Annotated in this window: 209 protein-coding genes, 4 tRNA genes, 5 pseudogenes and 3 riboswitches (2 of these 221 cut by a window edge); of the genes and pseudogenes, 155 read left to right on the top strand and 63 right to left on the bottom strand. The window is 34.7% G+C overall.

Annotation, left to right across the window (positions count from 1 at the left end):
- The 6 genes from H0I41_RS00490 to H0I41_RS00515 all read left to right on the top strand — a co-directional run.
- Positions 1-769 carry the 3' portion of a hypothetical protein gene (locus H0I41_RS00490; protein ID WP_086874563.1) on the top strand. 92 nt of this gene lie to the left of the window's left edge, so the window shows 769 of its 861 coding nt (coding positions 93-861); the start codon falls outside the window, past its left edge; it ends in the stop codon at positions 767-769.
- Complete coding sequence (locus H0I41_RS00495; RefSeq protein WP_163588676.1) at positions 766-912, top strand: hypothetical protein; 147 nt, start codon at positions 766-768, stop codon at positions 910-912. Before H0I41_RS00490 ends, H0I41_RS00495 begins: the two co-directional genes overlap by 4 nt.
- Positions 902-2,209: a glycosyltransferase family 2 protein gene (locus H0I41_RS00500; protein ID WP_182094557.1), complete on the top strand. Its 1,308-nt coding sequence runs from the start codon at positions 902-904 to the stop codon at positions 2,207-2,209. The genes H0I41_RS00495 and H0I41_RS00500 overlap by 11 nt, the downstream gene beginning before the upstream one ends.
- A 9-nt stretch (positions 2,210-2,218) precedes the next feature.
- Entirely contained in the window at positions 2,219-3,343 is a 1,125-nt protein-coding gene (locus tag H0I41_RS00505) for a family 8 glycosyl hydrolase (protein ID WP_011161318.1), read from the top strand.
- Positions 3,344-3,457: 114 nt separating this feature from the next.
- On the top strand, positions 3,458-4,102 hold the full coding sequence (locus tag H0I41_RS00510; protein ID WP_004896187.1) for a YfbR-like 5'-deoxynucleotidase: 645 nt from the start codon (positions 3,458-3,460) through the stop codon (positions 4,100-4,102).
- Position 4,103: 1 nt separating this feature from the next.
- A complete protein-coding gene (locus tag H0I41_RS00515) occupies positions 4,104-5,033 on the top strand; it encodes an HNH endonuclease signature motif containing protein (protein ID WP_011161319.1) in 930 nt (309 codons plus the stop codon).
- 82 nt (positions 5,034-5,115) lie between these two features.
- Here the strand turns inward: H0I41_RS00515 and H0I41_RS00520 are convergent, their stop codons facing one another.
- The 4 genes from H0I41_RS00520 to H0I41_RS00535 all read right to left on the bottom strand — a co-directional run bounded on the left by H0I41_RS00520 (position 5,116) and on the right by H0I41_RS00535 (position 8,959).
- Entirely contained in the window at positions 5,116-5,382 is a 267-nt protein-coding gene (locus H0I41_RS00520; protein WP_004898506.1) for a hypothetical protein, read from the bottom strand.
- 253 nt (positions 5,383-5,635) lie between these two features.
- Entirely contained in the window at positions 5,636-6,394 is a 759-nt protein-coding gene (locus tag H0I41_RS00525) for an amino acid ABC transporter ATP-binding protein (protein ID WP_086874564.1), read from the bottom strand.
- Positions 6,384-7,997 (bottom strand): ABC transporter substrate-binding protein/permease, encoded by a 1,614-nt coding sequence (locus tag H0I41_RS00530; RefSeq protein WP_086874565.1) that lies wholly within the window; start codon positions 7,995-7,997, stop codon positions 6,384-6,386. The genes H0I41_RS00525 and H0I41_RS00530 overlap by 11 nt, the downstream gene beginning before the upstream one ends.
- Before the next feature lie 114 nt (positions 7,998-8,111).
- Positions 8,112-8,285: riboswitch (Lysine riboswitch) on the bottom strand.
- A gap of 47 nt (positions 8,286-8,332) precedes the next feature.
- A complete protein-coding gene (locus H0I41_RS00535) occupies positions 8,333-8,959 on the bottom strand; it encodes a DNA-3-methyladenine glycosylase (protein ID WP_004898514.1) in 627 nt (208 codons plus the stop codon).
- A gap of 76 nt (positions 8,960-9,035) precedes the next feature.
- Here H0I41_RS00535 and H0I41_RS00540 point away from each other — a divergent pair, with 76 nt between their 5' ends.
- Positions 9,036-9,398 (top strand): DUF488 domain-containing protein, encoded by a 363-nt coding sequence (locus H0I41_RS00540; protein ID WP_004898515.1) that lies wholly within the window; start codon positions 9,036-9,038, stop codon positions 9,396-9,398.
- On the opposite strand, the gene H0I41_RS00545 is transcribed toward H0I41_RS00540, so the two are convergent.
- The 3 genes from H0I41_RS00545 to H0I41_RS00555 form a co-directional block, all read right to left on the bottom strand.
- Positions 9,395-10,177: a TerC family protein gene (locus H0I41_RS00545; RefSeq protein WP_004898517.1), complete on the bottom strand. Its 783-nt coding sequence runs from the start codon at positions 10,175-10,177 to the stop codon at positions 9,395-9,397. The genes H0I41_RS00540 and H0I41_RS00545 overlap by 4 nt on opposite strands.
- A complete protein-coding gene (locus H0I41_RS00550; protein ID WP_023599063.1) occupies positions 10,164-10,694 on the bottom strand; it encodes a methylated-DNA--[protein]-cysteine S-methyltransferase in 531 nt (176 codons plus the stop codon). The genes H0I41_RS00545 and H0I41_RS00550 overlap by 14 nt, the downstream gene beginning before the upstream one ends.
- Positions 10,695-10,810: 116 nt before the next feature.
- Complete coding sequence (locus H0I41_RS00555) at positions 10,811-11,524, bottom strand: NAD-dependent protein deacylase (protein WP_004898521.1); 714 nt, start codon at positions 11,522-11,524, stop codon at positions 10,811-10,813.
- A gap of 126 nt (positions 11,525-11,650) precedes the next feature.
- Between H0I41_RS00555 and H0I41_RS00560 the strand changes: the two genes are divergently transcribed.
- Positions 11,651-12,127, top strand: coding sequence for a hypothetical protein (locus tag H0I41_RS00560; protein ID WP_004898523.1), 477 nt, complete (start codon positions 11,651-11,653; stop codon positions 12,125-12,127).
- A gap of 67 nt (positions 12,128-12,194) precedes the next feature.
- Here the strand turns inward: H0I41_RS00560 and cls are convergent, their stop codons facing one another.
- Genes cls through H0I41_RS00575 form a run of 3 tightly spaced genes read right to left on the bottom strand, consistent with a single transcriptional unit; the run spans position 12,195 to position 15,326 of the window.
- Complete coding sequence (gene cls / locus H0I41_RS00565; protein WP_004898525.1) at positions 12,195-13,664, bottom strand: cardiolipin synthase; 1,470 nt, start codon at positions 13,662-13,664, stop codon at positions 12,195-12,197.
- A 4-nt stretch (positions 13,665-13,668) separates the two neighbouring features.
- Positions 13,669-14,376, bottom strand: coding sequence for a zinc metallopeptidase (locus H0I41_RS00570; RefSeq protein ID WP_004898528.1), 708 nt, complete (start codon positions 14,374-14,376; stop codon positions 13,669-13,671).
- Positions 14,377-14,399: 23 nt separating this feature from the next.
- On the bottom strand, positions 14,400-15,326 hold the full coding sequence (locus H0I41_RS00575; protein WP_135014104.1) for an alpha/beta hydrolase: 927 nt from the start codon (positions 15,324-15,326) through the stop codon (positions 14,400-14,402).
- 88 nt (positions 15,327-15,414) lie between these two features.
- Between H0I41_RS00575 and H0I41_RS00580 the strand changes: the two genes are divergently transcribed.
- Both H0I41_RS00580 and H0I41_RS00585 read left to right on the top strand, forming a co-directional pair.
- A complete protein-coding gene (locus H0I41_RS00580) occupies positions 15,415-16,146 on the top strand; it encodes a ribonuclease H family protein (protein ID WP_011161329.1) in 732 nt (243 codons plus the stop codon).
- An 83-nt stretch (positions 16,147-16,229) separates the two neighbouring features.
- Entirely contained in the window at positions 16,230-16,439 is a 210-nt protein-coding gene (locus H0I41_RS00585; RefSeq protein ID WP_044025895.1) for a hypothetical protein, read from the top strand.
- A gap of 167 nt (positions 16,440-16,606) precedes the next feature.
- On the opposite strand, the gene H0I41_RS00590 is transcribed toward H0I41_RS00585, so the two are convergent.
- Entirely contained in the window at positions 16,607-17,575 is a 969-nt protein-coding gene (locus H0I41_RS00590; RefSeq protein ID WP_011161330.1) for a DUF1002 domain-containing protein, read from the bottom strand.
- A 122-nt stretch (positions 17,576-17,697) separates the two neighbouring features.
- Here H0I41_RS00590 and H0I41_RS00595 point away from each other — a divergent pair, with 122 nt between their 5' ends.
- From H0I41_RS00595 to H0I41_RS00625, 7 genes are all read left to right on the top strand, one after another.
- A complete protein-coding gene (locus H0I41_RS00595; RefSeq protein ID WP_011161331.1) occupies positions 17,698-18,528 on the top strand; it encodes a glycosyltransferase family 2 protein in 831 nt (276 codons plus the stop codon).
- 24 nt (positions 18,529-18,552) lie between these two features.
- Positions 18,553-19,215: an alpha/beta fold hydrolase gene (locus H0I41_RS00600; protein WP_011161332.1), complete on the top strand. Its 663-nt coding sequence runs from the start codon at positions 18,553-18,555 to the stop codon at positions 19,213-19,215.
- Positions 19,216-19,301: 86 nt separating this feature from the next.
- Complete coding sequence (locus tag H0I41_RS00605; RefSeq protein ID WP_135014103.1) at positions 19,302-19,664, top strand: hypothetical protein; 363 nt, start codon at positions 19,302-19,304, stop codon at positions 19,662-19,664.
- 82 nt (positions 19,665-19,746) lie between these two features.
- On the top strand, positions 19,747-20,736 hold the full coding sequence (locus H0I41_RS00610; protein ID WP_014566965.1) for a ribose-phosphate diphosphokinase: 990 nt from the start codon (positions 19,747-19,749) through the stop codon (positions 20,734-20,736).
- Positions 20,737-21,032: 296 nt separating this feature from the next.
- Entirely contained in the window at positions 21,033-22,388 is a 1,356-nt protein-coding gene (locus H0I41_RS00615; protein WP_135014102.1) for an amino acid permease, read from the top strand.
- A 164-nt stretch (positions 22,389-22,552) separates the two neighbouring features.
- Positions 22,553-23,212 (top strand): TetR/AcrR family transcriptional regulator, encoded by a 660-nt coding sequence (locus H0I41_RS00620; RefSeq protein WP_004898543.1) that lies wholly within the window; start codon positions 22,553-22,555, stop codon positions 23,210-23,212.
- A gap of 21 nt (positions 23,213-23,233) precedes the next feature.
- Complete coding sequence (locus H0I41_RS00625) at positions 23,234-24,073, top strand: hypothetical protein (protein ID WP_004898545.1); 840 nt, start codon at positions 23,234-23,236, stop codon at positions 24,071-24,073.
- A 286-nt stretch (positions 24,074-24,359) separates the two neighbouring features.
- On the opposite strand, the gene H0I41_RS00630 is transcribed toward H0I41_RS00625, so the two are convergent.
- Positions 24,360-25,886: a CAP domain-containing protein gene (locus tag H0I41_RS00630; RefSeq protein WP_135014101.1), complete on the bottom strand. Its 1,527-nt coding sequence runs from the start codon at positions 25,884-25,886 to the stop codon at positions 24,360-24,362.
- A 159-nt stretch (positions 25,887-26,045) separates the two neighbouring features.
- On the opposite strand from H0I41_RS00630, the gene H0I41_RS00635 reads away from it, so the two are divergent.
- Entirely contained in the window at positions 26,046-27,131 is a 1,086-nt protein-coding gene (locus H0I41_RS00635; protein ID WP_004898551.1) for a D-alanine--D-alanine ligase family protein, read from the top strand.
- Positions 27,132-27,160: 29 nt separating this feature from the next.
- Positions 27,161-27,877 carry a transcriptional regulator gene (locus H0I41_RS00640; protein ID WP_135014100.1) on the top strand — a complete coding sequence of 239 codons (717 nt, stop codon included), beginning with the start codon at positions 27,161-27,163 and terminating at the stop codon, positions 27,875-27,877.
- Positions 27,878-27,909: 32 nt separating this feature from the next.
- On the opposite strand, the gene H0I41_RS00645 is transcribed toward H0I41_RS00640, so the two are convergent.
- Positions 27,910-29,481 carry a cation:proton antiporter gene (locus H0I41_RS00645; protein ID WP_135014099.1) on the bottom strand — a complete coding sequence of 524 codons (1,572 nt, stop codon included), beginning with the start codon at positions 29,479-29,481 and terminating at the stop codon, positions 27,910-27,912.
- Between the two features lie 104 nt (positions 29,482-29,585).
- Between H0I41_RS00645 and H0I41_RS00650 the strand changes: the two genes are divergently transcribed.
- From H0I41_RS00650 to H0I41_RS00660, 3 genes are read left to right on the top strand one after another with little or no spacing between them, the layout of a single operon-like run.
- Positions 29,586-30,692, top strand: a complete 1,107-nt coding sequence (locus H0I41_RS00650) for a YibE/F family protein (protein WP_135014098.1) — start codon at positions 29,586-29,588, stop codon at positions 30,690-30,692.
- Positions 30,689-31,450 carry a YibE/F family protein gene (locus tag H0I41_RS00655; RefSeq protein WP_004898559.1) on the top strand — a complete coding sequence of 254 codons (762 nt, stop codon included), beginning with the start codon at positions 30,689-30,691 and terminating at the stop codon, positions 31,448-31,450. Before H0I41_RS00650 ends, H0I41_RS00655 begins: the two co-directional genes overlap by 4 nt.
- 22 nt (positions 31,451-31,472) lie before the next feature.
- Positions 31,473-32,318, top strand: a complete 846-nt coding sequence (locus tag H0I41_RS00660) for an alpha/beta hydrolase (RefSeq protein WP_182094559.1) — start codon at positions 31,473-31,475, stop codon at positions 32,316-32,318.
- 54 nt (positions 32,319-32,372) lie between these two features.
- Here the strand turns inward: H0I41_RS00660 and H0I41_RS00665 are convergent, their stop codons facing one another.
- A complete protein-coding gene (locus H0I41_RS00665; RefSeq protein WP_069168826.1) occupies positions 32,373-35,432 on the bottom strand; it encodes a DUF5110 domain-containing protein in 3,060 nt (1,019 codons plus the stop codon).
- 159 nt (positions 35,433-35,591) lie between these two features.
- Between H0I41_RS00665 and H0I41_RS00670 the strand changes: the two genes are divergently transcribed.
- The 8 genes from H0I41_RS00670 to H0I41_RS00705 all read left to right on the top strand — a co-directional run bounded on the left by H0I41_RS00670 (position 35,592) and on the right by H0I41_RS00705 (position 42,847).
- Positions 35,592-36,308, top strand: a complete 717-nt coding sequence (locus tag H0I41_RS00670) for a GntR family transcriptional regulator (protein ID WP_011161342.1) — start codon at positions 35,592-35,594, stop codon at positions 36,306-36,308.
- 20 nt (positions 36,309-36,328) lie between these two features.
- On the top strand, positions 36,329-37,495 hold the full coding sequence (locus H0I41_RS00675; protein WP_086874569.1) for an SIS domain-containing protein: 1,167 nt from the start codon (positions 36,329-36,331) through the stop codon (positions 37,493-37,495).
- A 61-nt stretch (positions 37,496-37,556) separates the two neighbouring features.
- Complete coding sequence (gene nagA, locus H0I41_RS00680) at positions 37,557-38,714, top strand: N-acetylglucosamine-6-phosphate deacetylase (RefSeq protein ID WP_011161344.1); 1,158 nt, start codon at positions 37,557-37,559, stop codon at positions 38,712-38,714.
- 136 nt (positions 38,715-38,850) lie between these two features.
- Positions 38,851-39,339, top strand: coding sequence for a PTS sugar transporter subunit IIB (locus H0I41_RS00685; RefSeq protein WP_011161345.1), 489 nt, complete (start codon positions 38,851-38,853; stop codon positions 39,337-39,339).
- Positions 39,340-39,350: 11 nt separating this feature from the next.
- Complete coding sequence (locus tag H0I41_RS00690) at positions 39,351-40,268, top strand: PTS mannose/fructose/sorbose/N-acetylgalactosamine transporter subunit IIC (protein WP_004898570.1); 918 nt, start codon at positions 39,351-39,353, stop codon at positions 40,266-40,268.
- Positions 40,255-41,073, top strand: a complete 819-nt coding sequence (locus H0I41_RS00695; protein WP_004896120.1) for a PTS system mannose/fructose/sorbose family transporter subunit IID — start codon at positions 40,255-40,257, stop codon at positions 41,071-41,073. Before H0I41_RS00690 ends, H0I41_RS00695 begins: the two co-directional genes overlap by 14 nt.
- A gap of 23 nt (positions 41,074-41,096) precedes the next feature.
- Complete coding sequence (locus H0I41_RS00700; protein ID WP_004898573.1) at positions 41,097-41,495, top strand: PTS sugar transporter subunit IIA; 399 nt, start codon at positions 41,097-41,099, stop codon at positions 41,493-41,495.
- Between the two features lie 155 nt (positions 41,496-41,650).
- On the top strand, positions 41,651-42,847 hold the full coding sequence (locus tag H0I41_RS00705) for a zinc ribbon domain-containing protein (RefSeq protein ID WP_182094561.1): 1,197 nt from the start codon (positions 41,651-41,653) through the stop codon (positions 42,845-42,847).
- A 46-nt stretch (positions 42,848-42,893) separates the two neighbouring features.
- Here H0I41_RS00705 and H0I41_RS00710 read toward each other — a convergent pair whose 3' ends face one another.
- Positions 42,894-43,370, bottom strand: coding sequence for a nucleoside 2-deoxyribosyltransferase (locus H0I41_RS00710; RefSeq protein ID WP_004896117.1), 477 nt, complete (start codon positions 43,368-43,370; stop codon positions 42,894-42,896).
- A gap of 85 nt (positions 43,371-43,455) precedes the next feature.
- On the opposite strand from H0I41_RS00710, the gene H0I41_RS00715 reads away from it, so the two are divergent.
- A complete protein-coding gene (locus tag H0I41_RS00715) occupies positions 43,456-44,016 on the top strand; it encodes a PTS sugar transporter subunit IIA (protein ID WP_228764849.1) in 561 nt (186 codons plus the stop codon).
- Between the two features lie 44 nt (positions 44,017-44,060).
- Here the strand turns inward: H0I41_RS00715 and H0I41_RS00720 are convergent, their stop codons facing one another.
- Positions 44,061-44,786 (bottom strand): GntR family transcriptional regulator, encoded by a 726-nt coding sequence (locus H0I41_RS00720; protein WP_004898578.1) that lies wholly within the window; start codon positions 44,784-44,786, stop codon positions 44,061-44,063.
- Between the two features lie 8 nt (positions 44,787-44,794).
- Positions 44,795-45,598 carry a tyrosine-protein phosphatase gene (locus H0I41_RS00725; protein WP_004896112.1) on the bottom strand — a complete coding sequence of 268 codons (804 nt, stop codon included), beginning with the start codon at positions 45,596-45,598 and terminating at the stop codon, positions 44,795-44,797.
- A gap of 173 nt (positions 45,599-45,771) precedes the next feature.
- Between H0I41_RS00725 and H0I41_RS00730 the strand changes: the two genes are divergently transcribed.
- The 17 genes from H0I41_RS00730 (at position 45,772) to H0I41_RS00810 (ending at position 66,043) form a co-directional block, all read left to right on the top strand.
- Positions 45,772-46,266: a universal stress protein gene (locus tag H0I41_RS00730; protein ID WP_004896111.1), complete on the top strand. Its 495-nt coding sequence runs from the start codon at positions 45,772-45,774 to the stop codon at positions 46,264-46,266.
- Between the two features lie 184 nt (positions 46,267-46,450).
- Positions 46,451-46,594, top strand: coding sequence for a hypothetical protein (locus tag H0I41_RS00735; protein ID WP_162222116.1), 144 nt, complete (start codon positions 46,451-46,453; stop codon positions 46,592-46,594).
- A gap of 74 nt (positions 46,595-46,668) precedes the next feature.
- Positions 46,669-47,598: a phosphate/phosphite/phosphonate ABC transporter substrate-binding protein gene (locus tag H0I41_RS00740; protein WP_004898580.1), complete on the top strand. Its 930-nt coding sequence runs from the start codon at positions 46,669-46,671 to the stop codon at positions 47,596-47,598.
- Positions 47,599-47,705: 107 nt separating this feature from the next.
- Positions 47,706-48,491 (top strand): phosphonate ABC transporter ATP-binding protein, encoded by a 786-nt coding sequence (gene phnC / locus H0I41_RS00745; RefSeq protein ID WP_011161350.1) that lies wholly within the window; start codon positions 47,706-47,708, stop codon positions 48,489-48,491.
- On the top strand, positions 48,484-49,287 hold the full coding sequence (gene phnE / locus H0I41_RS00750; RefSeq protein ID WP_011161351.1) for a phosphonate ABC transporter, permease protein PhnE: 804 nt from the start codon (positions 48,484-48,486) through the stop codon (positions 49,285-49,287). The genes phnC and phnE (H0I41_RS00750) overlap by 8 nt, the downstream gene beginning before the upstream one ends.
- Positions 49,287-50,099, top strand: a complete 813-nt coding sequence (phnE, locus tag H0I41_RS00755) for a phosphonate ABC transporter, permease protein PhnE (RefSeq protein WP_011161352.1) — start codon at positions 49,287-49,289, stop codon at positions 50,097-50,099. The genes phnE (H0I41_RS00750) and phnE (H0I41_RS00755) overlap by 1 nt, the downstream gene beginning before the upstream one ends.
- Before the next feature lie 151 nt (positions 50,100-50,250).
- Entirely contained in the window at positions 50,251-50,733 is a 483-nt protein-coding gene (locus H0I41_RS00760) for a hypothetical protein (protein ID WP_011161353.1), read from the top strand.
- A gap of 52 nt (positions 50,734-50,785) precedes the next feature.
- The gene (locus tag H0I41_RS00765; protein WP_135014095.1) at positions 50,786-52,180 is read left to right on the top strand and encodes a metallophosphoesterase family protein; all 1,395 of its coding nucleotides are present in this window, start codon (positions 50,786-50,788) and stop codon (positions 52,178-52,180) included.
- A 60-nt stretch (positions 52,181-52,240) separates the two neighbouring features.
- Positions 52,241-54,190 (top strand): asparagine synthase (glutamine-hydrolyzing), encoded by a 1,950-nt coding sequence (asnB, locus tag H0I41_RS00770; protein WP_011161355.1) that lies wholly within the window; start codon positions 52,241-52,243, stop codon positions 54,188-54,190.
- A 29-nt stretch (positions 54,191-54,219) separates the two neighbouring features.
- Positions 54,220-55,551, top strand: coding sequence for a carboxylate--amine ligase (locus tag H0I41_RS00775; protein ID WP_004898587.1), 1,332 nt, complete (start codon positions 54,220-54,222; stop codon positions 55,549-55,551).
- Between the two features lie 209 nt (positions 55,552-55,760).
- On the top strand, positions 55,761-57,971 hold the full coding sequence (nrdD, locus tag H0I41_RS00780; protein ID WP_135014094.1) for an anaerobic ribonucleoside-triphosphate reductase: 2,211 nt from the start codon (positions 55,761-55,763) through the stop codon (positions 57,969-57,971).
- A complete protein-coding gene (gene nrdG / locus H0I41_RS00785) occupies positions 57,971-58,684 on the top strand; it encodes an anaerobic ribonucleoside-triphosphate reductase activating protein (protein WP_004898590.1) in 714 nt (237 codons plus the stop codon). Before nrdD ends, nrdG begins: the two co-directional genes overlap by 1 nt.
- Before the next feature lie 54 nt (positions 58,685-58,738).
- Positions 58,739-59,329: an iron-sulfur cluster assembly protein gene (locus H0I41_RS00790; RefSeq protein WP_011161357.1), complete on the top strand. Its 591-nt coding sequence runs from the start codon at positions 58,739-58,741 to the stop codon at positions 59,327-59,329.
- Entirely contained in the window at positions 59,329-60,525 is a 1,197-nt protein-coding gene (locus H0I41_RS00795; protein WP_011161358.1) for a DUF438 domain-containing protein, read from the top strand. Before H0I41_RS00790 ends, H0I41_RS00795 begins: the two co-directional genes overlap by 1 nt.
- Positions 60,526-60,628: 103 nt before the next feature.
- Positions 60,629-61,846, top strand: a complete 1,218-nt coding sequence (locus tag H0I41_RS00800; RefSeq protein ID WP_011161359.1) for an MDR family MFS transporter — start codon at positions 60,629-60,631, stop codon at positions 61,844-61,846.
- A gap of 118 nt (positions 61,847-61,964) precedes the next feature.
- Positions 61,965-62,960 carry a tagatose 1,6-diphosphate aldolase gene (locus tag H0I41_RS00805; protein ID WP_182094563.1) on the top strand — a complete coding sequence of 332 codons (996 nt, stop codon included), beginning with the start codon at positions 61,965-61,967 and terminating at the stop codon, positions 62,958-62,960.
- A 134-nt stretch (positions 62,961-63,094) separates the two neighbouring features.
- Complete coding sequence (locus tag H0I41_RS00810; protein WP_135014093.1) at positions 63,095-66,043, top strand: LPXTG cell wall anchor domain-containing protein; 2,949 nt, start codon at positions 63,095-63,097, stop codon at positions 66,041-66,043.
- A gap of 73 nt (positions 66,044-66,116) precedes the next feature.
- Here the strand turns inward: H0I41_RS00810 and H0I41_RS00815 are convergent, their stop codons facing one another.
- The gene (locus H0I41_RS00815) at positions 66,117-66,875 is read right to left on the bottom strand and encodes a MurR/RpiR family transcriptional regulator (protein WP_011161362.1); all 759 of its coding nucleotides are present in this window, start codon (positions 66,873-66,875) and stop codon (positions 66,117-66,119) included.
- A gap of 121 nt (positions 66,876-66,996) precedes the next feature.
- Here H0I41_RS00815 and pfkB point away from each other — a divergent pair, with 121 nt between their 5' ends.
- From pfkB to H0I41_RS00840, 5 genes are all read left to right on the top strand, one after another.
- Positions 66,997-67,923, top strand: a complete 927-nt coding sequence (gene pfkB / locus H0I41_RS00820; protein ID WP_011161363.1) for a 1-phosphofructokinase — start codon at positions 66,997-66,999, stop codon at positions 67,921-67,923.
- 17 nt (positions 67,924-67,940) lie between these two features.
- Positions 67,941-69,878, top strand: coding sequence for a fructose-specific PTS transporter subunit EIIC (locus H0I41_RS00825; protein ID WP_011161364.1), 1,938 nt, complete (start codon positions 67,941-67,943; stop codon positions 69,876-69,878).
- A gap of 114 nt (positions 69,879-69,992) precedes the next feature.
- Positions 69,993-71,942, top strand: coding sequence for a M13 family metallopeptidase (locus H0I41_RS00830; RefSeq protein ID WP_135014092.1), 1,950 nt, complete (start codon positions 69,993-69,995; stop codon positions 71,940-71,942).
- Between the two features lie 142 nt (positions 71,943-72,084).
- A complete protein-coding gene (locus H0I41_RS00835; protein WP_004898615.1) occupies positions 72,085-73,791 on the top strand; it encodes a glycosyltransferase family protein in 1,707 nt (568 codons plus the stop codon).
- Positions 73,792-73,990: 199 nt separating this feature from the next.
- A complete protein-coding gene (locus H0I41_RS00840) occupies positions 73,991-75,649 on the top strand; it encodes a phosphoenolpyruvate carboxykinase (ATP) (RefSeq protein WP_014566994.1) in 1,659 nt (552 codons plus the stop codon).
- Between the two features lie 95 nt (positions 75,650-75,744).
- On the opposite strand, the gene H0I41_RS00845 is transcribed toward H0I41_RS00840, so the two are convergent.
- The 4 genes from H0I41_RS00845 to H0I41_RS00860 all read right to left on the bottom strand — a co-directional run bounded on the left by H0I41_RS00845 (position 75,745) and on the right by H0I41_RS00860 (position 81,649).
- Positions 75,745-77,796 carry a KUP/HAK/KT family potassium transporter gene (locus H0I41_RS00845; RefSeq protein ID WP_004898619.1) on the bottom strand — a complete coding sequence of 684 codons (2,052 nt, stop codon included), beginning with the start codon at positions 77,794-77,796 and terminating at the stop codon, positions 75,745-75,747.
- A gap of 148 nt (positions 77,797-77,944) precedes the next feature.
- On the bottom strand, positions 77,945-79,942 hold the full coding sequence (locus H0I41_RS00850) for a KUP/HAK/KT family potassium transporter (protein WP_004898620.1): 1,998 nt from the start codon (positions 79,940-79,942) through the stop codon (positions 77,945-77,947).
- Positions 79,943-80,081: 139 nt separating this feature from the next.
- Positions 80,082-80,501, bottom strand: coding sequence for a hypothetical protein (locus tag H0I41_RS00855; RefSeq protein ID WP_004898622.1), 420 nt, complete (start codon positions 80,499-80,501; stop codon positions 80,082-80,084).
- Between the two features lie 86 nt (positions 80,502-80,587).
- On the bottom strand, positions 80,588-81,649 hold the full coding sequence (locus H0I41_RS00860; protein ID WP_135014110.1) for a hypothetical protein: 1,062 nt from the start codon (positions 81,647-81,649) through the stop codon (positions 80,588-80,590).
- A gap of 181 nt (positions 81,650-81,830) precedes the next feature.
- Between H0I41_RS00860 and H0I41_RS00865 the strand changes: the two genes are divergently transcribed.
- The 6 genes from H0I41_RS00865 to H0I41_RS00890 all read left to right on the top strand — a co-directional run bounded on the left by H0I41_RS00865 (position 81,831) and on the right by H0I41_RS00890 (position 89,682).
- Positions 81,831-82,040 (top strand): DUF1659 domain-containing protein, encoded by a 210-nt coding sequence (locus H0I41_RS00865; RefSeq protein ID WP_004898626.1) that lies wholly within the window; start codon positions 81,831-81,833, stop codon positions 82,038-82,040.
- Positions 82,041-82,080: 40 nt separating this feature from the next.
- Positions 82,081-82,320: a DUF2922 domain-containing protein gene (locus H0I41_RS00870; protein WP_004898627.1), complete on the top strand. Its 240-nt coding sequence runs from the start codon at positions 82,081-82,083 to the stop codon at positions 82,318-82,320.
- 203 nt (positions 82,321-82,523) lie between these two features.
- On the top strand, positions 82,524-84,608 hold the full coding sequence (locus H0I41_RS00875) for a glycoside hydrolase family 73 protein (RefSeq protein WP_135014109.1): 2,085 nt from the start codon (positions 82,524-82,526) through the stop codon (positions 84,606-84,608).
- Positions 84,609-84,662: 54 nt separating this feature from the next.
- Entirely contained in the window at positions 84,663-86,846 is a 2,184-nt protein-coding gene (locus H0I41_RS00880; RefSeq protein ID WP_135014091.1) for a GH25 family lysozyme, read from the top strand.
- A gap of 95 nt (positions 86,847-86,941) precedes the next feature.
- Positions 86,942-87,769 (top strand): PfkB family carbohydrate kinase, encoded by an 828-nt coding sequence (locus H0I41_RS00885; protein WP_014566999.1) that lies wholly within the window; start codon positions 86,942-86,944, stop codon positions 87,767-87,769.
- 86 nt (positions 87,770-87,855) lie between these two features.
- Positions 87,856-89,682, top strand: a complete 1,827-nt coding sequence (locus H0I41_RS00890; RefSeq protein WP_004898631.1) for a monovalent cation:proton antiporter family protein — start codon at positions 87,856-87,858, stop codon at positions 89,680-89,682.
- Positions 89,683-89,721: 39 nt separating this feature from the next.
- On the opposite strand, the gene H0I41_RS00895 is transcribed toward H0I41_RS00890, so the two are convergent.
- The 4 genes from H0I41_RS00895 to H0I41_RS00910 form a co-directional block, all read right to left on the bottom strand.
- Positions 89,722-90,684 (bottom strand): Gfo/Idh/MocA family protein, encoded by a 963-nt coding sequence (locus tag H0I41_RS00895; protein ID WP_004898634.1) that lies wholly within the window; start codon positions 90,682-90,684, stop codon positions 89,722-89,724.
- Between the two features lie 13 nt (positions 90,685-90,697).
- Complete coding sequence (locus H0I41_RS00900; protein WP_011161375.1) at positions 90,698-91,480, bottom strand: DUF6612 family protein; 783 nt, start codon at positions 91,478-91,480, stop codon at positions 90,698-90,700.
- A gap of 20 nt (positions 91,481-91,500) precedes the next feature.
- Positions 91,501-92,328: a DUF6612 family protein gene (locus H0I41_RS00905; protein WP_011161376.1), complete on the bottom strand. Its 828-nt coding sequence runs from the start codon at positions 92,326-92,328 to the stop codon at positions 91,501-91,503.
- An 85-nt stretch (positions 92,329-92,413) separates the two neighbouring features.
- Complete coding sequence (locus H0I41_RS00910; RefSeq protein WP_011161377.1) at positions 92,414-92,836, bottom strand: PAS domain-containing protein; 423 nt, start codon at positions 92,834-92,836, stop codon at positions 92,414-92,416.
- 161 nt (positions 92,837-92,997) lie between these two features.
- Between H0I41_RS00910 and H0I41_RS00915 the strand changes: the two genes are divergently transcribed.
- The 3 genes from H0I41_RS00915 to H0I41_RS09450 all read left to right on the top strand — a co-directional run bounded on the left by H0I41_RS00915 (position 92,998) and on the right by H0I41_RS09450 (position 94,135).
- Positions 92,998-93,690 carry a 2,3-diphosphoglycerate-dependent phosphoglycerate mutase gene (locus tag H0I41_RS00915; RefSeq protein ID WP_004896047.1) on the top strand — a complete coding sequence of 231 codons (693 nt, stop codon included), beginning with the start codon at positions 92,998-93,000 and terminating at the stop codon, positions 93,688-93,690.
- Positions 93,691-93,755: 65 nt separating this feature from the next.
- Positions 93,756-94,037 (top strand): type II toxin-antitoxin system HicB family antitoxin, encoded by a 282-nt coding sequence (locus H0I41_RS00920; RefSeq protein WP_135014090.1) that lies wholly within the window; start codon positions 93,756-93,758, stop codon positions 94,035-94,037.
- A 14-nt stretch (positions 94,038-94,051) separates the two neighbouring features.
- On the top strand, positions 94,052-94,135 hold the full coding sequence (locus H0I41_RS09450) for a hypothetical protein (protein ID WP_323678654.1): 84 nt from the start codon (positions 94,052-94,054) through the stop codon (positions 94,133-94,135).
- Positions 94,136-94,632: 497 nt separating this feature from the next.
- Here the strand turns inward: H0I41_RS09450 and rpsN are convergent, their stop codons facing one another.
- Positions 94,633-94,890, bottom strand: a complete 258-nt coding sequence (rpsN, locus tag H0I41_RS00925; protein ID WP_003649568.1) for a 30S ribosomal protein S14 — start codon at positions 94,888-94,890, stop codon at positions 94,633-94,635.
- Between the two features lie 183 nt (positions 94,891-95,073).
- On the opposite strand from rpsN, the gene H0I41_RS00930 reads away from it, so the two are divergent.
- From H0I41_RS00930 to H0I41_RS01010, 17 genes and pseudogenes are all read left to right on the top strand, one after another.
- Complete coding sequence (locus tag H0I41_RS00930) at positions 95,074-95,511, top strand: GtrA family protein (protein ID WP_004896037.1); 438 nt, start codon at positions 95,074-95,076, stop codon at positions 95,509-95,511.
- 19 nt (positions 95,512-95,530) lie between these two features.
- Complete coding sequence (locus tag H0I41_RS00935) at positions 95,531-96,463, top strand: glycosyltransferase family 2 protein (protein WP_011161379.1); 933 nt, start codon at positions 95,531-95,533, stop codon at positions 96,461-96,463.
- Between the two features lie 237 nt (positions 96,464-96,700).
- Positions 96,701-97,414 (top strand): hypothetical protein, encoded by a 714-nt coding sequence (locus H0I41_RS00940; RefSeq protein ID WP_011161380.1) that lies wholly within the window; start codon positions 96,701-96,703, stop codon positions 97,412-97,414.
- A 71-nt stretch (positions 97,415-97,485) separates the two neighbouring features.
- Positions 97,486-98,349 (top strand): GRP family sugar transporter, encoded by an 864-nt coding sequence (locus H0I41_RS00945; RefSeq protein WP_004898649.1) that lies wholly within the window; start codon positions 97,486-97,488, stop codon positions 98,347-98,349.
- Positions 98,350-98,601: 252 nt separating this feature from the next.
- On the top strand, positions 98,602-99,483 hold the full coding sequence (locus H0I41_RS00950) for an aldose 1-epimerase family protein (RefSeq protein WP_004898650.1): 882 nt from the start codon (positions 98,602-98,604) through the stop codon (positions 99,481-99,483).
- Between the two features lie 128 nt (positions 99,484-99,611).
- Positions 99,612-100,721, top strand: a complete 1,110-nt coding sequence (locus tag H0I41_RS00955) for an LCP family glycopolymer transferase (protein ID WP_011161382.1) — start codon at positions 99,612-99,614, stop codon at positions 100,719-100,721.
- Positions 100,721-101,341, top strand: a complete 621-nt coding sequence (locus tag H0I41_RS00960) for a glycerol-3-phosphate acyltransferase (protein WP_011161383.1) — start codon at positions 100,721-100,723, stop codon at positions 101,339-101,341. Before H0I41_RS00955 ends, H0I41_RS00960 begins: the two co-directional genes overlap by 1 nt.
- Complete coding sequence (locus tag H0I41_RS00965; protein WP_135014089.1) at positions 101,338-104,271, top strand: LTA synthase family protein; 2,934 nt, start codon at positions 101,338-101,340, stop codon at positions 104,269-104,271. Before H0I41_RS00960 ends, H0I41_RS00965 begins: the two co-directional genes overlap by 4 nt.
- 257 nt (positions 104,272-104,528) lie before the next feature.
- Complete coding sequence (gene tyrS, locus H0I41_RS00970) at positions 104,529-105,791, top strand: tyrosine--tRNA ligase (RefSeq protein ID WP_044496576.1); 1,263 nt, start codon at positions 104,529-104,531, stop codon at positions 105,789-105,791.
- A 70-nt stretch (positions 105,792-105,861) separates the two neighbouring features.
- A tRNA-Thr gene (locus H0I41_RS00975) sits at positions 105,862-105,934 on the top strand.
- 105 nt (positions 105,935-106,039) lie between these two features.
- Positions 106,040-107,353, top strand: coding sequence for a C1 family peptidase (locus H0I41_RS00980; protein ID WP_135014088.1), 1,314 nt, complete (start codon positions 106,040-106,042; stop codon positions 107,351-107,353).
- A 185-nt stretch (positions 107,354-107,538) separates the two neighbouring features.
- Positions 107,539-109,175, top strand: a pseudogene (locus H0I41_RS00985) (peptide ABC transporter substrate-binding protein).
- Between the two features lie 85 nt (positions 109,176-109,260).
- Positions 109,261-110,190 carry an oligopeptide ABC transporter permease gene (opp3b, locus tag H0I41_RS00990; protein WP_053106907.1) on the top strand — a complete coding sequence of 310 codons (930 nt, stop codon included), beginning with the start codon at positions 109,261-109,263 and terminating at the stop codon, positions 110,188-110,190.
- 3 nt (positions 110,191-110,193) lie between these two features.
- A complete protein-coding gene (locus H0I41_RS00995) occupies positions 110,194-111,222 on the top strand; it encodes an ABC transporter permease (protein WP_135014087.1) in 1,029 nt (342 codons plus the stop codon).
- A 4-nt stretch (positions 111,223-111,226) separates the two neighbouring features.
- Positions 111,227-112,073 (top strand): annotated as a pseudogene (locus H0I41_RS01000) (ABC transporter ATP-binding protein).
- A gap of 13 nt (positions 112,074-112,086) precedes the next feature.
- Complete coding sequence (locus tag H0I41_RS01005; protein ID WP_053106904.1) at positions 112,087-113,025, top strand: ABC transporter ATP-binding protein; 939 nt, start codon at positions 112,087-112,089, stop codon at positions 113,023-113,025.
- A gap of 85 nt (positions 113,026-113,110) precedes the next feature.
- On the top strand, positions 113,111-113,764 hold the full coding sequence (locus tag H0I41_RS01010; RefSeq protein ID WP_053106903.1) for an HD domain-containing protein: 654 nt from the start codon (positions 113,111-113,113) through the stop codon (positions 113,762-113,764).
- 70 nt (positions 113,765-113,834) lie between these two features.
- Here H0I41_RS01010 and H0I41_RS01015 read toward each other — a convergent pair whose 3' ends face one another.
- Positions 113,835-115,145 (bottom strand): C1 family peptidase, encoded by a 1,311-nt coding sequence (locus H0I41_RS01015; RefSeq protein ID WP_135014086.1) that lies wholly within the window; start codon positions 115,143-115,145, stop codon positions 113,835-113,837.
- A gap of 162 nt (positions 115,146-115,307) precedes the next feature.
- Here H0I41_RS01015 and H0I41_RS01020 point away from each other — a divergent pair, with 162 nt between their 5' ends.
- A complete protein-coding gene (locus H0I41_RS01020) occupies positions 115,308-115,937 on the top strand; it encodes a hypothetical protein (protein ID WP_135014085.1) in 630 nt (209 codons plus the stop codon).
- Entirely contained in the window at positions 115,937-116,398 is a 462-nt protein-coding gene (gene greA / locus H0I41_RS01025) for a transcription elongation factor GreA (protein ID WP_135014084.1), read from the top strand. The genes H0I41_RS01020 and greA overlap by 1 nt, the downstream gene beginning before the upstream one ends.
- A gap of 44 nt (positions 116,399-116,442) precedes the next feature.
- Here greA and H0I41_RS01030 read toward each other — a convergent pair.
- A pseudogene (locus H0I41_RS01030) lies at positions 116,443-116,874 on the bottom strand (Hsp20/alpha crystallin family protein).
- Positions 116,875-117,021: 147 nt separating this feature from the next.
- Entirely contained in the window at positions 117,022-118,470 is a 1,449-nt protein-coding gene (locus tag H0I41_RS01035; protein ID WP_135014083.1) for a 6-phospho-beta-glucosidase, read from the bottom strand.
- 197 nt (positions 118,471-118,667) lie between these two features.
- Here H0I41_RS01035 and H0I41_RS01040 point away from each other — a divergent pair, with 197 nt between their 5' ends.
- The 3 genes from H0I41_RS01040 to H0I41_RS01050 all read left to right on the top strand — a co-directional run bounded on the left by H0I41_RS01040 (position 118,668) and on the right by H0I41_RS01050 (position 121,314).
- Entirely contained in the window at positions 118,668-119,165 is a 498-nt protein-coding gene (locus H0I41_RS01040; protein WP_004898674.1) for a hypothetical protein, read from the top strand.
- 22 nt (positions 119,166-119,187) lie between these two features.
- Positions 119,188-120,540, top strand: coding sequence for a PTS cellobiose transporter subunit IIC (gene celB, locus H0I41_RS01045; protein ID WP_135014082.1), 1,353 nt, complete (start codon positions 119,188-119,190; stop codon positions 120,538-120,540).
- Positions 120,541-120,615: 75 nt separating this feature from the next.
- A complete protein-coding gene (locus H0I41_RS01050; RefSeq protein ID WP_053107306.1) occupies positions 120,616-121,314 on the top strand; it encodes a GntR family transcriptional regulator in 699 nt (232 codons plus the stop codon).
- 50 nt (positions 121,315-121,364) lie between these two features.
- On the opposite strand, the gene H0I41_RS01055 is transcribed toward H0I41_RS01050, so the two are convergent.
- From H0I41_RS01055 to H0I41_RS01095, 9 genes and pseudogenes are all read right to left on the bottom strand, one after another.
- Positions 121,365-121,772 (bottom strand): DUF3284 domain-containing protein, encoded by a 408-nt coding sequence (locus tag H0I41_RS01055; protein ID WP_135014081.1) that lies wholly within the window; start codon positions 121,770-121,772, stop codon positions 121,365-121,367.
- A gap of 71 nt (positions 121,773-121,843) precedes the next feature.
- A complete protein-coding gene (locus H0I41_RS01060; RefSeq protein ID WP_135014080.1) occupies positions 121,844-123,337 on the bottom strand; it encodes a glycoside hydrolase family 1 protein in 1,494 nt (497 codons plus the stop codon).
- 66 nt (positions 123,338-123,403) lie between these two features.
- Complete coding sequence (locus tag H0I41_RS01065; RefSeq protein WP_061400069.1) at positions 123,404-124,129, bottom strand: GntR family transcriptional regulator; 726 nt, start codon at positions 124,127-124,129, stop codon at positions 123,404-123,406.
- On the bottom strand, positions 124,129-124,455 hold the full coding sequence (locus H0I41_RS01070; RefSeq protein ID WP_004898685.1) for a PTS lactose/cellobiose transporter subunit IIA: 327 nt from the start codon (positions 124,453-124,455) through the stop codon (positions 124,129-124,131). Before H0I41_RS01070 ends, H0I41_RS01065 begins: the two co-directional genes overlap by 1 nt.
- Before the next feature lie 89 nt (positions 124,456-124,544).
- The gene (locus H0I41_RS01075; RefSeq protein ID WP_053107304.1) at positions 124,545-124,793 is read right to left on the bottom strand and encodes a hypothetical protein; all 249 of its coding nucleotides are present in this window, start codon (positions 124,791-124,793) and stop codon (positions 124,545-124,547) included.
- Positions 124,794-124,797: 4 nt separating this feature from the next.
- Entirely contained in the window at positions 124,798-125,121 is a 324-nt protein-coding gene (locus H0I41_RS01080) for a PTS sugar transporter subunit IIB (protein ID WP_004898688.1), read from the bottom strand.
- 146 nt (positions 125,122-125,267) lie between these two features.
- A pseudogene (locus H0I41_RS01085) lies at positions 125,268-126,697 on the bottom strand (PTS sugar transporter subunit IIC).
- Positions 126,697-128,076: a glycoside hydrolase family 1 protein gene (locus tag H0I41_RS01090; RefSeq protein WP_023599149.1), complete on the bottom strand. Its 1,380-nt coding sequence runs from the start codon at positions 128,074-128,076 to the stop codon at positions 126,697-126,699. The pseudogene H0I41_RS01085 and the gene H0I41_RS01090 overlap by 1 nt, the downstream one beginning before the upstream one ends.
- 202 nt (positions 128,077-128,278) lie before the next feature.
- Positions 128,279-129,139 (bottom strand): ROK family protein, encoded by an 861-nt coding sequence (locus tag H0I41_RS01095; protein WP_135014079.1) that lies wholly within the window; start codon positions 129,137-129,139, stop codon positions 128,279-128,281.
- Positions 129,140-129,281: 142 nt separating this feature from the next.
- On the opposite strand from H0I41_RS01095, the gene H0I41_RS01100 reads away from it, so the two are divergent.
- Positions 129,282-129,944, top strand: coding sequence for a CPBP family glutamic-type intramembrane protease (locus tag H0I41_RS01100; protein ID WP_004898696.1), 663 nt, complete (start codon positions 129,282-129,284; stop codon positions 129,942-129,944).
- 43 nt (positions 129,945-129,987) lie between these two features.
- Here H0I41_RS01100 and H0I41_RS01105 read toward each other — a convergent pair.
- Positions 129,988-130,058 (bottom strand) — tRNA-Gly (locus H0I41_RS01105).
- A 26-nt stretch (positions 130,059-130,084) separates the two neighbouring features.
- Positions 130,085-130,696 (bottom strand): SOS response-associated peptidase family protein, encoded by a 612-nt coding sequence (locus H0I41_RS01110; protein ID WP_182094566.1) that lies wholly within the window; start codon positions 130,694-130,696, stop codon positions 130,085-130,087.
- 134 nt (positions 130,697-130,830) lie between these two features.
- On the opposite strand from H0I41_RS01110, the gene trpS reads away from it, so the two are divergent.
- The 22 genes from trpS to H0I41_RS01220 all read left to right on the top strand — a co-directional run bounded on the left by trpS (position 130,831) and on the right by H0I41_RS01220 (position 156,401).
- Positions 130,831-131,859 carry a tryptophan--tRNA ligase gene (gene trpS, locus H0I41_RS01115; protein WP_004895998.1) on the top strand — a complete coding sequence of 343 codons (1,029 nt, stop codon included), beginning with the start codon at positions 130,831-130,833 and terminating at the stop codon, positions 131,857-131,859.
- Positions 131,860-131,878: 19 nt separating this feature from the next.
- Positions 131,879-132,367, top strand: a complete 489-nt coding sequence (locus H0I41_RS01120) for a deoxycytidylate deaminase (RefSeq protein ID WP_004895997.1) — start codon at positions 131,879-131,881, stop codon at positions 132,365-132,367.
- Positions 132,357-132,944 carry a TPM domain-containing protein gene (locus H0I41_RS01125; RefSeq protein ID WP_014567018.1) on the top strand — a complete coding sequence of 196 codons (588 nt, stop codon included), beginning with the start codon at positions 132,357-132,359 and terminating at the stop codon, positions 132,942-132,944. The genes H0I41_RS01120 and H0I41_RS01125 overlap by 11 nt, the downstream gene beginning before the upstream one ends.
- Before the next feature lie 56 nt (positions 132,945-133,000).
- Positions 133,001-133,173, top strand: a riboswitch (M-box (ykoK) riboswitch).
- A 69-nt stretch (positions 133,174-133,242) separates the two neighbouring features.
- Positions 133,243-134,274, top strand: coding sequence for a P-type ATPase actuator domain-containing protein (locus H0I41_RS01130; RefSeq protein ID WP_011161398.1), 1,032 nt, complete (start codon positions 133,243-133,245; stop codon positions 134,272-134,274).
- Between the two features lie 97 nt (positions 134,275-134,371).
- Positions 134,372-136,348, top strand: coding sequence for a methionine--tRNA ligase (gene metG / locus H0I41_RS01135; protein ID WP_011161399.1), 1,977 nt, complete (start codon positions 134,372-134,374; stop codon positions 136,346-136,348).
- Positions 136,348-137,121 carry a TatD family hydrolase gene (locus H0I41_RS01140; protein ID WP_011161400.1) on the top strand — a complete coding sequence of 258 codons (774 nt, stop codon included), beginning with the start codon at positions 136,348-136,350 and terminating at the stop codon, positions 137,119-137,121. The genes metG and H0I41_RS01140 overlap by 1 nt, the downstream gene beginning before the upstream one ends.
- Positions 137,105-137,668 (top strand): ribonuclease M5, encoded by a 564-nt coding sequence (rnmV, locus tag H0I41_RS01145; RefSeq protein ID WP_014567019.1) that lies wholly within the window; start codon positions 137,105-137,107, stop codon positions 137,666-137,668. Before H0I41_RS01140 ends, rnmV begins: the two co-directional genes overlap by 17 nt.
- Positions 137,658-138,548, top strand: coding sequence for a 16S rRNA (adenine(1518)-N(6)/adenine(1519)-N(6))-dimethyltransferase RsmA (gene rsmA / locus H0I41_RS01150; protein ID WP_011161402.1), 891 nt, complete (start codon positions 137,658-137,660; stop codon positions 138,546-138,548). Before rnmV ends, rsmA begins: the two co-directional genes overlap by 11 nt.
- A gap of 75 nt (positions 138,549-138,623) precedes the next feature.
- Positions 138,624-138,863, top strand: a complete 240-nt coding sequence (locus H0I41_RS01155) for a Veg family protein (protein WP_004895990.1) — start codon at positions 138,624-138,626, stop codon at positions 138,861-138,863.
- Positions 138,864-138,980: 117 nt separating this feature from the next.
- Positions 138,981-139,817 carry a pur operon repressor gene (purR, locus tag H0I41_RS01160; RefSeq protein WP_004898712.1) on the top strand — a complete coding sequence of 279 codons (837 nt, stop codon included), beginning with the start codon at positions 138,981-138,983 and terminating at the stop codon, positions 139,815-139,817.
- 47 nt (positions 139,818-139,864) lie between these two features.
- A complete protein-coding gene (gene glmU, locus H0I41_RS01165; protein WP_004898713.1) occupies positions 139,865-141,250 on the top strand; it encodes a bifunctional UDP-N-acetylglucosamine diphosphorylase/glucosamine-1-phosphate N-acetyltransferase GlmU in 1,386 nt (461 codons plus the stop codon).
- Between the two features lie 110 nt (positions 141,251-141,360).
- Positions 141,361-142,332, top strand: coding sequence for a ribose-phosphate diphosphokinase (locus tag H0I41_RS01170; RefSeq protein WP_004898715.1), 972 nt, complete (start codon positions 141,361-141,363; stop codon positions 142,330-142,332).
- A gap of 152 nt (positions 142,333-142,484) precedes the next feature.
- The gene (locus H0I41_RS01175) at positions 142,485-143,429 is read left to right on the top strand and encodes a LacI family DNA-binding transcriptional regulator (RefSeq protein WP_135014078.1); all 945 of its coding nucleotides are present in this window, start codon (positions 142,485-142,487) and stop codon (positions 143,427-143,429) included.
- Positions 143,430-143,533: 104 nt separating this feature from the next.
- Positions 143,534-145,189 carry an alpha-glucosidase gene (locus tag H0I41_RS01180; RefSeq protein ID WP_135014077.1) on the top strand — a complete coding sequence of 552 codons (1,656 nt, stop codon included), beginning with the start codon at positions 143,534-143,536 and terminating at the stop codon, positions 145,187-145,189.
- Between the two features lie 19 nt (positions 145,190-145,208).
- On the top strand, positions 145,209-146,933 hold the full coding sequence (locus H0I41_RS01185) for a glycoside hydrolase family 13 protein (RefSeq protein ID WP_135014076.1): 1,725 nt from the start codon (positions 145,209-145,211) through the stop codon (positions 146,931-146,933).
- Between the two features lie 154 nt (positions 146,934-147,087).
- A complete protein-coding gene (locus tag H0I41_RS01190; RefSeq protein ID WP_135014075.1) occupies positions 147,088-149,358 on the top strand; it encodes a glycoside hydrolase family 65 protein in 2,271 nt (756 codons plus the stop codon).
- The gene (gene pgmB, locus H0I41_RS01195) at positions 149,343-150,005 is read left to right on the top strand and encodes a beta-phosphoglucomutase (protein WP_011161408.1); all 663 of its coding nucleotides are present in this window, start codon (positions 149,343-149,345) and stop codon (positions 150,003-150,005) included. The genes H0I41_RS01190 and pgmB overlap by 16 nt, the downstream gene beginning before the upstream one ends.
- A 20-nt stretch (positions 150,006-150,025) precedes the next feature.
- On the top strand, positions 150,026-151,129 hold the full coding sequence (locus H0I41_RS01200; protein ID WP_135014074.1) for an ABC transporter ATP-binding protein: 1,104 nt from the start codon (positions 150,026-150,028) through the stop codon (positions 151,127-151,129).
- 111 nt (positions 151,130-151,240) lie between these two features.
- Positions 151,241-152,458, top strand: a complete 1,218-nt coding sequence (locus tag H0I41_RS01205) for an extracellular solute-binding protein (protein ID WP_135014073.1) — start codon at positions 151,241-151,243, stop codon at positions 152,456-152,458.
- A 36-nt stretch (positions 152,459-152,494) separates the two neighbouring features.
- Positions 152,495-153,850 carry a carbohydrate ABC transporter permease gene (locus H0I41_RS01210; protein WP_135014072.1) on the top strand — a complete coding sequence of 452 codons (1,356 nt, stop codon included), beginning with the start codon at positions 152,495-152,497 and terminating at the stop codon, positions 153,848-153,850.
- Positions 153,851-153,852: 2 nt separating this feature from the next.
- Positions 153,853-154,710, top strand: coding sequence for a sugar ABC transporter permease (locus tag H0I41_RS01215; protein WP_014567030.1), 858 nt, complete (start codon positions 153,853-153,855; stop codon positions 154,708-154,710).
- A 74-nt stretch (positions 154,711-154,784) separates the two neighbouring features.
- Positions 154,785-156,401, top strand: coding sequence for a glycoside hydrolase family 13 protein (locus tag H0I41_RS01220; protein ID WP_135014071.1), 1,617 nt, complete (start codon positions 154,785-154,787; stop codon positions 156,399-156,401).
- A 37-nt stretch (positions 156,402-156,438) separates the two neighbouring features.
- Here the strand turns inward: H0I41_RS01220 and H0I41_RS01225 are convergent, their stop codons facing one another.
- Complete coding sequence (locus H0I41_RS01225) at positions 156,439-157,803, bottom strand: HD domain-containing protein (RefSeq protein ID WP_004898754.1); 1,365 nt, start codon at positions 157,801-157,803, stop codon at positions 156,439-156,441.
- Positions 157,804-157,915: 112 nt separating this feature from the next.
- On the opposite strand from H0I41_RS01225, the gene H0I41_RS01230 reads away from it, so the two are divergent.
- From H0I41_RS01230 to murA, 4 genes are all read left to right on the top strand, one after another.
- The gene (locus H0I41_RS01230; RefSeq protein ID WP_135014070.1) at positions 157,916-158,335 is read left to right on the top strand and encodes a YwiB family protein; all 420 of its coding nucleotides are present in this window, start codon (positions 157,916-157,918) and stop codon (positions 158,333-158,335) included.
- A gap of 48 nt (positions 158,336-158,383) precedes the next feature.
- Positions 158,384-158,926, top strand: a complete 543-nt coding sequence (gene rpoE / locus H0I41_RS01235) for a DNA-directed RNA polymerase subunit delta (RefSeq protein WP_004898759.1) — start codon at positions 158,384-158,386, stop codon at positions 158,924-158,926.
- 129 nt (positions 158,927-159,055) lie between these two features.
- The gene (gene pyrG / locus H0I41_RS01240; RefSeq protein WP_061400050.1) at positions 159,056-160,678 is read left to right on the top strand and encodes a CTP synthase; all 1,623 of its coding nucleotides are present in this window, start codon (positions 159,056-159,058) and stop codon (positions 160,676-160,678) included.
- Between the two features lie 131 nt (positions 160,679-160,809).
- Complete coding sequence (gene murA, locus H0I41_RS01245) at positions 160,810-162,075, top strand: UDP-N-acetylglucosamine 1-carboxyvinyltransferase (protein ID WP_011161415.1); 1,266 nt, start codon at positions 160,810-160,812, stop codon at positions 162,073-162,075.
- 91 nt (positions 162,076-162,166) lie between these two features.
- On the opposite strand, the gene H0I41_RS01250 is transcribed toward murA, so the two are convergent.
- The 3 genes from H0I41_RS01250 to H0I41_RS01260 all read right to left on the bottom strand — a co-directional run bounded on the left by H0I41_RS01250 (position 162,167) and on the right by H0I41_RS01260 (position 165,064).
- A complete protein-coding gene (locus H0I41_RS01250; protein WP_011161416.1) occupies positions 162,167-163,495 on the bottom strand; it encodes a nucleobase:cation symporter-2 family protein in 1,329 nt (442 codons plus the stop codon).
- Complete coding sequence (locus H0I41_RS01255; RefSeq protein WP_135014069.1) at positions 163,496-164,074, bottom strand: xanthine phosphoribosyltransferase; 579 nt, start codon at positions 164,072-164,074, stop codon at positions 163,496-163,498.
- Positions 164,075-164,145: 71 nt separating this feature from the next.
- Positions 164,146-164,244: riboswitch (purine riboswitch) on the bottom strand.
- 43 nt (positions 164,245-164,287) lie between these two features.
- Positions 164,288-165,064 (bottom strand): hypothetical protein, encoded by a 777-nt coding sequence (locus H0I41_RS01260; protein ID WP_011161418.1) that lies wholly within the window; start codon positions 165,062-165,064, stop codon positions 164,288-164,290.
- A 186-nt stretch (positions 165,065-165,250) separates the two neighbouring features.
- Between H0I41_RS01260 and guaA the strand changes: the two genes are divergently transcribed.
- Positions 165,251-166,804: a glutamine-hydrolyzing GMP synthase gene (gene guaA, locus H0I41_RS01265; RefSeq protein WP_135014068.1), complete on the top strand. Its 1,554-nt coding sequence runs from the start codon at positions 165,251-165,253 to the stop codon at positions 166,802-166,804.
- Between the two features lie 244 nt (positions 166,805-167,048).
- Here the strand turns inward: guaA and H0I41_RS01270 are convergent, their stop codons facing one another.
- Entirely contained in the window at positions 167,049-167,384 is a 336-nt protein-coding gene (locus H0I41_RS01270; protein ID WP_023599169.1) for a winged helix-turn-helix transcriptional regulator, read from the bottom strand.
- A gap of 147 nt (positions 167,385-167,531) precedes the next feature.
- Between H0I41_RS01270 and H0I41_RS01275 the strand changes: the two are divergent.
- A pseudogene (locus tag H0I41_RS01275) lies at positions 167,532-168,557 on the top strand (zinc-binding alcohol dehydrogenase family protein).
- 473 nt (positions 168,558-169,030) lie between these two features.
- Here the strand turns inward: H0I41_RS01275 and H0I41_RS01280 are convergent.
- Positions 169,031-169,423: a hypothetical protein gene (locus H0I41_RS01280; protein WP_023599171.1), complete on the bottom strand. Its 393-nt coding sequence runs from the start codon at positions 169,421-169,423 to the stop codon at positions 169,031-169,033.
- Positions 169,424-169,629: 206 nt separating this feature from the next.
- On the opposite strand from H0I41_RS01280, the gene H0I41_RS01285 reads away from it, so the two are divergent.
- Positions 169,630-170,262, top strand: coding sequence for a TetR/AcrR family transcriptional regulator (locus H0I41_RS01285; RefSeq protein ID WP_023599172.1), 633 nt, complete (start codon positions 169,630-169,632; stop codon positions 170,260-170,262).
- Between the two features lie 160 nt (positions 170,263-170,422).
- Positions 170,423-170,932: a YbhB/YbcL family Raf kinase inhibitor-like protein gene (locus tag H0I41_RS01290; protein WP_086874585.1), complete on the top strand. Its 510-nt coding sequence runs from the start codon at positions 170,423-170,425 to the stop codon at positions 170,930-170,932.
- A gap of 158 nt (positions 170,933-171,090) precedes the next feature.
- On the opposite strand, the gene H0I41_RS01295 is transcribed toward H0I41_RS01290, so the two are convergent.
- The 4 genes from H0I41_RS01295 to H0I41_RS01310 all read right to left on the bottom strand — a co-directional run bounded on the left by H0I41_RS01295 (position 171,091) and on the right by H0I41_RS01310 (position 173,552).
- Complete coding sequence (locus tag H0I41_RS01295; RefSeq protein ID WP_083478843.1) at positions 171,091-171,183, bottom strand: putative holin-like toxin; 93 nt, start codon at positions 171,181-171,183, stop codon at positions 171,091-171,093.
- 173 nt (positions 171,184-171,356) lie between these two features.
- Positions 171,357-172,334 (bottom strand): helix-turn-helix domain-containing protein, encoded by a 978-nt coding sequence (locus H0I41_RS01300; RefSeq protein WP_086874586.1) that lies wholly within the window; start codon positions 172,332-172,334, stop codon positions 171,357-171,359.
- 86 nt (positions 172,335-172,420) lie between these two features.
- Positions 172,421-173,017 (bottom strand): NAD(P)H-dependent oxidoreductase, encoded by a 597-nt coding sequence (locus H0I41_RS01305; protein WP_086874587.1) that lies wholly within the window; start codon positions 173,015-173,017, stop codon positions 172,421-172,423.
- Position 173,018: 1 nt separating this feature from the next.
- The gene (locus H0I41_RS01310) at positions 173,019-173,552 is read right to left on the bottom strand and encodes a TetR/AcrR family transcriptional regulator (protein WP_014567043.1); all 534 of its coding nucleotides are present in this window, start codon (positions 173,550-173,552) and stop codon (positions 173,019-173,021) included.
- Between the two features lie 210 nt (positions 173,553-173,762).
- On the opposite strand from H0I41_RS01310, the gene H0I41_RS01315 reads away from it, so the two are divergent.
- Complete coding sequence (locus tag H0I41_RS01315) at positions 173,763-174,176, top strand: YjdF family protein (RefSeq protein WP_004045666.1); 414 nt, start codon at positions 173,763-173,765, stop codon at positions 174,174-174,176.
- Positions 174,177-174,361: 185 nt separating this feature from the next.
- Here H0I41_RS01315 and H0I41_RS01320 read toward each other — a convergent pair whose 3' ends face one another.
- Entirely contained in the window at positions 174,362-174,454 is a 93-nt protein-coding gene (locus H0I41_RS01320) for a putative holin-like toxin (protein ID WP_080502236.1), read from the bottom strand.
- A gap of 295 nt (positions 174,455-174,749) precedes the next feature.
- Between H0I41_RS01320 and H0I41_RS01325 the strand changes: the two genes are divergently transcribed.
- The 3 genes from H0I41_RS01325 to H0I41_RS01335 all read left to right on the top strand — a co-directional run bounded on the left by H0I41_RS01325 (position 174,750) and on the right by H0I41_RS01335 (position 177,115).
- Positions 174,750-175,388: a YncE family protein gene (locus H0I41_RS01325; RefSeq protein ID WP_228099707.1), complete on the top strand. Its 639-nt coding sequence runs from the start codon at positions 174,750-174,752 to the stop codon at positions 175,386-175,388.
- A 75-nt stretch (positions 175,389-175,463) separates the two neighbouring features.
- Positions 175,464-176,513, top strand: coding sequence for an IS30-like element ISLjo1 family transposase (locus tag H0I41_RS01330; protein ID WP_011161461.1), 1,050 nt, complete (start codon positions 175,464-175,466; stop codon positions 176,511-176,513).
- 116 nt (positions 176,514-176,629) lie between these two features.
- Positions 176,630-177,115, top strand: a complete 486-nt coding sequence (locus H0I41_RS01335) for a hypothetical protein (RefSeq protein ID WP_228099775.1) — start codon at positions 176,630-176,632, stop codon at positions 177,113-177,115.
- Positions 177,116-177,128: 13 nt separating this feature from the next.
- Here H0I41_RS01335 and H0I41_RS01340 read toward each other — a convergent pair whose 3' ends face one another.
- Positions 177,129-178,406: an ISL3-like element ISLjo2 family transposase gene (locus H0I41_RS01340; RefSeq protein WP_182094568.1), complete on the bottom strand. Its 1,278-nt coding sequence runs from the start codon at positions 178,404-178,406 to the stop codon at positions 177,129-177,131.
- A 328-nt stretch (positions 178,407-178,734) separates the two neighbouring features.
- Between H0I41_RS01340 and H0I41_RS01345 the strand changes: the two genes are divergently transcribed.
- Genes H0I41_RS01345 through H0I41_RS01365 form a run of 5 tightly spaced genes read left to right on the top strand, consistent with a single transcriptional unit; the run spans position 178,735 to position 181,804 of the window.
- Positions 178,735-179,580, top strand: a complete 846-nt coding sequence (locus H0I41_RS01345; RefSeq protein WP_135014295.1) for an ABC transporter ATP-binding protein — start codon at positions 178,735-178,737, stop codon at positions 179,578-179,580.
- A complete protein-coding gene (locus tag H0I41_RS01350) occupies positions 179,580-180,446 on the top strand; it encodes an ABC transporter permease (protein ID WP_117285777.1) in 867 nt (288 codons plus the stop codon). The genes H0I41_RS01345 and H0I41_RS01350 overlap by 1 nt, the downstream gene beginning before the upstream one ends.
- Complete coding sequence (locus tag H0I41_RS01355; protein WP_023599183.1) at positions 180,436-180,885, top strand: LytTR family DNA-binding domain-containing protein; 450 nt, start codon at positions 180,436-180,438, stop codon at positions 180,883-180,885. The genes H0I41_RS01350 and H0I41_RS01355 overlap by 11 nt, the downstream gene beginning before the upstream one ends.
- A gap of 1 nt (position 180,886) precedes the next feature.
- The gene (locus tag H0I41_RS01360) at positions 180,887-181,276 is read left to right on the top strand and encodes a DUF3021 domain-containing protein (protein WP_004898815.1); all 390 of its coding nucleotides are present in this window, start codon (positions 180,887-180,889) and stop codon (positions 181,274-181,276) included.
- A gap of 24 nt (positions 181,277-181,300) precedes the next feature.
- Positions 181,301-181,804: a GNAT family N-acetyltransferase gene (locus H0I41_RS01365; RefSeq protein ID WP_023599184.1), complete on the top strand. Its 504-nt coding sequence runs from the start codon at positions 181,301-181,303 to the stop codon at positions 181,802-181,804.
- 249 nt (positions 181,805-182,053) lie between these two features.
- On the opposite strand, the gene H0I41_RS01370 is transcribed toward H0I41_RS01365, so the two are convergent.
- From H0I41_RS01370 to oxc, 4 genes are all read right to left on the bottom strand, one after another.
- On the bottom strand, positions 182,054-182,419 hold the full coding sequence (locus H0I41_RS01370; protein ID WP_228099720.1) for an Rrf2 family transcriptional regulator: 366 nt from the start codon (positions 182,417-182,419) through the stop codon (positions 182,054-182,056).
- Positions 182,420-182,647: 228 nt separating this feature from the next.
- Entirely contained in the window at positions 182,648-183,163 is a 516-nt protein-coding gene (locus H0I41_RS01375; RefSeq protein WP_086874591.1) for a hypothetical protein, read from the bottom strand.
- A 195-nt stretch (positions 183,164-183,358) separates the two neighbouring features.
- Positions 183,359-184,717: a formyl-CoA transferase gene (gene frc / locus H0I41_RS01380; RefSeq protein WP_053107222.1), complete on the bottom strand. Its 1,359-nt coding sequence runs from the start codon at positions 184,715-184,717 to the stop codon at positions 183,359-183,361.
- 5 nt (positions 184,718-184,722) lie between these two features.
- The gene (gene oxc, locus H0I41_RS01385; RefSeq protein ID WP_086874592.1) at positions 184,723-186,459 is read right to left on the bottom strand and encodes an oxalyl-CoA decarboxylase; all 1,737 of its coding nucleotides are present in this window, start codon (positions 186,457-186,459) and stop codon (positions 184,723-184,725) included.
- Between the two features lie 371 nt (positions 186,460-186,830).
- Here oxc and H0I41_RS01390 point away from each other — a divergent pair, with 371 nt between their 5' ends.
- Together H0I41_RS01390 and H0I41_RS01395 are read left to right on the top strand one after the other, a co-directional pair.
- Positions 186,831-188,012, top strand: coding sequence for an AEC family transporter (locus H0I41_RS01390; protein WP_135014294.1), 1,182 nt, complete (start codon positions 186,831-186,833; stop codon positions 188,010-188,012).
- A 70-nt stretch (positions 188,013-188,082) separates the two neighbouring features.
- Positions 188,083-188,343, top strand: a complete 261-nt coding sequence (locus H0I41_RS01395; RefSeq protein WP_086874593.1) for a hypothetical protein — start codon at positions 188,083-188,085, stop codon at positions 188,341-188,343.
- A 46-nt stretch (positions 188,344-188,389) separates the two neighbouring features.
- On the opposite strand, the gene H0I41_RS01400 is transcribed toward H0I41_RS01395, so the two are convergent.
- On the bottom strand, positions 188,390-189,103 hold the full coding sequence (locus H0I41_RS01400) for a DUF4097 family beta strand repeat-containing protein (RefSeq protein WP_135014293.1): 714 nt from the start codon (positions 189,101-189,103) through the stop codon (positions 188,390-188,392).
- A gap of 86 nt (positions 189,104-189,189) precedes the next feature.
- On the opposite strand from H0I41_RS01400, the gene H0I41_RS01405 reads away from it, so the two are divergent.
- Positions 189,190-189,642, top strand: a complete 453-nt coding sequence (locus tag H0I41_RS01405; protein ID WP_011161444.1) for a hypothetical protein — start codon at positions 189,190-189,192, stop codon at positions 189,640-189,642.
- On the opposite strand, the gene H0I41_RS01410 is transcribed toward H0I41_RS01405, so the two are convergent.
- Positions 189,643-189,963 carry a winged helix-turn-helix transcriptional regulator gene (locus H0I41_RS01410; RefSeq protein WP_061400974.1) on the bottom strand — a complete coding sequence of 107 codons (321 nt, stop codon included), beginning with the start codon at positions 189,961-189,963 and terminating at the stop codon, positions 189,643-189,645.
- Positions 189,964-190,112: 149 nt separating this feature from the next.
- Between H0I41_RS01410 and H0I41_RS01415 the strand changes: the two genes are divergently transcribed.
- Positions 190,113-190,715, top strand: coding sequence for a nitroreductase family protein (locus H0I41_RS01415; RefSeq protein ID WP_135014292.1), 603 nt, complete (start codon positions 190,113-190,115; stop codon positions 190,713-190,715).
- Positions 190,716-190,861: 146 nt separating this feature from the next.
- Here the strand turns inward: H0I41_RS01415 and H0I41_RS01420 are convergent, their stop codons facing one another.
- Complete coding sequence (locus H0I41_RS01420; RefSeq protein WP_135014291.1) at positions 190,862-191,620, bottom strand: NADPH-dependent oxidoreductase; 759 nt, start codon at positions 191,618-191,620, stop codon at positions 190,862-190,864.
- Positions 191,621-191,758: 138 nt separating this feature from the next.
- A complete protein-coding gene (locus tag H0I41_RS01425) occupies positions 191,759-193,174 on the bottom strand; it encodes a C69 family dipeptidase (protein WP_086874596.1) in 1,416 nt (471 codons plus the stop codon).
- 147 nt (positions 193,175-193,321) lie between these two features.
- On the opposite strand from H0I41_RS01425, the gene glyA reads away from it, so the two are divergent.
- The 10 genes from glyA to alr all read left to right on the top strand — a co-directional run bounded on the left by glyA (position 193,322) and on the right by alr (position 204,162).
- A complete protein-coding gene (gene glyA, locus H0I41_RS01430; protein ID WP_162222125.1) occupies positions 193,322-194,557 on the top strand; it encodes a serine hydroxymethyltransferase in 1,236 nt (411 codons plus the stop codon).
- A gap of 285 nt (positions 194,558-194,842) precedes the next feature.
- Positions 194,843-195,835: a tryptophan ABC transporter substrate-binding protein gene (trpX, locus tag H0I41_RS01435; RefSeq protein WP_135014289.1), complete on the top strand. Its 993-nt coding sequence runs from the start codon at positions 194,843-194,845 to the stop codon at positions 195,833-195,835.
- Positions 195,832-196,731, top strand: a complete 900-nt coding sequence (locus H0I41_RS01440) for an ABC transporter permease (RefSeq protein ID WP_014567068.1) — start codon at positions 195,832-195,834, stop codon at positions 196,729-196,731. The genes trpX and H0I41_RS01440 overlap by 4 nt, the downstream gene beginning before the upstream one ends.
- Positions 196,724-197,488: an ABC transporter ATP-binding protein gene (locus tag H0I41_RS01445; protein ID WP_014567069.1), complete on the top strand. Its 765-nt coding sequence runs from the start codon at positions 196,724-196,726 to the stop codon at positions 197,486-197,488. Before H0I41_RS01440 ends, H0I41_RS01445 begins: the two co-directional genes overlap by 8 nt.
- 142 nt (positions 197,489-197,630) lie before the next feature.
- Positions 197,631-199,229 (top strand): APC family permease, encoded by a 1,599-nt coding sequence (locus H0I41_RS01450; protein WP_135014288.1) that lies wholly within the window; start codon positions 197,631-197,633, stop codon positions 199,227-199,229.
- A 116-nt stretch (positions 199,230-199,345) separates the two neighbouring features.
- On the top strand, positions 199,346-199,597 hold the full coding sequence (locus tag H0I41_RS01455) for a type B 50S ribosomal protein L31 (RefSeq protein WP_004898881.1): 252 nt from the start codon (positions 199,346-199,348) through the stop codon (positions 199,595-199,597).
- A 162-nt stretch (positions 199,598-199,759) separates the two neighbouring features.
- Positions 199,760-201,127, top strand: coding sequence for a UDP-N-acetylmuramoyl-tripeptide--D-alanyl-D-alanine ligase (locus H0I41_RS01460; RefSeq protein ID WP_061400967.1), 1,368 nt, complete (start codon positions 199,760-199,762; stop codon positions 201,125-201,127).
- A gap of 15 nt (positions 201,128-201,142) precedes the next feature.
- Positions 201,143-202,597, top strand: a complete 1,455-nt coding sequence (cshA, locus tag H0I41_RS01465; RefSeq protein ID WP_135014287.1) for a degradosome RNA helicase CshA — start codon at positions 201,143-201,145, stop codon at positions 202,595-202,597.
- A gap of 75 nt (positions 202,598-202,672) precedes the next feature.
- The gene (acpS, locus tag H0I41_RS01470; RefSeq protein ID WP_135014286.1) at positions 202,673-203,032 is read left to right on the top strand and encodes a holo-ACP synthase; all 360 of its coding nucleotides are present in this window, start codon (positions 202,673-202,675) and stop codon (positions 203,030-203,032) included.
- Positions 203,032-204,162, top strand: a complete 1,131-nt coding sequence (gene alr, locus H0I41_RS01475) for an alanine racemase (RefSeq protein WP_135014285.1) — start codon at positions 203,032-203,034, stop codon at positions 204,160-204,162. The genes acpS and alr overlap by 1 nt, the downstream gene beginning before the upstream one ends.
- Before the next feature lie 62 nt (positions 204,163-204,224).
- Here alr and cbpA read toward each other — a convergent pair whose 3' ends face one another.
- Both cbpA and H0I41_RS01485 read right to left on the bottom strand, forming a co-directional pair.
- On the bottom strand, positions 204,225-204,905 hold the full coding sequence (gene cbpA, locus H0I41_RS01480; protein WP_069168880.1) for a cyclic di-AMP binding protein CbpA: 681 nt from the start codon (positions 204,903-204,905) through the stop codon (positions 204,225-204,227).
- Between the two features lie 145 nt (positions 204,906-205,050).
- On the bottom strand, positions 205,051-206,022 hold the full coding sequence (locus H0I41_RS01485) for an L-lactate dehydrogenase (protein ID WP_004898900.1): 972 nt from the start codon (positions 206,020-206,022) through the stop codon (positions 205,051-205,053).
- A gap of 184 nt (positions 206,023-206,206) precedes the next feature.
- Here H0I41_RS01485 and pth point away from each other — a divergent pair, with 184 nt between their 5' ends.
- The 17 genes from pth to rpoC form a co-directional block, all read left to right on the top strand.
- Entirely contained in the window at positions 206,207-206,764 is a 558-nt protein-coding gene (gene pth, locus H0I41_RS01490; RefSeq protein WP_014567075.1) for an aminoacyl-tRNA hydrolase, read from the top strand.
- 1 nt (position 206,765) lies between these two features.
- The gene (mfd, locus tag H0I41_RS01495) at positions 206,766-210,263 is read left to right on the top strand and encodes a transcription-repair coupling factor (RefSeq protein WP_135014284.1); all 3,498 of its coding nucleotides are present in this window, start codon (positions 206,766-206,768) and stop codon (positions 210,261-210,263) included.
- Between the two features lie 16 nt (positions 210,264-210,279).
- On the top strand, positions 210,280-210,522 hold the full coding sequence (locus tag H0I41_RS01500) for an RNA-binding S4 domain-containing protein (RefSeq protein ID WP_004898904.1): 243 nt from the start codon (positions 210,280-210,282) through the stop codon (positions 210,520-210,522).
- Between the two features lie 88 nt (positions 210,523-210,610).
- Positions 210,611-210,988: an FtsB family cell division protein gene (locus H0I41_RS01505; RefSeq protein ID WP_004895915.1), complete on the top strand. Its 378-nt coding sequence runs from the start codon at positions 210,611-210,613 to the stop codon at positions 210,986-210,988.
- Positions 210,988-211,344 (top strand): S1 RNA-binding domain-containing protein, encoded by a 357-nt coding sequence (locus H0I41_RS01510; RefSeq protein WP_011161465.1) that lies wholly within the window; start codon positions 210,988-210,990, stop codon positions 211,342-211,344. Before H0I41_RS01505 ends, H0I41_RS01510 begins: the two co-directional genes overlap by 1 nt.
- A gap of 22 nt (positions 211,345-211,366) precedes the next feature.
- Positions 211,367-212,662, top strand: a complete 1,296-nt coding sequence (gene tilS / locus H0I41_RS01515; RefSeq protein WP_135014283.1) for a tRNA lysidine(34) synthetase TilS — start codon at positions 211,367-211,369, stop codon at positions 212,660-212,662.
- Positions 212,663-212,745: 83 nt separating this feature from the next.
- Entirely contained in the window at positions 212,746-214,872 is a 2,127-nt protein-coding gene (gene ftsH / locus H0I41_RS01520; protein ID WP_014567079.1) for an ATP-dependent zinc metalloprotease FtsH, read from the top strand.
- 70 nt (positions 214,873-214,942) lie between these two features.
- Positions 214,943-217,630 (top strand): YfhO family protein, encoded by a 2,688-nt coding sequence (locus H0I41_RS01525; RefSeq protein WP_113886619.1) that lies wholly within the window; start codon positions 214,943-214,945, stop codon positions 217,628-217,630.
- Positions 217,631-217,692: 62 nt separating this feature from the next.
- Positions 217,693-220,335: a YfhO family protein gene (locus H0I41_RS01530; RefSeq protein WP_135014282.1), complete on the top strand. Its 2,643-nt coding sequence runs from the start codon at positions 217,693-217,695 to the stop codon at positions 220,333-220,335.
- Between the two features lie 53 nt (positions 220,336-220,388).
- Entirely contained in the window at positions 220,389-221,264 is an 876-nt protein-coding gene (hslO, locus tag H0I41_RS01535; protein ID WP_004898919.1) for an Hsp33 family molecular chaperone HslO, read from the top strand.
- 59 nt (positions 221,265-221,323) lie between these two features.
- Positions 221,324-222,331, top strand: a complete 1,008-nt coding sequence (gene dusB, locus H0I41_RS01540) for a tRNA dihydrouridine synthase DusB (RefSeq protein ID WP_011161470.1) — start codon at positions 221,324-221,326, stop codon at positions 222,329-222,331.
- 14 nt (positions 222,332-222,345) lie between these two features.
- On the top strand, positions 222,346-223,887 hold the full coding sequence (lysS, locus tag H0I41_RS01545) for a lysine--tRNA ligase (protein ID WP_011161471.1): 1,542 nt from the start codon (positions 222,346-222,348) through the stop codon (positions 223,885-223,887).
- 102 nt (positions 223,888-223,989) lie between these two features.
- Positions 223,990-224,064 (top strand) — tRNA-Gly (locus H0I41_RS01550).
- Between the two features lie 40 nt (positions 224,065-224,104).
- Positions 224,105-224,178: transfer RNA gene (locus H0I41_RS01555), tRNA-Pro, on the top strand.
- A 164-nt stretch (positions 224,179-224,342) separates the two neighbouring features.
- Positions 224,343-226,811, top strand: coding sequence for an ATP-dependent Clp protease ATP-binding subunit (locus H0I41_RS01560; RefSeq protein ID WP_182094570.1), 2,469 nt, complete (start codon positions 224,343-224,345; stop codon positions 226,809-226,811).
- A gap of 198 nt (positions 226,812-227,009) precedes the next feature.
- Positions 227,010-230,648 (top strand): DNA-directed RNA polymerase subunit beta, encoded by a 3,639-nt coding sequence (gene rpoB / locus H0I41_RS01565; protein WP_135014280.1) that lies wholly within the window; start codon positions 227,010-227,012, stop codon positions 230,646-230,648.
- 17 nt (positions 230,649-230,665) lie between these two features.
- Positions 230,666-230,686: the beginning of a DNA-directed RNA polymerase subunit beta' gene (rpoC, locus tag H0I41_RS01570; RefSeq protein ID WP_023599205.1), read on the top strand. Its footprint extends 3,651 nt past the window's final position; only the first 21 of its 3,672 coding nucleotides appear in the window; it begins with the start codon at positions 230,666-230,668; the stop codon falls past the right edge of the window.

A 230,686-nucleotide genomic window follows, 5' to 3' on the forward strand; every position in this document is an offset into this window, starting at 1 on the left:
AGATAATGTTTTTTGGGGAGTTGCGATGCTTCTGGTATTAGGTGCATTTGTTGGTCTAATTTTGCCAAATATTGTTAGTACATGGCTTATTTTAATTTTAACGGCATTGGGAATCAGTGGCTTAACCCTTGGCTATGTAAGATTAGATATTTATGCTAAGGCCATATTATTGCTCTCGTTTCCAATAGAAGCCTATCTAGCGAGTCAGTTGAGAGAATGCATTTTTAAATGGAGTATCTATAAGAAAAATGAAGCTAGTGTTTATCGCTATATTACCCACTACGATCAAAATGTAAAACTCCAAACGACTTATAATGCACAAAAGCTTTACCAAAAGATAAGCAGAATTTTAAGAGAAAAAAGTTATTTACCTTTGTGGGATGACTTTACCATCATTAAATGGGAGCATGAACAACAGTTTGCTCAGTTTAATTTAGAAGAGCATAGTCAGATTTTAAAACAAATAGCTAAGGTACTTAAAAAGAGTAGATTAGTTGATGAAAATTTATATTACCTGGGAAATGGTGAATTTTTAATTATTTCTAATACCATTGCACCTGGAACTTTGATGGTTTTGAATGATGAATTAAAAGACAAGCTTAGAGCTTTAAAATATGAAGACTATCATCCGGCCTTTAAAATGGTTACTCAGCATATTGTTGAGAAAGATTTGAAACTCTACCCGGATCTTGATGCAATTCTTAAACATTTAAAACGAAAGCTTGAAACAGATTTAGTGGTTGAATATTTAAAGGGAGTAGAATCATGATAGACGTTTTCTTTATCTTAGCGATTTTAGTTACATTAATATTTTTAATTGCATTTTTTGTTATGATTCATAGTCTTTGGACCATTTATCATCAAACTGAACATACAGTCCTTCATTTAGGAAAGCATCATCATGTTAAATAATATTTTAGCATTTTCAACTTTAGTATCTATTTGGTTTTCTCTTTTGGCATCACTAGTAACGCTTTATGGTGCAATTCGTTTTTGGATTAGACATAGTAAAAAAATTGTTTATATTACTCCTCTAAAACGCTACCCTACAATTACGATTGTAGTGCCGGCCCATAATGAAGAGCTTGTAATTGCTAAAACAACAAAAGGAATCCTTGATTTAAACTACCCGGTTTCAAAAATAGAAGTACTTTTATATGCCGATAACTGTCAAGATAAGACAGCTGTTGAGATGCAGAAGGCAGTTGATATGCCTGAATATAAGTATCGAAACGTACAAATTATTGAAAGACAGGGTTCTGGAGGAAAGGCTGGGGTTTTGAATGATGCCTTAGAAATAGCTCAAGGCGAATATATCTGTGTCTATGATGCAGATGCATTACCAGAACAAAATGCCTTATATTTTTTGGTTAAAAAAGTTTTAGAGAACCCAAGTCGCTACATGGCTACCTTTGGAAGAAATAAAACACGCAATGCAAGGCAAAATTTTTTAACTAGATGTATCAATCAAGAAGTAATTGTTTCTCAACGTATTCAACATGTTGGGGTTTGGAATTTATTTAAAATTGGACGAATTCCAGGAACAAATTTCATCATTAATACCGAGTATGTAAGAAGTATTGGTGGTTGGCAACAGGGCGCTTTAACTGAAGATACAGAGATTTCTTTTCGGATTATGGAAGATGGATACTTGATTGCTTTGGCTTATAATTCAGAAGCATTTGAACAGGAACCCGAGCAATTACGTGATTATTATTATCAACGATTGCGCTGGGCAAAAGGAAACTATCAAGTTGTGATAAATAATTTTAAGCATTTATTTGATAGGAGTAATTGGCGGGTTAAATTAGAAACATTTTATCTAACTTGTATTTTCTTTTGGTTTAACTTAGCAGTTTTTCTTTCCGATATTATCTTCTTCGTAGATTTAGGATGTGTAGTGATAAGATTTTTCAATCCTAAGATGCCAATTATTTTTGCAATGGATTCTAACCTCTTACTGATGCAACTTTTATTAATTAATTGGTTATTGATGATTCTTTTATATGTAACTCAAATCAATTTGGCCTTAGCTACACAGTATGGACAAGCCACTAGTGATCAAATTTGGTTAGCATTGGGGTCGTATTTTACCTATTCACAATTGTTTATTGCTATTTCCATCCAAGCAGTTTGTTCAGTGATCGGAGATAAAATTTTTAAGCGCGATGGGAGTAAATGGGTAAAAACAAAGAGATTTGCAGATTAGGGATAGGGCATGAGAGTTAAAAATTTAATCTTGATTTTAGGTGTGATAGTAGCTTATTTAGGAATTATCGGATATGTAAGGATGAGCAATGATCGCACAATAGAAAAAAGATATTATCAAGTTTGGCGAGAAGACTATATAAAAAATCAAAGTGAAAGTGAGCAGTATGTTAACGCAGCTGGAAAAAATAAGACACCTTTTGCCTTGTCTGAAGCACAGGGATATGGAATGTTACTAGCTGTGAAGGCTGGAGAAAAGCACTTAGGAAGCCAAACTGATTTTCAAAAGTTGGATAATTATTATTTAAAGCATCAATTGTCTAATTCGAACTTAATGAGCTGGAGACAAGAAAATAAAAAGGGAAGTTTACAGGATAATCCAGTGAGCGCAAGTGACGGCGACATGATGATTGCACAAGCATTGCTTGAAGCCAATAAAGTTTGGCCAGGGCATGGATATAAAGCACAAGCGCTTAAACTAATTAGTGATATCAAAAAGTTAGAAAGTAATCGTTCGGCTAAAATAATTACTGTAGGAAATTGGGCAAATAAAAAATCACATTTTTATAATGTAATGAGAACATCTGATGTAATGCCACAAGCATTTGAAGAATTTTATCAAGCAACTGGAGATCGGAGTTGGTTAAAAGTAAAATCACAGATGCTGACTTATTTACAGCAGCTTAGTAGCCAACATAAAACAGGACTAGTTCCTGATTTTGCCTGGATTTCAAAGCAAAATCAGGCGTCTCCTGCTAAGGCTAATGATGTAGCAACCAAAGATGATGGTAATTACAGCGCTAATGCTTGCCGAGTTCCGATGCTTTTAGCAGCAAGTGATGATAAAGAAGCAAATAATATTGTAAAGAAAATGTTGAGCTTCTTTAAGCAAAATGAAGAAACATCAAGTGGATTTACCTTGAGTGGAAAACCGTTGTATCAGTATGAATCGGCAAGCTTTAGTGCGCCGATCTTAGTAGCTGCAAGTAAGTATCAAAATGAAGGATATGGTACTTTGGTAGAACATGAAAAATATATTTTTTCAAAACCGCTTCCTGTTAATAATTACTACGATGCGACACTAATTGTTTTAGCTGCTTTAAATACAAATGAGTTGACGGGATTAGAGAAATAGAGAAAGATTAAGGTGTTAAATCTTTCTCTATTTTTGATTTGCAAGAGTAGAGTGGTTTTGCTATGATAGTAGAAATTTTAGACATTTTTATATTTCTGGAAGGGGTAAGTTTTTATGGGATTAAATGCGTACATTCAAGGTTTTAATAGTTTAGAGTCGATCGACCGTGCACCAGGATATTTTAAATATCAACACCATTCTGTAGCTGATCATAGCTTTAGAACAGCAGAACTTGCTCAAATGATGGGAGATATCGAAGAGGTCATTGGTAAGCAAAAAGTAAATTGGAAAGCTCTTTATGAAAAGAGCCTTAACCATGATTATACTGAGCGTTTTATTGGTGATATCAAGACTCCAGTTAAGTATGCAACTCCGCAATTACGTAAGATGATTGGGGATGTTGAAGAAACCATGACTGCTAAATTTATTAAGGATGAAATTCCAAAAGAATTTCAAAAAATTTATACAAAACGCCTATCTGAAGGAAAAGATGATACTTTAGAGGGTAAGATCTTATCTATTTGTGATAAGTTGGATTTACTTTATGAAGCTTATGGTGAAATTGAATTAGGAAATCCAAATCCTGTGTTCATGCAGATGTTTAAAGAAAGTCTTGAAACTATTAAAAAGTTTGATGATTTAACTTGTGTTCAATACTTTATTAAGAAAATTTTGCCAGATTTATTTAAGGGCGATTTTGCCGGTAAAGATAAAATGCAAAGAATTGCATTTAGTATTTTGTTAATGGGGGAAGAATAGGTTGAAATTACAGTGTGCATCCTGTGGTTTACGACTTGATAGTCTTCATTTTAAGCAAGAAGGGTTAATGAACCCTAAGTTGACAAGTATTTGTGATATTTGTTTAACAAGAAATTTGGATGCAGAGAACTATGAAAATCCGGTAGTTGAAAGTATTTCCCAGGTGATGCTCTATAGCTTTGTAGGAAAGAAGAATAATGGTCAGATTAAGCCGGATTCTTTAAAGCACTATCTTGTAGACAATACTAATAGGCGACAGTATGAGTCGTTCATTCAAGATTATGATGGCAATGAAGTTGCTTTGCAACAAATTTCACGTCGTGAGTTTAATTTAGCAATTATTAAGAGTGAAGATAATGAAATAGACTATGTTCCTGAGAATAATGTTGATTTTGCAGTAAATATGAAAAAGATGGGGATTGAAGTTGATTTTTCTTTAAATGAAGTTGACTTTGTAGATCGGGAACGAATTCGGCATAAGTATAATTACCGATGTCAGTATTGCGGCCGGCGTGGAACGAGTGTAGATCACAAAGATCCCGTTTCTTTATCACATGATAATTCTTTTGATAATTTGATTTTATCGTGTAGTGAATGCAATAAGATTAAATCGAACATGCCATATCAATTATTTGTTAAATTGAACGATCAATTAACTATCGTAAATAAAAAGCTAGTTAAGTATGAAGATGCTTTAGCTAATTTGAAGGAAGAGTTTCAAGCTGCTAAAAGAGACTTGGCTGGCAAGGTTCATTTAAAAGGAATTGTGAATGATCCAGAATTAAATGCAATTCGGAAGCAAAATAAAAAATTACAGGACGCGATTGATAGTTTGCAAAGTGACTATGGTGCCTTGCGTAATGAACGCAAAACATACTTTGATATTGGTTGGAAATTAGAAAAAGAGCGAGAAAATAGCGAAATTATTTAATTCTAATAAATACAAAAGGCTAGTATAACACTGATAGTGGAATACTAGTCTTTTTAGATGATTAAAGTATTTTTTTGAGAGCTTAATTAGTACTGTTAAGTTTGCGGTAGCCGAAGTAAAATTGAAGGCAAGCTAAAACTACGTTAAGCCAATTTAGCCATAAGAAACAATCAGCTAATCCACCGGAGTGAGCACCAGTACCGTAGTAAACCCAAAAACCAATAATCACTGCTGCTACATTAATCCAGGCAAAGGATTTTTGATATGATTGTTTGTTTAATACAAACCACATCCAAATAACATTTATAATAAACCAGATTACTAAAACCCAAAATACAAAATCAAACATTATGTATTTTCCTTTCTTTTACGTTTAATAAAGTCTCAATTAGTATATTGGGACCATTCGCTCTTTTCGGGAATAGTATGAATCCTAGGAACCATGATTTCAATAATTTGTACTTTGTTAAAAGAAAAGATACTAAAAATAAATAGGTAGATAACAATAGACTAATAAAAAGTCTGATAGTTCAATGTTTATAACAAAGAGTATCAGCCTTTTTATAATTTATAGGGGAAAAGCAAATTCTATATTATTTTGCTTAAAGTTCATTATTTCTGAAGTTACGTAGGAACTTCTTAGTCTTTTCTTCTTGTGGATCGTTAAAGATCTGTTGTGGTGTTCCTTGTTCGGTAATAACTCCATCACTCATGAAGACAACTTGATCAGATACATCACGAGCGAATCCCATTTCGTGAGTAACAATCACCATTGTTAGTCCAGTCTTAGCTAGTAATTGCATGGTATTAAGTACTTCACCAACCATTTCTGGGTCAAGGGCACTAGTAGGTTCATCAAAGAGCAGAACTTCTGGATCCATAGAAATTGCCCGAGCAATTGCTACACGTTGTTGTTGACCACCAGATAATTGTTGAGGTTTAGCAGTAAGAAATGGATCCATTCCAACTTTCTTCAAGTTTTCAATAGCAACTTTTTTAGCTTCTTCTTTGGAGCGACCAAGAACCATTTCTTGGCCAATCATACAGTTTTGAAGGACATTCTTGTTGTTAAACAAGTTGAATTGCTGAAATACCATTCCGACCTTAGAACGGAAGGTATTACGATTAAAATGAGGATCAAGAATGTTTTCTCCATGGAAGAGAATTTTTCCATTACTTGGTTCTTCAAGAAGATTAATACATCTTAGCATCGTTGATTTACCACCACCAGATGGACCAATAATGGTCATTACTTCTCCTTTATTAATATTAAAAGAAATATCTTTTAATACTGTATGATCACCATATTTCTTTTGTAAATGTTGTACTTGTAAAATGTTTTCTTCGTTATTATTGTTCATGTTCAAATCCAGTCTCCTTTGGATCTTCTACTTGTAATTGATTAGCCATTAAGTTGTAGTTCTTTGGACCTTCAAGCTTCTTTTCAATGAAATTAAAGATTCTAGTAATTGAGAATGTCAAGATTAAGTAGATCATTGAAATGATGAAGTAAGTTTGGAAGAATTCGAAGGTTTGACTGGCAACAGTTGTACCAACAAAGAACAATTCTGAAACTGAAATAATACTTAATACTGAAGTATCCTTAATGTTAACAATAAATTCATTAGTAATTGATGGTAAAGAGTTTCTAATTGCTTGAGGCAAAATAATATGCCACATTTGTTGAGAGTGGGTCATACCAAGAGCAGAAGCTGCTTCAAATTGTCCCTTAGGAGTTGCGTTAATACCACCGCGAATAACTTCAGCTAGGTAAGCACCTGTGTTAATTGAAACAATAACTAAGGCAGCGACGGTACGGTTTAAGTTAAGGTGCCATAATTGAGCAATTCCGTAGTAAATAACAGCTGCTTGAACCATCATAGGAGTTCCACGGAATACTTCGATATAAACTGCTAAAAGCCAGTTAACAATCTTTAAGCCCCATCTTTTACCAGTAGACTTAGGAGTTGGGATAGTTCTAACAATACCAACAAGTAAACCAATGAAGAAACCAGCAATAGTACCAACTAAGGCTAAAAGAAGAGTCATTCCAACACCGCCAAGGATCATTGAACCATAGCGACGCATAATTGACATAAACCAATTTTCCTTCTTACTACCACCTGCTTGAGGTTGTTCCTTAACAGCTTGGGCCATTAATTGGTCACGCTTTTTATTAGAAATACCCTTTAAGATACTGTTAACTTGATCTAATAATTCAGTGTTACCTTTCTTAACACCAATTGAGGTAATTGAGTCTTCGTAAGGAATGTGGAAACCTTGCATCTTGTTAAGGTTAACGGCAACAATGTTAGGGTTAACAGTCTTGTAACTTTGATATTCAATATCTTCAGCAACATAACCGTCAATAGTACCTGATTGTAAACTTTGACGCATAGCAGAAAAGCTTCTCATTGCAGGTTCACGCTTAGCACCATGTAATTGCTTGATTAAATCGTAGTGAAGAGTACCTTGTTGAGCAGTTAATTTAGCTCCCTTAAAGTCATTTAAGCCTTTTGCTTGAGCAAATTTTCCATCTTTATTGATAATTACTACGAAAGTACCTTTTCTATAAGGTTCAGAGAAATTGATAGCCTTTCTACGTTCAGCAGTAGGAGACATACCAGCGATAATTAAATCAATCTTTCCAGAAGTTAAGGCTGGTAATAATCCATCCCATTCAGTTTTTTCTACTACTACTTTACGATGAAGCTTTTTACCAATGATTTTTGCAATTTGGACATCATATCCGTTTGCATATTGCTTAGATCCATCAATTGGAACCGCACCATTTGCATCAGTTGTTTGAGTCCAATTGTATGGTGGATAGTTAGCTTCCATACCAATTTTTAGGGGTGCTTCTTTTTTAGCCGCTTCGGTTTGATTAGAATTAAAGCTAAAACCGATAACTAAACTTAAAATTAGGGCTAATAAAGCACCAAACCATCTTATTTTTGACTTCACTTTGAAATACCTCCAAAAATTATTTCAAATAAAGCCAATACAATAAAAGCGTAAATAAAAAGCCTCGTTGTTTGCCAAAAACAACGAGGCTTGAAAATCATCAGTAATTAAACCAAATCATATAGCGCTCCCTGGGGACGACCAGGACAGTATGTAAGATATTCTCTTACATCCCAACAAATTAACTTCACGAAAGAAAATTTATTTCGGCGGTAATCCTAAAATATACTCTCACTGTATTCGCGTACTCAAGTAGATTCTGTGATTATCGCAACCTCTATTGCATTGGGGATTTATTTAACTGATGAAAAGATTAAACGATTTTTAATCTTTTGTCAAATAAATCCATGATTTTTTTTGATATCTTTTTTCTTAATGTCTGAAACATAAGGATTACCGCTAACGATGAATCTTAATTTCTTCTGAGCCCACTCAGGATCTGATTGATTAATTCCTACTCTTGGAAGGGCAACAATTTCTTCTATTTCGCGTTTATGATCTATATCAATATCAAAAGGCGAATCGGCCAAATCAACCAAATCCCATTTACGACTAGTAATCCCTAAGGCTTGCATCATTTTTCCAGGTCCATTAGTCAAAAGTGGCCCCGTTTTACCGCTACGGTTTTTAATCATCGTGTCAATTCCTGTTAGAGGATCGATAGCTCTGATTAATACTCCTTGCGGTTCACCTTCTTCTTGACAAGAAACGTCAAAGAAAAAATATTGCCTTTGGGAATAAATATATAAACTGCCACCCGGCCGATATAAACCCTCATTTGCGGGACTACGTCTGCCGCCATAAGAATGAGCAGCTCGGTCTTTTACACCGACATAGGCTTCTGCTTCAACAATAGTACCAGATAGAATTTCTTCTCCATTATTGTAAGACAAGGTTCTACCTAGTAGGTCTTTACTGATTTCGCTTGTAGAACGATTAGTGAAAAATTCTGTGTAATTCATATTAATTTTTCTTTCTAAAAAAAGTTGTACACTGATAATTGAAGATAAATATTAGCAGCGAGTGAGGAATGTAACCATGAATGAAATAAAAGTAGTTAGAATATATGACCATGAGCAACCAGCTGGTTATCGAATTTTGGTAGATCGTTTGTGGCCTAGAGGAATGAGCAAGGTAAAGGCTCACTTAGATGAATGGGATAAAGAAATTGGGCCAACTAATGAATTGAGAAAATGGTTTAATCATGAAGACGATAAATATCCTGAATTCAAGTCTAAGTATATAGCGCAATTGAAAGCTAATCCAGCAACACCAGCTTTTATTAAAAATGTAAAAGAAAAACTAGTCAAAGAAAATGTTCTTTTCTTATATGGAGCTAAAAATAAAAAGTACAACCAAGCAGTTGTACTTAAGGAATTTATTGATAAGCAATTAAGTTAAGGCATTTTCTTACCGTGTACATTTTGTCGTACATAGTGAAAAATAATTGTTAAAATAACCGTGCCAAATACAATACCAGCAAAGATTGCATCAGGTAATTTAAAGTTTAACGGTGGCAGTGAAATAAGCAGTTTAATCGCAATAATTGAGATTAAGACATAGGCCATAGTCTGAAGCTCTGGAATAATTTCCATTAGCTTAATAATAATTTCGGCTACGCCACGCATGCATAAAATTCCAATCATTCCACCAACTAGAACTACTACTGGGTTATTTGACATGGCTAAGGCAGCTAAAACCGAATCAATTGAGAAAACAATATCCATTGACTCAATTGAGATTACAGTTCTCCAAAATAAGGAAAGATGGTGCTTTCTTTTTTTGGAGTTCTTTTTCTTATGATTTTCTTTTTTAGCCTCTTCTTTTTTAGCAACTAGCTCAGGGTGGCGAACGTCATAAAAGTATTTGTAAACTAGGTAAAGTAAATATAGGCCTCCTAATAACTTGATTTCCCAGAAGTTAATTAAGTAAGTACCAATTCCAATTACAATGAAACGAAATAAATAGGCTCCCCATAAACCATAAACTAGAGATTTTCTTTGTTCATCTTTAGTGGGTAATACTTGTGTTTGAGCTGCTAGGACAACGGCATTATCAACGGAAAGTAAACATTCCATCAAAATTAGGGTAAGAATCATCATCCAATCTTGACCGCTAGTTAAGACGTGTGCCCAATTATTAGCGTCAAAAAAAGGTTGATAAAGTTTAATTAGCTGCATTTAAATAGCCTTCTTCGAGATTTATTAAACGTTGTTTTTCTTTCTCTCCCATTCTATAACTTCCTACCTTATCTGGAGCTAAAACTACACGATGACTTGGGATGAAAATTAAAGATGGGTTTAGAGCTACTGCATGGGCAACTGATCGAACTGAAGTAGAACCATTGATGGAAGCTGCTAGGTCACGATAGGAAATAGTAGTCCCATATGGAATATTTTCAATCATTTTTACAACCTTATTTTGAAATGGTGTCCCAAAACTTGAATAATCAATTGGAACAGTAAAAGAATGGCGCTTCCCAGCAAAGTATTCTTTTAATTGTTGAACATAAGGAGCAAGTTTTTTTGAGTCTTGAATCAAAATATGATTAGGATAGAATCCCAAAATGGATGCTTCAATGTTACTATTCTTTGATCCAACAAATGCTAATCCCAAGTTGCTGATAACTAGTTCATAGATCCATGGTTTAATTTCAACAAAATCATAATAGAAAACTTTTGCTTGGGCAAGTGGCATTTAATCCTAACCTTTCTTTTAATTGATATATTAGCTGTACCTTATATTGTACAACAAAAAATAACATAAGGAGGAGGGAAACAAATTAAATAAAATGTTAGTTAAGATAATAGCGGTTATATATATAATTTGTCAAATACTTTTTCAGCATTCTCAATAATTGTTGAAACTTCTTTGGGAGCTGGTACAGGAGTATTATTAACTACCCAAATTTTTGCATTAGCTTGCCGATAGGCAAGAAGTTGAGCAAAAGGATAAACAACAAAACTTGTCCCTGTAATAATAACTACATCGCTATCATGAATGTTTTTAACAGATTTTGTAAGAACTTTTTCGTTAATTGGTTCACCGTATAAAACAATTCCCGGACGAACTATCCCTTGATCCTTTTCATGAAGGTATGATTTTTTATAGCTGTCATATGAAATTTTTTCATGACATTTAGTACAGTAGATATTATAAAGATCACCGTGAAATTCTATGACGTGTTTATTGCCAGCTTTTTTATCTAAACCATCTACATTTTGAGTAATTAAAGTTCCATTTTTATTGCAACTAGTAGCAATTTTTTGATGAATAATATTAGGTTTTGCATCTGGAAAATACATATTTTCCATTACGAAGTGATGAAATTTAGCTGGTTGATGAAAAAGAGTTTCTTCACTTAAAATTTGTTCTGGGCTTTCCGAAATCCCATTGTAAATTCCATTTTTTGAACGATAATCAGGGATATGCGACGGAGTTGAAACGCCTGCACCCGTTAAGTAGGTAATATGATGAGCTGCATTAAGATCAGCTTGAAGTGCAGCAATTTGCTTATCTACATCCATAATTAAAACCTCCTACTATTATTAATTTTCAGCTAAGTCAATTATAGAATGCTGAGAGAAAAAGTGGTATTTGTTATAATTAAAGTAAGATTTTTAACGTTAATAAATACTTTTAGAAGGAAAATTATGTCACTTTTATATATTTCTTTTGATATTTTGCTGATTGGCTATATTTTTTATAGCTGGTATTGGCAAGCAAACATTGATTATAAGGCCCGCTTTAGAAGTTCCTCAGTTATCTGGGCTCTAATTTTTTTACTAATCGGTTTTTATTTAGATTATTTTACTGATCCAACAGTTCTTATGAATGTTTTTATTGCTACATTTTTGCTAATGAGCATAATTGATGGTGTTAGTGGGCTAGCTAAGAAGCGTCTAGTTGTAAGTGGATATTTTAAGCGAACAGTTAAGTATAGCGACATTGCTCACGTTACATTAATTACAGTTCCCAATCCTAAAAAGCCAACTGTAATGGCAATCTTTCAAACTAATAATCGTCAGGCTTACTATCTTAGATTCTCACAGCAGGTTAGTGATGTGATTGTTAATATCAGAAAATATCTCGGCTCAAATGTTGGAATAGAAGTCCAATCAATGATGTAAAGTTAATAAAAAAGGGTAGATCTCTAAGTACTCATATTGCGAGTAGGGAGGATCTATCCTTTTTATTTTATAGAATGGGAGAAAGTAATCTAGAAAAAGCTTGTTTAAATCGAAGATAACGCGACCAGTTATCGGTAATTTCTAAAGTCAATTCTGTACATTTAGCTAAATCTTTTTCAAAAATATGATTTAATTCCCGGGTAATATTTTTATCGTAGAAGACTGCATCAGTCTCAAAGTTTAAGCTATATGACCTAAAGTCTTGATTCATTGATCCAGCTGCAGCGAAGCGATCATCAACCATGACGGTTTTTGCATGAATAAAACCATTATCATAAACATAGATCTTTATTCCCTCATGGAGCAGGTAATTTGCATACCACTGTGTAGCGCGGTAAATAAAGGGATGATCAGGCATTGAAGGAATCATGATACGCACGTCAACGCCTGAATGAGCCGCAATAACCCAAGTGGCAATCATTGGATCGTCTGGAACAAGATAGGGTGTTTGAATCCAGAGTGTTTTTCTAGCCATCATCATCATTCTAATCATGCCATTACGTAAATATGGCGTAGAAGTATCAGGACCATCTGAAACAATTTGAGTTGCAACATCATCTTCTGTTAGCTGATTTTCTTCAATTTTTGGAAATAGTTTTTCATTAAATGAAATTGTCTGATTTTTATCAGTAATTGAAGCATTCCAATCCATGACAAAACGCTCCTGGAGGAGGAGAGAAGCAGAACCCACTATTCTAAGATGAGTATCACGCCAGTAGCCAAATTTTTTGCTTTTGCTGACATATTGGTCTCCGACATTAAAGCCGCCCGTCCAAGATATTCGCCCGTCTATAACGACAATTTTACGGTGAAGGTGATAATTCATCCGATACTTTTTAATCATGTTTTGAGCTGTGATAAAGGCTACAACTTCACCGCCCAAATCAGTTAAAGGTTTAAACCAAGTCTTTGAAGCTCCAGGAGAACCCCAAGGATCATAGATAAGTCTTACCTTAACACCTTCGCGAGCTTTTTTAATTAATAAATTAAGAAATTTATTACCTAAATCATCATTCATGAAGGAATAATATTCAACATTAACTGTTTCTTGAGCTTGTTCGATGTCTTTAAAAAGAGCTTCAAACTTCTTTTCGCCATCAGTATAAAAACTGATTTTGTTGTTTTTAGAAAGGGGGGAATCGTGCTTAAAGTTAAAGTAATCAATTAAAATTTTGGCTTCTTTAGAAGTATCTGTTGATCCAGTGGATTTAGGAACACGCGGGATCATCTTATTTACTTTATTTAAACCAATGTGTTTTTGATTGTTAATGGCAAAAAGATTTTCTTGTGATAATCCACGTCCAATAAAACCATATAAAATAAAGCCTAAAATTGGAAAAATTAGTAAAATAATTAACCATGCCCAAGAGGTAGCGACAGATCTTTTTCGGTGGAATACAACATAGAAGGCTAAGATTGTGTTGACAGCCCAAAGAAGTGCCCAAAATTCATTCGAAAAAATAAGTATTCCTCCCAACTAATTAATTATTATCGTTGTTATGGCCTCCAAAAATGAGTAGAAGTCTAAACAATTGTAACATGCTTGTTAAAACGGCTGCGACATATGTTAAAGCTGCTGCAAATAAGACTTTACGGGCCATTGGCATTTCTTGTGGGGATAAAATAGCCCCATTATTTAGCATCCGCAAAGCACGATGAGAAGCATTAAATTCAACCGGTAATGTTACTACTTGGAAAAGCAGAACTAAGGCAAAGCACCAAATACCAATTTTAATTAGGGTTTGGTTCATTCCTAATACTAATCCTAAAAGAATTAGTGGCATTGATAAATTGGAACCAAGAGAAACAATTGGCACTAAGGCAGAACGCATTCTCATTGGGGCATAATCACTAGCGTCTTGCAAGGCATGGCCAACTTCGTGCGCTGCAACGCCAACCGCCGCAATTGAAGAGGAATTATAGACTGATTGTGAAAGACTTAGAACTTTATTGGTGGGATTGTAGTTATCAGTCAAGTTGCCGGCAACTTCACGAATTTCTACCTCGTATAGACCAGCTTGATCAAGAATATAACGGGCAGCGGCTTTACCAGTATAATTTCCTTGATTTCGAACTTGATCATAACGATTAAAAGTTGAATTAACATTCATTGAGGCCCAGCCTGAAATTGCTACACCTAGAATAATCATCCAAAAATATGGGTCGTAAAAAAATGGCATATAGTACATAATTATTTTCTCTCTTTATAAAATTAATCACTTAACTTCAAAAATTTATTAATAATATTAATTACAAAAGGATTATCGTGTAAAACACTGTGCTCAGCCGCATCTCCCCGCACCTCTACTTCTTGGAAGGTGTGAGCAACAGGAGCAAGAATGTAGCGAATCGATTTAGCAGAAACAACAGAAATAAACCGATCCGTATTAGTTTCATCTAAAATATTTCCATAAATATTTAAAACTGAAATATTGGGGTTAAAACGTCTCTGATTAAAAAGCATTCCCATATAAGAGGGACTCATTAAAACGGGTCGCCCTTTTTCATTAAGACGATTGACGTTAGGTAAATCACCTAAATACATTACTCCATCAAAAGGTCCTGCAATCAAGGCACAGTGATCTAGATGAGGAAAATTCTTTCTTAAGCTGGTTTTCATCTCCGCTTTGATTACTGAAGGAGCTCCTAAGGAATGGGCGACAGCACTGTATTTTTTGAAATGATATCTTTTACTTAAATAAGAAAGAGCTGCTCGAAGATAATAAGAACTAGCATAAACACCAGCAATTCGATCCTTAAAAATAAGTTGCACAATGGGCTGCTTATCTGCTGTCCAAGTTCCTTCTAAGATGAAATTACCAAATGGATCAATTGTAGCTTTAAGAAACTTATCAGTCCCTTTTGCCTCACAGGCAGCTTGGACCATTTTATTTGTTGTATAATCTCCTCCGCGAAAACCATGCACATAAAATACAGGTATCTGTTCCATCGTTGGATCTATTTCTTCAGTAATCGAGCTATCTTCAACTTTTCTTTTGTGCATTCGTAGGAGCCAGCGAGTAGGAGTAAAAGTAGCCATTAAACCTAAAACAGTCATTCGAGCAATGCTAGGTTCTTTGTTTTGATGCTTATTGTTTTTTTCAACTTCTTCACTATATTTTTTCTGGATAAAAAACACTCTTTTTCCTCCCTTCTTTCTTTGTAATTTTAGCGTTAAAATTATTCTAACATTTTCTAGGTTAGAGCAAATGAAGAAAGGAACAATTATGAAATACTACGCAGTAAAAAATGGCCGCACACCAGGTGTTTATCGAACATGGGAAGATGCTAAAAAGCAAGTAGATGGATTCTCTGGTGCAGAGTATAAATCTTTTGAAAAAATCACTGATGCAACTGAATATCTAGATTGGAATAAGGAAACACAACCTGATATTGTTAAAGAAGATTCTTTAAGTAATGCAATTAAAAAAATTAAGTCAGCTAGTGGAGCATCTCAAGCTAACTCTAAGACTTCGGCTGACTATTTTGCCACTATTTACACTGATGGAGGATCTCGAAATACTGGTGTTCATAAAGGCGGTCATGTTAATGAGACCGATAAAGCAGCTTGGGCTTATTTAATTGAATGGGATAATGGACGTACATATGGTTCTGGGGGAGAATTTGGTGCCACGAATAATAAAATGGAGCTACTCGGACTAATCAATGCACTGGAAAAATTAATTGAGCTAAAATTCAATGACAAGCACTTATTGTTTGTTTTAGATTCACAATATGTTTTAAACGGAATCAATAAACACTGGATTGAGGGCTGGAAGAAGCGTGGCTGGAAGAGATCAAATGGGCCTTTGATTAATGCTTCTGAATGGAAGAAACTAGATAGTTTATTGGGACACTTTTCTGACAGTGAATTTAGCTGGACCAAGGGACATGCTGACAATCAAGGAAATAATTTCGTTGATCACGAGTTAAACAAATATATGGATCAAATGAAATAGAAAGTTCAAAAATTCGTAATATCACTAAGAGAGACTATAATTAGAAGTGAAAGCGCATAAACCAATTTAAATGAGGTGATATTATGAAAAAGTTCTTTAAAGTAGTTGGTATTGGTGCAGCTATTTGTACTGGCATTGGTGCGGCAGTTGCTGTAACCAAGAAGCTTATAGATAAAAACAATAATAGTGGCGAAGATGTAGTTAAAGACGAAGAACCAGAGTTTGAAGATGGAGAATCTGATGATAGTACTGAAAATTCGACTGAGACTACTGATTCAACTGAAACAAACTAATTATTAAAAAATCCGCTTGCTAAATAAAAAAGTCTGCAAAATTGCAGACTTTTTTGATGTACTTTTTTTAGTAGTTGCTATAATAATAAGTGAAAGACTAGAACGCACGCAGGTACTAGTTTTGACGACGGAGACGACTACAAAGTAGCCGTCTTTTTTCTTAGATTTTAGTTTAAGATAATTGCACCGCCAAAGATACCTCTGAACCAACTAACGATAGAATCGATTAGTTTTTGGAACCAATTTCTAGTTTCTGGAGTATTAAACTTAGAAAAAATATTTTTAGCTCCTGATTGAATTTGATCAGTTAATTGACTAGCTTGTTGTTGGAAATTCTTGTCTTTTAAGGCACCAGAATTTTTAACTTTGATTAGAACATTGATAATTTGTTCTTTTTGGTTGTTAGTAATAGTGTCGCCAAGGTGGTTAATGTTGATTTGATTATTAACAATATCTCTAACTTGGCTGTCAGAAATATTTTGACCTTGCTTAGCCATTTCTTTTTTAGCACCAGCAACTGCATTATTTAATTGAGCATCAGAGTAGCCATCTTTACCTTTATTTTGGCTAGTAATTTTGCTCAAAGTGTTCATTTCAGTTTGTGCCGCATTAATTTGCTTTTGGTTCAAAGAATCCCCATTTTTAGCGTAAGCTGCATAAACCCCGGCTAAAGCACCTGATCCATCAATTGGAGTAGCAGAAGTTACATAAATATCTGCATCAGATATTCCGGCAGTTAGGGCTGCATTTTTATATTGGTTAGCCGTAATAGTTGTAATGTTATTATGACCGTTATAAGGTAAAATATGAACATTAATACCACTACCGGAGCTAGTTTTTTGAACCATGGCACTAGACCAAACGCCGGAGTTATCAGTAAAGTCATAACCAGACGGATTAAGATATTTTACAAGATCAGATCCAGTAATGGTAATGGTAGTATAATTAGCGCCATTTAACGATTGGGTTAAGGTATCAATCGTGCCTTGTTTTTGAGAGGCAGTCAGGGATGTACCTAATGTTACAACAGGAGTGTCATTATCATCGGCTTTAGCCGTTTTAGTATTAGTAATGGCACTTAGCCCTAAGATTCCACTTGATAAGATAGCAACAAGTGTAGTCAGTATTTTTTTCATAATAAAATTTTCTCCTTATGAAATATACTCATTTGATGGCTATATTATAACCTAAATAGTTAACTGAATTATGTAAATAAGTATTAAGATGCTATAATCATAAGCAAAAGGAGGCAGACGCCGTGTTACGCCAGCCAATGTTAACGGTAATTATGCCCGTCTACAATATGGAAAAGTATTTAGGTCGGGCACTTGACGCTTTAGCTAAACAAAAAGATAGAAATTTTAAATTACTAATTGTTAACGACGGATCAAAGGATAGAACTCGTGAAATAGCCGAGTCATACCGGGATCGGTTTCTTTATTTTGATATTATTAATAAGAAAAATGGAGGGCTTTCTGACGCTAGAAATGTTGGAATGACTCACGTAACTACACCATATTTTACTTTTCATGATGGGGATGATTGGGTAGATTCAGGCTATACTGCCTACTTTGTCAGAGCCTTTGATGAGCATCCAGATGTTGATATTGTTTCTTGTGGTTTTTGGATTGATTCTGAAAAGCGCCATGAAAGTCATCCTGTCGGAAGTAAGCAAAGTGGTGGCTTAATTGATAAAAGAGAAGCCTATTTAAAGATGACCAATGTATTTGGTTCACCCGTTAAGGGTTATACCTGGAATAAGGGATACAAAATTAGCATCATTAAAAAGTATCACTTGCGGTTTGTAGAAGATCTGGCATTTATGGAAGATCAGATTTTCAATGTTAAATATGTATCTTTGACTAATGGCTTTTACTACAGCTCAACACCTTATTATCATTACTGGCAGCGAGCAGATAGCATGGTGCACGACCTTAATCCAAAGAAAATACCAGATAATTTTAGAGCAAATTATCGGGTTTGGCGCCAAATTATTAAAAGTTTGATGGCAGAGCGTGAGACTCAAAAGGAAAGTAAAAAAATCGCCAAAAAAGCATCTTTAAGTGATTTTGACCATCAAGATTTATAAGAACTTACAACTAAAGGAATCAATATGAAAGTAAAAGTTAATGGGGTAAAGATTTACTATCAAAAATTAGGTAAAGGACATCCCTTAATTTTATTGCATGGACATCATCAAGACGGTGGGATCTTTGATAAGCTAGTTGCGCCCCTTTCTTTATACTATACTGTGGTAGTTCCTGACATGCGTGGTCATGGACTAAGTGAAGGAGAGGCCAGTGAGCACTATCAAACAGAAGTAGAAGACTTACGGACCTTTATTAACGCACTTAAGTTAGATAAACCATATATCTTAGGTTTTGGCTCTGGTGGCTTGGTAGCCCTTTCTTTAGCTGCGCAAGCTCCAGAATTAGTTTCTAAAGTAATAGTTGCAGGTACTTATGTTAATGGAAATGGTGTGAACGCAAAACATATTGCTGCTAATACAATTCGTGGATTTTTTAAAGGGGATCGCGATAGTAAGGTGGCCTTAAGAGAAAGTCATATCCCTGTTGAAACGCTAAAGCGAATAAAAACTCCTACTCTATGTGTAGTTGGAGAAAGAGATTGGGTTAAAGTTGAACATGTTCGCTGGTATAGTCAATTATTACCTAATTGTCGCTTAGTCTTAATGCCGCGTCAAACTCACTACAGTTATGTTGTTCATAGCTTAAAATTATTAGATTTAATTAAAGATTTTTGTAAAGAGGACTAATTTACTAGTCCTCTTTTTCTTTTTGTACTTAAATCAGATAGAATTAATATATAAAGTATAAATTAACGAGGCAGAGGATAAGGATTATGAAAGAAATAGTAGTGCAGGGAATGAATGGAGAAATGGTAGTAGAGGGAGATAAGATTACTGTGAAGCATACAGGACCTTTATTTTTAGGTAAGCGTGAAGTAGTGTTAGATATTCATAGTCTGCAAGCAGTAGTTTATAAAAAAGCACATCTATTAATTAACGGCTTTCTAAAATTAGTACCTAAGGGAGATAATCCCATGCTTTATCAAACTGCCAGCTTACATCAAATGGGGAAAGACGAGCTAGCCATTATTTTACGTGCTTTTGAAAATACAAACCCACAAGATGCAGAAGATTTTTATACTTATGTTGTTGGTCGTTTAGATCAAATTAAGGCATCTGAAAATAATCATTTATAATCTACAGCTGAAAAGTAGAGCAAAATAGGAATTTTTCGTTATAATAAGAATAGCTGTTAATTTTACAAGGAAGGGCAAATTAATGAAAAAAGAAGAATTGCACGAAATGTTGCACCCAATGAAATTAATCGGACTTGGTGGAAACCAAGCTCTAGCAGAAAGAATTGCGGCTGCTTTGGATAAGCCATTACTTGAAACTGCTGTTCAACACTTTAGTGATGGAGAAATTCAAGTAAACATTACAGAAAGTGTTAGAGGTTGTGATGTCTACGTAATTCAATCTATTCAAGATCCTGTGAATGAAAACTTCATGGAATTAATGATTGTATTGGATGCTTTACATCGTGCATCTGCTCACTCTGTTAACGTAGTAATTCCTTATATGGCATATTCTCGTCAAGATACTAAGAATCGTTCACGTGAACCAATTACTGCAAAATTATTGGCTAACTTGCTTCAATTGACTGATATTGATGATTTAATTGCAGTTGATTTACATGCATCTCAAATTCAAGGTTTCTACAATATCCCAGTTGATCACTTACATGCGATGCCAATTTTAGCTCAATACTTCTTAGACAATGGTATTGCAAGTAAGGAAAATGATGATGTAGTAGTTGTTTCTCCTGATCACTCTGGTGCAAAACTTGCACGTACTTTTGGTTCATACTTCGATGCTCCAATTGCTATTGTTGACCAACGCGGTGCACGTTATGACGCAGAAGCTCATGATATGATTGGGGATGTTAAAGACAAGACAGTCATTATCGTTGATGACTTGATTGATACTGGTTCTAGAATTGCTTCTTCAACTAGATCAGTCTTAGCTGCCGGTGCTAAGAAAGTTTATGTTGCTGCAACTCACGCACTACTTTCTCAAAATGCGATCGATGTATTGAACGAATTGCCAGTAGAACAAATCGTAGTAACTGATACTATTAAGCATAAGAAGTACCCAGATAGAATGGTTCGTTTATCTGTAGCACGTTTACTTGCTAAAGGTATTGATTATATTTACAACGATAAGTCAATTCACCAAATTTTTGATGAACAAAACAGAATTCAAGGATAATTCACATTAAAATTTAATATTTAAGAAAAGACTGATCTTGGTTTAAAGTTTAGATCAGTCTTTTTGTGTTTGAATATTTTATATTTAATTAAGAGTAAAATCTAATTAAATCTATCCTTAAAATTATGCCTAGCCTTCCAGACACAATTTGACAATTTTCTCATGCAAGTTATAATACAAACAAATAAAATAGCCAATTAATTGACTATACAAGAATTTTAATTTCATAAAAAGAAATGTCTCTAGTATATGTTAAATACTAGAGGCATTTTTGTCTTTAAGGGAGGACTATAAAATTGGATGAAAAGGAGAAGCTAAAGTTAAAAAGATCACTTAAGAGTCGTCATGTAACAATGATTGCAATTGGTGGAGCCATCGGTACTGGATTATTTTTAGGGTCTGGTACAGCTATTCAAAGTGCTGGTCCATCAATTATCTTATCTTATTTGATCGTTGGTATTATTAGCTTTTTTATGATGAGGGCCTTAGGAGAATTAATTTTAGCGGATCCTGAGCAACACTCATTTATTGAATCAGTGAAAAAATATCTTGGAAATAGAATGGAATTTGTTGCAGGCTGGACTTACTGGCTATGCTGGCTTAGTTTAGCTATGGCTGACTTAACTGCAACGGGAATTTATTTGAAATATTGGTTTAAAAATCTGCCTCAATGGGTCGGACCATTAGTGATTGTCATTTTGTTAATGCTAGTTAACATGGTTAATGTGGGCCTATTTGGAGAGCTTGAGAGTTGGTTTTCAATGATTAAAGTTTTAGCTATCTTAGCTTTGATCATTACGGGACTAATTCTTTTAATTATGCATACTAAAATCGATTCTAGAACTGTTTCACTAAGTAACTTGGTAAACTATGGTGGCTTTTTCCCAACAGGATCCTGGGGCTTTCTGAAGTCATTTCAGATGGTAGTTTTTGCATCTGTAGGAATTGAAATTGTGGGACTGACAGCTGGTGAAACAGCTAATCCTGACAAAGATATTCCCAAGGCAATAAATACTTTGCCAGTTAGAATTGGATTGTTTTATGTTGGCTCGATGATTGCTATTATGGCAGTTTATCCATGGAATAAGATTGTTACTACAACCAGTCCTTTTGTACAAGTTTTTGGAGCAATTGGTATTCCAGCAGCTGCCGGAATTTTAAACTTTGTTGTTTTAACAGCAGCAATGTCAGCGACAAATAGTGCAATTTTTTCAACTAGTAGATCCTTATATGCTTTATCTCGAGGCAATAATGCACCTAAGAGATTCGGTAAGTTAAGTAAAAAGGCTGTTCCGAATAATGCCTTAACATTTTCATCTTTGATTCTATTCATTGTAGTAATTCTTAACTATATTATGCCGGCTCAAGTTTTTGATATTATTTCTAGTGTTTCAACAATTAACTTTATTATGGTTTGGATAATTATTATGTGGACTCACTTGAAGTATCGAGCAGAAAATAAGGGACAACTTGGCAAGTTTAGAATGCCTGGTTTTCCCATAACGAGCTGGATTACAATAATTTTTTATTTAGTAATTTTAGTAATATTAGCTTTAATTCCAGCAACTAGACTACCATTGATTATTTCAATTATTTTTATTTTAGTTTTAGCCTTAAGCTATACTCTTTTAGAGAGAAGAAAAAGTAAATAGTGAGAAGAAACTGACGGACAAAGCGTCAGTTTTTTATATAGGATTAATTAAAAAAATAAATCCTAATTCGTTATTAGTAATAGCACTTGGTATAATAATTGTAATTAACACTATGAAAACGCTATACTGTATAGGAATAGAATAAATAGTACGAGGAAAAAGATATGGCAAGACAAAAAAATTTAGTAAGACGGCATGAAATATTACGCAATACTTTTATCCTTCTGAAAAAGAGAGGGATGGAGAATGTATCGCTGCAAATGATTGCAGATAAGTCGGGGATTTCTAAATCATTGCTCCAATCTTACTACCCACATAAAAATTTGTTAATTACAGAAATTGTTACCAACTTTATGACCGCTGTGTTAAAGAGTTTAAATGCGACTGACTTTAAAGAATTAAATACATATTCCAAAATGAAAATTTTTATTTATTTAATTTTAGAACAAGGTATTCAAGATGAAGGAGTAGAGCGTGTAGTTAAAAGCATTTTAAGTGATAGTGATTCCTTAGATCGCTGGAGTCAAATTCTTGACGATTGGCTTAGAAATGAAGGAGTTAAGCATGATCTTGGAAGTGACCGTCAGGTTCAGATTGGCTTAAACTTTATTGTCACAGCTGGCGGAAGTTTATACATAAAACGTGCTGAATTGGATTTAGATGCAGATGAAATTTCTGATATAATGGTAAAAACTTTTATGTCAACATTTCTATCAATGGATGAGTCTAAGATAGATCAAACAATTGATGAGGCAAAATCTGCTTTACAAAAATATGAACTAGCTACTTTGACCCAAACAATCAATGAGATGTTTGACAATTAATTTTTAAGGAAGGTCTAGGAAATGGCAGTACGCACACGCAGTGAGTTACGTAGAATTGATCAAGCTCAAACTGTGCATGATAAAAGATCCTTTGGAATTGCAATCTTTACAATTGTGGTCTTATTTTTTGGCTTAGTAACTTTTATGAATCCAATTTTTATGAAGAGTCAAATTGCAAAGGAAAGCAACGGAGTAGTAGCTGAACGATATATTAATCAGAAGTTTGATAATTTCGCTGCGGCAATTGGTGCTGATAGAAGTAGTAATAATAGCACTAATAATCTTCTTACCGTTGAACAAACAAGACCAATTGCAGATGCGATGATTGATTATACCTTGGGCATCCATCTATTTAGAGCTGAAAATTCAAGTTTAGCTGGTCAAATTAGAAAAATTATATTAACAAAAATAGATGATAATTCTTCTATGGAAGCCAAATCAGTACAAGAAAAGCTCAGAAAGAATAAAAATAGCAGTCTGTATGCAATTATAACGAGTTTTGGTTTAGCAAATACTACATTAATGGCAAATATCGAGATAGTATTATTAGTTTTGAGTATTTTGATAATTATTTTTGTAGGTATCTTTGCTTATCAGCAAATTAAAAGATTGCAAGAAATTGTTTCAACTCGACGTTTAATTCATATGGTTGCTGCTGGAGGGATGAGAGCAGCAATTTGCATGATTGTGATCTTTGGATTACTAGCATTTATTCCAACAATTTTTGATGTTGAAGGCTTTATTTTAAATATTGGTTATTTTTTAGAAATAGCTAGTGGTATTTTCTTGGAATTAGTAATTGTTGGTGTAGTTTTATTTGTAATTAGTACTATTACTTGGCAAATTACTAGTGCCAAATAAAAATTTAAAATAAAGATGCAAAAAAGGTCTCAGGTTTTAACCTGAGACCTTTTTCTAAGAAATGGCGCCGGATTGGATGATCTTAATTGTATTCAAGTAAGTGTAAAGTAGTTAGGGTATAAAATAATTGTAATTTGCAACAGCCATAATGGCTCTTGTAAGGGTCCTCAACCATTTCTCAGTCCTTATTTTTACAGTAATTAAGCTTTAAATCAAGTTGAAACTATTAATTATTCTTAAATAATATAATTAGTTACTTTATAGGCTCTTTTAGAGTGTTATTTTATTAATTAAATTGCCTAATCCATTGCTTTTTACCAAGATAATACCAAGTTGTATGGTTGGTTGTAATAGATTGACCGTAAGCATAGCTTTTTCTAGGGGTAACGTGATTAGAAGTTGTTTTTTGTAAACTAGGATAAGGGCTAGTGTAAATATGAGTATCAAGAGAAGCATTATCAATATTTACTACGCCAGCAGTTAGATCTGGATTACTGTAAACATAGAAATTATGGAACCATTGATCTTCACCTAAATTGTAGTAAGAGTAACCGTCTTGATAAGAACGACCAAAAATTATCGGGTTCATGCGACGATTTTTATTTAAAGAATCACGTAACTCTTCTGCTTGAAGTAAAAGAGCAGATTTAATAGTTGTGTTTGAAGAAGGATCATCAGCTTGTTTTAAGATATTGCGGGTTGTTTCATCAGTAGCCTCTTTAATATTTTGAGAGGATGAGATAGTAGGTGAATTTTTAACCTTGTTTTTAGTCTTAGTGCTATCTTCCGAAACTTCTAATTTTGGTTGATTGGCTGCTACTTGATTAAAAAGCTTAAAGCTGTACTGATAGACATTAGAAATATTTACGTTATATTCATGTCCTGAGACTAACTTAATATCTCCAGGAAAATAGGTCAGAATAGTGTCGAAATAACCGTATCCTTTGTTACTAAAGTTATTAACTTTTGTTGCTTGACTTGTTTGACCGGTATCAAGATCAGTAATTGTAATTTTGGGAGTACCAGAAATAGTTTTGTCCGATAAATAGAGGGACCAGGCGATATTATTTCCCTGAAGTAATTCGATTGGAAAAACGCCACTATTTGGATAAGCAACTGTACTTTTTGCAGCTGCTTTGTAGCCATCACTTGGATAGGCAACTTGTTGAACAGAATAGCGATAATTATTTTCACCATAAGCTGCGCCAATACCTGTAGTTGTAAGTCGACTAGATAAAAGCCATGCGCGGTGTCCCGTGTCTGAACCATCAAGATTATAGGTATCAGTTAATAAATCTGTGATTACGTCCCCAGCGGATTGATTACTTACGTTAAAGTTAAGGTTTGAACTTGCAGAGACGTTTTTGGCAATTGTCCAGTACGTCTCATTAATATAATCAGGTTTAGTTTCACTAGGGAGGCCATGTTGGTTAGTGAATGGGTTAGCTTTGATTGCAGCCATAACGCTTGCCGTGATTTGAGCGTTATCATTATCGGTTTTATTTGTTGAAATACTTGGTAAGTCAAATAAAGCTCGGTAAAAATTAATATAATCTAATTGAGAATTGATATAAGAATTTGTAACAGAACCGGGTGAAAAGGGAGCCGTGAGATGAGGAGTGCTGGCATAAAGATTATCTGCATTAAAATTTTCTTTAGGTAAATTTTTATATTGATTTTGAATTTGATGAACTTCTTGAATTTCATCTTTAGTAAAGGTTGCAGCCTGTGCGTTAGTAACTATAACGGTAGAAGTAGTTGTACTTAACACAATAGTTGCTAAAAAAGTGGCTGCTTTTTTGGTAAAAGTCATAATTACTCCTTTTAGCGAATCATATAGTAGCATGATAGTAATATATATAACGTAATTATAAAAAAATTGCATTCTTTTTAGACTTTTTTTCGAAATTGATGCATTATAGCGTCACGATTGTTTATAATAAGGTTTCGAGGACAAAAAGGAGATAAAAATATGACTGACAAAATTAAGGTAGGTTTGATCTTCGGTGGAAATTCTTCAGAATATGAAGTTTCTATCATGTCTGCCCACAACATTTATGAAGAAATTGATACTAATAAATTTGATGTTTATCCAATGTGGATTACTAACGATGGATACTTAGCTGATGATGCAGATTCTCGCAAAGTATTAGATAATCCTAAAATGGAAGTAGCTAATCCTCATAAAGTAGCTAATATTTCTAACATTATTGAATTAAAAGATCGTCCTGAAATTGACGTATTTTTCCCAATTGTACACGGAAACTTAGGTGAAGATGGTTGTTTACAAGGACTATTTAGAGTTTTAGATAAGCCATTTGTTGGAGACGATGTTTTAGCAGCAGCTGTAACGATGGATAAGGAAATGACTAAGATCCTCGCTCAACGTGCTGGTGTTCCTGTAGCAAAATGGATTGCAGTTAAGCGTTTTGAATATAACGATCCAGATAACGAGAAGTTAGACTATGAATACGTAGCTAGCCAATTGGGATCAGATTTATTTGTTAAGCCATCAAACCAAGGCTCTTCAGTTGGTGTAAGTCATGTTACTAACGAAAAAGAATATAAGGTTGCTTTAGCTGAAGCCTTTAAATACGATGATAAGGTTTTAGTTGAAGAAACTGTTCATGGTACTGAAGTAGAAACTGCTGTTTTAGGCAATGATAAACCAATCGTTGCTGGTGTTGGTCAAATTATTAACGCAAAAGATTCGTTCTATACCTATGAAAATAAGTATGATGATGACTCAACATCAACTTTAGAAATTCCTGCTAAGCTTCCTGAGGGAATTGTTGAAACAGTTAGAAAGAATGCCTTAAAGGTGTTCCAAGCAACTGAATGTAGCGGCTTGGCTCGTATCGATTCGATGCTTCGTAGTGAAGATAATGAAGTTGTTCTAACAGAAGTAAATGCTCTTCCTGGTTTCACTAATATTAGTATGTATCCTAAGTTATTTGAAGAAATTGGAATTCCATACACTGACTTAATTACTAAATTAATTGATTACGCAATGGAACGCTACGATCATAAGAAGACTTTGTTACATAAACATGATTAAACTTAGTTTAAGTAAAGGGAGAATTTAGGATGGCAAGCGACCATAATTTTGAAGAACTTGAGGCCCCAGCAAAAACGGCAGAAGAACTTCATATTAGCGTAGCAACATTAAGAAAGTATTCTTTAATTGTGGAAAAGGTTACTGGAAATAAAGATTACTATGAAAGAACCAAGCAAAAGTCTCGCTTGTACTCGGCAAAGGATATTGAAGATTTAAAAGCTTTTAGAGCATTGTCTAAAAATGCGGATTTAACCTTGCAAGAAGCAGCTAGACAAATCTTTGCAGTAAGCGATAAGAAAACTGAAGAAGTTAAAAAAGCAGCAAAAATGCAAAAATCAGTTGCTACTAATACTGCCATTGTTGATGCTGATCAAGTAGTAAAACTTTTAACAATGCTACAAAATACTATTGCAAGTCAGAATAAAGCAATTGAAGATTTGCAGAAGCAGGTAGCGCGTGTTGAAGCTCAAAACAAAAAATTAATTGATCGTTCACACCAATTAGCTGAGCCGGAATCAGAAGATTCTAAAGAAAAAGCTAATAATAAAGATCAGGAAGCTGCCAAAGAGATTACTGAAGAACAAAAAAGTGAGCAAGAGGCTCATGAAGAAATTTTAAGAAAAGCTAGAGAGAACGAAGAAAAGCGTCGTAAGCAACAGGTAGAAGAAAATATTCATCGTACCCTAGCTCAAATGCAAATTCGTCCTAAGAAAAAACACCATTGGTGGGATCGCTTTTTCAAGTAAAATAGGATGCCGAAATGCGGCATCCTATTTTTTTATTCATCATCAGATTCAATAATTAATGATTCAGCTAGTAATACGTCGTTATACAGACTTAAGATATACGTTCTATATTTACTCTCTTTTTGTCCAATCATTTCTAAATATTCACGCTCAATAGCAAATGCTCTAAAAAATGCTAAACGCTGTAAATACTGTTCTGATTTAGTTAGATTAGGCTGATCAATTGTTTTTAGCAACACACGCATGTATTCTCGTGTTTTAACAACTCTTTTTTGATTGAGTAAAGTATAGATAACATGGCGCTTAACTCTTTTAGGTAGGTACATTTTATGGACTGAAATTAGAGCTCGTTTAACCATTTCATTACGGATCTTCTCCATAACAATGTGTGCTTCTTCATCACTAACTTCATAGGGAAGAATAAATTGAAATACAATCGTGGGTACAAGCATGCTCAAAATAATTAAAACTGCTTCAGACATAATAACTAGATTGTAGTTTTTAGTTCCTAAAAAGTTAGCACTAATTGTTAAGGCTAGAGCAAGAGTAACAGCACCATGAATACCTCCAAGTGAAAATACAGTACTTTCTCGTCGATCATAGCGAATAACTAAACGTCCATAGACATAACGAACAAGTAAATTTGCGAGATAAACAATGAAGCCAACAAGAATCCACTTGGCTAAGTCACCATTAAATAATTTATTTCGGGATATTCTGACCATCATTAGTCCCAAAATGATAAAAACCATACTGTTGAAAATATCTGAAATAAGATTTTGCAAGTCTCGTCCCATATGGATTTGTCTTGAATTAAGAAGTAAACTTTGCTGAGATTCTGCATTATGTAATAAGCCAGCAACCACAACGGCAATAATTCCCGAAACATGTAAATCTTCTGCTAACGCATAAAGTGCTAGCGGGGTAAGGATATAAATTAAATTCTGTGCATTTAAAGAATTAAATCGTGATCTAACCAGACTTTGTCGAAAAATAATAATTATCCAAGCAACTGCAAAACCTAATACCGCTCCACCTAATGAGGAAACAAAGAAGTCATGAATAGTTTGCCCATAGTTGATGTAACCATTGGCAAACCAAAGCAAACTCATATTCAGTAAAATGATTCCTGAAGCATCATTGAAAAGTGACTCAGCTTTTAATGAAGCTGTTACTCGTCTAGGCATTCGTAAACCATTAGTTACGGCTTCACTTGCTGTTGCATCCGTTGGTGTACTAATACTCCCAATAATAAATGCAAGTGGAAGACTGATGCCAGTAAGAAAATGGATACTAAAGCCGCTTACAATTAGGGCGAGTAAAACCATAACCACAGTCAACCCAATGATTTCCTTAATTCTTCTACCAATGTTATGAATTCTAGTTTTTTGACCTTCAAAAAACAAAAGTGGAGCTACGATCAATTCCATAAAAATTTCTGAATCAAAGTTAGCAACTTGGCTATTTAAGAAGGGGATAAGACCAATAATTATCCCAACAAGCATGCTTACATAGTTAACAGATACCTTATCAATTGCTTGCGCAATGATGATACTAATTGCCGCGGCAATTGCTAGGGTAAAAGTTGAAATCATAAGTTCCATTAAATCTACCTCAGATAAATTACTATTTTTTAATAATTAGTAAAAACTTTTAATGCTACTATAGTAGCATACTAACCATTGAATTATTTAGGGAAGGCGAAAAAGTGAAGAAGAATGCGAAAATTTGGCTTAGTTTAGTAGTCTTATTTGTGGGAATATTTTTTACTCTAATTACCTATTTTTCAACTGCTTTTGCAAGTAAGCCAATTGCAGTCATTACTGATAGTCAAATAAAAGATACACTAGTTGATAAGACAAAAGACAACTATGAAAATAAAGACGAGGTACGGCAACAAAATTTACATTTAAAAATTTTGTCCGGAAAATATAAAGGGAAGACATTCTTAGTTACTAACACATATTCGCCGTCCCAAGCAGTTTCACAAAAGTATCGGCCTCATCAGCGTGTAATTATTTCATTTATTAAAGGTAAACCTAAATTAGTTGAACCAAAACGTGACTGGGTTGTTGTTTTAAGTATGTTTTTGACGATTAGTGTAATTGTTTTAATTACAGGAAAACAGGCTAGCTTACTTTTAATTTCAATGATTTTAAATAGTATCATTTTTTATTTTGTAATTAAGAGTGATGTAAAGGAAAATGGAACAAGAATTTTCTTGATTTATAGTATCGCAGCAATTCTGTTTACTTTTGTATCTCTAGTAATAGTACAAGGCTTTAATCAAAAGATGCTGGTGACTTTAACTGCTACTTTGTTAGGAGTTTTTGTTTCTTTTGGTATCTTTTATTTAGTTATGAGAGTAACTCATGAGCGTGGAATTGATTATGAGGCAGTTGACTATGCTACTCAAGATCCTCGAGCTTTATTTTTATCTCAAACAATTCTAGGAGTTCTTGGCGCAGTCATGGATGAAGCAACTGATATTGTTTCTAGTCTTTATGCACTTGCAAAACATAAGGCCGACTTAACATTTAAAGAACTATTTATTAGCGGACGAACTTTAGGGCAAGAAATTATGGGGCCACTAATAAATGTATTGGTTTTAATTTTTATGGCTGAAGCCCTACCTATGACAATTTTGTATCTAAGAGATAATAATACTTTAGTCTATACCTTTAAATATACCCTTTCTTTAGGGGTCATCCAGAGTTTAAGCTCGGCGATCGGAATTGTACTGACAGTGATTTTTGCAACTCTATGTAGTGCTCTCTTTTTAAGAAATAAAAAAGCAGAGGTGGTAGAAAAATGACAACTTTAACTGCTCTTTTATTAATTCTTTTGATATTGATGATTATAGTTGGAGGAAAAACTGGCTTTAAGAGTTATCTAAGCGTCGTTATCAATGCCTGTTTACTGATTTTAGTTGCACTGCTTATTTCTTGGGGAGTAAATATTGTATTAGTCGGAGCAATATTTATTCCTTTGAAATTACTGACGATTATTTATTTAGGAACACATGATTATACTGTAGCCAAAAATGCCTTTTTAACTGCCTTATGTGTAAGTGTAATTGTAATGCTGATAATTATCTTGTTTGAAAATTTAGCGCAAACTCAAGGCTTTGGAGACCAGGCAGGGGAAGAATTAATTGGTTTATCATTAAATGTAGGAATTAGTTTTTCTCAAATCGCAATTTTAGTTGCAATCTTTTCAATGCTAGGTGCAATTGCGGAAGCCAGTGTTGCAATGAGTGCTGGTTTACTTGAGTTAAAGCGGCATGACCCTAACATTACTCAAAAGCAATTAATCGAAAGCGGAAATGAAGTTGGTGCGGATGTATTAGGGACCGCCATGAATACAATCTTATTTGGTTTATTTGGTAGTTTTCTCCCAATATTTATTTGGTATATGAGACTAAATTATTCCTTATTTGAAATTTTAAATGATAAACTTTTTGTGGATGAGTTTTTAATTATTGTATATTCGTTCATTGGCGTGCTTTTAACGGTACCATTAACTACAATATTCTTAGCACATACTTTAACGAATAAAGAAAATAAAAAGTAGAGATAAATAGAGGCACAGTAAGATGAAAATATATAATTTAACGTTAACAAATTTTAATGGGCGTGAATTTAACATTACTTATTATAGTTTGCAAGATAATCCGCAACTTCTCCTAAAGAAAAGACCACTAATGTTAGTCTTTCCAGGTGGTAGTTTTGATCATTTATCATTAAGAGAAGGAGAACCAGTTGCCCTAGCTTATGCAGCTCATGGATTTGATGCAGCAATAGTGTCATATAATTTAACTACCGATCCTGGCAGAATTTATCCTGACGCTGCTTTATCTGGTTTAACTGCTGTTGCATACTTTAGAGAAAACAGTGAGAAGTTAGGTCTTGCTAAGGATAAAATTACGACAATTGGTTTTTCAGCTGGCGGCCATGTTGTTAGTTCGATGAATGTAATGGCAGAAAGTCAAAAGTGGCAGTCTGAATATCATTTTGAGCATGATAAAGTATCACCAAATGCGACTATTTTAGGTTATCCGTTAATTAATATTAAAGATATTGGTTTTCCCTTACCACCTGATGCTAAGGAAAAAATGTCAAGTGCAAAAGATTTACTTGATACAGCTGTCGGGGTTACTCCCCAAACTCCTCCTACTTTTATTTTTCAGGCAGTAGATGATCCGGTTGTATTAATTGATAATACGATTGAATATATTACTGCATTAAGAAAAAATAGGGTTCGCTTTGAGGCCCATTTGTTTAATAAGGGTGGACATGGTTTTTCTCTTGCTACTCCTGAGTTAGCTACTAAAGAACGTAAAGCTGATGCGCATCTTGCTCATTGGTTTGAATTGAGCCTTGAATGGTTGAAAGATAGAAGAATTTACGTTTGGTTTCACGTGAAACAAAAACATATATAGAAAAAGTCCGAAAAGATGACATGACTATACATTTTCTTTTCGGACTTTTTAATTTTATTCTTTTGCCATAAAGAATAGAACTTCTTTTCCAGAGGCTAAATTATCGGAAGTTGCCAAAATTCTAAGTTTAATTGATTTAGCAACTACATCTCTTAAGCCAATTACCTTGTTTTTAGCATCATTTGGCCAATTAATTTCTTTACTAAAGTCGCTGAAGTTTTCTCCGTCTTTGGAAATAGCAACTTGAACACGTAAAACATGACCGATGCGATCACGTGAACGAGGAACATAAACCATGCGGCTGAGTTTATAAATATGGTTGAAATTAAAAGTTAAGTCTAAAGGACTATCTTTAGTGATTTGATCTTTAGAAAGCCACTCACTAGCTAATTTAAGATCAGTTAGATTTTCGACTGGTAAATCCTCTTCGCTTTCTCCCGTACTAGAAACTGTAACATTTGAAATGGCATAATCCATCTGATCACGCTTTGTATGGGTGCCAAAGTATTCTGACCAATCAGATACTTTATTACCGAACTTATTTCTAATTCTGAAGCGGTAGCGTGTATTAGGTTCAAGCTCATGGAAAGTAAAAGTATTACCGTCAATATTAGTATGAACAATTCCGTTAACTTCGATATCGGCCATTATATTTTTATCTGCGAAATTAGTTGGATTAGTCCAGGTAATAGTAATGCTCTTTGAAGTTAAGCGGTCAGTTAAAATTGCTGCACTTCTTGGAGAAGCCATTGCTGAGTCAATAATAGCATGTTGTTCTACTTCGCTACCATAACTAAAGTTTTCAATCATCAGTTCGAACTTATTATCATGAATATCAACAGCAGGCATCTTCACTCTAAGAGCTGGTTGCAGTTGACCAGTAAAGTAACCAAATTCTTTGCATGGCATATAGTCTTGTTGGTAGAAGATACCTTCTTCAGCTTTGTTAAAGCTATCAAGATCGTTATATTCAGTTAGTGGAACAAATTGATCGTTTAGTTTAAGAGAAACTTTACCAGGATAACGATCAGACATAATAGTTAAATTAGTAATTTGTTTCTCTTCAAGACCAGTGTAGCTGCCTTCAGTTGGGTAGACTGTAATATGAAGATTTGATCCGCTAACAGAGCTAGTGATTTGTGTGGTAGCTGCATGACCCTTTTCATAATCATTAGTTTGATTGTCATCTTCATATAAAATAGCTGAGCTTTTACTTTGTGGGTAAACAAGGGCACTTCTTAATGACTCTTGTAAAATTGCACCGCCGCGTACATATACAGGAAGATGCCAGAGTGGGTAATGCAACTTATCGTAAATTCGACCACCAATTAGTTTTTTACCAGTGAAGAGGTCAATCCACATTGTTCGATGATCAGGTAAGTAGAGGTTATCCTTTAGGGAAGCGCCACTTGGATCTTCTCGCCCGTTAGTGATTGGAGCGATTAGTAGGTTATTTCCTAGCATAAATTCATGTTTAACTTGGTTAGTATAGTTAACTCGTTCATGAGGGAAAGCTAAGAAGAGTGGTCTAACAATTGGCATTCCATCTTGGGCCGCGCGCGTAAGAGTATAGAGATATGGAGTGATTTTTTCTCTAAGTTTAAGATAGGCGCGAGTAATTCTAGTCATTTTTGCATTAAATGCAAATGGTGTTTTTTGGATATTACCATAATTATCAATTGAATAAAGAAGTGGAGTAAAGACTTTCCATTGTAAGTCACGGATATTTACTTGTGCATTACCGCCGCCTTCTTTTCCATCAATAGCACTTCCTACATTTGGCTGCCCAGAAAGAGACATACTTAAAAAGCTAGCAATTTCAGTAGCAATTTGTTCCCATTCACCACCAACACCTTCATTTGCAGTAGTAGCCAAAGTTTGAATAGCACTCCAGCCATTACTTGCCATTGCCCAAGGACGATTGGTTTGATTTTTATCAATTAGAGGTTCACTAGCGATAGCAAAGTCCTGCATTATTTTTTCATTAGGAAAATTAGCAGGATCAGTCTTGAACTTTAAAAAATTAGCTGGTGCATCAGTAGGCAAGGATCCATAGAATCCTATTTTTACATTTTGATCTTTTGCAAAATCAACTAAATTATTCATTTCATCTTCGTTTAAGTCTTGTTTGCTTTCATAGTTAGGAACAAACCAACTAAGTGGAAGATGATATGAATTGTACCTTTCAATCATTGCCCGAGCAGAAAATTGGTACTGTTCTTCTCCATTAAGAGAGGACTTGGCCACAATATCATCATTGCTATGCGCAATTTTATAAGTATTGCCGTCTTCAAATTTAATTGCACTATTTTCTTGAGGTTTAGCTGCTGTCCAACAAGTATCAAGGTAGTTACCAAGATAACCCAGACCGAGTGCATATTTTGGCAAGAAAAGAGGAGACCCCGTAATTTTATAGTACTGACGCAATATTTCCGCTGGAGAATCTCCTAAAAGATAGAAATTATCAAAAATAGGAGTTTGATGGGTAATAACTGCTGTAGTCCCGTCATCACTCTTAAAGTTGTAGATACCATCTTTCCATGTGTTTCTCAACTCTGCAAAACCAGCATTTGACCAGAAAAATCCTTCTGGACAAGCAACAGCACCGGGACCAGTTAAATTAGTATTTTTAATCTCGATAATTTTTCCTTTGTGGCTGAAGCTTCCATTTTGCATCCCGCCACCGTAGTAGAATTCGTTTTTGTTCTGACGTAAGAATTCGCTAGAATAATCGCTCCCCAGTTCAATTGGACTACTTTGCATCATGCGGTAGCGATGTAGTTGATCATCGAAAATACTGAAGATAGCTGGATTCTTTTGTAAGCGAAGTGAAAACTGACCGCTTTTAATGGTGAAAGTCTCATCGGTTACTAAAAGCTGAGAATCTTCAAATGGACGCAAACTAAAGTTACTTGCTGCGATAGTTAATGATGGAGTTAAAGGCTTAAATTCTGCTGCTGGATCAACGATTAAACGAAAGATACCTTTAGCAATAATGTATAGACGCGCTCTTGTTCCATCTGCAAATTGCAAATCATAGTAGCGAGTACCCTTAGCCACGTGGACTAAACGACTTAAATGTTGAGGTTGTTGTTTGTTAGTAATTTCAGACATAATTAGTTTTCTTCTTTAAATTAAATTTTTCATTTATGTATAGTTCATATTATAACGAAAAAATGAGTTTCGTGTTTTTTTAGATTTGACATAAAGCGCTTTCTGGAATATTCTGTAGAAGGTGGTACTAACCAGTTAAAGATTGGATGGGGTTAGAAGATGAAAAAACCACTTTATCAGCAAGTTATTTCAGATCTCGAAAAGAAAATTAAGACTGAAATGAAGCCAAATGATCGATTACCGAGTGAACGACAACTTTTGAAAGAATATGGTGTTAGTCGAAATACGATTCGATTAGCATTAAATGATTTAGAAGAACGTGGCATTATTTATCGATTGCATGGAAAAGGTACATTTGTTTCGACAATTTATCTAGATCAAACTAACTTGGGAAGTATGTATTCTTTTAGTGAGCAAATGTCTGAAGCAGGCCACAAGCCAACAACACAAAACCGCACATTAGAACTTGTGACACCTGAAGAAGACGTTGCAAATCAGCTTAATTTAAAAGCTGGTGAGAAAGCATACAAATTAGTTAGGTTACGTCTAGCTGATGGAGTACCACTAATGTATGGAGAAACTTATTTACCTGAAAAAATTTTCCCTAATCTAAAAATGTCAGACCTAAAGGAAAACTTATATACAGTGATGAAGCAAAAATATAATGAACAAAGTATTCTTGCTTTTGAAGATGTACAAGCCGTTAATTTAGACGAAAATGACAGCAAGATTTTAGGTGTTAAGCCTGGGGATGCAAGTTTGAAGATTTTTAGACGGGCAATCAATGATAAAAATGTGCCGATCGAGTTCACTATTTCTCTCGCTAGAGGAGATAGATTTATTTATCGATCACGTCAATATAATCATTTAGTTTAATTATTGAAAGGAATAGGCTCATGTTTACTAAAACCGACGCAGAACTAAAACAGATGGGTGCAGATATTACTACTAGAGAAATTCAACAACAGCCTTCTTTATGGAAAGAAACTTTTAAGATATACAAAGAAAAGAAAACAGAAATCGATAATTTTTTAACTAAAATTACTAAAAAATTCGATAAGGTAAAAGTGATTTTTACTGGTGCAGGAACTAGTGCTTATGTGGGTAATACAGTAATGCCTTATTTGAGAAAGCATGGCGACCGTACCAAGTATGACTTTGAAGCAATTGATACAACTAAAATTGTTTCAACACCAGAAGATTATCTTGAAGAGGATACACCAACAATTTTGGTTTCTTTTGCTCGTAGCGGTAATTCTCCTGAGTCAGTTGCAACTGTTGAGCTTGCTAAGCAATTAGTTACTAATTTATATCAAATTGCTATTACCTGTGCTCCAGAAGGACATCTGGCTCAAGACTTAAAGGATGATCCAAATGGCTTAGTTCTTTTAATGCCTGCTAAGTCATTAGACCAAGGTTTTGCAATGACTGGTTCGTTTTCATGCATGAGTTTAGCCACTTTATTAGTTTTTGACACTAGAAGTGATGCTGAAAAAGAAGCAATTGTTAATGAAATTGCTGAAATGGGCCAAAGTGTAATTGACCGTGAAGATGAAATTCAAAAACTAGTTGATATTAATTTTGATCGAATTACTTATATAGGTAGTGGTGCTTTAGGTGGATTAGCTGAAGAAGCACGACTTAAAATTTTGGAATTAACCGCCGGAAAAATAGCAGCCTTATTTGATACTTCGATGGGATTGAGACATGGTCCTAAGTCATTTTTAGATAAGAAGACGATTGTTTTTGACTTTGTTTCTAACAATACTTATACGAGAAAATATGATTTGGATATTTTGGATGAGATTAAGGCTGATCAAATTGTTCCATTAGTAATGGGAGTAGGTCAGCTTAAAAAGGGGCAAGACTTTGAGGGAAAATTCTTTGCCTTTGCTGGAAAAGAAGTGCCTGATGCATATTTAGCCTTACCAGATATTATGTTTGGACAAACAATTGCATTACTTACTTCAATCAAAGTAGGAAACACTCCAGATACTCCGTCCCCAACAGGCACTGTTAACCGTGTTGTTAAAGGAGTAACAATTCACAAATTCATCAAATAAAATTCAAATTTTGAAAACAGTTTCAGACTAAAATATAAATTAATTTAAGGAGTTAACTATTATGTCATATTACATCCATGCGGGAAAATTCTTTTTAGAAAATAGAACTGAAAAGGGAGGTTATCTTGAGGTTCAAGATGATGGTAACTTTGGTCTATATTATCGAGAAGATGAAAAGCCGAGTCATGGCTTAATTAAAGAATATGGCGATCAATGGATTGCCCCTGGTTATGTAGATACACATATTCATGGTTTGCTTGATGAAGATACGATGAAGAGTGACTGGGAAGGCATTGACAAGATCTCAAATGGCTTATTACAAGCAGGTGTAACTAGCTGGTTACCAACAACTATTACTGCTAGTGACAAAGAATTAACAGAAACTTGTGAAAAGTTTGCTGCACATAAGGGTGAAGAAACTGGTGCTAAAATTCAAGGTTTGCATTTTGAAGGACCTTTCTTTACTCCAAAGCATGGTGGAGCAGAAAATCCAAAGTACATGACTGATCCATCAATTATGCTTTTGAAAAAATGGCGTAAAGCTTCAGATGACATGCTAATTAAGATTTCAATGGCACCTGAAAGAAAAAATGCTCGTCAGTTTGTACGTGAGACAGTAAAAATGGGCTTGGTCGTTGCCTTAGGTCACTCAGATTCTAATTTTGAAGACGCTATTGGGTGTGTTGAAGCTGGTGCTAGCGTATTTACTCATACATTCAACGGAATGAATAGTTTATCACAACACTCACCTAATATTATTGGTGCTGCTTTTTCTTCACGTTTAACAACAGATGAATTAATCTGCGATGGTCACCATGTTGAAGAACCAGCTGTTCGTGCTTTGGTAAATGCACGTGGACCAGAACATATTGCCTTGATTACAGATTGTATGCAAGCAGGTTTAATGCCAGATGGGGACTATGTTTTAGGTGAATTGCCAGTTTATGTTAAGGATGGAATGGCACGTCTAAAAGAAACTAATAATTTGGCAGGTAGTATTTTGCTCTTAAAGGATGCAGTTAAGAATGTAGTTGATTGGAATGTTGCAACACCTGAAGATGCAGTTATGATGGCGAGTTATGTGCCAGCTAAGAGTTGTAATTTACTTGATAAGTGTGGAGTGATTAAGCCAGATCACCCAGCTGATTTTGTTGTATTAAACCATGATATGACTGTAAGTGAAACTTATTTAAATGGTGAATCACGTTACAAAGCTTAAAAGTTTATATCTTTACAAGTAACTTTAGAAAATCTTAAAAAGTGGTTGCAACCAGTTGACTAGCAAAACTTAATATACTAAGATTGAAAATGTAGAAAGCGTTTACAAAGTATTTACAAAAAATGGAGGAATCTCTATGAATATTGTGGGAGCTAGAATTGATGGACGACTTGTCCATGGTCAAGTAGCTAATCTTTGGACACCAAAACTTCAAGCTGATCGTATTATTGTTGTTGATGAAGAAGCAGCAAAAAGCGACATTCAAAAAAGTGGGTTAAGAATGGCTACACCTCTTACTACTCGTCTTAGTGTTTTACCAGCAAAGGTTGCAGCCGATCACTTAATTCATGATCGTTATGGTAATCAGCGAGTATTTATTGTCGCTAAAAAACCAGCAGCCTTCTTAGATTTAATTAACTTGGGTCTTAAACTTGATACCTTGAATGTAGGTACCATGTCTCAAACTGATACTACTAAGCAAGTGACTAAGCAGATCAATGTTGAGGAAAAAGACGTTGAAGACTTTAAAAAAATAGCAGATAAGGGTGTGAAAATCATAGCTCAGTTAACTCCAAGCGATGATTCTCATGACTTTATGAAATTAATGAACGAAAAGATTAAATAGGAGGTTTAATTATGGCTTGGTGGCAAATATTACTACTTACCCTCTATGCTGGATATGAAATTCTTGATGAATTACAAATTTATTCATCATTGAATACACCAGTTGGAGCTGGCTTGATTGCTGGTTTAATCATGGGTGACTTAAAAACCGGTTTAATTATTGGTGGTGCCATGCAACTTACAGTTTTAGGTGTTGGTACTTTCGGTGGTGCTTCTAAGATTGATGCAACTACTGGTACAGTTTTAGCAACAGCATTTTCTGTAAGTATTAAAGGAATGAGCCCACAAGTAGCTATTTCTTCAATTGCGGTTCCTGTAGCTGCAATCATGGTTCAATTGGACGTTTTGGCAAGATTTGCTAACACTTATTTTGCTCACAGAATTGATCACTTAATTGAAGAAAACAATTATAAGGGAATCGAGAGAAACTTCCTTTACGGTGCGATTCCATGGGCTTTATCTCGTGCAATCCCTGTCTTTATCGCTTTAGCATTTGGACGCGGCTTGGTTCAAACAATTGCTAACTCATTGAATGGAAACTTAAAGTGGTTAGGTACTGGTTTAACAGTAGCCGGTGCTGTCCTTCCTGCAGTTGGTTTTGCTATTTTGCTTCGTTACTTACCAGTTAAGAAGCACATCGCTTACTTAATTATGGGATTCACATTTACTACTTTATTCTCAGTTTTATTTACAAGCATTCAAACCTTAGGTACAGGTATTCAAGCAGCAAATAAATCATTTACTGCAACTTTCAATGGCCTACCAATGCTTGCAATGGCTTTGATTGGATTAGCATTCGCAATCTTACACTACAAGGATGAAATTAGTGGCAAAGGTGGTAGTGGTAAAGGCGGAACAAAAGAAGCCACAACTACTACAGAATCCACTAATGTAGCTTCAGAGGGGGAAATCACCGATGATGAACTCTAAACCAACTTATAAATTAACAGATAAAGACTTTAATCAAATTAACAGACGTTCTCTATTCGGTTTCCAACTAGGTTGGAACTATGAAAGAATGCAGAATACTGGATATTTATTCTTAATCTTGCCACAACTTCGTAAGATTTATGGTGATAATACTCCAGAATTACAAGAAATGATGAAGACGCATGTTCAGTTCTTTAACACTTCTAACTTCTTCAACACTATTATTACTGGTATTGACTTAGCTATTGAAGAAAATGAAGGTGTTGAAGGTAAAGATACTGTTACTGGTTTAAAGGTTGGATTAATGGGACCTTTTGCCGCAATTGGTGACTCAATCTTTGCTGCATTGATTCCAACAATCTTCGGTGCCTTGGCTGCTTCTATGGCTTCTCAAGGAAACCCAGTTGGTGTATTTATCTGGATTGCTGCTCAAATTGCTATCTGTTTCTTCAGATGGAAGCAACTACGGTTTGCTTATGATAAAGGAGTAACTCTTGTTACTGATATGAGAGACCGTTTGAATGCTTTAACTGATGCTGCTACAGTACTTGGTGTATTTATGGTTGGTGCTTTAGTAGCTACGATGGTTAACGTTAAGTTTGCTTGGGTACCACAAATTGGTAAAGTTACCATGGACATCCAAAACAACTTAGATATGATCATTCCTAAACTATTGCCTGCTTTGATTGTTGGCTTTGTTTACTGGTTACTTGGAAAGAAGAAGATGACTTCAACTAAGGCTATCTTAATTGTTTTAGTTCTTTCAGTTATTCTTGGCGGTGTTGGTGTTCTTGCTAAGATTTAGCAGTAAATTAAAGGAAAAATATTATGACAAAAGAATTAGTGCTAATCAGTCATGGTAAGATGGCTGAAGAAGTTAAAAAAAGTGCAGAATTGATTATGGGTCCTCAAGAACATATTCATGTAGTATGTTTACTTCCAGAAGAAGGACCAGAAGATTTTGAAAAGAAGTTTCAAGCTACCATTAACGGCATTCCGGAAGAAGATTTAACAGTATTTGCTGATTTAATGGGTGGCACACCAGCTAACACAGTTAGTCGCTTGATTATGAGTGGTCAAGATATTCACCTAATTGCAGGGATGAATCTGGCAATGGTAATTGATTGGCTCAATAGTCAAATGATTGGTAATGATGCAGATTCTGTGGCTGCTGGTAAAGCAGGGATTGTAGATATTAATCAAATGCTTGCTAGCATTAAGAAATAAATACATTAAAGAAATAAAGAATGGCTCACGTTGGTAAAACTTACGCGAGCCATTTCTTTTTTATTGATGCTTAATCTTTAGGAAGTTTTAGGATAAGCTAATACGTATGAAGTATAAGTAAGATAAATACTAGTAAAGATTAAAGAAGTGAAAAAATGAGAAAATTTTGTTCAAAATGTGGAGCACCCTTAAAACCTGATGATCAATTTTGCTCAATATGTGGTACTCCTGTTGATGGTAACAGTAAACACGAACTGGAAAAAATAAATTCTATTAAGCAAAGACCACAAGTCAAAAGAAGTGAAATTCGTAATTCTAAGAGAAATTTCAAAACAAGAAATATTATTATCGGAGTAGTTATCGCTATTGTAGTGCTTGTTGCTGGAGGGTGGGCAATTTATCAACATGGCCGCTCTTCAGCAGAAAGCAAAATAATTGGTGGTAATGGCAGACTAACTACTGCTGAAATAAAAAAGATGCCAAATAAACAACTAGCTGCTTGGGCAATTCTCTACGCAGATAAAAAATATGGTAAAAAATGGGGAGAAGCAGCAGATGAATTAAGAAGTGGACATTTAACAATTAAGAGTTACTCAAGCCATAAATTTGGCGACTACGAAATTAGTGCTACAAATGGTAGTACTTTGTATGCTGTAAATAACCAAGTAGGATATCTTATTTCTAAAGATAAAAAAGAGATAACTTATGTCGGAAATAAGTCGAATTATAGTAATAGAGATGTTTTAGAACAAATTTATCCAGTAGTTAAATCTGAAAATACTGAAGAGAATGTAAGTAATTGGAATAATAATTTAACAATTGTTAAGGGAAAAGATCGTACTGCCTCTTCAAGTACAAAAAAATTTACGACTGAAGAAAAGAAAGACACTAAGGCAACTAAATTATGGTCGGATGAGCAGAGAGACAGGTTAATTAGTTATATGGATGAATTTGGTGATAAAATGCACCAACCATATTCGCATTATACTGGTAGCGGAAGTATAACAACTGCAGCTGGTCAAGAATACCAGAGTTTTCTATCAGAAGGAAAATTCAAATTGAGTTCAGGTGATAAGGATAGTCGTGATCCTGAAGATATGGATAGTATTAACCTCAAGTGGAATCCAGATGTTACTGATAAAGACAATGATAGTAATACATACAATGTAGTTGCAATCTTTAACTATAATGGAAAAAGTGCTGAACAGCACATTACTTATCTTTTTTGCTTTTACCATGGAGAACCAGTAGCTCTTGTTGATCAAACAACTAATGGAGAATACACCGTGGTTCATGCAACTGCCAACCATGACTTAACTTCTAACTTTGAAGAAATTGCTAATAATGATTAGAAAAAGAAAAATCTGGTAGAAACCATCTACCAGATTTTTTTATTTATTAATATACAGCACCATCATAGAAGTTGTATCTTGGACGGTTGAAATCAAATGTAGCTAATTCACTCATTTTAATTACGTTGTCAGCAACGCCCCAACTCATTAAATTGATTGATTCACCATATAATTCATCAGGAATTACAAGTAAAACATACTTTCCTTGAGACATAGCGTAACCTAATTCCATCCCTAAACCAACGTCTTCTTCTTTAGGAACATAAACGCCAAGCATAACGTCACTAGTTTTAATACCAACTAAGTCACCATTATAAGTTGCTTGTGCCCATTCTTTATCATGTAAGTATTCGGGATGTTCGTCAACACGAATATCTTTATATTGATTTTGAAGAGGAACATAGCTGTTTTCTAAATCAATAGTAGGATTAGCATTGAGAGCGCTCATTGCATCTTTGTAAGCCTTGTTTTGAGTTTCAGTAAACCAACCAGCACCAAAATAAACTGTTTTTTGTTTTGTCATGGAAAAACCTTTCTTTCTTATTGGTGGAATATTTTTTACATTAACTAACTTTAACAAAATTTGCTCAAAAGAAACACCCACTTTTGTGTTTTTGAAATCGGTTTTATATAATGAAACTAGAAATTTTTGCTTAGGAAAGGCGGAACCTACTACGAATACTAAAAAAAGTCTTTTCGATCCGCAAGCTGTCTTTGTAACAGACTTAACTGATCGAAACGAGATATTCAAGACCGTTTCTCAAAAATTATATGACTTAGGCTATGTTAAAGAAGATTTTTTAGGCGATATTATTGAACGTGAAGATAAGTATCCAACTGGAATTTCAATGAGACCTTTATCTAGAGAACTTCCAGATGTTGCAGTTCCTCATACTGAAGGGGATTATGTTAGCGCACAATTAATTGTACCGATTGCTCTTAGAAATTCAGCAACTTTTAATAATATGGTTAATCCAAGCGAAGCATTGGAAGTTAAGTTCTTATTTTTGATTTTGAATAATGATCCAGATATGCATTCAACTATTTTGGCTAAAATTATGGACTTTCTAGCTGGAACTTCAGTTGATGATTTAAATGAATTATTTAATTCAGATTCAAATGAAGAAATTTATGATTTTTTAGAGAATAATTTTGAAATTGAAAAATAAAAAGAAGCTGCTTTGCAGCTTCTTTTTGTCTCCAGATTAAATTATTAAACTTCCGGATAATCAGTACTTGAAAATGAAAGTGAAAAGTAATCACACCGTTTATAGCCAATAACTAGTTCAACTACTTCACCTGTAGTAGATAAAATAGTTTTTTTGACTTGTCGTACAACGGGATAATCTTTAGCTATTTTTAGTTGCTTACTAATTTCGCTATCAGCTTTTACAATTGTGTCTGTTTCAGTAAAGGGCTCATCAAATAGATACAATTGCTTATCGCTTTGCAAGGTTTCATAGATACTATGATAATTATTCGGATCTTTAGCTAAATTTCGATTAATAAATTTAGCTGGTATAAATGAACGGTGCACCATAAATGGTGTGTCACCAATTAAACGTAAACGTTCAATATAGTAGTAACTATCATATTTGGGTAAGCCGAGTTTTTTTAAGATTTCGCTCTGCTTTTCCTCTTGGAGTTTCAAAACTTTAACTGTATCTTCTTCTTGTTTGTTTGAGAAGACTTCATTATCACTAAGACGAACTAATTTATCTTTTCTTGATCGTGAAATAAAAGTGCCTTTTCCTTGATGACGAACTAAATATCCTGCCTTGACAAGATCTTTCACAGCTCGGATAACAGTAATTGAAGAAACATTAAACTTATCTTTTAATTGAGCTTCACTATAAAATTTATCTCCATATTTAAATTTGCCAGAGATAATTTCTTGCTTTAGCTCGTTTTCAATTTGTAAATATTTTGGAATATCCATAATCTATATTAATCCTCAAGATAGATTCTCCTAAGATCCATGATATCACTGCTTGAGAGCTTCATGGTAGAACGAAGGTATTCGTTGATGCCACCGTATTGCTGGTTTAGGACGTGTACAGCATGGTCTAAGTATTCTGGATAGACTGACTGAATATCTTTAATAGACTGCAATACACGCTTGCTAGAACCGTCAGCGGCTGCTTGCTTAAGCATGGCATCAACAAAACTTTTTGTTGTGATATTGGTTAGAGTATAGTCATATTTGATAGTAGTAAAAGGTACACCTAATGCTGATAAGATCAATAAAGCTCCAAATCCTGTCCGATCTTTTCCGGCAGTACAGTGGAAAAGAAGAGCATTCTTGTCTTTATCATTTGTAAGCAAAAGGTCAAAGAATTTACGGTAAGCTTTTTGAGCAGTCTGTCCATTGATCATGTCTTCATAGGCAAAGAACATATGCTTAAAGCCAAATTCAGGATCTTTTTCGGCATTCTCTTCTAAAGCAAAGATCCCCTTAGATGCATTAGTTAAATCATCACTAAAAACTGGATCAAAAACATATTTAGCGCCTTCTGGAACACGATCAGGATGATCATTTTTTTCTTTTTCTGTTCTAAAGTCAACGTCATACTTAACGCCATGCTTTTGCAATAATTCTAAGTCTGATGAAGAAAGATCAGCTAAATTACCAGTTCTAAGTAATTTATTATATTTAATTGTTTGACCGGATACAGTCTTATAGCCTCCAAGTTCGCGGAAATTGCGACCATTTTGGATGCCAATTAATTTCGTCTCATAATTTTCGCTCATTAGTATTTTTCCTCACTATAGTTATTTAAATACAGTATTATTACTTTAACATATTTTTTCTTAGATATTTTATTTTTCTCAGATCTATAAAAAGAAAACAAACTTATTAATTGGTATAATTAATGGTAAAATTACAATGTAAAGATACAAATTCCATGCGGAGATGATTACTTATGGTAGAAGATTATGACAACATTTTAGTTCCTGTTGATGGTTCTGAAACTGCAGAGCGTGCGTTTGATAAAGCAGTAAAGATTGCTCTTGATAACAATGCTCATCTGGATGTATTGAATGTTATTGATACTCGTCAATTTATGGGGGAAATGCAGGATACTTTGATTTCTGGGGATACCATTTATCAAATGACGCAGGATTCCGAAGAGTATTTAAAGAGTCTAAAAGAATGGGCTAAGGAACACTTTAATTTTACTGATGTTTCTTACCATATTCGTTATGGCTCCCCTAAGAGAATTATTGCTGTTGATTTTATTAAAGATCACCACAACGATTTAATTATTATGGGTGCAACTGGTATGAACGCAGTTGAAAGAATGTTAATGGGTAGTGTTACTGCTTATGTTAACCAACATGCTTTATCAGATGTGTTAATTGTTAAGACTGATCTTGATAATAACAAGGTTGCAAAACCTAAGAAAAAGTACTTTTAAAAAAAGAACATTATGAAATTCACTCTATCAGTAATGATAGAGTGTTTTTTTATAAAGTGGATCGATCCAATTCAATAAATTAATATTTACTAGCGCTTACATTAAAATAATAGTACCCAAGTACGAATATTTTTGATATGATACTTAAGAACGAACGTTAGTACTAGGGAAAGGGAGAACGATAATGGTGAATTTCGATTACAACATTATAAAATGTAACCAAGATTCAGTGGCTCGTTCTTGGGCTGATTCCTTCGGTGGATCAGTCTTCATTAGTGTTGGCGCTTTCGTTGTTTTTTTAGCGACTTTTCTGGCTCAATGTGATTAGCTCTTTTTGTCAGCTCATCATGTTGGGTCTTTTTTTGTATTTGTCATTTAATGTTTTTTCATTAGGAGGAAATGATGAAAAAGTTCAAAAAAGTCTTAGTAGGCCTTTTTGCAATTTTACTTGCTGTTGTTGCAACTGCTTGTTCTAACAAATCAAACAGTTCAAAGGATGGTTATACACCAAAATCATTAACTATCCAATTTGTACCTAGTCAAGCTGCTAATAAGCTTGAAGCTCGTGCTAAGCCTTTAGAAAAAATGCTTTCTAAAAAGCTTGGAATCCCAGTTCATGTTTCAATGTCAACTGATTACAACACAGTTGTTGAAGCTATGAAATCTAAAAAAGTTGATGTTGGTTTCTTACCACCTGATGGTTATGTATTAGCTCATAAACAAGGAGCTGCTGACGTTTTACTCCAATCTCAACGTTACGGCGTTAAGCAACCTGGTGGTAAGGCAACTAATAAATTAGTTGATTACTATAGAGCAGAAATTCTTGTTAAGAAGGGTTCTAAAATTAAATCTTGGAAGGATCTAAAAGGCAAGAGTATTTCAGTTCAAAACCCAACTTCTTCAGCAGGTTATGTTTTCCCAATTGCTGAACTTGGAGAAAAAGGTTTGGATGTGCCAAAGGATTGTAAGTTAGTTACTGTTACTGGCCAAGACCAAGCAGTTTTGAATGTATTAAATGGTGATACTGACGCAGCATTTGTGTTTGAAGATGCTCGTAACACTGTTAAAAAAGACAATCCTAAGATTATGGACCAAGTTGTCCCAATTTACTTCACTAAGCCAATTCCTAACGATACTATTTCTGTTAGAAGTGATATGTCTAAGTCCTTCCAAAAGAAACTTGCAAAGGCATTTATTGAAGTTGGTGAATCTAAAGAAGGTAAGAAGATTATCGAATCAATTTATAGTCACGAAGGCTACACTAAGTCTAAGGACAGCAACTTCGATATTGTTCGTAAGTATGACAAGATTATTGCCAAGGACAAGAAATAGTCAATTAAATAAAGCTTAGTTAGTAAAAGATAATTGTCTCTAAAAGACGATTATCTTTTTATGCACTGTAGTCAATTTAAATAATGTTAAGGAGATTTTTAAATTAAATGGCAGCTACTAATCAGCCGATGATTCAACTAAAAAACGTTAGTAAAATTTATGATAACGGAACAGTTGGTTTAAAGGATATTAACTTAAATATTGATAAGGGAGAATTTATAGTAGTAGTAGGTCTATCTGGTGCAGGTAAGTCTACTTTACTTCGTTCAATTAACCGTCTACAAGATGTCTCAGAAGGAGATATTATAATTGATGGTAAATCAATTACTTCTGCTAAGGGTAAAGACTTACGCGAAATTCGCCGTGATATTGGAATGATTTTCCAAAGCTTTAACTTGGTTAAACGTTCAAGTGTTTTACGCAATGTTTTAACTGGTCGAGTAGGCTACTATCCAACTTGGAAAACAACTTTTAACCTATTTACTAAGGAAGATAAGCAAAAAGCATACGAAGCGCTCCAACGTGTTGATTTAGCAGATAAAGTTTATACTCGTGCGGATCAACTTTCCGGTGGACAACAGCAACGTGTTGCTATTGCCCGTGTGCTTACTCAAAATCCTAAGATTATTTTAGCTGATGAACCAACAGCTTCACTTGATCCTCAAACTTCACGTCGAGTTATGCATGATTTGAAGATGCTTAATGAAGAATACGGGATGACTGTAGTTGCTAACCTTCACAGCGTAGAACTTGCTAAGGAATTTGGAGATCGAGTAATCGGTGTTCGTGCAGGTCAAATTGTTTATGATGGTAAGATGAGTGAAACTTCTCAAGCTGTCTTTGACGATATTTACAATGGTGGAAATGGCAAGAAAGGGGAAGAAGATGCCTAAATCTAAGGAACAGCATTTAGCTGAATTGCCTAAAAAGAAATTCAAAATTATGAACCTTGTATGGGTCGTAATTATGGTTTTAGGTCTCTTTCTTTCAGTAGATGTAACAAATACCCATATTAGTGTTTTATTTAATAACTTTAGTCAATTCACTGATATTTTTGTTCAAATGTGTCACCCCGATTGGGGATATGCCGCTACGGCAGTTCCACTTTTAATTGAAACAATTAAAATGGCAATTTTAGGAACTGTAATGGGATCAGCCATCGCCTTTGTTTATTCTCTTTTAATCGCTAGAAATATTGTTAAGAATAAGGCCGTTACTGGAATTCTAAGAATAATTATGAATATTGTTAGAACTATTCCAGACCTACTCTTAGGTGCAATCTTTGTTGCCGTTGTAGGTATTGGTCCAGTTGCCGGTGTTCTAGCCTTAACTGTATTTACATTTGGTGTGGTTGTTAAATTATTCTATGAAGCAATTGAAACAATTGACCCAGGTCCAATCGAAGCTTTAACAGCCGTTGGTGCAAATAAACTACAAATTATTCATTTTGCTGTGATGCCACAAATACTTACTTACTTTATTTCTTATGTTTTATATGCATTTGAAATTAATGTCAGAGCTTCAACAGTTCTTGGATATATTGGTGCCGGTGGTATTGGTTTGTACTTACAACAAACTCTTCAAGTCTTTGACTATGCTAAGACCGGTATGATTATCTTAGTTATTATCGTTGTCGTAGTTATTATCGACTACATTTCTACTAAATCTCGGGAGGCGTTGATGAAATAATGGATACTACAATGAAAAAATTACCTCCTAAACCAGTGGATACTAAGAAGAAGGTTCAACACTGGACAATTGCCATTGTTACTATCATTTTAATTATTTGGTCATTTGTAGGAATGGATTTTGGCGGAATAAAAGCAAGTGCAGGTCAAATCGCAGGAGCTATTGTTGCCGGAATTTTTCATCCAGATTGGTCATATGTATATAACGGAAGTGGTGAAGATTTAATTTCTCAATTATGGGAAACAATCTGTATTGCTTTCTTGGGTACTTTTATTTCTGCAATTATTTCTTTACCTTTCGCCTTTTGGGCAGCTAATACTCGTCATAAGAAATGGTATACATCCCGTTCAGGAAAAGTTGTATTAGCCGTTATTCGTTCATTCCCAGAAATTGTTTTAGCTTTGATGTTTATTAAGGCAGTAGGACCAGGTTCTGCAGCCGGTGTACTAGCTTTAGGTTTCCACTCAGTTGGTATGCTTGCTAAATTGTTTTCAGAAGCAATTGAAAACCTTGAAGAAGGTGCAAATGAAGCCGTTACTGCAGCTGGTGGATCTAAGTTTAACATTATTATGTTTGCTACTATGCCTAACTTAATGCCAGCCTTGATTTCTAATACTTTGTATCGATTTGATGTTTCAATTCGTTCAGCATCTATTCTAGGTTTAGTTGGTGCTGGTGGTATTGGTTATCCATTAATCATTGCCTTGCAATACCGTCAATGGAATCGTGTTGGTGTAATTCTAGTTGGTATTATTGTCATGGTTGTTGTTATTGACTGGATTTCTGGCTGGATTCGAAAGAAATTAGTTTAATTAATTAGTAAAACATGTAGTTTATCTAAACTACATGTTTTTATTTTGGTAAATTATAAATTTTTTTGTAATATCTACCTATAATATGGATAAGTACAGGAAAAAAAGAACTTTTTTGTTATAATGGAAGTTGTATTTCAAGGAGGACAATATGGATAATTTAACTACCATGACATTGGCTGACGATATGGCTTTATCACAAGAAAAGATTATCAACGGCCAACAAGACCTGAATACCAAGAGAATTTATAATGAAATTAATAGTTTGGATATTCTTGATAAGCCAATCGAAGAATACTTTGATATGACTCAAGATGAATACTACAATAGTGAATCTGATGGTAAATTAACTTTACTACATTTAGATAAACCATTACGTGAATTAAATGATCGTATTTTAACTAACCACGTAGATGGATATGTAGATCAAGACGAGATTAATTTAACCTATAATCATGAGGATCCATTGCAAGATGGTAGCTATGATCGTGCTACTGATTTACATGTACTTTTATATAGTTTAAAAGTCATTGGCGCTGTGAGAGCTATTGCTCCGAATGATTTGAAAAAGGTTTTGTCTAAAGATGCGGTTTTATCATTGGGTCTTGCCGCAAATGCTTTGGCAAATAATTAACCCCAAGGCCAACTAAAGGCCTTTTTTTGTGTGATGAGTGGGGAAGAGTATCATGAAAATTATCAAGAAAACCAAGGGTATGATTGATAAATTTTCCGGTGTTACCCGGAAGATGATGCGAAAGAAAAGTAATATTCCATTTGATGGAATGCAAAAGTATATGACTGTTGGTGAGTATAACGTTGGAGCGCCTGAAGGAACTCCACATGGTGAAGAATATAAGCTTATTGTTTATAAAGATACTGACAATGTCTTACACCAAGCTTTACGTTCGATTAATGCGTCTGATCTAGCACCAGCTTATGTTCGGAAGTTTGATAAAAGGCTAAATCGTTATACTGCATTTGTTAATAAGCAGACAGGACGTCGTTATATCGTTGAAGATCAACTAGATCAGTTAGTAGATTATGTAAAAAAGCATAGCCGAGATGGCTATAACTCAATTAATATCGGTGTTTTAACCGATACACACTATAAAGATGCTGACAGTATTGATTTTTATGGGCATAACGGACTTCGTCATGTTAAAGAGTTTAATTATCTTGAAGATAAAGATGTTTTAGATTTAAAGGCTCATTTAGGTGATTGGATGGATGGATCCGATCCAGGATTAGTTGGCGAAGCAGAGTTGATATCTTTGTCTAGAACGTTTAGATCTAAAAAAACTAACTTTGCTGTCATCAAAGGTAATCACGATGAAAATGATAAATTTGATGAGCACCATGATCTGAGAGCTAGTTTTCCGGAAAATGAATTTGAAGATATAATGTGGCCAAGTATGTATGCGCAAGATGGTATTCACTATATCACGCGCAAGCACGGGGTTGCATATTTTGATAAAGATGATGTCAGAATCATTACGGTCAATACATCTGATTTACCTTATGAGCTAGATGAGCAAGGTAAGAAAAAATACGATACTAAACTTGCTTTAGCGATTCGTGAAGATCAGATGCAAGAAATTATCGAAATTCTTGAAAATTCAAATGGTAAAACAATTATTTTCATGAGTCATGCAAATCCTATTACTCGCAAGGGAACGAATGCCTTGAAATTTAATGGGCGTTCTCTACATGAATTAATGGTTGCCTTCAATCAACGTGAAAAAGGCTATCTTAATTCAAGGGATGTTCCTCCTGAATTTACCCTAGCTAATAGCTTTGATTTCACAAAGATAAAAAATGCAAAAGTAGTTGCATATTTATGTGGACACCGTCATACTGAAGACCAATATCGCATTAACGGTATACAATATATATTTTTTAATTGCTCGGCTCTCATGGGCCCAAACCATGCGCTTACTACGCAATACAATAAGCGCTGGAATAGACAGATGGATCATGCTAATGAAGCAGCTGGATATATAGTAAATGTTGATGTTCAAAGACATTTATTACAAGTATTTGGATACGGAGCTGCTTCTAAGAGACGATTCTATCGAATTTAGTTTTTGAAATGTAAATAGCTTATAATAAGACTACTGTTTATTTTGAGGTGAAAGTTACTTATGTGTGGAATTTGTGCGTTTTTTGATCCTGAATTAAAGGATAAAGACTGTGCTATTCAAGGAATGATGGATACAATTAAACACCGTGGTCCATCTTCCGATGGAAAATATACTAATGATAAGGTGGCTTTAGGTTTTAGACGTTTGTCAATTATTGACCTTCGTGGTGGAAGTCAACCAATTTTTAATGAAGATAAAAGTAGAGCAATTATTTTTAATGGGGAAATTTATAATTTTAAACCATTAAGAAAAGAATTAATTGATGCAGGTCATACCTTTACTACTAAGGCTGATACTGAAGTTTTACTTCACGGCTATGAAGAATGGGGAATGGATGGCTTATTGAAGAAAGTTCGTGGTATGTTTGCTTTTGTAATTTGGGATGACAATACCAAGACTTTATATGGTGCTCGTGACTTCTTCGGAATTAAGCCAATGTACTACTCAGACCAAAATGGTAAGTTAATTGTTGGTAGTGAATTGAAGAGCTTCTTAGCTTACCCAGGCTTTAAAAAGGAATTAAATACTGAAGCAGTTAAGCCATACTTAATGAACCAATATAATGACTTAAAGGAAACTTTCTTTAAAGGTGTTTACCGCTTCCCAGCAGGTCACTGGTTCGAATATAAAGATGGCAAAATGAAGACTCATCAATACTGGGATGCTAAGTATGTTGAAAATAGCTTAAGTTTTGAAGAAACCTTAGACAAAATCAATGAAGACTTAAAAGAAACTGTTGATTTATACAGAAATGCGGACGTACCAGTTGGTGCATTCTTGTCTGAAGGTATTGATTCTTCTTACTTAACTAGTTTACTTGATCCTGAAGATGTCTTCTCAGTTTCTTTTGATGATTCTACATATAATGAAGCATCAAAAGCTAAGGCACTTTCTGACTTACACGGCTGGAAATTCTTTGCAGATAAAGTTGATGCAGATGAAGCAATGCGCGACTTCCCAGAAATGCAATATCACATGGACGAACCAGATGCTAACCCATCTATTATTCCATTATGGTACTTGTGTAAATTAGCTAGAAAGCATGTTACTGTTGCACTTTCTGGTGAAGGTGCTGATGAATTATTTGCAGGCTACGTTAACTATGGAATGCATACCCATAATGATGTAATTAAGGTCTTTACTGCTGGCCTTAAGAAATTACCTAAGAAAAGTCGTGTTCGTTTAGCTCATAAGATTAAGAAGATGCCTAACTTCCCAGGTAAAGTACATATGTACACTAACTTGGCAGAGCCAAGTGAATTTTATGTTGGACAATCTGTCATTTATGATATGGACTATCCAACTATCTTTACTTCTAAAGATGCTAATGGTATTTTGCGTGATAAATACAAGAATGATCTGACAGTTAACGGTATTTATCAAGAAGACTTTAAGAAAGTTAAAAATATTGATGAAGTTAAGCAAATGCAATATATTGATCTTCACCACTTTATGCTTAATGATATTGAGCAAAAAGCAGATAAGATCTCAATGGCTCACTCTCTAGAATTACGTGTGCCATATCTTGATAAGAAGATTGCAGAACTTGCTAACTCAATTCCAACTAAATATTTAGTTAACCGGCACGATACTAAATATGCTCTTCGTAAAGCATCTGAGAAGGTCTTACCAGAAGAATGGGCTCAAAGACCTAAGCTTGGTTTCCCAACTCCAATTAAGCAATGGCTTAAGGAACCAAGATTTTACAAACAAGTTAGAGCATTGTTTACTGAAGACTTTGTAGATGACATTTTTGACCAAAAGAAGATTGTTAAATTGCTTGATGATAACTACAAGGGCGATGGTTCAGCTCGTCGTCAAATTTGGGCTATTTACACTTTCTTAGTTTGGTATAAATTATTCTTTGTTGATTATGATGAAACTGTTAAGAAGTATCAACATGTTCAACCAGAAGTAGCAGAATTAATCGAAAGTGGCAGACTTGTTTAATTAAAGTTAGAGAGAAGTACGGATACAAAATGGTACAAGCAAAATTTACTCCTATTTTACTCGGTAGTGACATCAATGTTTACGGAATGGCTCGCTCCTTCAACGAAGCTTATGGAATTAAGGTTCAAGCTTGGGCTGCTAGTCAATTAGCAGCAACGCGCTATTCTAAAATTGTTGACGTAGAAGTTCATGAAGGCTTTGAAGAAGATCCAGGCTTTATGAACGTTATGAAGCAAAAGATTGAAGAATACAAGAATCATCCAGAACCAGTTATTTTAATTGCTTGTGGAGATGGATACGCAGAATTATTGGCTAAGCATAAGGGTGAGTTGAAGGATACTTTTGTTGTTCCTTACATTGATTATGACTTGCTAGAGAAGCTAATTTCTAAAGAAGGTTTCTACGAAATTGCTGAAAAATATGGTCTTCCATATCCACATACTAAGATTGTGACTATGGATGACTATAAGGCTGAAAATTATTTGAATTTACCATTTGATTATCCAGTTGAATTGAAGCCAGAAGATCCAGTTTCATGGTTGAATTGTCAATTTGAAGGCCGTAAAAAAGCCTTTACTATTCACGATGAGGCAGAATTAGTAGATATCGTTGGTAAAATCTATACCAATGGTTATACTGAAGACTTGATTTTACAAGATTTCATTCCAGGCGATGATTCTAACATGCGTGTTCTTAATGCTTATGTTGATAAAGATCACAAGGTTAAGATGATGTGCTTAGGTCACCCACTTCTTGAAGACCCAACTCCTCAATCTATCGGTAATTACATGGCAATTTTGCCAGCCTTCAGTCAAAAGCTCTACGATACTGTTCAATCATTCCTTGAAAAATTGAACTATACTGGTATGGCTAACTTTGACATTAAGTACGATCCAAGAGATGGAGAATACAAATTCTTTGAGATCAACCTCCGTCAAGGTCGTTCAAGTTTCTATGTAACTTTAAATGGCTATAACTTAGCTAAGTGGTATGTAGATGATTATGTTGAAGATAATTTGAAAGATAAGCCAACAGTTTATGGAAATAAAGACGGTGCTAACTATATGTTGTGGCTTGGTGTTCCAAAGAAGATCTTTAAGGAATATGCTTACGACAACGGTTCAAAACGCCTAGCTGAAAAGTTAATTGACGAGGGTCACTATGGTACAACTGTCTTCTATGATAAAGATCGTAGCTTAAAACGTTGGTTATTGATGCACTACATGTTCCATAACTACTATGCTAGATATAAGAAGTACTACCAAGTAAATAAGGGACAATATTTTGAAGAAGAAGCTAAAAAATTAGAAAAGCAAGCTCTTCGTGATGGTCAACAAGAAAACCATGAGAATGAAATTTAATTAGAAAAATACTGCTGAGAATTTTTTACTCTCAGCAGTATTTTTTTGACTACTTTACTAATTATAGAAAATTTTGAAAATGAGCCTCTCTCTTGCTAGACGTGACTTTTGCTTAATACAATATATATGATCCAAAATGTCAATACCTACAATATCATGTAGTTTCTGATAGAATAGAACCATAGATATTGTGAAAGAAGAGAATAACCATGTTACAACAAGATGCTCAAATTAAATCAATTACTCAAATGACACTGCCAGAAACAGCTATTAAAAGAGACGGCAGCATCTATCCTTTTGCTCTTTACAAAATTGAAATGGTTTTAGATAGCTTGCATCTGACTGAACATGAAGCAGATATTTTACCTGCTATCCTTCAAAAATTAAATGGTGCAAAGCAGACTTCTACTGAGAAAATAGCAGATGCATTTGTTCAAACATTAATCGAACTCGGCTTTAGTGATGAAGCAAATGCTTATGTTGATTACCGTAGAGAAGATGAAGCTAATTTTAAGAAGCAAACTGAGACTACTAACCGTCTGGGACGTTTAATTCACCATGATCCAACAATTGTTAATGAAAATGCTAATAAAGATTCACGTGTTTTTTCAACTCAGCGTGATTTAACAGCTGGTGTAGTTGGTAAAACAATTGGTTTAACGATGATGCCAGAACATATTGCTAAGGCACACTTGCGTGGTGATATTCACTGGCATGACTTAGATTACACACCGCTCAGTCCTCTAACTAACTGTTGTTTGATTGACTTTAAAGAAATGCTAGGTCATGGCTTTACAATTGGAAATGCAAATATTGAATCTCCTCATTCAATCGAAACAGCCACTGCTCAAATGTCTCAAATTATTGCTAATGTTGCTTCTAGTCAATATGGAGGCTGTTCTGCCGACAGAGTAGATGAAGTTTTGGCTCCATATGCTGAAAAGAATTATCACAAGAATATTAAAGAAGCTAGCGAATTTTTTGACGATGAAGAAAAGATCAAGGCTTTTGCAGTTAAGCGAACAAAAAAGGATATCTATGATGCTATGCAAGCTCTTGAATATGAAATTAATACTCTATTTTCAAGTCAAGGGCAAACACCATTCACTACTTTAGGTTTTGGACTAGGAACATCTTGGATTGAACGTGAAATCCAAAAAGCAATCTTAAAGATTAGAATTGAGGGTTTAGGAAAAGATAAGAGAACAACTATCTTTCCTAAGTTAGTCTTTACGCTAAAGAAGGGACTTAACTTACATCCTGGAGATCCAAACTATGATATCAAGGAATTAGCTTTGGAATGTTCTACTAAGCGTATGTATCCAGATATTGTTAGTTATGACATGATTAAGAAAATTACTGGATCATTTAAAGCTCCAATGGGTTGTCGTTCCTTCTTACAAGGGTGGAAAGATCCAGAAACTGGTAAAGAAGTAAATTCTGGTCGTATGAACTTAGGTGTTGTTACTTTAAACCTACCTAGAATTGCCATGGAATCAAAGGGAGACAAAGATTTATTCTGGCAAATTTTTAGAGAAAAAGTCCAAACAGCACATGAAGCTTTACAAATTAAGGCTAAACGTTGTACTGATGCTGTACCTGATAATGCTCCAATTCTTTATGAATATGGTGCTTTTGGTAAAAGACTAAATGCAGAAGATAATGTAAATGATCTTTTCAAAAATGGACGCTGTACAGTTTCCTTAGGCTATATTGGACTTTATGAAGTTGGTACAGTCTTTTATGGTCCTAATTGGGAACATAATGAGGAAGCGCACCAATTTACTATTAATATTGTTAAAGAACTTCACGATTACTGCGCTAAATGGGAAAAAGAAGATCCAAATCACTATCACTACAGTGTATATTCAACTCCAAGTGAAAGTTTGACTGATAGATTTTGTCGCCTGGATACTAAAAAATTCGGTAAGGTTAAAGATATTACTGATAAGGAATACTACACTAATTCCTTCCACTACGATGTAAGAAAGCATCCAACTCCATTTGAAAAATTAGCTTTTGAAGCTCCTTATCCATTTTATGCTGCAGGTGGATTTATTCATTATTGTGAATATCCAAACCTTAAGCAAAATCCTAAGGCACTAGAGGCTGTTTGGGATTGGGCTTATGATAAAGTAGGATACTTAGGAACCAACACTCCAATTGACCAATGCTACAAGTGTGGTTTTAAGGGTGAATTTAAGGCAACCGCTAAAGGCTTTGAATGTCCACAATGTGGAAATCATGATCCAGAAACTTGTGACTGTGTAAAGCGTACGTGTGGCTATCTAGGCAATCCTTTGAAACGTCCAATGGTTCATGGTCGTCATGAAGAAATTGTCCACCGTGTAAAGCACTTGAATATGGGAATGGAAGAAAAGATGGCTAAGGATGAAGTTAGAAAGAATGACGAATACTGATGCCAGAGAAAGATAAGAATAATCAAGAAGGTCCTGATGTTCGAGGAAATTTAATTAAGGTTAATGTTGGTGGAGATACTATTTTTGTTGATTCTAATCAATATAAGCCGCAAGTTGAACATGCTAAAAAATTAAAACAACAACATAGAAAACCGAAGAATCCTAAGCCCCAAGAATGGAAGTCAGAAGAATACTCTAAGCATAAAATTGCTGACTATAAGCCATTTAACTTTGTTGATGGTGAAGGGGTTAGATGCAGCTTATATGTGAGTGGATGCTTGTTTGACTGTCCCGGTTGTTATAATTTAGCAGCCCAAAATTTTAATTATGGACGTCCTTATACTCAAGAATTGGAAGATAAAATTATTGAAGATATGTCTCAATCCTATGTACAGGGGCTAACTTTATTAGGCGGTGAACCTTTTTTAAATACTTGGGTATGCTTGAAATTAATTAACCGGGTGCGTAAGGAATTTGGACATAGTAAAGATATTTGGTCTTGGTCAGGCTATACCTGGGATGAGCTTCAAAAAGAAACTCCTGATAAGAAAGAAATGCTTTCAAAGATTGATATTTTAGTTGATGGACGTTTCATGGATGATTTGAAAGATCTGACACTACAATTTCGTGGTTCAAGTAACCAGCGAATTATTGATGTTCAAAAATCAATCAAGGCTAATAAGGTTGTTATTTGGGATAAACTGGTTAGATAAATTTGATAGAATAAGGGAAACAAGAGAGTTTCTCTTATTTTTTTAGGTGAAAAGATGCAAGAAAAGAATTTGGAATTAGTAGATAAAATTATGACCGCTCTTCAAGGTGTCGAAGATCCAGAGTTGTTGATTGACGTAGTCAATCTAGGCTTGATTTATGGAATCGATATTGAAGGAGATCATGCAACAATTAAGATGACCCTAACTATTGTGGGATGTCCCTTATCTACATATCTACAAAACGCAATTGAAAAAGCAGTTTTGTCTGTGCCAGAAATAAATAAGTGTGATATAAAGTTAGTTTGGTATCCAGTTTGGAATCCCGAGCGTATGACAGTAGCTGCTAAGAAACAATTAGGGATACTTGATAATGAGCAGGCCCTTGACCAAGAAAATGAAATTGAAGAGACAGAAGAAAAAGAGAAGATAATTGATTTTTCTGTTCCAATAAAAAAGCTGGCTGAAGAATATCCAGATTTTATTCAAATTATGTATGACTGCGGCTTTACAAGAATTAAAATCCCAGGTTTGTTGTCTACTGTAGGAAGAGTAATGACGATTCCACTTGGTGCGCAGGCTATGAAGATTGACTTAGATAAAGTAAAGCAGGCGTTCGAGGATAAAGGCTACAAGGTGATTGATTAATGAAAGAACTAGATAAAGAACGACAACAAGCTATTTTAAAAATTTTAAATTTTATTCAAGACGGTGGAGAGCTTGAAGAAGCAAAGAAAATGTTTCAAGCTGCCTTTGATCAAGTTGATGTAGCCGAAATTACTGCGGCAGAAAGAGAATTAATTGCACAAGGTCTTGATCCAAGAAAAATTCAATATTTATGCAATGTTCATGCTGATGTTTTTAAGGGTAATATTAAGGAAAATAAGGAGAATTCTGAGTTTGAAAAACCAGGTCATCCTGTTCATACATTCAAGTTAGAGAATATTGTTCTTAAGTCATTGGTAAATGACGCCTTATTACCAGACCTTGCTAAGTGGGAAAAGGGAGATAAGAGTGCACTCTCAAAGTTAAGGCAGGAGTTAAAAGACCTAGCCAAAATTCATTATCATTATGCTCGTAAAGAAACTTCCATGTTTCCCATTATGACTAAATATGGAATTACTGCACCACCGAAAGTTATGTGGGGCGTTGATGATAAAATCCGAAAACTTATTGGTCAAGCTAATTTACTTATTAGTCAAAAAGATATTAATAAGGCTGAAGTGTCTAAGGCAATAAAAGAGACAGCACATGAAGTTCTTGAAATGATTTTTAAGGAAGAAGAAATCATGTTGCCAATGATTGATGAAGTTGCTAGTGAAGAAGACTGGGGTAATGTCAAAAATGAGGAAGAGCAGATTGGCTATACCTTGATTCAAAAACCAATGAATTGGAAACCTAAGGAAAAGCCGAAAAGTGATGGGCCTATTTCTATCGATAAATTAAGTAGCTTAGCACTAAATTTTGCAGAAGGGAGCTTAAATTTAGAACAATTATCTGCAATTTTGGATTTATTGCCTTTTGCATTAACTTTTATTGATGAAAATGATAAAGTAGCTTATTTTGGCGGAGGCGCCAATATTTTTCCCCATTCTAAAAATGCACTCGGCAATAGTGTTTATTCTTGTCATTTACCTGAGAGCGTACCACGAGTTAAAAAGATTTTTGACGATTTTCACCAAGGGAAAAAAGATAAGTATGAGTTTTGGTTTAAGCCAAGACATATGGGACGATACTTATACTTACAGTATTTTGCTGTGAGAAAAGATAATAAATATTTGGGCTGTTTAGAGGTTGCCCAAGATGTTACTGATATTAGAAATTGGAAGAATGAAAAGAAATAATTAGAAGACTCTACCTTTGGGCGGAGTCTTTTTTACGCTCGTGCAAAAATGTTTATTAATTGCTAGACTGAATGTAAGAATATAGAAGAAAAGGGTGAGAGAGTTGCATAATAAGGGAAATATTCAACCAGATGATGAGATAAAGTTACATTGGCTTCTTTTAGGTGAGTTATTTACCTGGATTGGAGCCAGTTTTATTTGGCCATTAACTTCAGTTTATTTGAATAAAAGACTCCATGTTTCTTTAGCTATGATTGGAATAGTACTTTTATTTAATTGTTTAGCTAATATGCTTGGTTCATTTATTGCTGGCTGGGCATATGATCATTTCAATCCATACTATTTAATTATCGCCGGCGCTGGTTTAGATGCCTTAGTACTATTTGGGATGGCTGCTAATCATACTTGGCCAATTTATTGGGTTTGGATGACTTTGACCGGTCTCCTGGGCGGCTGGAACGGTGCGTTAATTAATTCAATTGCAACTAGCATCAAGTCTAAGCCCGGTCGATATGTCTTTAATACAATTTATTTTGCACAAAATCTTGGTGTGGTATTAGGGACATTAATTGTAGGTTATATCTATGATTATTCAGTTACAATTTTATTTATAATTGCGGCCAGTCTTTTTGTGATTGTAAGTATAAATGCAGTAATTAATTATCGACCGATTATTAAGTTTCATTTAGAAAGAAAAGCTCAGCAAAATAAAGATAGTAAAAATAAGGCAACTCCGATGCCTGCTGCCAATCTAAAGCTGACTGTTGGCTTTTTCACTACCTTAGCTGTAATTTGGTTAATGTATATGAACTGGGAATCTAACCTTTCAGTTTATATGGTTTCTTTGGGAATACCTTTTCATTTATATAGTTTATTGTGGACAATTAACGCAGGTATTATTGTAATTGTTCAAGCATTTTTAAGTCGTTTCCCTAACACATTTAAGAACTTGTTTCATCAAGTAGTATTTGGGGTTACTATGTTTGCTATTTCTTTTGTAACCTTAATCTTTGCAAAAGACTATGCTCACTTTGTATTTTCAATGGTTACTTTAACGCTTGGTGAATCAACAGCAATGCCGGCGATGCCCGCATATGTAAATGACTTGTCACCTATCGATAGTAAAGGTAAATATCAAGGCTTAACAATTTCAACGTCGGCTGTTGGGAGGGCATTTGGCCCTTTATTTGGAGGCTTAGTTATTGATAAGTTTGGCTATATCAATTTCTTTATTGTTGCCGCATTTGGTATTTTTATGATGTTAGCCATTATTGTTCCCCTTCATACGAGATTAAAAGGAAAGTTGAAAATATTTAGGTAAACTTTTACATGATTTTTCTTATTAAGTGAAAAGCTTTACAGAATGAAAGCGATCTCTTCTTTTTATGAAAGCGCCATCTTATAATATAAATGTGCGGTAAATGAAAAGGAGATACACGATGAGAAAGATTTCACCTGAAGTTGCAAAACATATGGATAATTTATCTAATGAGGCTGGAGTAATCAGCGCATTAGCAATTGACCAAAGAGGATCATTAAAACGAATGTTAGCTGAGGCAGCAAATAAGCCTGCTGATGAAACAACAATTGTTGATTTTAAGGAAGCTGTTTCTAGTGAGTTGACTCCATATGCTTCTGCCATTTTGACAGATCCGGAATATGGTCTTTCAGCAACTAAGGTTAGAGATAAGAATTGTGGTTTATTATTATCTTATGAAAAGACCGGTTATGACACTACTGAACCAGGTAGAATGTGTGATTTAATTGCTGATCAATCAGCATTAAGAATTAAAAATGATGGTGCCGATGCAGTTAAGTTCTTACTTTACTACGATCCAGACGAAAGTGATGAAATTAAAGATAAAAAGAAGGCTTTTGTTGAAAGAGTAGGAGCCGAGACTAAAGCGAATGGATTGCCATTTTTCCTTGAATTATTAACTTATGATGGGAAAATTGATGATGCTAAAGGTGAAGAGTACGCAAAGGTAAAGCCTGAAAAAGTCTTCAAAACTATGGAAGAATTTTCTAAGCCTCAATATGATGTAACAGTTCTAAAAGTTGAGATGCCATTTAATATCAAGTTTGTAGAAGGCTATAATGGCGACAATAACGTTGTTTACACACAAGAAGAAGCAAAGAAGTTATTGAAGAAACAATCAGATTTAACTGATTTACCATATATCTTTTTATCTGCTGGTGTAACTTCAGAAGAATTTATTGCAGAAATTAAGATGGCTGAAGAAGCTCGTGCTGACTTTAATGGCGTTCTTTGCGGACGTGCAACTTGGAAGCCAGCAATTAAGCCATTTGCGGCCGAAGGAGAAAAGCAAGGTAGAGAATGGCTTTCAACTGAAGGAAAGAAAAATATCGAAAACTTGAATGATGCCCTTAAAGGTGCCAAATCATGGAAAGATAAGTTAGAAATTGAAGAATAATAAATGAATTAACTATCGAAAAACAAGGTCAGAATTGGCCTTGTTTTTTTGTGTATGCATAAGTTTAGACGTAACTTGAAAAAACGTATTTAACGCAATAAAATAAAAAAGGAATTGTTAATTTGGAGGAAAAAATGAAGGGATTAAAATATACAAGTTTGGCTGTTGCTGCATTAACAGCTACTCTTTTAGCAAGTACTAATAATAGTAAAGTTCAAGCTGCTACAGTTGATAAAAATAACACTGTTACAGTTGCTAAATCAGATAAAGAAAAATTACAAGATGCTGTTAACCAAGCACAAAACTCGGTTAATAATGCTCAAGCAAGCGTAGATAGTAAAAAGAGTGCATTAACTGACGCACAAGCACAGGCAAAAGCACCAAACGATGCTTGTGATGCTCAACAAGCTAAGGTAAATGATAGCCAAAAGAATCTAGCTGATAAGCAAGCTATTGCAAAGCAAGCACAAGATAAGTTAGATAGTGCAAGTGCAGTAGCAAAGCAAGCAACTTCTGAAAATATTCAAAAGACTCAAAAGAATATTGCTGCACAGCAAGATGCAATTAAAGCTGCTAAGCAAAATGTCAGTGATGCAAATGCAGATTTAAGTACAGCACAAAGTCAATTGGCGACTGCTAAGCAAAAACAAGCTGATGCTCAAAATTTAGTTAACAGTAAAGAAGCTGCAAAGAAAACTGCTGATAATAATGTTGCTAACGCTGAAACTGCTGTTAAGAATAGTGGACTAGATGAAGCAAAACAAAATGTTCAAAAAGTTCAAAACGCATTAAATGATATTAAGAAGACAAATGCGGATAACGAATCAGTTTTGTCTAAGAATCAAGCTGTTTTAGCTGAAAATAATCAAAAGATAGCAACTGTTAATAATAATCTTGCAGTGGCAAACAAGGCTGTAGTAGATGCTCAAAACAATGTTAATGCTAAACAAAAGGCGCTGGCTGATGCACAACAAGCTTTGAAAGACTTACAAGATCAAGTTGCTCAAGATCAAGCAAGCGGAGCAGCTGGTTTCTTTAAGGCAATTGCTGACAATAAAGATAATTCTGAAAGTTTAAGAGAAGATGCTCAAACTGCATATAATATCATCACTGGTCAACCAAATGCTTACCAGGATATTACTGTAGAATGGGCTAAGGAAGCTGTTAAATTAGGTCAAGAAAACGACTCAACTTCATTAAGTAATATAGAAAAGGCTCTTGGATACTATCAACACTGGATGACATATCGCGATAAGTATGGCTTAAGCCATCCATCAATTTCTTTGACAGCTGTGGCTATTGCCATGCTTAGCTCGGACTTTCAACATTACTCTGATGAATTTAATCATCCTAGTTTATTAACTAGTAAGTATGGTCCATTTTATAGCGATGAAGAAGATATATCAGCTGGAGAGGTTAACCCAATTGACAATTGGATGAGTGAAAAAGACGATATTGATAAATATATTGAAGCTCATCCAGATGCAGCTGCTTATAGTTTTGAAAGTACCCATCCTCTAACTCAAGATGAGTGGGAAAAAGATGTTGATTTTTGGAACGATAAACCAGTATATATTGGACACTATACATCCATGATTAAGCCAGATGCTAACTACGTTGGATTGGCTGGAAATGAATATGAAATTCAACCAATGATGAATAATGCAGATAGTATGGATGAGATTATATTTAATCCAATCAATGGAATAGATTTTAATAGTTACCAAAACTTAGTTCAATCCTACTTGAAAGATGTTAAGCAAGAAGATAAGATTAATACCCTTAAAGCTAACGTAGCTACTGCAAATCAAAACCTAGTTGCAGCACAAAATGCAGTTAAATCAGCACAAAATAACGTTCAGAGTCTACAAGCTAACCTAGCAGAATTAAACAATGGTTCTACTAAGATCAATAAGGCAATTTCAGATACACAAGCTGCTCTTGCTAAAGGCCAAGAAAATCTGGAATTCGAACAAAAACAACTAGATCAAGCAAATCAAACCTTAGCAGATGTTCAAGCTAAAGTTGGTACAAAAGCAAAGGCTTTGGAGGATGCTAAAGCTGCCCAAGCTAAGGCAGCAGAAGCTGTAGCTCAAGCACAAAATGTTTTATCTGAAGCTACTGCTGCTGTTAAGGCAAGTCAAGCTAAGGTAGATGCAGCACAAAATGATGTTCAAGCTAAAGATAATAATTTAAAGAGTGTCCAAGCTGCTTTAGATTCATTGAATCAAGCTTTGAACAATTTAGAAAATGCTCAATCAAATCTTTCCGCTGCTCAAACAGCTTTTAATAAGGCTAATGATGACGTAACTGCTGCTAATAAGGCAGTTAAAGCTCAACAATTAATCTTAGATACTTTGAAGGAATCTAAATCTAAAGCTGATGCACAAGTTACAAATGCATCAGAAGAACTTAAGAAGGCAGAAGCAGAATTAGCTGCTGAACAAAGTAAGCTTGAAGATGCTAAGGCAAGGTTAGACGCATTTAATAAGAAAGAAACTGAAAACAGTCATAAAGAAGCTTCTAATGCTGAAAATCCTGTAACCCCAACCAACAAACCTGACACCAGTCATGTTGTAAAAACTTCAGATAAAACTGATGAAGATAGCACTGTAAAGCCAACGGATAAGCCGGATTCACATAGTGAAGCATCAACAACTAATTCATCTGAAACTACTACAACTGCTACTGAGTCAGATGTAAAGGATACTGATACTGTAAAAGAAAATGCTAAGGCAGATCTTAAGACTAACAATAAGTCTGAAGAAAAATCCTCTACTGTTAAGATTATTGATAATAGTGATAGTTCAGCCGTATCTGTTGTCTTAAACGGTTCAAATACTCCAGTTAAGACCTTTGGAGAAAAGACAGTTAACGGTACTACTTACTACAAAGTTAGTGCAAACCGCTGGGTTAAAGATGATAAAGCTCATGTAGTTGCTGTAACTGGTAATGTAACTACTAATAAATTGCCACAAACTGGTGCAAAGAATGAACTAATTGCAGCTCTTTCTGGATTAGCAGTCGCAGGTACTACTTTGGTTAGTTACCTTGGCATTAACCGTAAGAAAAAGAATAATTAATTTATAAAATTATATATCGATAGAAAAAGAGTTGATAGATCAACGTTGAAAAACGAGGATTATCAACTCTTTTTTATTGTCTAGCAAAACCGGTTCTAACTGAATATGCATCTGAAAAAATACGAGTCATGATTTGTAAGGGTAATCTAGAGCGTACCTCATAATCAGGAAAATAATTGGTTTTTGACATGTAGCCCATAAAAGTCAATGTCGAAAGCGAAGCAAGTTGTCCATTAGGATTAGTGGTAAAGGTAATAGTAGGAACATCATGACGTGATAAATTTTGTGCAGCTTCAACTAATTCGGGAGTATTACCATTTAAGCTAATAAAAATAACTAATGCATCTTCTTTAATTCTTTTGGAGGCCGTCTTAATAATATTTGGATCCGAATGAAATTCAACATACTTACCTGTTAATTGCAATTTAACCATAATTTCTTGTCCAATTGATTCCGATAGACCACGTGCAAAAATATAGACTACCTTTGCTTGTTTGGTCATTGAAATACTATCTTCAATGTTACTGTAGCTAAGATTATGGAGAGTGTTGTTCATTTCAATTTCATTTTTGGTAATCACACTCTTAATTTTATCGTCTGCATCATTTAAGACATCAAAATTACTATTGGAACGGTCTTGCAATTTTAGTGACTCTCGGTAAGAGGTATAGCCGCTATAGCCCATTTTTTGCATAGTCCTGACGATTGTAGCAGTTGAAACATGAGCAAATTGACTTAATTTAACAATTGACATTTTTGCAATTTTTTGTGGATTTTTTTGAACTGTTTCCCACAAATGTAGTTCTGCATTACTAAGATCATTATTTTGCATGTATGTGCCCTCTCTGTAAAACTTTACCACTTATTCAATGAAACGCTTTCATTTTAGAAAAACCTTACCTTCTTATCTAAGTATACTAATAATGTAAGCGGTAAGAAAAGGAGAAAAGCTCATGATTTATACAATAACACTTAATCCAGCAATTGATTTGGTAATTATTACTAAAAAATTAGAGCCAAATATTGTTAATAGAACTGAGAACTTTGAGCTTCAACCTAATGGTAAGGGTGTAAATGTATCATTTATTTTGAAAAAAATGGGTATAGAAAATGTGGCGACCGGAATCGGAGGCGGCTTTACACTTGATTACATTACAGCAGGTTTAACAGAAAAAGGTATCAGCAATAATTTTCTTAAGGTTAAGGAACCGACTAGAATTAATGTCTTTACTCGGGTAATAGATCAAAATCGAGAATATAAAGAAGTAAATCCTGGTCCAGAAGTAAGTGAAAAAGTTCAAGAGCAATTTTTAAAGTATTTAAGGACAACACTAAAAGAAAGCGATACTTTAATTATTTCAGGAAGTTTTTCTAGAGGGATTAACCAAGACTACTTAGTTAAAATTGCCAAAGTTATGGCTGATAAAAAAGTAAAACTAGTAATTGACTCTAGTTCTAAGGCAGTTTTAGATACTTTGCCTTATTATCCTTATTTACTAAAACCAAATGATCAAGAATTAGCTAGTTTTTTTGATTTAAATGAAAAATTGGATCAAGAAAAAATTATTAAACTAGCTAGAAAGCTGATTGATGACGGTTGTAAAAATGTTTTAGTCTCTCTTGGAGATTCAGGAGCGGCCCTCATTGATAAGAATCATGCTTATTTTGGTAATGCTCCTAAAATTTCAGTCATCAACACAGCTGGAGCTGGAGATACCATGCTCGGTACATTTATTGGAAAAAAAGAATTGGGATGTAACACGGTAGAGGCATTGAAATTTGCAATAGCTGCTGGTAGTGATACTGCGAGTCGCATGGGACTAACAGATTTTGAACTAGAAAAATATTTAAATGAGATTCACGTAAGTGAAGTTAAGTAATAGAAGGGATGAAAAAGATGACTCAATATGATTTAGTCGGAGCAACTGGGTGTGCAACTGGTGTAGCACATACTTTTATGGCTGAAGAAGCATTAGAGAAGGCTGCTGAAAAATTAGGGTATTCAATTAAAATTGAAACCCATGGTCAAACGGGTGTTGAGCATGAACTTTCACCAGAAGAAATAAAGAATGCTAAGGGTGTAGTGATTGCTTCAGATGTAGATGTTGATCCAGACCGTTTTGCTGGTAAAAGAGCGGTGATTGTACCCGTTGCCAAAGGAATAAAAGAGCCAGAGACACTAATTAAGGAAGCCCTAAATCCTGATACACCTATTTACAAACCTGGACAACCAGCTAAAAAATCTTCTACAGCTGGAAATAGCGCTGAAAATTTAGGAACTAAAATTTACACGTCTTTAATGAATGGTGTTTCCCACATGTTACCTTTTGTTGTAGCAGGTGGTGTGCTAATTGCTGTCTCATTTTTCTGGGGAATTTATTCTGCTGATCCTAAGAGCAGTCAGTATAATCAATTTGCTTATATGTTAAATACAATTGGTAGTACGACGATGGGATTAATGGTCCCAGTTTTAGGGGCTTTTATTGCTGAAGCGTTAGCTAAAAGATCAGGCCTAGTCGTTGGTTTTGCGGCTGGGATGATTACAAGTGTTGGCGGCGGTGGTTTCTTAGGAGCTATTATTGGTGGTTATCTAGCAGCAATTGTAGTTCTCTTACTTCAGAGATTGTTAAAACCACTTCCTGATAAAGAATTTAGAGGACTAAAGTCAATTTTTTTACTTCCAGTTTTAGGTGTATTCATTACTGGAGCAATTATGTTTTGGCTCAATGGACCAATTAAAGCAATTAATACGGGTATGATGTCCTGGTTAAAGGGATTTGAAAATTCTAGTCCAATTCTTTTAGGAATTATTATTGGTGTAATGTGTGCATCTGACTTTGGTGGACCAATTAATAAGGCTGCTTATGTAACAGGTACAGCCTTACTAGCACAAGGTAACTACTACTTTATGGCCGGTGTATCTGCTGCATGTATTGCTCCACCTTTAGCAACTGGCTTTGCAGTTTTATTAAATAAGAAGGCATATTCCAAGAATGAACGTACAGCTGGTTATGTTAATTTTCTACTAGGATCAACCCATATTACGGAGGGTGCTATTCCATTTGCTGCAAAGCATCCTTTATGGAATATTCCTGCATTTATGGTTGGATCAGCAATTGCGGCAGCCTTGACTTATATCTCTAAAATTCAAGTTCCAGCCCCTCATGGCGGATTCATTATTTTACCATTAGTTAACAAACCATTTTTATGGGTATTATGGATCGTAATTGGTTCATTCATTTCAGGAATCTTATTAGCTTTGATTGCTGGTAGATTTGCAAAAAGAGAGCCAGAATTTGAAGATGGCCCTGATCTAGATGTATTTGGTGAAGAAGAAAATGTCAAAAAGCCTAAAACTGTAGAAAAAAATAATGCTGTTACGGACTATAATCCAAATGATATTTTGGAAACGCAAAATATTGAAGTAAATGTTGATGTACCCAATAAAGACTCAGCTTTAAAATACCTAGCTAATTTAGCAGTGAAAAATGGGTTGGCTACTAGTAGTCAAGCTGTCTATGATAAGTATTTAGTTCGTGAAAAAGAAAATTCTACTGGAATGACAGATGGCTTTGCTATCCCGCATGCACAATCTGCAGCTATTAAACAGTCAGCTATGTTAATTTTAAAGCTAAAGAATCCGATTGAGTGGGATTCTTTAGACGGTCAAAAGATTGATACTGTAATTTCATTTTTGATTCCTGAAAAGGATAGTAAGAAGCACTTACAATATTTGTCTAATACGGCTAAATTGTTAACACATCAAGATTTCATTGAGAAACTTAAAAAAGCTCAGACACCAGAAGAAATTAAAAATTTGTTTGCTAACAACTAAAAAAGAAAACTGCCAGAAATGGTAGTTTTCTTTTATGTTTAATCATAGACTAATAATTTTAATAATGATATCATTTATATAATTACTTATGACTTACAAGGAGGAATTTTATTAATGGCATTACTCAATGTACGTGGCGGTGCTGGTGATATTACTAAGCCCGATCTTAATGCAAGACCACAAGATAATCTTTACTTAGCAGTGAATTCTGAATGGATTGAAAAAGCAAAAATTCCTTCAGACCGTTCAAGAATTAGTTCTTTTGATGGTATTGATTTGAACATTGAAAAGAGCTTAATGCAAGATTTTGCGGATTTTGCAGATGGTAAAAAGAAATTGCCAAATGTTCCTAATTTTGAAAAAGCAGTTGAACTTTACAAAATTGCTAATAACTTTGACAAGAGAAATGAAGATGGGGCAAAGCCAATTAAAGCTGACCTTGAAGAAATCACTAGTTTACGTAATTTAACTGATCTTAACTTAAGAGTAGCTGATTTTTACAAGAATGCTTTTGACTTACCAATCAGTGTGTCAGTTGATGCTGACATGAAGGATACTAAAGTTCATGTTGTGTACTTTGGCGGACCTGGTTTATTCTTGCCTGATACTACTACCTACGACAATCCTGCAGCAGCTGATTTATTGAAGGTATTACAAGATCAATCTGAAAACTTACTTAAGATGGCTGATGTAAGTGAAGAAGATGCTAAGAAGTATGTAGAAGGTGCATTGAAGTTTGATAAGAAACTTTCTAAGGTGCTTAAGTCAACTGAAGAATGGGCAGATTACCCAGCAATGTACAATCCAATGCCTTTATCTGAATTTGAAGATAAGTTTGATAGCTTTAAGATTGACAACTTCTTAAGTAATTTATTTACTCAAAAGCCTGAGAAGATTATTGTCACTGAACCAAGATTTTTAGATCATGTTGAGGAATTGATCAACGAAGATAATTTTGATGAAATTAAAGGCTGGATGGTTGTTAAGTTTATTAATGGTGTAGCTGCATATCTTTCTCAAGACTTCCGTGAAGCTGCTTTTCCATTTAGTCAAGCTTTATCAGGACAACCTGAATTATCTTCTGGTACTAAGCAAGCTTACCGTTTAGCTAATGGTATGTTTAGCGAAGTAGTTGGTGTGTACTACGGTCAAACTTACTTTGGCGCTGAAGCTAAGGCTGACGTAGAAGATATGATTCATAAGATGATTGACGTTTATGAAAAACGTATCTCTGAAAATGATTGGCTATCTGAAGACACCAAGAAAAAAGCAATTGTTAAATTACGTGCTTTAATTTTGAAGATTGGTTATCCAGAAAAGATTGAAGAAATCTATGATCGTCTTCAAGTTGTCCCTGAAGCAGAAGGTGGTAGCCTTTACTCTAATGAAAGCGCAGCTGCTGTAGAATCAGTTAAGTATAATCTTGAAAAATTAACGCAACCGGTTGATCGAACTGTATGGCTCATGCCTGGTAACTTAGTAAATGCATGTTACGATCCACAGAGAAATGATATTACTTTCCCAGCTGCAATTTTGCAAAAGCCATTCTATGACTTGAAACAATCTCGTAGCTTAAACTACGGTGGTATTGGTGTTGTTATTGCACACGAAATTTCTCACGCCTTTGACAACAACGGTGCTAAATTTGATGAATTTGGTAACTTGAAGAACTGGTGGACAGACGAAGACTTTGAGGAATTTAAGAAACGTACTCAAGCCGAAATTGACTTATTTAATGGTATTGAATATGGTCCAGTTACCTTGAATGGTAAGCAGATTGTTTCTGAAAATATTGCTGACCAAGGTGGTTTGACTGCAGCTGTTGAAGCTAATAAGGGTGAAGATGGAAACATGAAGGAAGTATTTGAAAACTTTGCTCGTGTTTGGGCAAACAAGCAACTTCCTGAATCGATTAAGACACAAGTTTCAGTTGATGTTCATGCTCCTGGTCCTGAAAGAGCTAACGTTCAATCACAATGCCAAGAAGAGTTCTACAAGGCATTTGATGTTAAGCCAGAAGATGGTATGTGGTTAGATCCAGAAAAACGTGTTGTGATTTGGTAAAAAAACAAAGACTAATTTTAGAATCAAATGGCGAAAGCTGTTTGGTTCTTTTTTCATTGTTTGCAAAAAGAAATTATTAATAATATTATGAATTGGTATTCTTATCACTTAAGACAATATTCTTAATTAGAAAAGGTTAAACATGTTAGAAAAAATAAAAACTAATAGATTTTGCCAATTCATCTGGCCATATTTATTAATCATCTTGGCTACAACCATAGTCATTTCACCACAGCTAATCTCACACACTATTTTAGCTAGTGATGACACTGCTGATACCTTATTTCACTATAGTCGCTTTTATGATGCAGGGATGCAGCTTAAAAGTGGAATCTTTAGCATTTTCCAAACTAATTTTACTTTTCAGCAGAGCGGAAGAATTATTAATGCCATTTATGGGCCGCTTTTCGCCTATTTTAACGGGATTTTAGTTCTTATTGCTGGTAATTGGTTTAACTATCAAGTTATCTTAGCCTATCTAATTTCTTTATTGGGTGCTGGGAGTATGTATTACCTCCTAAAGCAGGTAGGTATTAATAAGCTTTTAGCTACTGTAATGGGAATTATCTATATTAACATTGGGATGATTCCAGCCTTTATCAATCGTAGTTCTTTTAATGGGTGGGGCCAGGCGTTAATGCCGCTAGTTGTTTTATGCGGCGTTCGCATGATTTGCGATAAAAAACAACCAATTAACTGGATTCAGTTAATGATTGTGATGAGTCTGCTTATCCAAGTCCATGTCTTAAGTACCTTAATGGCAGTCTTGTTACTGATTCCATTCTTTATCTACTCTTTAATTATTAACAATAATTCTAAAAAAGTTTGGATACCTTTTATTAAGGCAGTTCTAGGAACCGTTGTCTTATCAGCAAATGTAATTGGTGCATTTTTAGTTTTAATGCCTACAAATCACCTTTCTGCAACTACTGAATTTGATTTATCTCGCGGTGGGTTACGACCACATATGCTTTGGCATAATGAATATGGAACAGCATTTGCATATATTTTGCCAATTTTTGTTTTATTGATTATTGCGCAATTTATCTATGTTGTCATGCACTATAAACGAGACAGGCTAAATACTTTTGTAACCATTTGGGGGACTGTCTTATTAGGCTTATCTTCATTTGTTTTTCCATGGGGACTAGTTCAAAGAGCTTTTCCAAGCTTAAAATCCTACTTTCAGTTTCCATTTAGATTAACAGTTGTGGTATATCCATTGATTTTACTAGGGATGGCTTTAACGGTTAACTACTTACTAAAAAAGGGAGTTAAGCCAAAAGCAGTTGGCATTAGCTTGGTAACAATTTTACTTTTAGAAGCAGCTGTGCCAAATATAATTACCAACCACATTTTCACAGTTGCTTGTCAAAAAGATGCACAAGTTCAAGTTGTCGCTAAACAATCAACCAGTGACAAGATGCTAGAAATGTTGAAGTGGCATTATTTACCAGACTATTTACCAACGAAAGATAAGTCGATTGACCAAAATGCAGCTTATCTATATAAAGTTAATGTTGTTGAGCGATACCAAAAATTTGATCACCGAGTTACTAAAAATGGTGATTTAGTATTATCTTGGAAGGCTAATAAAGATAATAAGATAGTTTTACCTGTTGTGCTTTACACGCAAAGTGAACTAACAGTGAATAGTAAGAAATTCTCCGGTGCTAAAAATATAATTGGGAATCCAATTGTTAATCAAAAAGCTGGATTAAATCGCGCTATTTTACACTTTGCCGTGCCAAGCTGGTTCTATGTAATTAGTGCAATTTCATTAATTTCTTGGCTTTTAGTTATTGTATTTTTACTATGGAAAAAATTTATAAATAATAAAAACAATTAAAAGATATCGAAATCATATACAAAAGCGGTTCCTTAATAAGTTAAATGTATTAGGGAATTGCTTTTTGTTTGTATGGGTTATTTACGATTAATATCAATTTATTTTTCAATTAATACATGGCTATAGTTAACTTGTTATGTTATTATTTAACTGTAAGAATTGAAACCGCTTTCTATGGTTTCAGAGGAGGAAATTTAAGTTGAGTACACAAGAACGTTATTCTCATGATGAGTTAAGAAAAGCTAACAAAAAATTTAGTCGGGTTCGTTCTACTATTGAATCTGCCTTTTATGGTAACAATGTACACGAAGTAACTAGTGTTGCTGAAGCTTATAATTTAGCTAAGAAACAATCTGGTGTTATCGAAACTGACCTACCAATTTTACATACTAAAGAACTCGGTTTACCACAGGGTGCAAAGCAATTAGTTTATAATCACGGTAAAATCTTGGGTAGAACAGCAAGTGCACGTCACTTTGTTGACGATCCAAAAGAGGATCCTGAAGCATTAGCTGGCAATTTACGTGAAGATATTTATAAGGGCCATGATCAAAAATTCTTAAAAGCAACAGTTTTAGTAGGATTAGATCCAAGCTTTACTGTTAAAGCACATATTATGATGCCAGAAGATCAAGCCTTTAACTTACTTTCATATATCTTGAACTTCCATTTCTTTGATGAAGAAGCAGAAAAGATCTATAAGAACTCGAAGTTATATGATGAAGGAGATATTTACTTCTACTTTGATCCAAATACACAAGATGAAGACTATCAAAAGGGCTTTGGTGTCTTTGATGCTCCACATAACTGTGCTGCAGTCTTTGGCTTACGCTACTTCGGTGAATTAAAGAAGGGTACTTTAACTCTTGCTTGGGCTATGGCTCACAGAAACGGTTATACTGCTTGTCACGGTGGTGAAAAGTCATTCCACTTTAAGGATAAGGATGATAAAGTATTTGCTTTCTACGGCTTATCTGGTTCAGGCAAATCTACTTTGACTCATGAAATGTATGATGGTAAATATGATATTACTGTTTTGCACGATGATGCATTTATTATTTCTCGTGAAGATGGATCTTCAGTAGCATTAGAGCCTTCATATTTTGATAAGACGCATGACTATCCAGCAGGCCACCATGAGACTAAGTACTACACTACAATTATGAACTGTGCTGTTACTCAAGATGAAGATGGTAAGAAAGTTATTGTGACTGAAGATCTTCGTAACAATAATGGTCGTGTTATTAAGACACGTTATACTTCACCACATAGAGTTGACTATGAAAGTGCACCAATCACTGCCTTATTCTGGATTATGAAGGATGGTTCCTTACCACCAATCTTAAAGGTTGATGATCCAGTTCTAGCAACTACAATGGGACTTACTTTAGCAACCAAGAGAACTAGTGCTGAAAACTTACCAAAGGGCTTTGACATGAATACTTTGGTAATTGAACCATTTGCGGACCCATTCCGTGCTTACCCAGTATCTGGTGACTACTCAGACTTTAAGGAATTATTTACTAAGCGTGGAGCTTCTTGTTACATCTTGAATACTGATGCATTTATGGGTAAGGATATTCCAAAGGAAGTAACTAAGAAGTTAGTTGAAGATCTTGCTAATGGTACTATCAAAGACAGTGACTGGAAGCAATTTGGTAACTTCAAGGGTGTATCATACTTGCCAATTGAAGGCTACGAAGTTCACTTAGATGACCCTGAATATCAAAAGACTTTGGCTAAGAGAATGCAAGATCGGTTAGACTGGTTGAATAAGTATGATGAAGAACACCCTACTCAACCAATTCAAGAAGAAGCTAAGAAGACCTTGGAAGGTATTATTAAGGAATTAAATTAGTTAAACATAGTTAGAAATCCTCTTAAAAATTTTTATATTTGAACACTAAAAAGGCATCCCTTTTGGGATGCCTTTTTGTTAGCCATTAACTTGCCCTACTCTTTAAGTTCTCCTTCGGCTTGAAGCTTCTTTTTGATATCTTCAAATTTCTTAGGAGGGATGCGAGTAATATGTTGTCTTCTTTGATTTCCTAGAATCAATGGAACACGTTCAATGACTGTATCTGCATAATCTAAGCCAAACCATGAAGCCGGGTTTGAGGAAAGATTTTGAAGCCATACACGGGCTTCAACTAAGAATTTTTCATAACTTCTAAGTTGTGTTTGTGGACTAATTACATCGTTAACGATAACGAATGAGAAGTCACCAACATCTCTACCAGGAGTAGTAGTGTACTCTTGTGGTTGAGATTCAATAGTTCCATCTGCAATCAAGTCATGAACAATTTGACGCAAGTAAACATTCACACTAGTTTGCTGCTTGAAACCAAGGAAGAGCTGAACGTTAATAACATTCTTTGTACCATAAGTGTTAACAGCATATTCAGCAGTGAATGGCTCGTTAGTTACATTAACTGTTACAAACCAATATGCGCGTGCTCGCTTAGGACGTTTATCTAAGATAGAGTAGAGAATTTCTCGCTTAATAAACTTATTGTACTTAACTTTTGCCATATAGACTAAGTTAGTTGCAAAAGTAGGATAATCTTCGTCATGACTTAAGTTCGTTAACATATCCACGTATTCATCAAGACGAACATAAGCGTTACGTGATTCACGCTTGTCTCTAATTTTATTACCGTAGTACCAAACGTACATAATGATTCCGATGAATCCGGCAATAACTAGTGAAACGTAACCACCGTGCATGAATTTACTCAAGCTGGCTAACATAAACATTACGTCTAAAAAGCCAAAGAAAATTAAGAAGAGCCAATTCCAAATAGTATGAACGCCCTTCATTGCCAACCATTCATAGAGCAGAATTGTTGTCATTAACATTGAAATGGTAATTGACAAACCATAAGCTGCTTCCATGTGAGCTGAGGTTTGGAAGCAAAGAACAATTGCAATAGTCGCTGCACAAATCATTTTATTAACTGAAGGAATATAAATCTGTCCCTTTTTAGTGGAAGGATACATAATATTCATTCTTGGTAAAAATTTCAAACCACTGGCTTCAGCTACTAAAGTAAATGAACCAGTAATCAAAGCTTGTGAAGCAATAACAGCTGCAATAGTTGCTAAAACAATCGCAGCTAAACGAATGTTTTGTGGAATAATTTCAAAGAATGGGTTGAAATCACCATTTCCCGCATTGTAGTTAGGATTGTTTAAAATCCAAACACCTTGACCAAAGTAGTTAAGTGACAAACAAACAAAGACATATGGCCAGGAACCAATAATGTTTCCTTTACCAACGTGACCAACGTCTGAATACAAAGCTTCAGCACCAGTAGTAGCAAGGAAGATAGAACCTAAAATAAAGATTCCAGCTTTGTTGTAAGGACTGAATAAAAGTTTAATTGCGTAGTATGGATTAAGAGCTTGTAAAATTGAAAGATCCCCCATCATATTCATTAATCCAATTACACCTAAGAAGGTGAACCAGATAAACATGATTGGACCAAAAGCCTTACCGATAATACTTGTCCCCATTCTTTGAATTGAGAACAAAAGTAAAAGAATTACTACTGTAATCGCAATAACAGTTCCTTGAGTAGAAACTGGAACGTTACCATGACCAAATTCAATTCCTTTTAATCCTTCAATCGCAGTTGTAACAGTAACTGCGGGAGTTAAAGTACCATCAGCTAAAATTGCTGCACCACCAATCAAAGCAGGAAGGACAAGCCATTTTGCTCGTTTCCGGACCAAAGTATAGAGGGCAAAAATACCACCTTCACCATGGTTAGTAGCTTTTAAGGCAATAAAGACAGTTTGCAAAGTTGTTAACAGGGTAACTGTCCAAAGTACTAAGGAAATAGAACCTACAATAAAGTCGCGATTTACGTTCGCAATTCCGCCGTTTCCGGCAACAATTGATTTCATAACATATAGCGGACTTGTTCCGATATCTCCGTAGACAATACCAATAGCAATCAGTAAGCCTGCGGCTGATATATTTTTCCGTGTTTTTTCATTCATTATTATATTCTCCCAATAAATAGCCAAATAGCTAAATATTCAATAACGTAAAAAAGAATGCCGAAAAGACATTCTTTTTTTAAACATATCTATTTTCATCTATTTGCGCAAGAGTTGCAAGTATCTGCAGGCGATTAATTAAAAATATTTATTTCAATTTAGTTCTTTGAATTGATTTAATATTTTGTGAGCCTAGGATTAATGGAACTCGTTCAACTACTGTATCAGCATATTCTAATCCAAACCAAACAGCAGGATTAGAAGATAAATTTTGAAGCCAGACACGACTTTCAACTAACCACTTTTCATAAGTATTTAATTGAGTTTGTGGACTAATCACATCATTTACAATTACAAATTTAAAATCTCCAACGTCACGACCGGGAGTCGTGGTGTATTCTTGTGGCTGAGATTCGATTGTACCATCTTTAATTAGCTCGTGAACTATTTGTCGTAGATAAACATTAACTTTTTGCTGTTGTTTAAAACCTAAATATAGTTGAACGTTAATCACGTTTTTTGTGCCGTAAGTATTAATTGCATATTCGGCGGTAAAGGGTTCGTTAGTTACATTAACAGTGACAAACCAATATGCATGGGCCCGTTTTGGACGTTTGTCTAAAATTGAGTAGAGTATATCGCGCTTGATAAACTTATTGTACTTAACCTTAGCCATATAAACTAAATTTGTCGCGTATAAAGGCACACTATCATCATGACTTAAATTACTTAGCATGGAAGTGTATTCGTCTAAACGCACGTAAGCATTTTTAGCTTCGCGTCTATCACGAACTTTGTTACCAAAATACCAAATATACATAATTGCACCGATAAAGGCAGCAATAATTACTGTTACATAACCGCCATGTAAAAACTTAGCTAAACTGGAAATTAAAAACATACTTTCAATTGCACCGAACAAAAACAGAAAAACTAAGCGTAACAAGATGTTAACTTTTTTTAGAGATAGGTACTCAAAAAGTAATATTGTCGTCATTAGCATGGTAACAGTAATTGCTAACCCGTAAGCTGCCTCCATGTGTTCTGATGTCTTAAATAAAAAGACAATTCCGATTGTAGCAGCGCAAAGCATTTTATTAATAGAAGGGATGAAGATCTGGCCTTGTTCAGTTGAGGGATATATAATTTTCATTCTTGGTAAAAATTTTAAGCCACTTGCTTCTGAAACTAATGTAAAAGATCCAGTAATTAAAGCCTGAGAAGCGATAATGGCTGCTAAGGTGGCTAAAATGATGGCGAAAAATTTCCACTGACTTGGAAGAGCTTCAAAGAAGGGATTAAAGTCAGTATTACCAGCATGGTAGTTAGGATTTTCTAAAATCCATACTCCTTGACCAAGATAGTTCAAGGCTAGACAAATAAAGACGTAAGGCCAAGAAGCCATGATATTGCCTTTTCCTACGTGGCCTACGTCTGAATAAAGCGCTTCTGCCCCTGTAGTTGCTAAAAAGACAGCTCCTAGGATTAAAACACCAACCTTATTTGCTGGGCTAAACAAAATTTTGACTGCTAACACAGGGTTGAGAGCCTCAAGGAGCGACAAGTCATGACTTAGGTTCATAGCACCAGTTAAACCTAAAAAAGTAAACCAGATAAGCATAATTGGCCCAAAAGTTTTTCCAATTATACTAGTTCCCATTCTTTGGATGGAAAATAAAAATAAAAGAATGATGATGGTAATAATAAGAACACTGTTTTGATTAGGAACGGGAATATCATTGCCAAATCTCATGTTTTTAAGACCTTCAATTGCTGTCGTGACAGTAACTGCAGGTGTCAGTGTGCCGTCTGCAAGCAAGGCAGCTCCACCAATTAAAGCAGGAAGAACTAACCATTTGGCCTTTTTTCTAACCAAAGCATAAAGTGAAAAAATACCACCCTCACCATGGTTAGTCGCTTTAAGAGCAATTAGAACATACTTAACTGTTGTTAAAAGAGTTATTGTCCAAAGAATAAGAGAGATAGATCCGACTATATATTCTCTGTTAACACTAGCAATTCCTCCATTTTCATTCACAATTGCCTTCATAACATAGAGAGGACTTGTACCAATATCGCCATAGACGATTCCAATTGAAACTAAAAGGCCAGCTAGAGTGACCTTTTTTCGTACACCATTATTCATATTAAAATTTCCTAATAAAATAAAACGTAATGACATTTTAGATAAATAAAAAAGAATGTATTAAAACAATACATTCTTTTTTACTAGCACTATTTTGTTCCTTTAGGATTCAATATGCAACTAATAATTTGTGATTTTTTTATGAAAGAGTTTGTTTAATCTCGTTACGACGATCAGTGTACCATTTTTCCCAATCTTCGTAAGTCTTCATGTTTTGTGGATCTACGCCAGTTTGTTTTTGGATGTTGTTAAGCATATCCATAAAACGGTCTCCATGAATATTTAAAACATGCTTAACCAAGTTGCGACGGCTGAAAGCCATATTGTTAGTTAAGTATGTATTAATTTCGATAACATCATGATTACCATCATAAACATCCATAATTTCAAGATCGCTTTCGTCAAATTTTGAAATGTAGAAGTTAGCAAATGTCTTTAAGTAATCTGGTTGTTCTTTAAATTCAGTAGCTGGCATTTCTACACGATTTGCCTCTGGCATAACTACTTCAAATTCTTCTTTTTCTTGAGTTTCTTCGGTGTTCTTCTTGTCTTCAGTCAAAGTTAAGAGCTCCTTTACTGTCTAGCTGTACAAAAATTCAATATAATCTTACATTGAATTACAATCAAAAGCAAATTTTATAGGGCTTATTTAAAGTTTTCTACATCTTGTTTGGTGTAAGAATCAATTGTAGTATGACCACTATTAGCAGCTGATCTCATGAAGTTAACTACTTTTTGATCAGACCATGAACTAGTATCAACGCCAATTGAACTTAGTTGATTACGGGTTTGAGAAATTACTCTACCAGTAACTGTTTGACCGTTAATCATCATACTATCATTACTTGAAGTTGATGAAGAATTAGTATTTGAATTGTTATTATTAGCTGTAGTGTTGCTGCTTGAGCTTGTTGCACTAGATTTTTGACTTGCAGCATTGTTGTCTTGAGAGTTTGAGCTATTTGAATTACTTGAACTCTTGTTAGAGTTAGAACTAGTGTTGTTAGTATTACTACTGTTTGATGAGCTAGATTTTGAGTTAGAACTTTGCTTGTTTGAAGTAGTAGCTTCATCGTCATCATTAGCATCTAGGTTTTCAGTGTCAATGTCATCGTTAACATTTTCGCTGTTTAATTTTGCATTAGCAACTTTACGTAAATGTTTAACGTTCTTCTTTACCTTCTTATAATACTTACTATTAATGTAAGGTAAGTCTAAAATTTGATCACAAGATTCGACTGCTGCTTGGTAGTCCCCGTCTCTGTAGCTTAGTTTAGCCTTCTTGTACAAAGGATTAATATCATTAGTGATATGATCTTGAACCTTGTCGATTGTCTTGTAGAGTTTAGAAACTTGCTTAGTCATTACTGAGTAGCCATTGGTCTTGTTGGCTGCTTTATCTAATTCACCTAAGGCATCTTTAAATTCATATTCTCTAATTTCTTCTTGAGCATCCTTCATGTCGCCAGCTTGATCTGCATAAGCTTTTGATTCAGAAGTGGATTTTACATCATGTGCATCTTCAAATTTTTCTTCAGCTGTTTCATATTTTTGACTAGAAGCAGCATCTTTTCCTTGATTCATATAGGTGGTGTACTTGTCGGAACCACTATTAGATGAATTATTTGATGATGTGTTTGAACATCCAACTGCTAAAAAGGTAATGAAGAATGCCGTAATGGCAACTCCGAGTTTTGATCGTTTCATCATTTTTTCCTCCTATAAAAATGAATTTATCTTACTTAAATTATACCAAATTCACGTATGAAAAATTTGTTGAAAAAGTGGCACAATTTTTTGAGATAAATCGTTAGTAATAGTGTAAGGCAATTCACCGGTGCTGACTTACAAAAATTAATTATCAGTTTGACTATTTAGAGGTATAAAAATGGAATTTATTTTAAAGGATCAATCAGTTCAATTTACTTTTGCAGGTGAAAAATATAGCAATGGTAAGAAAAGTAGAATTTTAAAAAATGTTAAGAAGCAAGCTAGTGCTGAAGAAGTAATGAAGGTAGGAAATGCCTTATCTAAGTTGCAGAAAGATGATGGTATTAAAACTGCTAGACTAATTTCATATTCAGATATTCAAGCTTAAGAAAAACACATAAATAAAGAAAAATTTAGGAGAATAAAAAATGACTACTACTAAAACATTAAGACTTACATTTAAAAACGCTAAAAATAAGAAAGTAAATCTATCTTTACCGGATGCAGCAGAAAACTTGACTGAAAATGAAGTTAAGGATGCTATGAACGAAATGTGTGAAGCTAACTTATTTGTAAAGGAAGAAGTTGATCAATATCAGGCTCCTTTATCTGCTCAATATGTTGAACGTACAGTTACTTCTGTGTTTGATGATAGTGAAAAGAATTAGGACGATATTTTTTGAGATAAGAAACTTGATTAAGTTATTAAATAAACTCTTAAAAGGGTAATGTTTCGGCATTACTCTTTTTATTTTGAGATGAAAGTATGTAATTTATGTTACTTTTTTATTTCAGAATGTTTGTTCGGTTGTATCTGGCAACTTGCCAAACTACAATAAAGGGTGTATGTAAATTGGAGGGAGTTTAAGTGATGAAAAAACGAACATTCACTGGTATTGCTACCGCGGCACTTATAACCACTGCCGGTATATCAGTTACCAACAACCTTAAACCAGATAATCCTTTAAAAACTGGTGAAGGTACTGTTCAAGCTGCAACCTATCAACAAGAATTTTTAGATAAAGCTATTCCAGCTGCTACGACTGCATCATCTAAGTATGGTACTTATACTTCAGTTATGCTTGCTCAAGCAACAGTTGAATCAGCTTGGGGTCAATCAGGTTTGGCTCAAGAACCTAATAATAACTTATTTGGTATTAAAGGCTCTTACAATGGTCAGTCAGTAAATATGAATACTGGCGAATACGGTAATGGTGGTTACTACACTACTAATGCCGGATTTAGAAAGTACCCATCATATACTGAATCATTTGAAGATAATGGTGCTTTATTACGTAACCAAATGGGTAATTATTACTCTGGTACTTGGGTAGAAAACTCAAATAACTATGCTCAAGCAACTCAAAATGGTTTACAAGGTAAATACGCTACTGATCCAAATTATGCTAAGACGCTTAATAGTGTGATTGCAACTAATGGTTTTGACAAATATGATCCCGTTACACAAGTTGTTAACGAAAATCGTACAGTTGCACAAACAACACCAGTTATGAGTGCACCAGTTGATCCTAGTGTTGGTATACAAGTAGATACTGCAAGAGTTGGTCAAAACGTAAATGTTACTAAGTATATTACTTATAACAACGGTGTAAAACGTGCATTTATTGGTAATGGCTGGATTAATGCACTTGCATTTAGCCCAATTACTAATAACACTACTGCTAACAATGCCACTGCTAATACTAATAATAGTAATAAGCAAACTACAACTACTAACAACCAAGCTAGCCAACCAGTTAAGACTCCAGTAGCTCAAACTCAACAAGCTCAGCCTCAAGCTCCTGCAGCTCCAGTTAAAGCAGCCACTGTTGAAACAAAGAAAGTTGCAGAAGTTAAAACTCCAGCCCAAACTACGACTTTGAATGTTAAAGCTGAAACTAAGGCAGCTCAGCCAGTTAAACAATTAGCTACTTCATTAGCAGCAACTTCAGTTAAGAAAGAAGAAGTTAAAAAAGAGGCTGTTAAGGCTGAACCAGCTAAGACTACGCCTGTAAAAGTTGAAGCTCCTAAAGCTGAAAATAAAGAAACTAACTCTGCACCAGTAGTTAAAGCTCCTGAAGTTAAGACTACTAATACAGTTAAAAATGCTGAAACTGTAAAGAAAGAAACCACTCCAGTTGTTAAGGTAGCTGAAGTTAAGAAAGCTGAAGCCCCAGTAGTAAAACCAGCTAAAACTGTAAAGAAGGAAACCACTCCAGTTGTTAAGGTGGCTGAAGTTAAGAAAGCTGAAGCCCCAGTAGTAAAACCAGTTGAAACTGTAAAGAAAGAAACTACTCCAGCTGTTAAGACTACTCCCGTAGAAGAATCAGCTAAAGTAGTTGAAGCTCCAGTAGTAAAACCTAAGAAGGTTGAAGTTAAAGAAGTTAAGACCACTCCAGTAACTATTAGTGCTAAAACTGTTGTAAAGCCAACTGCTTCAGTTGAAAATGTTGCACCAGTACAAAGTTACCAAAGTGCTGTATCTACTGCAGCTGCAAATAATAGCTATGGTACTCAATGGATTAGTACTAATACTGCTCCAAAGGCTGCTTCTACTGTTTTGGTTAAAGTAACTAAGACTACCCAAGTTTTATCAGCTCCAAATGGTCAAAAATTAAACCAACAAGTTGAAGCTGGTAGTGCATTTGTAGTTATAGCTTCAAAATATGCTAACGGAAATTTATATTATGAAATTAGTAATGGTAAATGGATTATGGCAAAATATACTACTCAAGAAGCACAAATTACTGCAAAATCTGGTGTATTAACTATTAATTCTAAACCAGACTATGGTGTAGCAGTATGGCGTGTTCCAGGCCAAGATCAAATTTCAGGTAAGTTCTTAAAAGATGGTTCAAGTTGGAGATACTTCCGTGTAGCTAATGTTAACGGACAAACTTGGTACGACCTTGGTGGAAATCAATGGATATCTGCCAAGTCAGTACTAGTTCGTTAATTTATAAAAGATTAGATTGTTTCATTAAAATTTTTTGGAGGAGAAAGTTTTTTAATGCGTTCAACAAATAAGAAATTTATTAGTGCATTAGCTTGTGCTAGTGCTATGACAGCTTTAGCAATTGTAGATCCTATGGGAGTTACTAAAACTCATCAAGTAGCACAAGCTGCAACTGATACTGTACCTGCAAAGTCTACAGGTGTAGATGTTTCAAGTTGGCAAGGTACCAAGTTGGATCAACAAGCCAAATCTGGTGCACAATTTGCTGTCGTTAAAGTATCTGAAGGTACTAACTACCAAAACCCTAATGCTCAAGGCCAAATCCAGAGTGCTGAACAAAATAATATGATGACTATGGGTTACCACTACACTCATTTTGGCTCTAACAGCAATCAAGCAGTTCAAGAAGGAAACTATGCAGTTAATTCAGCACAACAAGCTGGTTTACCACAAGGTTCATACTTAGCAACTGATTGGGAACAAGACGTTAATAATAATACTAACGGTAGTGTTGCAGCTAATACTAATGCAATCACTAGCTTCATGGATACTGTTCATGATGGTGGATACAACCCAATGCTTTATTCTAGTGAATGGTTACTAAAGAATAAGGTTGATACTAATAAGATTTCTGAAAAGTATCCAAATGCATTATGGGTAGCTAAGTACAAAACTAATGGTCGTGAAGATAATCCTGACTACAATTACTTCCCATCAATGGACAATGTAGCTATTTGGCAATATACGCAAAATTGGCGTGGCCAAAATGTTGACGGAAATGTTAATGTAGTTCCTCTTTCAAATAAGACTACTGCTGATAATAACAACACCTCAACTAACGCTGCTAATACCAATAATTCCAATGCTAATAACGGTCAAAGCAGTAGTCAAGCACCTGCAAATCCAATTATTAACAATAGTAATGCTACTGCTAAGCCAAATAATAATAACAGTACACAACCAGCACAACCAACTGAAACTAAGCCAGCAGAAAAGCCAAGTACAACCACTAACATAAACAGTGACTGGACTAAGCAAAACGGTGTCTTTGTAACTGGCGGAGCAATTAACTTGAGAACTGGTGCAAGCACTGATAGCAAGGTCATTATTCAATTACCAGCAAACTCAGAAGTTAAATACGATGCTTATCGTACAATTGGTCAATACACATGGTTAAGACAACCACGTGCAAACAACGAATACGGCTACTTAGTAGGACGTGATAATGGTCAAGCATGGGGAACATTCAAAGAAGGTTCTGCCTCAGTAAGTAAGCCAGCCGAAACTAAGCCTGCTAATAAACCAGCACAACCAATTGAAACTAAGCCAGCCGAAAAGCCAAGTACAACCACTAACGTAAACAGTGATTGGACTAAGCAAAATGGTGTCTTTGTAACAGGTGGAGCAATTAACTTAAGAACCGGCGCAGGCACTAACAGTAAAGTAATTGCAATGCTTCCAACAAACACAGAAATCAAGTACGATGCCTACCATACCGAGGGTCAATACACATGGTTAAGACAACCACGTGCAAACGGTCAATATGGTTACTTAGTAGGACGTAATAACGGTCAAGCATGGGGAACATTCAAAGAAGGTTCTGCCTCAGTAAGTAAGCCAGCAGAAACTAAGCCTGCTAATAAACCAGCACAACCAGCAGAAAAGCCAAGTACAAGCACTAATGTAAACAGTGATTGGACTAAGCAGAACGGTGTCTTTGTAACAGGTGGAGCAATTAACTTGAGAATTGGCGCAAGCACTAACAGTAAAGTAATTGCAATGCTTCCAACAAACACTGAAGTTAAGTACGATGCTTACCGTACTGAAGGTCAATACACATGGTTGAGACAACCACGTGCAAACGGTCAATATGGTTACTTAGTAGGACGTAATAATGGTCAAGCATGGGGAACATTCAAAGAAGGTTCTGCTAAAGCTACTAATGCAGTAGCTAATAAGCCTGTTCAACAAACTACTCCTAAGCAAGTAAATACTAATAACAATGCTAGTTGGACTAAGCAAAATGGTACTTTCATTACCGGTGGAGCAATTAACTTAAGAACTGGTGCAAGTACTACTAGCCCAATTATTGAAACTTTACCAATTAATACTGTAATTAAATACGATGCATACTACCGTTCTGGTAACTATGTATGGTTAAGACAACCACGTGCAAATGGTCAATACGGTTATTTAGTTGGTCGTTTGAATAACCAAGCATGGGGAACTTACAGATAATTTGATAACAATTTTCAAATAGACTAAATACATGAAAGACGTGATCCTAATGGGAATCATGTCTTTTTTGTCTTATAATAAACTATGAAAAAAGCATGGAGGATATAATTTTGATTTATACAGTAACTTTAGATCCTAGTGAAAGTGTAGTAGGTAAAGGAATTAATATTTCACTTATTTTAAAAAAACTAGGTATTGATTCAATTGCGACTGGAATTGTAAATCACAAAAATGTAGAGCAAGTAGCAGAAGAGCTTGATAAAGCTGAGATTGAGAACCAATTTATTGAGCAAACTCGTGGAATTAAAATTACTGCTAAAAACCAACAAAAATTATTGGATTATTTGAAAGTCTTAAAAGCTGGTGACATTTTAGTAATTGCCGGAAGCTTTGCTAAGGGAATAGACCCAGTTTATCTAACTGATTTGGCTAAAGTTGCTGATCAAAGAGCAGCTGCATTAGTAGTAGATGTTCCTTATGAAAACGTACTTGATATCTTACCAATGAACCCATTATTAATTAAGCCAAATGAGACTGAATTGAAGCATTGGTTCGAAAAGGATGACAAGGAAGTAACTACAAAAGAATTAATTGATATGGCTCATAGCTTAGTAGTCAAAGGAGCACAACATGTTCTTTTGTCCTTAGGTGCAAATGGTGCTGCAATTGTTAATATGATGGATGCTTTAATGGCACATGCGCCTGAAATTGAAGAAGTTGATAGTAGTGGTAGTGGGGATGCCTTACTTGGAACTTTCTTAGCTGGGATGCTTAAAGGATACACTCCTGTTAGAAATTTAGCTGATGCAATTGCTGCAGGTAGTGATACGGCTCAAAGTAAATGGCTTACTGATTTCAGAACAACCCCCGCACTTCAAAAGCAAGTTATTGCTAGAAGAATTACCTTTGAAGAAGCAGAATAAATAGAATAAGTTGGCTTATAAAAGCCGACTTATTTTTTGTTGTTTTTTAGTATAATGGTACTAAATTTACTATAAGGGGAAGAAAAGTGGATCTATCTATATTTATTGTTAGTTTAGCAGCTTTAGTAATTCCAATCGTTATGGCGCGATTTAGGATTAATGCTATACCAACGGCAGTTGCTGAGATTGTGACTGGAATAATTCTAGGAAAAAGCTTATTAGATACCATAAAAATCACAAGCAGCGTATCGCTTCTATCAAATTTAGGTGTGATTTTGCTGATGTTTCTATCAGGTATGGAAATTAATTTTGATCTTTTTAAAAAGAAGGATTTACCTGAGTCTAAACAGAGTAAAATTAATCCAGCACGAATAGCAGTTATTGCTTTTACTGCTATCACAATAACGGCATTTGCTTTAGCCTATATTCTAAAATTAATAGGCCTATTTAATGATGTTATGCTGGCTATGATTATTTTTATGACTGTAGCCTTAGGAGTGGTAATTGCCACTCTAAAAGAAAAAGAAATCTTATCTCGACCGATTGGGCAAACCATATTATTAACAGCCGTTCTAGGGGAAGTAATTCCCTTATTGCTGTTGACTATTTATGCTTCAATTAACGGTGGGAATGCTGGAAGATTATGGCTTATTGTTCTGCTTTTCCTAGCAGCAATTATCTTGTTGAGACGATTTAAACAACCGTATCGGTGGTTTAATAAGATCTCTAAAGCAACTACTCAACTAGATATTCGATTGGCCTTCTTCTTAATATTTACCCTAGTAACAGTTGCAGAACGTGTAGGGGCAGAAAATATTTTAGGTGCCTTTTTAGCTGGGATGGTTATGAAGTTACTTGAACCAAGTGAAGCCACAATGGATAAGCTAACTTCTATTGGTTATGGGTTCTTCATTCCAATTTTCTTTATTACAACGGGTGTTAAGCTAGATTTAAAGTCACTTCTTGCTAATCCGAATGCTTTAATGTTGATCCCAGTTTTAGTATTATTCTTACTTTTAGCCAAATTGCCTATATTTTTGGTTTATACACGAAATTTCAATAAACGTAACAGTCTTGCGGGTACATTTTTAATTATGACTACAATTACAATTGTACTTCCAACATTAGAGGTTGCTCGTAAGTTAAATGCAATTACTGAAACTCAATCAGATGCCTTTATTTTGGCAGCCGTAGTCGTATGTATCTTAGGCCCAATTTTATTTAATTCGCTCTTTAGATTAACTAAAGAAGATAAAATTAAGCAACGAGTTGTCATGATGGGAACCAATGTAATGACGGTGCCTGTTGCTCAGGAGCTTCATGATAATTGGTATGATGTATTATTAGTAACCCATAAAAAAGAAAACTATGATACTTATAAGAGCAAGGTTGCTAATTTGAAGTTAATTAACAGCTTAGAAGAGTCATGTTTAGAAAAGGCCGGTGTCTTTGACTGTGATATTTTAGTAGCTGGATTTATTGAAGATGACCTAAATCGTAAAATTGCCCGTTTAGCAAAAGAGCATGGTGTTCAAAGAGTTATTGCTAGTCAAGAGAGACCAAAGCCTGAAACAATTAAGAAATTAGTCAGTGAAAAAATTGAAATTTACAATATTTTCAATGTTCAGACTTCTGTATTAAGAGCTCTAATTGAATCACCTTCAATTTTGAGAATTTTAACAGATACTAAGAATGGCCTGTTTGAAGTAACGGTTAGAAATCATAAGTATGCTGGTCAGAAATTGATGAATCTAGACTTTATTGAACAAATGACTGTTAGTCGAATTTGGCGGAATGGTAAATGGTTAGTGCCACATGGAAATACAATCATTGGAGTAGGAGATCATCTAATTTTTACAGCTAAAGGTGAAGATGCAGAAAGAATTAGAGAAGAACTAGGTAGAAGAAATTAAATATAAAAAATGACAGGATTTTTAGTCCTGTCATTTTTGTTAACGTTGCTTTTTCGCTTCTTGTAAAACAGCTAGGGTATTTAGACTATGGGTAAAAGCTTGATCAGCAGCTGTAAAATCATGTTGATCAATAATCTTAGTGAATTCGATAAATTCAGCAATCATTCGATGAGAATACTTGTTGTGGTTAACAACTTTCGGCTCTTCTCCTAGTAATTGGATGCCAACTTTTGGCATTTCATTAGGATGGCCGTAAATAATGAGTGCACCTTTTTCACCTTCAATGGTGCTGACATTAGGTGAAAAGCTATCTTTAGCTGCAATTGAACTGGCTTGTTTGTCAGAATAGCCCAAGTGAAGGATGCCAGAAGTATCAATATTTTTTTGAATAGTTGGGAAATATTTAACAGAATCTGGCTTACCAAATAATTTAATAATAATGTGTAAGTTGTAGATGCCTAAATCCATTAGAGCCCCACCATCTTTTTTAGGATCGAAAGCTGGTTGAATGTCCCCTTCTAAGAAAGCATCATAGCGACTTGAATATTGAGTGTAATTAAGATTAACAACATGAATTGGGGCAATTTTAGCTAAGTTATCTTCAATGAATTTAAAGTTTTCTAAATAAATGTTAGTGATCGCCTCAACAATAATTACTTGGTTTTTATCAGCAATTTCTTTTAATTCACGTGCTTCATCAGTTGTAGCAACAAATGGTTTTTCACAAATGACGTTTTTTCCTGCTTCTAATGCGGCCTTGGCAATACTAAAATGCAAACTATTTGGAACAGCTACATAGACAGTATCGACATTAGCATCATTAAATAGGTCAGTATTGTTATCGTATAATTTTGAAATATTATACTTTTCTTGCAATTCAAGACCAATTTGATGGCTTCTTTTAGTAGTTGAAAGAGCCGCAAGTTCAAGATCTGGGATTTGATCAGCAATTGATAGAAAATCATGAACAATTTTTCCTGAGCCAATAATACCTAATTTCATAAGGTAATCTCCTTTAATTAAGTTTAAAATTTAATTTTTTAGCATTTTTAGTAACTGAGGAAGGTACGGTTAACTTTTTAACTTTATTAATGTCATAAAGATGTAAGGTGAGCGTACCTTCTTTCTTAGTATTATAAGTAACTTTATAGTACATATCAGTTAGTTGTTCTTTTCGATTAGTAGAAATTCTTAAATCAATATTTTTAACATTAGTTGACTGTGGATCGCTAGTGGGAGCGACAGTAGTTGCTTTTTGCATGCTTTTAATTACATCGCTATTATCACCCTTATAAGAAATAATATAGCCATTGAATCCGTTAGATTTAATGGTCATATGTTTAAAGGCATCGTCAGAAAATTGGGTGAAATCATGTGCGGTATAAAGCTTTTTATAGCCTGAATAAACTTCACTAAAGATGGCATTTTGTTTAATGTAATTCCATTGTTTCGTGCCATCACGGTGGTAAACATAGTCTTTGTTACCCCATAACTCAGAATTAGTATCAGACTTAGGGATGCTTTTCATGGTAATATGGATGGCATTATCTGGACCGACGACATAATTTGAATACATTTTTGACTTTGCATTGGTAGTTTTGACATTAACGCGTGCAGTAGCAATTTGGGTATTGGCGGCCGTAGTTAATGCATCTTTAACGCTTGGCTTATTAAATGCAATAATTGCGCCCCAAACTACTACGATTAGGATAATAATACCTAAAATTAAAGCGGCAATTTTGCCGCCTTGATTGTTAGAAAAAATAATCTTTTTATCTTTGATTTTATTTTTTTCCATCAGTGTATCTTTCTAAATGATTATTGATTATTTTGTTCTTCTTGTGCTTTCTTGATGTCTTCAGCACTAATTGCATTCTTTTGAATGTCAGAAGGAACGGCTAAATCACTGTGTTGACCTAATTGGTCGTAGGTTAGGTTCCAAGTGAAGTTATATTTTCCGCCAGCAGTATATTGGGCCTTAAAGGTCATTGACTCGACATTTTTGGTAGTTGGATCAATTAAATAAGTGATCTTAAGATTTTGAACTTGAGCTGATTTTACTAAGCGGGCTACCTGCATATTTTGAGAACCAGGAGTGTTCATGGCATCAATAATTAAAGGATTGACGGCATTCCATAGGTTGGCATCGGTACCATCAAAACTGATTTCATAATTTCCATTTTTTCTTTGAACAGTGGCTTTTTGAGCTAAAGATTTGTTAATTTTATTAAAAGTTGCAGGATCGAATCTTTCCTTTACTTGGTCTGAATCAAAGCTATCTGCATCAATTGAGTTTTTAATCCAATGGCCCTTGTTTTGCTCTAAAAGTAAGTACATATCCTTCTTGGTAAGCCACATTTGTTCAGTTTGAGATTTCTTCTTTTGAGTTAAGGTATAGGTAAGGTTAGTTACATCACCTTTGTCTTTGAATAAACCTTCTGATTTTGACTTTTGGTTCATTTCATTAGAATTAGTAGTTTGAGTGAAGTGACCGTTAGCAAAGCTAGAATTAAATTTTGCATTGATTAATGAACTTGCAGAAGGTCCAGTACTCTTTGCTTGTTTACTGCTTTTATTTGAACAAGCTGTAGTTAAAGAAACTAAAATTACTCCCAATAAAATTAGGAAGCTGAATTTTTTCTTCATAAAAATATATTCCCCCAATAAATGTATCTATCTTATTTTATTTTACTCTATTTTTGACTGAAAAAAGTATTCTAAGAGCTTAACTTTAGTGCTTTTTAAGGACATTTAAAATATTGCGCAATTTACTGCCTTTAACTTGTAAGTTACTTACTGCTTGGGTTACTTCAATGCAGCCAATATATTTACCATGTTCATTGTGAAGACTATAGAAGGAAATGTTAATTGGTTGTTTATTTTTGGTAATCATGATTGAAATGTTTTTACGCTTGCCGGCGTGCATTTGATCTAGGACTTCCTTAACATGCTTTTGACTGTGGCCGGGATGCACTTCAAAAACAGTCTTACCTATGTCTTTTTCAGTACGCTTAAATAGGCGATTCTCATTCATAGAGGACCAGACAACACGGTCGTTTTCATCTAAAACGTCCATTTCTTGTGGAATTGTTCTAAAAATTGCATTTAGCTGTTCAAGTGAGAGATGCCCACCATCTAACTTGATATTTTCCATAATTAAATACTTCCAATTCATCAAAATTAATATATCTATCGTTATTTTAACATTAAATATTTTGTGAATTAATCAAGCTTTTTTCCGTAATTCCTATGAAAATTTTGAATAAGCGTGTAAAATAGTTAGTGAAACATTGAATTTTAAAGGAGATACAGTTCATGTCGAAATTAGTTTTAATTCGTCACGGTCAAAGTGAATGGAACCTTTCTAACCAATTTACTGGTTGGGTTGATGTAAACCTTTCAGAAAAAGGTGTTGAAGAAGCTAAGAAGGCTGGTCGTTTAATTAAGGAACACGGTCTTGAATTTGATCAAGCTTACACTTCATTATTAACTCGTGCTATCAAGACTTTGCACTACGCACTTGAAGAAAGTGACCAACTTTGGATTCCTGAAACTAAGACTTGGAGATTAAACGAACGTCATTACGGTGCTCTTCAAGGTTTAAACAAGAAGGATACTGCTGAAAAGTACGGTGACGAACAAGTTCACATTTGGCGTCGTTCATACGATGTTTTGCCACCAGCTATTGATGACGATAACGAATACAGTCAAGCACATGACCGTCGTTACGCAAATCTTGATCCACATATCGTTCCTAAGGCAGAAAACTTACACGTTACTTTAGATCGTGTAATGCCATTCTGGGAAGATCACATTGCTCCAGATTTACTTGACGGCAAGAACGTTATTATTGCTGCACACGGTAACTCACTTCGTGCTTTAACTAAGTACATTGAAAACATCTCTGATGATGACATCATGGACTTAGAAATGAAGACTGGTGAACCAGTTGTTTACACATTTGACGACAAGTTAGATGTTGTTAACAAAGAAAAGCTTGACGACTAATTTTTAGTTCTTGAGTAAAAGAAGCTCCGACGAAAGTCGGAGCTTTTTTGTTGAGAGGGATAATCATGAGAGAAAGAATTGTAACATACCCAGCAATCTTTAAACCAATTGAAGATAATGTTTACTTTATTAGTTTTCCCGATGTTAAGGGAGCTATTACTGAAGGGCATGGACTAAAAGATGCTTTTGAAATGGCAGCAGATGCTTGGGGAACAATTTTGTTTGATGAAAAGAAATTGCCAAAAATGACTGATCCCGCTGAGATTAAAATAGAGTATCCTGGCACTTTTGTCACATTAGTATCGACTGATCTAACTAAGTCAGTAGCTAGCTTTGAAAAAATATAACTATACCTGCTAAGCTGGTCCTCCAAGCTGAGAAAAAGAAAATTAATTTTTCCAAAGTATTAACAGAAGTACTTAGGAAAAAATTGAACTATCAATAATTACCAGGCAAAGCTAAAATATATTAATGATGACATTCCCTTAAAAATCTTATATAATTGTAAAAGAAAAGGAGATAGAGAGTGCGAGTCTCTACCTCCAATCGTAACTTAAGATGACTGAGTGTGTGGCTAATCCTTGTGATTAGCCTTTTTTGTTATTGCATAAGCAATTGTTGCACGGATTAGGAAAATACCCAATGCGTTTAAGACAATGCCGATAGCAATAGCAGCTATTATCAAGGCACACCAACACTCCAGCCTATCCAAATTATCATGGCTTCCACCTCCGTAACCTAAAATATATGTGAGGGGTGTAGAGCCATGAAAAGTTACTAAGCTCTTATATTAGCTATCTATAAAAGCCTAGTAAAAATTATATCAAAATATGAATTGAGAATTTGTAGTATTAAACACAAAAAAAAGACATTCCATCAGGAATGTCTAAAGTGTGACTATATGTTTAAATTTTGATTTAACTAAGAACTAGTTTTATAATTTTACCAACTAGCTTTGCGCACACCAGGAAGTTGTCCCTTGTGTGCTAATTCTTTAAAGCGTAAACGTGACATACCAAACTTACGCATATAACCATGTGGTCTACCATCATGTAAATCACGGTTATGGTAGTGAGTTGGGTGAGCATCAAGCGGTAATTTTGCTAATGCTTCTACGTCACCAGCTTCTTTTAATTCATAGTATTTCTTGATTAATTCACGCTGCTTAGCAGCCTTAACGATTTTGGATTTTTTTGCCATATATCTTTCCTTTCGAATATAGAGTATAAAAAATAGTTTAATTAAGAATAAAAAAGGACTAATTTGAGCTAACTTAAAGTAAGTATATTGTATTAAATTATTAATAATTTGTCAAAAAGAAAGTATTTTAAAAAGAATTAGTTTAAAATAAGTAATGATTGATTAAAGAAGGGAAAATAAGCCGTGGGTATTTTTAAAAGAATACTTCATAATGAAGACTTGCGACAGCTAATAATTTATGTATTAATTGGTGTGTTAGGATTAGGTGTTGACTTTGGAATTTTTGCCATTCTAACTCACTTTAAGATGCAAGTCGAAGTAGCTAATTTTATTTCATCATCTTGTGGGTTGATCAACAACTTTTTCTGGAATAGTTTTCTTAACTTTAAGGTTCACGATAAATTATTAGTAAGATTTATTTCCTATTATTTAGTAGGACAAATTACAACTTTGTTTACAACTGTCTGCCTATTTATTTTTGTAACTCAACTTGGCTATAATCAATTGATTGTAAAGGCTGTTTCTACATTTATCGCTACCTTGATCCAATTTGTAATTAATAAGTTACTTACCTTTAGAAAAATTAAAACTACTAAACCAAAAGTAGACGTTAGAAAGTAATAAGAAAGACTGTTAAAGTATGAAAAAATTATCAATTATAGTTCCTTGTTATAATGAAGAGGAATCTGTACCACTTTTTTATCCCGCAGTGAATAAAGTAATGGATACTATTCCTGATCTAGAACCAGAATATTGGTTTATTAACGATGGATCGAAGGATAATACCCTAAAAGAAATTAAAGAACTACGCAAGAAGGATCCAGAGCATGTACACTTTGTTTCATTTTCAAGAAACTTTGGTAAGGAATCCGCTCTTTACGCTGGACTTCAAGCGGCAACTGGAGATTATGTGGTTGTAATGGATGTTGACTTACAAGATCCTCCTAAGTTCTTACCACAAATGTATGATCTAATTAAAACGGGAGAATACGACTGTATTGGAACCCGTAGAGTGGATCGTACCGGAGAAGCTAAATTTAAGTCCTTCTTAAGCGATATGTTTTATAAGGTGGTTAATAAGATCTCTGATACTGAAATCGTACCAGGAGCTCGTGATTATCGAATGATGACTCGTCAAATGGTAGACGCAGTTTTGAATATGCCTGAATACAACCGTTTTTCAAAGGGGATTTTCTCTTGGGTTGGATTTAAGACCAAATACTTAGACTATCACAATGTTGAACGTGTTGCTGGTGAAAGTGACTGGAACACTTGGAAGTTATTCAAATATGCCATGGATGGGATTGCCGACTTTTCTCAGGCTCCGCTTAACTTGGCTGTCTGGATTGGTACAGGATCGTTTATCTTATCACTTATTGGATTGATAGCAGTGATTATCCGTCGTGTGCTTTACCCAGATTCAAGCATTTTTGGTTGGGCTTCAATGGTATGCATTATATTGCTTCTTGGTGGTCTACAACTTCTCTGCATTGGTATTTTAGGTAAATATATTGGTAGGGTATATATTCAAGTTAAGAATCGACCAATTTATATTATTAAAGAGAAAAAATAAACGTAATAAAAGACCGAAGTTCACGTGGAGCTTCGGTCTTTTTTGATAACAAAAGTTAGTATTCTTTAAGTTAGACTTGTTTATGATTGTACTTCTTCCAAAAAAATCCCTCCTGTATTTAATTTCTAAAAAAGCGTCGCTGATCATACTAACAGAAAAAATTTTTTATCGTAAGTAATTTTTTTGGAGATTCTAAATTTGAAAAGTGCGATAATTTGAACAAGGGAGAATTTACGAATGAAAAAATTAACAAAAGATATCTGGATAAAGATTGCTCTATCTCTTCTAGGAGTTTTGGCTGCTATTTTGGTCTATGTACCTAACTATGCTCTAGTTGATCAAGGGCTCAAAGGTAGATGTGCTATCTTTTTTATTATTGCGATAGTTTTACTTTGGCTACCAATGGAGCTAAAGAGCAGTATTTTTGCACTTAATTTTTATTATGAATTAGGTTTGATTTTGATTATTGTCTTTTTCATGACTAATCAAATGGCAATGAATTTTACTATTGGTCTAGTGATTGCTTTGCTTTTACTAACTTGGATTGGAATGGTAATTTTTAAAAATAATTTAGTCATGAAGCAAAAAAATAGTGAGCTTTTAATCATTAGACTTGTCATGATGCTGGTTTTAGCATATTTAGCCTATATCAGCGGTTTTGCAGCTCTTATGGGAGCTGAGATCTTTACAGTACAAGGACAAACTTGGCTACTTATTTTGGGTTTTGTTCTGTGTGTATATTATCTCGTCTTAGCAGGAAGTATTTGGCAACCATGGTTTAGAAGATGGACTTCTTGGATCATGATTTTAGTAGCAGTTGTTTTGCATATGTTATTTGCAAGTGCCACCTCTTTAAATATTATCTTTTTGCCTTTAATTGGAGAGGTTATTTTACTTATTCTAGCTTGGCGGAGTAACAGAATTTTAATGAAAAAGAAAAGGATTTCATAATTAGCTCTTGTCAGACTGTATCGATCCTTGATAGAATTAATTGTTTAAAAATTTAGGAGAGATACAAAATTATGAAATATGTTTATTTGTTTTTACCAGCAATCGGCTGGGGACTTATGCCCTTAGTTATTGCAAGTGTAAAGAATAGTACAGTTTATAATCAAATCGTTGGTACTGTTGCTGCTTCATTTATTTTTGGCGCAATTGTAATGGCAATCATGCATCCAGCAATGAGCTGGTCACTCTTCTTGCTTTCTGCATTAGGAGGAGCTTGCTGGGTGATTGGTCAAGTTGGTCAATATATTTCCTATGAAAAAATTGGTGTTTCTGAAACTATGCCAATTTCTACCGGGTTACAATTAATCGGGGTTCCTCTTGTTGGTGTGCTTGCTTTTGGTGAGTGGAGCAGTCCTCAAGCTAAGCTATACGGTTTTATTGGAATCTTAGTTTTGATTATTGGGGTTGTTTTAACTTCATTTACTGATCGTGGAACAAGCGAAGGAAACAAATCTAATCAAGTAAGTACTATTATCTTGCTTGTTTTAACTTCACTTGGATATATTACTTCAAGTTCTATTCCAAAGGCTTTACATGGAAACAGCGTTTCTATTTTCTTTGGTCAAACTTTTGGTATGTTAGTAGCTGTATTTATTTATACATTGGTTACTAAGAATTTACATGTTTGGAAAGAAAAATCTACAGTTCAAAGTGGTGGGGCAGGTATTCTTTATGCAATTGCCGCATTAGCTTACATTCTTTCTGTTCAAGATAACGGAGTTAACATGGCTTTCGTTATTTCTCAACTTTGTGTAGTGATTTCTACTTTAGGTGGCTTGATTTTCTTACACGAAAAGAAAACTCGCAAAGGCTTGATCTTTACCATTGCAGGCCTAATTTTAATTATTGGCGGTGCAATGTTAACTACATTATTCTAAGGAATGAAAGAAGGCATCCCACGTCTGGGATGCCTTCTTTGTATCAACTTGTCCTAATTCTTAAATCATTTTTAGTATTAGAACACATTTAATTGTATTAGAACTAAATTAAAAGTCAAGTTAAATACAATCATGTGCTAAAAAATAAAGAATTCAATAATAAATTATATGTTATCGCTTACAGTTGACATATTGAGTATAGCGTGATATTTTCAAAATGGGATTGGTCGAAATTGTTTAGGAGGACAATGGATGCTAGCAATTGAAAACAACCAGTTAAAGGTTGAAATTAATGAAGTCGGCGCTCAACTTACTCATGTAGTTGATAAGACTACGAATGCCGACTATATCTGGAATGGGAGTGAATGGGAAAGACATGCTCCGATTCTTTTTCCGGCAATCGGAAAATCGAATGACAATAAATATATTTTAAATGGAAAAATATATGAAATGAAGCAACATGGCTTTGCACGTGATTATCCTTGGACAGTTGTGGACAAGGGGGATGATAGAGTAAGTTTAACTTTAACTGAAAATGAAGAAACTTTAACTGTTTATCCCTTTCACTTTAGTCTAATGGTTACTTACACGTTAGAGGCTAACCAATTAAAGGTAGAGTTTTTAGTTAAAAATAATTCAGAAGAAACGATGCCTTTTGGTCTTGGATTCCATCCAGGATTTAATGTTCCAATCGCTGGAGATGAATTGGAATTTTCTGATTATGAAGTTTCATTAAGTCCAGAAGTTACAGAATTAACTCAATTCCAAATTGATCCTATTCCATTTAGAAATGGTAAAGTTATTCCAGTACCTAAGGCAGAAAAGAGTACATTACCTTTATCATATTCAGAATTTGATAATGGGTTGATTATTATTAACAATCCTGGATTAACTGGAATTGTATTATCGAGTGCAAAATCTGACCATCAGATTTCTTTAACTTTAGAAGATTTTCCATATGTGGCACTTTGGACAATGACAGATCCAGAAGCCAAATTCTTATGTATGGAGCCTTTTGCTGGACTACCTGATGTTAAAAGTGACGAATTAACTGATTGGATGAAAAAAGAGGGAAATAACTTCTTAGAGCCAGATGAAAGCACACATTTTTCAACGACAATTACTTTAAAATAATATAGAAAGAGGGAAGCAATAAGTTTTCCTCTTTTTTTACTAATTAGTTAAGATTTGTCATAATTAAGTTTTAAGAATGTAATTTTGCTATAATATCCTTGTTTTAAGAAAGTTTGAGAAAGAATATTATGGATAATAAGCCCCAAGAACCTATTCACTCAAGAGTTGAGTTGAATAGAGAAAAACATAATAAGAAAAAAAAGGTCCACATTATTATTGGGATAGTTTTATTTTTGTTTTTAGGACTTGGAATTTATGCAAGTTCCGTTTATTTAAAAGCAAAAAATGCTTTTGATAAAACTTATGATCCTAAAACGGCCGTCAAGCAGGATAGCTTTTCTGGTAAAGAACCTTTTAATATTCTGTTGTTAGGGACAGATACAGGAGCTTTCGGCAGAAAAGAAGTTCGTGGAAACTCGGATACCATGATTTTAGTGACCGTGAATCCGGCCAAAAAGAAACTTTCTTTAATGTCTATTCCGCGTGATACGATGGCCCGGATGATTGGTACGGACAATTTTAGTGTGCATAAAATTAATGCGGCTTATAATATTGGCGGAGCAAAGATGGCAATGCGGACCACAAGTAAAGTTCTCAATGTGCCAATAAAGTACTATATTTCGATGAATATGGGCGGCATGCGGAAGATTGTTGATGGTGTTGGTGGCGTTACGGTGACGCCACCATTGACCTTTACTTATGATGGCTATACCTTTACTAAAGGAAAAACAGTTCACTTAAATGGTAGTCAAGCTTTAGCTTACTCTAGAATGCGCTATGATGATCCTAAGGGAGATTACGGTCGTCAATTGAGACAGCGTGAGGTCATTATGTCCGTTTTAGAGCACGCACTATCCTTTAATACTCTCAAAAATTTAGATTCAATTTTAGGTTCAGTGTCTACTAGCCTGAGGACAAACTTAACTTTTGATTCAATGGTTAAGATTAGTAAAAACTATCGTAAATGTACTAATAATATGTCTAGTGACTACTTACATGGAGTAGGCGCAATGATTGGAGACGCTTCGTACCAAGTAATGTCTGATAGAGAATTACAAAGAACTTCAAATATTGTGAGAAATGATCTTGGGTTAGATTCGATGGATATTGATAATAATGAAACCTATCAAAATTCAATGAATTCTCAATTTGATTGGAACAGTGGTGACTCTAATCAGGTATACTACATATATGATCCGTATACGGATGAATTATGGAATGGAGATAGGGCGTACTAATGGATGAATTTGTCTCGCTAGTAATAGGATATTTCCTCGGAAATATCCTTTTTGCTATGATTGTTACAAAAATATTTTTGCATAAAGATCCGACTAAATACGGTTCTGGTAATCCAGGAACGGCTAATGTCGGAGCAGTTTTTGGTAAAAAATGGGGTATTCTGACTTGCATTGGTGATTTAGCCAAAACTTTAGCTGCTTTGTTAATTGTTTACTTTATTTATCATGGTAATCGTCTAGATTTGTCTTTTGCAGGTCTTGGAGTGGTTTTAGGACATTCTTTCCCATTTTGGAATCATTTTAAGGGTGGTAAAGGAGTAGCAGTCACTGCTTTGTGGATTGTCTTTTTTGATTGGAGAGCGGGCTTAATTGCTTTATTAATTGGCCTATTTTTAGTCATTATTATGAAGAACCTTACTATACCACCGTTGGTCTATATGTTAGGATTCAGCATTTTTACTTGGATTAATTTTGGCTGGGAACAAGGGTTAATCTTTTTAATTGCTACCTTAATCATGATTTTTCAATTTAGAAAAGATATTGTCGATTTCTTTACTGGTAAGGGTAAGCGTGTGGATGTATTAGTCACAATTAAGAAAAAGTTAGGGATATACAAATGAAATCAGTATTGAAAAAGACAATCCAGTGGATTTTACTTATAGTTTTACTGCTGGGAATATTAATTCAAACCTTAGGCTTTTGGAATTATAATCCGCCAACCGTTGCTGGCCGAACTAAAATTGGTTTAATGATTGGTTTAGTAGAGCTAGCTGTGATGGTTTGGTATGGGATGAGCTACGGCAATAAGGAATACAGTTTTAAGGAATCAGTTAAAAGTTGGCTTGAAGGAGTAATTACTTTAGTCATCTTTTATCTTGTTTTCGTTATTTCTTTACCGCAATTTTTCTCAGCTTGGAACTTATGGGGAATCTTCTTTCCCGTTTTAACAAGTACATCAGCCTTATTTAGTGGGATTATTATTTCTTTATTCTTTCAACCTTTTATTTTTAGGCTGCAAAATAAGTTAAGTACTAAGCAAAATGTTTTGTTATTAACTACAATTACAATTTTGATCTTTACCTTAAGTGCAGGTAATTCGCTTTTAACTAGCTATAGTATTTTTGGTCTCTATTTGGTATTGCCTTTTGCTTGGGGAATGCTTATTTCAAAAATTACTGTATCTAAAAAGTTAATAGCTGGTTTAACAGTGGCAACAGTAATCTTACTTCCCGCAGTTTATTATTTCACTATTCAATTAATACCAATTCAAACTCCACAAGCCGTTGTCTTCACCCAGATGAATATGGCATGGAATACGAGCTTGTTAATGAGTCCATCATCGCCAGTAATGATCTTATTTGTCGTAACTGGCGGATTGCTTTTTAGAAAATGGTTGGTAGATGTATCACATAGTGCATTATCTCTTTTAATTCCTGCAATTATCTTTGGGACAACTGCTTACGGAATGACTTTATGGAAGGAAAAGCTTCAATTATTACTGGCTCCTGTTAGTAAAAAAGTCACTTTTCTCTTAATTTTGTCCTTATTGATTGCAAGTTTTATTATTAATTTTATTTTTAATAGATTTGTTCTTTCAAACAAGCATGTGCAAAACTTTCTGAATAAATTTACTGGCACAGATTTAAATGATCTTCTTAATCTATTAAACAGCGGCTTGAATTTCCTTAAGAAGCATAGGCCAATAATATGTCTCTTTGCATATTTTATGGTTGTAAGTATTATTGGTTTCTTTACATTTAAGAGTAATGTTAACGTTACGTTGACTTATATTTTTACTAATAGACTTGGCACTGTCATCTTGTCCAGTATTTTTCTTCTAGCGTGTTTTGAAGTCTTTTATGTACTTACCAAGCGCTTCTGGGTAGCAACAAGTATTCCGACTATTTTAGGGCTAGGAATTGCGATTGCTAACGGCATTAAAATGAGCTTGAGAGAAGAGCCCGTTTATCCAACCGAAATTGGTGAAATTGTTAATTGGAAGACCTTAATTCCAATGATGGGGACAAACAATTTGATTTATATTTTAATTGGATTAGCTGCCCTAATCGTTTTAATTGTCTTTTTAGAAAAGAAGTTTCCAATTAACCTCAAGCGTAAAAAATCAAGTTGGGTAAAATTGGTTATTAGCCTCTTAGTTTTAATTACACCTTTGTGGTTTAACGATGAAAATTCACCGATCTATTATATTTCAAAAGGTTTTGATAATAGTCCTAACTTTAGAAATCCACCAGATAGTACAGGTGCTAACGGTTCAATTCTGACTTTTCTAGACTTTATTAAAGTACCAATTATGGATAAACCAACTAATTATTCAGAAAGCTCTATAAAAAAAGTTGTTGAAAAATATCAGAATGAAGCAGTAAGTATTAATAAGACGAGAAAGAATAAATTAAGCGATCAAACACTTGTCTTTAATCTTAGCGAAAGTTTTGTTGATCCAAAAGAATTCCCAAGTGTTAAGATTTCTAATGATGTTCGAGATCCAATTAAATATATTCGAAAGTTGATGACAACCACTACTTCTGGCCACATGCTTAGTGCTGGTTATGGTGGCGGAACTGGAAATATGGAATATGAATCCTTAACTGGATTTAACATGGGAGTATTTTCTACTGCAATCACGCCATACACGCAAGTGACATCTCGTTACAAGTTTTATCCAACAATTGGGATGGACTTTAAGTACAGCAGTGCCTTACATCCATTCAATGGTACATTCTACGGCCGAATTGATAATTATCGTCGTTTTAAATTTAATAAATTCGCGTACTTAGGCTCGAAGTATAAGATTTATGATAAAAAGACTATCGGAACTAATCCATATTTATCTGATGAGACAGCTTATCAAAATGGCTTACGACAAATTAATAGTCAAAAAGATGGTCAGTTTATCAATTTAATTTCAATGCAAAACCACATTCCATATGGTGATTATTACTCTCCAAATGAATATAAAGAAAATGTTAGTGGATCTCTAATTTCTGATGAAAATACTAAAAATAGTTTTGCTGCCTACACTAAAGGTATTGAATACACAGATAAGGCTGTGAAAAAGTTTATTAAACAGATTGATAAAATCAACAAGCCAATTACCCTTGTATTCTATGGTGACCACTACCCAGCAATTATTGATCAGACACAATTAAACAAGTATCCGGTAAAATTACATGCAACGAACTACTTTATCTATTCAAATAAGTATGCCCGTGAGCATGGTGCTAAGAGTAAAATCAAGCCAAATAAATATGTCTCAACAGCTTCCTTTATTCCAATGGCTTTAGAGCAAACTAATTCAAAAGTAACAGCTTATCAAGCGTTGCTTACTAAGATTTATCAAGAATTACCTGCTATCACTATTAACTATTCTGGAGATGATGGCTTTGAATTAATCGATCAAAATGGTAAGCAAGTTTCTGAGAAGAAATTAACTAAGAAACAAAAAGAGTTACTAAAGGATTATCAATTAATTCAATATGATATGTCTGCAGGGAAAGGATACAGCTTAAAGCTTAAGGGCTTTTATAAATAAGCAGTTGACTAAATAGACATTCTCCCTTATGATCATAGGTAATAATAGTAGCAACTTAATTCAGTGTTCAGAGAACTAGCGGTTGGTGTGAGCTAGGCAGGTTAAGTGAGCGAAGTACATGGTGGGGTAGTTTCCGTATCAACTATATTTAAGGCGCATTAGGCGTAAACGTGGGTGGTACCACGGCTAATAAAGTAATTTAGTCGTCCCTAGATTTCGAAAGAAGTCTAGGGACGTTTTTGTTAGGAGAAAATTTTATGGCAAAATTTGATATTTTAGAAGATTTAAAATGGCGTGGAGCTATTAATCAAGAAACTGATGAAGAAGGCTTGCGTAAGTACTTAGCAGAACATGACGATTTGGCTCTTTACTGTGGAACTGACCCAACTGGAGATTCACTTCACATTGGTCACCTTATTCCATTCATGATTTTGAAGAGATTCCAAATGGCAGGTTATCACCCAGTAATTTTAATTGGTGGGGGAACTGGTGCAATTGGAGACCCATCCGGTCGAAAGACTGAACGTACTCTTCAAACAGCTGAGCAAGTTAAGCACAACGAAGAAAAGTTAACTGCTCAAATGAAGAAGTTATTTGGAACTGAAAACTTTGAAATTCGCAACAATGCGGAATGGCTTGGTAAGATGAATTTGCTTGATTTCTTGCGTGACTACGGTAAGTTCTTCCAAGTTAACAACATGATTAATAAGGATGTTGTTGCTAGTCGTCTCGAAAACGGAATTTCATTTACTGAATTTTCTTACCAAATTTTGCAAGCTATTGATTTCTATCATTTGAATAAAGATAATGGCGTTCAAATGCAAATTGGTGGTAGTGACCAATGGGGTAACATTACTGCCGGAATTGACTTGATTCACAAGCTTGACGGTTCAGATCGTCCAGCATTTGGTTTAACTATTCCATTAATGCTTAAGGCTGATGGTACCAAGTTTGGTAAGTCTGCTGGTGGAGCTGTGTGGCTTGATCCTGAAAAGACGAGTCCTTACGAATTCTACCAATTCTGGATTAATCAAGATGACCGCGATGTAGTTAAATACCTTAAATACTTTACTTTCCTTAGTCGTGAAGAAATTGAAGATTTGGCTGAAAAGACTGAAAAAGAACCTTGGAAACGTGCTGCTCAAAAGAGATTAGCAGAAGAAGTTACCAAGTTTGTTCATGGTGAAGAAGGATTGAAAGAAGCTCAAATAATTACTGAAGCATTATTCTCAGGTAATGTTAAGAGTCTGTCAGTTCCTCAAATTGAACAAGCTTTGAAGAATGCTCCAAGTGCTGAAGCAACCCATGAAGCTAAGAATATCGTAGAATTTTTGGTTGAAACTAAGATTGAACCTTCTAAGCGCCAAGCACGTGAAGACGTTAAGAATGGTGCGATTTACGTAAACGGCGAACGTCAAGATGATATTGACTTTATCATCGAACCAGATAGTGATTTTGATGGAAAATATGTAATTATCCGTAAGGGTAAGAGAAAGTATACTCTAGTTAAAATTAAATAATAAATAAAAATTAAGGACTAGGAATGTAAAAACGTTCCTGGTCCTTTTTGCTATAATTAAATTGATATCTGCCGTTTTAGCTCAGGAGGTAGAGCACCGCCGTGGTAAGGAGGAGGTCCCCAGTTCAAATCTGGGAAACGGCTTAGTGAATAATTTAGTAACAAAAAAATTCTAGGGATGGTCAAAAAGGCGATCCCTTTTTATAATTGTTATAAATAGTATAAATAATTTATGAAAGAAGAATTAATATGACTCATGAACTTACGCTAGATGAAATTGCAAAATTTCAACAAGATTATCAACAAAATAAGCAAAATAAAATTGCTGAATTGGCTGTTGTGAATAACGGTGTGCAAAAAGCAAGTTTCAACGGTGAGGGTATCCGTGATTTAAATCGAACTTTCTCAATTGAAATTCCAACTGATAATGTGACCGACCAAAAGCAATCAGGTCGTTGTTGGTTGTTTGCGGCTTTGAATGTTTTACGTCATAAGTTTGCCAAGCAATATCATACAAAGAACTTTACTTTTTCACAAAGCTATCTTTTCTTCTGGGATCGAATTGAAAGAGCAAATATTTTCTTTAATCATATTCTAGAAACTGCGGATAAACCTGTGGATGATCGTACTGTACATTTTTACTTACAAGCACCTGATACCGATGGTGGACAATGGCACATGGCTATTTCATTAATTAGAAAATATGGCTTGGTACCAACTTATGCACAAGACGAAAGTTTTACAGCTAATAATACGGCGGCTTTTAATCAAGCATTGAATATGAAATTACGTGAAGATGGATTAGTTTTACGCAAACTTGCTCAAGCCGGTAAAAATGATGAAATTGAACAAAAACGTCAAGAATATTTAAGTGAAATTTACCGTATGGCTGTAATTGCTTTTGGACAACCTGTGCAAAAGTTTGATCTAGAATTTAAAGATGACGATGGAAATTACAAGTTAGACCAAAATATTACCCCATTAGACTTTTTCCACAATTATTTTGAAGATGACTTAGATGATTACGTAGTACTTTTTAATGCTCCAGATCATGAGTATGATAAGCTTTACGCTTTTCCATTTGAAGATAATGTTGAAGGCGGTAGCCCAGTTAGATTTTTGAATACAAAGATTGAAAATCTTAAGGAAGCCGCAATTAAGCAGTTAAAAGATGGAGAAACAATCTGGTTTGGTTGTGATGTAGGCAAGCAAAGTGATCGTCAAAAAGGAATTTTAGCCGCTGATTTATATGAAACTGATACGATTTTTGGTATTGAAACTAAGTTAAATAAAAAAGAACGTCTTCAAACTGGTGCTAGTGGTTCAACTCATGCAATGACCTTTGTGGGTGTGGATGTAGTTGATGGTAAACCTCGTCAGTGGAAAGTAGAAAATTCCTGGGGAACAAAAGTCGGCGATAAAGGCTACTTTGTCATGGATGATAAATGGTTTGACGAATACTTATTTAAAGTTGTAGTTAAGAAGCAATATTTACCAGAGAAACTAGTAAAAATTGCTGAAAGCGAAGCAACTCCTGTTCCTTGCTGGGATTCAATGGCTTAATCGAAAAAGGACTGATAATAGCTTAAATTGCTACCTATCAGTCCTTTTTTGCTTTGCAAAATATTCAAAATGAGAGATAAGATAGAAAATTAATTTTTTATTTAAAAAATATTTACTTTTTTCATAAAATAGTGTTTAATAAAACTCATATTAATTTAATGAAAAATATTTTTGGAGGGGAAAATATGAAAGTTAAAAAAGTATTTGCAGCGGTTTGTACTGCTACGCTTGCCGCTGTTGCCCTAACTGCTTGTGGCAAAAAGGATAATAGTGCTTCAGGTGATCAAGCATTAACTTGGATGGAAAAAACTGAACTTCAAACTATGGATATTTCTAAAGCTACGGATGAAACCAGTTTTAATCAATTAAATAATGTTTATGAAGGATTATATCGTTTAGGAAAAAATTCTAAGGTAGAAAATGCTTTAGCTACAAAAACTGAGGAAAGTAAAGATGGAAAACGTTGGACCTTTACTTTGAGAAAAGGTGCAAAGTGGTCAAACGGTGATCCAGTAACTGCTAAAGATTTTGTTTATTCTTGGCAAAGAACTGTTGATCCAAAAACTGGATCCCAATATACTTCTCTATTTTCTGGAATTGAAAATGCAGATGAAATTACGAAATTACGAAAGGAAAGAAATCTCCAAGTTCTTTAGGAATCAAGGCTGTTGATAATTATAAATTAGAAGTGAACCTTGAACACCGGATTCCATACTTTAAATTATTGATGGGCTTCCCATTATTCTTCCCGCAAAATCAAAAAACTGTTGAAAAATCAGGTAGTAGCTATGGTACTGCTTCTAAGTATCAAGTTTATAATGGACCATTTGTTCAAAAGGGATGGACTGGTTCAAACTTGAAATGGAAGTTAGTTAAAAACGACGCATACTGGGATAAAAAAGATGTTAAGTTGAAGAGGATCGATTACTCAATTCAAAAGACACCTACTACGGCATATAACTTATATCAATCAGGTAAATTAGATGCTGCAGTCCTTGATGCACAGGGAACTAAGCAATTGAAGAATCAAACTGGATATACTATTCGAAAGAAAGCAAGTACACAATACTTAAGCTACAATATGGCTAAGAGACCAGAATTTAAAAATGCTAAGTTACGTCAGGCTATTTCAATGGCAATTGACCGTAAAGCTTTAGCTAATGCACTTGGTGGTGCAAACCAAGCAGCTAAAACTTTTACTGCACCAGGAATTGTAGATGTTAATGGAAAAGATTATGTAGATTACGTTGAAACTCCAAAGGCAGAAGCGTATATGAAACATAATCCTAAGAAAGCACGCGAATTGTATAAAGAAGCCCTTAAAGAGCTTGGAAAGAGTAGTTTGACCTTTAACTTACTTGGATACGATGATGATACAAGTAAGAAGGCTACAGAAACCCTTCAAAGTCAGTTAGAGGATAGCTTGAAAGACGTAAATGTACATGTTCAAAATATTCCTAAGAAGACTGCAATTGATAGAATGGTTTCCGGTAATTTTGATGTTTCATTCTCTGGTTGGAGTGGAGACTTTGCTGATCCTATTACTTTCTTAGATCTTGAAACGCCTGATAATGCAATGAACTTTGGTAGGTGGAATAATGAAAAATATAATGACTTATTAGCTGATTCTAAGACTACCGGTGATGTGAATAAGCGTAATAAAGACTTAGAAAATGCAGAAAAGATTTTACTAGAAGAGCAAGGCGTAAGTCCTTTATTCCATCAACAAGAAGCATGGATGGTAAAACCATCAGTTAAAGGTGTTATCTACAATGGAGCTGGAGCATCTTACAACTTTAAGCATGCATACGTTGCAAAATAAGTAATAAAAAATCGAAGATTATAAAATCTCCGATTTTTTTATTAAATATAGCATTAAAAAAGTATGAGTTAATGAAAGGCAAAAGATGAGTAAATATATTTTAAAACGTGTCTTTTATATGATCTTAACTTTGTTTATTGTGGCAACGGCAACTTTCTTTTTAATGAAAGCCATGCCGGGGTCGCCTTATGCAAATGAAGCAAAAATGACACCAACTCAAATTAAAATCATGAATGAACAATATGGTTTGAATAAACCTATTTTCGTTCAGTATTTAATCTATTTGGGTGGAATGTTCAAAGGGGATTTTGGAACTTCTTTCCAATATGCAAACCAATCAGTGACTAGTTTGATTTTGCCACGTTTGGCAGTTTCTATGCAATTGGGCTTACAGGCCATGGTTGTAGGAGTGGTATTTGGTGTATTACTTGGAACTTTAGCTGCTGTAAAACAAGGAACCTGGGTGGATTCTACTTCAACTGTTTTAGCCATTATTGGAAGATCAGTTCCTAACTTCGTTTTGGCTGTTATTCTTCAGTATTATATCGCCTTAAAATTGGGTTGGTTTTCAATTGCGGGTTGGGGTTCATTTTCTCAATCTGTTTTACCTACTATCGCTTTAGCAGTTGCTCCAATGGCTGAAACAGAACGTTTTGTTAGAACTAGTATGGTAGATAACATGAATCAAGATTACGTTGAGCTAGGGCGTGCTAAGGGATTGAGTAAGATGGAAGTTGTGCGTGGACATGTTATGCGTAATAGCATGATTCCAATTGTAACCCTTCTTGGACCGTATACTGTTGCCTTAATGACGGGTTCCATGGTTATTGAAAATATTTTTAATATTCCTGGTATTGGAGAACAATTTGTTAAATCAATTTTGACTAATGATTATCCAACAATTATGGGTGTAACTATGATTTATTCAATTGGTCTAGTAGTAGTATTACTGATTACTGATATTATTTATGGTTTGATTGATCCACGGATTAGATTACAAGGAAAGGAAGGATAAAGAATGAACGAAGAATTTAATGTAAGTCCTGCGGACTTTGAAAAATTAACCCCTGATGAAGTTCAAAACAATGAGAATATTTCAGGACCTTCCTTATCCTTTGGTCAAAATGTTTGGCTACAATTGAAGAAAAAGAAATCAGCAATCATTTCGGCAATAATTATTATTTTGATGGTAGTTATCTCATTTGGATCGACGCCATTCATTAATAATAAAACTTTAGTAAAATCTCATCCTCAATATGCTAACTTACCAGCACGTGTGCCAGGAATGAGTGCAATTAATGGTTTGAATGGAAAACTAAAGCAGGGAGATAAATGGGTAGATGTCTATGAACAAAATCATATTCCCAAAAATAAATATTTCTTTGCCGGTACAGATTATTTAGGACGACCTTTAGGGCAGAGAATTATTTATGGAACTAAAATTTCATTAACTGTAGCTTTTGTGGCAGCTCTATTCGATTTAACAATTGGGGTTTTATATGGAATTATTTCGGGATGGAAAGGTGGCGGCGTGGATAATGCCATGCAACGAATTATTGAAATAATTTCTTCGATTCCTAATCTTGTTATTGTTGTTTTGATGTTGGTTGTATTGAAGCCAGGAATGATGTCAATTATTTTGGCAATCGCTATTTCTTCTTGGACTACCATGGCACGACAAATCCGAGCTGAAACTTTAACTTTAAAAAACCAAGAATATGTTTTAGCTGCACGAAATTTGGGTCAATCATCTTGGAAAATTGCACTAAAGCATCTAATTCCTAATTTATCTAGTTTGATTATCATTCAAATGATGTATACCATTCCGACCGCTATTTTCTTTGAAGCATTTTTAAGTTTTATTGGAATTGGTATTTCTGCTCCTCAAACTTCTCTTGGCGTCTTGCTTAATGAGGGACAGAAGAATTTTCAATTTTTACCATATCAAATGTGGTTTCCAGCAATTGTTTTATGCGTTTTGATGATTGCCTTTAACTTATTAGGTGATGGATTAAGAGATGCATTAGATCCCAAGAGTAGAAGGTAGAAAAATGACAGAAAAAGTTTTAGATGTTAAAAATTTAGAAATTGATTTTCATACGTACGCTGGAGATGTAAAAGCAATTCGAAATGTATCTTTTCATTTGAACAGAGGAGAAACGCTAGCGATTGTAGGTGAATCTGGTTCTGGTAAGTCAGCAAATTGCTGAACCGTTAATTAAACATAAGGGAGCAGGCAAAAAAGAAGCTTGGAAAAAAGCCCTCGAAATGATGAAAGCTGTAGGAATTCCTGATGCAGAAAAAAGAATTAACCAATATCCGCATCAGTTTTCTGGAGGAATGCGTCAGAGAATCGTAATTGCAATAGCTTTAATCTGTGAACCTGAAATTTTACTAGCGGATGAGCCAACAACTGCGTTAGATGTAACAGTTCAAGCAGAAATTCTGGATTTAATGAAAGATTTGCAAAAGAAAATTGGTACATCAATTATTTTCATTACCCATGATTTGGGAGTGGTTGCAGGAATGGCTGATCGCGTATCTGTAATGTATGCCGGAGAAATATTGGAATATGGGTCAGTGGATGATATTTTTTATAATCCGCAACATCCATATACTTGGGGATTAATTAATTCAATGCCTACGCTGAAAAGCAAAAAATTAGAATCAATTCCAGGTACTCCACCCAATTTATTAGATCCTCCTAAAGGAGACCCTTTTGCTCCCCGCAATAAATATGCAATGAAAATTGATCTAGAAAGAAAGCCGCCTTTCTTTAAAGTATCGGATGGTCATTACGCTGCTACATGGTTATTGCATCCAAGTGCTCCTAAAGTTACTCCTCCAGCAGAGATTATTCGTAGACAGAAAAAATTTTCAGAAATGAACAAAAAATAGATAGGAAAAAGCGATGACAGAAAAAAATAAGATTTTAGAAGTTAAGAATTTAAAACAATACTTTAAAGTAGGTCGATCAACTGTCAAAGCTGTAGATGATGTCAGTTTTGATATCTATGAAGGTGAAACTTTTGGTTTAGTAGGAGAATCGGGCTCTGGTAAGACGACTACTGGACGCAGTATTTTGCATTTGTATGAACCTACTTCCGGTGAAATTATTTTTAAAGGAAAAGATATCAACAAACTAAAAGGTAGAAAAGAAAAAATGCAATTTCGGCGTGATGCTCAAATGATTTTTCAAGACCCATATGCTTCCTTAAATCCGAGAATGACTGTCGAAGATATTATTGCAGAAGGATTAGATATTCACCAAGAAGTTAAAAACAAAGCTGATAGAAAAAAACGGGTTTATGAGTTATTGGATTTAGTAGGTTTAAACAAAGAACATGCATCACGTTTTCCTCATGAATTCTCTGGTGGGCAGCGACAAAGAATAGGAATTGCACGAGCTTTAGCAATTAATCCTAAGTTTGTTGTAGCTGATGAACCCATTTCTGCATTAGATGTGTCAATTCAAGCACAAGTGGTTAATTTAATGAAAGAATTGCAAGAGAAGAAGAAATTAACATATTTGTTTATTGCTCATGATCTTTCAATGGTTAAATTTATTTCTGATAGAATTGGGGTTATGCGATTTGGAAAGCTATTGGAGGTAGGAACTGCAGATGAAGTATATAATCGTCCATTACATGATTACACAAAAAGCTTGATATCTGCTGTTCCAATTCCCGATCCCGACATTGAACGTCAAAGACAGAGAATTAAATATGATGATTCTAAGGTTGAATCGAGGAAAGACCGTTCTTTACATGAAATTGAGCCGGGACACTTTGTGAGATGTGCTGACGATGAAGTGGATTACTACTTAAAAGTAGCAAAAAGTTATGTATAAATTAAAGATCTATTGGATAAAAGTATCTGGTAGATCTTTTTCTTATGTTTGTTAAAATTGAATTAATTAAAGAAGAAGGTGCAGCATGAACATTGAATTAGTTAAGCAATTTACTAAAGATCATCTAAAAGGTGAAAAAACAGGTCATGATTACTACCATGGACAAAGAGTGGCAAATTTAGCCACAAAAATGTATCTAAGTGATTATCCAGATGCACATAAAGACAGCAGAATAGTAGCTATTATTCAGACAGGAAGTTATTTACATGATACAATCGATGAAAAAATTTGTGACAATCCTGATGAAGTTATAGACGAAATCAAAGAATTATTGCCTAAGGGTGGCTTTACTTCTTTAGAAATAGAAGATATTTTATTTACTATTCAGCATATGTCTTTTTCAGCTAATATTGAGCATCATTATCACCTTCCTTTGAGTGGACAATATGTGCAAGATGCTGATCGGATTGAAAGTTTAGGGGCAATCGGAATTGCTAGAGCATTTACTTATGGTGGTAAGCATGGAAATAAGATTTATGATCCCAAAATTAAGCCTGAGAAGCTAATAAGTCATGCTCAATATCGCAACCATGTAGAAACCACAATTAATCATTTCTATGAAAAATTATTTGATCTAGAAGACCTAATGAATACGCCTGCTGCTAAAAAGGAAGCACACCGGAGAACTGAATATATGCGTGAGTTTGTTCAAGAATTTATGGATGAATGGAATGTATAATTGAAGAAAAAGAGATTTGTACCCGTATTGATACAAATCTCTTTTTGGTATATATTATATTTTATTTTTACTAAGCTAGTGAATCCCAAGCAGGAAGTGGAGTTGGCTTGCTTTCTGCAAGTTTCTTTTGATCTTCAGTTAAGAACTCTTTTCTAACAACCACTTCATAAACAAATTCGTCAAACCACTTATCGCTCATTGTGAAGTAACCTTTACGGCCAGATTTTTCACTCCATGAGTTTTCAACTTTCCACTTACGGATTTCACCCTTATCTAAGTCAACACCAACTAAAGTCATAGCGTGGCTAACTTCGCCTTCACCAGTAGCCAATCTTTCTGCCTTAGTCATATAAGTATCAACATCAAATAATTCATCGGTCTTGTATAATTCAGTATCTAGGTAACCAGTCTTACGATCCATTTCTTTCAAGACATCATTACCAAACCAAACACTTTCACCATCTTTTAGTTGTTTAATGGCAGCTTCTTTTAAGTATTCGATTGGAACATTTAAGAAAGTAATAGGGATACCACCATTAACATTGTCTTCAAATGGAAGAGAGTAAAGTTTGCCATATTCATGATCTGGCGCATTAGTTAAGCAAACATAATCATTGAAATTAATATCCCAGTACTTATTGAAAAATTCAACTGGAGTTAAGTTTTTATCCAAGTGAAGTTTTTTCTCATCATCGCGGTACTCTAAGTCAAAAGTCTTAGGAGGTTCGCCAACAGCAATTGCAGTCATGCGATAGATTTCACTTAGAAATTCTTTGCGTTTCTTTTCAACTTCTTCAGTTTTACCTTCTTGAACTAATTTACGTAAAACTAAAGCATCTTTTCTTTCTTTACGAGCTAGCGCATCAGATAAACCAGCTGTATGATTAGTATTAAAACTTTCAGGCATTGCATTGGTTGGGACAACACCGTATTTTTTCACTAAGGAAGCAGCCATTGCCCATTGACCACCATCTGCACCAGCAAAATTCATATATGCCTTAACTGTGCGATCATCTAAGGGCTTATCTGCAGAATCAATAATTGCATCATAGAAAATATTAGCACGTTCAATCTTATCCCAGAAGAAGTTATATGCTTGAGATAAGGTGAAGTTCTTAGCCTTATATTTTTTACCAAAATCATGGCGTAAAGTATTTAAGGTCGCAAATAACCAGCAACGACCTGACTGCATTTGGTTAGTAACATTATCAGTTTCTACTTCGACAGAGAATACATCGTTTAGACGGTTAGTAACTGCTGGATTAAATGAAGCTTCTAACACACCGGACCGCATTGCTGCGCGAGAAACTACTTGATTACGTGAATTATCAAAGTCACTACGGAATTGATTAATTTCTTGTAGGGTTAATTCGTGAGACATAGATTACACTCCTTTAATTTTTTTATCATGTTTTTCATTATATTTACTATACAGCAAATCACAAGTTAATACACTAATTTTATTGAATGAAAGTGACTTTCATGAGTATTTAAGGGATGATTCTGAAGTATAATATTGATAACAATATCGGAGGTAAGAACTATGAAAAAGAATATTTTTGTATCAGGAATTACCCTAATGACAATGCTTTTAGCTGTAGGTTGTAGTAATAATGCGACCCAATCAAATACTAATAATGAAGCTAAAAGTACTAAGACAAGCCATAAAAAGAGCCACAAAGCTAAAAAACATACAACTAAGAAAGATAAGACTGATATAGATACTGATAATTCAGAAACTACTAACTCAGATAAAAAAACTGATAAGAGGAGCAGCGAAAGTTCCAAGAGTAGTACTAGTGAAAAAGCTAGCCAGAATGGATCAGCAAACTCAAATGCTTCTTCTAATTCAAATGAATCAAAAAATACAAATAATTCAAATGGCTCATCCAATTCTTCAGCATCTAATACTCAAAATAATGGCGGTCAAAGTGCTGCGTCAGCTAATAGCTCTTCAGATGCTATGTTTAATAAGATGGTTTCTAATACTATCAAAGAAAATGGCTACTCAAGTAGCTATGGCCCAGATAATTTTACGTTAATTGATGGTGGTAATGGACAATATTCTTTAGCTGAGAAGTCAACTGGAACAATTGTTGGTCATTATTCTGTAAAGAATGGTGATCTTTACAAGCAAGATGTGATTACTGGAAACGATGTTAAGGTTAAATAATGGTTTATTATCAAAAAATGACGCCTGAAGGCTATCAGGAAATTAAAGACGAGATAGCTCGCTTAAAGAAAGATCGGCCACGAAGAATTAAAATCTTACAAGAAGCTCGTAGTATGGGAGACTTATCAGAAAACTCTGAATATACTACAGCTAAGATGGAATTAGGACATTTACAAAGTCGCTTACGCTATTTAGATAAGCAATTAAGATATTCAGAAATTATTCAAAAAGATGAAAGTGGGACTATTGATTTAGGATCAAATGTTACTTTACTTTTTGATGGTGACGATGAAGCTGAAAAGTATCGGATTGTTGGTAGGATGGAAGCAGATTTAGCTAAGGGAAAAATTTCCTTTGATTCACCTTTGGGGCAAGCTTTGATGAAGAAAAAAGCTGGTACAACAGTAACTGTTGAAGCGCCAGCTGGAAGTTATGATGTTAAAATTATCGCTGTAAATTAAAAGACATCTCGCTTATGCGGGATGTCTTTTTCTTATCTAAATATTTATTCAATATTAATTGTATTTTCCTTATCTTCTTCAGTTAACTTTGGTAAGGTAATGGTTAAAACGCCATTGACGTCTTTTGCGGAAATGTCTTTAGAGTCAACATCAGGAATACGATAACTTCTTTGAATGTGACCAACGCTTCTTTCACGGTGAAGAACATTGCCATTGTTATTGTCTAAGTTATCGAATGAATCCCGACTACCTGAAACGTTTAGAACGCCATCTTTATATGAAACTTTGATGTCTTTCTTATCCATTCCTGGCATGTCAACCTTAACAATATAGTCCTTATCAGTTTCTGCTACATCAGATTGCATAATGTTCTTGATGGAACTGTCGTCAAAAAAGTCTTTTGGAAAACTAAATCAATCACTTAATTGATCCATCATATTATCGTTGTTACGATTTTTCATCATTTCGTTTGCCATAATAAAACTTCCTTCCATTACGCTCTCTACAATTTCTATTGTAGTAGGTCCGTAGGGAAAGTAAAATATTTAGCACTCTAATTAGAGCGGTGCTAATAAAAATAAAAAAATAGGATTTAGAAGCACTCTAAATCCTATTTTTGATGGTTAGTCTAAATCTTTACCGTTAGATTCAATAACTTTCTTATACCAGTTAAATGAATCCTTCTTTGAGCGTTCTAGCGTTCCTTCACCCTTGTCATTCTTGTCAACATAGATGAAGCCATAACGCTTGTCCATTTGACCCGTTCCAGCTGAAACTAAGTCTATGCATCCCCAAGGAAGATAACCCATCAAGTCAACACCATCTAACACAACGGCCTTTTCCATTTGTTCAATGTGTTTTCTCAAGTAATCGATTCGATATGGATCATGAACTGACCCGTCAGCTTCACGTTTGTCGTAAGCACCGAGACAATTTTCAACGATAAATAGTGGCTTGTGGTAGCGGTCAGTTAGGTGGTTAAGAGAGATTCTCAAACCTTCTGGATCAATTTCCCAACCCCAGTCACTACGCTCTAAAGTAGGGTTTTCGACGATAGCTTCTTGTAAGTCGGTTAATTCATCTGGTTTAACTTTCTTACTTGAAACAGTAGTGGATTGATAGTATGAGAAGCCAACGTAGTCTACTGTACCTTCTTTTAAGGCAATTTTATCTTCTTCAGTGATATCTGGACGGTAGCCATTTCTTTCAATGTAATCTTCAACAGCATTTGGATATTCACCATTAACGTGGACATCAGAGAAGAAGTCACGTCTTTGTTCAAACTTATCAGCAAGTAAAACATCATCTGATGATGGAGTTAGAGGACGAACAGGTGAGTAATTAATCATACAACCAATTTGAAAGTCTGGATTAATTTTGTGGCCTTCTTTAACTGCTAAAGCAGAAGCAACTAATTCATAGTGAGCTGCTTGATACATAGCAGCTTCTTTTTCTTTATCGCCCATTCCGTTCTTAAACAAGATACCAGAGTTAGTAGCCATTAAGAAGTCATTGTTAAAACTAGATTGATTATCAATTTCGTTGAAAGTCATCCAATATTTAACTTTATTCTTGTAACGCTTAAAGCAAACACGGGCAAAGCGAACAAAGTAATCAATTAATTTACGATTAGTAAAACCACCATATTCTTTGACTAAGTGATAAGGAATTTCAAAGTGAGAAAGGGTAATTACAGGTTCAATTCCATACTTATGACATTCATCAAATAAGTCATCGTAGAACTTAAGACCTGCTTCATTAGGTTCTTCTTCATCGCCTTTAGGAAAAATTCTAGTCCAAGCTATTGAAGTACGAAAAGCTTTAAAGCCCATTTCAGCCATTAACTTAATATCACCCTTGTAGTGATGGTAAAAATCAATGGCCTCATGATTAGGATAGTTTTTACCAGGAATAACGCCATCAGTAATTTCACGCGGCTTAGTGGCTGATCCTACTGTCATAACATCCGCTACAGAAATTCCCTTTCCATCTTCATCCCATGCACCTTCAAGTTGGTGAGCAGCAACAGCGCCGCCCCATAAAAAGCCCTTAGGCATAGTGTATCCAGTCATATTCAATACGTCCTTTCTAAAGTAAGCGTTTTCGAAACTCATTCTACAAATTAAAAACTTAATTGTAAAGCTTAAAAGTATAGAATTTTATTTTTATAAGAAAACAGTGATAATTATTGCAAACGGTTTCATTATGGAGTATTATACAGGTGTTGTCTGAATTGTTCAGGAACAATATTAGGAGGACAGATACAATAATGACCAAAAGAGATCAGAGTTTAGAACAAAAGAAACATGATATGAGTGTGAGATCTATAAATTTTAGCCGCTATTTAATGATTCGGTATTTTTCTGCGGCGTTCTTATTCACTAATCTCTTTTGGTTAGTTTTTGCAATTTGTTACCAAAATATTGTTGCTTCGATAATTTCGGGATTATTATTTGTTTTATTATTAATAGCTTCAGTAGAGCAGATAAGTAAGTGGAACGTCAGAAATACTGACTTAAAATTTACAAAACTGTATTATCAACTCCAGCTAGGTGCAAATGTAATCTTTGCTATCAGTTGCTATTTACCGTTTGGAAAGACTCTATTTCCTTTTATGGCTACAAACGATGTCGCAAATGTGATCTTTACAATTTTAGTTGTTGGAATATTAGGATCTATTTTGATCTTAAGAAGAATTAGCAACATTCAAAATGGTCGCGACAAATATGCAGGAGCAATTAAGACATTTGAAAGTAATAGACAGTAGGACAAATTGAGGGAGATGTACTATGTCTGACACTGCGCAACCATCATTTAAAGATAAAATGATGAAGGCTTTAGGTAAGTTCTCAGGTTCACGTTTTGTACGTGCAATTATGGGTGCTGGTTATTCTATTATTGCCTTTTCTATCATTGGATCTATGTTTTTGGTCTTAACAGTTTTAACACAAGTTATTACTGCTAAAGGATTTGTAGATTTTTATAACAATACATTTGGACGTTTTAACAATATTTATACTGTTATTTACAACGCCACAATGGGTATTATTGCGATATACTTTGCTGGATCATTCGCTTATAACTATGCCGATATTTATCGCAAAGAAGAAAACTTATTGCTTGATCCATTAAACGCTGTTTTCTTAACTTTAATGGGCCTATTCATTACCGTTCCACAATTAGTTTGGAAGGGCGGCAATACTATTTTTGTTAATATCTTAAAGAAAGATAATGTTGTTGCCGGAGGATATGGTATCTCTGGATCAGGTTTAACAAGAATTGGTGCGACTGGTATTTTTACTGGTTTGATCGTTGCTTGGTTAACTGTTCAAATTTATCGCTTCTGTATTAAACATAATTGGCGTATTAAGATGCCAGCATCTGTTCCATCTGGTGTTGCTAACTCATTTACTGCCTTAATTCCTGGTTTCGTCATTGCAGTAGTTATTGCGGTAATTGATGTAATTTTAATTGTACTTGGTACAGATATTTTCCAACTCCTATTTATCCCATTCTCATTTGTTTCAAATATTGCTAATACCTGGTGGGGAGTATTAATTATCTTCTTCCTGATCCACTTCTTATGGTGGTTTGGTATTCATGGTGCAACCATTATTTCAAGTTTCTATCAAGCCATTGTTTTATCAAATATGGCTGCTAATGCTGCTGGTGCTCACTATGTGTTTGCTGGTGAATTCTCAAACGCCTTTGTAATTATGGGTGGTTCTGGTGCTACCCTTGGTATGGCTCTTTGGATGGCATTTGCTGCTAGATCAAAGCAATTACGAGAACTTGGTAAACTTGAAGCTGTTCCTGCTGTATTTAACATTAACGAACCTTTACTATTTGGTTTGCCAATTGTTTATAACATTAAATTGTTTATTCCATTCTTAGCTGCTCCAATGGTATGTTCAATGACTGCTTATGCTGCAATTGCAACTCACTTAGTTCCTAAGATCATTGTTCAACAACCATGGCCAATTCCTGTAGGTCTTGGTGGTATGATGGCTACTGCTAGTTGGCAAGGTTTCGTTTTAGCCTTGGTCAATGCTATAATTGCCTTCTTGATTTGGTATCCATTTATTAAGCACTATGACAACGAATTGCTTAAGGAGGAACAAGCAGATGCTACTAAAGCATAATTAAAAAGTATAGACTTTTAAAATCTTCGTAGTTTAAAATATAACTATGAAGATTTTTATTTTAAGGACATAGTAATGAAAAAATATGAATTAGTTGCGGATAAAATAAAAGCTTATATCACCAAAAACAAACTTCATCATGGAGATAAGTTACCAACAATTACCGAATTAATGAAAGAATATCAAGTTGGTAAATCTACTATCTTACAGGCGATTACTTTGTTAACTCAACGAGGAATAGTTTATAAAGTTCAAGGTTCTGGCGTTTTTGTCAGACCTACAGGGCGAGATGGTTATATGTCACTTACTGATAACGCCGGGTTTGCTCATGTTTTAAAAGATCCTACTACTGAAGTAATTGAGTTTGCTGAGAAAAGGCCCCCTAAACCTTTATGTGACTATCTGCATTCTGATGAAGTATGTTACTTTATAAAAAGATTGCGCAGACAAGAAGGGAAGCCATTTGTTTTAGAAGAATCGTATTATCCTAAGAGCATTATTCCGTTTATGAGTAAGGAAATTGCTGAGGGATCGATTTTTGACTATATCAAGGATGGTTTAAAGAAAGAAATTCGTTTCTCTGATAAATATATGCGCGTTAGAAAGTTAAGAGCCGATGAAGCAAAATATCTAGAATTAGAAGAAGGAGATCCCTGTTTAGAAGTTTATGATACTTTCTATTTAGCCAATGGGACACCATTTGATAGTTCTAAATTGGTATACAATTATCAAAACTCTAAATTCTATGATCAAAGTTCTGATGATATTATTTAAAAAAATAGTCCTAGTCTCAAAATACAAATTCTTTGAGACTAGGACTATTTTTATTTTGTATAGGCTAAGACATTATTTTTCATTTGCTTTAGTTGTTTTTTTGCGCCTTGCTTTAACTGCCAGTTATAAAACCAGGTACCGATATTAGAATGTTTCTTTTCGTCATAGCTAAGAACATCCTCTTTAAAAACAATCTGACAACCCTGCGGTGTATCGGTTAAATAGTAGCCAATTTTAATATATATTTTAGGTGACTTAAAAACTGAAACATATTTTTTACCGAATTCATATTCAGTGATTTCGGCTTTTACATTTCTTTGTTGATATGTTGTTTCTGCAGCAATTTTAACAGGTAAGTCATTACCACGGGATTTTTTAATTGCTTGAGTAAGTTGCCTATCTAGGTAATTAAAGAAATCTTTTGATTCGAAGTTTGCTTGTTCTTTGATTGTAATCATTTTGTCTGTCTTTCTCTATCTATTTTGTCAAAAAAATAGAACCTAGAAAAAGCTAGGTTCTATCTTGTTTTTTAGTCTAAATCTTTTCCATGGGAGACAATAACTTTTTTATACCAGTTAAAGGAATCCTTAGGATATCTCTTTAAAGATCCATTTCCTTTGTCATCACGATCAACATAAACAAAGCCATAGCGTTTTTTCATTTCACCAGTACCATTTGAGACTAAGTCTATTGCTGACCACATGGTATAACCCATCAAAGGAATACCATCTTCATTAACTGCTTCTTCCATTGATTTGATTTGGGCACGAAGATAGTCAATTCGATAGTCATCATGAACTTTATGATCTTCAGTTAATTCATCGCCCCAACCAAGACCATTTTCAACGATAAAGAGGGGCTTATGGTATCGATCCCAAAGGTCATTTAAGGCAATTCGTAATACATCTGGGTCCGTTGCCCATCCCCAGGCGTTGTAGTCAAGATAAGGGTTCTTAACGCCACCTGCGGAAACATTACCATTAGCTTTTGCGTCTGCTTCATGCGTAGTAAGAACATTAGAAGTGTAGCAAGAAAAGCTTAGAAAGTCTGCTGGATAATTTTCTATTAACTCATAGTCTTCTGGCTTATCATCAAGTTTGATGCCATCACGTTCATATTGTTTTAAACGATATTCAGGGTAACGACCTCCAGTTTGAACATCTGAGTAAAAGAGCATCTCTTGTTTAGCTTTCATAACTAAAATTTGATCAGCTGGGTCAGCAGTATAAGGATAGTAAGCAGAGTAGGCAAGCATTTGACCTACTTGATTGTTTTGATCGATTTCATGAGCTAGCTTAACTACTTTACTGCTTGCTACAAACTGATTATGAGCTCCTTGAGCACGATTTTGTTCACTACCATCAATTAATCCGCCGCCCATATAAGGAGCCATGTCCATAGCATTAATTTCGTTAAAGGTTAGCCAGTATTTAACTTTTCCTTTGTAGTGATTCATTACAATATCAGCATAATGAACAAAAATGTCAATCATTTTTCGGTCTTTCCAGCCTCCAAAACGATTAACTAAAGATAGGGGCGTTTCATAGTGGGAGAGAGTTACTAAAGGCTCAATGCCATATTTAGCACATTCATCAAAGACCTTATCATAGAAGGCTAAGCCTTCTTTATTTGGTTCTTTATCATCGCCGTTTGGTAAGATACGTGACCAATTTAATGATAGACGGAACATATTAAAGCCCATGTCAGCCATATATTTAATATCTTCTTTATAGTGGTGATAGAAGTCTGTTCCCTCATGGCTTGGATAGTAATAGTCAGCTAAAGGAGCTGGTTTTGCTCCTTCGGGTAGTTTAAACTCTTTTCCCCAAACCATTGGAGTAGATCCAGTTTTGCCATCAGCAGTTTTCCAGGTGACTTTTCTTGGTTCACTAGCAGAACCATTAGTTAGTACATCAACGGCGTTTAATCCTTTTCCACCGTCTTTATAACCACCTTCATACTGGTTTGCAGCACTAGCACCGCCCCAGTAAAAGTCTTTAGGCATAGAGTAGTTTTTTGTCATATTTTTTCCTTTCTTAATTTGGTTAAATTTATAAAAAAAGTTCTAGAATTGCTCTAGAACTTTTACTTAAAAGCTATTTGTCTCTAAAACGACATAATTTCGTTCATTGTAGCGATTTCGGCTTGTTGAATATTCAACTGGTTGACCATTGTTTAACCAGACAATTTGTTCCAGCTCTAAGATTGGATCGTCTTTTTTGGCTTGAAGATACTGTTGATCCCAATCATCAGCCTTAGTAGCCTTAATTTTACGATAGGCAACGCCAAATTTAAGTTTCAAATTATGATGAAGATAATTATAGATAGAATTATGTAATATATCTTCATTTAAATCTGGAACTAAGTTAACTGGCATAAATGTATGTTCCAGAATCAGAGGTTTACCTTCAAGCCGTCTTAGACGACGAATATTGTAAACTGGATCGCTAGATTTTAATTTTAAGTAATGTTGAACATCTTCATTTGGAAATTCAACATTAAACTCAATGATATCGCTAGTGACCTCATTAGATCCTAGTAGATTAGCTAAACCACTAAAAGCATTTGCTGGTGAATCAAATTTATCTTGAATTGGAATTGGGCCTAAGACAAAAGTGCCGAGACCAGATTCTTTATAAACCAGACCTTTTCTTTGTAGACCATCTAAGGCCTTCTTAACAGTTAAACGGCTTACGTGTAATTCTTCTGCAAGTGTTTTTTGGTCAGGAAGGGGAGTTTGAGGTTTATAGACTCCATCTTCAATTCTTTTTTGTAGAATTCGAGCAACTTTTAAGTACTTTGCTTCAGCAGTCATTACTTTTCAGCCATTTTTTTGTAAACAGCTACTACTTCCTTAGCTAAATCAATAAAAGTAATAGCTGTCATTAAGTGGTCTTGAGCATGAACCATGTAAAGGTCAACTTTTACATGGTTACCTTGTGCTTCTTGGGTCAACATATCAGTTTGAACATTGTGGGCATTTACTAAGCCTTCGTTTGCTTGCTTAATAAACTCATCAGCCTTTTCAAAGTCGCCTTTTTTAGCAGCTTGGATTGCTTGCATAGCAGCAGCCTTTGCATTACCAGCTTGCATAATAATTCCCATTACAACTTGCATGTTATCGCTATTTTCTTGTGCCATAATTTTAATTCTCCTAGATAGTATTTTTAAAATAAAAGATGCTCCTGACAATTATTTATTTTACTATGTCAGCAAGCATCTCCCATAAATTATTTTTGTTTTAATTCTTGAATTCCTTGATCAATTGCTGCATCACAATCAATTGGTAATTGCAGTAGCATTTGTCCGTCTATCTCAAGACCTTTAGGGACTTGGATAATACCAGGAAAATGATAGCCATGATGAGCTTTAGTTTCATTATCTAAATAAATAGAAACTTGTCCATCTGCGCTGACTCCAATTTTAAAGTGATGACCGTTACGATCAAATTCGTTAACAATTTTTACTTCGTCGTTCATTTGACTATTTATCGCCCATTAATTCTTGAGCAGTTTCAAGAACATGCTCACCATTCATCATACCGTAGTCTTGCATGTTAATAACTGCTAATGGGATGCCTGCTTCATCAGTAATCTTTTTAACACTGTCTTCCATGTATTGAACTTGAGGTCCAAGCATTAATACATCTGGGTGTTCCTTATCAATTTCATCTTGAATACCTGATGCTGCAGTAGCAAAGATCTTGTAGTCCTTACCTTTTTCTTTAGCTGCGTTTTGCATCTTTGATACTAAAAGTGAAGTTGACATACCTGCTGAACAAGCTAACATAATAGTTTTATCTGCCATAATAATTATCTCCTTTGTAAATCTAATTAAGTGTTTTTCAGTGTTTGAGTGTTGATCTATAAATTAAATGTATGCACTTTCATCATTGAAAGCATTTACATTATAGCACGATTTTGATCATAAGTGTTAGTTAATAGCTGAAAAAATTATTTACCTTCAGCTTCGTCTTTCTTAAGCGTTGCAGCTTCTCTTTGGACTAAGATCTTGTCGTACTTTCTAGCAAATGGCCAGTAGATCAAAGTTGAAATAACTAATGTACATGCTTGCCAAATTGCCATCTTCCAGCCACCAATTAGGAAACCGGAGATAACAGCTGGCATTGTCCACGGACAAGCAAAACCATTAAGAGGGGGAACAATACCAGTTCTAATTACGAAGTAAGTTGAGATAGCAACTACAACTGGTGTTAAGAAGAATGGAATTGCTAAGAATGGGTTCATAACAATAGGTAAACCGAATAGGAATGGTTCGTTAATGTTAAAGATACCAGGAACTAATTCAACTTTACCGATTGAACGTAATTGTGCTGATTTAGCAGCAATTAAAATAAAGATAATTAAACCAATAGTGATACCTGAACCAGTCAAGTTAATAAAGTTGTTGTAGAATTCGTTAGTAACAACGTGAGCACCATTGGCAATAGTTAATTTACCAGCTTTGTACAATTGAGCATTATCAAAAGAGTTAGCTTGAAGCATAGGGCCAGCAAGAGAACCAACAATTAAACCGCCGTGAACACCAAAGAACCAGAAGAATGGTACTAAGAATCCAATAGCGATGGCACCACCAAGTGAATCAGAGATACCTTGAAGTGGAATTTGAAGAGTTTGGTAGGTCCATTGTAAGAAGTCTGAACCAGTAGTTAACTTAAAGCCTGCGTAAATAAGCATAGTACCAATTAAGATAATTCCTGATGGAATCATAGCAGTAAATTGGTTAGAAACAGCAGCTGGAACTTGTTCAGGTAACTTAATAGTCCAGCCCTTTTTCATAATAGCTGAGTAAATCCAGCCGACTAACAAACCAACAATGATTGCGGCGATCATTCCGTCGCCACCAAGCCAGGTAATGTTGAAGACACCTGTAACTGGTGATTCTAGGAATGTTTGTAAAGCGTGTGGTAACTTATCAATATTTTCAGTTACTGCTTTTGCACTCATTCCACCGTCAATACCTTTAGCCATGGCATTCTTTAATGGACTGTCAATAGTTAAAGTTTGAAGCATTAAGAATGCAGCTAATGAAGTAAGACCGGGTGCTAGTGGTTCATAGCCTTCATTTTTAACATAAATATAGGCAATACCAACTGCTGCCCACATAGCCATGATACTAAAAGTAGTAGTGTAGGCTTGGTTGAAGAATGCACCCCAACCGGAAGCATTAATTGCATTAGCTACGGCTGGAATAGGAATATTTCCTAAAATTAAGAAAATAGATCCAATAAGGATAAATGGTAAAGTATAAATCATACCATTTTGTAAGGCTTGGATAGCCTTAGTATTAACAAATTTCATTACTGGAGGCAGTATGTGTTTATTAACAAACACATACTGCCTGATTGTTTTTGTTCGCTCATTATATTTCGTCTCCATTATCTTTTAATACTTTTTGGAACCAATAAAATGATTTCTTTGGAACACGTTTTAAATCTTTTAAGTCATGATTTGAACGGTTGACGTAAACAGCACCATAGCGTTTTTCCATATCGGCATGTGAACTTGGAATATCGATTAATCCCCAACCTAGATAACCTAAAACTTTAGCTCCATCTAAGAACATGGCATCTTTCATAGCCTTAATATGTTCCTCGTGGTAAGCAATACGTTCATCATCTTCGATCATATGCTCACCATCCCACGTTTCTTTTAAGCCGATTCCGTTTTCAATTGGGAAGATTGGAATCTTGTAATGGTTGTACATAGTGGTAATGGCGTTTCTAAAACCAAGTGGATCAATTGTCCAGCCCCAAGCATTTGTCTTGAGATACTTGTTTTCTACACCGCCATAATTCATGTAACGGTTAGGAGCAACGTCGGCAGGAATTTTATCAGCTGACACTGTCCAAGAAGAATAGTAACTAAAAGCTAAAAAGTCAGCCTTTGCTTTTTTCATTTCTTCTTTATCATCTTCAGTTATATCCCAATTAATGTTGTGGTCTTTAGCGTATTGTAGTACTTCCGGTGAATAACCACGGCCAGTGTCTGCATCATAAATATTGAAATTCAAAAATTCTTGAATTTGTTTTGCTGCCCAAACATCGGTAGATTTTGAAGTTTCAGGATAAATTTGTTGGAAGGCAAGCATTCCGCCGATTTTTACATCATCATATTTTTCATGGATGTAATTAGCCAATCGAATATGACTGATCATGGTGTGGTGAAAGATGGTATACATATCATCTAAAGTTTTGTCACCTTTTTCGTAACCAGAGATGTTAAATACTTCGTCTTGGAAGTAAAGATTATGTTCATTGAAAACAATCCAGTATTTAACTCGGTCTGAAAAATGATCAATCATCTTTTTGCCGAATCTAACAAAAGCATCAACAACATGGCGTGACATAAAACCGTTGTATTCTTTTGCTAGGTGTAGGGGCATGTCAAAGTGATAAAGACAAATCATCGGCTCGATTCCGCGATCAAGCATGGCATCTACTAATTTGTCATAAAATTCAATTCCTTTAGGATTAAAATCCCCGTCTCCTTCGGGACAAACTCTTGACCATGAAATTTGAATACGATACATATTCATATTCATTTCTTTCATTAGGTCTAAATCCTCATCATAACGATGGTATTCATCAATCGCGGTGTGCCAGTCTGTAGTATTTTCTGTAGCAGGTCGTACATCGTAAACTGATAAGCCTTTACCGTCTTCATCCCAGGCACCTTCAGTTTGCATACTTGAAACCGAATTGCCCCAGAAGAAGTCTTTAGGCATTTTGTGCTTATTCATAATATTTCCTCTTTGCAATCGCTTACATGTTTTACATGTATAAATATAATCTTATTTGGAACAAAAGTAAAGCACTTTCATATAAAAATATATACTTTTGTTTAATTAGATAACAAAAAAGGACTGGGATGGTTTCCTCAGTCCTTTTTCATGATGCTTTCAAACACATTTATTTAATAATAAAAAAGTGTCTATATAAAATTTAATGCTCTTTTTCAAAATCTGCAACCGCTCCACGCAAATTTGCTTCATTTTTTAATGTACATATATCCAAAATTGGTTTCACGGTCTCGATATCCATCTTATTTCTTAATTTAGCAATTTCATCGTCGAGTAGGGGAACTAATTCTGGATTTTGTGAAATTCCACCACCAATAATAATTTTTTCAGGATCAAAACTGTGTTGAATATTAAAAATTGCTACAGCAAGAGCATGGAGGAGCTTTCCCCGTTCTTCTTGAGCAACTGGGTCATCAGTGTCAGCAAGTTCAAAAACAGTCTTACCATCAAAATCTTTTCCAGTCTTTTTATTGTAGCGCTTGGCCATGGTAACAGGTGAAGCTAGCTCACTTAACTGCTTACCATCAATAATCATAAAACCAAATTCACCGCCATAGAGATGTGCACCATGCCAGATTTGATTGTTAATAATGATACTTCCCCCAACGCCGGTACCAATAACTAAAAATGCCATACTACTGCATCCTTTAGCTGCTCCGTCAGCGATTTCGGCAAGAGCTGCGCAGTTTGCATCATTTTCGATACTTACTGGCAAACCAAATCTTTTTTCTAATTCAGGTACGATCTTAAAGTTGTGAATATACGGTAGAGCACTTGCTCCTTCAATCACGCCAGTAGCTTTATTAACAGCACCAGGAGAAGAGATGGCTACACCATCAATGTTATGATTAGCTTTTATTTCGTTAACTGCATCAGTTAATTCCTCATAAAAAGTATCTAAATTATCCGGTGTATCAATAGTAAATGCCATCTTTAATTTTTGATTTATCCAGGTAGCGATTTTAATAGTTGTGCCGCCAATATCAATTGCGATTAAGTTCATTAGTATTACCTCTCTTTTTATCTTATCTTTCATGTTAATCATCAACGTAAGCGCTGTCAATAAGTATATATTTTTCCTGAAGTATAACTAATAGTAAATGCTTTGCTATAATTGAAAGTAATTGATATAAAGGGGAAAATACATGAATACACCATCGTCCAGACAAGGAAATTTGACTAGATATATTGTTTATTTGGTCTTATATTTAATTGTAATTGGAGTTAAAAAATTAGCTCTGTTAAATGATCATGTAAATAAAATAGGGTACTTTTTTTTCTTACTTTGTGCCTTGTTTACTTTATATTTTTATATTCGACAATTTAATCGAGAACAACGATTTTTTGAAAAAAAGCCCACGATGCCTTTATTAGCAGATTATGGATTTATAGTTGGTGTATCTATTCTGGTGATTTTAGGACGTGTTTTTGTTTCCTATCTTCAAGCTAAAGGAAGCGTGCCCTTAATGTCTTTTCAAATAATTTATCAAAAGGCTGAATGTAATCTTTTATTTTGGTTTCTTATATTTTCGACTGGTCTTTTGCTACCAGCAATGCAAGTATATTTAACAACAGGTTTTTTCTTTAATTATGGGTTTAGAGCACAGAATATGGTTAGCGGTATAGTTGGCATTATGTGCTCAGGCTTTTTCTATGGAATACTTAATTTTCAAACTTCATTTAGTTTATTTATTCTCAATAGTCTTTACGGGATGCTTTTTGCTTGGTCTTACTTATATTCACAAAGAATCATGATGCCAATTTATTTAGCAATCCTAAATGGAATTTTTATGGTGATTTTAGCCTAACAAAAAACGAGGAACTTCATAAAGTTCCTCGTTTTTTAATATAAGCGGATAGCGTGAATCGAACCCGCATCTTCAGCTTGGGAAGCTGACATTTTACCATTAAACTATACCCGCATAAGCAAAATGATTATATCATTTTGCTAACGATGTGGCAACTGATGTCTGTCTAGGTTATATTCTGACCGGTCAAGTAGAGAAGTAAAGTTTTGAAAGAGCCAACGACGTAATTCAGATGGCTTTAACACTAAGGGCATTCTTTCATGAACTGGAAGCACAGTATCATTAGAAGCAGTAGTGACCATTGAAAAGTCATCCCCTTTATAAATACCAGCAATTAATGCCATCGGTTCATCTTTTGCAGTAAAAGATGAGTGTTCATGATAGGTTTTGTTATTTGATGCAAGGTAAGTTTGCTTACTACTTTCCCAGAATTCATTAGATAAAATAATGCACCGCTGGCGAGCAAATGAATCATCCCACATTGATGGTTTTTCTTCATAAAAACGCTCTACCCGAGCATTATAAATTACTCGATTCTTTTTAAATGGACTTGGATAGCCCCATTTCTTTTCAACTAACTTTAGTTCGTCATCGCTATATAGCATAACTAAAGATGGAGATTTAGGATAAATTTGAGTAACAGATTCAAATTTGTCTTCAATGTTTTTTGATACAACTAGTGGTAATTCTAAATCAGTTTTTAGATATGTCTTAATTTCTTTAAGCGATGGCATTTCATAATGACTACACATCTCTATTCATCCTTTCTTTATGTAATTTTTCTCTCAATTTAATTTTAGCAACTTTTAGGTAAGTTTAAACAAATAAGGATTTTTGCTAGAATTGGAGGTAAAGCTAAAGATTACAGATATATTGGAGAAAAAATATGACAAAGGAAATTTTATTAACTGGAGATAGACCAACCGGAAAACTTCATATTGGTCACTATATTGGCTCCTTAAAAAACCGTGTAAAATTACAAAATGAAGGTAAATATGACCCTTATATTATGATTGCGGACACTCAAGCACTAACTGATAATGCTAGAGATCCTGAAAAAATTAAGAATAGCTTAATTCAAGTAGCTTTGGACTACTTAGCTGTTGGACTAGATCCTGAAAAGTCTACTATCTATGTGCAATCACAAATCCCTGCTCTTTTTGAATTAACTGCTTATTACATGGATTTGGTAACAGTTGCACGTCTAGAAAGAAATCCAACTGTTAAAACTGAAATTAAGCAAAAGAATTTTAAAGATTCAATTCCAGTTGGTTTCTTAAACTACCCAGTTTCTCAGGCAGCAGACATTACTGCTTTTAAAGCAACAATAATTCCAGTTGGGGATGATCAAGAACCAATGCTTGAACAAACTAGAGAAATTGTTCGTACTTTTAATAGAGTTTATAACACTGATATTTTAGTTGAACCAAAGGGTTACTTCCCACCAAAGGGACAAGGTAGACTTCCAGGTTTAGATGGAAATGCAAAAATGTCTAAATCACTTGGAAATGCAATTTACTTGTCCGATGATGCAAAGACTGTACAAAAGAAAGTTATGTCAATGTACACGGATCCAAACCATATTCATGTTGAAGATCCTGGTCAAGTAGAGGGTAATACTGTCTTTACTTATCTTGATGTTTTTGCACCAGATAAAGATAAGGTGGCTGAACTTAAGGAACAATATCAAAAAGGTGGCTTAGGGGACGTTAAAATTAAACGCTACTTGAATAAGGTTCTTGAAGAAGAACTTGGGCCAATTAGAGAGCGTAGAGAGAAGTTTGCTCAAGATCCAGATGCTGTATACGAAATGTTACTAGAGGGATCAAAGAAGGCAAATGAAGTTGCTAACCAAACTTTACAAGAAGTTAGAGAAGCAATTGGTTTAAATTATTTTGATAGGTTAAATAAATAATTTAAAGAGGGTAAGACTGATGACAAGAGACAGGATTCCGTGGAAGCAATATTTTATGATGCAGGCGTTAGTTATTGCACAGCGCTCAACTTGTGACCGAGCCCTAGTGGGAAGTGTGTTGGTCAAGGACGACCGGATGATTGCCACTGGTTATAATGGAAGTGTTTCTGGACAACCTCATTGTGATGACGTTGGTCACTTAATGGTTGATGGACACTGTGTTAGAACTATTCACTCAGAAATGAATGCCTTAATTCAGTGTGCTAAAAATGGTATTTCAACTGAAGGTACTGAAATCTACGTGACTTATTTTCCTTGCTTTAATTGCAGCAAATGCTTAGTTCAGGCTGGTATTAAGAAAATTAACTATTATTATGATTATCATGATAATCCGTTAGCACTCAAGTTACTGCGTGAAAAGGGTGTGGCGATTGAACAAGTAACGCTAGATCATAAATATGTTCAAAGCTTAGCTGAGAGGTTAGAGAAGACGGATAATGAAAAATAAGTTTATCAGTTTTGGAATACTCCTAATTTCTTTTTTACTATTTACTGCTAGTACAACTTCTTTTGTTAGTGATCTGCAAAATTTATTTAATAACCAAACTAAAGAATTAGTAACTCAAAAAAATAAAGAGTATCAAAAAACAAAAAATAAACCTGAGATTCGGCTTTTAAGTCTAAAAAATAGTAATGATATAAATAAAATTAGGCCGATGAAAAATCAGGTAATTATTGTAGCTGCATTACAAAATAAAAGAAAAAATGTTCAAATTCTTGTTGGTAAAAATTACCAAGATGTTTTGACACAAAATAAGTGTAGCAACATTATTCGATATGCAGGCGATAAATTAAGAAGTGAGAAAAAATCAAGCTTCAACTCAGGAATTCGATTAGTTTTTAATGCCTGTGCAACTTTAATTGCCCAAAAAGATAAGTTATCTTATGATAAAAATTCTTTGACGCAAGAAGAGTTACAAAAAATTGATCATCCACAAAGTGTAAGTTTAGTTTGGGGATTAGTGATTGCAGCTTTAATTAGTTTTGGATTAGTTTTATTCAAAAGCACGCGAAAGCCACATTAGGGCTTGACTAAAAGCTAGTTAGCCGTTAAAGTATCAATAGAAATTAAATATTAGAGCAAATAAACTGTTAGGTGAGACTCCTACGTGAACACATGCTGTCGCCCAGCAACATCCAGAGATGCCAACGGGTCAAACAGGGATCGTCGATATAAGGCCCTCCCCAGCCAGCTAGTTATATTTTTATAACCTTACGTCACGTAGTGTTAAAACTGAACGACGAGTATAAAAATCGCTTGGATTTAAGCCGATGCAGTTTTTGCATCGGCTTTTTGTTTGTTTGCTAGGTTCTTAAGAAAGGATGTTGAAGATGTTAAAAATCAACACTTCCGGCAAAAGACATACTACAGACACCAAGCTGGTGCGCCGGATTGCATGCGAAGATAAATTTGCAACACTGCAACGATTAAAAACCTCAATTAGTGGCCTTCAAACTAAAGATGCGAGGCAACGCTTAGCAAAAAATGGTCCTAACGAAATTGTAAATAAACCTAAAAATACTAGACTTCAATTTTTATGTGAAGCATTTATGACGCCTTTTACAAGTATTCTTTTAGGCTTAGCAATTGTATCTATTATGCTTAACTATAAATTAAAAGTTCATAATTTAGATACACCTGTTTTAATTATTTTAGTTTTAGCTATTTCTGGAATATTAAGTTTCATTCAAAATATCAAAATTAGAGCGGCTATTCAAAATTTACTACATAAAATATCACCCACTACTAAAGTTATGCGCGACTGCATGCCACAAGAGTTGGCAACTAAAGAGTTAGTGGCTGGGGATATTATCTTGTTACAAGCTGGAGAAGTGGTTCCGGCAGATGTAAGAATTTTAAAGAATAATAATATAATTTGTTCAGCCGATTTCTTTATGGATGAAGATAATCCAGTATATAAGAGTGAAATTACTTCTTTAGGTCAGAGAAACAATCATGGTTATGTAGACTATGCCAATATTTTATACGCAGGTACCAGAATTATCTCTGGTTCTGGAGTTGGAGTAGTATTTGCGACTGGAAAAGAGACTATTTTTGGAAAATTATCTCAAAATATTTCCAAGATGGAATTAAAGAAGCACGTGTTTAATTTAGATACCAGAAATTTAACAAGAGTATTTTTAATTCTAGCTGCAGTTATTGTTCCTTTGTTTTTAGTAATTAGTAGTATGATGCATGGCAACTGGGAAAATACTTTAGTATTTGCTCTTGCAGTAGTTGTCGGATTAACCTCTGATGCAGTTCCTATTTCTATCACTAGCCAATTACTAAAAAATTCAATTCACCATCCGAGTAATAGCATGGTAATGAAAAAACAAAATCAATCTAACTAGGAATTTCTAAAAAGAAATTCCTTTTTTGGTACACAAATTTATGTAGGCATGCTATGTTATACTAGCAGTTAAAAGACTTATGAGAGGAAGAATAAAGATGGCTGAAAAGAAAACTTTCTATATTACTACACCTATTTACTATCCATCTGGAAAATTAACTATCGGTAATGCATACACTACTATTGCTGCTGATACCATGACTCGTTATAAAAAATCTCGCGGTTTTGATACATTCTTCTTAACTGGAACTGATGAACATGGACTTAAGATTGAGCAAAAAGCTGAAGCACAAGGAATTAAACCACAAGAATTTGTAGATAAAATGGCTGATTCCTATAAGGACCTATGGAAAATGTTAGACGTTTCCTATGATCGCTTCATTAGAACAACTGATGAAGATCACGTTAAAGCTGTACAAAAGATTTTTGAAAGATTATTAAAACAAGGAGATATTTACTTAGGTGAGTACACTGGTTGGTATTCTGTAGAAGATGAAGAATACTTCACTGAATCACAACTTGCTGAAGTATATAAAGATGATGATGGCAATGTGATTGGCGGAAAGGCTCCATCAGGACATGAAGTACGTTTAGTTAAGGAACCATCATACTTCTTCAGAATGAGTAAATATGCTGATCGCTTACTTCAATACTACAAGGATCACCCAGACTTTATTTTGCCTCACTCTCGTGAGAAAGAAATGGTAAATAACTTTATTAAGCCAGGCTTAGAAGACTTATCTGTCACTCGTACGACTGTTGATTGGGGAATTCCTGTGCCTAGTGATCCTAAGCATGTTGTTTATGTTTGGATTGATGCTCTTTCTAACTATATTACTGCTCTTGGATATGGTTCAGATAATGATGCATTATTTAAGAAATATTGGCCAGCTGACGTACATTTAGTTGGTAAGGAAATTGTTCGCTTCCACACTATTTATTGGCCAATTATGTTAATGGCACTTGATCTTCCTCTTCCAAAGCAAATCTTTGGGCATGGCTGGGTATTAATGAGAGACGGTAAAATGTCTAAATCAAAGGGTAATGCCGTTTACCCAGAAATGATTGTTAAACGTTATGGCTTAGATGCTCTTCGTTATTACTTGATGCGTGCAATTCCATTTGGTTCAGATGGTATTTTTACTCCGGAAGATTTTGTTGAAAGAGTTAACTTTGATTTGGCTAATGACTTAGGTAACTTGTTAAATAGAACTGTTTCAATGATTAATCAATATCAAGATGGCCAAGTTGCTCCAGTTGCTTCAGAACAGGATGAATTTGCAAAAGATTTAATTAAAACAGCTAATGAAACAATTGCTGAATATCAAAAACAAATGGATGCCCTCCACTTCTCTCAAGCTTTAGATAGTGTTTGGAAGCTCATTTCTCGTGCAAATAAATATATTGATGAAACTACACCTTGGACGTTAAACAAAGAGGGCAAGAGTGAAGAACTATCTAAAGTAATGACTAACTTGGCTGAAAGTTTACGTTTAATTGCAATTTTAATTGCACCAGTTATGACGCAGAGCCCAGTTAAGATGTTTGAACAACTCGGACTTGACTGGAAGAATGATGATCAAAAGAAACTTGATTTTGGCGGCTTTGACTGGAACATTAAGGTAACAGAAAAGCCGACGCCAATCTTCCCACGACTTAAAAATGATGTTGAAGTTAAGTACATTAAGGAAGAAATGAAGAAGGCTAAGCCAAAGAAGAAGACTAGAAGTCAACAAAAAGAAGAAAAACACATTACAATTGATGATTTTGACAAAGTCAAAATTCAAGTAGGTCAAATTTTATCCGTTGAGCCAGTAAAGGGATCAAGTAAATTATTAATGTTTAAACTTGATTTTGGTGATGGAAACGAACGTCAAATTTTAAGTGGTATTCGTAAGTTTTATCCAGATGCAAGTGAACTTTTAGATAAAAAGGTCCTTGCAGTTACTAACTTAAAGCCACGTAAGATGCTAGGACATGAAAGTCAAGGTATGCTTTTATCTAGTGAAAAGGATGGCAAGGTTAAGTTAGCTATTGTTGGCGATGAACATGAGGTTGGAGCTGAATTAGGCTAATGGAGATTTTTGATTCGCATACACACTTAAATGATGCATCTTTTCGCGGAAAAGAAGACATTTATCTTGAACGAGCTAAAGAATTAGGTGTTGTGAAAAGTGCGGTTGCTGGACAAGATCCTGAATTTAACGAACGTGCGATTGACTTGAGTCAAAGATTCGATAACTTATATGCTATTGTTGGCTATTGCCCGGATGTTGCTAAAGACTATGATCAAAAAGCTGAGGATAAGCTAGTTGAGCAACTAAAAGAACCTAAAACTGTCGCGTTAGGAGAAATTGGACTAGATTATTATTGGGATGAATCCCCGAGAGAGGTACAACGCAAAGTTTTTGCGCGACAACTTGATTTGGCTCATAGTTTGAAAATGCCTGTTAATATTCATACTCGAGATGCTTTTGAAGATACTTATCAAGTTTTGAAAGATAGTCATGTCGGTGAATATGGTGGGATAATTCATAATTTCAATGGTGATCCGGAATGGCTCAATAAGTTTCTTGACTTAGGGATGATGGTTTCATTTTCTGGTGTGGTTTCTTTTACTAAAGCAGTTGATGTTCATGCTTCAGCTAAGGTTGTGCCGTGGGACAAATTTTTAATTGAAACTGATGCTCCATATTTAACACCGAAGCCATACCGTGGAAAACAAAATGAAACAGGATATGTGCGTTATGTAGCTGAAGCAATTGCCGATTTGCGTGGAAGCTCTGTTGAAGAAGTAGCCAAGCATACATTTGAGAATACGATGAGGGCATATGGAATCAGAAAATAAAAAACAATTTAATGCTGTAATAGTTGTTGAAGGTCGAGATGATACCAAACGTCTAAAACAATTTTTTCCTGGAATTGAAACTATTGAAACCAATGGTTCAGAGGTATCTGAACAAACTTTAGCTGAAATAAAGAAACTTTCGCAAACTAGAGAAATAATTATTTTTACTGACCCAGATTATAATGGCGAAAGGATTCGACGTTTAGTTACCCAAGCAGCTCCTCAGGCTAAGCAAGCTTTTATTACACGCAAAGAAGGAGAACCAACTAAGCGTGGAAATAGTTTAGGAGTTGAACACGCTTCAAAAGAAGCTTTGATTCGTGCTTTAAGTGATTTGCATGAAGTTAAACCGATAGAAAGTGATATCACTAAGGAAAAGTACGATGAGTTAGGCTTAGGAATGAGCTCGGGTGCTCGTCTTTTACGTGAGAAGGTTGGGATTAAGCTAGGAATTGGATATGGAAATAGTAAACAATTTTATAAACGCTTAAAGATGTTTGGAATTACTTATGATGAATTAAAGAGGGCAGTTGAAGATGTCAAATAGTATGCCGATTGCAAGTCCAGTTAGAACTCAAGCAATTGTTAATCGCTATTTTATGCATGCGAAAAAGAATTTAGGTCAAAACTTTTTAGTAGATTTACCAGCAATTAAAGGAATTGTTGAAGCAGCAGATATTCAGCCAGGAGACCAAGTTATTGAAATTGGACCTGGAATTGGTTCATTAACTGAACAACTTCTTTTAGCTGGAGCCAAAGTTTTGGCTTATGAGGTTGATCAAGATTTACCAGAAATCTTAAACAATGAATTGCCACAAAAAATTGATGGTGAAGAATTGAAAGATCGGTTTAAGTTAGTAATGAAAGATGTATTGAAAGCTAACTTTGTAGAGGATAATGATGGCTTTCTTGATTTAAGTAAATCAGTTAAGATTGTTGCTAATTTACCTTACTACATTACAACTCCAATTATTTTTAATCTGATTAAGAGTGATTTAGATTTTTCAAGTTTAACCTTAATGATGCAAAAAGAAGTTGCTGAACGGTTAGTTGCTAAGCCTAAAACAAAGGAATATGGTCCCTTGTCTATTGCAGTGCAAAGCCGGATGAATGTTCGCTTAGCCGAAGAAGTAAAGAGCACATCTTTCATGCCAAGACCTAAAGTTGATTCCGCGGTTGTTGTCTTAACGCCACTTCTTGAAAAGCCTGACATTAATGATTATGCATTCTTCGATCATGTAGTGAAAATGTGTTTTGCTCAACGTCGTAAAACTTTAGCTAATAATTTGAAGACTTTAATTAAAGATAAAGATGAACGCGAGAAATTAATTAATGATCTAGGGTTAGATGTTAGAGTTCGTCCGGAAGAATTAACTCTAAATCAATTTGTTCAGTTGGCACATCTTCTAAAAGATCGGCAAGCATAAAACGGTTACAAATTACAGACTTGAAAAAATATTAAATTTTTGATAAAATGAATCCAAGCAAAGGAGTGACGTCCAGTGCCAACAACACTAATGGCAATTAAACAAAGTTTGGATTCTCATTTGGGTGAAAACTTAGTAGTAGTAGCTCAAGCAGGAAGAAAAAAAGTAACCCGTCGTAAAGGTAGATTAACTAAGACTTATCGGGCTGTATTTGTTGTAGATCTTGACCAAGATCAAAATAATTTTGAACGAGTATCTTATAGTTATACCGATTTATTAACCAAAAACATTGAACTTGAGTTTGATGAAATGTAGTCGACAATAGAATATTACGAACAATCACTAGTATTTCACTTAAAATGCTAGTGATTTTTCTTTATATAGAGTATATTTAAACGTAGAAATCTATTTAATGTTTAGGAAGGTAAAAGCATGAAACGTTCAGAAAGATTAGTTGATATGGTTAAGTATCTTTTGGCTCGCCCTCATACTTTGATTGCATTACCATTTTTTGCAGATCGCTATGGTGCAGCAAAATCTTCAATTTCAGAAGATTTGGCAATTTTACGTCAAACTTTAGCCAACGATCAAAATGGAATTTTAGAAACTGTAGCGGGAGCAGCAGGTGGAGTAAGATACATTCCTTTTGTAGGAAAAAAAGAAGCTACAGACTATCTTCATGATTTAGCTGACCGTATTGAAGATCCTGATCGTATTTTACCCGGTAATTTTGTTTACTTATCCGATATTTTAGGTTCGCCGCAAGATTTACGTCAAATTGGACAACTGATTGCTACCAAATATGCCTACAGTAATATTGACTATGTAATGACGATTGAGACTAAAGGAATTGCTCTTGCACAAGCAGTAAGTCGTTTCTTAAATGTGCCATTTGTAATGGTTAGAAGACGTCCTAAAATTACTGAAGGATCAACAATTTCAGTTAATTATGTTGCTTCTTCAAGTGAACGAGTTGAAAAAATGGAGTTGGCCAAAAGACTCCTCCCAGAAGGAAGTAATGTACTAATTGTCGATGACTTCATGAAAGGTGGAGGCACTTTAACTGGGATGGAAGAACTAGTTAAAGAATTTAAAGGTACTGTTGCCGGTATGTGTGTACTTTGCGAAACAAAGTATGCCTCTCAAAAAGTAGTTGATGACTACCAATCTTTAATTAAAATCACTGAAGTTGACAGGGATAAGAAACTAATCAAAGTACGACCAGGTAATTTCTTAGAGCAGACAGACTTCAATCGTTTCCCAAAATGATATACTGATAGATAGCTTAAATACAATATTGAGGGGATATTAAATTCATGAATAAATATGTTGTTATCTTAGCTGCTGGAAAAGGTACCCGTATGAAGTCAAAACTTTACAAGGTATTACATAAGGTTTGCGGAAAAACGATGGTAGAACATGTCGTTGAGGCAGCAAAGGGAACTAATCCAGATAAGATTATCACTGTTGTTGGTAATGGCGCAGAGAGTGTTAAAGATGTATTAGCAGGTCAGTCAGAATTTGCTTTTCAAGAAAAGCAATTAGGAACTGGAGATGCAGTTTTAGCAGCAAATGATCTATTAGAGAATTTAGAGGGATCAACTTTAGTTGCTACTGGGGATACTCCATTATTTACAGCCGAAACCTTTAATAACTTATTTAAAAAACACGAAGAGAGCGGAAATAGTGCAACTGTTTTGACCGCAAAAGCTCCAAATCCATTTGGCTATGGACGTATCATTCGTGACGAAGATGGAAATGTTCTGAGAATTGTTGAACAAAAAGATGGTACTCCAGAAGAGTTAGCTGTTGATGAAATTAATACTGGTGTTTTTTGTTTTGACAATAAAGAATTATTTAAAGCTCTAAAACAAGTAGGTAACGATAACGCGCAAGGTGAATACTATCTAACTGATGTTTTAGAAATTATGCGCAAGGCTGGTCACAAGGTTGGTGCATATGAAATGCCAGACTTTAGTGAAAGTCTAGGGGTTAACGACCGAATAGCTCTTGCTCAAGCAACTAAAATTATGCAAAGAAGAATCAATGAGGAACACATGAGAAATGGTGTATCATTTATTGATCCTGATACTGCATATATTGATAGCGATGTTAAAATTGGCAACGATACTGTTATCGAAGGAAATGTTGTTATTAAGGGTAAAACCGAAATTGGTAGTAACTGCTATATTACTAATAGTTCAAGAATCATTGACTCTAAGATCGGCAACAATGTAACTATCACTTCTTCAACTCTTCAAGAAGCTCAAATGGATGATAATACTGACATTGGTCCTAACTCACACCTTCGTCCAAAGGCCGTAATTCGCAAAGGTGCACATATTGGTAACTTTGTTGAAATTAAGAAGGCTGAAATTGGAGAAAATACCAAGGTAGGACACTTAACTTATGTTGGAGATGCAACTTTAGGTAAAGATATTAATATTGGCTGCGGAACTATTTTCTCTAACTACGATGGCGTTAAGAAGTTCCATACTAATGTTGGTGATCATTCATTCATTGGTGCAGGTGCTACGATTATTGCTCCAGTTAATATTGCTGATCATGCATTTGTTGCAGCAGATTCTACAATTACTAAAGATGTTGAGAAGTACGATATGGCAATTGCTAGAGGTAGACAAACTAATAAACCAGATTATTGGCACAAATTACCTTTGGCAAAAGACAAAGAATGGGAATAAATTTAAAAGAAGTTGTTAAATACAACTTCTTTTTTTGCTATTTACAAGCGTAACAAGCATTTTTTTGCTATTATTAAATGTGGAATTGTAATTTTTCGGTGGAGGAAATTATGTCTCAATTAGACAAAGAAATTAAAATTTTTGCGCTCAACTCTAATAAGCCTTTAGCAGAAAAAATTGCTGATAAGGTGGGAGTTAAGCTTGGTAAGTCTGATGTTAAACGTTTCAGCGATGGTGAAATTCAAATTAACATCGATGAATCAGTTCGTGGTAAAGATGTTTATTTAGTGCAATCAACTTCAGCTCCAGTAAATGATAATTTAATGGAATTGTTAATCATGATTGATGCTGTTAAGCGTGCTTCGGCTAGAAGTGTTAACTTAGTAATGCCTTACTACGGATATGCACGTCAAGATAGAAAGACCCGTGCACGTGAACCAATTACAGCTAAGTTAGTAGCTGATATGTTACAAAAAGCTGGTGCTGATCGAGTACTTTCACTTGATTTACATGCCCCACAAATTCAAGGATTCTTTGATATCCCTGTTGATAATTTGATGGGTGCACCTCTTCTTGCGGACTACTTCTTAAGCCATGATTTAGAAAAAGATGCTGTTGTAGTTTCACCTGATCATGGTGGTGTAACTAGAGCAAGAAAGCTAGCAGAATTCCTTAAGACTCCAATTGCAATTGTTGACAAGCGCCGTCCAAAGGCAAATGTTGCTGAAGTTATGAACATTATTGGAGATGTAAAAGGCAAGCGTGCCATTATTATTGATGATATGATCGATACTGCTGGTACTATTACTTTAGCATCTCAAGCTTTAATGGATGCTGGTGCAACTGAAGTTTATGCTTCAGCTACCCATGCTGTTTTATCAGGTCCCGCAATTGAACGTTTGAATAATTCACCAATTAAGAAATTGATCTTAACTGATTCAATTAACCAACCTGAAGAAAAAGATTTATCTAAGGCTGAAATTGTTTCTGTTGGACCATTAATGGGTGAAGCAATTAAATTGATTCAAGAACATAAACCAGTTAGTCCACTATTTAATACTCGTTTTCAATCACATAATTAAGTAATAAAAACCAATATCTATCTACTTAGGTATTGGTTTTTTTGTCCTATAAGAGCTATACCTTTATTTTAAAAATAGAAAAAGCGTTTACATATCTCGGATAATTAAGGTAGTATTAAACTATACAGTTTTGAAGAAGGAACTATGAGAATATGACTACTTTATCTGATGTAGCAAAAAAAGCTAGTGTATCTAAGATGACAGTATCGCGGGTTATTAATCATCCGCAACAGGTGACGCCAGAATTAAGAAAAATTGTGGAAAAAGCAATGGAGCAATTGAATTATCATCCCAATTCAATTGCGAGTGCTTTAGCTCATAATCGGACTAATGTGGTTAAATTGGTAATTTTAGAAGATATTGATACAACCGAGCCATACTATATGAATCTACTTTTTGGGATTGCTAAAGGACTAAGCAAAAAACACTACGCAATTCAATTAGCCACAGACAGGAATGTTGGCGGAGGAGACGGCTATATTATAACTGGTGGGCGAGCAACGGATGCAGAATGGTTAGATCAATTAGATAAACCTTTTGTTTTATTTGGAGAAAATCGTTATGGCTATGATTTTATTGATACAGATAACAAATTAGGTGAACAGCTGGCTACACAGTATGCACTTAATAAAAATTATCAATCAATTGTTTTCATTGGAATTGATGAAAAAGAGCCTTTTGAATATTCAAGGGAAGCCGGCTATATCAATACACTTCAGAAACATAATATGATTCCAAAAATTTTTCGAATCCAAAACCATAGTAGTCTGGCTGAAAAATTAATTATTGATAATTGGAGAAAATTTGCACCGAATACATGCTTTATTTGTGCTAGTGATCGAATTGCAGTGGGGGTAGTACGAGCTATACAAAGAAAAAATGGAAATATTCCTCGGGATTTTGGTGTGATTGGTTTTGACGGAGTCTTTTTAGATCAAGTCTCAAATCCAAAACTCACTACCGTTAAGCAAAATTTATTTAAGCTTGGGGAGCTCTTAGCTGGGATGATTCTGCAAAAAATTAAACAAGATGGAGCCCAGCAGGGTGAAGTCTTGCTTGAACCAGAACTAATAAAAAGTGAATCTACAAGAAAGTAAGAAGCTGTCTAAACAGCTTCTTTTTTTGATACCGGTAACAGATAAAATATATTGTAAGCGCTTATAACGATTGCTTAAAATAAAATTCATGGAGGATGTGTATTATGAGACATTGGTATGATCAAGCAATTATTTATCAAATATATCCTAAGTCTTTTCAAGATTCTAATAATGACGGTATTGGTGACTTAAATGGAATAAGAAAGAGAATACCGTATTTAAAGGAATTAGGAATCAATGCTGTTTGGCTAAATCCAATTTTTGTTTCTCCACAAGTGGATAATGGCTATGATGTATCAAATTATTTTGCTATTGATCCAAAGATGGGAACAATGGAGGATATGGACAACTTAATTAAAGAGATGCATGAGGCTGGTATTCATGTAATTATGGACTTTGTATTAAACCATACTTCTGATCAGCATCCCTGGTTTCAAGATGCTATAAAAAATCCAGAAAGTATATATCGTGACTATTATATTTTTGCTGGAGAAAACAATCAGCGTCCAAATAATTGGGGAAGTTTTTTCGGAGGAAGTGTTTGGGAAAAGGATCCTGCAGGAACTGGACAATTTTATTTCCATCTTTTTGATAAAAGAATGCCCGATTTGAATTGGAAGAATCCTGAAGTTAGACATGCAATGATTGAGATTGCAAAATATTGGTTAGAAAAGGGAATTGATGGATTAAGATTAGATGCTTTTATTCATATTGCAAAAGCAGATCTAAGACAGAATTTTCCCGTTAATAGCAAAGATGAAGAACCAGTAATTGCAGAACCATTTTTTGCTAATTTACCACAAGTTCAAAAATGGATGCGTCCATTTTGTGAAGAAATAAAACAGGATTATCCTGATGCATTACTTTTAGGGGAAGCAGCAAGTGCAAATGTGAATTTGGCTGTGGATTATACAAATCAGGACAATCATTTAATGGATAGCGTAATTACTTTTAGATATTTTACTGAAGATCAAAGTAAGATCGATCCTAGTTTTTTGAGTAATTATCAACCTAAGCCATTAGATTGGGTTAAATTTAAACAAAATCAGACTATTTGGCAACAGACCTTAAGTGGAATTTCTAAACCTACTCTCTATTGGAATAATCATGATATGGCAAGGCTGGCAACTAGGATTGCTAAAAATGATATTCAAGCAAGAAGTTTAGCAATGCTGATGTACTTACAGTGCGGTATTCCAATCATTTATTATGGTGAAGAGCTGGGGATGAAAAATTTACAGTTTGAAGATATAAATAATTTTAAAGATGATACTGTAAAAGAGTTTGTGACGAGTGCAGAAAAAGCAGGTAAGACTTCAAAAGAAGCATTGTTAATGGCAAGCAAAACCCATAAGCTGCCTGCTCGAGGTCCAATGCCATGGGATAACGAAAGAAATAATGGCTTTACAGAGAAAGAGCCTTGGATTAAAGGTAAGAAGCTTGATAAGGCAAATGTAGCTGATGAAATAGCGGATGATAGTAGTATGTTTAACTTTTACAAAAAGCTTATTAGCTTGAAGAAAGAACAACTATTTCAAGAGGGTAATTATTATTTATGGCCAACGTCAAATAGTAGCTATGTCTATGAGCGTAATTTAAAAGACAAAAAAGCACTTATTGCTGTTTCTTTAAGTCAAGAACCGATTGAACTTGAAGTAGGAAAAGAATTTAGTAATGAAAGATTATCAGCTGGTCAATATGATTTAGTGGCAGGAGAATTAAGACTAGAGCCATATGCCGGAGTAGTATTAGAAAATTAAAAAGATTGAGGAATAAAATATGCAACTTGCAGCTTTAAAACACAGAACTGAAAGTGAAGATTGTTTTGTTATTGATCATTCACACGTTAAAATTAGACTTCATACAGCAAAAGATGATGTGGAAAAAGTAATTGTTCATTACACTGATAACTATTTACCACCAGAGCAAGCTAAGGAACTTGAGATGGAGAAAGCGGGTAGAGGTCAAGTTAGTGATTACTGGACAGCAACTTTAACTGCACCTTATCATCGGATTAAATACACCTTTGAAGTAATTGGAAAAGATGGAAGTCGTTATATCTTTGGTGATCGTAGTATTGAAAAATTTAGTGATGAAAAATTAAGAGAAGATGGAATGTATTTTAAAGTTCCATACTTCCACGATATTGATCGAATCAAAACACCAAAATGGCTAAAAGATATTGTTTGGTATCAAATTTTTCCAGAGCGTTTTGCTAATGGCGATAAAAGTAATGACCCAGCAAATGTTAAAGAATGGAATCCAGAAGATCATCCAGGCAGAGAAGATTTTTATGGTGGAGACTTACAGGGAGTTTTAGATCATCTAGATGATCTACAGAAATTAGGGGTTACGGGATTATATTTCTGCCCAATTTTTAAGGCAAGTTCTAATCATAAATATGACACAATTGATTATTTACAAGTAGATCCAGCTTTTGGAGACAAGGATTTATTTGCAAAAGTAGTTAATGAAGCACATAAGCGTGGGATGAAAGTGATGCTTGATGCTGTATTTAATCACTTAGGTGATCAATCAATGCAGTGGCAAGATGTAGTTAAAAATGGCGAAAAATCACGCTTTAAAGATTGGTTCCACATTAATTCATATCCTGTTGAACCATATCGTGACCCAAGTAAAGGTGAAAAAAATCCACCATATGAAACTTTTGCCTTCGAAAAACATATGCCTAAGTTAAATACGGCTAACCCAGAAGTACAGGACTTTTTATTAGAAATTGCGACCTACTGGGTAAAATATTTTGATATTGATGCTTGGCGGCTAGATGTTGCAAATGAAGTTGACCACCATTTCTGGAAGAGATTCCATGATGAATTAGTTAAAATAAAGCCTGATTTTTATATTGTTGGGGAAATATGGCATTCAGCTCGTCCATGGCTTCAGGGGGATCAATTTACAGGTGTAATGAATTATCCATATACTTTACAAATTGAAGACCACTTCTTTAAACATAAAATGGATGCTAAAGACCTTAGTGAACACCTAACTGATCAGTTAATGATGTATCCAGATATGGTTGACCAGGCTATGATGAATATGCTTGATTCCCACGATACGGCTAGAATTTTAACTTTAGCAAAAGACAATCAAGATTTAGCTTTGCAAGCAGTTGCGTATGAATTTGTTCAACCTGGAGTGCCATGTATTTACTATGGAACAGAGATGGGGATGAGCGGTGATAATGATCCGGATTGTCGTAAACCAATGGATTGGAGTAAGATAAATGGTCCGGTATGGCAAAGAGTTCATGAATTAGTGAAATTCAGACTAGATCATAGTGATACCTTGAATAAAGGTACTGTTAAGTTAACGGTAACAGAAAAAGGACTTCTAAAAGTTGAACGAACAGGCAAAGAAACAATAAAGGCCTACTATAATACCGGTAAACATAATGTAAAAATTGATAAAACAGCAGCTCTTAGTCAGAATTATAAAGCGGGAGTGTTAGCGCCAAATGGCTTTTTGATTGAGGTTAAAGCTTAATATATGAAGAATAAAAAGCAGCAATAAGAGGCTGCTTTTTTTCTTATAAATTTTTGATACCGGTAACATTAAAACAAACATTGTTAAGCGCTTTCAATGATTAGATAATAGATTTGTAAATAAAAAGACTTCACGAAAGTGACGGAGAATGATGATGAAGAGAATTTTTGAGGTTGATCCTTGGAAAGTAACGACACATGAATTTTCTAAGGAAGATAAAAGGTTACAAGAAAGTATTACTGCAATTGGTAATGATTATATGGGAATGAGAGGAAACTTTGAGGAGGGTTACTCTGGCGACACACTTCAAGGAACATATTTAGCAGGTGTGTGGTTCCCAGATAAGACAGTTGTTGGTTGGTGGAAAAATGGATACCCAAAATACTTCGGTAAGACACCAAATGCTCCAAGTTTTATTGGAATTGGGATCACCGTCAATGGTGAAAAAATTGATTTAGCTAAAGTAAAGTTTAGTGATTTTGAATTATCACTTGATATGCATCAAGGGCTTCTTTCAAGAAGTTTTATCTATGAAGGTAAAGATGTCAAAGTTAAATTTGAATTTGAACGTTTTCTTCATATTGTACAAAAAGAAGCTGCTTTAATTAAAGTAAAAGCTACGGTACTTGAAGGAAAGGCTAAGATTGATTTTGATTCTACTTTAGATGGAACAGTTGTTAACGAAGACAGTAACTATGATGAACGCTTCTGGATTCCACTTGGTGAGAATAAGGATACAAAAACTATCCAGGTAAAAACTAAGCCTAATCCTTATGAAGTGCCTCAATTCACAGTTTTACTTCAAGAATCTTTGCGCCACAATGGTGAACTAATTCAAACTGAAGTTTCTACTAAAGAAGCCAAGTTGAGCGAAAAATTTTCAGTTGAATTAAGTGAAGGACAAAGTTACGAACTTGAAAAAGACATTATTGTTGTAACAAGTAGAGATGTTGAAGAAAAAGATCAAGCAAGTGTTGCTGAAGATTTAATGAATAAGCTTCAATCAAAGAGCTTTGAAGAAAACTTAGCCGATCATACTGCTGAATGGCAAAAACGTTGGGACATGAGTGATGTTGAAATTTCTGGTGATGCAGCAGCCCAACAGGGGATTAGATTTAATATTGCTCAGTTGTTCATGACATACTACGGTGAAGATGAACGCTTGAACGTTGGTCCTAAGGGATTTACTGGTGAAAAATACGGTGGTGCTACTTATTGGGATACTGAGGCTTACATCGTTCCAATGTACTTAGGGATTACTAACCCAAGCGTTACTAAAGCCCTTCTTCAATATCGTCATAATCAATTACCAGGAGCATATCACAATGCTAAAGAACAAGGCCTTCCAGGTGCCTTGTTCCCAATGGTAACTTTCAATGGTATTGAATGTCATAACGAATGGGAAATTACTTTTGAAGAAATCCACAGAAATGCTGATATTCCACATGCAATTGCTATGTATACCGAATACACCGGCGATGATAGCTATGTTAAGAATGAAGGTATGGATGTCTTAGTTGGAACTGCAAGGTTCTGGGCAGCTCGAGTTCACTGGTCTAAATGGCGTAACAAGTATGTAATGCACGGTGTGACTGGTCCTAACGAATATGAAAACAATGTTAACAACAACTGGTTTACCAACACTATGGCAAGATGGCTTCTGAAATATACACTAGAGCGTTTGCCACTTGCAACTAAAGAAGCTCAAGAACGAGTTCATGTTACTGAAGAAGAAAAAGAAAAGTGGCAAGACATTGTTGATAAGATTTATCTTCCAGAAGATAAAGAGCTAGGGATTTTCTTACAACAAGATGATTTTCTTGATAAAGAGATTCGTCCAGTAAGTGAAATTGAAGATCAACGTCCTATTAACCAGCATTGGTCTTGGGATAAGATCTTAAGATCACCATTTATTAAGCAAGCTGATGTTTTGCAAGGTATCTATTTCTTCCCAGAAAACTATACGAAGGATCAAAAAGAAAAGAACTTTGATTTCTATGAACCGTTAACTGTTCATGAAAGTTCCCTTTCACCTTCAATTCACTCAGTTTTAGCTGCTGAATTAGGAAAGAAAGATAAGGCGGTTGAACTGTATGAAAGAACTGCAAGACTTGATTTAGATAATTACAACAATGATACGGTAGATGGTTTACACATTACTTCGATGAGTGGATCATGGCTAGCTATTGTTCAGGGCTTTGCTGGGATGAGATACGACCATGACCAATTGAAATTTAAGCCATTTATTCCAGATAACTGGGACCACTATAGCTTTAAGATTAACTACCGTGGTCGGTTAATTAAGGTTTATGTTGATCATCAAGAAACCAAGATCTCTTTACTTGAAGGTAAAGATCTAGAAATTCTTGTTAATGATAAGAAGGTAATGCTTAAAGAAGGTGAAAGTGAATGCTTAAAGGACTAATTTTTGACTTAGATGGAGTTTTAACAAATTCAGCTGTCTATCATTTAACTGCTTGGAATAATTTAGCTAAGGAATTAGGGATTAACTTAACGGATGATCAACTTGATAGCTTAAGGGGTATTTCAAGAATGGATTCTTTAAATCTAATTTTGAAATATGGCGACCAGGAAGATAAATATTCTGAAGCAGAAAAAGAAAAGTTCGCAGCAGAAAAGAATACCAAATTTGTTGAACAAGTTGAAAAAATGACGCCAGCAGATATTTTGCCAGGTATTCCGGAACTACTTAGTGATGCAAAGAAACAAAACTTAAAAATGGTTATTGCTTCTGCCTCAAAAAATGCACCTAAGATTTTAACAAAGTTAGGAATTATGGATGAATTTGATGGCATTGTTGATCCAGCAACACTTCATCACGGAAAACCAGATCCAGAAATTTATGAAAAAGCTCAAGAATTAGCTGGTTTAAATGCAGACGAAGTAATTAGTTTTGAAGATGCTCAAGCAGGTGTTCAATCAATTAAAAGTGCTGGTCAATTTGCAGTTGGAATTGGGGATAAAGAGGTCTTGAAAGAGGCTGATTATATTGTTCCAACTACTAAAGAATTGAAACTTTCAGAAATTGAATCAGTTTTTAATAAAAAATAAGAGGGAAGTAGGGAAAGAGAATGGTTGAAGTAGATTTAAACCATATCTATAAAAAGTACGAAGGAAATGATAAATATTCAGTTAATGACTTTGATTTACATATCAAAGATAAAGAATTTATCGTTTTTGTTGGACCATCTGGTTGTGGTAAATCAACTACTTTGAGAATGGTTGCTGGTCTAGAAGATATTTCTAAAGGTACTTTAGAGATTGACCATAAGGTAATGAATGACGTTGCACCTAAAGATAGAGACATTGCCATGGTTTTCCAAAACTATGCTTTGTACCCTCATATGTCAATTTACGACAACATGGCTTTTGGATTAAAGCTTCGTCATTATAAGAAAGATGAAATTGATAAACGAGTTAAGCATGCAGCAGATATTTTAGGTTTATCAGAATATCTTGATAAAAAGCCAGCTGAATTATCTGGTGGTCAAAGACAGCGTGTTGCCTTAGGACGGGCAATTGTCCGGGATGCTCCAATTTTCTTAATGGATGAACCTTTATCAAACTTGGATGCAAAATTACGTGTCACAATGCGTGCTGAAATTGCTAAGTTGCACCAAAATTTGGGAACTACTACGATTTATGTTACTCACGATCAAACTGAAGCCATGACTTTAGCAGATCGGGTAGTAGTTATGTCAGTTGGTAAAGTTCAACAAATTGGCACACCTCTAGAGGTTTACAATATGCCGGTAAATATGTTTGTTGCTGGTTTTATCGGATCTCCTCAAATGAACTTCTTTAATGTTCACTTTAAAGGAAATCGAATTAGCGATGGAAAAGGTCTAGATATCGAAATCCCTGAAGGTAAAGCAAAGATGCTTAAAGAAAAGGGATATGACGATAAAGATCTAGTATTTGGTATCCGTCCAGAAGATATTCATTCAGAGGAAGCATTCCTTGAAACTTGGCCTAACCAAATTGTTGAATCAACTGTTGTTGTTTCAGAATTGCTTGGTTCAACTATTCAGCTTTATCAAAAAGTAGATGGAACAGAATTTGTTGCCATTATAAATGCCCGTGATTACCATACTCCAGGCGATAAAGTAAGAATGGGATTTGATGTTAATAAAGCCCACTTCTTTGATAAAGATACAACGAATGCTATTCGTTAACTTGCAGGAGAGGACGCTTCTGCAAAATATTGATTGGGTTTACAACGAGTGTGAAACTTGGTTCACGGTTGTAATAATGTATTTAGCCAGTCATGGCTAGGAGGAAAAATCATGAAGTTATGGAAAAAATTGGCTTTAGGTAGTGTTGTAGCAATATCTGCTATTTCATTAACTGCTTGTAGTAACAACTCTAACTCAAACGAATCAAAGAGCTCAAATAAGCAATTAACTCTTTGGGTAGATACTGCTCGTGTTAGTTGGTATAAGGGCGTGGTAAAGGACTTTGAAAAAGAACATCCTAATATTAAAGTTAAGGTTACTCAAAACCCTAATGGTTCAGCTAATGCAAAAACTGATGTTGCTAAAGACCCTTCAAAAGCCGCAGATGTATTTGGTGTTCCAAATGACCAATTAGGACAAATGGCAGATTCAGGTTACATTAACCCATTGTCACCAACTGATACTAAGGAAATTAAGAAGAATTCCGTTCCAGAAGCATACAAGGGTGTTGAATGGAAAGGCAAGCTTTACGCATATCCATACTCTGAACAAGCTCAAACTGTTTACTATGACAAGTCTAAGCTTTCACCAGAAGATGTTAAATCTTGGAAGACTATGACTTCTAAAGGTGTAGTTGCAACTGACTTCACTAATGCTTATGTAATGTGGCCAGTAATGTTCTCTGCAGGTACAAAGTTATTTGGCAATAGCGGAGAAGATGTAAAAGGCTCTACTATGGATTCACAAAATGGTGTAAACGCAATGAAGTGGTATGCCGAACAAAAGAGTAATAAAGGCGTTATGCAAACTTCAAATGCCCTTAACCAATTGAAGAAGGGTAATGCTCAAGCTATCTTAGATGGTCCATGGAACGCAGCTAATATTAAGAAGATTTTAGGTAAGAACTTAGGAGTTGCTCCATATCCAACTATTGAAGTTGGTGGTAAGACTGCTCAAATGGAAGCTTTCTTAGGTATTGAATGTTTCGCTGTTAACTCACATACTTCTAATGCTAAGAATGCAGCAATTTTGGCTAAATACTTATCTAACAAAGAAAACCAATTAATTGTTCACAAGAATGCTGGTGAAATTCCTGTAAACAAGGCAGCTCAAAATACTGCAGAGGTTAAGAACGATCCAGTTGCTAAAGCTGTAATTCAAATGGCTCAACCAGGCTACTCAGTTCTTCAACCTAAATTGCCACAAATGTCAATCTTCTGGAACGACTCAGCTCCATTAATTAGTGGTGCTTACGACGGCAAGATTAAGCCATCACAATACAAGAGTAAGCTTGCTAAATTACAAAAGAAGATTTCTAAAGAAGAATAATCTTGAAAAAACACATAAGCAAAGGTTTGATTAATTATGTTTAAGAAAAAACATGCTACGCCTGCAGTTACCTTAAAGGAAACATGGAAAGATGGAGATGCAGTAACTAAATTATCATTCTTCATCATGGGCTTAAATGCTATTAAACATCGGCAATGGGTAAAAGGATTTTCACTTTTATTTGCTGAAATTGTATTTTTAGTTTGGTTCTTTTTAAGTGGAATCCATTCAATTGCTGGATTAAGGAACTTAGGTGCAATAAAGAGTAAACGCGTTGTATTTGATAAAGCACAGGGAGTATATGTTACTCAACAACCAGATAATTCTGTTTTAATTCTCTTATTTGGTATTCTGGCTTTATTCATTGTTGCTGGTTTTATCTATCTATATATCATTAATTTGAAATCTAATAAGCATACTTTCTTATTAGAAAAGAGACATTACCATATTCCAACTAACCGTGAAGAAATTGCATCTTTGTTTGATCAAAGATTACATGCAACTTTGATGACAATTCCAATTGTTTTAATCATTTTATTTACGGTTTTGCCAACAGTCTTCATGATTTCGATGGCATTTACTAACTATGATCGTCAACACTCAGTTGGATTTTCCTGGACTGGTTTTCAAGCATTTGGAAACGTGTTGAGTGGTGATTTAGCAGGTACCTTCTTCCCAGTTTTAGGTTGGACCTTAATTTGGGCAGTTGCTGCTACAGCTACTACTTTCTTCTTTGGTGTCTTACTCGCTCTTTTGATTGAATCTAAGGGAATTAAACATAAGAACCTATGGAGAACAATTTTCGTAATTGTTTATGCTGTACCACAATTTGTTTCTCTATTAATGATGGCACAATTCCTTGACTATCAAGGACCATTGAACACCTTACTTATGAATTGGGGATGGATTAGCCACCCAATTCACTTCATTGATAACCAGGCTAGTCCTCTTGTTGCTAGAATTACAGTTATTGTGGTTAATATGTGGATTGGTATCCCAGTTTCAATGTTAACTTCAACAGCTATTATTCAAAACTTACCACAAGATCAAATTGAAGCTGCTCGTATTGATGGAGCAAGTCCAGTACAAATTTTTAATCACATTACATTCCCTCAAATTTTATTCGTAATGTCCCCAGCTTTGATTCAACAATTTATTGGTAACATCAACAACTTTAATGTTATCTACTTACTAACTGGTGGTGCACCAATGAACAATAACTATAACGGTGCTGGCTCTACAGACTTGCTTGTAACTTGGCTATATAACTTAACATTTGGTCAAGAGCAACGCTATAATGCATCGGCTGTTTTGGGTATCTTGATCTTTATCATTAGTGCTACATTCTCACTAATTGCATATCGTCATACTAACGCATACAAGGAGGGCTAAAAATGAAGTCTTATCATAACCAAAGAAGAATTGCTTTAATTTTTAGATATGTTCTATTAGCCATCCTGGCTGTTTTATGGATATTCCCAATTATTTGGATTATTTTAGCAAGTTTTTCATACAATAATACAGGATTTGTATCTACAATTTGGCCAGAAAAATTTACTTGGCAAAATTATGTCGGTATTCTTACTAGTTCACAATATCCATTTATAAACTGGGTATTAAATACCTTATTTGTTGCTGTTATTTCAGCAACTCTATCAACTTTCGTAACTATTGGAGTTGCTTACGTATTATCAAGATTACGCTTCCGCTTCCGTAAGCCATTTTTACAAATTGCTTTGGTATTAGGAATGTTCCCAGGTTTCATGTCAATGATTGCCTTGTACTACATTTTAAAGGCATTAAACATGTTAAACCTTGGTGGATTGATCTTAGTCTATGTTGGTGGTGCTGGCCTTGGCTTCTACATTGCTAAAGGTTTCTTTGATACTATGCCACGAGCAATTGATGAAGCTGCTGAAATTGACGGCGCTACGAAATGGCAAGTATTCATTCATATTGGATTACCACTTTCAAAGCCAATGATTGTTTATACTGCGCTTACTTCATTCATGGCACCATGGGTAGACTTCATTTTCTCAGGTATCATCCTCTCTACCTCAGGAAATCCGAAGACCTACACTGTTGCCTATGGACTATACAACATGGTTCACTCGGCAAAGGGTACGATGGCCCAATTCTTTACTCAGTTCATTGCCGGATGTGTAATCATTGCGATCCCAATTACAATTTTGTTCATTGTAATGCAAAAATTCTATGTTAATGGAATCACAGCAGGTGCTGATAAAGGTTAATCAAATTAAAGTTTATGTGAAAAAAGTGTCCTGTCTTAACAGGGCACTTTTTTGTTTGTTTGAAGGAGAAAAATATGACACCTTGGTGGAAAAAAGCTGTTGTTTATCAAGTTTATCCTAAGTCATTTCAAGATAGTAATGGTGATGGAATTGGAGATATCCCCGGAATCATTTCACGATTAGGATATTTAGAAAAACTAGGAATTGATGCTATTTGGCTGTCGCCTGTTTACTTATCCCCTGGTGTAGATAATGGCTATGATATCTCTGATTATCAAAAAATAGACCCACAATACGGAACAATGGCTGACATGGATAATCTGATTAGAGAAGCTAAAAAACATCATATACGCATTATTATGGACCTTGTCGTTAACCATACATCTGACCAGCATCCTTGGTTTATTGAAGCAAGAAAAAGTAAGGAGAATCCATACAGAGATTTCTATATTTGGCGTGATCCGGTAGAGGGCCATGAACCTAATGAGTTGAAATCTGCTTTTTCTGGTTCAGCTTGGAAGTTTGATGAAAAAACTGGTCAATATTACTTACACTTCTTTGCAGATCAACAACCCGATCTTAATTGGAAGAACCCAAAATTAAGAAATAAAATCTATGAAATGATGAATTACTGGATCGATAAGGGAATTGGCGGCTTTAGGATGGATGTGATTGAACTTATTGGAAAAGATCCCGATAAAAAGATTCGTGAGAATGGTCCAATGCTTCATCCATATTTAAAAGAGATGAATGAGAATACTTTTGCCGGTAAAGAATTAATGACAGTGGGTGAAACGTGGAACTCTACTCCAAAAATTGCTGCCGAATATTCAGATCCAGCTCGTCATGAATTATCGATGGTATTTCAATTTGAAAATCAAGGCTTAGATCAGCAAGAAGGAAAAGAAAAATGGGATTTACGTCCGCTTGATTTAGGCGAATTGAAAAAAGTTCTAATTAAATGGCAGACAGAAATTGATTTTGATCATGCATGGAATAGTCTTTTTTGGGAAAATCATGATATTCCGCGGGTTATTTCACGGTGGGGAAATGACAAAGAATATCGCGTTCAAAGCGCAAAAATGTTTGCGATTGTACTGCATTTAATGCACGGAACACCTTATATCTATAATGGTGAAGAAATTGGTATGACAAATTGTCCTGTTAATTCAATTGATGAAGTGGAGGACATTGAAAGTATTAATATGTACCGCGAAAGAATTGAAAAAGGCTACAGTAAGGATGAACTAATTAAAGCAATTAATACTAAAGGTCGAGATAATGCACGCCGTCCAATGCAGTGGTCAAATGGAGAAAATGCTGACTTTACTACAGGAACACCGTGGCTAAAATTAAACCCAAACTACAAGACCATTAACGTTAAAGAAGCCTTAGAAGATCCAAATTCTATTTTTTATACCTATCAAAAATTAATTAAACTTCGCCATGAAAATTCTGTTGTGGTGGATGGAGATTTTGAACTTGTTGAAAATACTAGTGATAATATTTTGGCCTTTTGGCGAAAACTAGAAGATGAAAACTGGCTAGTAGTCGCTAACTTGTCTGGTGAGGACCAAAATCTAAATTTAGATATTCCCTTTAAAGAAGTTTTGATTAGTAACTATGAAAAACGAGACAGTTTAAAAGATATGGTTTTAAAACCTTATGAAGCTTTTGCAGTTAAGGCATAGTAAAAGACGCATTGAATTTTATCAATGCGTCTTTAATTTATTTCTTTTTATTTGGACGTCGTAAGTAACGTAAAGTATTATTTCGAATATATTTTTGGAATTCTTGATAAATTGGATCAAAAATTTGAGGTTCATCAGTTTCTTTAACCATTACTTTTGGAAAGAAGAAACGCTCATCTCCTTGGAGAGTTCCATTTAAGGATTTAACGAGTGGGCTCAATTCAGACAGTTCGACTAAGCTACCATCAGCTTGCATGATTTCAATTGGACTGTGAGCATTTTTTCCAGTTGGCTTATATGCGTCATATGGCTCATCAAAAGCTGAATTAGTAGCAGTATAGTAGTTAGGATCAAACCCAGCTTGTTTAATGAGATTCTTTAGTTTTGGCAGTAAACTCTTAGTATCTTCATTAATTTTGACACTTTCAAGGGGATGACGGTATAAGTAACGATTTGAAAGATCAGATAAAATTTGATCCCCTGAGTTGGTCCAGAGTAAGAAATTGGTTTCCATTACGCCATCATCTAACTTAAGGTAATCTTCAAGAGTCCATTTTCCGTTTAAAAATGCTTCTAGTTGAGGAGTAACTTGAAGTTTGCCTTCTTCATAGATAATTTGAGCTCTTTCAAGTAAGTGATGTAAGATAACTTCCATTGAACGATTGACACGGTGAAAGTAAACTTGTTGATACATTTGGTAACGGCTAATAATGTAATCTTCGACTGAGTGAATTCCTTTATCTGTAAAGCAGATGCCATCACGATATGGACGGATTACTTCTAAAATTCTAGTTAAATCAAAGCTTCCGTAAGTAACACCAGTGAAATAAGCGTCGCGTAATAAATAATCCATTCTATCTGCGTCCGCTTGACTTGAAATTAGTTTGACTACTTGAGGATTAGGATAGGTTTTAGCAATAACACTAGCCACTAATTCTGGAAAATTAGGACTTACTTTTCTTAAGGCTTGATTAACTTCAGTATTTTTATCAGTAATAATTTGTTGGCCCATTTTTTCATGATTAGTACCAAAGAGATGCTCAAACGTATGAGAATAAGGTCCATGGCCAATATCATGAAGTAAAGCTGCACATTCTGCTAAGAGTCTTTCGTCTGGATTCCATAATCCGTCGCCTGGCTCTTTACTTACATACTTTTCTTCAAAAATATCACAAATTCTTCTGGTCAATTCATAAACACCTAGATTATGTTCAAAGCGAGTATGAGTTGCTCCTTGAAAAACGTAAGATGCCGGTCCTAATTGCTTAATTCGGCGTAAACGTTGGAATTCCTTTGAATTAATGATATCTAAAATAACTTGATCTTTAACATGAATATAATTGTGAACTGGATCTCTTAATACTTTTTCATGATCCAGCTTTTTACTTTGAAATTTTTCCATTTTTCTTATACTATTTTCTCGGATAATAAAATAATTTTGCTAACGTATAATCAACTTGATTATAACAATAATGCTACTTTAAGGCTATCCTAGCGTGAAGGAAGGTGAAAATATGAGCAAGAAAGTTGAGATTAAAATTACTAGTAAAATTCACCAAGAAGATGAATCAGCCGTTTTTGAAAGAGATGGCTTAGGATCAATTGAAAAAGTTGGCGAAGATTGGCGCATAAAATATAGCGAAAAGAATAAAGAGGGCGATGTTGAAGTAAAATTATTAATTAAGCCAAATGAGCTTGTAATGCAACGAGGAGATGCTAAAGGTGATCATACGCTAATGAAGTTTGAGCCAGGAGAAAAAAGAAAATGCAAGGTTGTAGCTTCTGGTAAGCAAATGAATTTAGAATCTTTGACTAATAAATTGAATTTTTCTGAAATTTCTCTAGGAAAGATGCAACTAAAAGTTGAATATGATCTCTTTTCTGGTCTATACTTAGTAGGTAACTATGCAATAAAGATTGATATAATAGAATAGATCTTTAGCAAATTTAGATAAATTGATTACGTGAAAGGACGTGCCACTGTGGGGTTAGATGATTTTCAAGGCCAAAATAAAGACGAATTGTCAATGATCGAAGTTGCTCGTGCAATTTTACAAGATAGCGGCAAGCGAATGGCCTTTGCTGATATCGTTAACGCCGTCCAGAACTTTCTGGGTAAGAGTGACGAAGAAATTCGTGAGCGTTTGCCACAATTTTACACTGATATGAACACTGATGGTGAATTCATTTCAATGGGTGATAATGTTTGGGCATTGCGTTCTTGGTTCCCATATGAATCTGTTGATGAAGAAGTAAACCATCCAGAAGATGAAGAAGATGTACCACGTAAGAAACACCACAAGAAAGTTAATGCTTTCATTGGTGATTCTGACGATGATGATATTATCGACTACGATTCAGATGATCCAGAAGATGAAGATTTGGATGTTGACGAAGAAGATACTAATGAAGACGACTACTCAGATGATGATCTTGATGATGCCGATGATAATGAATTAGATGATGGTATTGAAGGCCAATTATCTGAACTTCATCAAGATGATCTTGATGACGATGATGAGTAAAGTACTTGACGGAAAGTAATTTTCCCTTTAGTATTTTGTATGGGCACTCTATGTGCAATTAAGCTCCCATGTATTTGGGAGCTTTTTTTGATTTTAACAGAGAATAAAAGAAAAGAGAGGAAGCACGGCATGACAAAGTATATTTTTGTAACTGGTGGAGTTGTTTCATCGCTAGGTAAGGGAATTTCAGCTTCAAGTTTAGGACGTTTACTTAAAAATCGTGGCTTAAAAGTTACCATGCAAAAGTTTGATCCTTACATTAATATCGATCCAGGTACAATGAATCCATACCAACATGGGGAAGTTTATGTTACCGATGATGGTACAGAAGCTGATCTTGACTTGGGTCACTATGAAAGAATTGTTGATGTTAGAACAAGTAAATATTCTAATGTCACTACTGGTAAAATCTATCAAGAAGTGCTTGATAAAGAACGTCGCGGTGACTATCATGGTGCAACTGTGCAAGTAATTCCGCATATTACGGACATGATTAAGAAAAAAATCATGCGTGCTGCCTTAACGACTGATTCAGATGTTATTATTTCTGAAATTGGTGGTACAGTAGGGGATATCGAATCTACACCATTTATGGAAGCAATTCGCCAAATGCGTCGTGAAGTTGGTGAAGAAAATGTAATGTACATTCACTGTACATTGGTACCTTATCTTCATGCTGCTCACGAAATGAAAACTAAGCCAACACAACATTCAGTTGCTGAACTTAGAAGTATTGGTATTCAACCAAATATGCTTGTTTTAAGAGCTGAGAAACCAATTGCTCAAGAGTTAAAAAATAAGATTTCTACCTTTACTGATGTTCCAGTAGACCGGATTATTGAATCTATCGATGCTCCTTCACTTTTTGATTTACCACTTGCTTTTCAAGCTCAAGGTATGGACCAAAAAGTTTGCGACTTTTTACATTTAGAAAGTCCAAAGCCAGAAGCAGATATGGAAGCTTGGAAGAAATTAGATGAACGTGCAAAGAACTTAAAGCACGAAACTACTATTACCTTAGTAGGTAAGTATGTAGAACTTGAAGATGCATATATTTCTGTTACTGATGCTTTGCAACACGCTGGCTACTTATATGACACTAAGATTAAAGTAAATAAGGTCCAAGCAGAAGATATCACTGAAGATAACATTGCAGAAATTATGAAAGATTCAGATGGATTAATTGTACCTGGTGGTTTTGGTACACGTGGTCTTGAAGGTATGATTACTTCAATTAAATATGCCCGTGAACACGATATCCCATTTTTAGGAATCTGCTTAGGTATGCAAATGGCAAGCGTTGAATTTGCCAGAAATGTACTTGGCTTAAAAGATGCTAATAGTGCAGAAGCTAATCCAGACACTAAGAATAATATTATTGATATTATGGCTGACAAGCGTGATGAAGAGAATATTGGTGGTACGCTTCGTTTAGGTCTATACCCAGCAACTTTAAAGAAGGGTACTAAGACACGTGAAGCATATGATGACCAAGATGTAATTCAAGAAAGACACCGTCACCGTTATGAATTCAATAATGAATATCGTGAAGCATTTGAAAAGGCAGGCATGGTCTTCTCTGGTGTTTCCCCAGATAATCATTTAGTAGAAATTATTGAAATTCCAAATAAAAAATTCTTTATCGCAGCTCAATATCATCCAGAATTTTTAAGTCGTCCACAAAGACCAGAAGGATTGTTTAAAGCATTTATTGGTGCAGCAAGTGGTCTTCCAGCACAACATTTTAACTAGACTTTAAAAATTAAATTTCGGTAACAAGAGAGCCATAATCCTCGGCTTCTCTTGTTTTTTTTGCGTTTTTCATTTAATATATTTTGTGATACATTTGGGTATTACAAATAGAGAAAAGGATTGTTTCCCCAATGAAACAGATGATTATTCATGGTGGAAAGCCCCTGAAGGGCGACGTATGGATCGGCGGTGCTAAGAATTCCACTGTAGCATTGATTCCAGCGTCAATACTTTCGCGGACTCCTGTTACCCTAGAAGGGGTTCCGCGAATTGCTGATGTAGATAATTTGATGGATCTACTTAGTGAAATGGATGTAAAGTGTGATTTTCATGAAACTACTTTACGAATAAATCCGGATAACATTAAGCGTAGTCCCCTTCCAGCAGGAAAGATTAAGAGCTTGAGAGCTTCTTACTACTTTATGGGTGCATTATTAGGTCGCTTTGGTAAAGCTGTGGTGGGCTTTCCAGGCGGAGATGATATTGGCCCTCGTCCTATTGATCAGCATATTAAAGGCTTTGAAGCATTAGGTGCAACTGTTGAGAATAAAAACGATCAAATTATCATTACAGCTCCTAAAACTGGGCTTCGTGGTGCAAAAATTCATTTAAAGATGCCTTCTGTAGGCGCAACGATGAATATAATTATGGCTAGTGTAATGGCAAAGGGCCAAACTATTATTGAAAATGCTGCTAAGGAACCGGAAATTATTGATTTAGCTACATTTTTGAATAATATGGGCGCCGTTATTCGTGGTGCAGGTACTGAAGTGATTCGAATTGAAGGAGTAGAGGAATTAAAAGCACAAACTCCTCATACTATTATTCCTGATCGAATTGAGGCTGGAACATATGTAGCTCTAGCTGCTTGCATCGGAAATGGTATTAGAATTCATAATATTATCGAAGAACACCTAGATTCTTACTTGGCTAAAGTAGAAGAAATGGGTGTAGTAATTGATGCTGATGAAGATTCACTTTATGTTTATCCAGCAGGTGACTTGAAAATGATTCAAGTTAGAACTGATGTATATCCTGGATTTGCGACTGATTTACAGCAGCCAATTACTCCACTTCTTCTAACAGCTAAGAGCGGTGAAGGCGTAGTAATTGATCAAATATATCCTAAGCGTGTTGGTCATATTCCTGAACTTCAGAAGATGGGTGCAAATATTCAGGTAGAAGATAATATTATCTTAGTTCATCCAACTCATCATTTGCATGGAGCACATGTTAGTGCTGGTGAAATTAGAGCAGGCGCTTGTTTGATGCTTGCTGGCTTAATGGCAGATGGTGAAACTATCATTTCAAATGCAGGAAACATTTTGCGTGGCTATGATAGAATTGAACAAAAGTTGCGTCAACTAGGTGCAGAGGTATCTGTGATTGATGTTTAATTAAAATAGAACATTAAAAAAGGGCTTGGAATCTCCAAGTCCTTTTTTATTGGTTTTAAGAATTTTATTGGTTTTAAGAAAATATTTTTATTTAGCTTTGTACTTCAATTTTTTCTGGGGCAGCAGGAATATGTTGCTCTTCTAAGCCAGATTTTCCTTTAAATAGTAAATTGAGAATCGTAGCACTTAAGCTTGCTACAACAATACCATTTCCAAGGAATAATTGAATAGTTTCTGGTAAAGCTTGGAAAACTTGTGGATAAACAGTAACACCTAATCCGAGACCAATTGAAATAGCTACGATTAGGATATTACGAGTATCCTCAAAGTCTACTCTCTTCAGCATTCTCATTCCCTGGACGGCAATCATTGTAAACATCACAAGCATAGCGCCGCCTAAGACAGAGTCAGGGATGATAGTTACTAGAGCACCAAATTTAGGGAGTAGTCCCATTAACATTAAAAATCCTGATGCCCAGTAAATTGGTCTTTTTGTAGTAATACCTGATAATTCAAGTAAACCTACATTTTGTGAAAAAGTAGTGTAGGGGAATGTATTAAAGATTCCACCAAGGATCTGTGCGAGCCCTTCAGCACGATAGCCTTTTTTGAGGTCATCGCTAGTGATGTCTTTGTGGAGTAAATCGCCAATAGCAAAGAATACTCCGGTAGATTCAACCATTGAAACGAGAGCAATGATGATCATTGTTAAACTGGATGACCACTCAAACTGTGGCATTCCAAAGTAAAAAGGTTGAGGTAAGTGGAACCAAGAAGCTTGAGCAACTGGAGTAAGTGAAACCATACCCAGAGTACTGGCAATTAAGGTTCCTGCAATTAATCCCACTAAAACAGCGATGGATTTGATAAATCCTTTGCCCCAAACTTGAAGGGCAAGAATAATTGCTACAGTTATAAAGCCAGTTAAAAGATTTTTAGGATCACCGAAGTTTTTAGCTGTAGAATTGCCCCCACCAAGATTTTGAATAGAAACCGGAATTAAGGAAAGTCCAATTACTGTAATTAAGCTTCCCGTTACAACTGGTGGAAAGAGCTTTTTGATTTTAGAAAAATAGCCTGCTACTAAAAATACGAAAACACCCGCTACGATGATTGCACCATACATAGTACCAATGGTGAATTTTTTCCCAATCATTTGAAGAGGAGCTACAGCTTGAATAGCACATCCTAACACAACAGGTAAGCCAATTCCAAAATAACGATTACGTAGAAGCTGGAGAGCAGTTGCTAAACCACACATGAAGATATCGATTGAAACTAGATAAGTCATTTGAGTGGAGTTGAATTTCAAGGCAGTTCCAATTAAAAGAGGAACGGCAATTGCTCCCGAATACATTGCGAGTAAATGTTGCAAGCCTAGTAAAGCAGCTTTTTTGTGGTTAACTTGTGTGTGCTTCATTTATTCTTCTCCTACAAAATGCACTTGATTGTTTTCAAAATCAGAAATTCTAGCTAAGGCTTCAAGACTGTAGCCGTGATCTTTAACCCATTCGCTGCCACCTTGGAATTCTTTAGCTACAACTACACCAACACCAGCTACAGTTGCATTTGCTTGATCTGCAATATTAAGCATCCCTTTAACAGCTTCTCCATGGGCTAAGAAGTCATCAATAATTAATAAGTGATCGTCACTACTCAAGAATTTCTTTTCAACACAAATTTTATTATTAACTTTTTTAGTGTAAGAAAATACTTCTGCCCAATAAACAGCATCATTAAGAGTTGAAGGTTTTTTCTTTCTCGCAAAAACCATTGGCACTCCTAATTGATATGCAGCCATAATACCAGGAGCAATTCCTGAAGCTTCACAAGTAAGAACTTTAGTGATTTTTTCGTTTTCGAATAAACGCTTAAATTCCTTACCGACTTCCATCATAAGTTGCGGATCTACTTGATGATTTAGAAAAGAGTTAATTTTTAAAACATTGCCATCTAATACTTCTCCATCTTTACGAATCCGTTCCTCAAGTAATTTCAATTTTATCCTCCTGCAAAAAAAAGACTTCTTCTACCCGTAAATTAGGGTAAAAGAAGTCCTTTGTAGTGCTACTTATGACATCGATTACCTATAGTCCAGAATTAATTGGTTCCGGGTAGAAACTGTCGACCTTATTACGACGATATATAGATATTTGATATCTAGAGTGTAGCAGAATCATTTTCCGAACACAAGGCCTCTTTTTTTGATGTATTATTCTGAAATTGATTTTTTCTTTTTTAAAGAAAGGATTGCCTCAAGAATTCCATATGTAATTCCAGCAAGTGGCCAAATAATCCAGCTTTGGCTCCAATTCTTGCTAATGAAACTATAAGCAAGATAGATAAAAGAAATAGTCATCCAATAAATAGTGGCATATTTTTCAATTATTTTTTTGCTGGCCTTTTTCTCAGCAGTATAGTCTTCTATTTGTAAAATAATATTAAAACTATCACGAACAATATTGGTTTTGACTAAGAAAAAGACACCAATTCCTACAAGAAAAATCGTAGCAGTTGAAAGACCAGTCATTAGGTCATCAATTCGGCTATTTGAAAGAGAACCAATAAATAAAGAGCCAGTCATAAGTGGAATAGCAGATAAAATACAAAAAGTAATGCCAATAATCTTTAGAACTAGGTGCTGATTTTCATATTCTTTACTTAACTTAAGAACTTGCTCTTTTGTTTCTTCAGAAAGATTACATTCTTCATACTCAAAATTTTCGTGAACTTTTAGCCAGTGATTTCCTGCAATAAAGAGAGCCACAGCGGCTGCAACTAGAAGTATTAGAACAATTACGCCAATTCCTGTTACAAAATTAATCGATGAAGCTAAGATATCTAATCTTGTTAAGCTGATTAAGATTAATAAAGTAATTGGTGAGAAAATACATAGCATGACGCCAATAGCAATCAACGTAGAACTGCGCTTCCTAGCAGATAAGAAATCGTGAACCGAAGATTGAGATAAGCATTTTGTTTGAGACATAGGTATCACCTCTTTTGTATATAAAAATTGAATAGTATAGATTTACTTCAATTTTATATAACAAATTATTAAAGCGCTATTTTGATGCTTGTGAAGTTAAAAAAAAATTAATGATTGACCAATTGAATTTTTCTTAGTAAAGTTTCTAGTAAATAGGGATAAATTATTTTTTAGAAGGAGAAAATTGTGGCTAAGACTAATCTAAATGATTTTGACAAGATTATTGTGCTTGATTTTGGTAGTCAATATAACCAATTGATTACTCGTCGAATTCGTGACTTTGGTATCTATTCAGAACTTTTACCACATGACTTAAGTATTGAAAAGATCAAAGAAATGGCCCCTAAGGGAATTATCTTTTCCGGTGGTCCAAACAGTGTTTACGATAAGGGTGCTTTAAAAGTTGATCCTGAAATTTTTAAGCTTGGAATTCCAATTTTGGGGATTTGTTATGGGATGCAACTCATGAGTTACGATTTAGGCGGTAAGGTTGAAAAGGCTGATAATTCCGAATATGGTCGTGCTGATATTGAGGTAATTGATCCTAATGCAGTTTTATTTGAGGGCTTGCCAAGAGAACAATACGTTTGGATGAGTCATGGTGACTTAGTAACTAAGGCTCCAGAAGGCTTTACTGTAACTGCTAAGAGTAAGAATTGTCCAATTTCTGCAATTGCTAACGACGAGAAGAAGTTCTATGGAATTCAATTCCATGCTGAAGTTCGTAATTCAGAGTATGGTTTAGATATTTTGAAGAACTTCGCCTTTAAGGTTTGTGGTGCCGAAGCAAACTGGACCATGGATGACTTTATTGAAATGCAAGTTGAAGAAATTCGTGAAAAAGTTGGCGATAAGAAGGTTATCTTAGGCCTTTCTGGTGGGGTCGATTCTAGTGTTACTGCAACTCTTCTTCACAAGGCAATTGGCGATCAGTTAACTGCGATTTTTGTTGATCACGGGATGCTTCGTAAAGACGAAGGCGATCAAGTAATGCAAGCTTTGAATAAGGATCTTGGGGTTAACATCATTCGCGTTAATGCACAAGAACGTTTCTTGAACAAACTCAAAGGAGTAACTGATCCTGAACAAAAGCGTAAGATCATCGGTAAAGAATTCATTGAAGTCTTCAACGAAGAAGCTAAAAAGTTAAAGGATGTTGACTTCTTAGCCCAAGGTACTTTATATACTGATGTTATTGAGTCCGGAACTAATACTGCTCAAACTATTAAGTCACACCATAATGTTGGTGGCCTTCCTGAAGACATGCACTTTGAATTAATTGAACCACTTCGTAAGCTTTTCAAGGATGAAGTTCGTGAACTTGGTGAAAAGCTTGGCATTCCTCATGACTTAGTATGGCGTCAACCATTCCCAGGTCCAGGTCTCGGTATTCGTGTTATTGGCGAAGTTACTGAAGACAAGCTGAAGATCGTGCGTGAATCAGATGCGATTTTACGTGAAGAAATCAAGAATGCTGGTCTTCAAGAAGATATTTGGCAATACTTCACAGTTTTGCCAGGTATTCGTTCAGTTGGTGTTATGGGGGATGGCCGTACTTATGACTACACTATCGGTATTCGTGCCGTAACTTCAATTGATGGGATGACTGCAGACTTTGCCCAAATTCCATGGGATGTATTAAGTAAAATTTCTACTAGAATCGTAGATGAATGCGACCACATTAACCGCGTAGTTTACGATATTACCAGTAAGCCACCTTCCACTATTGAATGGGAATAAGCGGACAATGTAATTTGAATGGTAAACCTTGATTTAAAAGCATTTAAAGGAATGAAACCAGCTCAAAAATAATAAAAAAAGATAAGGTTGTATGCCAAAATATATGCCAAAAATATAAATAGGGATGCATGGTAAAACCTTTGTAATAGCAGTAATTGGAGAAGATGATATTTGATTCGAAGAAGTATCATGTTTGCCAAAGTATGCCAAAATAAGAAGCCTTTAGTATAAAAACTAAGGGCTTTTATTCATGTAATTGATTATACTTATTTCCCCATTTTTCCATTTCTAGAATTAATGGAGTAAGAGTTTTACCTAATGATGTTAATTGATAACTGGTTTTAGGCGGCACGGTTGGAAAGATCGTTTTAGCAATAATTTGATCGTTTTCTAATTCTTTTAATTGCAGTGATAACATTCGTCTTGAACAATTAGGCATCAACTTCTGCAATTCATTGAAGCGACAGTTCTTTTCTTTGATTAAATGATAGATAATTACGCTTTTCCATTTGCCTGAGATAATTTGAAGTGTGCTTTCAACAGGACAACCTTCGGCACAATTATAAATATGATGTGGCATTCTCTCACCTCGATATAATAATTCATTTTAAATCTTTATATTGGATCTAGCTAGGGAAGAATTTGTTACTTAGTAAGAAAAAATTCACTTCTTGTTTTTATTTATATTCCACTTACAATTAATTAGTAAATAGAAAAGGAGATAAAAATGAAAGCAATTGGATTTAAAAAACATTTGAAAATTGATGATCCTGAAAGCCTGATTGACTTTGAAATGAAAAAGCCTACTGCTAAGGGACATGATTTGCTGGTAAAAGTAAATGCAGTATCAGTCAATCCGGTAGATATTGGAGTAAGAAAAGGAGGACATTCAGTTTTAAAGACTCCAAAAGCAATTGGCTGGGATGCATGTGGTGTAGTTGAAGAAGTAGGATCTAAGGTTAGCCTTTTTAAACCTGGTGATCGTATATTTTATGCAGGTTCATTTATTCGCTCAGGTAGTGATAGTGAGTATCAACTGGTTGATGAAAGAATAGTTGGTCATGCTCCAGAAACTTTAAAAGATAATGAAGCAGCCGCAATGCCTTTAACCTCTCTTACCGCATACGAAGCCTTATTTGAACAAATGGATTTAACCTGGAATCAAGAGAATAATCAACATAAAACAATTTTAATTATTAATGGTGCTGGAGGAGTAGGGTCTGTTGCAACTCAACTAGCACATTTAGCAGGGCTAACAGTTATTGCTACTGCATCTCGCCCAGACAGTATCAAATGGACACAAGATCATGGTGCTGATTATGTAGTAAATCACCGTGAAGATTTGGTAAAACAAGTGAGAAAATTAGGTTTCAAGTATGTTGATTATATTTTGGAATTAAAAGATTTAGATGGTCACTGGAAAGAAATGTGTGAATTAATTAAGCCTGAAGGACACATTGTTTCAATTACTGAAAACCATCGTCCAATTAATTTGAGATTGTTAACTAAAAAGAAAGCACACTTTTCATGGGAATAGATGTATACAAAATCCTATTATCAAACAGATGATATGATTACTCAGCATGATATTTTAGACAAAATCGCGCAAATGTTAGATAGTGGTAAACTTAGATGCACTATGACTAAGTCATTAACACCTTTGAATGCAACAAATTTACGCAAGGCTCATAAATTAGTGGAAAGTGGTCACATGACTGGAAAAGTTGTGGTTTCTGACTGGGAGAATAATTAAGATAGTTCTTACAAGCATTAATTGTTTGCCAGTGACCAGTAGTTTACAAGCTAGGGGCCTTTTTTTGCTTTTTTAAGACTAATGCTAGACTGGTAGAAATTAATAAAAACAATGAATAGCATTTTAATTATTTTTAGTTGTGTTAATCACTATATGTTTGCAAACCTAGTGTAAAATACACCAAGCAAAAAAAGCCCCAACTTACGTTGGAGCTTTTTTTCTATAACCAATCTTAACTAATGTCTTAATTAGCTAACGGTCTAACCGTTATTTCCTCATGACTCATATTAGACTTTTTATGAAAGAGAGTCAATTAGTTTGGTTAGAATTGATATAAAAGTATTAATTTTTTGATTATCAGAATACCATTCACTGTGCCGATTGAACCTTTGAAGAAGACGATTTCCTTCCCTAACTCTGTGCTCTGCTAACTTTTCTATGGCACTTCAGACTTAATAGGCTTTTTATAGTATTTAATTAAACTCAAGCTTATTTGCTTCATCGATCTTAGTTAGGAAAGATGAAACATCAGTAATAATATCATTGGTGTATGAAACATTAATCACATTAACCCAATTTTTTCTAAGAAAATAGTCGTCAATGTCGTATCTAACTTTAGTTAAGTATTTATAACTAATAAATAGTAGTTCAGAAAAAATCAAATTACGTTTTTGAGGCTGCATAACGAAATCCAGTAATAGATCTTTTCCAGAACCTTTAATAAAGTGAAAAAATTCGCAATTGATATGTCTAATCGGATGAAAAGGATATAAAATTTGAGAATTTAATACTTGTTTTTCAAATTGTCTAAGTAATTTTTGATCTTTTTTACTAATTTGATAATCATTGTTGTTTAAATTAATCATCGTATATCAATTCCTATTCTTACTATTGCACCTAAAGTATATAAATTGAAAAAAGTAAAAACAATGAATGTTAACTAAGTTGAAAAAGAAAAACTTTTCATATCGAAAGTAAAAAATTATTTTACTTTTGATATAATTTTTTTAATAATTAAGTAAAAGAAAGTTACAGATGATAAATATCTAGGAAAGAGAAGTGAGGAACAAGTTTGAGTGATATTAGGGTACAGAATACAAAGAATAATTTGATTGCTGCTCTTTTAAGCTGCTTAGAAAATAAGAGTGTGCATAAGTTAAAAGTAAAGGATATTATTGATAAAGCTGGCGTAAGTACTAGAACGTTTTATCAATATTATTCAGATGTCAATGATCTACTAAGAGATACAGAAGATAGTTTTGTTGCAGAGTATCTAAAAAATGTTGAAAAAGATCGTGATTCACTAGGAGATCTTGATTTAGATACACCTTTTGAAGATCAGTTAGAAACTATTTTAAATGCAACAAAAAATACCATTGAGTTCTGCTATGCACATAAAAAAGAGATTCAACTTTTGTTATCGGATAATGGAGATACGCGTTTCTATAATATGATTTTCCAGACTGGTTGTGAGGAAATTATGAAGCGTATGAGCCAGATGAAAAATATTGATGAGTTAAAAATGGACGAAAAAGAGCAAATGAGAATGATGATTAGTGTACAGGTATTTGTACATAGCATTATTGGCATGGTAAGAGTTTTGCTTGAATACAGCGATAGGTTAGCTCCATATGACGTTCGTCAAAGTATACTTACATTTTTACGTGAGTCACCGGTAGCTTCCATGAATATAAATAAAAAATAGAGACGATAAAATAATTTATAGTATATTAGGCTGAACTCCACGATAACTGGCTAAAGTATTGAATTAAGTGGTTTTGTTGGCAATTGAGAAATAATTGTACTTAAATATGAAGTAGCATAAGAAGAATAGTAATTAAAAACGAAGTTTTAGGGATACATCAATGAAAATAGAAATTCCAACTATGAATGGATTTATTCCAGATTGCTACAGTAAATTTGCTAATGAAGATCAAAAAATTGAAGGGAAGCCTAGTAGATCTTTCCCAATTTTTATTACTGATGCACCTGATAAGGCAAAAACTTTAGCTATATATTTTAGAGATTTTGATTCAGTTCCAGTCTGTGGATTTACATGGATTCACTGGTTAGCTGCCAATCTTCCGGTTCGAGATGTTCCAGCTAATATTAGTCATTCTAAGAATAGCAGCCTTGATTTTGTTCAAGGAAATAATAGTAATATTAGCAAGTTTTTAGGTGAAAATTCTGGCCCAGTTGAAGGCTATACAGGTCCGATGCCTCCTGATAAGACGCACTATTACACTTTAACCGTGTATGCATTAGACACAAAACTTGATCTAAAAGAAGATTATTGGTTAAACGACTTTTTGCGTGAGATGGAAGGTCATATAATTGATAGTGCGACTATTTCAGTTCCAAGTAGAGCAAAATAAAAGTCGAAGTTACTAATAAATATGCTATAATTTAAGTAAAGAAAAAGGAGATCCGAAGATCTCCTATGCAGCCCGCTTTAAGAGCGGTGACAAAATTATAGTTTTGGCAAACGCCTACTCAATAACTCGGTCAAAAGTTATATATTGAGCGGCGTTTTTTATTTTTTGTTGTGATGATCGATATATGTTAGCAAAGCTAACACAAAGGTACCAAACAAAAGCATTAACGAGATGGCCTCGTATACGCTCATCTGGCTGAACCCTTTCCAATTGATGTCGGTCCATAGGCCTCACCTCCGGGAGGAAAAACAGCCACCGCTCATAAAACTTTCTGCAGATATAATTATAGCGAAAATTTGTTTGCAACAGAACATAGACTAGTGAAAAAGCTCGCGATTAATTTCGCGGGCTTTTACTATTAAACTTATTCTGCTTTTTCCTTAATGAAAAAATATGTAAATAGACAATAGATTATAATTCCTAAATAAAAAACATTCGTAGCGCTAAAAATAGGTTCAATAAATCTACTAACAATGTAATCTATACCTAAAACACCGAAAATATAAATCCAGCTTCCGTAAACAAATAATTTGTGTAAGTTGGACGGTAGATGCTTTCTATATTTAACTAAAAGAGAAAGATAGCGGAGTTGCGATACATAAGATATAAAGAAATATGTGGCACCACTGAAAATTGAGAAAGTTATTCCCCAGGCAATAAGAGATATTGTTCCGTTAGAGTTGCTGAGACCACTCATTACTGGTCCAACAATAGCTAAGACTGCTAGGATGCATGATAAAACTAAATACTTATCATTAGTATGGTGAAATGATTGAATAGTAGACTTTAATCTCTTTTTCTCTTCCATAAGATTAAAATTTTGGTTATTTAGATTCTTAAATTCACGCATAATAAGAAAACTATAAACTAGAAGACCAAATGAAATTGCAAGAACTACAATGGTTGCAGCAAATCCAATAAGTGAAATGATTAATTGCATTTTATCACTGACACCTATTGGGAACCCTGAAAGAGCACTGCAAAAACTAATACATGCTGGACTGAAGATAGCAAGAGCTATTGCCAAAGCACGGAATTGTGAGCTCTTCTTAGCAGTAGATAAATATTTTTGAACCAATTCATCAGGTAAAATAGGTAATGGATCTTCTACTGGAATATCTGCCGTTTTAATTTCAAAAGATGGAGCACCACTTTTTAGTAAATAATCTGTGGTAACACCAAATAATTCTGATAAGTTAACGATTTTTTCAATGTCTGGAATTGATTGATCACTTTCCCATTTTGAAACGGCTTGGCGACTAACATTCATTTTTTCAGCTAAGCCTTCTTGAGAAAGATTATTCTTTTTTCGTAATTCCGTGATTTTTTGACCTAATCTCATATGGATTGTCCTTTCCTTATTGATTGATTTCAATTTATTAAAAATCATGGTTGCAGACAACCACTTTTTGATTGCATTGTGGGCAACTAATGGTTGCGAGAGGAAAAATTATAGTGATTAATCTTAGTTAAGTAAGCTATTCTCTGCTTTTGTGTAGAATTTGTAAGCCCACCAAAATGAATCCAATGTCGATGTTGCATTCCTAATTGCTTTAGAGTTTTGTTAACAAAAATTCGTTTAATACCATTTCCCAAAAAGATTTTGACATAAAAAGTTGGTGAAGTTGAAGTGGTGAGGACATAGGTATGTTTAATGTTGGTTAATTCGCCATGAATACCAGTTTTGCTTACAGTATGGGATAATCCTTTTCCTTCTTTCATAACTTTGTCAATAAAGCCTTTAAGCATTGCCGGGATACTATTCCACCAAAGTGGAGTAATAAAAATTATTGCGGAAGCTTCTCTTAAGTAATTTAAGTATTTTGTTACTAGAGGATCATGAGTTTTACCAGTATGAAATAAACGTAATTCTTCTTTGTCATAAATAGGATTAAATTGTTCTTGATACAAGTCAATTACTTTAAAGCTTTTATGCTTATGTGCTAAATTTGATTTTACTGATTCTAAAATTGCATGGTTAAAACTTTTTTCATAAGGATGACAATAGATGATTAAGAAATCCATTTTAATCTTTTCCTTTCAAAAGTTGATTTAAAGTGTATTCCACTAATTGTGCGTCATAGCGAGTAATTTTATTTTTAATTAGTAATGCATATCCTTGAATAAAGGACCAGATTTGAATAAATAAATCTTGATCAGAAAGAGTAGTTGATGAATTAAGATTAGTAATTAAAGCTTTTACTTTCTGCAAAAAGGGATATTGATTAGCATTTGAATATAAATCTAGTGCTGATAATTGGTAGAATAAGAAGTCCATTTGGTTGGGATGCATAGTTATAGACTGACAAATATATTTAGCGATAATGAGTAACTGTTGTTTAGATGAATAATCTTCATTTAATGGGATCTGCTCAATAAATCGTTTAGATAATTGGATTACTACTTTTTGAAATAGTTCATTTTTATCTTTGAAATGTCTATAAAAAGCCCCTGTTGTAAGTCCCAGTTCCTTTGTAAGTTTGCGTAAACTTAAGTTTTGATACCCATTAGTGTCGATTAGATGAACGGTTTGATTTATAATTTTTTCTTCGGTTGTCATTTTTATCTTCTTTCTTGATAACGGTGTTATCTTTTTGGGTCTATGATAACACTGTTATTATGACAATAAAAGATAAATAATTTGTTATAATACACGCTAAGGAAAGTAAAAACACAATTCGGTTGGTAGTCCGAATGTATGATTTATTCATATCAGTAACCTTCCCTCCTAGGATGTCCCTCTTTCCTCTTATTTTTAGGAGGGTACATAGTGATTAAAGGTGTATTAACTATTATTTTTGATGAACCATTCTACAAAGCAATTTTTGAGCAATTTGATGGTACTGAATATAAAGTAGCTCAAGTTAATATGGGAACATCATTGCCAACGATGCCAAAAATAATTAACTTGGTGAATGAGCATTATTCTGACTTACGATTTAGCAAATCAACTCGAGATCAGGAAGTAATGCATCATATTAACCCGAAAAGAGCTCAAAGATTAGCGCATAAAGAAGTTCGAAAACGTGGAATTGGTACTAAAGCTCAACAAGCTTTAAAAAAGCAATTTGAGAAATCGAAAATAACTAGAAAAAAGATGAATAAAGATAGAAAGCGTGAAATGCAAAAAGAGCGTTTTTTACAAAAACAAATTAAACGTCGAAAAAAACATCGAGGTCATTAATAAACAAAAGCTCGCAATTAATTTGCGGGCTTTTGTTGATAAATATGCTATAATTTAGATAAAGAAAAAAGGAGATCCGAAGATCTCCCAGACAGCCCGCTTTAAGAGCGGTGGCTAAAGTTATAAAGTTGACATGCGCCTACTCAATAAACCTGCCAAAGTTATGAATTGAGCGGCGTTTTTGTTTATTTTTTGTTGTGATGATCGATATATGTTAGCAAAGCTAACATAAAAGTACCAAACAACAGCATTAACGAGATGGCCTCGTATACGCTCATCTGGCTGAACCCTTTCTGCTTGATGTTGGTCCATAGGCCTCACCTCCAGGAGGTAAAACAGCCACCGCTCATAAAACTTTCTGCGGATATAATTATAGCGAAAATTTGTTTGCAAAAGAATATAGATTAGTCAAAAAGCTCGCGATTAATTTCGTGGGCTTTTACCATAATTATATTCAAAAACTAGTTCTCTTTGAAAAGTATCATCGTAAGTAGCTGATACTAAACTATAGTAAAATTATTGATATGATAGAGTTAAAAGAGAAAACTTATTTGGAGTAAGGTGGAGGAATTTTTGAAAGATAAAAAAATTCTAAAAAGAGTTAATTATTGGGTTACAATTGGAATAGTTTTAATAATATGTATAGGTACTTTTACATGGTGGAATAATTCTAAAAAGAAAACTCCACATCATAAATTGAAGCCTCAACCTGCTTTAATTGACAACACTAGTACTCGTCCAGCTTCATATACAACTAAAGAATTCAAAAATTTATTATCCCAAAATTATCCAGATATTTATAAAAACTTGAATTTTAAGCAAAAACCAACTTTCTATGTGATTCCAGGTTTGATTCAGTCAGCAGCTATTAAATATACTCCTCCTGGTCAGGGACAACCAGGTATTGCATATGATATGGATCCACAAGGCTTAGCGATTATTGACCATAAATATTTGATTATTTCGGCGTATAGTAAGAGCAAGACATTTGATTCAGTTCTGTGGGTATTAGACTTTAAGACTGGGCGTTTCATAAAAACAATTGCCTTAAATAATATTGATCATGTTGGAGGGATTGCTTATGATAAAGATCACAAACGTCTATGGGTAGCCACAATTAATCAATATCAACGAGCACAAGTTCAATCTGTAACATTGAAAGAAATTGAAAAATATAATTTCGCTGATTGTAAAATTAAATTGAACACTTGATAAAAAATAAAAAGTCCATTCGGACCTGTTTGATAGAATGTTAATAACCACAAAAACTTTCTATTGGAGGTCAAAATGGACTCTTTACATTCTACCATGAACCAGCACGTTAAAGGCAAGCATTTATCATTTGAAGAGCGAGTTATTATTCAATTGCGTTTGAAAGATGGCTATTCTTTGCGTGCAATTGCCCGTGAACTTAACTGTTCTCCTTCTACTATCAGCTATGAGGTTAAGCGTGGCACTGTAAAACTGTATCATGGTAAAGTCAAAAAATATAAGGCTACTCAAGGGCATGATGCATATAAAGCTCATCGTAAAAATTGTGGGCGCAAATCAGACTTTCTCAGGAAAGCTCAATTCATGCGCTATGTCCACAAGCATTTTTTTAAAGATGGCTGGTCGCTTGATGTGTGCAGTAATCGTGCTACTGCTGTTGGCGAATTCGCTAGCAGCGATGTTGTCTGCACCAAAACTCTTTATAATTACGTTGATCAAGGCTTATTAGGAATTTATAATTACGACTTGCCAGAGAAGCTTAAACGCAATACTAAGCTTCATCGTATTCGCAAAAATAAGAAAAAACTTGGCAGAAGCATTGAAGAACGTCCTAAAGAGATCAATAAACGTAATGAATTCGGTCATTGGGAATGCGATTTAGTTCTCGGACATAAGAGCAAAGATGATGAGGTACTGCTAACCTTATCTGAGCGTATGAGTCGTGAGTTTTTAATTCTTCGTATTCCTGACAAGACTTCTGTCAGTGTCATGCAGGCCTTTAAAGAACTCCAAAGGCAATACAGCGAACATTGGAATGATATTTTTAAAACCATTACCACTGATAATGGCTCAGAGTTTGCAGATCTTTCCAACCTAGAAAAAGTATCCAATACACTGGTTTACTATGCCCATCCTTACACTTCTTGTGATAAGGGAACAGTTGAAAGACACAATGGTCTTATTCGCAGATTCATTCCTAAGGGAGAAGCAATAGCTAACTATTCTTTACAAGACATCATTAATATTGAAACCTGGTGCAATTCTTTGCCAAGAAAGATACTGGCCTATCATACACCAGATGAAATCTTTGAAAGAGAATTAGATCTAATCTATCAAGCAGCTTAACTAAAAGTGTTCAATTTATTATTGCAATTTGCGAAAAATATAATTTTAAGAAACAGAAAAAGCCAATAAAATTTGAGCATGGTACTAACTTATCAGCGCCACTTCGAACGTCTTATATGACTTATCATAAGAATAAACTCTATATCGGCTACTTCGATAAAGTCCAAGGTGGTCAGCTTTTTGCCTATAAACTTAATAAGAAGGGCCTATTTAAAAAAGATAAAATGCAAGATGGTCTAGCTCTTCCTAGTGAAAACTGGTCAACTTACTCTCAAATTCAAGGGATTAGTTTTGATAAAAATGATATTTTACTATCTACTTCATATGGTGATTTAAATTCCCAGTTATTAATCTTTAAAAATAAATTGAATAAGCCAAACTATAATCTTGATCTTTCGGAAGCAGATAAAACCATTATTTTACCGCCATATATGGAACAAATTATTGGTAAAGATGGTGAAATTTATATGTTGTTTGAATCAGCTACAGCATTTTACCGTCAAAATCCTAATTTACTGCATATGGATCGGGTAATTAAGTTAAAAGTTAAATTCAAGGGTTCCGAAAATAGTGGCTCTTTTGCAAATCCTGTTGATGGATAATTTTAAGAAGGAATTAAGCAGCTAAGAAATAGCTGTTTGATTCCTTTTCTTTTATAATATTTTCTTTGAGTCTAATTCTAATTAATAAATGTTTGAAATTTCTATAGCCATAAGCAGTACGTTCAATTTGTTTAATCTTACGGTTAACTCCTTCAAGACAACCATTAGAATAAGTTGAGGTAATACCGTTTAGGACACCAGAATAATTACGTTTAAAAGTTAATAGAGTTTGATGCATTTGTTTACCAACATTTTGTTTTGAATGAAGTAGATGGATAACTTTCTTTTCATCGTTATCCTGAATAGCAGTCATAAAGTCCTGCATAACCCAATAAGTATTTTCTAAGGTTTGGTCACAATCTAAACCATCTAAGACAACATGTTCCTGTGTTAGACAGTCCTTAAAATGCCAGTCGTAATAAGGAGTAGTCTTATTAAGTTTGTCATATTTCATGAGATAAAGCTTCCAAGGGGACTTTAAAAGCTTATATTCACGGCTTCTTTTATTAAATTGCTTCATGATTTGAACTCTGAAAATATTAAACGATCTAGTAAGCATTTGAACCATATGAAAACGGTCAATAACTATCTGAGCATTTGGAAATAATTCTCTAGCAACTAAAGGATAATAACAATTAAGATCCATAGTTACTGTTTTAACCATTGCACGAGCTTTAGGAGTGAACTTGTAAAAATAGCGTAGAATATCAGGTTTGAAACGAGTTCTAAGAATTTGAACAACTTTGTGAGTATCACCATCTAGACAAATAAAGTGAAGCTTTTTGCCTACGCCCTTAAATTCATCAAAAGCTAAGTGTTCAGGGAGATGATCAAAGGCATCATAGAACTTAGAAGAGCAGACTTCTAATACTCTTTGAACCGTGTTGACAGATACATTATGTTCTCTAGCAATGCTGGTCATTGAACGATCTTCAGTAAGAGCAGAAAGTATTTTTCGCTTAGAAGTGTTAGAGATATAGCAGCCTTTATTAACCAGATTAGATTGAGCCATAGATCTTTTTAAACAGTAATTGCAGAGAACACGTTGTTTTCTTAATCTGATAGTAACGGGCTTACTAGCATCAGCAGTAATGAAACGAACGTTAGAGACGTAATGACCGTTATGCTTAAGATTAGTAGAACGACAATAAGGACAAGTAGGCTGGATCAGCTCAGCTAAATATATTTTGTAAATCTTACTGTTAATATTTTCATTTGAATAATCAGAAAAAATAATGTTTTTATCTTCAATATCAAGAGTAAATTTAATATAATCATTTAAAGAGGACATAGTTTAAATCTCCATACACTTAATTGAATTGGTCGAAGAAGGATTTTAAGTAAGAGAGGACTATGGCCTCTTTTTTTACGTAAAAAAAGAATATCATAGATATTCATCAACAGGAAAAATTATACAGCCAAAATAGTAAGGAATAGCTATCAAGAGGAATAAATATAAACATATATTGAAAATTAAAACTCACAATTAAATTTGTGAGTTTTTTTATGTTCTAAATTTAGCCGTTCATGTCTTTACTTTTGCCGCTTATTAAAAATGACGATACAGTTCCGACTTATTTAAGTATTCTTTAGTTAAATCAAATAAAGGAAGTAATCACATGCTTATTGAAACTTATAGTTTAACTAAAAAATATGGCAAAAAATTAGCTTTGAATAAGGTTAATCTCAAAATTGATCGAGGTCAATTGGTTGCCTATCTTGGAACTAATGGTGCAGGGAAGTCTACGACAATTAATATCTTGACTGGGCTGTTGAAGCCAACTTCTGGAACAATTAAATACGCGCCAAATTTAAAAATTGGGGTAGTTTTTCAAGATAGTGTCCTAGATGACAATCTAACTGTTAAAGACAATCTGTATCTAAGAGCTAAAATGTACAAAACTTTCTCTAAGGATTGGCTAAAGCAATTAATTGAGCTAATTGGAATTAAGAAATTTTTGAATCAAAAATATGGTACTTTGTCTGGTGGTCAAAGAAGAAGAGTTGATATTGCCCGAGCCTTAATCGATCATCCTGATTTGCTGTTTTTGGATGAGCCAACCACTGGACTTGATTTACAGACAAGATTGGTAATTTGGAATTTACTCCAAAAATTGCAGAAAGAACAGGGGTTAACGATTTTCTTAACTACGCATTATCTTGAAGAAGCAGAAAATGCCGATCAAATGTACATCTTAGAGAACGGTAATATTTTAGCCAAAGGATCTGCAAGTCAAATTAAGGCCAAATATGCACCAACTAAATTGATAGTGAAGATGAAAGATGCTAAACAGCCGCTTCATTCTCAAATTCTTAAAGACAATAAATTTGAGCTAGATGATCTAGATTCAAATCAAGCAATTGATTTTCTAACAAAAAATAAAGTTAAAATTGCAGATTTTGAATATCACCAAGGCTCAATTAATGATGCATTTATCAAGATTACAGGAAAGGAACTTCAATAATGTTTGCTTTAGTTCAACGAAATATCAAGATTTATTTTTCTAACATCCCTGGCGTAATTATGTCATGCTTTGGAGCATTAATTTCATTCTTTATCTATGTAGGATTTTTACAGAAAAATTTAGAAAGCTCCTGGCCTCAAATTGCAAATGTCAAGCAAATGCTTGATTTATGGATGATGGCAGGAATTGTAGCAATTGCAGGGATTACAACTTCTTTTCAAGCACTAGGTCAATTAGTCAAAGATCGAGAAACGCGCACTGCTGATGATATGTGTTTGACTGATCTTTCTCTTTCAGAGCAAAATTTGGCCTATGTTTTGTCTAGTTCAATCATCAGTTTCTTAATGCAAATCATTACATTTGTGGTGATGGATGTTTACTTTACAGCTGTTGATAAAATTAATATCTCACTTGAAAATAGCTTATTAGCGTTAATTTTTATGGCATTAGGAGCAGTTGGAGCAACACTGCTCAATGAAATAATTGTGCTCTTTATTCATTCTTCAACTACGTTTAGTCGTTTATCGGCAGTCATCGGGGCAATCGCTGGATTTGCTGTCGCTACGTATCTTCCTTATGGAACTTTGTCTTCTACGGCGCAAACTTTGGTAAAATTAGTCCCAAGTAGTTATGAAGCTTCTGCTTTGAGAAGTTTATTTTTAAATAAAATTAGCGAAAATCAAATGCCAGCGAGTGTAAGAAGTACGATGGTTAACTATTTAGGAATTCATTTCAAAATTAATAGCTATCAGCTAACGCGTGCAGATACAGGCTATGTGATGATTGGAATGATTTTAATTTTAAGCCTAGTGATTATTCTTGCTTCACTGGCAATAGGAAAGAGAAAAATTCAAGTTGAAGGTTAAGTTTCAAAAAGATCCATCTTTGGAGGATGAGATAGAGGTTGAAGTTAGAGCAAGTGCAGAAAGTGGCACAGTTAAGCGACTGGTCAGTTACCTAAATAAATTTGGTAAAAGAGATCGAAATCTTTTACCTGTGAAAACGAGTGACCGGATAGTTACTGTTAAAAGGGATGAGTTGATTAAAGTTGAAGTTCAGGGCACCAGCCTAACTTATTACACCTTGAGCGAAGTAGTAAAAACAACTGGGCGATTGTACCAAGTTTTGGAAAACCTGAATGAAGATTTTGTGCAAGTTTCACGTCATTCTGTCATTAATTTGAATTATTTAGAATCATTAGAGAGTGGTTTTGCAGGAAACATGGTTGCGATTTTAGCTGAAGGATTGAAGACTGAGGTCTCTCGTCGTTATTTGCCAGATTTAGAAAGAGAGCTGGGACTGTAAAATGAAATGGTTTGGAAAATGCATAGATTATTTTTTCACAGGAATGGGATTTGGCGCAATTTGCTACGTATGTATTATGACTTTTCTTTATCCTGGAGTGGGTTTGACTGTTAAAGAAACGGTTTCGGTTCTTGGAATTTCTGGAATAATTGGTTTTCTATCGATGATTTTTAAAACTGATTTACCAATGAGTGCAGCTTTTGCGATTCATTTTATAGGTACTTTTATTTTATTCATGTTGATGGCTACTATTAATCACTGGGTAATTAATATAAGTAGTATCGTAATGTTCATTCTTATGTATGTTGTGATTTGGCTCATTTGCCTTTTGGAACAAAAAAAGACAGTAAACCGAATCAATGATAGGATTAAGAAAAGAAATCTAAAATAGAAAACCTAACTGCGAGGAAAACAGATGACATTAAATATTCGTACTGTAAAAATGGATGACTTAGATGCAATTGTTGAACTTGAATCAAGTGCTTTTCATATGTCAGAGGAAATGACGCGTAAAGATATGATCGGCCGAATTGAAAATTATCCAGATACTTTTTTAGTTGCGGAAGTTGATGGCAAAGTAGTAGGGCACGTTTTTGGTCCAGTAAGTAAAGATCGCTATATTAAAGATGAGCTGTATTTTAAAAATCAACCGAATAACATACAGTATCCTTATCAAACGATTTTGAGTTTGGCAACTAGAAAAGAATATCGTAAGCACGGGATTGCATCAGCTTTAATTGAGGAATTATGCAAGATTGCTCAAGCGCAGGATAGAAGTACAGTTACACTGACTTGTTTACCTAAGCTCTTCCATTTTTATGAAACGCGCGGTTTTGTCAATGAAGGCAAGACCAGTGATGATATCCCTGATCCAGAAAACGTAAGTAGCTACAATATGGTGAAAGAGCTAAAAAAGTGAATTTTTGGAAATGAATAAAGAGAGATTTATAATGGTGATAAAAGGAGGTCCTGACTATGAGCAATGAATTTTGTCATAATGGAATGAAATGTCAACAGGGATGTCCATGTGCTGGTAAAGATGGTGTTTGTCATTGTTCCATGGTAAGTGAGAAAAAGTGCGTTTGTCAGAGTCATTGTAAAGAAAAAGAAGAGTAAAATAAAAATCTCATGTTAGCTTGAAGTGCCTCATAATTGTTAGACATAAAATCTAATAATTATGGGGTATTTTTTCGGCATCATCTAAAAATGGAAAGACGGCATTAACAATATTGCGACCGACAGGGCATTCTGCATTTGCATTTTGATGAACTTGAAAAATATGAGGATTGTCTTCTTCAACAATTTTATAAATAGTGAGGAGATCTAATTGAGCGAGATCGACTAGCAATTGAATTCCGGTTTTTCCACGGTGGCTCTCTATGATTTTATGATCTTTGAGTAGGTTCATTATTTTCCGAATATAGCTTGGATTTGTGCCAACGCTTTTCGCAATGTCAACTGAATTGATAGGGTGTGGACTAAGCGCAATCATGGATAGAATATGGATTGCAATGGGAAATTTGGTATCTTTCATCTAAAATACTCTTAAGTAGATAATGTATCTTTTGCTGATACATTATTATATAAAATAAAAGATATCAAATGATAAGATCTACAAGATTTTGGTAAATCCATGAAACTCCGGAATACACTTAAGGGGCAGAAACTGATGTAATTGTATATTTCTTTTAATGATTATCGGTATCATGATACAAAGGTTCAAAATCAAAAAAGCTCCCGTTCAATTTGAACGAGGAGCCTTTTATTTAGTTAGTTTATGTACTTTATGAGCCAAAACTATTTCTTTGTTTCGATCTTCATAAATTGCGTCCTTTACGTAGTTCCAAGGTGCCATTAAGCGACCTTTATTATTTTTACGGAAAAGGAAATCAGCATGATGATTTTCAAGGTGACGTAGATATCTCTTAGCATTTTGAACCTGAGTGTGATGCTTTAGATTTAAGCGAGGTTCAAAATCAATAATCTTATGATCGGCATTAAAAATTGGTCTTACTTTATGGTGCCAGTGACGAGCACTAGCAACATGACGACTAACTTTTTTGCCAGCCTCCACAATATTTTCTTTAGTGGCTAAACTATTCCGATCTTTTAACTCTGCATGTGGATCCAGATAGTAGTTCCCTAGACCATCTTGACGGTAAAGACGTAATTTTTTGAATGATTTATTATTTTTATCCGTCTTCACTTCAATAACGTCACCATTAGTATGGTTCATTAAATACATGTGATGTTTTTTAGTGTAATTTACACTTTTCATGATCAGAAATTCACCTCTTTATATATCTTATGAATCTATATTATAGACGCATTTTAAAGTAAAGTATAGTGATTAAATTAGGATTTTAAGTATTTGTAAGAATACCAAAAAAGTTAATTAATGCTTCTAAAAAGAGAACAATAAAGACAGTTAGAGCTTCATTCTAACTGTCTTCAATAAATATTTAAAAGTTAATTAGTGTTCTTTACCGTCGATAATAACATGAACACGTGGGTTCTTAGGACCCTTGGCTTTGGAGATAACTCCTTTGTTAACCAAGTCTTCAATTTGATCTGGATCATAGCCTAGCTTGGTTAAGATTTCCTTGTTGTTTTCGCCAAGATCTGGTGCTCGATCATAAGATGGAGTGTAGTTTGAAAGAGTAAATGGAAGACCAATAGTCTTGAAGTCACCACGATTACCACCTTGATCAATGGTAACAATAGCACCATCTTTGTTTAAATCAGGATCATTTTCAAGTTCATGCCAGTCAAGAACAGGACCAACTGGAACACCAGCAGCACCAAGCTCTTTAGTCAAAGTATATTTATCATATTGCTTAGTGTAAGCTTCAATTAATGGATAAAGTTCTTCCTTGTGTAATTGACGGTGTTGCCAGTCAATGAATCTTGGATCTTCTTCCCATTCCGGATGTCCCATTGCTTCACAAAGCTTATCCCACTTCTTGTTTTCGTTTTGAACAACGATGTAAACATAAGCATTTGGATCAGTTTCCCAACCTTTAGCCTTATAGCACCAACCAATAACTTGTCCACCTTCAGTATTTTCTGCACGTGGAATTGCTTTACCCCATTTCCAGTCAGGGTAGACAGCGTAGTGAGGAAGAGCACCTAAGTTGTCTAACATGATTTGGTCACGTAATTTAATACGACAAAGGTTTAATACGGCGTCTTGCATTGATTGGTAAACAAAGGTACCTTCACCAGTGTGTTCACGTTGAAGTAGGGCTGCTAAAATACCGATAGTTAAGTGCATCCCAGAGTTTGAGTCACCTAAGGCTGCAGCAGATTGAGTAGGAACATTGTCTTCACCTTTGTTCCAACCGGTTGCAGAAGCAGCACCACCAGCAGATTGAGCAACTGGTTCAAATGCCTTAACATTTTCAAAACGTGATCCTTGGTTAAAACCTTTTAATGAAGCGTAGATTAATCTAGGATTCATTGCATGAAGCTTTTCCCAGCCAAAACCATTTCTATCAGCAGAACCAGGAGCAATATTTTCTACGAATACGTCGGCTTTTTTAATTAAGTCGTACATAATCTTTTTACCTTCTGGAGTTTTAATATCAACAGTTAAAGACTTCTTATTAGCATTTAGTTGGAGGAAGTAAAGACTCCATGAATCCTTGATATCAAGTAATTCATTTCTTGTTGGGTCCCCAGTATTAGTACGTTCAATTTTAATAACTTCAGCTCCAAGCCACGCTAAAAGTTGAGTACATGAAGGGCCGGATTGAACTTGAGTCCAGTCAACTACTTTAATTCCTTTTAATGGAGCATATTCATTTTGTTCGTTTTTTTCATTCTCACTCATTTTAATTACTCCTTATCAATTTTTTCTTGTTCAGCTTCTTCAAGAGGCTTTAAGTTTAATGATGGGTTCAAATTACCAATGTGACCTGATTCTTTACCCATTGATGGATCAATTTGGACATCGATAACACTTGGACGTCCTGATTCAACTGCTGTAGCAAAGGTATCTTTCATTTCTTGGTAATTAGTTACGTAATAGTTGTCACCGCCAAAAGCTTTGGCAATTAGATCATATCTACCAGTTGGATCAAGTGTTGTTGGACCTAATTGGTTAGGCACCACATTGTCGACCCCGTTGTAGATACCACCGTTGTTAATAACGACCACAGTAATTGGTAGGTTGTACCGACACATAGTTTCAACATCCATACCATCAAAACCAAATGCACTATCTCCGTCTAAGGCAACAACATGTTTGCCAGTCTCGATAGCAGTGGCAATGGCATAACCCATACCAACGCCCATGACGCCCCAAGTACCAGTATCAAGTCTGTGACGAGGGAGTTTCATACCGATCATGTCACGACCAATATCAAGAGTATTAGCACCTTCACTTACAAGATAAGTATCTGGATGTTCTTGGAAGTATTCGTTAATAGGTTCAATAGCGCCATAATAACCAAATTCTGGGTTAGTTTCACCAGCTTTAATTCTCTTGGCAAACTTAGCATCATTCTTGGCAGTATATTGGGCAATAGCGTTAAGCCAATCGGAAGGTACTTTATAGCCAGTTGCAGTAAGAGCTGGGACTAACTTGTTTAAAATAGAGGTTAAGTCACCTTGAAGCGGAGCAGAAATCTTTTGAGAAGAATCGAATTGAGTTGCATCGATATCTAATTGGATGAATTTTGCATCAGGGTTAAATTGTGGTGCATCCCCATATGAAAGCATCCAGTTTAATCTAGCACCAATTAAAATTACGACATCAGCACCTTTTAAGGATAATGAACGAGCTGCAGCTGCAGAGTGTTTATCATCATCAGGTACCAATCCCTTAGCCATAGACATTGGTAGGAATGGAATATCAGTCTTATTAATTAACTCTTGGACTTGTTTTTCAGTTCTATCGTAAGCTGCACCTTTACCAAGAATGATTAAAGGCTTTTTAGCTTGTTTAATAATATCAACTGCACGATTAATTGCTTCATCACTTGGTTCTTGCAGAGGAGCTGGATCAACTAATTTATAGACTCCCATGTTCTTTTCACCGAGATCATTGTTAAGTTGAGCAATAGTATCAGCTGGTAAATCAAGATAAACACCACCAGGTCTGCCAGAAACCGCAGTACGAATTGCACGGGCAACTGCTAAACCAACATCTTGTGCTCGATCAACACGATATGCCTTTTTACAGAAAGGTTTAGCAACATTGTATTGGTCTAATCCTTCGTAATCACCTTGGGATAAATCAATAATGTGGCGTTCTGATGATCCAGAAATCATAATTAATGGAAAACAATTCTTAGTAGCTTGGGCTAAAGCTGTTAATCCATTTAAAAAACCTGGAGCAGATACAGTCATAGCTACACCAGGTTTTTTAGTTAAAAATCCAGCAGCTGCGGCAGCGTCTACGGCAGAGTCTTCACGACGAAAGCCATAATACTTCATTCCCTTTAATTCAGCCAATCTTGCTAAATCTGTAATTGGGATTCCCACAACTCCGTATAGGTTGTTAATACCATTTTTTTGTAAAGCGTCAATTAATAAACTGGCACCCGTTCTGCTTAGAGAGTCATCTACCATAACGTACCTCCATGGTAATGATAAATATTACTTTTTTATATAAAGGCGCTATTCCAATAAGGGATGCGTACACCTAATTTATAGCTTTTTTTGAATTAGTTAGCAAGAAAAACGCTATAAAAAAACTTTTATCTTAAGATAAAGGAAGAAATGAAATACATACGTATATGTTAATAATTTTCTTTAAAATTAACGGTATTAAGAATGTTACGAGGCAATTAATGTATAGAAAATTAAAAATAACGATTTTAGTTAAATTCGAAAAATCTTTCGCTTGCTTATATCTGGATTAAGTTTATATTTAAGATTGCGATGAAGAATAATTTCATCGGGAAATATTAGACTGGTCAGATTATGAACGAGGTATAGAGATGATTAGTATCTTGATCAATGACATAATCCCAATTTTGGTGATTATGTTACTAGGTTATCTCTGCGGAAAGTTTTACTTTTTCGATAATGATCAGAGACAAGGATTAAATAAATTAGTTCTTGATATCGCATTACCAGCAGCTTTATTTATTTCAATTGTTAAAGCTACCAGAAAAATGTTTGCGCAAGATATCGTATTAACGTTAATTTCAATTGTTGGTGTTGTGGGACTTTTTATGTTGAGTTATTACTTAGATAAGTTATTTTTCCACAGAACTACGCAACAAGCTGCAGTTTGTGCTCTAATTGCGGGTTCTCCAACAATTGGTTTTCTTGGGTTTGCAGTACTAGATCCGATTTATGGAAATAATGCAACAACTAACTTAGTTATTGGGATTGTGTCAATTGTTGTTAATGCAATTACTATTCCATTAGGCTTAGCGTTAATTAATAAGGGTCAAGCCTTAACCAAGAAAAAGGCTGCTTCTAATCCGAATAATAAGGGTACAAAGGTAGAAGTAGAAGATATAAAGGGTAAAGGGCTGAACAAGACTAAGAAAAAGGTTATGGTAACTATTCCCGATGGAATACCAGTTACTGATGCAGAAGCAAAAGCCTTGAAAGAAAAAGGCATAGAACGTGAGATTGATTTAGCACGTGCAGAAATTGCTGATCATGCTGATGAACCGCATAAGCAAATGAATCCAACTGTAAAATCTGTTATCAATGCCGTTAAACAGCCAGTTGCTGCAGCTCCACTACTTGCGGTTATTTTGGTGTTAATTGGTATTAGAATTCCTACTTCTTGGGCACCAACCTTTGATTTGATTGCCAAAGCAAATGCTGGTGTTGCAGTTTTAGCAGCTGGGCTAGCTTTATCCACAGTTAAGTTTTCAATTGATAAGGAAGTTATTTGGAATACTTTCTTTAGATTATTCTTAACCCCAGCAGTAATTGTTGCAGCTGCTTATATTTGCGGTATGGGATCTGATCCGACGAAGATTTCAATGCTTTGTTTAGCAACTGGATTGCCACCAGCATTTTCTGGAATTATTATTTCCAGTCGTTACAACATTTATGTTAAGGAAGGTGCTAGTTCAGTGGCTGTTTCAACAGTATTCTTTGCAGTGAGTTGTATCTTCTGGATCTGGCTATTACCAATCTTGGCACATATGTTTTAAATAAAAATTATGGATATAATTAAGGGATAGGGCGAGCGTCCTATCTTTTTTTTTGTGAAGGAATTAAGCTATGATAGATAATAAAAATTTGTTGAAGCTCTTAAGAACTGAACTTCAAAAGATGAATAACGGTGATAAAATTAGATTTTTAACTTATAAGAAAGATCGAAGCATTCTTGTGGAAAAGGATGGAGATACTTTTACAATAATTGAAAATGGATATCGCCAAATGGTGTGGGAAAATTTAACTAAAGCAGAAGTGTTAAAGAAAATGAAAAAGTTACAAAAGATAGAATTCCCAAGAAGTAACAAATTATATTTAAGTAAGTAAAAATGACGGACTGTAAAAGCTACAATCTGTCATTTTTACTTACATTCTATTTAATTTTGATATCTCCATCTTGTGTAGAAGCTGTTAAGACATTAGCGCTATTTTTATTCTGTGTAAAAGTATCGCTAGATGAATCACCTTTAACTTTGATGTCTCCATCATCTACATTAAGGTTATAGCCACTAAAATTAGACGTAGAAATGTGAATATCTCCATCATCTGTGTTTATCTTAAATCCATTTTTACTATTTAATTTGTTGATAGTGATATCTCCATCGCTGGTATCAATTTTTCCACTTGGAGATTTTAAATTGTTAATATCAATATCGCCATCATCAGTATTCAAAGAAATAGGATTTGTGGTATCAATGTTTTCCACTTCAATATCACCGTCATCTGTTGAAAGATTTAAACTCTTCAATAGGTGTTTTGGTACGGTAATAGTGATAGTAGGATCTCCGTTAATGCGGTGAATACCAGAGGCTGATTGTTTAATTGTTAGACTACCATTCTTTCTGCTAACAGTGGGCTTTAAATTCTTAGGCCCTTCATATTCAACGTTATATTTATCGCCATATTTAACAGAAATATCTGTTATGGCAGCAGAGACTTTTAGTTGATTAAATCCCTGATTACTAATAGTAGTTTTAATTTCGGGTTTATTATTAGAGTTAGAGATAATAATGCTACAAGCTGAAAGAGTCAGTACAAGAGATAAGAGCATAAAAATTAATGCAAACTTTTTACTAATATTTTTCATAAAAAACTCCTAAGATAATAATTAGGACTAATTATCTTATATTTATTGAGTAAAGTAAATTTAAATAAAAATTGGAGGGAAAGATAATGAAAAAGATGCCACCAATTCAAAAAATTTTAGAAGCTTACACAGCAATTGTGGATAAACATGTGGAATTAAAAAATAATGAAGCTTTGGTTACCTCATCAAATGGTGCAAAGACCTATACGGTAAGCTGGGATAATGACATTTACCATTCCAATGACAATGCGACTTATTGGCAAGGTTATGCAGGGTATCCGATAATTGCGGTTTTGATGTTGCAAGGAAAAATACCCTTTGATCAAAAATTGGCTGATAATTTTGCATCAGTTAATTGGAATGAAGTGAATGCAAAATTTAAACGTAATTATGCTAAAGCGGCCTCTGAAGTTATCAAGAAAAAAGGATTAGATGAAAAAGAGGTTATGGTTGAACTTGAGAGGGTTTATGGAGCTTTAAAGGATCTACCAATCACAATTAAACGTGGCTCCCTTCGTCCACCTAAGGCTAGTAAGTAATTAAGAATTACGGTAGTTTGCACCCCAATCATCCATCACCTTAATAACTGGAAAAAGTGTCTTTCCTAAATCAGTCAATGAATATTCAGTTTTAGGAGGAACTACCGGATAAACTTTCTTGTTAATAATTTTTGCTTTTTCTAAATCTTTTAATTGGAGAGCTAACATTCTTTTAGAGCAGTCAGGAATTAATTTCTGTAATTCGCTAAAACGGCATACTTTTCTTTGCAATAGATAGTAAATGATAACACTTTTCCACTTTCCGGCAATTATACTTAAGGTATTTTCGAGTGAGCAACTAGAAGCAGATAGTTTTTCCATTAATAACATTCCTTTCTGGTGAATAAATTGTGACTAGGTGAAAATAAATTCATGTCTTGTTACTTTTTAAAAGTAAGTTACTATAAGTAAGTGAAATATATAAATACATTAACTTGTAAAACTTGTTTTGTAAATAGAGAGGTACAAGTATGAAATCAGAATTTAATAATTTATTAGCAAAACGTCGTTCAATTTATGCACTTGGGGATAATGTAAAAGAATCTCTTGAGAATATTTATACTTTGATTAAGGATACGGTCCGCAATTCTCCAACTGCTTTTAACAGTCAAACTGTGCGTACAGTTGTTTTATTTGGAAAAGCCTCAAATAAAGTATGGGACATAGTTGAAGACAGATTAAAATCTGAGGTACCTAACGAGGAAGCCTTTGCTAAAACAAAAGAAAAAATAGCTACTTTTAGAGCTGGATTTGGTACAATTCTTTTCTTAACAGATACAGCAATTGTGGAAAAGTTAGAAAGAGATTTTCCTCTGTATGCAGCTAATTTTGCTGACTGGGCAGAGCAAGGAATTGGCGGAGCACAACAAGCTGTTTGGGCTGCTTTAGCTGAACAAAATATTGGTGCAAGTTTGCAGCATTACAATCCATTAATTGATGATGCAATTCATGAAGCCTTTGCTTTATCTAAAGAGTGGAAACTTCGTGCACAAATGCCATTTGGCTCTATTGAAGCTCCAACTGGTGAGAAAGATTATCTTGATGAAAATGAAGTATTTAAGTTGATTAAATAATAAAATACATTTTTTCAAGTAATTTCGTTAGGTTAAGATACTGATAAATTTGAACAAACAAGTGAAGTGAGAAGAGATTATTTTCTTCTCACTTTTTATTTTTAGAAAGAAAAAGAACCGAATCATTTGATCCGGTTCTAATATTTTTACTTCCAGTCTAAGCAAAGCTCTTGTTTATGCAGTTCTTCAGGTAATTCGTCACGATCAGTTTTATGATTATCTAGCTTAGCGCCAGTGATTTGTTTAGTAAATGAATCAATACGACGATTTGAATCACGTAAATCATAGTAAGTAGTAACTACTTTGTCATAATCACGTAGTTCTTTTACATCGAAGTCCTTATTATATTTTCCTTCAAAACAAGTGAACTGTAATGGTAAACGTGGTTTTAATTGTGGCTTTTGATCAGGCACGCCAACTTGCATCCCTAATACTGGAAAAGTCAATTTAGGTAAATCAAGCGTCTTAAGCATTTCAAGTGGATGATCATTAACTGTTCCAAGTGGTACGTAGCCTAAATCCATACTTTCTACGGCATTAGCAACATTTTGGTAGGCAAGTAAGGTATCTTCCATTGCTTGGAAAAAGATATCAGTAGTATGCACACGACCATCATCCGTGCCAAGTTGTTTTCTAATTTGTTGATTACGATATAAATCAACGACAAAGATGAATAAATCACCTTCTGCACCAACATATTTTTGATTACATAATTCTCTAATCTTTTTCTTCTGCTCAGGATCAATAATATGTATCAAGCTAGCATTTTGCATGAACATGCTAGTTGGAGTTTGTGCAAAAACTGAGTATAAAGTTTCTAATTGTTCTTTATTTAAAGTTGTATCTTTAAATTTTCGAATTGAACGGTGATTTAATTGTGCATCAATAGTCTTGTTATGTATCATTTTTATCCTTCTTGCTAATAATTAGTAAGTATATTATAGCAGATAGTTATCATTATTTTTCTTTTTGTCATTAATTTTGGATAAAAAAAGATGCATAGGAGATACCTTCTATGCATCTTTGTATGTATTTATTTTCGCTTAATCAAGTAAGTCATATTTTAAGGTCATTAAGCCGTGACCTTCGTTAACCATATTTCCTAGCAATTCAACAGTATTGTTGTAAACTGTATCAGCCATCTTTTGATTTGCTTTGTTTAGCTTATCTTGGAGTTCATCGCCAGAATAGTTTTCAATTTCTTTATCAGTTTCATGTTGAATTTTATGGCATTGAGCAAGACTCTTTTGTTCAAAATCGGCTTCTAATTCACCATAAACACGGAAGTTAGTATCACCTAATTGAGCAGTTAATTTATTCAACCAGAAGATCTTATTTAAATCAAATTTAGGACCAGTTTGGAAGCTTGCTGGAGTAGTGGTGATATTGGTGTAGAAAGGAACCATGCTGTTAAAAGTATTTGGTCCAAATGCTAACCATTGAACACCAGCAATTTCTTCTGGAACGTCATTTCTAATTTGTAAAATATGAGTTTCAAAGTTTCTATTAATACCAATTGGACGGAAGGTCTTCTTTTGTTCAGGTGTACCTTGATCTCCATATGCATCAAAAGGAGTATCTTGATAGTGAGAACTTTCAGCCCATTTAATGTCTTCAATACTGATCTTGCGATTTGCGTGGCAAATGAATGGTTGATCTTGATCACTTGGTTCACCACCAAAACCAGGATCAAAATAGTTATGGATATACCAAGCACGGGGATTATTGTAGTGAGCATCTTTAATTGTTGAGGAGCCGAAGATGTGTCGCAAGTTATAACCCTCAAGATCTGGATTTAAGTGATATTCTTCAATTAAATCTTTTAAATCTTTTGATGAAGCAAAATCATCATTATCGAAATAAAATTCATCGATATTTAGACGGTTAGGAGCGATTACGTACGCATCATCTGGAATACGGCGAGCTGCCCAATGGTGGCCACCAATAGTTTCAAGATACCAAATTTCGTCTTTGTCAGAAAAAGCCATTCCGTTCATTTCGTAAGTACCATACTTTTCGAGGAGGTAGCCTACGCGTTCTACACCTTCATAGGCAGAATGAATATATGGCAAAGTTAAAGTTACGAAGTCTTCTTCGCCTAAGCCGCCTTTTTCAAGGAGTGGGTCAATGCCTTGAATTCTTGAATTGGTGGTAATAGTTTCAGTTGCAGTCATAGCAATATTATCTGAATTAATACCAGCAGCAGCCCAAATTCCATTTTCACCTGATGCGTCAGGTGCGCTAGTGTAGCGAAGTGGGTTAGGGAGAAGATCTTCATCATCGATCTTTTGGTGACTAATTACACTTTCATAGTGTTTAGGTTGATCAGCTGGCATTACTACATCAAATCGCTCAGGAATAATAGTACGGCCGCCATCTTCACTACGGGCTATCATTGTTGAACCATCAATAGTTGCATCTTTTCCGACTAAGATAGTAGTACATTCGGTTGGTTTCATTAAAAAACTCCTTTTCTATTAACGTATTTAATTTATATTTTAAAAGATTATTCTAATGCAAAGCAAACCTTGAACCCAAATTTACAATAATTATAAGGTATAATTTGATTAATGAAAAAATTCTGCAAGCATGGGAGGAATTTATAGATGAATTATGGAGAAAAATCACCTGCACTTTGGGATGCAATTAAAAGTGAAGAGAAAAGACAAGAAGATACAATTGAATTAATTGCATCAGAAAATATTGTTTCCGATGCTGTCCGAGAAGCACAAGGATCTGTTCTAACAAATAAATATGCAGAAGGATATCCCGGGAAAAGATACTATGGTGGCTGTCAATATATTGATAAGGTAGAACAATTGGCAATTGACTATGCCAAAAAATTATTTAATGCAGAATATGCCAATGTTCAGCCTCATTCTGGTTCACAGGCAAACATGACAGTTTATAATGCTTTGTTAAAGCCAGGAGATACGATTTTAGGAATGGGTATGGATGCTGGTGGGCATCTTACTCATGGATCTAAGGTTAACTTTTCAGGGAAAATTTTTAATTCTATTAGTTATGACCTAAATCCTGAAACTGAAGAATTGGATTTTGAGCGAATTAGACAGATTGCTATAGAGAAGAAGCCAAAATTAATTATTGCTGGCGCTTCCGCTTATAGCAGAATTATTGATTGGCAGAAGTTTCGTGAGATTGCGAATGAAGTTGGTGCCTATCTAATGGTTGATATGGCGCATATTGCAGGCTTAGTTGCAACTGGAGCACATCCGAGCCCAATTCCTATAGCTGACGTTGTTACAACAACCACACATAAAACTTTACGTGGTCCGCGTGGAGGGATGATTTTATCTAACAATAAAGAATTAGGGAAGAAAATTGATTCTGCTCTCTTTCCAGGAACGCAAGGTGGACCACTAGAGCATGTTATTGCTGCAAAGGCACAAGCTTTTTATGAAGATTTACAGCCAGAATTTACTCAATACATTGATCAAGTAATTAAGAATTCAAAAGCCATGGCTGAAGAATTTAAAAATAGCAAAAATATTCGCGTGGTTTCAGATGGAACTGATAATCACTTGATGATTATTGATATTACCAAGACTGGCGTAACAGGAAAAGATGCCCAAAATTTACTAGACTCTGTAAATATTACGACTAACAAAGAGTCTATTCCTGGTGATAAGCGAAGCCCATTTATTACTAGTGGATTAAGAATTGGGACACCAGCAATAACTAGCCGAGGTTTTAAGGAATCTGATGCTAAAGAAGTTGCTAAAATAATTATTGAAGTTTTGGATACTCCTGAAGATGCAGGAGTACTAGCTCAGGCAAAAGAAAGAGTTAATAATTTAGTTACTAAATACCCTATCAAATAAAAGCTATTGACAGAAAAATATAAGCCAATTACAATATAATTAAATTTTTTAAGGAGTAGTTAATTATGAATACACAAGCTAAGTTTATGAAAAATAATCGTTGGCAAGGCCAGTAAATCAGGTTGTTAAGCAAGATGCAACCTGAAAGACTCAGATTGTATCTGTGCTGGCTGTGTATTTATTGTGGTCTGCATGGAATAACATGCAGACCTTTTTCTTTTTGTGATAAAAAAGTAACAGGAATCTGCATGTGAAGGTAGATTCCTGTTTTTTTGGAGAAAAATTATGAAAAGAATGTATGGATTAATTGTAATTTTAGTAGCTTTTTTAACCATAGCTTTTTTTGGAGAAAATAAACAAAAAGAAGAAAATAATAAAATTCCCCGAGTTGGTGTATTAACTCTTATGCGTCACCCAGCTCTTGATGAGATATATCGCGGTTTTCGAGATGAGCTGAAAGAAGAGGGCTACGTAAATGGAAAAAATATCAAAGTTGACTATCAAAATGCAAATAATGATCAGAGTAATTTACGTACGATGGCAACAAAACTAACTGATGAGCAATCAAGGGTATTAGTTGGAATTACTACTCCAGCTGCCCAAGCATTAGCAAATACAACGAATAAGATTCCAATAGTTTTAGGTGCTGTAACAAGTCCAAAAACTAGTGGGCTAGTAAAAAATGAAAAACATCCCGAAAAAAATATTACTGGGGTATCAGATGCTGCTCCAATTAGGCAACAATTAGATTTAATTAGAGAATTTTTACCTAATTTAAAAACTTTAGGAGTAATTTATACTTCTAGTGATTCGTCTGCGGTTAGTGGCTTTCATGAGATTGAACGGGAATGTAAAAAGAGAAAAATACCTTTAAAATCTTTCTCAATTGCAAATAGTAACGATCTTAATCAAGTTTCAGAGCAGATATTTAGTCAAGTAGATGCCGTCATTGTACCAACTGATAACACAATTGCTGGAGCGATGGAAACACTAGTTAAAAATGGTAATGCTGCTAAAAAGCCAATTTTTCCTGCAGCAGCAACTATGGTAAAACAAGGCGGTCTTGCAACTTATAGTGTTAATCAATATGAGTTAGGAAAAATGACTGGAAAGATGACTATTGAAATTTTAAAGGGTAAAAAAGTTAGTTCTTTACCAATCGAAAGAGTGAAAAAGGGAGAACCGATCGTTAATTTAAAAGAAGCCAGAGAATTAAATCTTCAAGTACCGCAAAGATTTTTAGAAGAATGTCAGAAAAAAGGAGCTGTATATAGATGAACTTGATCGTATCTGCTATTGGCCAAGGTTTGCTATGGGCTTTGCTTGGCTTAGGATTATATTTGACATTTAGAATTTTGAATTTTGCTGATATGACCGTAGAAGGAACCTTTCCATTGGGTGCAGCTGTTGCAGTAGCTAATATTTCACACGGAATGTCCCCATACTTAGCTACTTTCTTAGCCCTTTTAGCTGGAATGGCAGCAGGTTTAGTAACGGGATTATTATATACAAAAGGAAAAATTCCAATTCTACTTGCTGGTATTTTAACAATGACGGCAATTTATTCTATTAATTTAAGGATTATGGGCGGTTCTAATATTTCGTTGATTGGCAAGAAGACATTACTCAACAATGAATTTTTAGAAAATTTACCCCAATATTTTAATAGTGTTGCTTTGGGTATTGTTATTGTAGTAGTGATTACTGGAATTTTAATTTTCTTTTTAAATACAGATTTTGGTCAAGCTTTTATTGCTACCGGAGATAATCCAAGCATGGCTAAATCATTAGGAATTCATACAGATTTTATGGTGATCGTCGGATTAATGCTATCAAATGGAATAGTTGCCTTATGTGGAGCATTAATTGCGCAAAATAATGGTTATGCCGATATTAATATGGGAATTGGAACTATTGTTATTGCTTTAGCTTCAATTATCATTGGTGAAGTAGCTTTTGGAGAATTGACCTTAAATCAGCGTTTAGTGGCGGTAACTTTAGGTAGTATTATCTATCGTTTGATTTTACTCGCTGTACTGCAACTTGGATTTTCAGCTAATGATTTAAATTTAATCTCTTCAATTGTCTTAGCTCTATGTATGATGCTTCCACAATTAGAAAAAGTCTTACATTTGAAAAAGCCAGTAGAAAGAGGTGTGAAAAAGCATGACTAAGCCAATTCTAGAATTAAAAGATGTCAAAACAACTGTTAAAACAGCTGATGGTGAAATTGTTCCAATTTTAAAAGGAATTAATTTAGAAATTAGACCTGGAGATTTTATTACTATAATTGGGACAAATGGAGCGGGCAAATCTACACTTTTTAATACGATTGCGGGTAGTTTAAAACCTGATAGTGGTATTCTTCGGCATAATGGGCAAGATATTACGAAAATGAGTGAAGAAAAGCGGACACAATTTATTGGACGAGTTTTTCAAGATCCTAAGATGGGGACTGCTCCGCGAATGACTGTGGCAGAAAATTTATTACTAGCAACAAAACGGGGAAAGAGAAGATTTTTAAAGATTAGAAGACTTAAGCAAAACTTACCTCGTTTTAAAAAGCTAGCTGCAGTTATGAATAATGGCTTAGAGAGTCGTTTAAATACGTTTGTAGAAGGTTTATCTGGAGGCCAAAGACAAGCTTTGAGCTTCTTGATGGCTACAATAGAAAAGCCCGATATTTTATTATTAGATGAGCATACAGCAGCTTTAGATCCTCATACTAGTGAAAATCTACTAGCAGTAACTGATAAGCAAATTAAAGAAAATAAATTAACTGCCTTAATGATTACACATCACATGGAGGATGCTTTAAAATATGGAAATCGTCTTTTAGTGTTGAAGGATGGTAAAGTTAAAGCAGATATTAGTGAAGAAGAAAAAAAGAGTTTAAAAGTAAGTGATCTTTATAGCTATTTTGAAGATTGATCTAAAACCTAGGGCTGGTTGTCGGTTCTAGGTTTTTTAGTTAAAATAATTTTTAATTGTTTTAAGTATAGATTTAATTTTTATAAAGATTTAATTGTTTTAAGTATAGATTTAATTTTTATAAAGAAGGGATGGAAGAGATGTGAATAAGGGACACAAAATAAGTTTATTTTCAGCAATAATGCTAGCCCTTAATTCTTTGATTGGATCCGGATGGCTTTTTGGCTCAGGCTCGGCAGCAAAAATTGCCGGCCCAGCGGCTATCTTATCTTGGATCATTGGTGCAGTTATTATTATTGCAATTGCCTTAACCTATGTTGAACTAGGAACTATGTTTCCTGAAAGTGGGGGAATGAGCAAATATGCTCAATATAGCCACGGTCCCATGCTTGGGTTTATCGCTGCCTGGGCAAATTGGATTTCTTTGGTAACCTTGGTGCCAATGGAGGCAGTTGCTGCTGTTCAATACATGAGTTCTTGGCCATGGAAGTGGGCAAACTGGACACATCACTTTATGCAAGACGGAAATATAACTACACCTGGGTTATTATTGGTATTTGTGTTCATGATTATTTTTACTTTAATTAACTTCTGGTCAATTAAAATCATGACGCACTTTACTAACTTGATTTCTGTTTTTAAAGTACTCTTGCCTACTATAACAATTATTATGCTGTTTGCATCTAGTTTTCATCCTACTAACTTTGGTCATGATGTAAAAACATTTATGCCTTATGGAAGTAGAGCAATCTTTGAAGCAGCTTCTGGTGCTGGTATCATTATGTCTTATGACGCATTTCAGACAGTAATTAATATTGGTGGTGAGTTAAAGAATCCTCGAAAGAACATTATTCGTGGAGTTTTAATTTCCATGTTTGCGACAGCTGCAATTTATATTCTGCTTCAAGTAGCCTTTATTGGAGCAGTTGATCCAGCAATGCTTGCTAAAAACTCCTGGCATGGAATTGATTTTGCATCCCCATTTGCAGATATTGCAATCCTTTTAGGAATTAATTGGCTTGTGATTTTACTTTATATGGATGCTTTTGTTTCGCCTTTTGGGACTGGAGTAGCTTTTGTCGCAACAGCATCAAGAGCGCTTGCTGCAATGACATATACAAAACACTTACCAGCGTGGTTAGGGAGACTTAATAGACGCTATCTGGTGCCTCGTTTTGCAATGATTGCAGATTTAATTTTAGCGATGATTTTAGTAAGTGTCTTTAGGAACTGGAATTTACTTGCAACGGTAATTACTTGTGCGACTTTGATTGCTTATTTGACTGGTCCAGTTACTACTATTACTTTGAGAAAAATAGCACCAGATTTGGAAAGACCATATAAACCTAATTATATGCGCTGGTTTGCTCCTTTAACTTTTGTATTAACTAGTTTAGCTATTTATTGGACGATGTGGCCAACAACAATTCAAGTTATTCTGGTTATTCTTGTGGGAATTCCAATTTATTTCTATTATGAAGTTAAATATCAAAAGAAAGATTTTAAATCGCAGTTTAAGCATGCTGCTTGGATTTTAGGGTATTTAGTATTTATTTCTATTATGTCTTATTGTGGTAGCGACGGCTTTGGTGGACAAAACTGGATTAAATATCCGTGGGATTTTCTGTTGATTGCAATTGTCTCCTTGATCTTCTATAAAGTTGCAATTGATACAGGACTAGAAAAAGTTGATCCGGCGGCGATAAAAGTAAACGAAAAAATTAAGCTTAAGGAGGACTAGAATTAAGTACACTAGTATAAATTAGCTTGAATTATAGTTGGAAAGGTGCTATCCTTAACTAGTCGTAAAATAATCTATGATCTGAAATATTGGTCATGGCAAAGGAGTATTAAACAATGAGAAAAGGGATTCATCCAGATTACCAAGAAGTTGTTTTCATGGACTCAGCAACTGGTGCTAAGTTCGTAGCTGGTTCTACTTTAAAACCAGAAGAAACAATTGAATTCGAAGGTAAGACTTACCCATTAGTTCGTGTTGAAATTTCTTCAGATTCTCACCCATTCTACACTGGCAAGCAAAAGTTTGCACAAGCAGATGGTCGTATCGAAAAATTCAACAAGAAGTACGGTATGTCTTCAAAGAACTAATAATTCTTGGTTTTTACCAAAAGAGCAGCCCACTTTGGACTGCTCTTTTTTTATGCTTAACGTGGTATAATTCTTATTGATATGCGTGAGACCTTTTTCTGACTGCGATAAGTCAGTATAATAGGAGTACATGCAATTTTAGGTAGGAGTAATTTATTTATTATGAAAATGCAACTTGCTGAGATCGCTAAAGCATTAAATAGTTCAGTTAATATGGGAGAAGACAAGGTCATTACATCTGTTGTTTTTGACTCAAGAAAAGCAACTCCCAATTCTTTGTTTATTCCCTTAGATGGTGCAAGGGATGGACATGATTTTGTATCTAATGCAATGGCAAACGGAGCAGAAGCAACCCTTTGGAAAAAAGGCCATGAGGGTATGCCTACTGATGTGCCAGTTATTGAAGTGGAAGATCCGCTAACTGCGCTTCAAAATTTAGCTAAATATTACTTAGGTAAAGTTAATCCAACTGTTGTTGGAATTACTGGATCTAATGGTAAAACTACAACTAAGGATATGGTTGCAGCTGTTTTATCAAAAAGATTTAACGTGCATAAGACACAGGCTAACTTTAATAACGAAATTGGGGTACCTGTAACTATTTTAGAGATGAAACCATCTACTGAAATTTTAGTTCTTGAAATGGGGATGGATCGCCCTGGACAATTACATCATTTAAGTGAATTAGTAAGACCCGATGTTTGTGTCATCACAATGATTGGTGAAGCTCATATTGAGTTCTTTGGTACTAGAGATAAGATTGCAGACGCTAAAATGGAAATTACTGACTTCTTAAAAGAAGACGGTAAGTTTATTTACAATGGCGATGAACCTTTACTAGAAGAGCGTGCAGCTAAGATTAAGCAAGAAAAGAGTACTTTTGGTTTTAGAGAAGAAGATACTGTTTTTGCGACTACATTTAGATCTTACATGCACCATGCTACTTTTGAAGTAAATGGGTCAGCACAGCAATTTAAGATTCCAATGATTGGAAAACATAACGTCTCTAATGCTCTTGCAGCCATTAGTGTAGGCCGCCATTTTGGTGAAAATGATGAACAAATTGCCCAAGCTTTAGCTAACTTCACCCCAACAGCAAATAGAATGCAATGGAAGAAGGGTGATGTAGGCGAAGCAATTATGGATGATGTTTACAACTCAAATCCAACTGCGGTTAAGGCTGTTACGACTTCGTTTGGACAAGTAATGGTCGAAGATGGTGGGCGCAGAATTGCTGTCTTAGGTGATATGTTAGAGCTTGGAGATGAATCAGCTGATCTTCATGCGTCTCTTGCAGCTAGCTTGGATCCAGCAATTATTAATGAACTATATTTATATGGTCCAGAGATGAAAAACTTATATGATGCTCTTGTTGATAAGTACCCAGCAGAAAACTTGCACTATTATCCACAAGATCAAATGAATCATATGATTGATGACTTAAAGAATGATATTAAGCCAGCTGATATTGTAATGCTAAAGGGATCACATGGGATGCATTTGGAAAAGGTTTTAGACCGTCTCATGTAGGAAGGAATTAGATATTTGAAATTTTCTGAAATGAACTTAAAACCTGAGATTTTAAAAGCTATTAAGCGTTCAGGTTTTGAAGAAGCTACACCAATTCAAGAAAAAACCATTCCCCTCGTTTTGGAGGGAAAAGATGTAATTGGTCAAGCCCAGACAGGAACTGGTAAAACTGCTGCTTTTGGTTTGCCAATTTTACAAAACTTAGATAAGCAACACGATTCAATTCAAGCTATTATTATTGAACCTACCCGTGAATTGGCTATTCAAACCCAAGAAGAGTTGTTCCGTTTAGGTCGTGATGAAAGAGCTCGCGTTCAAGTAGTTTATGGCGGTGCTGATATTAGACGTCAGATTCGTGCTTTAAAACAAACACCAGCAATTTTGGTGGGAACGCCTGGACGTTTACTTGACCATTTAAAACGTGGCACAATTGATATTTCTAAAGTTAAAACAATTGTTTTAGATGAAGCAGATGAAATGCTTGATATGGGATTTATTCAAGATATTGAAAGTATTTTGAAATATGCACCAAGTAAACATCAAACATTACTTTTCTCTGCTACAATGCCAAAGCCAATTTTACGAATTGGTGAAAAATTCATGAATGATCCTGAGATTGTAAAAATCAAAGGAAAAGAATTAACTGCTAATTTAATTGATCAGTATTTTGTGAGAGCAAAAGAAAATGAAAAGTTCGACATTCTATGTCGCTTAATTGACGTTCAAAATCCTGATTTAGCTGTTATTTTTGGTAGAACTAAGAGACGTGTTGATGAATTAACACGTGGGCTACAAGCACGTGGATATAACGCTGCTGGAATTCATGGTGATCTTTCTCAAGCTAAGCGAATGAGCGTGTTAAAGAGATTCCGTAAAGGTAAGCTAGATATTTTAGTTGCAACTGATGTGGCAGCTCGTGGATTAGATATTTCTGGGGTAAGTCATGTTTATAACTATGATATTCCGCAGGATCCAGATTCTTATGTTCACCGTATTGGTAGAACTGGACGTGCTGGTCAGAACGGAATGTCTGTAACTTTTGTTACTCCAAATGAAATTGGCTATATGCGTACTATAGAACAATTAACGCATAAAAAGATGATGCCACTTAAGCCACCAACTGATGAAGAAGCATTTAAAGGTCAGCTAAGTGCAGCTAATAAAAAGGTAGCAGAATTACTCGATAGTGATCTTTCTAAATATACTGAAGAAGCATCTCAACTTCTTGACGATTATTCTGCGATTGATTTAGTGGCCGCTTTATTGAAGGACTTGTCTAAAGATGCAGATAGTGTAAAAGTAAAAATTACACCTGAAAAGCCGTTACCATTTAAATCAAAGCATGGTAATAATCGAAACTTTAAACGTAATTTCAAACGTGGTGGAGATCGAAATGAACGATATCATCGTAAGCCTAGTGCCCGTAAAGGTGGTAGAAAGCATGATTTCGTTATAAAGAAAAAAGATTAATTTTTGTTACTGGAGAGCTGTAGTTGCTACAGCTCTTTTTTGTAATATAATGTATCAATGTGTGAGGTGAAAATAATGATTAGAGGCGTAGGAATTGACTCAGTTGAAGTTGAACGCATGAAAAAGATAGTTGAAAAAGGCGATAAATTTGCTAAAAGGGTATTAACTCCGAAAGAATTTGAGCAATATCAACAATTAAAAGGAAAGCGCAAGGTAGAATACCTTGGTGGACGTTTTTCTTTAAAAGAATCTTTTTCAAAGGCAATGGAAACTGGATTAGGCAAATATGTTGGTTTTCAAGATATTGAAACATTATGGGATGACTTAGGACATCCAGTAATGACCTCGACAAAGTTTTCTGGAAATATTTTTCCTAGTATCACACATGATGATCATGAGATTATAACAGTTGTAGTTTTGGAGGAATTAAACTAATGGTTCCAGGAATTCATCGTCCAGCCGTAGTAAAGGTAAACTTGGGCGCTATTAAAAGAAATCTTGAAAATGAGATGGAGCATCTAGAGCCCGGACAAAAGATGCTTGCAGTTGTAAAAGCTAACGGTTATGGACACGGTGCAGTAGAAGTAGCTAGAGTTGCAGATAAGGTAGGAGCAGCTGGCTTTTGCGTTGCAATTTTGGACGAAGCATTAGAGTTAAGACGTGCAGATATTACAAAACCAATTTTAGTTTTAGGTGTTGTTTCTCCGGAATATGCTCCAATTGCTGCTGTAAATAACGTTTCATTGACTGTTCCAAACTTAGAATGGCTTAAAGAAGCAGAGAAGTACTTAAAAGATGCAAATTTGCAATTGAAGATTCATTTAGGTATTGATTCTGGAATGGGTAGAATCGGATTTAATGAAGACGCAGACTTTATTGCCGCTAATGAGTTTTTAGAGAATAACGATAATTTCTTTATTGAAGGAATGTTTGCCCATTTTGCTTCTGCTGATAGCAGTGATGAAACTTATTTCAAACATCAATGTGAAAAATTTAATCATATGAAGAGCCTGCTTACTGTAAAGCCAAAGTGGATTCATGTTGATAATACGGCCGCAAGTATTTTTCATGATGGAATTAAAAGTGATTTAGTTAGATTTGGTATTGGAATTTATGGTTTAAATCCTTCTTCTAATCCTAATTCTCCAGACTTAAAATCAAATATTCAGTTAGAACCTGCCTTGTCATTTGAAAGTGAACTGACTCATGTTAAGACAATTCATCAAGGTGATGGTGTTGGATATGGTTCGACCTTTGTTGCAGATAAAGATACAATTATTGGAACCGTACCCGTTGGTTATGCGGATGGTTTTATTAGAAAATTCCAGGGTTTCAAGATTAAAGTAGGAGATACGTACTGTCCAATTGTTGGCCGAATTTGTATGGATCAATTTATGGTTAAGATGCCTAAAAAGATGCCAGTAGGGACCAAAGTAACCATCATTTCTTCTAATCCTAATGATCAAAATAATATTAAAGCTGCGGCCGATTATGTTGACACAATTCATTATGAAGTTGCTTGCTTATTAAATGATCGTTTACCACGTGTATATTACGAAAATTAAAAATAAAAGCTTGTTTAACCAATTTGGCTAAACAAGCTTTTTTACTATAGTAATCAAGATAATTAGTCTTTTAATTCTCCAGGTTTTTCTGCGCTACGGATTGTTAGACCTGATTGAAGATCTTCAATTTCAGCAACAACGAAACCTTTCTTTTCAAGTCGGTTGACGATAGCAGTCATTGTTTCGCGAGAAACACCAATAGGAAGAGTAAATAAGTTACGGCGAACTAATTCACCAGTTTTAACATCTAAAGTTAAACAACCGGCAATATTACTATATTTAGAAATAATTTTTGCCATTTTAACTAAATTACCACGACCATTATCTGAAAGAATAGTCAAAACATAAGAACCATTTTTGATATTCCAAGCATCAGAAAGCATATCTAGTAAACGGGAGTGAGTCAAAATTCCATAGAAATGGTTTTCTTCATCCAATACAGCAATGTATGGGAGGTCTTTAATATTAAAGAATACACGGAAGAATGGTGAATTTACCTTAATTGTTTTGGTAGCGTTTTTAAGCAAGTAAGTTACAGGTAGATTCATGTCGCCGCCTTGAGACTTGTGACGGTAAATGTGCATTTTATAAATGTTTCCCCGAAAAATGGTTCCTGTATCATCTAAAATAGGGACACAACGAAAGCCGGAGTCTTCTAATATTTTTAATGCTTCGGCAAGAGTAGCTTTTTCGTTGACTGTAGTTAAGTAATCTTTTTTATAGACAAGAGATTTAATTAGCATGATTAGCCTCCATACATCTGAAATTTACAAGCCATTATACCATAGTTTTATATAAAAATTAAAGACTGATTAAACAACTTTAATTTAGAAAATAAAAGAGCATCCACAAATGTGAATGCTCTCTTACAGGAAAAAGTCTTAATTATTATTGACGAACCTTTACGCCAGTTTCTTTGAAGGCTTTGTCCATAACTTCCTTTAATTGTTTTGCAGAAGCTTCCATCTTAGCTTGTTCGTCAGCGTTTAATGGCATTTCAATAACTTGTTCCAAGCCGTGACGACCAACAACTGCTGGAGTACCGATGTGAATATCGTGTAAGCCGTATTCACCATCCATAGGTACTGAAAGTGGAAGAACTCTGTGTTCGTTGTTCAAGATAGCCTTAGTAATGAATGCTAAAGCAGTACCGATACCGTAGAAAGTAGCACCCTTCTTGTTAATGATGTCGTAAGCCATGTCAGCAACTTCCTTGTGGATTGCTTCAAGCTTGTTTTCACCAACTTCTGGGTGAGCCTTTACCCAGTCGCTAACTTTTACGCCACCAACATTGTTGTAGCTCCATACTGGGAATTCAGTATCACCGTGTTCACCAAGCATGTATGCGTTAACTGAACGTGGGTCAACGTGTTCCATTTCACCGATAACTTTTTGAAGACGACCAGTATCAAGTGAAGTACCTGAACCGATAACACGATCCTTAGGGAATCCTGACATTCTCCAAGTTGCGTGAGTTAAGATATCAACTGGGTTAGCAGCAACTAAGAAAATACCATTGAAACCTGATTCAACGATTGGTTCAACGATTGAAGATAAAATCTTTAAGTTCTTGTTAACAAGGTCAAGACGAGTTTCACCTGGTTTTTGTGGAGCACCAGCAGAAATAACTACTAAGTCAGCATCTTTTGCGTCTGAGTATTCTGCAGAGTAAATAGTCTTTGGTGCAATCCAAGGAGTAGCGTCTGCTAAGTCAATAGCATCACCTTGAGTTCTTTCTTTAACGATATCAACGATACCTAATTCTTGTGCGATACCTTGTTGAACTAATGAGAATGCGTAAGTAGAACCTACAGCACCGTCACCAACAAGAATAATCTTATGAATTTTTTCTTCTGACATTTGCTAATACTTCCTTCCATATTAGTGATTTATTTAACAATAACGATTATATCATATTGGAATTTAAAAATTAAAAATATAATTTTAAAGATCTAATTAATTATTTGTAAGTAAGCGTGTGCTATAATCTCAAGAGCAATAAGCAGATTTAGAATGAAATATTTATCAAAGAGGATGAAAAAGAATGAAGTTAATTGCAGGTTTAGGAAATCCAGGTAGAAAATATGATCAGACTAAGCATAATACAGGTTTTATGGCATTAGATCATTATTTAGAGAAAAATGGTTTAACTCTAGATAAGAATAAGTTTGACGGCTTATGGACAAAACAAAATATCAATGGTGAAGATGTGATTTTTCTTGAACCACAGACTTTTATGAACGATTCGGGAAAATCAATCGCGCAAGTAGCTAATTTCTTTAAAATTAAGCCTGAAGATATTTTAGTTATTCATGATGATATGGACATGCCAATTGGAAAGATTAGAATTCGTGCAAATGGTAAATCAGGAGGTCATAATGGAATTAAGAGCATTATGGCTTGCTTAGGAACGAACAATTTTAATCGATTAAAAATTGGAATTCGTCATCCTGAAAACGAAAGTGTTGTTTCTTGGGTATTAAGTCCCTTTAATAATGACCAGCAAAAACTGATGGATGCAGCTTTTGAGACTAGTGAGAATGTCATTAATGATTTTATTAAAGGGAAGAACGCCCAATATTTAATGAATCAGTATAATTAGAATGAACATTACAGAGTTAATAAAAAAAGATAAAGAGTTAAATAATTTTATTGAAAAAGCTCCAGTAGAAAAAAGATCACTTTTAACTGGAGTAAATTCAGGTGCTTTTGCTGCTGTACTGATGCAAATGCTAAAAGTTTGGCAGCAGCCATTGATTTTAGTTGAAGATAATGAAGAAAAGGCGCAGACGCTTTTAGATGAATTGGGAAACTTATTGCCTGATGATATGGTATTTAGTTTTCCAGTTGATGCTACAATTGCTACCCAAACGGCTATTGCATCTCCGGACGAACTTAGTCAAAGATTGCAGACCTTAGAGTTTTTAGCTGAAAAGAGAGCGGGGATTGTTGTAGTAACGCCTCAAGCTTTACAGTATAAGTTGAGTGATCCGAGAGATTTTACTAAGGCAAAAAAGATATTTAAGCCTGAGGCAGAATTCGACTTAGATAAGTTAACTGAATGGCTTACGCAGGCAGGCTACCGCAGAGAAAGCATTGTAGCCCGTCCTGGAGAATTTGCTCGTCGAGGAGATATTCTTGATATTTATCCTTTGGATCAAGAGAATCCGATTCGAATTGAATTCTTTGGGGATGAAGTTGATACCGTAAAGGAGTTTGATTCAGCTACACAGCGTAGTTTAGAAGAAAAAGACAGTATCTCAATTGGCCCAGCTCTAGATCGAGTATTTTCACCACATAATTTTCAAGAAGCGGTAGAAAAAATAAAGCAGGATATGAGCGAATCAATTGCTGAAGAAGAGAGCGTTAAAAATCATTTTGTTAAGGCAATTGATCTATTAGAAGCTGGTGGTTTGCCAGATAACTATGCCTTTTTAATTGATTATTTACTTCCGCGATCTTTTAATTTAATTGATTATTTAGATAAAGATGGCTTATTACTATTTGATGATTGGCAGTCCATAAAAAAGAATGTAGCTGATGTGGATGCTCAAAATGAAGCTTTTATTTCCGAAGAAATAAAAGCCGGAGCAATGCTGAATATTCAAAAATTACGCCATAGTTTTGAGCGAGTTGTTCAAAAATCAAAGCAAGCTCAGATTTTATTCTCGCTTTTCCAAAAAGGAATGGGCCGATTAAAATTTGATCAAATTCTTAACTTTACCACACGAGAAGTTCAACAGTTCTTTAGTCAAATGCCTTTGATTAAAAGTGAGCTAATACGATTTTCTAATGAAGAAAATACAGTTATCTTGCAAGCTGATTCGGAAACTCGTGCCAAGCAAATCGCTCAAAATTTAGTTGATTATGGTGTTGATATTCCGGTTGTAAAAGCAGATCAACTTTTATCAAATAAAGCTCAAATAACTGTAGGTAATTTTGCACATGGTTTTGCTTTACCTAGTTTAGATTTGGTTTATTTAACTGAGCGAGAATTATTCAATCAAAGACCACATCACCGCAAACGTGTTAAAACTCTTGAAAATGCTCAACGGTTAAGAAACTATAATGAATTAAAACCAGGCGATTATGTTGTTCATGTCAATCATGGTATTGGACGGTTTGAAGGAATTAAAACATTAGATGTAGATGGTAAAAAACGTGACTATATCACTATTACTTATCAACATCATGATCAGCTATTTGTCCCTGCTGACCAATTAGGTTTAGTACAAAAATATGTGGCTTCTGAAGGCAGAGTTCCTCATATTAATAAATTGGGAAGCTCTGAGTGGACTAAGACTAAAAAACGGGTTCAGTCAAAAGTTGAAGATATCGCAGATGATTTGATTGAACTGTACGCAAAACGTGAATCTGAAAAAGGATTTGCTTTCAGTCCAGATGATGATTTACAAAAAGAATTTGAAGATGCTTTTCCATATCCTGAAACTCCAGATCAGCTTCGTTCAATTAGAGAAATTAAGGCTGATATGGAAAGTCCGAAGCCAATGGATCGACTTTTAGTGGGAGATGTAGGCTTTGGTAAAACTGAAGTTGCCTTGAGAGCCGCTTTTAAAGCAATTCGGGATGGAAAACAAGTTGCCTTTTTAGCTCCAACTACTATTTTGGCGCAACAACATTTTGAGACCATGCAAGACCGCTTTAAAGATTTTCCAGTCAATTGTGCGCTTTTATCACGTTTTCAAACTCCTGCTGAAGTGAAGGAGATAGTTGAAGGTGTAAAAAGTGGCAAGATTGATATGGTCGTTGGAACACACCGCTTGCTCTCAAAAGATGTCCAATTTAAAGACCTAGGCTTGTTAATTATTGATGAAGAACAGCGATTTGGAGTTAAGCATAAGGAAAGGCTAAAAGAATTAAAAGCCAATATCGATGTTTTGACTTTGACTGCTACTCCAATCCCTCGTACTTTACATATGTCGATGGTAGGAGTACGAGATCTTTCAGTGATGGAAACGCCACCTACTAACCGTTATCCAATTCAAACTTATGTTATGGAGGAGATGCCAAGTATTGTTCGTGAGGCAGTCCTTAGAGAAATGAAGCGTAATGGGCAAGTATTTTTCTTACATAATCGGATTGATGATATCGATAAAGTTGTTAGCCAATTAGAGGAACTGATTCCAGAAGCCAAAATTGAATATATTCATGGTCGCATGAGTGAAAACCAAATGGAAGATATTATGTATCGTTTTTCAAAAAACGAATTTGATATCTTGGTAACAACAACAATTATTGAAACGGGCGTTGATATGCCAAATGTTAATACTATGATTGTTGAAGATGCAGATCATTATGGATTAAGTCAGCTATATCAATTACGTGGTCGAATAGGCAGAAGTGCCCGTTTAGCCTATGCCTATTTCCTTTATCAACCAAATAAAGTCTTAACTGAAATTGGTGAAAAACGGCTTAGTGCAATCCGCGACTTTACTGAATTAGGATCCGGCTTTAAAATTGCCATGCGTGATTTATCAATTAGAGGGGCCGGTAATATGCTTGGAAAACAGCAGCATGGCTTCATTGATAGTGTTGGCTATGATTTATATGCCCAAATGTTAGACGAAGCAATTAAGAAACGTAAAGGTAAAAAAGTTGTGGTTAAATCTAATGCAGAAGTTCAATTTAATTTGGAAGCATATATTCCCGATGATTATATTGCAGATCAAGAGCAAAAAATTGAGTTCTATAAGAAAATTAAGGGGATCAATGATCAAAAAGAGGCGGACAATATCGCAGATGAATTAATTGATCGCTTTGGTGATTATCCACTTGCTGTAGAAAATCTTTTGAATGTATCTACAGTTAAGGCAGATGCAGATTTAGCTCAAGTTGTATCTCTTACTCAAAAATCAAATGATAAGTTGCAAGTCATTTTTAATAATCAGGCTAGTGAGGAATTAGAAGGGCCAAATATTTTTAAGGCCCTAGAACATGTATCCCTAAGAGCACGAATTACTATGGATCCGCAAAAGAGATTGAACGTAATGCTTGAGCTTGAGAAAAATATGAGTACTAGACAATTATTTAATGAGCTTCATACATTCTTAGAAGCAGCTAGTGAGATTGTTCAAAAATAAGGAGAGAAAGAAAGTAATGAGAATCGATAAGTTTTTAAAGGTATCTAGATTAGTTAAAAGACGTACTGTTGCTAAAGAAATGGCTGATCAAGGACGAGTAAAAGTTAATGACCGAGTAGTAAAATCTAGCTATGATGTTAAACTGGGTGATGTTATTGAAATCGGATTCGGTACAAAACAATTAAAAGCTCGTGTACTTGACTTAAGAGAAACAACTAAGAAGGCAGAAGCCAGTGACTTGTATGAGCTAATTGATTAATGACAAGGGAAGAGTAAGGTGTTATATTAATACCAAGTGGTGATATAATTAAGATTTAGAATATTAACGAAAAGGCAGGGACATCCGTATGCAGAGAGGGCCACGACTTTATAATGCCTTAAGCGATGAAGAACGCCTAGCACGTTTGCGACGTAAAGCAGCTAGAAAAGAAAAAGAGGTTCATCGCGTAAGGAAGAACCGAATTATTGCTTGTTTTGCAATTGCAATTTTAATTTTTGGGCTGCAACTAATTATGGTTCATGTGCAAACTGGTAGAATTAATAGTCAAATTCAAACTAATAAAGCAGAGTTAAACCAGGTTAACAAAACCAATAAAAAATTAAAATCACAGGTTGCAGACTTAAAAGATCCTGATTATGTGGCTAAAGTAATTCGCTATAAGTTCTATTATTCTAAATCTGGTGAATCAATTTATACTCTTCCTGAAAAAGAGGAGGATTATTAGTGAAATTTCCAATTGGATTAAGGCTCAATGCTAAAGTGAATAATATTACTAAACTTGGGATTTTTGTAACTTTACCACATCGACATCATGGTTTGATTTTCCATAAAGACTTCGGTGATAAGTGGGAAAGTGCTAAAAAGAAGTATAGTGTTGGAGACGAAATCCGTGTTGTTGTGATCAATAATCATGAAGGAAAAATTTCTCTATCATTGAGTCAGGTAAATAATTCTGATTTAGTTGATCCAACTAATGAATTTAAAGATAGCAAAGATTTTACTCCACTAGCTAAATTATTAGAGAAATCTACTGATAAAATAGCTAATTTAAAAAATCAATTGAATTTAAGTGACCGGTAGGGGTCACTTTTTTAATCTAAAAATGACAAAATTTACAACTTTTTTTACTGAAAATAATATTGAAATAAAAAATAAAAAATTTTTACTGGCTGCAAGTGGCGGTCCAGATTCAGTAGCGTTGCTGAAGATGCTGTTTAATTTTTTACCTAATCCATCTGAACAATTGATTGTTGCACATTTGGACCACTGTCTAAGAGATGATAGCTTTTTAGAAAGCCAACTTTTACAAAGATTAACTTCAGCCCTTAAAGTAAAGCTAGTAGAAAAAAAGTGGCCAGTTGAACTTCATCCGCAAGCTGGGGTTGAAGCAAAAGCCAGAGAGTACCGTTATGCATTCCTGGCAAAGGTTGGAAGAAAGTATCAAACTGATTATCTTTTAACAGCACATCACGGGGATGATTTAATTGAAAATATTTTATTGAAGTTTATTCGCTCTGGGGATGTAGCTGAAATGAATAGTCTTCAAATTGTGGGAAATCTCGGTTCAATGAAATTGTTGCGCCCTTTAGTTAAATATTCTAAAGATGAATTATTGAAATATGATAAGGACCACCATCTTGATTTCATTGAAGATAAAACTAATTTTGAAGATGACACTTTAAGAAATCGTTTGAGACATTATGTTGTTCCATTATTAAAGAAAGAGACAAGTCATCTAGTTAAAAATGCTAACCACTTTAGTGAGAGTGTAGCGTTACTTTCAAAGTGTCAGAGTGATCTCTTTGATAGTTTACCTTCTCCAATAAATTTTAGTAAAGCACTACGGGGTAAAAAGGAAGATATAGCTCGGTTAAATACACATGAAGCGGCAGCTTTTTTTGATTATTTAATCTATAAAAAGTGGCATCAAAGAATCCATTTTGATGAAATTGACTTGAATAAAAATGTGATTTTCAATAAAGAAAATTTTCAATTGCTTTTTTATCAAAAATATTACTATTTGATTAATAGAAATGAATTAGCTGTAATTGATCCTAAAAGAAAACTAGTTAAATTAAATGAAAAATTTTCTTTTAACGGAAAAAAATATTTAATTACCCAGGATGAAAAGTCACAAAAATTGGCTGGTTATTTTTATGGCGAAAAAGCAAAGTATTTAGAGGTAGGGAGCTTGCCACAAGGTAGTACATTAAAGTTAGCTACAGGAAAACAAACTAAGGCTAAGAAAAAATTTGCTGAAAATGGGATTCCTTTAGCTTTAAGGCCGTATTGTTTGACAGTCTGGCAAGAGGAAAATCCAGTCTATGTTGAAAGTGTTTATCAAAATCAAGAATATAACCCCAATTTTATACGCTATAATGTATATATTTATTTTTAAGTTTATGCAAAGTTCTATGGTAAAAGCATAATTTGTGGTAAAATCGTTGGAGTAATTCCAAGAAGTGTCGCGGAGGTTAATAGATGAAAAATAGAAGAAATAGACTGCTTTCTAACGGTCTTTTCTATATCATAGTATTCGTGATCCTCTTGGCTGGAATCAATTGGGCCGTGGGAGGCTCCGGTAGTAACGGTTCCACAGAAAATATCCGTTATTCTCAATTAGTAAAAGATTTAAAAGCGGGTAAAGTCAAGAGTATCAATGTACAACCATCTAATGGTGTATATACGGTTACTGGATCTTATAAGAAAGCTCAAAAGTCAAATAATCAAAATAATAATGGATTTGGACTAATTCCAAGTTCACAAAGTAGTAATGAAGTAACCCGGTTCAGTACTACGATGCTTCAAAATGACTCAATGGTTAAGACAATTTCCGATCTTGCCCAAAAGAGTGGGGCATCTATTTCTGGACAAGGTGAATCTCAATCTGGAACCTGGATCTCTACGATTGTGATGCTTGTCCCAACTTTGATTTTTATTGTCATGCTTTGGATGATGATGAATCAAGGTGGACAAGGCCGTGGCGGCGGTATGATGAACTTTGGTAAGTCACATGTTAAGCCACAAGATCCAAGTAAAAACAAGGTTAGATTCTCAGATGTAGCTGGCGAAGAAGAAGAAAAGCAAGAATTGGTTGAAATTGTTGAATTCTTAAAGAATCCAGCAAAATATACTAAATTAGGTGCTCGAATTCCGGCTGGTGTTCTTCTTGAGGGTCCTCCAGGTACTGGTAAAACTTTACTTGCACGTGCAGTTGCAGGTGAAGCCGGTGTACCATTTTATTCAATTTCTGGTTCAGACTTTGTAGAAATGTTTGTCGGTGTTGGTGCATCTCGTGTACGTGATCTGTTTGAAACAGCTAAGAAAAATGCACCAAGTATCATCTTTATTGATGAAATTGATGCTGTTGGACGTAAACGTGGTAATGGCGTAAGTGGTGGCCATGACGAAAGAGAACAAACTTTAAACCAATTACTGGTTGAAATGGATGGTTTCGAAGGTGATGAAGGTGTCATTGTTATGGCAGCTACTAACCGTTCTGATGTTCTTGATCCCGCACTTCTTCGTCCTGGTCGTTTTGACCGTAAGGTTTTAGTTGGTCGCCCAGATGTTAAAGGCCGTGAAGCTATTTTAAAGGTTCATGCTAAGAATAAACCTTTAGCCCCTGATGTTGATTTAAAGGAAGTAGCACGTCAAACTCCTGGCTTCGTTGGTGCTGATCTTGAAAATGTTTTGAACGAAGCTGCTTTAGTTGCTGCTCGTCGTAATAAGACTGAAATTACAGCTTCTGATATTGATGAAGCTGAAGATAGAGTTATTGCCGGCCCAGCTAAGAAAGATACTGTTATTTCTCCAGAAGAAAGAAAACGTGTTGCCTACCACGAAGCAGGACACGCAATTGTTGGATTGGTTCTTAGTGATTCAAGAACTGTTCGTAAGGTTACAATTGTTCCTAGAGGCCGTGCTGGTGGATATAACATCATGCTTCCAAAAGAAGATGAAAACATCATCACTAAGAAGCAGTTGATGGAACAAGTTGCTGGTTTAATGGGTGGTCGTGCTGGTGAAGAAGTAGTTGTGGGCGATAAGTCTACTGGTGCTTCAAATGACTTTGAACAAGCAACTAACATCGCTCGGGGTATGGTTACTCAATATGGTATGACTGATGTTGGTATGACTGAGCTTGAATCTCCAAGTATGCAATCACCTTATGGAACTAAGCCATATAGTGAAGCTACAGCTGCTAAGATTGATGAAGCAGTTAAAGAAATTCTTGATGAAGGTCATAAACAAGCCGTTGATATCATTAAGAGTCACCGTGAAACTCATAAGATTATTGCTGAAGCCTTACTCAAGTATGAAACTTTAAACGAAAAACAAATTCTTTCATTATTCAAGACTGGTAAAATGCCTGAAAATGATGAAAATGAATTTCCAAGTGAGTCTAAAGCTTCAACTTATGAAGAGGCAAAAGCTGCAATGGAAAAGAAGGATCAACAAAGAGAAGAAACTGAAAACAAGGATGATAAAGAAGATATTCATCCACTTCCTGATGATCATAAGAATATTGATAATATTCCTCTTAATCCACCATCTGAAAAGAATGAATCTGATGATCATAGTTCAGATGAAAACAAGGATGATTAAGAGTTTATTGTAAGAGTGATGTTTAAACTCCTTTCTAATACTGAAATTACAGATTTTAGAAAGGAGTTTTTTGGTATTAAGAATGAAATATTTAAGTAAAAAAGAAAAAAAGATTTTAAAGGTAAGCCTAATAAGTTGTTTAACAACTATAGTTCTCTTTTTCCTTTTATCTACTTTGACCGATTGTAACCCAATCTTTGGGGGAGTTCTGTATAGTGGGGATTTACCAAATCAATATTTGTCCTTCTTTCAATATTATCGTCATTTAATGCTCGGTAATTGGAGTAGCGCAGGATTTAGTTTTCTCAATGGTTTGGGTGGAGATATGGCCGGAAATATTGGCTATTATCTTCTTAGCCCACTCAATTTTATTGTGTTCCTTTTCCCAGCAAGTAAAATGAATATTGCTGTGTATATTATTATCCTGATCAAATTAGGTTTAATGAGTGGAACCTTTACTTGGCTGACTCTGAAATGGTTTAAGTTTAAGTATCAAGCATATCCTGTCTTTTTAGGAATTGCTTACGGCTTGAGCGGCTATTCGATTGCCTATGCTGGAAATGTAATGTGGTTTGATGGTTTAGTCTTACTTCCGTTAATTTCCTATGCATTGATCAGAGGAATCAGGAAGAATGTTTGGCTGGCTTACAGTATTTTACTAGCATGTGCTATCATTTTTAATTACTATATTGGCTACATGATTTGTATCTTTTTAGTAATATTGTTTTTGGCATATACAGTTAACAATTTTGAAAATCGCAAAACTTTTCTTCATCAATTTACCGGTTTTGCAATTAGTTCAATCATTAGTGGGTTAATCAGCGCAGTAGTTATTCTGCCAACTTTCTTTAACCTTTCTAGCAATAAGTTGTCTCAGGCAGACTTTAATTCTAATTTTGAAATTAAAACTTTAATTAGTGGCGGAAAAGCTGTTTCACGATTATTTATTGGCGATACTTACAATGATTGGGCACCAATTTTTGTTGGTACGTTAGTTTTAATTGTATTTATTCTTTACTTTATTGATGGACGTAACTCTATCAAAGAAAGAATTACTAATCTAGTTATTGGACTATTTTTTGTGTTGAGTATTACTGTGCCAAAAATCTATCTCTTTTGGCATGGTGGTCAACAAACTATTGCTTATCCATATCGTTTTGGATTTATTATTGTATTCTGGTTTTTACTTTTGGCGGCAAAAGAACTCTCTAATTTAAGTGAGTATCGAAAAGAAAGTAAAAACGAAAGACTCATTGCTGCTGGAATTTACTTACTTGTTAGTTTAGCAGCTGTATATATTCGTCGTAGAATTGGACCATGGAATGGTTATGCTTGGCTGGCAGTTGTCCTAGTAATTATATTTGGAATCTTGGTTTATTTCTCTGATAAACGATTTGTTCGTGTAACTTTATTATTGGTAGGATTAGTTGAATTAGCCGGTAATGCCTATATTGGTTTGAATCACCTCGGAATGAAAAGTGGAGCATATCCATCTTATGTGTCTGAGAATCAGAGTATTATTTCTCGAATTCCAAATTCTGATAAAACGGGTAGATTGGCTAAAAACTATGAACTAAATAATGATCGCGGTGAGGGATACACTTTTAATTACCGGGGGATGGAAGAATTTTCATCAAATAATGATTCTCGCATTAGTTCATTAATGACTGATCTTGGTTTTTCAACTTTTCGTTATTTCTACTATTATCAAACAGGTACTGTAGTAACAGATGCTATTTTTAATGTAAAAACGTTTATTAATAGTTCGCTTTCTAATCAAAGTGTTTCACCAGAATACATTAGCTATGGTTTGAGAAATGATTTAAAGAACCATCCTGTAATTCTAAAACAGGGTGATAAGACGGCCTATCGAAATGAAACTTTACCTTTTGCCTTTGCAGGTGGTTTAGCTAATAAGCTGAAGTTTAAAGAAGAAAATCCAGTATATAATCAAAATTTGGTTTTAAATTCTTTAACTCAAACTAAAAAAGATGTTTTGAGCTATAGCTCTAAAAATGCTGAAATTAATTCTAAGAATATAAATCTTAAATTTAAGAAAGGTAAGTTTAAAGCTAAGAGAACTTCCGAAAATCCTGGTACTATAACCTTTACATATAGCAATTTGAAACCTGATCAAGTTGGTTATATCCGCTTTAGTAAGAATTTAATGGAGCAGATTGTGGTTTTAAATAGCTATCAAATGAAGCAAAAACCGGATTACCGTTTACCATTTACTGTCTCAATTAATGGAAAAGATGTTCATCTTCAACAATACACAGATCAACTTATTGGAGTTCAAGCTGATAAAGACGGAAAACTGGTAGTGAAGATGACTTTAGACGGAAAGTCAAATGAAGTTGAGTTTAAATATCCACGTTTTGTGAATATTGATCAAACTGCATTAGAAGATAAGGTTAAAAAAGCTCAAAATAATCGCATGAAGTTTTCTGCGTTTAGGGATAGCTATGTAGCTGGAACAGTAAAGACTGATAAAAATGAAAACTTAGCAACCACCATTCCTTATAGTAAAGGATGGCGAGCAGAAGTTGACGGAAAACCAGTTAAAATTAATCGAACTTTGAAAGTATTTATTGGCTTAAAATTAAAGCCGGGAACTCATCAAATAACTTTCAAATATAGAACACCTGGTTTCGTCATCGGTGCTTTACTAAGCATTATCGGTATTATTGCCTTAGCTATATATACGGTCTATCTAAAGAAAAATAAAACATCTATTAGTCAGAAAACTAATAAATAGGTGAAATAAAGATTGTACACCCCTCTAAAATTAGAGGGGTGTATTTAGAATTAAGGATAATAATGAAAAAGTTGAGTAAAGAAAAGAAAAATATTCTGAAACTGTGTTTGATAAGTTTCGGAATAACTATAGCGATTTTCCTAATTGTATCTAGTTTGGCAAATTGTAATCCGTTTTTAGGTGGAGTTTTATGGGGTGGAGATTTACCAGATGAATATCTGTCATTTTTTCAATATCTTCGTCGTTTGATTTTAGGAAACTGGAGTAGTTTGCAATTTAGTTTTGCTAATGGGTTAGGCGCGGATATGGCTGGAAACATTGGTTACTATCTTGCTAGCCCCTTTAATTTACTAATTTTATTATTCCCAGCTAGTCAAATAAATTTAGCACTTTATGTAATAATTATTATCAAATTAGGTTTAGCTAGTGCAGCATTTACATTTTTAATCTTAAATTTTTTCAATTTTAAAAATCAGATCTATTCAGTTTTTCTGGGAATTATTTATGGATTAAGTGGATACTGCATCGGATATGGAGCAAATTTAATGTGGCTCGATGGAGTAATCCTATTACCATTAATTATTTATGCTCTGATCAAAGGTTTAGTTAAAAGACACTGGACTCTTTATATTGTCTTGCTAGCATGTGCCATAATTTTTAACTATTATATTGGCTACATGATTTGTATCTTCATGGTAATTGCCTTTTGTGCTTATACAATCAATAATTTTAAGGATAAAAAAATATTCATCCAGCAGATAATTGATTTTGTAATAAGTTCACTAATTAGTGGGCTAATTAGTGCGGTTATTACTTTACCAACCTGGATGAATCTATCTAATAATAAATTTGCTGAACACACTATCAATGAAGGTTTTAGACTAAGTCCAGTTTCTTCAATTGCTAAAAGCATATCTGCTCTCTTTATGAAAAATACCTTTAATGGATCGCCCCTTTTATTTATTGGTACTTTAGCAATAATTATTTTTATTTTGTACTTTATTGATAATAAGAATTCAAAAAAAGAAAGAATTATTAACTTAGTGATTGGTTTAGTTTTTCTACTAAGTTTGGTTCAAACAAAAATCTATCTTTTCTGGCATGGAGGACAAAAACCAGTTGGTTTTCCATATAGATTTAGTTTTATTATTATCTTTTGGATTTTATTATTAGCTGCAAAAGAATTAGCAGGTTTTGATTTAAAGAAAAAACAACTTCTATTAGCATCAGGAATCTACTTCGTTGTTGGACTTTTAGTGACTGTCTTAAGACTGCACTATGGAAAATACGATATGTATATGTTGGTTTCGCTGGGCTTAATTATTTTGTTTAGTATTTTACTTTATTTTTCAGACCATAAATCATTTCGTTTTGTTCTCGTGATGGTAGGAGTAGTAGAGATTGCTATTAGTAGTTATCTTATGTTGGATCGAATAGGGATGAGAAGTAATATATACTCTAATTATGTAACTGAAAACCAAGAGTTATTTGATCATTTGCCAGCTAGTGTTAAAAGTAAAAGAATAGCCAAAAATTATTTTTTAAATAATGATCGTGGCGAAAGCTACGCATTTAACTACAAAGGAGCAGAGATTTTTTCTTCTAATAATGATCCCAAAATTAGTAAATTATATGCTAACTTAGGATTATCAGCATATGGTTATTATTATTTCTATAAAACCGGAACAGTAGTGACTGATGCTATTTTCAATATTGGTGGTTTTATTGATAATTCCTTACCAAGTCAGAGTATCTCCCCTGAATATATTAGTTATGGGCTGAGAGATGATTTGAAAAATAATCCAATTTTATTAAAAGAAAAGCAGTACACAGCATATCGAACTGATACATTACCACTTGTTTTTGCTGGTAATTTATCTAATAATTTAAAATTTAAGAGTGATGATCCTGCTTATAATCAAAATTTAGTTTTAAATTCGTTAACTCAAACTCAAGGAAATGTCTTAACTTATAGTCCAAAAGTTGCAAAAATTAAAGTAACTGATAGTAAGTTGAATCAAGAAAAGAAGAATTTTACAGTAACTCGGACATCTGATAAAGCGGGAAGTGTAACTTTTACTTTTGACGGTTTGAAACCAAAAGAAACGGCGTATGTTCAATTTGGTAAAGATTTAATGGGATTTGCGGATCCACTAACTACTTATCATGCAAGTCAGGATGGAAATAATAAGCCTGAATTAAGCATTACCGTTAATAAAAAAGATGTTCGACTTCAACCACAAGTTAAACAACTAATTGGTGTTCGAGCAAATCAAAAAGGACAGGTCCAAATTAAGTGGAGCCTAGCAGGAAATAAACGAATTCTGACTAGTGAAATGCCACGTTTAGTAAATATTAATTCAACTTTATTGCGCTCTAAAGTTTCACAAGTTAATAATAAAAAACAGATGCACTTAACAACTTTTAGAGATAATTATCTATCAGGAAAAATAAATACCACTAAAAACGAAAATCTGGTAACTACTATTCCATACAGTAGGGGCTGGAAAGTAAAAGTAGATGGTAAACCAATTAAAGTGAGCCGAACTTTGGATGTATTTATTGGTTTAAATATGAAACCTGGTAAACATACTGTAGTAATGAGATATAGGACTCCCGGATTGCTTATTGGAGTTATAACAAGTATCATAGGTATAATCTTACTAGTGGTATTTAATGGGTACTTGGAAAAGAAAAAATATTAGTCAAAGAATAAAGTCTATAATTTATAGGCTTTATTTTTTAGGAGGAAGAAAAAATGAAAGATTATTTAGTAAAAGCAATTGATAAAACTAAAAATTTACGATTAATTACGGTTGATGCTAAAGATTTAGTAAGTGAAGCACAAAAAAGACATGATACTTGGAGTGCATCTTCAGCTGTGCTTGGAAGAACACTTATTGGAGGATTACTCTTGTCAGCAGCTTTATTGAAAGATAAAGATGAATTAACTGTTAGGTTACTTGGAAATGGTCCAGTGGGAGCAACTATTGTAACAGCAAAAGCTGATCTAACAATTAAAGGATATATCCAAAATCCTCATATAGCCCTTCCACCTAAAAAAGATGGACATATCGATGTGGCAAAAGCCGTTGGAAAAGGTTGGCTTGAGGTAACCAAAGATCAAGGTTTGAAGGAACCATATACAGGTCAAGTTCCAATTGTTAGTGGGGAGATTGCAGAAGATTTTACATATTATCTAGCCAAATCAGAGCAAATTCCTTCAGCTGTTGGTCTATCAGTATTTGTTGAGCCTAATAATGAGATTGGGGCAGCTGGCGGATTTATTTTACAGGCATTACCTGGAGCTACTGATGAGCAATTGGCTGAAGTTGAAAAGAGAATCAAGGCTCTTCCTAATCTTTCTACTTTATTTTTAGATGGAATGACACCTGAAAATTTGGCAGAGAGAATCTTAGGGACTGATTGTAAAATTTTAGCTAAAGAAGATGTTTCTTTTGCTTGTGATTGTTCGAAAGAAAAATATAGTCAAATCTTGGCTACCTTAAAACCAGCACAATTAAAAGAAATGATTGAGAAGGATCATGGCGCAGAGTTAGTTTGCCGCTTTTGTAAAGAAAAATATCATTTTACTGAAGATGAGTTAAAAGATGTCCTTAAGAAGGCAAATTAAAGTGGTGTGTAATGAATAGTTTTGCTATGATATTAGGGTATTTGAAAGGGTGAGCAAGTGTGAAAAACGATAGTTGGAAAATTAGGGATGTTGAAATTCCTAATCGTGTAGTAGTTGCACCGATGGCTGGAATTTCAAATGCTGCTTTCCGAGTAGTATGTAAAGAATTTGGTGCAGGCCTAGTAGTGTGTGAAATGATTTCAGATCATGGAATTATTTATCGCAATAAAAAGACCTTGGAAATGTTAACGGTTGATCCTCGTGAACATCCAATGAGTATTCAAATTTTTGGTGGTAGTGAGGAAACTTTAGTTGAAGCTGCTCATTATGTTGATACTCATACAGCAGCTGATATTATCAATATTAATATGGGTTGTCCTGTACCAAAGGTAACAAAAACTGATGCCGGAGCTCGTTGGCTATTAGATCCAAATAAGATCTATCAAATGGTCCATGCAGTTGTTCGTAATGTAAGTAAACCAGTTACTGTTAAAATGAGAACAGGCTGGGATCAAAAACATATTTTTGCTGTTGAAAATGCTTTAGCTGCTCAAGAAGCAGGTGCTAGTGCTGTTGCTATGCATGGCCGGACTAGAAAGCAAATGTACATGGGCGAAGCTGACTGGGAAACTTTGAAGGATGTAGCAGATGCTTTGACTATTCCTTTTGTTGGTAATGGGGATGTTACTACTCCTGAAAAGGCAAAAGCAATGTTAGAAGATGTTGGAGCAGATGCAGTGATGGTTGGTAGAGCGGCTTTAGGGAATCCATGGATTATTAAAGATATGGTTCACTATTTGGATACCGGAGAGAAACTACGTCCACAAACTGTTGAAGAAAAAGTAGAAACTGCTAAAGATCAATTAAATAGATTGATTGATTTAAAGGGAGAAAAAATTGCTGTTCCCGAATTTAGAAGACAAGCAGCTTATTATTTAAAAGGAATTCCCCGTTCAGCTCGAACCCGTGCTAAAATAAATGATGTTTGGACGAAAAAAGAAGTTTTTGACTTGTTAGATGATTTTGTGGAAAAATATGAAGCGAGACAAAAGCAAATTAACCAATAAAAGGAGTTTTTAGAGTGGCAAAGAATGAAATGAACGACCAACTAATCGCTCGTCGTGAAAAAATGGACGAAATGCGTGAAAACGGTATTGAACCTTTTGGCGTAAGAAAATTTGATCGTCAAGACTTAGCTCGTACTTTGAATGAAAAGTATAGTAATGAGGATAAAGATGAATTAAATGCTGATATGCCTATGACTAAGATTGCAGGTCGTATGCTTGCAAAACGTGGTAAGGGTAAAGTTGGATTTGCAGATCTTTATGACCGTACTGGTAAAATTCAAATTTACGTACGTAAAGATATCGTTGGTGAAGATAACTACAAGATTTTTAAGAAGTCTGATATTGGTGACTTTTTAGGTATTGATGGTGAAGTAATGAAGACCGATACTGGTGAGTTGACTATTCGTGCTACTCACATTACTTTCTTGTCTAAGGCTCTTCGTCCATTGCCTAATAAATGGGATGGTTTAAAGGATGTTGAACAAATTTATCGTCAGCGCTACCTTGACTTAATTACAAATCATGATAGTTACATGCGTTTTGTTCACCGTACTCAAATTATTCAAGCTATTCGTGACTATTTGAATAATAGAGATTTCTTAGAAGTTGAAACTCCAGTTCTCCACAATATTCCTGGTGGTGCTGAAGCTCGTCCATTTATTACTCACCACAATGCTTTGGATATTGATCTTTACATGAGAATTGCTTTGGAACTTCCATTGAAGCGTTTAATTGTTGGTGGTATGGAACGTGTTTATGAAATCGGCCGTGTATTTAGAAATGAAGGTCTTGATACTAAGCACAACCCAGAATTTACTGAACTTGAAACTTATGCAGCTTACTGGGACTTCCATGATGTAATGGATGAGGCAGAAGGAATTATTAGAGCAGCTGCTAAAGTTGTTTCACCAGATGGTAAGATTACTTACCAAGGAACTGATATTGACTTAGGTAAGCCATTCCGCCGTGTTCACATGGTTGATTTAATCAAGGAAAAGACTGGTGTTGACTTCTGGAAGCCAATGACTATTGAAGAAGCAAGAAAAGTTGCTGATGAACACAACGTTCACTATGAAAGCTACTGGAAGGTTGGCCACATTATTAATGCCTTCTTTGAAGAATTCGGTGAAGGATCAATTGTTCAACCTACTTTTGTTTATGGACACCCAGTAGAAGTATCACCACTTGCTAAGAAGAATGCTGATGATCCAAGATTTACTGATCGTTTTGAAATCTTCATTATGGGTGCAGAATATGGTAATGCATTCTCAGAATTAAATGATCCAGATGATCAACGTCATCGTTTCGAAGACCAAATGGCTGAAAGAGAAGCTGGTAACGATGAAGCAGATATGATTGATGAGGATTACCTTCGTGCTATGGAATTCGGTATGCCTCCTACAGGTGGTCTAGGTATTGGTATTGATCGTTTGGTAATGCTTTTAACTGATGCTCCTGCTATTCGTGATGTCTTACTCTTCCCAACAATGCGCCCTGAAAAGGTTGAAAGTGTTGAAGCAGAAGTTCAAGAAGATTTGAAGAAAAAGAACAAATAGTTTTTGCTAAATAGACTGTCGTAAATGACGGTCTATTTTTTTAATATTTTTTCAAAAAATACTTGCAATAAAAAGATGTTTTGCTATACTAATAAATGTACTGCGGAAGTAGTTCAGTGGTAGAACATCACCTTGCCATGGTGGGGGTCGCGGGTTCGAATCCCGTCTTCCGCTCCAGTATAAAAGACTCACCGAAGTGTGAGTCTTTTTTGTTATTCGGGATGTGGCTCAGCTTGGTAGAGCGCTACGTTCGGGACGTAGAAGTCGCAGGTTCAAATCCTGTCATCCCGATTGAATATTATTTTGTTAAAAAGTTCGTCTTGGGTTAGAAAGACGAACTTTTTTGTATATAATGTTCATGAAATATCAAAAAGTTTACATTTACTAATTGTAAGTGATAAGATATTTGTCTAAAGATTGTAATATTGATCTTAAAAGAAGTAAGGCGGTGCAAAATGGAAAAATCATATAGTGATAGTGCAAAAAATGTTCTTGAAATTGCTAAAGAGCAAGCACAAAACTTTCACCATCGAATTATTGGAACAGAGCATGTTCTGCTTGCTTTAGTAATTGAAGCTAATGGGGATGCTGGAAAACTTTTGCGTGAAAGAAATGTAACACCAACCTTAGTGCGAGAAGAAATTGAAAGATATACTGGCTATGGTTCAAGTCCAAAGGCCACATATATGGAAATGTCCCCACGTTTAAGTTTAGTTTTGAATTTTGCTAAACAAAGGGCTGACGAATTAGGGACTGCTCAAATTGAGACAAAACATATTTTGCTAGGTTTGTTAGCTAGTGATCAAATTTTAGCAAGTTTAATTTTGAAAAATATTGGTGTAGATCCACGAGATTTAAGTCAGGATGTAAATGATAGTTTCATGGATGGTTCTGGGGAAGAAAATAATGTTCTTGGTATTTCTTCAGCCACTGGTATGAAAAAAGGTAAGTCATTGACTCCAAATTTAGATAAAGTTAGTGTGAATCTAAATAAAAGAGCCCGTGAAGGTGCAATTGACCCGGTAATTGGGAGAGATAAAGAAATAAAAAGAGTAATTCAAATCTTATCTCGAAGAACCAAAAACAATCCCGTTTTGGTAGGAGAACCTGGTGTTGGTAAGACTGCAGTTGCCCAAGGAATAGCAGCCGCAATTGTAAATCATGAAGTTCCAGATACTCTAGCTAAAAAACGAGTTATGGCCTTGGACATAGGAAGTTTAATTGCTGGAACTAAATATCGTGGTGAATTTGAAGATAGAATGAAGAAGATTCTAAAAGAAATTCAACAGGATGGTTCAGTTATCTTATTTGTTGATGAAATGCATACTTTGATTGGTGCAGGTGGCGCGGAAGGTGCAATTGATGCTTCAAATATCTTAAAGCCTTCATTAGCACGTGGCGATATTCAAATGATTGGCGCTACTACTTTTGATGAGTACCAAAAATATATTGAAAAAGATCAAGCTTTAGCAAGACGTTTTCAACAAGTAAAAATTGGTGAACCTTCAAAAGAAGAAACTGTGGATATTTTAAAAGGCTTGCGCCCTAAATATGAAAAATTTCACAATGTAAAAATTGAAGATGAGGCAATTAATGATGCAGTTGAATTTTCAACACGGTATATTGCTAACCGATTCTTACCTGATAAAGCAATTGATTTGATTGATGAAGCAAGCGCAGCTGTAAAAATTCAAGCAATCGGTAAAAGTGATCCTCGTCTAACTAAATTGGATACACAAATTAATGATGTTATTCATCAGAAAGAACAAGCTGCAGAAAATCAAAATTTTGTTCAAGCAGCTAAGTTACGGGATGAGGAAAATAAGCTTACACAGGATCGGGATAAATTAATCGAAAAAGTAGAGAATAAAAACTCTAAAAAGTCGATTGTTGATTCTGATAAGATCGCTCAAATTGTATCTGAATGGACTGGTGTGCCCGTTACTAGAATGAAGAAGAGTGAAACTAAACGTTTAGCTCATTTAGAAAGTATTTTGCATGAACGTGTAATTGGACAGGACGAAGCTATCAGTGCCGTAAGTCGAGCAATTAGACGAAGTAGAAGTGGAATCAAGGATGAAAATCGTCCAATCGGTTCGTTCTTATTCCTAGGACCTACTGGTGTTGGTAAGACAGAATTAGCTAAGGCTCTTGCTGCAGCAGTTTTTGGCTCAGAACGAAATATTATTCGTGTAGACATGTCTGAATACATGGATCAGATTGCAACAAGCAAATTAATTGGTTCGGCACCAGGATATGTAGGATATGAAGAGGGTGGTCAGCTCTCAGAACGTGTAAGACGTAATCCATATTCAGTAATTTTATTGGATGAAGTAGAAAAAGCTCATCCGGACGTGTTTAATTTATTGCTTCAAGTTTTGGATGAAGGATTTTTAACTGATTCTAAAGGTAGAAAAGTCGATTTTAGAAATACCATTATTATCATGACTTCTAACCTTGGGTCACGTAGTTTGCAAGAAGATAAGACAGTTGGGTTTGCAGCGGATAATGCTGATAAAAATAAACTTCAACAAGAAAAAGTTACGGCGGCTGTTAAACAATTCTTCAGACCAGAATTTTTAAACAGAATTGATGAGACCGTGGTCTTTGATAGCTTAACTAAGAAACAATTGCGTGAAATTGTTAGCTTAATGACTGGTCATTTGGTAGATCGCTTAGCTAAAAAAGACGTAACCTTAAAGATTTCACCAGCGGCTTTAGATGTATTGGCTAAAGATGGATTTGATCCAGAGATGGGCGCTCGTCCATTACGTCGTGCAATTCAACATGAACTTGAAGATGTAATTGCTGAAGATTTAATTAGTGAAAAAATTAAGGCTGACCAAATTGTAAAAGTTGGAGCTCATCAAGGTAAATTAAAATTTACAATTCTTGATAAAGATAACACTTTAGTGAAAAATTAGTTTTTTGACAAATTAGTAATATAAGTGTAAAATACTAAACGTTTAAAAGGCTGAAATTCAGGATTTCGCTGATCTATTGTCCAGCGAGATGATAAAACAAAAACGACATTTACGTTGTTTTTGTTTTTTTGTACCCAAATTTTGACTTTTTGCAATTTGTAACACAAATGTAATATTTAGATTCTTATATAAGAAAGGATGTTTTCTTTGTTAGGACACGCTGTGAACTACGGTAGTCACCGGACAAGACGTAGCTTCTCTCGAATTAAAGAAGTATTGAAGTTACCTAACTTGACTGATGTACAAACGCAATCTTACAAGTGGTTTCTTAATGAAGGTATTCGTGAAATGTTTGACGACATTATGCCGATTTCAGACTTTTCAGGAAAACTTTCTTTAGAGTTTGTTGATTACAAGCTCTTGAAGCCAAAATACACTCTTGAAGAAGCACGTGATCACGATGCTAATTACTCTGCTCCTCTTCATGTAACTTTGAAGTTAACCAACCATGAGACCGGAGAAATTAAGACTCAAGACGTCTTCTTTGGAGAATTCCCATTAATGACTGATTCAGGAACTTTCGTTATTAATGGTGCTGAGAGAGTTATTGTTTCTCAGCTTGTTAGATCTCCTGGTGTTTACTACCATTCAGATTTTGATAAAAATGGTCGCCAAATTTTCGGTGCTACAGTTATTCCTAACCGTGGTGCATGGCTTGAATATGAAACTGATGCTAAAGATTTAGCTTATGTTCGTATCGATCGTACTCGTAAGCTTCCTTTAACTGTTTTAATTCGTGCTTTAGGATTTGGTTCTGATAGTGAAATTGCGGATATGTTTGGTGAAAGTGATTCAATTCGTTTCACTTTAGAAAAAGATATCCACAAGAATCCTGCTGATTCTCGCGTTGCAGAAGCATTAAAGGATATTTACGAAAGATTACGTCCAGGTGAACCTAAGACAACTGATTCATCTCGTTCACTTTTATATGCTAGATTCTTTGATCCAAGAAGATATGATTTAGCTCCAGTTGGTCGTTATAAGATCAATAAGAAACTTTCTTTAAAGAATCGTTTACTAAGACAAACTTTGGCTGAAACTTTAGCTGATCCTGATACTGGTGAAATCATTGCTAAAAAGGGTGACGTTGTTACCCACGAACTTCTTGATAAATTATCACCTTACTTAGATCGTGATGACTTTAAGATGGTAACTTATGAACCTTCAAAGGAAGGTGTGTTACCTGATCCAGTAACAGTTCAAGAAATTAAGGTATATTCTAAAGTTGATCCTGAACGTGTAGTTAAGTTAATGTCTAACGGCCACATTGCAGATGATGTTAAACATTTAACTCCTGCTGATGTATTGGCATCAATTAACTACTTCTTCGACCTTCAAGATAATATTGGTACTACTGATGATATTGACCACTTAGGTAACCGTCGTATTCGTCGTGTAGGTGAATTACTTCAAAACCAATTTAGAATTGGTTTAGCAAGAATGGAACGTGTTGTACGTGAAAGAATGTCAATCCAAGACATTTCTACTGTTACACCACAACAATTAATCAATATTCGTCCTGTTGTTGCTTCAGTTAAGGAATTCTTTGGTTCATCACAATTATCACAATTTATGGATCAAAACAACCCACTTGGTGAGTTAACTCACAAGCGTCGTATGTCAGCCTTAGGACCTGGTGGTTTGTCTCGTGACCGTGCTGGATATGAAGTTCGTGACGTGCACTATACTCACTATGGTCGTCTATGTCCTATTGAAACTCCTGAAGGACCTAACATTGGTTTGATTAACTCTTTAGCAACTTACGCTATTGTTAACAAGTATGGTTTCATTGAAACACCATATCGTCGTGTTTCTTGGGATACTCACAAGGTTACTGATAAGATCGACTACTTAACTGCTGATGTAGAAGATAATTACATTATTGCTGGTGCTAACGCTCGCTTAAATGAAGATGGTTCTTTCAAAGATAAGATTGTTTTAGCCCGTCATAAGGAAGATAACCTAGAAGTTACCCCTGATAAGATTGACTACATGGACGTTATTCCTAAGCAAGTAGTTTCAGTAACTTCTGCATGTATTCCTTTCCTTGAAAACGACGACTCTAACCGTGCTTTGATGGGAGCTAACCACCAACGTCAAGCTGTTCCATTGATTAATCCACATGCACCAATTGTTGGTACTGGTATGGAATACCGTGCAGCACATGACTCTGGGGATGCATTAGTTGCTAAAGCTCCTGGTGTGGTTGAATATGTTGATGCAAACGAAATTAGAATTAGAAGAGACGATGATACTTTAGATAAGTATGTTCTTGAAAAATTCCGTCGTTCAAACGCAACTAAGAACTACAACCAAACTCCAGCTGTTAAGCAAGGTGAACGAGTAGTTGCAGATGAAGTTATTGCTGATGGTCCAGCAATGGAAAACGGCGAATTAGCTCTAGGTCAAAACCCAATCATTGCATTCTTGACTTGGAACATGTACAACTATGAAGATGCCGTTATGATTTCTGAACGTATGGTTAAAGATGATGTCTACACTTCTATCCATATTGAAGATTATGAATCAGAAGCTCGTGATACTAAGTTAGGACCTGAAGAAATCACACGTGAAATTCCAAATGTTGGTGAAGATGCACTTAAAGACCTTGATGAAGAAGGTATTGTTCGCATAGGTGCTGAAGTTCAAGATGGTGATATCTTAGTTGGTAAAGTAACCCCTAAGGGTGTGACTGAATTATCAGCTGAAGAACGTTTGCTTCACGCTATTTTTGGTGAAAAAGTTCGTGAAGTTCGTGATACTTCCTTGCGTGTACCTCACGGTGGTGGCGGTATTGTTCAAAACGTTCAAGTATTCACTCGTGAAGCAGGCGACGAATTGCCACCTGGTGTAAATAAGATGGTTCGTGTTTACATCGTTCAAAAACGTAAGATTCAAGTCGGTGACAAGATGTCTGGTCGTCACGGAAACAAGGGTACTATTGCCTTAGTTTGTCCTGAAGAAGATATGCCATACTTACCAGATGGTCGTCCAGTAGATATTTGTTTGAACCCAATGGGTGTGCCTTCACGTATGAACATTGGACAGGTTCTTGAATTACACTTGGGTATTGCTGCTAAACAGCTTGGTATTCACGTTGCTACTCCAGTATTTGATGGTGCTTCTGAAGATGATATGTGGAATATGGTTCGTGAAGCTGGTATTGGAAAAGATGGTAAAACTGTTCTTTACGATGGACGTACTGGTGAACCATTCCACAACCGTGTTTCAGTAGGTATTATGTACTACTTGAAGTTGACTCACATGGTTGATGATAAGATCCACGCACGTTCAATTGGGCCTTACTCACTTGTTACTCAACAACCACTTGGTGGTAAAGCACAATTTGGTGGTCAGCGTTTCGGTGAAATGGAAGTTTGGGCTCTTGAAGCTTATGGTGCTGCTTACACACTACAAGAAATCTTAACTTACAAGTCAGATGACGTTGTAGGTCGTGTTAAGGCTTATGAAGCTATTGTTAAGGGCGAAAGAATTCCAAAACCTGGTGTTCCAGAATCATTCCGCGTTCTTGTTAAAGAACTACAATCTCTTGGTTTAGATATCAAGGTGTTGGATATGGATCATAAAGAAATTGAGTTACGTGATATGGATGATGACTCTAACGATCATTTCAACATCGATACTTTATCTAAACTTGCTGAACAACAAGAAAAGAAGAAGTTAGCTGAAGAAGCTGCAAAAAAGGATGATAAGCCAGATGAACCTGTAGATGAAAGTGATTCTTCAACTTCATCTGATGATAAGGTTTCTAAGTAATATAGGAGGTTAAACTTTTGATCGACGTAAATAAGTTT

Origin of the sequence: Lactobacillus johnsonii (genome assembly GCF_014058685.1) — a bacterium.
Taxonomy (GTDB): Bacteria; Bacillota; Bacilli; order Lactobacillales; family Lactobacillaceae; genus Lactobacillus.

What these genes read in the sequence shown, in the direction of transcription:
- H0I41_RS00495 (WP_163588676.1), top strand. Translation starts at nt 766, where the DNA reads ATGATAGACGTTTTCTTTATCTTAGCGATTTTAGTTACATTAATATTT.
- H0I41_RS00500 (WP_182094557.1), top strand. Translation starts at nt 902, where the DNA reads ATGTTAAATAATATTTTAGCATTTTCAACTTTAGTATCTATTTGGTTT.
- H0I41_RS00505 (WP_011161318.1), top strand. Translation starts at nt 2,219, where the DNA reads ATGAGAGTTAAAAATTTAATCTTGATTTTAGGTGTGATAGTAGCTTAT.
- H0I41_RS00510 (WP_004896187.1), top strand. Translation starts at nt 3,458, where the DNA reads ATGGGATTAAATGCGTACATTCAAGGTTTTAATAGTTTAGAGTCGATC.
- H0I41_RS00520 (WP_004898506.1), bottom strand. Translation starts at nt 5,382, where the DNA reads ATGTTTGATTTTGTATTTTGGGTTTTAGTAATCTGGTTTATTATAAAT.
- H0I41_RS00525 (WP_086874564.1), bottom strand. Translation starts at nt 6,394, where the DNA reads ATGAACAATAATAACGAAGAAAACATTTTACAAGTACAACATTTACAA.
- H0I41_RS00535 (WP_004898514.1), bottom strand. Translation starts at nt 8,959, where the DNA reads ATGAATTACACAGAATTTTTCACTAATCGTTCTACAAGCGAAATCAGT.
- H0I41_RS00540 (WP_004898515.1), top strand. Translation starts at nt 9,036, where the DNA reads ATGAATGAAATAAAAGTAGTTAGAATATATGACCATGAGCAACCAGCT.
- H0I41_RS00545 (WP_004898517.1), bottom strand. Translation starts at nt 10,177, where the DNA reads ATGCAGCTAATTAAACTTTATCAACCTTTTTTTGACGCTAATAATTGG.
- H0I41_RS00550 (WP_023599063.1), bottom strand. Translation starts at nt 10,694, where the DNA reads ATGCCACTTGCCCAAGCAAAAGTTTTCTATTATGATTTTGTTGAAATT.
- H0I41_RS00555 (WP_004898521.1), bottom strand. Translation starts at nt 11,524, where the DNA reads ATGGATGTAGATAAGCAAATTGCTGCACTTCAAGCTGATCTTAATGCA.
- H0I41_RS00560 (WP_004898523.1), top strand. Translation starts at nt 11,651, where the DNA reads ATGTCACTTTTATATATTTCTTTTGATATTTTGCTGATTGGCTATATT.
- H0I41_RS00570 (WP_004898528.1), bottom strand. Translation starts at nt 14,376, where the DNA reads ATGTACTATATGCCATTTTTTTACGACCCATATTTTTGGATGATTATT.
- H0I41_RS00580 (WP_011161329.1), top strand. Translation starts at nt 15,415, where the DNA reads ATGAAATACTACGCAGTAAAAAATGGCCGCACACCAGGTGTTTATCGA.
- H0I41_RS00585 (WP_044025895.1), top strand. Translation starts at nt 16,230, where the DNA reads ATGAAAAAGTTCTTTAAAGTAGTTGGTATTGGTGCAGCTATTTGTACT.
- H0I41_RS00590 (WP_011161330.1), bottom strand. Translation starts at nt 17,575, where the DNA reads ATGAAAAAAATACTGACTACACTTGTTGCTATCTTATCAAGTGGAATC.
- H0I41_RS00600 (WP_011161332.1), top strand. Translation starts at nt 18,553, where the DNA reads ATGAAAGTAAAAGTTAATGGGGTAAAGATTTACTATCAAAAATTAGGT.
- H0I41_RS00605 (WP_135014103.1), top strand. Translation starts at nt 19,302, where the DNA reads ATGAAAGAAATAGTAGTGCAGGGAATGAATGGAGAAATGGTAGTAGAG.
- H0I41_RS00610 (WP_014566965.1), top strand. Translation starts at nt 19,747, where the DNA reads ATGAAAAAAGAAGAATTGCACGAAATGTTGCACCCAATGAAATTAATC.
- H0I41_RS00620 (WP_004898543.1), top strand. Translation starts at nt 22,553, where the DNA reads ATGGCAAGACAAAAAAATTTAGTAAGACGGCATGAAATATTACGCAAT.
- H0I41_RS00625 (WP_004898545.1), top strand. Translation starts at nt 23,234, where the DNA reads ATGGCAGTACGCACACGCAGTGAGTTACGTAGAATTGATCAAGCTCAA.
- H0I41_RS00630 (WP_135014101.1), bottom strand. Translation starts at nt 25,886, where the DNA reads ATGACTTTTACCAAAAAAGCAGCCACTTTTTTAGCAACTATTGTGTTA.
- H0I41_RS00635 (WP_004898551.1), top strand. Translation starts at nt 26,046, where the DNA reads ATGACTGACAAAATTAAGGTAGGTTTGATCTTCGGTGGAAATTCTTCA.
- H0I41_RS00640 (WP_135014100.1), top strand. Translation starts at nt 27,161, where the DNA reads ATGGCAAGCGACCATAATTTTGAAGAACTTGAGGCCCCAGCAAAAACG.
- H0I41_RS00645 (WP_135014099.1), bottom strand. Translation starts at nt 29,481, where the DNA reads ATGGAACTTATGATTTCAACTTTTACCCTAGCAATTGCCGCGGCAATT.
- H0I41_RS00655 (WP_004898559.1), top strand. Translation starts at nt 30,689, where the DNA reads ATGACAACTTTAACTGCTCTTTTATTAATTCTTTTGATATTGATGATT.
- H0I41_RS00660 (WP_182094559.1), top strand. Translation starts at nt 31,473, where the DNA reads ATGAAAATATATAATTTAACGTTAACAAATTTTAATGGGCGTGAATTT.
- H0I41_RS00665 (WP_069168826.1), bottom strand. Translation starts at nt 35,432, where the DNA reads ATGTCTGAAATTACTAACAAACAACAACCTCAACATTTAAGTCGTTTA.
- H0I41_RS00670 (WP_011161342.1), top strand. Translation starts at nt 35,592, where the DNA reads ATGAAAAAACCACTTTATCAGCAAGTTATTTCAGATCTCGAAAAGAAA.
- H0I41_RS00675 (WP_086874569.1), top strand. Translation starts at nt 36,329, where the DNA reads ATGTTTACTAAAACCGACGCAGAACTAAAACAGATGGGTGCAGATATT.
- nagA (WP_011161344.1), top strand. Translation starts at nt 37,557, where the DNA reads ATGTCATATTACATCCATGCGGGAAAATTCTTTTTAGAAAATAGAACT.
- H0I41_RS00685 (WP_011161345.1), top strand. Translation starts at nt 38,851, where the DNA reads ATGAATATTGTGGGAGCTAGAATTGATGGACGACTTGTCCATGGTCAA.
- H0I41_RS00690 (WP_004898570.1), top strand. Translation starts at nt 39,351, where the DNA reads ATGGCTTGGTGGCAAATATTACTACTTACCCTCTATGCTGGATATGAA.
- H0I41_RS00695 (WP_004896120.1), top strand. Translation starts at nt 40,255, where the DNA reads ATGATGAACTCTAAACCAACTTATAAATTAACAGATAAAGACTTTAAT.
- H0I41_RS00700 (WP_004898573.1), top strand. Translation starts at nt 41,097, where the DNA reads ATGACAAAAGAATTAGTGCTAATCAGTCATGGTAAGATGGCTGAAGAA.
- H0I41_RS00705 (WP_182094561.1), top strand. Translation starts at nt 41,651, where the DNA reads ATGAGAAAATTTTGTTCAAAATGTGGAGCACCCTTAAAACCTGATGAT.
- H0I41_RS00710 (WP_004896117.1), bottom strand. Translation starts at nt 43,370, where the DNA reads ATGACAAAACAAAAAACAGTTTATTTTGGTGCTGGTTGGTTTACTGAA.
- H0I41_RS00720 (WP_004898578.1), bottom strand. Translation starts at nt 44,786, where the DNA reads ATGGATATTCCAAAATATTTACAAATTGAAAACGAGCTAAAGCAAGAA.
- H0I41_RS00725 (WP_004896112.1), bottom strand. Translation starts at nt 45,598, where the DNA reads ATGAGCGAAAATTATGAGACGAAATTAATTGGCATCCAAAATGGTCGC.
- H0I41_RS00730 (WP_004896111.1), top strand. Translation starts at nt 45,772, where the DNA reads ATGGTAGAAGATTATGACAACATTTTAGTTCCTGTTGATGGTTCTGAA.
- H0I41_RS00735 (WP_162222116.1), top strand. Translation starts at nt 46,451, where the DNA reads ATGGTGAATTTCGATTACAACATTATAAAATGTAACCAAGATTCAGTG.
- H0I41_RS00740 (WP_004898580.1), top strand. Translation starts at nt 46,669, where the DNA reads ATGAAAAAGTTCAAAAAAGTCTTAGTAGGCCTTTTTGCAATTTTACTT.
- phnC (WP_011161350.1), top strand. Translation starts at nt 47,706, where the DNA reads ATGGCAGCTACTAATCAGCCGATGATTCAACTAAAAAACGTTAGTAAA.
- phnE (WP_011161351.1), top strand. Translation starts at nt 48,484, where the DNA reads ATGCCTAAATCTAAGGAACAGCATTTAGCTGAATTGCCTAAAAAGAAA.
- phnE (WP_011161352.1), top strand. Translation starts at nt 49,287, where the DNA reads ATGGATACTACAATGAAAAAATTACCTCCTAAACCAGTGGATACTAAG.
- H0I41_RS00760 (WP_011161353.1), top strand. Translation starts at nt 50,251, where the DNA reads ATGGATAATTTAACTACCATGACATTGGCTGACGATATGGCTTTATCA.
- H0I41_RS00765 (WP_135014095.1), top strand. Translation starts at nt 50,786, where the DNA reads ATGAAAATTATCAAGAAAACCAAGGGTATGATTGATAAATTTTCCGGT.
- asnB (WP_011161355.1), top strand. Translation starts at nt 52,241, where the DNA reads ATGTGTGGAATTTGTGCGTTTTTTGATCCTGAATTAAAGGATAAAGAC.
- H0I41_RS00775 (WP_004898587.1), top strand. Translation starts at nt 54,220, where the DNA reads ATGGTACAAGCAAAATTTACTCCTATTTTACTCGGTAGTGACATCAAT.
- nrdD (WP_135014094.1), top strand. Translation starts at nt 55,761, where the DNA reads ATGTTACAACAAGATGCTCAAATTAAATCAATTACTCAAATGACACTG.
- nrdG (WP_004898590.1), top strand. Translation starts at nt 57,971, where the DNA reads ATGCCAGAGAAAGATAAGAATAATCAAGAAGGTCCTGATGTTCGAGGA.
- H0I41_RS00790 (WP_011161357.1), top strand. Translation starts at nt 58,739, where the DNA reads ATGCAAGAAAAGAATTTGGAATTAGTAGATAAAATTATGACCGCTCTT.
- H0I41_RS00795 (WP_011161358.1), top strand. Translation starts at nt 59,329, where the DNA reads ATGAAAGAACTAGATAAAGAACGACAACAAGCTATTTTAAAAATTTTA.
- H0I41_RS00805 (WP_182094563.1), top strand. Translation starts at nt 61,965, where the DNA reads ATGAGAAAGATTTCACCTGAAGTTGCAAAACATATGGATAATTTATCT.
- H0I41_RS00810 (WP_135014093.1), top strand. Translation starts at nt 63,095, where the DNA reads ATGAAGGGATTAAAATATACAAGTTTGGCTGTTGCTGCATTAACAGCT.
- H0I41_RS00815 (WP_011161362.1), bottom strand. Translation starts at nt 66,875, where the DNA reads ATGCAAAATAATGATCTTAGTAATGCAGAACTACATTTGTGGGAAACA.
- pfkB (WP_011161363.1), top strand. Translation starts at nt 66,997, where the DNA reads ATGATTTATACAATAACACTTAATCCAGCAATTGATTTGGTAATTATT.
- H0I41_RS00825 (WP_011161364.1), top strand. Translation starts at nt 67,941, where the DNA reads ATGACTCAATATGATTTAGTCGGAGCAACTGGGTGTGCAACTGGTGTA.
- H0I41_RS00830 (WP_135014092.1), top strand. Translation starts at nt 69,993, where the DNA reads ATGGCATTACTCAATGTACGTGGCGGTGCTGGTGATATTACTAAGCCC.
- H0I41_RS00835 (WP_004898615.1), top strand. Translation starts at nt 72,085, where the DNA reads ATGTTAGAAAAAATAAAAACTAATAGATTTTGCCAATTCATCTGGCCA.
- H0I41_RS00845 (WP_004898619.1), bottom strand. Translation starts at nt 77,796, where the DNA reads ATGAATGAAAAAACACGGAAAAATATATCAGCCGCAGGCTTACTGATT.
- H0I41_RS00850 (WP_004898620.1), bottom strand. Translation starts at nt 79,942, where the DNA reads ATGAATAATGGTGTACGAAAAAAGGTCACTCTAGCTGGCCTTTTAGTT.
- H0I41_RS00860 (WP_135014110.1), bottom strand. Translation starts at nt 81,649, where the DNA reads ATGAAACGATCAAAACTCGGAGTTGCCATTACGGCATTCTTCATTACC.
- H0I41_RS00865 (WP_004898626.1), top strand. Translation starts at nt 81,831, where the DNA reads ATGGAATTTATTTTAAAGGATCAATCAGTTCAATTTACTTTTGCAGGT.
- H0I41_RS00870 (WP_004898627.1), top strand. Translation starts at nt 82,081, where the DNA reads ATGACTACTACTAAAACATTAAGACTTACATTTAAAAACGCTAAAAAT.
- H0I41_RS00875 (WP_135014109.1), top strand. Translation starts at nt 82,524, where the DNA reads ATGAAAAAACGAACATTCACTGGTATTGCTACCGCGGCACTTATAACC.
- H0I41_RS00880 (WP_135014091.1), top strand. Translation starts at nt 84,663, where the DNA reads ATGCGTTCAACAAATAAGAAATTTATTAGTGCATTAGCTTGTGCTAGT.
- H0I41_RS00885 (WP_014566999.1), top strand. Translation starts at nt 86,942, where the DNA reads ATGGAGGATATAATTTTGATTTATACAGTAACTTTAGATCCTAGTGAA.
- H0I41_RS00895 (WP_004898634.1), bottom strand. Translation starts at nt 90,684, where the DNA reads ATGAAATTAGGTATTATTGGCTCAGGAAAAATTGTTCATGATTTTCTA.
- H0I41_RS00900 (WP_011161375.1), bottom strand. Translation starts at nt 91,480, where the DNA reads ATGGAAAAAAATAAAATCAAAGATAAAAAGATTATTTTTTCTAACAAT.
- H0I41_RS00905 (WP_011161376.1), bottom strand. Translation starts at nt 92,328, where the DNA reads ATGAAGAAAAAATTCAGCTTCCTAATTTTATTGGGAGTAATTTTAGTT.
- H0I41_RS00910 (WP_011161377.1), bottom strand. Translation starts at nt 92,836, where the DNA reads ATGGAAAATATCAAGTTAGATGGTGGGCATCTCTCACTTGAACAGCTA.
- H0I41_RS00915 (WP_004896047.1), top strand. Translation starts at nt 92,998, where the DNA reads ATGTCGAAATTAGTTTTAATTCGTCACGGTCAAAGTGAATGGAACCTT.
- H0I41_RS00920 (WP_135014090.1), top strand. Translation starts at nt 93,756, where the DNA reads ATGAGAGAAAGAATTGTAACATACCCAGCAATCTTTAAACCAATTGAA.
- rpsN (WP_003649568.1), bottom strand. Translation starts at nt 94,890, where the DNA reads ATGGCAAAAAAATCCAAAATCGTTAAGGCTGCTAAGCAGCGTGAATTA.
- H0I41_RS00935 (WP_011161379.1), top strand. Translation starts at nt 95,531, where the DNA reads ATGAAAAAATTATCAATTATAGTTCCTTGTTATAATGAAGAGGAATCT.
- H0I41_RS00940 (WP_011161380.1), top strand. Translation starts at nt 96,701, where the DNA reads ATGAAAAAATTAACAAAAGATATCTGGATAAAGATTGCTCTATCTCTT.
- H0I41_RS00945 (WP_004898649.1), top strand. Translation starts at nt 97,486, where the DNA reads ATGAAATATGTTTATTTGTTTTTACCAGCAATCGGCTGGGGACTTATG.
- H0I41_RS00950 (WP_004898650.1), top strand. Translation starts at nt 98,602, where the DNA reads ATGCTAGCAATTGAAAACAACCAGTTAAAGGTTGAAATTAATGAAGTC.
- H0I41_RS00955 (WP_011161382.1), top strand. Translation starts at nt 99,612, where the DNA reads ATGGATAATAAGCCCCAAGAACCTATTCACTCAAGAGTTGAGTTGAAT.
- H0I41_RS00960 (WP_011161383.1), top strand. Translation starts at nt 100,721, where the DNA reads ATGGATGAATTTGTCTCGCTAGTAATAGGATATTTCCTCGGAAATATC.
- H0I41_RS00965 (WP_135014089.1), top strand. Translation starts at nt 101,338, where the DNA reads ATGAAATCAGTATTGAAAAAGACAATCCAGTGGATTTTACTTATAGTT.
- tyrS (WP_044496576.1), top strand. Translation starts at nt 104,529, where the DNA reads ATGGCAAAATTTGATATTTTAGAAGATTTAAAATGGCGTGGAGCTATT.
- H0I41_RS00980 (WP_135014088.1), top strand. Translation starts at nt 106,040, where the DNA reads ATGACTCATGAACTTACGCTAGATGAAATTGCAAAATTTCAACAAGAT.
- opp3b (WP_053106907.1), top strand. Translation starts at nt 109,261, where the DNA reads ATGAGTAAATATATTTTAAAACGTGTCTTTTATATGATCTTAACTTTG.
- H0I41_RS00995 (WP_135014087.1), top strand. Translation starts at nt 110,194, where the DNA reads ATGAACGAAGAATTTAATGTAAGTCCTGCGGACTTTGAAAAATTAACC.
- H0I41_RS01005 (WP_053106904.1), top strand. Translation starts at nt 112,087, where the DNA reads ATGACAGAAAAAAATAAGATTTTAGAAGTTAAGAATTTAAAACAATAC.
- H0I41_RS01010 (WP_053106903.1), top strand. Translation starts at nt 113,111, where the DNA reads ATGAACATTGAATTAGTTAAGCAATTTACTAAAGATCATCTAAAAGGT.
- H0I41_RS01015 (WP_135014086.1), bottom strand. Translation starts at nt 115,145, where the DNA reads ATGTCTCACGAATTAACCCTACAAGAAATTAATCAATTCCGTAGTGAC.
- H0I41_RS01020 (WP_135014085.1), top strand. Translation starts at nt 115,308, where the DNA reads ATGAAAAAGAATATTTTTGTATCAGGAATTACCCTAATGACAATGCTT.
- greA (WP_135014084.1), top strand. Translation starts at nt 115,937, where the DNA reads ATGGTTTATTATCAAAAAATGACGCCTGAAGGCTATCAGGAAATTAAA.
- H0I41_RS01035 (WP_135014083.1), bottom strand. Translation starts at nt 118,470, where the DNA reads ATGACTGGATACACTATGCCTAAGGGCTTTTTATGGGGCGGCGCTGTT.
- H0I41_RS01040 (WP_004898674.1), top strand. Translation starts at nt 118,668, where the DNA reads ATGACCAAAAGAGATCAGAGTTTAGAACAAAAGAAACATGATATGAGT.
- celB (WP_135014082.1), top strand. Translation starts at nt 119,188, where the DNA reads ATGTCTGACACTGCGCAACCATCATTTAAAGATAAAATGATGAAGGCT.
- H0I41_RS01050 (WP_053107306.1), top strand. Translation starts at nt 120,616, where the DNA reads ATGAAAAAATATGAATTAGTTGCGGATAAAATAAAAGCTTATATCACC.
- H0I41_RS01055 (WP_135014081.1), bottom strand. Translation starts at nt 121,772, where the DNA reads ATGATTACAATCAAAGAACAAGCAAACTTCGAATCAAAAGATTTCTTT.
- H0I41_RS01060 (WP_135014080.1), bottom strand. Translation starts at nt 123,337, where the DNA reads ATGACAAAAAACTACTCTATGCCTAAAGACTTTTACTGGGGCGGTGCT.
- H0I41_RS01065 (WP_061400069.1), bottom strand. Translation starts at nt 124,129, where the DNA reads ATGACTGCTGAAGCAAAGTACTTAAAAGTTGCTCGAATTCTACAAAAA.
- H0I41_RS01070 (WP_004898685.1), bottom strand. Translation starts at nt 124,455, where the DNA reads ATGGCACAAGAAAATAGCGATAACATGCAAGTTGTAATGGGAATTATT.
- H0I41_RS01075 (WP_053107304.1), bottom strand. Translation starts at nt 124,793, where the DNA reads ATGAACGACGAAGTAAAAATTGTTAACGAATTTGATCGTAACGGTCAT.
- H0I41_RS01080 (WP_004898688.1), bottom strand. Translation starts at nt 125,121, where the DNA reads ATGGCAGATAAAACTATTATGTTAGCTTGTTCAGCAGGTATGTCAACT.
- H0I41_RS01090 (WP_023599149.1), bottom strand. Translation starts at nt 128,076, where the DNA reads ATGAATAAGCACAAAATGCCTAAAGACTTCTTCTGGGGCAATTCGGTT.
- H0I41_RS01095 (WP_135014079.1), bottom strand. Translation starts at nt 129,139, where the DNA reads ATGAACTTAATCGCAATTGATATTGGCGGCACAACTATTAAAATCGCT.
- H0I41_RS01100 (WP_004898696.1), top strand. Translation starts at nt 129,282, where the DNA reads ATGAATACACCATCGTCCAGACAAGGAAATTTGACTAGATATATTGTT.
- H0I41_RS01110 (WP_182094566.1), bottom strand. Translation starts at nt 130,696, where the DNA reads ATGTGTAGTCATTATGAAATGCCATCGCTTAAAGAAATTAAGACATAT.
- trpS (WP_004895998.1), top strand. Translation starts at nt 130,831, where the DNA reads ATGACAAAGGAAATTTTATTAACTGGAGATAGACCAACCGGAAAACTT.
- H0I41_RS01120 (WP_004895997.1), top strand. Translation starts at nt 131,879, where the DNA reads ATGACAAGAGACAGGATTCCGTGGAAGCAATATTTTATGATGCAGGCG.
- H0I41_RS01125 (WP_014567018.1), top strand. Translation starts at nt 132,357, where the DNA reads ATGAAAAATAAGTTTATCAGTTTTGGAATACTCCTAATTTCTTTTTTA.
- H0I41_RS01130 (WP_011161398.1), top strand. Translation starts at nt 133,243, where the DNA reads ATGTTGAAGATGTTAAAAATCAACACTTCCGGCAAAAGACATACTACA.
- metG (WP_011161399.1), top strand. Translation starts at nt 134,372, where the DNA reads ATGGCTGAAAAGAAAACTTTCTATATTACTACACCTATTTACTATCCA.
- H0I41_RS01140 (WP_011161400.1), top strand. Translation starts at nt 136,348, where the DNA reads ATGGAGATTTTTGATTCGCATACACACTTAAATGATGCATCTTTTCGC.
- rnmV (WP_014567019.1), top strand. Translation starts at nt 137,105, where the DNA reads ATGGAATCAGAAAATAAAAAACAATTTAATGCTGTAATAGTTGTTGAA.
- rsmA (WP_011161402.1), top strand. Translation starts at nt 137,658, where the DNA reads ATGTCAAATAGTATGCCGATTGCAAGTCCAGTTAGAACTCAAGCAATT.
- purR (WP_004898712.1), top strand. Translation starts at nt 138,981, where the DNA reads ATGAAACGTTCAGAAAGATTAGTTGATATGGTTAAGTATCTTTTGGCT.
- glmU (WP_004898713.1), top strand. Translation starts at nt 139,865, where the DNA reads ATGAATAAATATGTTGTTATCTTAGCTGCTGGAAAAGGTACCCGTATG.
- H0I41_RS01170 (WP_004898715.1), top strand. Translation starts at nt 141,361, where the DNA reads ATGTCTCAATTAGACAAAGAAATTAAAATTTTTGCGCTCAACTCTAAT.
- H0I41_RS01175 (WP_135014078.1), top strand. Translation starts at nt 142,485, where the DNA reads ATGACTACTTTATCTGATGTAGCAAAAAAAGCTAGTGTATCTAAGATG.
- H0I41_RS01180 (WP_135014077.1), top strand. Translation starts at nt 143,534, where the DNA reads ATGAGACATTGGTATGATCAAGCAATTATTTATCAAATATATCCTAAG.
- H0I41_RS01185 (WP_135014076.1), top strand. Translation starts at nt 145,209, where the DNA reads ATGCAACTTGCAGCTTTAAAACACAGAACTGAAAGTGAAGATTGTTTT.
- H0I41_RS01190 (WP_135014075.1), top strand. Translation starts at nt 147,088, where the DNA reads ATGAAGAGAATTTTTGAGGTTGATCCTTGGAAAGTAACGACACATGAA.
- pgmB (WP_011161408.1), top strand. Translation starts at nt 149,343, where the DNA reads ATGCTTAAAGGACTAATTTTTGACTTAGATGGAGTTTTAACAAATTCA.
- H0I41_RS01200 (WP_135014074.1), top strand. Translation starts at nt 150,026, where the DNA reads ATGGTTGAAGTAGATTTAAACCATATCTATAAAAAGTACGAAGGAAAT.
- H0I41_RS01205 (WP_135014073.1), top strand. Translation starts at nt 151,241, where the DNA reads ATGAAGTTATGGAAAAAATTGGCTTTAGGTAGTGTTGTAGCAATATCT.
- H0I41_RS01210 (WP_135014072.1), top strand. Translation starts at nt 152,495, where the DNA reads ATGTTTAAGAAAAAACATGCTACGCCTGCAGTTACCTTAAAGGAAACA.
- H0I41_RS01215 (WP_014567030.1), top strand. Translation starts at nt 153,853, where the DNA reads ATGAAGTCTTATCATAACCAAAGAAGAATTGCTTTAATTTTTAGATAT.
- H0I41_RS01220 (WP_135014071.1), top strand. Translation starts at nt 154,785, where the DNA reads ATGACACCTTGGTGGAAAAAAGCTGTTGTTTATCAAGTTTATCCTAAG.
- H0I41_RS01225 (WP_004898754.1), bottom strand. Translation starts at nt 157,803, where the DNA reads ATGGAAAAATTTCAAAGTAAAAAGCTGGATCATGAAAAAGTATTAAGA.
- H0I41_RS01230 (WP_135014070.1), top strand. Translation starts at nt 157,916, where the DNA reads ATGAGCAAGAAAGTTGAGATTAAAATTACTAGTAAAATTCACCAAGAA.
- pyrG (WP_061400050.1), top strand. Translation starts at nt 159,056, where the DNA reads ATGACAAAGTATATTTTTGTAACTGGTGGAGTTGTTTCATCGCTAGGT.
- murA (WP_011161415.1), top strand. Translation starts at nt 160,810, where the DNA reads ATGAAACAGATGATTATTCATGGTGGAAAGCCCCTGAAGGGCGACGTA.
- H0I41_RS01250 (WP_011161416.1), bottom strand. Translation starts at nt 163,495, where the DNA reads ATGAAGCACACACAAGTTAACCACAAAAAAGCTGCTTTACTAGGCTTG.
- H0I41_RS01260 (WP_011161418.1), bottom strand. Translation starts at nt 165,064, where the DNA reads ATGTCTCAAACAAAATGCTTATCTCAATCTTCGGTTCACGATTTCTTA.
- H0I41_RS01270 (WP_023599169.1), bottom strand. Translation starts at nt 167,384, where the DNA reads ATGCCACATCATATTTATAATTGTGCCGAAGGTTGTCCTGTTGAAAGC.
- H0I41_RS01280 (WP_023599171.1), bottom strand. Translation starts at nt 169,423, where the DNA reads ATGATTAATTTAAACAACAATGATTATCAAATTAGTAAAAAAGATCAA.
- H0I41_RS01290 (WP_086874585.1), top strand. Translation starts at nt 170,423, where the DNA reads ATGAAAATAGAAATTCCAACTATGAATGGATTTATTCCAGATTGCTAC.
- H0I41_RS01295 (WP_083478843.1), bottom strand. Translation starts at nt 171,183, where the DNA reads ATGAGCGTATACGAGGCCATCTCGTTAATGCTTTTGTTTGGTACCTTT.
- H0I41_RS01300 (WP_086874586.1), bottom strand. Translation starts at nt 172,334, where the DNA reads ATGAGATTAGGTCAAAAAATCACGGAATTACGAAAAAAGAATAATCTT.
- H0I41_RS01305 (WP_086874587.1), bottom strand. Translation starts at nt 173,017, where the DNA reads ATGGATTTCTTAATCATCTATTGTCATCCTTATGAAAAAAGTTTTAAC.
- H0I41_RS01310 (WP_014567043.1), bottom strand. Translation starts at nt 173,552, where the DNA reads ATGACAACCGAAGAAAAAATTATAAATCAAACCGTTCATCTAATCGAC.
- H0I41_RS01320 (WP_080502236.1), bottom strand. Translation starts at nt 174,454, where the DNA reads ATGAGCGTATACGAGGCCATCTCGTTAATGCTGTTGTTTGGTACTTTT.
- H0I41_RS01330 (WP_011161461.1), top strand. Translation starts at nt 175,464, where the DNA reads ATGGACTCTTTACATTCTACCATGAACCAGCACGTTAAAGGCAAGCAT.
- H0I41_RS01335 (WP_228099775.1), top strand. Translation starts at nt 176,630, where the DNA reads ATGACTTATCATAAGAATAAACTCTATATCGGCTACTTCGATAAAGTC.
- H0I41_RS01340 (WP_182094568.1), bottom strand. Translation starts at nt 178,406, where the DNA reads ATGTCCTCTTTAAATGATTATATTAAATTTACTCTTGATATTGAAGAT.
- H0I41_RS01345 (WP_135014295.1), top strand. Translation starts at nt 178,735, where the DNA reads ATGCTTATTGAAACTTATAGTTTAACTAAAAAATATGGCAAAAAATTA.
- H0I41_RS01350 (WP_117285777.1), top strand. Translation starts at nt 179,580, where the DNA reads ATGTTTGCTTTAGTTCAACGAAATATCAAGATTTATTTTTCTAACATC.
- H0I41_RS01360 (WP_004898815.1), top strand. Translation starts at nt 180,887, where the DNA reads ATGAAATGGTTTGGAAAATGCATAGATTATTTTTTCACAGGAATGGGA.
- H0I41_RS01365 (WP_023599184.1), top strand. Translation starts at nt 181,301, where the DNA reads ATGACATTAAATATTCGTACTGTAAAAATGGATGACTTAGATGCAATT.
- H0I41_RS01370 (WP_228099720.1), bottom strand. Translation starts at nt 182,419, where the DNA reads ATGAAAGATACCAAATTTCCCATTGCAATCCATATTCTATCCATGATT.
- H0I41_RS01375 (WP_086874591.1), bottom strand. Translation starts at nt 183,163, where the DNA reads ATGAAAAGTGTAAATTACACTAAAAAACATCACATGTATTTAATGAAC.
- frc (WP_053107222.1), bottom strand. Translation starts at nt 184,717, where the DNA reads ATGAGTGAGAATGAAAAAAACGAACAAAATGAATATGCTCCATTAAAA.
- oxc (WP_086874592.1), bottom strand. Translation starts at nt 186,459, where the DNA reads ATGGTAGATGACTCTCTAAGCAGAACGGGTGCCAGTTTATTAATTGAC.
- H0I41_RS01390 (WP_135014294.1), top strand. Translation starts at nt 186,831, where the DNA reads ATGATTAGTATCTTGATCAATGACATAATCCCAATTTTGGTGATTATG.
- H0I41_RS01395 (WP_086874593.1), top strand. Translation starts at nt 188,083, where the DNA reads ATGATAGATAATAAAAATTTGTTGAAGCTCTTAAGAACTGAACTTCAA.
- H0I41_RS01400 (WP_135014293.1), bottom strand. Translation starts at nt 189,103, where the DNA reads ATGAAAAATATTAGTAAAAAGTTTGCATTAATTTTTATGCTCTTATCT.
- H0I41_RS01405 (WP_011161444.1), top strand. Translation starts at nt 189,190, where the DNA reads ATGAAAAAGATGCCACCAATTCAAAAAATTTTAGAAGCTTACACAGCA.
- H0I41_RS01410 (WP_061400974.1), bottom strand. Translation starts at nt 189,963, where the DNA reads ATGGAAAAACTATCTGCTTCTAGTTGCTCACTCGAAAATACCTTAAGT.
- H0I41_RS01415 (WP_135014292.1), top strand. Translation starts at nt 190,113, where the DNA reads ATGAAATCAGAATTTAATAATTTATTAGCAAAACGTCGTTCAATTTAT.
- H0I41_RS01420 (WP_135014291.1), bottom strand. Translation starts at nt 191,620, where the DNA reads ATGATACATAACAAGACTATTGATGCACAATTAAATCACCGTTCAATT.
- H0I41_RS01425 (WP_086874596.1), bottom strand. Translation starts at nt 193,174, where the DNA reads ATGAAACCAACCGAATGTACTACTATCTTAGTCGGAAAAGATGCAACT.
- glyA (WP_162222125.1), top strand. Translation starts at nt 193,322, where the DNA reads ATGAATTATGGAGAAAAATCACCTGCACTTTGGGATGCAATTAAAAGT.
- trpX (WP_135014289.1), top strand. Translation starts at nt 194,843, where the DNA reads ATGAAAAGAATGTATGGATTAATTGTAATTTTAGTAGCTTTTTTAACC.
- H0I41_RS01440 (WP_014567068.1), top strand. Translation starts at nt 195,832, where the DNA reads ATGAACTTGATCGTATCTGCTATTGGCCAAGGTTTGCTATGGGCTTTG.
- H0I41_RS01445 (WP_014567069.1), top strand. Translation starts at nt 196,724, where the DNA reads ATGACTAAGCCAATTCTAGAATTAAAAGATGTCAAAACAACTGTTAAA.
- H0I41_RS01455 (WP_004898881.1), top strand. Translation starts at nt 199,346, where the DNA reads ATGAGAAAAGGGATTCATCCAGATTACCAAGAAGTTGTTTTCATGGAC.
- H0I41_RS01460 (WP_061400967.1), top strand. Translation starts at nt 199,760, where the DNA reads ATGAAAATGCAACTTGCTGAGATCGCTAAAGCATTAAATAGTTCAGTT.
- acpS (WP_135014286.1), top strand. Translation starts at nt 202,673, where the DNA reads ATGATTAGAGGCGTAGGAATTGACTCAGTTGAAGTTGAACGCATGAAA.
- alr (WP_135014285.1), top strand. Translation starts at nt 203,032, where the DNA reads ATGGTTCCAGGAATTCATCGTCCAGCCGTAGTAAAGGTAAACTTGGGC.
- cbpA (WP_069168880.1), bottom strand. Translation starts at nt 204,905, where the DNA reads ATGCTAATTAAATCTCTTGTCTATAAAAAAGATTACTTAACTACAGTC.
- H0I41_RS01485 (WP_004898900.1), bottom strand. Translation starts at nt 206,022, where the DNA reads ATGTCAGAAGAAAAAATTCATAAGATTATTCTTGTTGGTGACGGTGCT.
- pth (WP_014567075.1), top strand. Translation starts at nt 206,207, where the DNA reads ATGAAGTTAATTGCAGGTTTAGGAAATCCAGGTAGAAAATATGATCAG.
- mfd (WP_135014284.1), top strand. Translation starts at nt 206,766, where the DNA reads ATGAACATTACAGAGTTAATAAAAAAAGATAAAGAGTTAAATAATTTT.
- H0I41_RS01500 (WP_004898904.1), top strand. Translation starts at nt 210,280, where the DNA reads ATGAGAATCGATAAGTTTTTAAAGGTATCTAGATTAGTTAAAAGACGT.
- H0I41_RS01505 (WP_004895915.1), top strand. Translation starts at nt 210,611, where the DNA reads ATGCAGAGAGGGCCACGACTTTATAATGCCTTAAGCGATGAAGAACGC.
- tilS (WP_135014283.1), top strand. Translation starts at nt 211,367, where the DNA reads ATGACAAAATTTACAACTTTTTTTACTGAAAATAATATTGAAATAAAA.
- ftsH (WP_014567079.1), top strand. Translation starts at nt 212,746, where the DNA reads ATGAAAAATAGAAGAAATAGACTGCTTTCTAACGGTCTTTTCTATATC.
- H0I41_RS01530 (WP_135014282.1), top strand. Translation starts at nt 217,693, where the DNA reads ATGAAAAAGTTGAGTAAAGAAAAGAAAAATATTCTGAAACTGTGTTTG.
- hslO (WP_004898919.1), top strand. Translation starts at nt 220,389, where the DNA reads ATGAAAGATTATTTAGTAAAAGCAATTGATAAAACTAAAAATTTACGA.
- H0I41_RS01560 (WP_182094570.1), top strand. Translation starts at nt 224,343, where the DNA reads ATGGAAAAATCATATAGTGATAGTGCAAAAAATGTTCTTGAAATTGCT.
- rpoB (WP_135014280.1), top strand. Translation starts at nt 227,010, where the DNA reads ATGTTTTCTTTGTTAGGACACGCTGTGAACTACGGTAGTCACCGGACA.